The 226,486-nt window shown below is 66.6% G+C and carries 211 protein-coding genes and 4 tRNA genes (1 of these 215 cut by a window edge); 113 read left to right on the top strand and 102 right to left on the bottom strand.

The annotated features are described in order from the left end of the window. From KF783_RS03695 to KF783_RS03660, 8 genes are all read left to right on the top strand, one after another. Window positions 1-667 carry the final stretch of a hypothetical protein gene (locus KF783_RS03695; RefSeq protein WP_294076685.1) on the top strand. It extends 704 nt beyond the left edge of the window, so only the last 667 of its 1,371 coding nucleotides appear in the window; its start codon lies off the left edge, out of view; it ends in the stop codon at window positions 665-667. After that, window positions 664-1,935: an FGGY-family carbohydrate kinase gene (locus KF783_RS03690; protein WP_294076684.1), complete on the top strand. Its 1,272-nt coding sequence runs from the start codon at window positions 664-666 to the stop codon at window positions 1,933-1,935. The genes KF783_RS03695 and KF783_RS03690 overlap by 4 nt, the downstream gene beginning before the upstream one ends. Next, window positions 1,932-2,771, top strand: coding sequence for a TIGR01459 family HAD-type hydrolase (locus KF783_RS03685; protein ID WP_294076682.1), 840 nt, complete (start codon window positions 1,932-1,934; stop codon window positions 2,769-2,771). Before KF783_RS03690 ends, KF783_RS03685 begins: the two co-directional genes overlap by 4 nt. Continuing rightward, a complete protein-coding gene (locus KF783_RS03680; protein ID WP_294076680.1) occupies window positions 2,768-3,523 on the top strand; it encodes an SDR family oxidoreductase in 756 nt (251 codons plus the stop codon). Before KF783_RS03685 ends, KF783_RS03680 begins: the two co-directional genes overlap by 4 nt. A 94-nt stretch (window positions 3,524-3,617) precedes the next feature. Further along, window positions 3,618-6,302, top strand: coding sequence for a TonB-dependent receptor (locus KF783_RS03675; protein WP_294076679.1), 2,685 nt, complete (start codon window positions 3,618-3,620; stop codon window positions 6,300-6,302). A 4-nt stretch (window positions 6,303-6,306) separates the two neighbouring features. Continuing rightward, window positions 6,307-7,869 carry an alkaline phosphatase D family protein gene (locus KF783_RS03670; RefSeq protein WP_294076677.1) on the top strand — a complete coding sequence of 521 codons (1,563 nt, stop codon included), beginning with the start codon at window positions 6,307-6,309 and terminating at the stop codon, window positions 7,867-7,869. An 11-nt stretch (window positions 7,870-7,880) separates the two neighbouring features. Continuing rightward, window positions 7,881-9,329 (top strand): alkaline phosphatase family protein, encoded by a 1,449-nt coding sequence (locus tag KF783_RS03665; RefSeq protein WP_294076675.1) that lies wholly within the window; start codon window positions 7,881-7,883, stop codon window positions 9,327-9,329. 474 nt (window positions 9,330-9,803) lie between these two features. Further along, a complete protein-coding gene (locus KF783_RS03660; protein WP_294076673.1) occupies window positions 9,804-10,232 on the top strand; it encodes a hypothetical protein in 429 nt (142 codons plus the stop codon). Window positions 10,233-10,444: 212 nt separating this feature from the next. On the opposite strand, the gene KF783_RS03655 is transcribed toward KF783_RS03660, so the two are convergent. Next, the gene (locus KF783_RS03655) at window positions 10,445-11,104 is read right to left on the bottom strand and encodes a hypothetical protein (RefSeq protein WP_294076672.1); all 660 of its coding nucleotides are present in this window, start codon (window positions 11,102-11,104) and stop codon (window positions 10,445-10,447) included. Between the two features lie 370 nt (window positions 11,105-11,474). After that, window positions 11,475-11,564: transfer RNA gene (locus tag KF783_RS03650), tRNA-Ser, on the bottom strand. A 158-nt stretch (window positions 11,565-11,722) separates the two neighbouring features. Here KF783_RS03650 and KF783_RS03645 point away from each other — a divergent pair. Genes KF783_RS03645 through KF783_RS03635 form a run of 3 tightly spaced genes read left to right on the top strand, consistent with a single transcriptional unit; the run spans window position 11,723 to window position 13,708 of the window. Then, the gene (locus tag KF783_RS03645) at window positions 11,723-12,502 is read left to right on the top strand and encodes an EipA family protein (RefSeq protein WP_294076670.1); all 780 of its coding nucleotides are present in this window, start codon (window positions 11,723-11,725) and stop codon (window positions 12,500-12,502) included. A gap of 28 nt (window positions 12,503-12,530) precedes the next feature. Next, on the top strand, window positions 12,531-13,313 hold the full coding sequence (gene hisN, locus KF783_RS03640) for a histidinol-phosphatase (RefSeq protein WP_294076668.1): 783 nt from the start codon (window positions 12,531-12,533) through the stop codon (window positions 13,311-13,313). Continuing rightward, the gene (locus tag KF783_RS03635) at window positions 13,310-13,708 is read left to right on the top strand and encodes a DUF2809 domain-containing protein (RefSeq protein ID WP_294076666.1); all 399 of its coding nucleotides are present in this window, start codon (window positions 13,310-13,312) and stop codon (window positions 13,706-13,708) included. The genes hisN and KF783_RS03635 overlap by 4 nt, the downstream gene beginning before the upstream one ends. A 6-nt stretch (window positions 13,709-13,714) precedes the next feature. Here KF783_RS03635 and KF783_RS03630 read toward each other — a convergent pair whose 3' ends face one another. After that, entirely contained in the window at window positions 13,715-15,907 is a 2,193-nt protein-coding gene (locus KF783_RS03630) for an AsmA family protein (protein ID WP_294076664.1), read from the bottom strand. Between the two features lie 158 nt (window positions 15,908-16,065). On the opposite strand from KF783_RS03630, the gene rpmI reads away from it, so the two are divergent. From rpmI to KF783_RS03585, 9 genes are all read left to right on the top strand, one after another. Further along, window positions 16,066-16,269: a 50S ribosomal protein L35 gene (gene rpmI, locus KF783_RS03625; RefSeq protein ID WP_066581118.1), complete on the top strand. Its 204-nt coding sequence runs from the start codon at window positions 16,066-16,068 to the stop codon at window positions 16,267-16,269. Between the two features lie 13 nt (window positions 16,270-16,282). Continuing rightward, a complete protein-coding gene (gene rplT / locus KF783_RS03620; protein ID WP_010543146.1) occupies window positions 16,283-16,648 on the top strand; it encodes a 50S ribosomal protein L20 in 366 nt (121 codons plus the stop codon). 107 nt (window positions 16,649-16,755) lie between these two features. After that, on the top strand, window positions 16,756-17,847 hold the full coding sequence (gene pheS / locus KF783_RS03615) for a phenylalanine--tRNA ligase subunit alpha (protein WP_294076646.1): 1,092 nt from the start codon (window positions 16,756-16,758) through the stop codon (window positions 17,845-17,847). Then, the gene (gene pheT / locus KF783_RS03610) at window positions 17,844-20,258 is read left to right on the top strand and encodes a phenylalanine--tRNA ligase subunit beta (protein WP_294076644.1); all 2,415 of its coding nucleotides are present in this window, start codon (window positions 17,844-17,846) and stop codon (window positions 20,256-20,258) included. The genes pheS and pheT overlap by 4 nt, the downstream gene beginning before the upstream one ends. A gap of 142 nt (window positions 20,259-20,400) precedes the next feature. Beyond that, the gene (locus tag KF783_RS03605; protein WP_294076642.1) at window positions 20,401-21,144 is read left to right on the top strand and encodes an SDR family NAD(P)-dependent oxidoreductase; all 744 of its coding nucleotides are present in this window, start codon (window positions 20,401-20,403) and stop codon (window positions 21,142-21,144) included. A 1-nt stretch (window position 21,145) separates the two neighbouring features. Beyond that, entirely contained in the window at window positions 21,146-21,763 is a 618-nt protein-coding gene (locus KF783_RS03600) for a glutathione S-transferase family protein (RefSeq protein WP_294076640.1), read from the top strand. Next, window positions 21,763-22,626 carry an aldose 1-epimerase family protein gene (locus KF783_RS03595; protein WP_294076639.1) on the top strand — a complete coding sequence of 288 codons (864 nt, stop codon included), beginning with the start codon at window positions 21,763-21,765 and terminating at the stop codon, window positions 22,624-22,626. The genes KF783_RS03600 and KF783_RS03595 overlap by 1 nt, the downstream gene beginning before the upstream one ends. 52 nt (window positions 22,627-22,678) lie before the next feature. Further along, the gene (locus tag KF783_RS03590; RefSeq protein ID WP_294076637.1) at window positions 22,679-23,500 is read left to right on the top strand and encodes an EcsC family protein; all 822 of its coding nucleotides are present in this window, start codon (window positions 22,679-22,681) and stop codon (window positions 23,498-23,500) included. 172 nt (window positions 23,501-23,672) lie between these two features. Beyond that, entirely contained in the window at window positions 23,673-25,244 is a 1,572-nt protein-coding gene (locus KF783_RS03585) for a peptide chain release factor 3 (protein WP_294076635.1), read from the top strand. 103 nt (window positions 25,245-25,347) lie between these two features. On the opposite strand, the gene KF783_RS03580 is transcribed toward KF783_RS03585, so the two are convergent. Both KF783_RS03580 and KF783_RS03575 read right to left on the bottom strand, forming a co-directional pair. Further along, a complete protein-coding gene (locus tag KF783_RS03580; protein WP_294076634.1) occupies window positions 25,348-26,628 on the bottom strand; it encodes an MFS transporter in 1,281 nt (426 codons plus the stop codon). Between the two features lie 103 nt (window positions 26,629-26,731). Beyond that, entirely contained in the window at window positions 26,732-28,960 is a 2,229-nt protein-coding gene (locus tag KF783_RS03575) for a TonB-dependent receptor (RefSeq protein WP_294076632.1), read from the bottom strand. Window positions 28,961-29,126: 166 nt separating this feature from the next. Here KF783_RS03575 and KF783_RS03570 point away from each other — a divergent pair, with 166 nt between their 5' ends. The 5 genes from KF783_RS03570 to KF783_RS03550 all read left to right on the top strand — a co-directional run bounded on the left by KF783_RS03570 (window position 29,127) and on the right by KF783_RS03550 (window position 32,393). Further along, a complete protein-coding gene (locus KF783_RS03570; RefSeq protein WP_294076958.1) occupies window positions 29,127-29,729 on the top strand; it encodes a TetR/AcrR family transcriptional regulator in 603 nt (200 codons plus the stop codon). Window positions 29,730-29,800: 71 nt separating this feature from the next. Next, window positions 29,801-30,352: a pyridoxamine 5'-phosphate oxidase family protein gene (locus tag KF783_RS03565; RefSeq protein ID WP_294076630.1), complete on the top strand. Its 552-nt coding sequence runs from the start codon at window positions 29,801-29,803 to the stop codon at window positions 30,350-30,352. Then, window positions 30,352-30,555 carry a DUF2007 domain-containing protein gene (locus KF783_RS03560; protein WP_294076628.1) on the top strand — a complete coding sequence of 68 codons (204 nt, stop codon included), beginning with the start codon at window positions 30,352-30,354 and terminating at the stop codon, window positions 30,553-30,555. Before KF783_RS03565 ends, KF783_RS03560 begins: the two co-directional genes overlap by 1 nt. A gap of 144 nt (window positions 30,556-30,699) precedes the next feature. Continuing rightward, window positions 30,700-31,038: a P-II family nitrogen regulator gene (locus KF783_RS03555; RefSeq protein WP_294076626.1), complete on the top strand. Its 339-nt coding sequence runs from the start codon at window positions 30,700-30,702 to the stop codon at window positions 31,036-31,038. A gap of 14 nt (window positions 31,039-31,052) precedes the next feature. Then, on the top strand, window positions 31,053-32,393 hold the full coding sequence (locus KF783_RS03550; RefSeq protein ID WP_294076625.1) for an ammonium transporter: 1,341 nt from the start codon (window positions 31,053-31,055) through the stop codon (window positions 32,391-32,393). A 91-nt stretch (window positions 32,394-32,484) separates the two neighbouring features. On the opposite strand, the gene KF783_RS03545 is transcribed toward KF783_RS03550, so the two are convergent. From KF783_RS03545 to KF783_RS03515, 7 genes are all read right to left on the bottom strand, one after another. After that, complete coding sequence (locus tag KF783_RS03545; RefSeq protein ID WP_294076624.1) at window positions 32,485-34,056, bottom strand: FAD-dependent oxidoreductase; 1,572 nt, start codon at window positions 34,054-34,056, stop codon at window positions 32,485-32,487. A 17-nt stretch (window positions 34,057-34,073) separates the two neighbouring features. Further along, the gene (locus KF783_RS03540) at window positions 34,074-35,075 is read right to left on the bottom strand and encodes a sterol desaturase family protein (RefSeq protein WP_294076622.1); all 1,002 of its coding nucleotides are present in this window, start codon (window positions 35,073-35,075) and stop codon (window positions 34,074-34,076) included. Window positions 35,076-35,138: 63 nt separating this feature from the next. Then, the gene (locus tag KF783_RS03535; RefSeq protein ID WP_294076621.1) at window positions 35,139-35,534 is read right to left on the bottom strand and encodes a hypothetical protein; all 396 of its coding nucleotides are present in this window, start codon (window positions 35,532-35,534) and stop codon (window positions 35,139-35,141) included. Further along, window positions 35,531-35,962 carry a TIGR01244 family sulfur transferase gene (locus tag KF783_RS03530; RefSeq protein WP_294076619.1) on the bottom strand — a complete coding sequence of 144 codons (432 nt, stop codon included), beginning with the start codon at window positions 35,960-35,962 and terminating at the stop codon, window positions 35,531-35,533. Before KF783_RS03530 ends, KF783_RS03535 begins: the two co-directional genes overlap by 4 nt. A gap of 13 nt (window positions 35,963-35,975) precedes the next feature. After that, entirely contained in the window at window positions 35,976-36,470 is a 495-nt protein-coding gene (locus KF783_RS03525) for a hypothetical protein (protein WP_294076617.1), read from the bottom strand. Window positions 36,471-36,474: 4 nt separating this feature from the next. Further along, entirely contained in the window at window positions 36,475-38,244 is a 1,770-nt protein-coding gene (gene recQ, locus KF783_RS03520) for a DNA helicase RecQ (RefSeq protein ID WP_294076616.1), read from the bottom strand. Beyond that, window positions 38,241-39,131: a hypothetical protein gene (locus KF783_RS03515; RefSeq protein ID WP_294076614.1), complete on the bottom strand. Its 891-nt coding sequence runs from the start codon at window positions 39,129-39,131 to the stop codon at window positions 38,241-38,243. Before KF783_RS03515 ends, recQ begins: the two co-directional genes overlap by 4 nt. 65 nt (window positions 39,132-39,196) lie before the next feature. On the opposite strand from KF783_RS03515, the gene KF783_RS03510 reads away from it, so the two are divergent. After that, complete coding sequence (locus KF783_RS03510; RefSeq protein WP_294076613.1) at window positions 39,197-39,475, top strand: GNAT family N-acetyltransferase; 279 nt, start codon at window positions 39,197-39,199, stop codon at window positions 39,473-39,475. Window positions 39,476-39,525: 50 nt separating this feature from the next. On the opposite strand, the gene KF783_RS03505 is transcribed toward KF783_RS03510, so the two are convergent. Then, complete coding sequence (locus KF783_RS03505) at window positions 39,526-41,052, bottom strand: ABC transporter permease/substrate-binding protein (RefSeq protein ID WP_294076611.1); 1,527 nt, start codon at window positions 41,050-41,052, stop codon at window positions 39,526-39,528. Then, entirely contained in the window at window positions 41,049-41,816 is a 768-nt protein-coding gene (locus KF783_RS03500; RefSeq protein ID WP_294076609.1) for an ATP-binding cassette domain-containing protein, read from the bottom strand. The genes KF783_RS03505 and KF783_RS03500 overlap by 4 nt, the downstream gene beginning before the upstream one ends. Window positions 41,817-41,863: 47 nt before the next feature. Here KF783_RS03500 and KF783_RS03495 point away from each other — a divergent pair, with 47 nt between their 5' ends. Then, window positions 41,864-42,643 (top strand): SDR family oxidoreductase, encoded by a 780-nt coding sequence (locus tag KF783_RS03495; RefSeq protein WP_294076607.1) that lies wholly within the window; start codon window positions 41,864-41,866, stop codon window positions 42,641-42,643. A gap of 7 nt (window positions 42,644-42,650) precedes the next feature. Here KF783_RS03495 and KF783_RS03490 read toward each other — a convergent pair whose 3' ends face one another. The 3 genes from KF783_RS03490 to KF783_RS03480 form a co-directional block, all read right to left on the bottom strand. After that, window positions 42,651-43,307, bottom strand: a complete 657-nt coding sequence (locus tag KF783_RS03490) for a class I SAM-dependent methyltransferase (protein ID WP_294076605.1) — start codon at window positions 43,305-43,307, stop codon at window positions 42,651-42,653. Then, window positions 43,304-44,539, bottom strand: coding sequence for a DUF3419 family protein (locus KF783_RS03485; protein WP_294076604.1), 1,236 nt, complete (start codon window positions 44,537-44,539; stop codon window positions 43,304-43,306). The genes KF783_RS03490 and KF783_RS03485 overlap by 4 nt, the downstream gene beginning before the upstream one ends. 109 nt (window positions 44,540-44,648) lie before the next feature. Next, complete coding sequence (locus KF783_RS03480) at window positions 44,649-45,104, bottom strand: hypothetical protein (RefSeq protein ID WP_294076603.1); 456 nt, start codon at window positions 45,102-45,104, stop codon at window positions 44,649-44,651. A 106-nt stretch (window positions 45,105-45,210) separates the two neighbouring features. Here KF783_RS03480 and rpiB point away from each other — a divergent pair, with 106 nt between their 5' ends. The 8 genes from rpiB (at window position 45,211) to rpsD (ending at window position 49,928) form a co-directional block, all read left to right on the top strand. After that, the gene (rpiB, locus tag KF783_RS03475; protein WP_294076602.1) at window positions 45,211-45,648 is read left to right on the top strand and encodes a ribose 5-phosphate isomerase B; all 438 of its coding nucleotides are present in this window, start codon (window positions 45,211-45,213) and stop codon (window positions 45,646-45,648) included. Window positions 45,649-45,658: 10 nt separating this feature from the next. Then, window positions 45,659-46,966: a serine hydroxymethyltransferase gene (gene glyA, locus KF783_RS03470; protein WP_294076600.1), complete on the top strand. Its 1,308-nt coding sequence runs from the start codon at window positions 45,659-45,661 to the stop codon at window positions 46,964-46,966. Further along, entirely contained in the window at window positions 46,966-47,427 is a 462-nt protein-coding gene (gene nrdR / locus KF783_RS03465) for a transcriptional regulator NrdR (protein WP_294076599.1), read from the top strand. The genes glyA and nrdR overlap by 1 nt, the downstream gene beginning before the upstream one ends. Continuing rightward, window positions 47,424-48,143: an RNA methyltransferase gene (locus tag KF783_RS03460; protein ID WP_294076598.1), complete on the top strand. Its 720-nt coding sequence runs from the start codon at window positions 47,424-47,426 to the stop codon at window positions 48,141-48,143. The genes nrdR and KF783_RS03460 overlap by 4 nt, the downstream gene beginning before the upstream one ends. A gap of 91 nt (window positions 48,144-48,234) precedes the next feature. Beyond that, window positions 48,235-48,477 (top strand): hypothetical protein, encoded by a 243-nt coding sequence (locus tag KF783_RS03455; protein ID WP_294076596.1) that lies wholly within the window; start codon window positions 48,235-48,237, stop codon window positions 48,475-48,477. Between the two features lie 41 nt (window positions 48,478-48,518). Further along, the gene (locus KF783_RS03450) at window positions 48,519-48,761 is read left to right on the top strand and encodes a hypothetical protein (protein WP_294076594.1); all 243 of its coding nucleotides are present in this window, start codon (window positions 48,519-48,521) and stop codon (window positions 48,759-48,761) included. 114 nt (window positions 48,762-48,875) lie between these two features. Continuing rightward, window positions 48,876-49,109 carry a hypothetical protein gene (locus KF783_RS03445; RefSeq protein ID WP_294076592.1) on the top strand — a complete coding sequence of 78 codons (234 nt, stop codon included), beginning with the start codon at window positions 48,876-48,878 and terminating at the stop codon, window positions 49,107-49,109. Window positions 49,110-49,313: 204 nt separating this feature from the next. Continuing rightward, window positions 49,314-49,928 (top strand): 30S ribosomal protein S4, encoded by a 615-nt coding sequence (gene rpsD, locus KF783_RS03440; protein WP_294076590.1) that lies wholly within the window; start codon window positions 49,314-49,316, stop codon window positions 49,926-49,928. Window positions 49,929-49,992: 64 nt separating this feature from the next. Here the strand turns inward: rpsD and KF783_RS03435 are convergent, their stop codons facing one another. After that, on the bottom strand, window positions 49,993-51,945 hold the full coding sequence (locus KF783_RS03435; RefSeq protein ID WP_294076588.1) for an alpha/beta fold hydrolase: 1,953 nt from the start codon (window positions 51,943-51,945) through the stop codon (window positions 49,993-49,995). A gap of 122 nt (window positions 51,946-52,067) precedes the next feature. Between KF783_RS03435 and KF783_RS03430 the strand changes: the two genes are divergently transcribed. Genes KF783_RS03430 through KF783_RS03420 form a run of 3 tightly spaced genes read left to right on the top strand, consistent with a single transcriptional unit; the run spans window position 52,068 to window position 55,053 of the window. After that, window positions 52,068-53,744 carry a M28 family metallopeptidase gene (locus KF783_RS03430; protein WP_294076586.1) on the top strand — a complete coding sequence of 559 codons (1,677 nt, stop codon included), beginning with the start codon at window positions 52,068-52,070 and terminating at the stop codon, window positions 53,742-53,744. Beyond that, complete coding sequence (locus tag KF783_RS03425; RefSeq protein WP_294076585.1) at window positions 53,741-54,706, top strand: agmatine deiminase family protein; 966 nt, start codon at window positions 53,741-53,743, stop codon at window positions 54,704-54,706. The genes KF783_RS03430 and KF783_RS03425 overlap by 4 nt, the downstream gene beginning before the upstream one ends. Further along, on the top strand, window positions 54,703-55,053 hold the full coding sequence (locus KF783_RS03420; RefSeq protein WP_294076584.1) for a DUF3147 family protein: 351 nt from the start codon (window positions 54,703-54,705) through the stop codon (window positions 55,051-55,053). The genes KF783_RS03425 and KF783_RS03420 overlap by 4 nt, the downstream gene beginning before the upstream one ends. Window positions 55,054-55,077: 24 nt before the next feature. Here the strand turns inward: KF783_RS03420 and KF783_RS03415 are convergent, their stop codons facing one another. Beyond that, window positions 55,078-55,494, bottom strand: coding sequence for a low affinity iron permease family protein (locus KF783_RS03415; protein WP_294076582.1), 417 nt, complete (start codon window positions 55,492-55,494; stop codon window positions 55,078-55,080). 74 nt (window positions 55,495-55,568) lie between these two features. On the opposite strand from KF783_RS03415, the gene aguB reads away from it, so the two are divergent. After that, on the top strand, window positions 55,569-56,423 hold the full coding sequence (gene aguB, locus KF783_RS03410; RefSeq protein WP_294076581.1) for an N-carbamoylputrescine amidase: 855 nt from the start codon (window positions 55,569-55,571) through the stop codon (window positions 56,421-56,423). A 104-nt stretch (window positions 56,424-56,527) separates the two neighbouring features. On the opposite strand, the gene KF783_RS03405 is transcribed toward aguB, so the two are convergent. Next, a tRNA-Tyr gene (locus KF783_RS03405) sits at window positions 56,528-56,613 on the bottom strand. Between the two features lie 118 nt (window positions 56,614-56,731). Between KF783_RS03405 and rlmB the strand changes: the two genes are divergently transcribed. After that, window positions 56,732-57,487, top strand: a complete 756-nt coding sequence (gene rlmB / locus KF783_RS03400) for a 23S rRNA (guanosine(2251)-2'-O)-methyltransferase RlmB (RefSeq protein ID WP_294076579.1) — start codon at window positions 56,732-56,734, stop codon at window positions 57,485-57,487. Window positions 57,488-57,514: 27 nt separating this feature from the next. Next, window positions 57,515-58,273, top strand: a complete 759-nt coding sequence (locus KF783_RS03395; protein ID WP_294076577.1) for a hypothetical protein — start codon at window positions 57,515-57,517, stop codon at window positions 58,271-58,273. Window positions 58,274-58,324: 51 nt separating this feature from the next. Here the strand turns inward: KF783_RS03395 and KF783_RS03390 are convergent, their stop codons facing one another. Continuing rightward, window positions 58,325-58,642 carry a 2Fe-2S iron-sulfur cluster-binding protein gene (locus KF783_RS03390; RefSeq protein WP_294076575.1) on the bottom strand — a complete coding sequence of 106 codons (318 nt, stop codon included), beginning with the start codon at window positions 58,640-58,642 and terminating at the stop codon, window positions 58,325-58,327. A gap of 63 nt (window positions 58,643-58,705) precedes the next feature. On the opposite strand from KF783_RS03390, the gene KF783_RS03385 reads away from it, so the two are divergent. Continuing rightward, window positions 58,706-59,329, top strand: coding sequence for a DNA-3-methyladenine glycosylase 2 family protein (locus KF783_RS03385; protein ID WP_294076574.1), 624 nt, complete (start codon window positions 58,706-58,708; stop codon window positions 59,327-59,329). Window positions 59,330-59,333: 4 nt separating this feature from the next. On the opposite strand, the gene KF783_RS03380 is transcribed toward KF783_RS03385, so the two are convergent. Then, window positions 59,334-60,212: a LysR family transcriptional regulator gene (locus KF783_RS03380; RefSeq protein ID WP_366511690.1), complete on the bottom strand. Its 879-nt coding sequence runs from the start codon at window positions 60,210-60,212 to the stop codon at window positions 59,334-59,336. 103 nt (window positions 60,213-60,315) lie between these two features. Here KF783_RS03380 and KF783_RS03375 point away from each other — a divergent pair, with 103 nt between their 5' ends. The 7 genes from KF783_RS03375 to KF783_RS03345 are packed head-to-tail and all read left to right on the top strand — an operon-like array spanning window position 60,316 to window position 66,955. Next, on the top strand, window positions 60,316-61,428 hold the full coding sequence (locus tag KF783_RS03375) for an S-(hydroxymethyl)glutathione dehydrogenase/class III alcohol dehydrogenase (RefSeq protein WP_294076572.1): 1,113 nt from the start codon (window positions 60,316-60,318) through the stop codon (window positions 61,426-61,428). Window positions 61,429-61,439: 11 nt separating this feature from the next. After that, window positions 61,440-61,826 carry a VOC family protein gene (locus tag KF783_RS03370; protein WP_294076570.1) on the top strand — a complete coding sequence of 129 codons (387 nt, stop codon included), beginning with the start codon at window positions 61,440-61,442 and terminating at the stop codon, window positions 61,824-61,826. 6 nt (window positions 61,827-61,832) lie between these two features. Beyond that, a complete protein-coding gene (locus tag KF783_RS03365; protein WP_294076568.1) occupies window positions 61,833-62,216 on the top strand; it encodes a VOC family protein in 384 nt (127 codons plus the stop codon). Next, window positions 62,213-63,076 carry a formyltetrahydrofolate deformylase gene (gene purU / locus KF783_RS03360; protein ID WP_294076955.1) on the top strand — a complete coding sequence of 288 codons (864 nt, stop codon included), beginning with the start codon at window positions 62,213-62,215 and terminating at the stop codon, window positions 63,074-63,076. The genes KF783_RS03365 and purU overlap by 4 nt, the downstream gene beginning before the upstream one ends. Next, window positions 63,073-63,912 carry an S-formylglutathione hydrolase gene (gene fghA / locus KF783_RS03355; RefSeq protein ID WP_294076567.1) on the top strand — a complete coding sequence of 280 codons (840 nt, stop codon included), beginning with the start codon at window positions 63,073-63,075 and terminating at the stop codon, window positions 63,910-63,912. Before purU ends, fghA begins: the two co-directional genes overlap by 4 nt. Before the next feature lie 50 nt (window positions 63,913-63,962). Then, on the top strand, window positions 63,963-65,351 hold the full coding sequence (locus KF783_RS03350) for a M20/M25/M40 family metallo-hydrolase (RefSeq protein ID WP_294076565.1): 1,389 nt from the start codon (window positions 63,963-63,965) through the stop codon (window positions 65,349-65,351). Further along, window positions 65,348-66,955, top strand: a complete 1,608-nt coding sequence (locus KF783_RS03345; RefSeq protein ID WP_294076564.1) for an NAD(P)/FAD-dependent oxidoreductase — start codon at window positions 65,348-65,350, stop codon at window positions 66,953-66,955. The genes KF783_RS03350 and KF783_RS03345 overlap by 4 nt, the downstream gene beginning before the upstream one ends. Here KF783_RS03345 and KF783_RS03340 read toward each other — a convergent pair. Further along, window positions 66,952-67,257: a hypothetical protein gene (locus KF783_RS03340; protein ID WP_294076562.1), complete on the bottom strand. Its 306-nt coding sequence runs from the start codon at window positions 67,255-67,257 to the stop codon at window positions 66,952-66,954. The two genes, KF783_RS03345 and KF783_RS03340, sit on opposite strands and share 4 nt — an antisense overlap. Window positions 67,258-67,380: 123 nt before the next feature. Between KF783_RS03340 and KF783_RS03335 the strand changes: the two genes are divergently transcribed. The 5 genes from KF783_RS03335 (at window position 67,381) to KF783_RS03315 (ending at window position 73,253) form a co-directional block, all read left to right on the top strand. Beyond that, a complete protein-coding gene (locus KF783_RS03335; RefSeq protein WP_294076560.1) occupies window positions 67,381-68,754 on the top strand; it encodes a glycosyl transferase family protein in 1,374 nt (457 codons plus the stop codon). Then, on the top strand, window positions 68,751-69,770 hold the full coding sequence (locus tag KF783_RS03330; RefSeq protein ID WP_294076558.1) for a hypothetical protein: 1,020 nt from the start codon (window positions 68,751-68,753) through the stop codon (window positions 69,768-69,770). Before KF783_RS03335 ends, KF783_RS03330 begins: the two co-directional genes overlap by 4 nt. 47 nt (window positions 69,771-69,817) lie before the next feature. After that, a complete protein-coding gene (locus tag KF783_RS03325) occupies window positions 69,818-70,732 on the top strand; it encodes a sulfite exporter TauE/SafE family protein (protein ID WP_294076557.1) in 915 nt (304 codons plus the stop codon). Beyond that, on the top strand, window positions 70,729-71,505 hold the full coding sequence (locus tag KF783_RS03320) for a TIGR02186 family protein (RefSeq protein ID WP_294076556.1): 777 nt from the start codon (window positions 70,729-70,731) through the stop codon (window positions 71,503-71,505). Before KF783_RS03325 ends, KF783_RS03320 begins: the two co-directional genes overlap by 4 nt. Window positions 71,506-71,660: 155 nt before the next feature. Next, window positions 71,661-73,253 (top strand): DUF87 domain-containing protein, encoded by a 1,593-nt coding sequence (locus KF783_RS03315; RefSeq protein WP_294076552.1) that lies wholly within the window; start codon window positions 71,661-71,663, stop codon window positions 73,251-73,253. A gap of 172 nt (window positions 73,254-73,425) precedes the next feature. On the opposite strand, the gene KF783_RS03310 is transcribed toward KF783_RS03315, so the two are convergent. Next, window positions 73,426-74,961 (bottom strand): M23 family metallopeptidase, encoded by a 1,536-nt coding sequence (locus KF783_RS03310; protein ID WP_294076551.1) that lies wholly within the window; start codon window positions 74,959-74,961, stop codon window positions 73,426-73,428. Window positions 74,962-75,203: 242 nt separating this feature from the next. Between KF783_RS03310 and KF783_RS03305 the strand changes: the two genes are divergently transcribed. After that, window positions 75,204-76,796: a cisplatin damage response ATP-dependent DNA ligase gene (locus KF783_RS03305; protein WP_294076550.1), complete on the top strand. Its 1,593-nt coding sequence runs from the start codon at window positions 75,204-75,206 to the stop codon at window positions 76,794-76,796. Window positions 76,797-76,805: 9 nt separating this feature from the next. Here the strand turns inward: KF783_RS03305 and KF783_RS03300 are convergent, their stop codons facing one another. Then, the gene (locus tag KF783_RS03300; protein WP_294076548.1) at window positions 76,806-77,624 is read right to left on the bottom strand and encodes a glutaminyl-peptide cyclotransferase; all 819 of its coding nucleotides are present in this window, start codon (window positions 77,622-77,624) and stop codon (window positions 76,806-76,808) included. A 10-nt stretch (window positions 77,625-77,634) separates the two neighbouring features. Next, the gene (locus KF783_RS03295; protein ID WP_294076547.1) at window positions 77,635-78,435 is read right to left on the bottom strand and encodes a cold-shock protein; all 801 of its coding nucleotides are present in this window, start codon (window positions 78,433-78,435) and stop codon (window positions 77,635-77,637) included. A gap of 205 nt (window positions 78,436-78,640) precedes the next feature. On the opposite strand from KF783_RS03295, the gene KF783_RS03290 reads away from it, so the two are divergent. The 7 genes from KF783_RS03290 to dapB all read left to right on the top strand — a co-directional run bounded on the left by KF783_RS03290 (window position 78,641) and on the right by dapB (window position 84,657). Then, the gene (locus KF783_RS03290) at window positions 78,641-79,456 is read left to right on the top strand and encodes a TerC family protein (protein WP_294076546.1); all 816 of its coding nucleotides are present in this window, start codon (window positions 78,641-78,643) and stop codon (window positions 79,454-79,456) included. A gap of 31 nt (window positions 79,457-79,487) precedes the next feature. Then, window positions 79,488-80,108 carry a ribonuclease D gene (locus tag KF783_RS03285; RefSeq protein ID WP_294076544.1) on the top strand — a complete coding sequence of 207 codons (621 nt, stop codon included), beginning with the start codon at window positions 79,488-79,490 and terminating at the stop codon, window positions 80,106-80,108. Further along, the gene (gene lptC, locus KF783_RS03280; RefSeq protein WP_294076543.1) at window positions 80,101-80,742 is read left to right on the top strand and encodes an LPS export ABC transporter periplasmic protein LptC; all 642 of its coding nucleotides are present in this window, start codon (window positions 80,101-80,103) and stop codon (window positions 80,740-80,742) included. Before KF783_RS03285 ends, lptC begins: the two co-directional genes overlap by 8 nt. A 3-nt stretch (window positions 80,743-80,745) precedes the next feature. Further along, on the top strand, window positions 80,746-81,291 hold the full coding sequence (locus KF783_RS03275; RefSeq protein WP_294076542.1) for an LptA/OstA family protein: 546 nt from the start codon (window positions 80,746-80,748) through the stop codon (window positions 81,289-81,291). Between the two features lie 102 nt (window positions 81,292-81,393). Then, complete coding sequence (gene lptB, locus KF783_RS03270) at window positions 81,394-82,170, top strand: LPS export ABC transporter ATP-binding protein (RefSeq protein ID WP_294076541.1); 777 nt, start codon at window positions 81,394-81,396, stop codon at window positions 82,168-82,170. 103 nt (window positions 82,171-82,273) lie between these two features. Beyond that, window positions 82,274-83,776 (top strand): RNA polymerase factor sigma-54, encoded by a 1,503-nt coding sequence (gene rpoN, locus KF783_RS03265; RefSeq protein WP_294076540.1) that lies wholly within the window; start codon window positions 82,274-82,276, stop codon window positions 83,774-83,776. Window positions 83,777-83,928: 152 nt separating this feature from the next. Next, window positions 83,929-84,657 (top strand): 4-hydroxy-tetrahydrodipicolinate reductase, encoded by a 729-nt coding sequence (gene dapB, locus KF783_RS03260; RefSeq protein WP_294076538.1) that lies wholly within the window; start codon window positions 83,929-83,931, stop codon window positions 84,655-84,657. A gap of 36 nt (window positions 84,658-84,693) precedes the next feature. Here dapB and paoC read toward each other — a convergent pair whose 3' ends face one another. From paoC to KF783_RS03240, 4 genes are all read right to left on the bottom strand, one after another. Beyond that, on the bottom strand, window positions 84,694-86,892 hold the full coding sequence (paoC, locus tag KF783_RS03255; RefSeq protein WP_294076536.1) for an aldehyde oxidoreductase molybdenum-binding subunit PaoC: 2,199 nt from the start codon (window positions 86,890-86,892) through the stop codon (window positions 84,694-84,696). Between the two features lie 3 nt (window positions 86,893-86,895). Next, window positions 86,896-87,846, bottom strand: coding sequence for a xanthine dehydrogenase family protein subunit M (locus tag KF783_RS03250; protein ID WP_294076534.1), 951 nt, complete (start codon window positions 87,844-87,846; stop codon window positions 86,896-86,898). Beyond that, complete coding sequence (gene paoA, locus KF783_RS03245; protein WP_294076533.1) at window positions 87,843-88,475, bottom strand: aldehyde dehydrogenase iron-sulfur subunit PaoA; 633 nt, start codon at window positions 88,473-88,475, stop codon at window positions 87,843-87,845. The genes KF783_RS03250 and paoA overlap by 4 nt, the downstream gene beginning before the upstream one ends. A gap of 117 nt (window positions 88,476-88,592) precedes the next feature. Continuing rightward, window positions 88,593-89,153, bottom strand: coding sequence for a cytochrome b (locus tag KF783_RS03240; RefSeq protein WP_294076531.1), 561 nt, complete (start codon window positions 89,151-89,153; stop codon window positions 88,593-88,595). Between the two features lie 105 nt (window positions 89,154-89,258). Here KF783_RS03240 and KF783_RS03235 point away from each other — a divergent pair, with 105 nt between their 5' ends. The 4 genes from KF783_RS03235 to KF783_RS03220 all read left to right on the top strand — a co-directional run bounded on the left by KF783_RS03235 (window position 89,259) and on the right by KF783_RS03220 (window position 91,297). Next, window positions 89,259-89,483, top strand: coding sequence for a DUF1272 domain-containing protein (locus KF783_RS03235; protein ID WP_294076530.1), 225 nt, complete (start codon window positions 89,259-89,261; stop codon window positions 89,481-89,483). 219 nt (window positions 89,484-89,702) lie between these two features. Continuing rightward, window positions 89,703-90,494 (top strand): bifunctional hydroxymethylpyrimidine kinase/phosphomethylpyrimidine kinase, encoded by a 792-nt coding sequence (gene thiD / locus KF783_RS03230; protein ID WP_294076529.1) that lies wholly within the window; start codon window positions 89,703-89,705, stop codon window positions 90,492-90,494. Further along, window positions 90,487-91,110, top strand: coding sequence for a ribonuclease HII (locus tag KF783_RS03225; protein ID WP_294076527.1), 624 nt, complete (start codon window positions 90,487-90,489; stop codon window positions 91,108-91,110). The genes thiD and KF783_RS03225 overlap by 8 nt, the downstream gene beginning before the upstream one ends. Window positions 91,111-91,174: 64 nt before the next feature. Next, a complete protein-coding gene (locus KF783_RS03220; protein WP_294076525.1) occupies window positions 91,175-91,297 on the top strand; it encodes a hypothetical protein in 123 nt (40 codons plus the stop codon). Window positions 91,298-91,448: 151 nt separating this feature from the next. On the opposite strand, the gene KF783_RS03215 is transcribed toward KF783_RS03220, so the two are convergent. After that, the gene (locus tag KF783_RS03215; RefSeq protein WP_294076524.1) at window positions 91,449-93,044 is read right to left on the bottom strand and encodes an isocitrate lyase; all 1,596 of its coding nucleotides are present in this window, start codon (window positions 93,042-93,044) and stop codon (window positions 91,449-91,451) included. Between the two features lie 341 nt (window positions 93,045-93,385). Between KF783_RS03215 and KF783_RS03210 the strand changes: the two genes are divergently transcribed. Further along, on the top strand, window positions 93,386-94,516 hold the full coding sequence (locus KF783_RS03210; protein WP_294076522.1) for a site-specific DNA-methyltransferase: 1,131 nt from the start codon (window positions 93,386-93,388) through the stop codon (window positions 94,514-94,516). On the opposite strand, the gene KF783_RS03205 is transcribed toward KF783_RS03210, so the two are convergent. The 12 genes from KF783_RS03205 to KF783_RS03150 form a co-directional block, all read right to left on the bottom strand. Further along, window positions 94,513-94,734, bottom strand: coding sequence for a hypothetical protein (locus KF783_RS03205; protein WP_294076520.1), 222 nt, complete (start codon window positions 94,732-94,734; stop codon window positions 94,513-94,515). The two genes, KF783_RS03210 and KF783_RS03205, sit on opposite strands and share 4 nt — an antisense overlap. After that, window positions 94,700-95,056: an iron-sulfur cluster assembly accessory protein gene (locus tag KF783_RS03200; protein ID WP_294076518.1), complete on the bottom strand. Its 357-nt coding sequence runs from the start codon at window positions 95,054-95,056 to the stop codon at window positions 94,700-94,702. Before KF783_RS03200 ends, KF783_RS03205 begins: the two co-directional genes overlap by 35 nt. Continuing rightward, on the bottom strand, window positions 95,056-95,529 hold the full coding sequence (locus KF783_RS03195; RefSeq protein WP_294076516.1) for an SUF system Fe-S cluster assembly protein: 474 nt from the start codon (window positions 95,527-95,529) through the stop codon (window positions 95,056-95,058). Before KF783_RS03195 ends, KF783_RS03200 begins: the two co-directional genes overlap by 1 nt. After that, window positions 95,526-96,737: a cysteine desulfurase gene (locus tag KF783_RS03190; protein WP_294076514.1), complete on the bottom strand. Its 1,212-nt coding sequence runs from the start codon at window positions 96,735-96,737 to the stop codon at window positions 95,526-95,528. The genes KF783_RS03195 and KF783_RS03190 overlap by 4 nt, the downstream gene beginning before the upstream one ends. After that, window positions 96,734-97,831 carry a SufD family Fe-S cluster assembly protein gene (locus KF783_RS03185; protein ID WP_294076512.1) on the bottom strand — a complete coding sequence of 366 codons (1,098 nt, stop codon included), beginning with the start codon at window positions 97,829-97,831 and terminating at the stop codon, window positions 96,734-96,736. The genes KF783_RS03190 and KF783_RS03185 overlap by 4 nt, the downstream gene beginning before the upstream one ends. Continuing rightward, window positions 97,828-98,220 (bottom strand): hypothetical protein, encoded by a 393-nt coding sequence (locus KF783_RS03180; protein WP_294076510.1) that lies wholly within the window; start codon window positions 98,218-98,220, stop codon window positions 97,828-97,830. The genes KF783_RS03185 and KF783_RS03180 overlap by 4 nt, the downstream gene beginning before the upstream one ends. Beyond that, window positions 98,217-98,960, bottom strand: coding sequence for a Fe-S cluster assembly ATPase SufC (gene sufC / locus KF783_RS03175; protein ID WP_294076509.1), 744 nt, complete (start codon window positions 98,958-98,960; stop codon window positions 98,217-98,219). The genes KF783_RS03180 and sufC overlap by 4 nt, the downstream gene beginning before the upstream one ends. A 78-nt stretch (window positions 98,961-99,038) precedes the next feature. Then, window positions 99,039-99,581, bottom strand: a complete 543-nt coding sequence (locus tag KF783_RS03170; RefSeq protein WP_294076507.1) for a hypothetical protein — start codon at window positions 99,579-99,581, stop codon at window positions 99,039-99,041. Further along, the gene (locus KF783_RS03165) at window positions 99,575-100,162 is read right to left on the bottom strand and encodes a hypothetical protein (RefSeq protein WP_294076505.1); all 588 of its coding nucleotides are present in this window, start codon (window positions 100,160-100,162) and stop codon (window positions 99,575-99,577) included. Before KF783_RS03165 ends, KF783_RS03170 begins: the two co-directional genes overlap by 7 nt. Window positions 100,163-100,168: 6 nt before the next feature. After that, window positions 100,169-100,552 carry a hypothetical protein gene (locus tag KF783_RS03160; RefSeq protein WP_294076503.1) on the bottom strand — a complete coding sequence of 128 codons (384 nt, stop codon included), beginning with the start codon at window positions 100,550-100,552 and terminating at the stop codon, window positions 100,169-100,171. Further along, window positions 100,549-102,012, bottom strand: coding sequence for a Fe-S cluster assembly protein SufB (sufB, locus tag KF783_RS03155; RefSeq protein ID WP_294076501.1), 1,464 nt, complete (start codon window positions 102,010-102,012; stop codon window positions 100,549-100,551). The genes KF783_RS03160 and sufB overlap by 4 nt, the downstream gene beginning before the upstream one ends. Beyond that, window positions 102,012-102,431 carry an SUF system Fe-S cluster assembly regulator gene (locus KF783_RS03150; protein WP_294076499.1) on the bottom strand — a complete coding sequence of 140 codons (420 nt, stop codon included), beginning with the start codon at window positions 102,429-102,431 and terminating at the stop codon, window positions 102,012-102,014. The genes sufB and KF783_RS03150 overlap by 1 nt, the downstream gene beginning before the upstream one ends. Before the next feature lie 111 nt (window positions 102,432-102,542). On the opposite strand from KF783_RS03150, the gene KF783_RS03145 reads away from it, so the two are divergent. Both KF783_RS03145 and KF783_RS03140 read left to right on the top strand, forming a co-directional pair. Beyond that, on the top strand, window positions 102,543-103,532 hold the full coding sequence (locus KF783_RS03145; protein WP_294076497.1) for a quinone-dependent dihydroorotate dehydrogenase: 990 nt from the start codon (window positions 102,543-102,545) through the stop codon (window positions 103,530-103,532). 110 nt (window positions 103,533-103,642) lie between these two features. Beyond that, window positions 103,643-105,436 carry an AMP-dependent synthetase/ligase gene (locus KF783_RS03140; protein WP_294076494.1) on the top strand — a complete coding sequence of 598 codons (1,794 nt, stop codon included), beginning with the start codon at window positions 103,643-103,645 and terminating at the stop codon, window positions 105,434-105,436. Window positions 105,437-105,497: 61 nt separating this feature from the next. On the opposite strand, the gene KF783_RS03135 is transcribed toward KF783_RS03140, so the two are convergent. Beyond that, complete coding sequence (locus KF783_RS03135) at window positions 105,498-108,386, bottom strand: M16 family metallopeptidase (RefSeq protein ID WP_294076493.1); 2,889 nt, start codon at window positions 108,384-108,386, stop codon at window positions 105,498-105,500. A 176-nt stretch (window positions 108,387-108,562) separates the two neighbouring features. Here KF783_RS03135 and KF783_RS03130 point away from each other — a divergent pair, with 176 nt between their 5' ends. Next, window positions 108,563-109,273, top strand: a complete 711-nt coding sequence (locus tag KF783_RS03130; protein WP_294076491.1) for an aspartyl/asparaginyl beta-hydroxylase domain-containing protein — start codon at window positions 108,563-108,565, stop codon at window positions 109,271-109,273. A gap of 20 nt (window positions 109,274-109,293) precedes the next feature. On the opposite strand, the gene KF783_RS03125 is transcribed toward KF783_RS03130, so the two are convergent. From KF783_RS03125 to KF783_RS03110, 4 genes are all read right to left on the bottom strand, one after another. Beyond that, complete coding sequence (locus KF783_RS03125) at window positions 109,294-110,307, bottom strand: LacI family DNA-binding transcriptional regulator (protein ID WP_294076490.1); 1,014 nt, start codon at window positions 110,305-110,307, stop codon at window positions 109,294-109,296. Window positions 110,308-110,428: 121 nt separating this feature from the next. Then, window positions 110,429-112,531 carry a sodium-translocating pyrophosphatase gene (locus KF783_RS03120; RefSeq protein WP_294076489.1) on the bottom strand — a complete coding sequence of 701 codons (2,103 nt, stop codon included), beginning with the start codon at window positions 112,529-112,531 and terminating at the stop codon, window positions 110,429-110,431. Between the two features lie 221 nt (window positions 112,532-112,752). After that, the gene (gene thiL / locus KF783_RS03115; RefSeq protein WP_294076488.1) at window positions 112,753-113,631 is read right to left on the bottom strand and encodes a thiamine-phosphate kinase; all 879 of its coding nucleotides are present in this window, start codon (window positions 113,629-113,631) and stop codon (window positions 112,753-112,755) included. 113 nt (window positions 113,632-113,744) lie between these two features. Further along, window positions 113,745-115,055: a hemolysin family protein gene (locus KF783_RS03110; RefSeq protein WP_294076486.1), complete on the bottom strand. Its 1,311-nt coding sequence runs from the start codon at window positions 115,053-115,055 to the stop codon at window positions 113,745-113,747. Window positions 115,056-115,215: 160 nt separating this feature from the next. On the opposite strand from KF783_RS03110, the gene KF783_RS03105 reads away from it, so the two are divergent. Beyond that, entirely contained in the window at window positions 115,216-115,893 is a 678-nt protein-coding gene (locus KF783_RS03105) for an OmpA family protein (protein WP_294076484.1), read from the top strand. 95 nt (window positions 115,894-115,988) lie between these two features. On the opposite strand, the gene KF783_RS03100 is transcribed toward KF783_RS03105, so the two are convergent. Together KF783_RS03100 and KF783_RS03095 are read right to left on the bottom strand one after the other, a co-directional pair. Beyond that, window positions 115,989-116,438, bottom strand: coding sequence for a nucleoside deaminase (locus KF783_RS03100; RefSeq protein WP_294076482.1), 450 nt, complete (start codon window positions 116,436-116,438; stop codon window positions 115,989-115,991). Between the two features lie 60 nt (window positions 116,439-116,498). Next, entirely contained in the window at window positions 116,499-116,777 is a 279-nt protein-coding gene (locus tag KF783_RS03095; protein WP_294076481.1) for a hypothetical protein, read from the bottom strand. A 161-nt stretch (window positions 116,778-116,938) separates the two neighbouring features. Between KF783_RS03095 and rpmB the strand changes: the two genes are divergently transcribed. Further along, complete coding sequence (gene rpmB, locus KF783_RS03090; RefSeq protein WP_294076479.1) at window positions 116,939-117,232, top strand: 50S ribosomal protein L28; 294 nt, start codon at window positions 116,939-116,941, stop codon at window positions 117,230-117,232. 99 nt (window positions 117,233-117,331) lie between these two features. Here rpmB and KF783_RS03085 read toward each other — a convergent pair whose 3' ends face one another. Then, on the bottom strand, window positions 117,332-118,306 hold the full coding sequence (locus tag KF783_RS03085; RefSeq protein ID WP_294076477.1) for an esterase-like activity of phytase family protein: 975 nt from the start codon (window positions 118,304-118,306) through the stop codon (window positions 117,332-117,334). Between the two features lie 427 nt (window positions 118,307-118,733). Here KF783_RS03085 and KF783_RS03080 point away from each other — a divergent pair, with 427 nt between their 5' ends. Both KF783_RS03080 and KF783_RS03075 read left to right on the top strand, forming a co-directional pair. Then, entirely contained in the window at window positions 118,734-119,117 is a 384-nt protein-coding gene (locus tag KF783_RS03080; protein ID WP_294076475.1) for a glycine zipper 2TM domain-containing protein, read from the top strand. A gap of 224 nt (window positions 119,118-119,341) precedes the next feature. Then, window positions 119,342-119,878 (top strand): porin family protein, encoded by a 537-nt coding sequence (locus KF783_RS03075; protein WP_294076473.1) that lies wholly within the window; start codon window positions 119,342-119,344, stop codon window positions 119,876-119,878. Window positions 119,879-119,971: 93 nt separating this feature from the next. On the opposite strand, the gene phbB is transcribed toward KF783_RS03075, so the two are convergent. The 3 genes from phbB to KF783_RS03060 are packed head-to-tail and all read right to left on the bottom strand — an operon-like array spanning window position 119,972 to window position 123,957. Continuing rightward, window positions 119,972-120,694 carry an acetoacetyl-CoA reductase gene (gene phbB, locus KF783_RS03070; protein ID WP_294076472.1) on the bottom strand — a complete coding sequence of 241 codons (723 nt, stop codon included), beginning with the start codon at window positions 120,692-120,694 and terminating at the stop codon, window positions 119,972-119,974. A 30-nt stretch (window positions 120,695-120,724) separates the two neighbouring features. Then, window positions 120,725-121,729, bottom strand: coding sequence for a ferrochelatase (hemH, locus tag KF783_RS03065; protein ID WP_294076470.1), 1,005 nt, complete (start codon window positions 121,727-121,729; stop codon window positions 120,725-120,727). Beyond that, window positions 121,726-123,957: a molybdopterin cofactor-binding domain-containing protein gene (locus KF783_RS03060; protein WP_294076468.1), complete on the bottom strand. Its 2,232-nt coding sequence runs from the start codon at window positions 123,955-123,957 to the stop codon at window positions 121,726-121,728. The genes hemH and KF783_RS03060 overlap by 4 nt, the downstream gene beginning before the upstream one ends. A 157-nt stretch (window positions 123,958-124,114) precedes the next feature. Between KF783_RS03060 and lgt the strand changes: the two genes are divergently transcribed. From lgt to KF783_RS03035, 5 genes are all read left to right on the top strand, one after another. After that, on the top strand, window positions 124,115-124,987 hold the full coding sequence (gene lgt / locus KF783_RS03055) for a prolipoprotein diacylglyceryl transferase (RefSeq protein ID WP_294076952.1): 873 nt from the start codon (window positions 124,115-124,117) through the stop codon (window positions 124,985-124,987). Window positions 124,988-125,069: 82 nt separating this feature from the next. Further along, the gene (locus KF783_RS03050) at window positions 125,070-126,041 is read left to right on the top strand and encodes an SAM-dependent methyltransferase (RefSeq protein WP_294076950.1); all 972 of its coding nucleotides are present in this window, start codon (window positions 125,070-125,072) and stop codon (window positions 126,039-126,041) included. After that, complete coding sequence (locus tag KF783_RS03045) at window positions 126,038-126,565, top strand: GNAT family N-acetyltransferase (RefSeq protein ID WP_294076465.1); 528 nt, start codon at window positions 126,038-126,040, stop codon at window positions 126,563-126,565. The genes KF783_RS03050 and KF783_RS03045 overlap by 4 nt, the downstream gene beginning before the upstream one ends. Continuing rightward, window positions 126,562-127,326 carry a peptidoglycan editing factor PgeF gene (gene pgeF / locus KF783_RS03040; RefSeq protein WP_294076464.1) on the top strand — a complete coding sequence of 255 codons (765 nt, stop codon included), beginning with the start codon at window positions 126,562-126,564 and terminating at the stop codon, window positions 127,324-127,326. The genes KF783_RS03045 and pgeF overlap by 4 nt, the downstream gene beginning before the upstream one ends. Window positions 127,327-127,402: 76 nt before the next feature. Beyond that, a complete protein-coding gene (locus KF783_RS03035) occupies window positions 127,403-128,722 on the top strand; it encodes a cystathionine gamma-synthase family protein (RefSeq protein WP_294076463.1) in 1,320 nt (439 codons plus the stop codon). A 78-nt stretch (window positions 128,723-128,800) separates the two neighbouring features. Here KF783_RS03035 and KF783_RS03030 read toward each other — a convergent pair whose 3' ends face one another. Together KF783_RS03030 and purD are read right to left on the bottom strand one after the other, a co-directional pair. Beyond that, window positions 128,801-130,588, bottom strand: coding sequence for a VWA domain-containing protein (locus tag KF783_RS03030; RefSeq protein WP_294076462.1), 1,788 nt, complete (start codon window positions 130,586-130,588; stop codon window positions 128,801-128,803). A 147-nt stretch (window positions 130,589-130,735) separates the two neighbouring features. Then, window positions 130,736-132,004, bottom strand: coding sequence for a phosphoribosylamine--glycine ligase (gene purD, locus KF783_RS03025; protein ID WP_294076461.1), 1,269 nt, complete (start codon window positions 132,002-132,004; stop codon window positions 130,736-130,738). Between purD and xseA the strand changes: the two genes are divergently transcribed. Genes xseA through KF783_RS03010 form a run of 3 tightly spaced genes read left to right on the top strand, consistent with a single transcriptional unit; the run spans window position 132,003 to window position 134,522 of the window. After that, on the top strand, window positions 132,003-133,382 hold the full coding sequence (xseA, locus tag KF783_RS03020) for an exodeoxyribonuclease VII large subunit (protein ID WP_294076460.1): 1,380 nt from the start codon (window positions 132,003-132,005) through the stop codon (window positions 133,380-133,382). The genes purD and xseA overlap by 2 nt on opposite strands. 31 nt (window positions 133,383-133,413) lie before the next feature. Next, a complete protein-coding gene (locus tag KF783_RS03015) occupies window positions 133,414-133,614 on the top strand; it encodes a DUF2093 domain-containing protein (RefSeq protein ID WP_294076949.1) in 201 nt (66 codons plus the stop codon). Continuing rightward, entirely contained in the window at window positions 133,611-134,522 is a 912-nt protein-coding gene (locus tag KF783_RS03010; RefSeq protein ID WP_294076459.1) for a M23 family metallopeptidase, read from the top strand. The genes KF783_RS03015 and KF783_RS03010 overlap by 4 nt, the downstream gene beginning before the upstream one ends. Window positions 134,523-134,565: 43 nt before the next feature. Here the strand turns inward: KF783_RS03010 and KF783_RS03005 are convergent, their stop codons facing one another. Then, on the bottom strand, window positions 134,566-135,093 hold the full coding sequence (locus tag KF783_RS03005; protein WP_294076457.1) for a hypothetical protein: 528 nt from the start codon (window positions 135,091-135,093) through the stop codon (window positions 134,566-134,568). Window positions 135,094-135,324: 231 nt separating this feature from the next. On the opposite strand from KF783_RS03005, the gene KF783_RS03000 reads away from it, so the two are divergent. After that, window positions 135,325-138,252, top strand: coding sequence for a TonB-dependent receptor (locus KF783_RS03000; protein ID WP_294076456.1), 2,928 nt, complete (start codon window positions 135,325-135,327; stop codon window positions 138,250-138,252). A 943-nt stretch (window positions 138,253-139,195) separates the two neighbouring features. Here the strand turns inward: KF783_RS03000 and KF783_RS02995 are convergent. Continuing rightward, window positions 139,196-141,013, bottom strand: a complete 1,818-nt coding sequence (locus KF783_RS02995; RefSeq protein ID WP_294076455.1) for a putative 2OG-Fe(II) oxygenase — start codon at window positions 141,011-141,013, stop codon at window positions 139,196-139,198. Window positions 141,014-141,044: 31 nt separating this feature from the next. Further along, on the bottom strand, window positions 141,045-143,624 hold the full coding sequence (clpB, locus tag KF783_RS02990) for an ATP-dependent chaperone ClpB (RefSeq protein WP_294076453.1): 2,580 nt from the start codon (window positions 143,622-143,624) through the stop codon (window positions 141,045-141,047). A 212-nt stretch (window positions 143,625-143,836) separates the two neighbouring features. Between clpB and KF783_RS02985 the strand changes: the two genes are divergently transcribed. From KF783_RS02985 to KF783_RS02965, 5 genes are all read left to right on the top strand, one after another. Next, window positions 143,837-146,659 (top strand): pitrilysin family protein, encoded by a 2,823-nt coding sequence (locus KF783_RS02985; RefSeq protein WP_294076451.1) that lies wholly within the window; start codon window positions 143,837-143,839, stop codon window positions 146,657-146,659. A 27-nt stretch (window positions 146,660-146,686) separates the two neighbouring features. Continuing rightward, window positions 146,687-146,986 carry a hypothetical protein gene (locus KF783_RS02980; protein ID WP_294076449.1) on the top strand — a complete coding sequence of 100 codons (300 nt, stop codon included), beginning with the start codon at window positions 146,687-146,689 and terminating at the stop codon, window positions 146,984-146,986. A 420-nt stretch (window positions 146,987-147,406) separates the two neighbouring features. After that, on the top strand, window positions 147,407-147,724 hold the full coding sequence (locus KF783_RS02975; RefSeq protein ID WP_294076447.1) for an EthD family reductase: 318 nt from the start codon (window positions 147,407-147,409) through the stop codon (window positions 147,722-147,724). Between the two features lie 46 nt (window positions 147,725-147,770). Continuing rightward, window positions 147,771-148,880 carry a CaiB/BaiF CoA-transferase family protein gene (locus tag KF783_RS02970; RefSeq protein ID WP_294076445.1) on the top strand — a complete coding sequence of 370 codons (1,110 nt, stop codon included), beginning with the start codon at window positions 147,771-147,773 and terminating at the stop codon, window positions 148,878-148,880. 45 nt (window positions 148,881-148,925) lie between these two features. Continuing rightward, window positions 148,926-150,179, top strand: a complete 1,254-nt coding sequence (locus tag KF783_RS02965; RefSeq protein WP_294076443.1) for an acetyl-CoA C-acetyltransferase — start codon at window positions 148,926-148,928, stop codon at window positions 150,177-150,179. Between the two features lie 563 nt (window positions 150,180-150,742). Here KF783_RS02965 and KF783_RS02960 read toward each other — a convergent pair. The 7 genes from KF783_RS02960 to KF783_RS02930 all read right to left on the bottom strand — a co-directional run bounded on the left by KF783_RS02960 (window position 150,743) and on the right by KF783_RS02930 (window position 158,770). Beyond that, entirely contained in the window at window positions 150,743-151,309 is a 567-nt protein-coding gene (locus KF783_RS02960) for a TetR family transcriptional regulator (RefSeq protein WP_294076442.1), read from the bottom strand. A gap of 221 nt (window positions 151,310-151,530) precedes the next feature. Beyond that, entirely contained in the window at window positions 151,531-152,169 is a 639-nt protein-coding gene (locus tag KF783_RS02955; RefSeq protein ID WP_294076440.1) for a TetR/AcrR family transcriptional regulator, read from the bottom strand. A 131-nt stretch (window positions 152,170-152,300) separates the two neighbouring features. Continuing rightward, window positions 152,301-154,097 (bottom strand): NAD(P)/FAD-dependent oxidoreductase, encoded by a 1,797-nt coding sequence (locus KF783_RS02950; RefSeq protein WP_294076439.1) that lies wholly within the window; start codon window positions 154,095-154,097, stop codon window positions 152,301-152,303. Window positions 154,098-154,190: 93 nt separating this feature from the next. Next, window positions 154,191-155,510, bottom strand: coding sequence for a cytochrome P450 (locus tag KF783_RS02945; protein ID WP_294076437.1), 1,320 nt, complete (start codon window positions 155,508-155,510; stop codon window positions 154,191-154,193). Continuing rightward, the gene (locus KF783_RS02940; protein WP_294076436.1) at window positions 155,437-156,315 is read right to left on the bottom strand and encodes an SDR family NAD(P)-dependent oxidoreductase; all 879 of its coding nucleotides are present in this window, start codon (window positions 156,313-156,315) and stop codon (window positions 155,437-155,439) included. The genes KF783_RS02945 and KF783_RS02940 overlap by 74 nt, the downstream gene beginning before the upstream one ends. 178 nt (window positions 156,316-156,493) lie before the next feature. Beyond that, a complete protein-coding gene (locus KF783_RS02935) occupies window positions 156,494-157,756 on the bottom strand; it encodes an acyl-CoA dehydrogenase family protein (RefSeq protein WP_294076434.1) in 1,263 nt (420 codons plus the stop codon). 18 nt (window positions 157,757-157,774) lie between these two features. After that, entirely contained in the window at window positions 157,775-158,770 is a 996-nt protein-coding gene (locus tag KF783_RS02930) for a phosphotransferase family protein (protein WP_294076433.1), read from the bottom strand. Between the two features lie 275 nt (window positions 158,771-159,045). Here KF783_RS02930 and KF783_RS02925 point away from each other — a divergent pair, with 275 nt between their 5' ends. Further along, window positions 159,046-161,478 (top strand): TonB-dependent receptor, encoded by a 2,433-nt coding sequence (locus KF783_RS02925; RefSeq protein WP_294076432.1) that lies wholly within the window; start codon window positions 159,046-159,048, stop codon window positions 161,476-161,478. Window positions 161,479-161,817: 339 nt separating this feature from the next. On the opposite strand, the gene KF783_RS02920 is transcribed toward KF783_RS02925, so the two are convergent. From KF783_RS02920 to KF783_RS02900, 5 genes are read right to left on the bottom strand one after another with little or no spacing between them, the layout of a single operon-like run. Next, window positions 161,818-162,963 (bottom strand): oxygenase MpaB family protein, encoded by a 1,146-nt coding sequence (locus KF783_RS02920; RefSeq protein WP_294076430.1) that lies wholly within the window; start codon window positions 162,961-162,963, stop codon window positions 161,818-161,820. Next, complete coding sequence (locus KF783_RS02915) at window positions 162,963-163,943, bottom strand: alpha/beta hydrolase fold domain-containing protein (protein ID WP_294076428.1); 981 nt, start codon at window positions 163,941-163,943, stop codon at window positions 162,963-162,965. Before KF783_RS02915 ends, KF783_RS02920 begins: the two co-directional genes overlap by 1 nt. Next, window positions 163,940-165,523, bottom strand: coding sequence for an acyl-CoA synthetase (locus KF783_RS02910; protein ID WP_294076426.1), 1,584 nt, complete (start codon window positions 165,521-165,523; stop codon window positions 163,940-163,942). Before KF783_RS02910 ends, KF783_RS02915 begins: the two co-directional genes overlap by 4 nt. A gap of 30 nt (window positions 165,524-165,553) precedes the next feature. Continuing rightward, on the bottom strand, window positions 165,554-167,131 hold the full coding sequence (locus KF783_RS02905; protein ID WP_294076425.1) for a long-chain-fatty-acid--CoA ligase: 1,578 nt from the start codon (window positions 167,129-167,131) through the stop codon (window positions 165,554-165,556). 37 nt (window positions 167,132-167,168) lie between these two features. After that, window positions 167,169-167,957 (bottom strand): enoyl-CoA hydratase-related protein, encoded by a 789-nt coding sequence (locus KF783_RS02900; RefSeq protein WP_294076424.1) that lies wholly within the window; start codon window positions 167,955-167,957, stop codon window positions 167,169-167,171. Between the two features lie 252 nt (window positions 167,958-168,209). Between KF783_RS02900 and KF783_RS02895 the strand changes: the two genes are divergently transcribed. Genes KF783_RS02895 through KF783_RS02880 form a run of 4 tightly spaced genes read left to right on the top strand, consistent with a single transcriptional unit; the run spans window position 168,210 to window position 173,497 of the window. Beyond that, a complete protein-coding gene (locus KF783_RS02895; protein WP_294076422.1) occupies window positions 168,210-170,336 on the top strand; it encodes a 3-hydroxyacyl-CoA dehydrogenase NAD-binding domain-containing protein in 2,127 nt (708 codons plus the stop codon). Continuing rightward, window positions 170,329-171,504, top strand: coding sequence for an acetyl-CoA C-acetyltransferase (locus KF783_RS02890; protein ID WP_294076420.1), 1,176 nt, complete (start codon window positions 170,329-170,331; stop codon window positions 171,502-171,504). Before KF783_RS02895 ends, KF783_RS02890 begins: the two co-directional genes overlap by 8 nt. 35 nt (window positions 171,505-171,539) lie before the next feature. After that, window positions 171,540-172,325, top strand: coding sequence for an SDR family NAD(P)-dependent oxidoreductase (locus KF783_RS02885; protein WP_294076418.1), 786 nt, complete (start codon window positions 171,540-171,542; stop codon window positions 172,323-172,325). Window positions 172,326-172,336: 11 nt separating this feature from the next. Further along, window positions 172,337-173,497 carry an acyl-CoA dehydrogenase family protein gene (locus tag KF783_RS02880; RefSeq protein ID WP_294076416.1) on the top strand — a complete coding sequence of 387 codons (1,161 nt, stop codon included), beginning with the start codon at window positions 172,337-172,339 and terminating at the stop codon, window positions 173,495-173,497. A 253-nt stretch (window positions 173,498-173,750) separates the two neighbouring features. On the opposite strand, the gene KF783_RS02875 is transcribed toward KF783_RS02880, so the two are convergent. From KF783_RS02875 to KF783_RS02860, 4 genes are all read right to left on the bottom strand, one after another. Continuing rightward, a complete protein-coding gene (locus KF783_RS02875) occupies window positions 173,751-174,371 on the bottom strand; it encodes a hypothetical protein (RefSeq protein WP_294076415.1) in 621 nt (206 codons plus the stop codon). A gap of 228 nt (window positions 174,372-174,599) precedes the next feature. Continuing rightward, window positions 174,600-174,676 (bottom strand) — tRNA-Arg (locus tag KF783_RS02870). 52 nt (window positions 174,677-174,728) lie between these two features. Further along, entirely contained in the window at window positions 174,729-175,394 is a 666-nt protein-coding gene (gene nth / locus KF783_RS02865) for an endonuclease III (protein ID WP_294076413.1), read from the bottom strand. Window positions 175,395-175,506: 112 nt separating this feature from the next. Beyond that, window positions 175,507-176,274, bottom strand: coding sequence for a hypothetical protein (locus KF783_RS02860; RefSeq protein WP_294076411.1), 768 nt, complete (start codon window positions 176,272-176,274; stop codon window positions 175,507-175,509). 248 nt (window positions 176,275-176,522) lie between these two features. On the opposite strand from KF783_RS02860, the gene KF783_RS02855 reads away from it, so the two are divergent. Together KF783_RS02855 and KF783_RS02850 are read left to right on the top strand one after the other, a co-directional pair. After that, window positions 176,523-176,987 carry a hypothetical protein gene (locus tag KF783_RS02855; protein ID WP_294076409.1) on the top strand — a complete coding sequence of 155 codons (465 nt, stop codon included), beginning with the start codon at window positions 176,523-176,525 and terminating at the stop codon, window positions 176,985-176,987. Between the two features lie 16 nt (window positions 176,988-177,003). After that, on the top strand, window positions 177,004-177,774 hold the full coding sequence (locus tag KF783_RS02850) for a GIY-YIG nuclease family protein (protein ID WP_294076406.1): 771 nt from the start codon (window positions 177,004-177,006) through the stop codon (window positions 177,772-177,774). A gap of 63 nt (window positions 177,775-177,837) precedes the next feature. On the opposite strand, the gene KF783_RS02845 is transcribed toward KF783_RS02850, so the two are convergent. Further along, a tRNA-Ser gene (locus KF783_RS02845) sits at window positions 177,838-177,928 on the bottom strand. 86 nt (window positions 177,929-178,014) lie between these two features. On the opposite strand from KF783_RS02845, the gene KF783_RS02840 reads away from it, so the two are divergent. After that, window positions 178,015-178,905, top strand: coding sequence for a peptidylprolyl isomerase (locus KF783_RS02840; protein WP_294076404.1), 891 nt, complete (start codon window positions 178,015-178,017; stop codon window positions 178,903-178,905). A gap of 49 nt (window positions 178,906-178,954) precedes the next feature. Here KF783_RS02840 and KF783_RS02835 read toward each other — a convergent pair whose 3' ends face one another. The 4 genes from KF783_RS02835 to KF783_RS02820 are packed head-to-tail and all read right to left on the bottom strand — an operon-like array spanning window position 178,955 to window position 182,459. Beyond that, window positions 178,955-179,545: an ABC-type transport auxiliary lipoprotein family protein gene (locus KF783_RS02835; protein WP_294076403.1), complete on the bottom strand. Its 591-nt coding sequence runs from the start codon at window positions 179,543-179,545 to the stop codon at window positions 178,955-178,957. An 8-nt stretch (window positions 179,546-179,553) separates the two neighbouring features. Then, on the bottom strand, window positions 179,554-180,528 hold the full coding sequence (locus KF783_RS02830; RefSeq protein ID WP_294076401.1) for an MlaD family protein: 975 nt from the start codon (window positions 180,526-180,528) through the stop codon (window positions 179,554-179,556). 3 nt (window positions 180,529-180,531) lie between these two features. Next, window positions 180,532-181,353: an ABC transporter ATP-binding protein gene (locus KF783_RS02825; RefSeq protein WP_294076399.1), complete on the bottom strand. Its 822-nt coding sequence runs from the start codon at window positions 181,351-181,353 to the stop codon at window positions 180,532-180,534. Further along, window positions 181,353-182,459, bottom strand: a complete 1,107-nt coding sequence (locus KF783_RS02820) for an ABC transporter permease (RefSeq protein ID WP_294076397.1) — start codon at window positions 182,457-182,459, stop codon at window positions 181,353-181,355. Before KF783_RS02820 ends, KF783_RS02825 begins: the two co-directional genes overlap by 1 nt. 98 nt (window positions 182,460-182,557) lie before the next feature. Here KF783_RS02820 and KF783_RS02815 point away from each other — a divergent pair, with 98 nt between their 5' ends. Then, window positions 182,558-183,232 carry an HAD-IB family hydrolase gene (locus tag KF783_RS02815; RefSeq protein WP_294076395.1) on the top strand — a complete coding sequence of 225 codons (675 nt, stop codon included), beginning with the start codon at window positions 182,558-182,560 and terminating at the stop codon, window positions 183,230-183,232. A 60-nt stretch (window positions 183,233-183,292) separates the two neighbouring features. Here KF783_RS02815 and KF783_RS02810 read toward each other — a convergent pair whose 3' ends face one another. Genes KF783_RS02810 through KF783_RS02800 form a run of 3 tightly spaced genes read right to left on the bottom strand, consistent with a single transcriptional unit; the run spans window position 183,293 to window position 188,946 of the window. Then, window positions 183,293-184,555, bottom strand: coding sequence for a DUF445 domain-containing protein (locus KF783_RS02810; RefSeq protein WP_294076393.1), 1,263 nt, complete (start codon window positions 184,553-184,555; stop codon window positions 183,293-183,295). 39 nt (window positions 184,556-184,594) lie between these two features. Further along, a complete protein-coding gene (locus tag KF783_RS02805) occupies window positions 184,595-187,732 on the bottom strand; it encodes an efflux RND transporter permease subunit (protein ID WP_294076391.1) in 3,138 nt (1,045 codons plus the stop codon). 11 nt (window positions 187,733-187,743) lie between these two features. Then, entirely contained in the window at window positions 187,744-188,946 is a 1,203-nt protein-coding gene (locus tag KF783_RS02800) for an efflux RND transporter periplasmic adaptor subunit (RefSeq protein ID WP_294076390.1), read from the bottom strand. A 249-nt stretch (window positions 188,947-189,195) separates the two neighbouring features. Between KF783_RS02800 and KF783_RS02795 the strand changes: the two genes are divergently transcribed. Both KF783_RS02795 and KF783_RS02790 read left to right on the top strand, forming a co-directional pair. Continuing rightward, the gene (locus tag KF783_RS02795) at window positions 189,196-189,453 is read left to right on the top strand and encodes a GlsB/YeaQ/YmgE family stress response membrane protein (RefSeq protein WP_294076389.1); all 258 of its coding nucleotides are present in this window, start codon (window positions 189,196-189,198) and stop codon (window positions 189,451-189,453) included. 84 nt (window positions 189,454-189,537) lie between these two features. Then, on the top strand, window positions 189,538-190,245 hold the full coding sequence (locus KF783_RS02790; protein ID WP_294076388.1) for an SIMPL domain-containing protein: 708 nt from the start codon (window positions 189,538-189,540) through the stop codon (window positions 190,243-190,245). Window positions 190,246-190,308: 63 nt separating this feature from the next. Here the strand turns inward: KF783_RS02790 and KF783_RS02785 are convergent, their stop codons facing one another. The 3 genes from KF783_RS02785 to KF783_RS02775 form a co-directional block, all read right to left on the bottom strand. Then, window positions 190,309-190,566, bottom strand: a complete 258-nt coding sequence (locus KF783_RS02785) for a GlsB/YeaQ/YmgE family stress response membrane protein (RefSeq protein WP_294076387.1) — start codon at window positions 190,564-190,566, stop codon at window positions 190,309-190,311. A gap of 137 nt (window positions 190,567-190,703) precedes the next feature. Beyond that, on the bottom strand, window positions 190,704-191,003 hold the full coding sequence (locus KF783_RS02780; RefSeq protein WP_294076386.1) for a DUF1153 domain-containing protein: 300 nt from the start codon (window positions 191,001-191,003) through the stop codon (window positions 190,704-190,706). Between the two features lie 100 nt (window positions 191,004-191,103). Continuing rightward, the gene (locus KF783_RS02775; RefSeq protein ID WP_294076385.1) at window positions 191,104-191,358 is read right to left on the bottom strand and encodes a hypothetical protein; all 255 of its coding nucleotides are present in this window, start codon (window positions 191,356-191,358) and stop codon (window positions 191,104-191,106) included. Between the two features lie 115 nt (window positions 191,359-191,473). Here KF783_RS02775 and mnmA point away from each other — a divergent pair, with 115 nt between their 5' ends. After that, complete coding sequence (gene mnmA / locus KF783_RS02770) at window positions 191,474-192,583, top strand: tRNA 2-thiouridine(34) synthase MnmA (RefSeq protein WP_294076384.1); 1,110 nt, start codon at window positions 191,474-191,476, stop codon at window positions 192,581-192,583. A gap of 44 nt (window positions 192,584-192,627) precedes the next feature. Further along, window positions 192,628-193,308: a tRNA (guanine(46)-N(7))-methyltransferase TrmB gene (locus KF783_RS02765; protein WP_294076383.1), complete on the top strand. Its 681-nt coding sequence runs from the start codon at window positions 192,628-192,630 to the stop codon at window positions 193,306-193,308. A gap of 6 nt (window positions 193,309-193,314) precedes the next feature. Here KF783_RS02765 and KF783_RS02760 read toward each other — a convergent pair whose 3' ends face one another. After that, complete coding sequence (locus tag KF783_RS02760) at window positions 193,315-194,412, bottom strand: GNAT family N-acetyltransferase (RefSeq protein WP_294076382.1); 1,098 nt, start codon at window positions 194,410-194,412, stop codon at window positions 193,315-193,317. 80 nt (window positions 194,413-194,492) lie between these two features. Here KF783_RS02760 and KF783_RS02755 point away from each other — a divergent pair, with 80 nt between their 5' ends. Beyond that, complete coding sequence (locus KF783_RS02755; protein WP_294076381.1) at window positions 194,493-194,966, top strand: DUF2721 domain-containing protein; 474 nt, start codon at window positions 194,493-194,495, stop codon at window positions 194,964-194,966. Here the strand turns inward: KF783_RS02755 and KF783_RS02750 are convergent. Further along, the gene (locus KF783_RS02750; protein WP_294076380.1) at window positions 194,963-196,111 is read right to left on the bottom strand and encodes a low temperature requirement protein A; all 1,149 of its coding nucleotides are present in this window, start codon (window positions 196,109-196,111) and stop codon (window positions 194,963-194,965) included. The two genes, KF783_RS02755 and KF783_RS02750, sit on opposite strands and share 4 nt — an antisense overlap. Window positions 196,112-196,221: 110 nt before the next feature. On the opposite strand from KF783_RS02750, the gene KF783_RS02745 reads away from it, so the two are divergent. Beyond that, a complete protein-coding gene (locus KF783_RS02745; protein ID WP_366511688.1) occupies window positions 196,222-197,739 on the top strand; it encodes a lipopolysaccharide biosynthesis protein in 1,518 nt (505 codons plus the stop codon). Here the strand turns inward: KF783_RS02745 and KF783_RS02740 are convergent. The 7 genes from KF783_RS02740 to KF783_RS02710 all read right to left on the bottom strand — a co-directional run bounded on the left by KF783_RS02740 (window position 197,715) and on the right by KF783_RS02710 (window position 208,122). After that, a complete protein-coding gene (locus tag KF783_RS02740) occupies window positions 197,715-198,365 on the bottom strand; it encodes a 4'-phosphopantetheinyl transferase superfamily protein (RefSeq protein ID WP_294076379.1) in 651 nt (216 codons plus the stop codon). The genes KF783_RS02745 and KF783_RS02740 overlap by 25 nt on opposite strands. Continuing rightward, window positions 198,362-202,357, bottom strand: coding sequence for an amino acid adenylation domain-containing protein (locus tag KF783_RS02735; RefSeq protein WP_294076378.1), 3,996 nt, complete (start codon window positions 202,355-202,357; stop codon window positions 198,362-198,364). The genes KF783_RS02740 and KF783_RS02735 overlap by 4 nt, the downstream gene beginning before the upstream one ends. Continuing rightward, a complete protein-coding gene (locus tag KF783_RS02730) occupies window positions 202,354-203,616 on the bottom strand; it encodes a cytochrome P450 (protein WP_294076377.1) in 1,263 nt (420 codons plus the stop codon). Before KF783_RS02730 ends, KF783_RS02735 begins: the two co-directional genes overlap by 4 nt. Before the next feature lie 22 nt (window positions 203,617-203,638). Continuing rightward, window positions 203,639-205,486, bottom strand: a complete 1,848-nt coding sequence (locus KF783_RS02725) for a non-ribosomal peptide synthetase (RefSeq protein ID WP_294076376.1) — start codon at window positions 205,484-205,486, stop codon at window positions 203,639-203,641. A gap of 66 nt (window positions 205,487-205,552) precedes the next feature. Next, window positions 205,553-205,909, bottom strand: coding sequence for a response regulator (locus KF783_RS02720; protein ID WP_294076375.1), 357 nt, complete (start codon window positions 205,907-205,909; stop codon window positions 205,553-205,555). 79 nt (window positions 205,910-205,988) lie between these two features. Continuing rightward, on the bottom strand, window positions 205,989-206,651 hold the full coding sequence (locus KF783_RS02715) for a response regulator (protein ID WP_294076374.1): 663 nt from the start codon (window positions 206,649-206,651) through the stop codon (window positions 205,989-205,991). Further along, window positions 206,644-208,122, bottom strand: a complete 1,479-nt coding sequence (locus tag KF783_RS02710) for a PAS domain S-box protein (RefSeq protein ID WP_294076373.1) — start codon at window positions 208,120-208,122, stop codon at window positions 206,644-206,646. Before KF783_RS02710 ends, KF783_RS02715 begins: the two co-directional genes overlap by 8 nt. A 125-nt stretch (window positions 208,123-208,247) precedes the next feature. On the opposite strand from KF783_RS02710, the gene KF783_RS02705 reads away from it, so the two are divergent. Beyond that, a complete protein-coding gene (locus KF783_RS02705; protein WP_294076372.1) occupies window positions 208,248-208,901 on the top strand; it encodes an OmpW family outer membrane protein in 654 nt (217 codons plus the stop codon). Between the two features lie 91 nt (window positions 208,902-208,992). Here the strand turns inward: KF783_RS02705 and hemN are convergent, their stop codons facing one another. Genes hemN through KF783_RS02685 form a run of 4 tightly spaced genes read right to left on the bottom strand, consistent with a single transcriptional unit; the run spans window position 208,993 to window position 213,225 of the window. After that, a complete protein-coding gene (gene hemN, locus KF783_RS02700) occupies window positions 208,993-210,315 on the bottom strand; it encodes an oxygen-independent coproporphyrinogen III oxidase (RefSeq protein ID WP_294076371.1) in 1,323 nt (440 codons plus the stop codon). Window positions 210,316-210,337: 22 nt separating this feature from the next. After that, the gene (gene cydX / locus KF783_RS02695; RefSeq protein ID WP_294076370.1) at window positions 210,338-210,454 is read right to left on the bottom strand and encodes a cytochrome bd-I oxidase subunit CydX; all 117 of its coding nucleotides are present in this window, start codon (window positions 210,452-210,454) and stop codon (window positions 210,338-210,340) included. Between the two features lie 23 nt (window positions 210,455-210,477). Next, a complete protein-coding gene (cydB, locus tag KF783_RS02690) occupies window positions 210,478-211,617 on the bottom strand; it encodes a cytochrome d ubiquinol oxidase subunit II (RefSeq protein ID WP_294076369.1) in 1,140 nt (379 codons plus the stop codon). 24 nt (window positions 211,618-211,641) lie between these two features. Continuing rightward, on the bottom strand, window positions 211,642-213,225 hold the full coding sequence (locus KF783_RS02685; RefSeq protein WP_294076368.1) for a cytochrome ubiquinol oxidase subunit I: 1,584 nt from the start codon (window positions 213,223-213,225) through the stop codon (window positions 211,642-211,644). 128 nt (window positions 213,226-213,353) lie between these two features. On the opposite strand from KF783_RS02685, the gene KF783_RS02680 reads away from it, so the two are divergent. Beyond that, a complete protein-coding gene (locus tag KF783_RS02680; RefSeq protein ID WP_294076367.1) occupies window positions 213,354-214,889 on the top strand; it encodes an ATP-binding cassette domain-containing protein in 1,536 nt (511 codons plus the stop codon). Further along, a complete protein-coding gene (locus tag KF783_RS02675; protein WP_294076366.1) occupies window positions 214,886-216,484 on the top strand; it encodes an ATP-binding cassette domain-containing protein in 1,599 nt (532 codons plus the stop codon). The genes KF783_RS02680 and KF783_RS02675 overlap by 4 nt, the downstream gene beginning before the upstream one ends. Window positions 216,485-216,583: 99 nt before the next feature. On the opposite strand, the gene KF783_RS02670 is transcribed toward KF783_RS02675, so the two are convergent. Both KF783_RS02670 and KF783_RS02665 read right to left on the bottom strand, forming a co-directional pair. Next, the gene (locus tag KF783_RS02670; protein WP_294076365.1) at window positions 216,584-216,787 is read right to left on the bottom strand and encodes a DUF2892 domain-containing protein; all 204 of its coding nucleotides are present in this window, start codon (window positions 216,785-216,787) and stop codon (window positions 216,584-216,586) included. Between the two features lie 11 nt (window positions 216,788-216,798). Then, window positions 216,799-218,079: an FAD/NAD(P)-binding oxidoreductase gene (locus tag KF783_RS02665; protein ID WP_294076364.1), complete on the bottom strand. Its 1,281-nt coding sequence runs from the start codon at window positions 218,077-218,079 to the stop codon at window positions 216,799-216,801. Window positions 218,080-218,163: 84 nt separating this feature from the next. Between KF783_RS02665 and KF783_RS02660 the strand changes: the two genes are divergently transcribed. From KF783_RS02660 to KF783_RS02630, 7 genes are all read left to right on the top strand, one after another. Beyond that, entirely contained in the window at window positions 218,164-218,499 is a 336-nt protein-coding gene (locus tag KF783_RS02660) for a rhodanese-like domain-containing protein (protein WP_294076363.1), read from the top strand. A gap of 5 nt (window positions 218,500-218,504) precedes the next feature. Further along, window positions 218,505-219,533 (top strand): efflux RND transporter periplasmic adaptor subunit, encoded by a 1,029-nt coding sequence (locus KF783_RS02655; RefSeq protein WP_294076362.1) that lies wholly within the window; start codon window positions 218,505-218,507, stop codon window positions 219,531-219,533. Beyond that, the gene (locus KF783_RS02650; protein WP_294076361.1) at window positions 219,530-222,751 is read left to right on the top strand and encodes an efflux RND transporter permease subunit; all 3,222 of its coding nucleotides are present in this window, start codon (window positions 219,530-219,532) and stop codon (window positions 222,749-222,751) included. Before KF783_RS02655 ends, KF783_RS02650 begins: the two co-directional genes overlap by 4 nt. Then, on the top strand, window positions 222,748-223,062 hold the full coding sequence (locus tag KF783_RS02645; RefSeq protein WP_294076360.1) for a metalloregulator ArsR/SmtB family transcription factor: 315 nt from the start codon (window positions 222,748-222,750) through the stop codon (window positions 223,060-223,062). The genes KF783_RS02650 and KF783_RS02645 overlap by 4 nt, the downstream gene beginning before the upstream one ends. Beyond that, window positions 223,059-223,502, top strand: coding sequence for a thioredoxin TrxC (gene trxC, locus KF783_RS02640; protein WP_294076359.1), 444 nt, complete (start codon window positions 223,059-223,061; stop codon window positions 223,500-223,502). The genes KF783_RS02645 and trxC overlap by 4 nt, the downstream gene beginning before the upstream one ends. Before the next feature lie 168 nt (window positions 223,503-223,670). Continuing rightward, the gene (locus KF783_RS02635) at window positions 223,671-224,531 is read left to right on the top strand and encodes an MBL fold metallo-hydrolase (RefSeq protein WP_294076947.1); all 861 of its coding nucleotides are present in this window, start codon (window positions 223,671-223,673) and stop codon (window positions 224,529-224,531) included. Between the two features lie 5 nt (window positions 224,532-224,536). After that, complete coding sequence (locus tag KF783_RS02630) at window positions 224,537-225,331, top strand: sulfite exporter TauE/SafE family protein (RefSeq protein ID WP_294076358.1); 795 nt, start codon at window positions 224,537-224,539, stop codon at window positions 225,329-225,331. A gap of 4 nt (window positions 225,332-225,335) precedes the next feature. Here KF783_RS02630 and KF783_RS02625 read toward each other — a convergent pair whose 3' ends face one another. Beyond that, a complete protein-coding gene (locus KF783_RS02625) occupies window positions 225,336-226,190 on the bottom strand; it encodes an amidohydrolase family protein (RefSeq protein ID WP_294076357.1) in 855 nt (284 codons plus the stop codon). Between the last annotated feature and the right edge of the window lie 296 nt (window positions 226,191-226,486).

Raw genomic sequence — 226,486 nt, 5'->3', positions numbered from 1 at the left:
GCTGGGACAGCGGGCGTTCACGCTGATTTCGACCGGTACCTGGGTGATCGTGTTCAACCCGGACTGCCCGCTCGACGCGCTCGACGAAGCCTTTGACATGTATTGCAACGTCGATGTCGATGGTCGCGCAGTTCCGACGATCGGCTTCATGGGCGGTCGCGAGTTCGACGCGATCGCGGCCGACTTCGAGGGCGTGGTTGCGCGCCAGGCAATCCAGCGAGTGATCGAAGCCGGGTGCTTTGCGTTACCCGCCTTCGCGGCGGCGGGGCCGTTCGGTGGCCAACCGGGACGCATCGTGCCGGAGCTGAGGGACCCGGCCGAACGCGCTGCACTGGCGTTGCTTTACGTCGCGCTGACAACCGATTTCTGCCTCGACACGATCCGGTCGAACAACCCGATCATCATCGACGGTGGACTGACCGCGGGCGGCGTCCTCGCCGAATTGCTCGCACAGCTGCGCCCTGCACAATCCGTCGCCGAGGGGGCAATCAGCGAAGGAACGGCGGCCGGTGCCGCGGCGCTCGCGTTCGCCGCTCATGGCCAGGCGATGACCCTGCCGTCGCCGGTCGCCGTGCAGGCGAGCACCTATGTTGGTCTCGATGCGTACCGGCGCGCTTGGACTGCGCAGCTGCCCGCGCTCGGTCAGAGCGAAAGGTCGGCGGCATGAGCCGGCCCATCGTCGTTGGGCTGGATGTCGGAACGTCGGGCGTGCGGTGCGTGACGCTCGATCCCTCCGGCGAAACCGTCGCCACGGCCGAACGCCGTTTCGCAAACGGCGAAGCCCGCGATCCGTCGGCCTGGGCCGCGCTGGCGGACGAGACTTTGGCGGAAGTGCTTGCTGCGGCGGAGCGCGATGCGATCCGGGCGATCGCGGTCGACGGCACGTCGGGTACCCTGCTGGCAACGTGCGGCCGCGGGAACCCGCTCGCGCCGGCGATGATGTACGACGACGCGGTCGCCGACACGCAGGCGCTGGATCGGGTCGCGCATGCCGCACCGACCGACACCGCCGCGCACGGCGCGACCTCCGGATTGGCGAAGGCGCTGGTGTTGCAGGACGTACCCGGCGTCGTGCACCTGCTGCACCAGGCCGACTGGATCGCGGCGCGGCTGACGGGGTGCTGGGATGTCAGCGACGAGAATAATGCGCTTAAGACCGGCTACGACCCGGTCGCCCGCCGCTGGGGGGACTGGATCGGATCGACCGGCGTCCGCTGCGCGCTGCTGCCGCGGGTCGTGCCGGCGGGGACCCCTGTCGCCCCGCTCCGTCGCGAAGTCGCGGAGCAGTTCGGGTTGCGCCCGACAGTCCAGATCGTCGCCGGAACGACCGACGGCTGCGCATCCTTTCTGGCGACAGGCGCAAGCCGGATCGGCGACGGGGTCACCGCGCTCGGCTCGTCGCTGACGCTCAAGATCCTGTCCGACCGGCCCATCTTTTCCGCCGAGCACGGCATCTACAGCCACCGGATCGCCGGCGGCTGGCTGGTGGGCGGCGCGTCCAATACCGGCGGCAAGGTCCTAGCGGCGTATTTCGATGCGGATCGACTGGCCGCGCTGTCGGAGGACATCGATCCGGCGCGCGAGCCGCTGCTGGACTATTACCCGCTGCTCGCGAACGGCGAACGCTTCCCGCATGCCGACCCGGCGATGGCACCCCGCCTGTCGCCGCGTCCCGCCGACGAAGCCGAATTCCTGCACGAACTCCTCGCCGGGATCGCGGCGATCGAGGCCGAGGGATACGCCAGGCTGGCGAAGCTGGGAGCCCCGGCACTCCGTTCGCTGCGCAGCGTCGGCGGTGGTGCCGGCAACGCGCAATGGACCGCGATGCGTCAGCGTGCGCTGGGTGCGCCCTTCCTTACCGCGCGGTCGAGCGAAGCGGCGGCGGGCGTCGCGCACCTGGCGCTGCAGAGCCTGCAGGGCAGGACGGCGGCATGATGACCGAAACTCAACCCAGCCTGCTCGCGGGACTCGGTGAAGTCGCCGACCGCTACGATGCGTTCTTCATCGACCAGTTTGGTGTGCTGCACGACGGCACGACGCCGTATCCGCACGCGGCAGCGGCGCTCCGCGCCTTGCGGGACGCAGACAAGCAGGTGGTGCTGCTGTCCAATTCGGGCAAGCGCTCGGCCCCAAACGTCGCCCGGCTGGGCCGGCTCGGCTTTACGCCGGACAGCTACACACTGCTGTTGTCGTCGGGCGAAGTCGGCTGGACGATGCTCGAGGCCACGGGCGTCGCGCAGCGCTGCCTGCTGATCGCGCGCGACGGTGACCGCTCGGCAGTCGAGGGCCTACCGATCACGGTGACGACAAACGGTCGGGACTGCGATTTCGTGCTGATCGCCGGCAGCGAGGGGGACACCCGCTCGCTCGACGATTACCGTGCGCTGCTCGGTCCCGCCGCGGCGCGCGATGTGCCTGCCTATTGCACCAACCCCGACACCCACATGCTGACCCCTGGCGGGCTGCGGTTCGGGGCGGGCCAGATCGCGACGCTGTACGAAGTCCTCGGCGGCGAAGTGACGTGGATCGGGAAACCCTTCCCGGTGATCTATGCAGCTGCGCGCGCGGCGGTCGGCGATATCTCGGCAAGTCGCATCCTCTGCATCGGCGACAGCATCGAGCACGACATTGCCGGTGCGCGCGGCGCAGGGCTCGACAGCTGCCTGATCACCGGCGGCATCCTGGCGGACGCCAGCCCACAGGAATTGCCCGCCTTGTTTGACCGGGCGGGCGCCCCCCCCGAATTTCAGATGACGGAGCTGCGCTGGTGACCGCGGCGCAGGAGAGAGAGATGCAGGACAACCCGATCGACGGAAAGATCGCTGCGATCACGGGAGGTGCCTCGGGCATCGGGCTCGAGACCGCGCGGGCGCTCGTCGCCGCTGGCGTGTACGTGTACCTGCTGGATCGTGACCAGCAAGCGCTCGACGCGGCGATCGCGTCGCTGGGTGAAAGCGCGACCGCGGTGGCGGTTGATCTGTTCGATTATGCCGCGGTCGAGCGCGCCGTCGCCGACATCGTCGCGGCCCACGGCCGGATCGATATCCTGCACGCCAATGCCGGTGGCTATGTCGGCGGCAAGGTGTGGGAAGGCGACGCCGATCGCTGGGACTTCATGCTCAACCTGAACGTAAACGCGACCTTCCGCTCGGTGCGCGCGGTGCTGCCCGCGATGATGGCGCAGGGCAGCGGCGACGTCATCGTCACCAGCTCGATCGCGGGCGCGATCCCGATCGTCGCGGAGCCAGTCTACACCGCGTCCAAGCATGCGGTGCAGGCGTTTGTCCATACCGTGCGGCGTCAGGTCGCTTCGTCCGGGGTGCGGGTCGCAGCCGTGCTGCCGGGTCCGGTGCATACCCCGCTGCTCAAGGACTGGGACCCACAGCGGCTGGCCGACGAGATCGCCGCCGGCGCTCTGATGGAGCCGCGCGATGTCGCCGAGGCGATCGTCTTCATGCTGACCCGCCGCAAGGGCGTGATCATCCGCGATCTCGTCATCCTGCCGCACAATTTCGATGTCTGACCGGCCAGGTTTTTCCAAGCCGTTCAAAGCAATAAATACGTTATAAAACAGTAACATAGCGCGTATACAGCGCCGCTGAACAAGGGAGGGACAGATGAAAGCCCGCTATCAATTTGGAACCGCGATCGCACTCGTCGGCGCGGTGCTCGCAACCTCAGCAAAGGCGCAGACCGCGACCGCCGAGACATCGTCGGCCGCCGCCGCTTCGCAAACCGCCGATCCGGCATCCCTGGCGCAGGAGTCCGACGCTGCCGTTGGCGAGGAAATCGTCGTGATCGGCAGCGCGCTGCGCAGCCAGGAAGCGGTGCAGAATCGCAAGAAGGCACTCGGGGTGGTCGATACGCTGACCCAAGACGACACCGGCGACCTGGCCGACAAGACGCTGGCCCAGGCGCTGATCCGCGTGCCGGGGGTCAGCTCGATGCAGACGCTTTATGGCGAGCAGGAAGCGGCCTATGTATCGGTGCGCGGCATCTCCCCCGACCTCAACTACACCTCGTTCGACGGCATGGCGATGTTCTCCAGCGCCAACGACGGCGATGGGCTCCGCCGCGTCGACCTGAACCTGATCCCGACGCAGATTTCCCGCACGACCGAAGTGTACAAGACCTTCACGTCGGACCTCGACGCCGGCGCGATCGGCGGCGTGACCAATATCGTGCCGCGCAGCGCGCTGAACGACCGGCCCCTGTTCTACATCGACGGTGGCGTCATCCTGCAGACCGGCAAGGGCAAGTACGTACCCGGCACCAACAGTCTCGGTCATTACAAGGATCGGCCGCTGGGCGTCGACGTGAAGAGCGTCTGGGGCCACCGCTTCGGCTCGGACAACCAGTTCGGCGTCGTGCTCAGCGGCGTTTTTCGCCAGCGCGACTATGACTACACCAAGCGCAACGCCAACGGTCGTGTGTTCTACAACGCCGCCGGCGGGGTCGCGAAGGCCGACCTGTCCGACTGGGACAACAAGCAGCCGCTGCCCAGCCTGATCCGGCCAATGGACTATACCCACTTCACCCGGACCTATGGCGGCTCGGCGCAGTTCGAATATGCGCCGACACCCGATCTGCAGTTCTCGCTACTCGGCTATTATTACAAGCAGGTCGAGGACCAGACCTTCAACCAGTTCCTGGTCGAGAATTACACCAATCTCGTCCGGCTCAGCGACGAGGTCGCGCGGCTCAAGATTGGTCGCGTGCGTGCGTCCGACGACTATGACCGGTTCGAAAACGAAACCCGCGCCTTGCTGTTCAAGATGGTCAAGGACTTCGGCGGGGATTCCTCGCTCCAGTTTCGGGCCGGTTACCTGCGCAACAAATTCTACGATCTCGATCTGAACGCGACCTACGCGTACAGCCCGCCGAACTCGTTCATCACCTACGACATGACCGAATTGTCGGATCGGATCACGATCGACAACAACGCCGACCTGATCGTTCCCGGCAATTTCCGCATGAGCGCGGTGTCGGACCTGATCGTGAACGCGAAGATGACCTCGAAGGAGGCGCGGCTCGATTACAAGCGCAATTACGGTGCCAATAGCGAGGGCTTCGGCTTCGCCATCGGCGGCGACTGGCGCGAGGTGAAGGCGATCCGCGATTCCGCCAAGATCACCTACAATACAAACAACGCGGTGCTCGGCTCGCTCGGCTTCATACCCGACATTAGTTCGTACATGTACAACTACCCGGTTCTGTGGATCGACATGGCGAACTTCCAGGCGAACGTGAAACCGTCGCTGACCATCAACACGGCGGCAACCAACAACACCAATTTCTCGGACGATTATGGGTATCAGGAGCGCAACCTCGCTGCCTACGTTTCGCTCATGTACGCGCATGAGGGGCTGAAGGTGATCGGCGGGTTCCGCTACGACGACCTGGATTTCAAGGCGGACTCGCCGGTATCGATTGCGGGTACCTACAACGGCACCTTTTCGCGCAAGGACGGCGGCTACCGCCACTGGCTGCCGTCGTTGCTGGTTACCAACCAGTTCACCGACGCCTTCCGGTTGAAGGGCGGCTACAGCCGCACGCTCGGCCGGCCCGCGTTCGGCGACATCGCCCGCGCGGAGGCGCGCAACGACCAGACGCTGACCCTCGCGCGCGGCAATCCCAATCTGAAACCGCGCGTGTCCGACAACTTCGACGTGGCCGCCGAATATTATTTCGGTGCGGGCGGGCTGATCTCGCTCGGCGGATTCTACAAGAACATCAAGGACGACATCTACGTCACCTCAACGCTGGAGACGATCAACGGGGTCCAGTACACGGTGTCGTCACCGCAGAACGTGTCCGCGTCGAAGCTGAAGGGCTTCGAGTTCCAGATCGTGAGTGACCGGATCCCGGGCCTGCCCGGCTTCCTGCACGACAAATTGGGCGCGGCGGTCAACGTCACCCGGCTGTGGGCCAAGACGCAGTACATTTCGGGTACCACCGTGGTGCCGCTCAAGGCACTGCAGTATCAGCCGAACTGGCTTGTCAATGCGACGATGTTCTACCGCCTCCCGGGCAACGGCGAAATCCGGGTCGCGTACAACTACAAGAGCAAGAGTCCGATCTCGCTCGGCAGCAGCGCGCTGACGACCTATTGGCTGGAAGGGCGCGGACAGCTCGACGCGGCGATCCGCTTCTCGCTCACCGATCGCCTGATCGTGAAACTGGAGGCGAACGACATCCTGCAGGAGCCGGTGCGGCAGGGGTATCTCAATCCCTTCGCGCAGCGCCGCTACGAGTTGACCCGCCCGCGCAGCTTCTCGTTCAACCTCGTGTACAAGTTGTAGACCGATGCACTTCGATCGCCGCACGCTGATCCACACCGCCGGTGGGCTGGTCCTGCTGGCTGGCCTGTCGCGACAGGCGCTGTTCGCGGCGACGATCGAGGGCGATCCGTTCACGCTGGGGATTGCGTCGGGTGATCCCTGGCCCGACGGCTTCGTGCTTTGGACCCGCCTCGCGCCCAAGCCACTCCAGCGCGGCGGCGGCATGCCGATGCAGGCGGTGGCAGTGGCTTGGGAGGTTGCCGAGGACGAACGCTTTGCCCGGGTCGCGCAAAAGGGCGAGGCGTTCGCGCGGCCAGAGCTCGGACACAGTGTGCATGTCGAGGTCGCCGGGCTGAAACCGGGACGCGCATATTGGTATCGTTTCCGTGTCGGCGGCGCGACGAGCCCGGTCGGGACGGTGCGCACCGCACCCGCAGCAGGATCGCCGGTCGATCGGCTGCGGATCGGGCTGGCGGGCTGTCAGCATTGGGAGGGCGGCTATTATACCGCCTATCGCTACCTCGCGCAGGAACCCGACCTCGACGCGGTCTTCCATTACGGCGATTACATCTACGAGCACTGGGCGCAGCGCGTCTGTCCCAAGATCGACGGCAAACCCAATTGCGTGCGCGAGCATATCGGCGACGAACTCTATTCGCTCGACGACTATCGGCGCCGCTACGCGCAATACAAATCCGACCCCGATTTACAGGCTGCGCACCGCGCCTGCGCATTCCTGTCGACCTTCGACGACCATGAGGTCGACAACAATTGGGTCGGGTTGACAGACGAACAGAACACCCCGCCGGAAGTGTTCGCACTGCGCCGCTTCGCCGCAATGCAAGCGTGGTACGAGCACATGCCCGTGCGCGCCGCGCAGTTCCCGCGTTTCCAGGACATGCTCGCATACCGCCGGCTCGATTACGGTGGGCTACTTCGTGTCCACCTGCTCGATACGCGCACCTATCGCAGCGACCAGGTCTGCGACGACGGCAAGCGCAAGCCCTGCACGCCCGCCGAGCATAACGGGCCGCAAGTCCTCGGCACGACGCAGGAGAAATGGCTGAGCGACGGCCTGGGCAACAGCGCGCGCTGGAACCTGATCGCGCAGCAGATCCTGATCATGCCGTTCGACCGGCGCAAGGCAGACGAAACCGCGCCCAACCTCGCAACCGACACATGGGATGGTTACCGCCCCGCGCGCGCCCGGCTGATCGACACGATCCGCGACCACCGGCTGTCCAACGTGATCATCGCCTCGGGCGATTATCACAAGCATTTCGCGGGTACCGTGCCAGTCCACGAGGACGCGCTCGACGGGGAGATGGCGGCGGTCGAGTTCCTCGGCACCTCGATCTCGACCAATGGCGATGGCGGCCCGATCGCCGAGCTCGACACGATCAAGCGCAACAACCCGCATGTCGCGCTCTATGCGGACCAGCGTGGCTACCAGCTGTTCGACATTACCGCAAAGCGTTGGCGGACCGATGTAAAGGGGCTCGACACGATCGCCCGCCGCGATGGCAAGCTTTCGACGTTGGCCAGCTTTGCGGTGACGCCCGATCGCGCCGCGCTCCACCGCGCCTGAAGGATCCGATCATGACTGATGCCCCGCTGTTCACCCGCCGCCGCCTGCTCAGCGGGGCGGCAGGCGCGGCCGCGTTTTCCGCGGCGACCGGGCTGATGCCACCGAATGTGCAGAAGCTGATGGCGCAGGGTCCGCGGCGGACCGGGTCACTGAAGGACATCAAGCATGTCGTCATGCTGATGCTCGAGAACCGCTCGTTCGACCATTATTTCGGCATGCTGTCGGGGGTGCGCGGGTTTGGCGACAAACACGCGATGAAGCTCGCTAGCGGACGCGACGTGTTCCACCAGCCCGATCCGGCCAATCCGCTAGGCTTTACGCTCCCGTTCCACCTCGACACCTTCTCGACCAGCGCACAGGCGCTGCCGTCGACCGACCATAGCTGGGCGGTGCAGCACGCCGCCTGGAATGGCGGGCGGATGGACAATTGGCTGCCCGCGCACCGTGCCGCCGACGGCGTCGAGGGGCCGTTCACGATGGGCTATTTCAAGCGCGAGGACATCCCGTTCCACTATGCGCTCGCCGACGCTTTCACGATCTGCGACGGTTATCATTCCTCGGTGATGGGTTCGACCCGGCCCAACCGCTTCTACTGGCTGACCGGCACGATCGACGCCGACGGAAAGTACGGCCCCCCGCAGACGTCTCAGGGAACCCCGAAGGAAGGGCTGACCTGGACCACCTATGCCGAGCGGCTGGAGGCGGCGGGCGTCAGTTGGAAGGTGTATCAAAACGCCGACAAGGGTACCGGTTTCAATGTGCTGCGCTTGTTCCGCAACTTCATGGACGCGCCGCCCGGATCGCCGTTCCGGGTCAAGGGCATGCCGGCCGCCACCGATGGCGAATTCGAATATGACGCGCTCCACGATCGGCTGGCGACCGTCACCTGGCTACATCCCAGCGACGAAGGGTCGGAGCATCCGGCCAATTCGATGCCGGCCGCCGGCGCGGAGTTCATCGCGAGCAAGCTCGACGCGCTCGCCGCCAATCCCGATGTCTGGGCCAAGACCGCTTTCATCCTGAACTACGATGAGAACGACGGACTGTTCGATCACGTCCTGCCGCCTTCACCGTCCGCGGGTACGCCGGGTGAATTCGTGAATGGCGTACCGGTCGGCGCGGGCTTTCGTGTACCGTGCATCATCATCTCGCCATGGACCGCGGGCGGCTACGTGTGCAGCCAGCCGTTCGATCACACATCGGTGCTGCGATTTCTCGAGCAGGTGACGGGCGTGCGCGAGCCGAACATCAGCGACTGGCGGCGGCAGACCTTCGGCGACCTCACGGCGGCTTTTCGGTTTGGCGCGAAGATGGCGCTGCCTCCAGTGTTGCCAAGCACTAGTGGTTTACTACATCTAGCGCGCAAGTCAGCGAAAACGCTTCCACTTCCAAACCCGCCCGGCAAAGATCAGTCCATGCCCGTTCCCGAGAGGGGTACCCGCAAGCGAACTAATTCATGATATTACTTATCGCACTTTCGGATTCGGCTTTGTGACCGTCATTTTTTGGCAAAATATATTGCCACCTACACGGAGGTGGGCGCGCATGACCAACACAAAGGATACTCACGGGCGGAACTTGATTCAGTCGCGGAACGGACGAAAGACCCGAAACGGGAGGCAACTCAAGGAATATAGGCTCAACCCGGCTGTGCGGGTTATCGGGCCGAAGGCATGACCGGGGGCTTCCGGCGTGCATCCATCGCGCATCCCTCTCTCCATGCCCCAAGCTGACAGCAGCGAGCGGGAGGAAATTGTCGCGGTCGCCAGCATCGTGACCCTCCCCGAATTGCAACCTCGGAGCAAGGGCATCAATTCCCCAACCCGCCGCCGTTACATTCAGGCGATGGAGGCGGGGGAGGCCTTCCCCCTATCCTACTTTCCCGGATCAACGGCGCGCTGATTCTTGTCGATGGCTGGCACCGGCTGGATGCGATGAAGGCGCTGGGGGTGGAGGAGACCGGCGCGCTGGTGCGCAGCACAGGAAGCATGGATGAGGCGGCGCTATGGGGCTACGAGGCCAACCGAAAACACGGCCTCCCCCTCTCTAGTGCCGAGCAGCGGGAGATGTTTCGCGCGTATATCAAAGCCCGGAAGCACTGGGGGCGCAGACGCGGCCAGCACAAGTCTTATCGAGAGATGGGGGAGGAACTGGGCATTCCTAAAAGCACGCTGGCCCGTTGGACCCAGCAGGATTTTCCTTCCGTGGCAAGGGCGTTAGCCGAGCGCCATCCGACCGGGGGCAGCCGCAGGGGCGGCGCGCGTGAAGCTAGCCCGGAGCGGAGGCTGGAACGGGAGGCCCACCGCGCGCTGGATGAAGCGGGGGCAGCTATTCCGGGGATCACTGACGCGGAGGTGCGCTGAGAGCTGTTGGAGAAGGTGCGTGGAATGATCGCGGTGTTGGAGGGCGGACACCCTTAAAAGCCGATGTTCTGACTGTAATTCAATATCTTGCTATGCATCCTGTCCCAATAGGAAACCCTGTATGCAAAGAATCGCGCGAAAGCCAGTTAGCCAGCGGCGTTGCGTGTAGTCACCCCGACCGGGCCGAGGCTAAGCTCTGGCCACCAGAGGAGTTACCGTGATGAAGCGTTGACGATGGCTTCGGCATTGGCGAAAAGGATCATTTCGACCTGCCCTATATTTTGAAGATTCCGATAGACCTTCAAGGCGTTCAAGACGGAAAGATAGTCGAGATAACCAACCAGTGATCTGTGATTTTGTTCGGCCCTAATCGCAGCGTGCTTCGGTTTGATCGTTTTGTTTCGCGAAAGCGGCATCTCAAAACAAGGATCACGACCAGCCGACATTAGTGCCACATTCAGCGCGACAGCCGTTCGACTATCATAGATCGCCCACCTTTCAGTGTTCTGAAACGCCAGTAACTTGCTCCATGATGATATGCGGTTGCACCCGTGTTCAGAGATAAAATCGTTAACGGCTTCGATAGAGTAATCCCGGAACCCAATCACCATTTGTTCAATGCTCGTATCGCTGGTCCGACGTATACCTCCCCAGTCTCGAATTATCCATTGGGCGGCCCTATTTGCGTCATCGGAAACGAGCATAGGACTCAGGGCCGCTGATAGCTCATCGCGGGATGACCCAGCGTTTACCACACTTGTGAGCATAGCCAATTTGGCGGCGGAAGATTGTCCAATTGGCCATCGGTAGTCTGTCCGCTGATAAATAGCTTGCCAGACAGCAGCTAAATCGCTGTTCGACAGCTCGATCATCCGCGATTCCCCTACGTTGTTAAAAGATTTGCTTCAGATGCGCCGATCTTACCACTGGTGTCCAGCATACGAGGAAGCCATCCGCCACATCTGTTTGAAAGGTGTGGTAGGAAGGGCGGAGCTGTCGCATGTGAACATTTCGCGCCGCATTTGTGAGAGGGAGCAAGACATATGTGTTGCATGGATTACCCCCATACCCCACCCTCGCTGCCCCGGCCTGTATCTCTGCCATGCCTTAAGGCAGCTTCTAAAGAGCTAGATCGAAATGCTCGATGGCAGTCCTAACTCTGGCTAGCAAATCCACTTTCGGGGAGCCTTTATGGGAATTGCGGGCGCTGCGGCTAAAATATCCAATATAATCAATGGATAATGGCGGAGACGGAGGGATTCGAACCCTCGGTACGGTTCCCCGTACGACGCTTTAGCAAAGCGTTGGTTTCAGCCACTCACCCACGTCTCCGGACGCCAGCGGCAAGGCGCGGGCTATAGCGAGGGTTTGGGGGGCGATCAATGGCATGTTTGCGCGCGGTTGGGCGCGAAATCGACTCGGGTCATCGCCGGTTCATTGCCGGCCCGGCATGACGCACGATAGGCCGCACGATGCGGGAGGGAGTTTCTATGCGACGCGCGTTGACGTGGCTGGTGATGGCGCTGGCGGTGCCGCCGATGGCGGCAGGGCCGGCGGCCGCCCAGTCGATCCGGACGGTCGATCCCGATACCGCGATCGACGCCGATCTGAAGCAGCCGCAAAATCCGATTCCGGCTGGCCAGTCCTATCCGCCGCCTGCGGGCCAGCCGGTCGATGCGGGCGCGCCCTATGAAGCGCCGTCCGCACCACAGACCCCGCCCGCACCCATGCCTGGCCCCGCAACGGCTCCGGTAACCGCCGGTGGTCTGGAAAAACCGGAAGTTCCGACGACGTTCGACAAGGTTCGCCTGGTGAGCGCCGCCGAAGGCGTGTTCGGCAAGGGCGCGAGCGGCCTCGCCTCGCTGATCGAGGATATCCTGAAGGATCAGGGCGAACCCAATGCCTATATCGCCGGCAGCGAAGGGTCGGGCGCCATCGTCGTGGGCCTGCGCTATGGATCGGGCATCATGGTCCATGCGGTGGAGGGCGAGCGAAAGGTCTATTGGACCGGCCCCTCGGTCGGCTTCGATGTCGGCGGTGACGCGAACAAGGTCTTCGTGCTCGTCTACAACCTTTATGACAGCCAGGAACTCTTCAAACGCTTCCCGGCCGGCGAGGGGCGCGTCTATTTCGTCGGGGGCCTTTCGGCGACCTATCTGCGTCGTGGCGACGTGGTGCTGATTCCGGTCCGGCTGGGCGTCGGCTGGCGCGCCGGCGTGAATGTCGGATATATGAAGTTCAGCGAAAAGAGCCGCTGGTTCCCCTTCTAATCGCGCGCGGGCGCGGCTAGTCGGGGATATGCCCGTCACCCAGGCCGATATCGACCTTGCCCTGCGCCTTGCCGATGCGGCGGGCGTGGCGATCCGCCCCTATTTCCGCGCCGAGCACGGGCTGGAGGTGAAGGCCGATGCCTCGCCGGTGACCCTGGCCGACACGGAGGCGGAGGCGGCGATGCGCCGCCTGATCGTCGCCGAACGGCCGATGGATTCGATCATCGGCGAGGAAGGTGCCGCGCGCGAGGGGAGCAGCGGGCGGACCTGGGTGCTCGATCCGATCGACGGCACGCGCAGCTTCATCGCGGGACGTCCGATCTTTGGCACGCTGATCGCGCTGCTGGAGGGCGGGTGGCCGGTGCTGGGCATCATCGATCAGCCGATCATCGGCGAGCGCTGGCTGGGCGTGACCGGGCGGGCGACGCTGTTCAACGACCGGCCCGCGCGCGCCCGCAGCTGCCGCGACCTGTCGACCGCATTGCTCGCCACCACGTCGCCCGCCTTGTTCGGCGACGACCAGCTGCACGCGTTCGAACATGTCGATGCAAAGGTGATGAGCACCGTGCTGGGCGGGGACTGCTACAATTACGGGCTGGTCGCGTCGGGCCATCTCGATCTGGTGATCGAGGCAGGGCTGAAGCTGCACGACTTTGCGGCGCTGGTGCCGGTGGTCGAGGGCGCCGGGGGCGTCATGTGCGACTGGAACGGCGATCCGCTCCACGCCGGCAGTTCGGGTGAGGTCGTCGCGGCGGGCGATCCGGCGCGGGTCGAGGAGATCATCGACCTTCTCGCCTGTCGCGGCCATTGATCGCGCGGCGTCTGCATCGCGGCTATCTTGCCGCGACGGTGATTCTGTTCGCGGTCGAGGTGGTGATCGCCCTGTTCGTCCGCGATCGCTTCGTCCGCCCCTATCTTGGCGACACGCTCGCGGTGATGCTCGTCTATTGCGGGGTGCGGGCGATCAGCCGGACCGGGCCATATGCGGCGGCGGTCGCCGCCTTTGCGATCGCGGCGCTTGTCGAATTCGGGCAACTCGTCGGGATCCTCGACCTGCTCGGGCTGCGGGGCAACGCCGTGGCGCGGGTGGTGCTGGGAACCGGGTTCGAGCCGCTGGATTTCGTGGCCTATGCCGCCGGCGCGCTCGCGGCGATCCTTCTCGATATCCGGCTCGATCGCTGGTGCCGGCGGGCGCCGCGCCACTGACCGCGATCAAAAGATGCCGAGGAACTTCTTGCGCTGTTCCTTGCGCTCTTCCCTCGATCGCTTCCCATCCTCGGACTTGGCGGTCGTCCCCCTGCCGACATCGTCGCGGGGGCGGCCCTTCGTGTCGCGCTGGGCGCGGGCATGGGCGCCGGCCAGCACCGGCCCGCAATCGGTGCTTTTCGCGTCGCCGACATCGACGAAGGCCAGCACGGCGGCCAGTGGATTGACGGCCGCGGCCAGGCCCACTCCGGCGCCCGCGCGGCCAAGCAGTTCGGGGCTGATGACATCGATCGCGGGCCTGGCGAAATAACCGCCGATCCCGACCGGCGACTGGCCGGAGAAGAGCGAGAATTTCTTGCCGTCGGCGCGAAAGGCCAGGTCCAGCGATTCGTTGCGGAAGCTGAACCCGCCACGGCCCAGCATCACATTCTTTGTCGTATCGATCAGGATGGGGTCCGCCGCCGCGATCCCGTCCCGCACGGTGAAGGCGATCAGTCCGCAATTGATCTCCACCGGCTTTTCCAGCTTCTTCTCGAACATCTTCTGGATGAACAGGCCGATATCGAGTTCGGAGAGCTGGACGTTGCGGGTCCACATCGTCCCGCGCGGGATGACGATCGCGATCCGCCCGCTCGCGCTGGCGAGCGACTTGCGCACCGAATTGCCGGTGCCGCGCATGTTGACCCGCGCCTTGACGGTGCCGCTCGTTCCCGATTGCTCGACCCCGAAACCGGCGAGCAGCGTCCCCATCGGCGTCGGTGACAGGCGGATGTCGTAATCGGTCACCACCGCCGGATCGCGCGCATTGATCGTCACGTTCGACGTCACCGTTCCGCGCGCCATGGCGAAGCTGAGCGGCGCGAGCTTGAGCAGCCGGTCGTCCAGCGAAAGGCCGAGGGTGACATCGCTGAGCGGCAGTTTCTCGGCGCGAACGCGCGCCACCTTCCACTTCAGCTGCGCGTCGAAATTGGCGAGTGCATCGGTTCGCAATGGTGCGTCCGGCAGGATGCGGGGGCGTCCCTTTGCGGTCACCACGACATCGCCGGATGCCGATTGCGCCGGGCTGTATCCGATAAACGGGCCGACATCGACGATGTCGAGCGAGCGGGTCTGAAGATCGGCGTCGAGGAACAGGCGCGGCTTCCCCATTCGCACGGTCAGCCGCCCGGCCAGGTCGCTGTCGCCGAAGGTGCCGTGCAACGCGGTGAAGCGCCATTCATTCCCCGCCTTGGTCAGCGCCGAGCGAAGGTGATAGCGGCGCGTGTCCGGGACGGCGATTCCGGCGATCGAGAACATGTCGGCCAGATTCTCGCCGCGCACGTCCGCATGCAGATCCGCGCCCTCGATCTGCGTTGCCCCGGGAAGCGTGCCGGTAATATCGGCCCGGGTGCGTGCGGCATTGAGGCGCAGCGCGAGCTGGTTACGGCCGCCGGCGACCGTATCGTTGGGCGAGAGCAGCGCGCCCCACAGCGTGAAGGGTGTCCTGCGCGCGACTCCCTCGCCGCGAAAGCGGATGGCGTTGTCGAACTTCTCGTCGGTCGCCTTCACCGTGTCGATCGCGACAGTGGCCGCGACCGCCATCTTCGGGTCGCGATAGCGCACCCGCGTCCCCGCGACGATCGCCTTGCGGATCAGCGGGATGTCGAGCGGCTCGCCATCCTTTTCGCCGAAGGTCCAGCTGTTGCGCTTGCCCGCTTCGTCCCAGGCGAGATCGATCGCGCCCTGTTGCAGGTCGAGCGTGTTGATCCGCCGCCCGCCCCAGATGAAGCTGAGCGTCGAGACGTTCATCTCGATCCGTTTCGCGGCAAAGAAATCGCCGGTTCCCGCCCATGCGGGATTGGAAACGGTCAGGCCTTCGGAGACATATTTGAGATTGATCGGATTGAAATAGAACTGGAAGTCGCCCGCCACCTTGACGTCGCGGCCCGAATTGCTGCTCGCGATCCGCTCGAACGTACCTTTGAGGAAGCGCCCCTTTGTTATGTACAGGATCGCCCAGGCGAGGAAGAGCGCGAGCAGGATGCCGCCGACGATGCGAAGGGCGAGGCGCAGCGGGCGGGGAAGCGGCCGTGGTTCGGCGACGGTTTCGGCGGACTCGCGACCATCCTCCGCGTCACCCCGGGGCGGCGCGGGTTTCGGTTCGGGCGGATCGACGGGGTCGGCATCCGCGGGAACGATCGGGGATTCGCGATCGACCATGATAGGGTCAAAAGACTCGGGGGCGTAACGGGTTCCCGCCGGTTGCATTTGGCGACGTTCCCCGCTATGCGCCCGCCTTTCCGCGATTCAGGTGGACTGCCCGGCTAACAAGGGCTGCCGGGGCCGTCCGAGATCGTCGCGCGTAAAAGGAGACGAAAATGCCCAAGATGAAGACCAAGAGCGGTGTGAAGAAGCGCTTCAAATTCACCGCGACGGGCAAGGTGAAGCACGGCGTCGCCGGCAAGCGTCACCGCCTGAGCAGCCACAATGCGAAATATATCCGTACCAACCGCGGCACCAGCGTGCTGTCGGAAGCGGATGCCGGTCACGTGCGCCTCTGGGCGCCCTATGGCCTCAAGTAAGGGAGGCTAGGACATGGCACGAGTAAAGCGTGGCACGACCACCAAGGCGAAGCACAAGCGTATTCTGGATCAGGCGAAGGGCTATTATGGCCGTCGCAAGAACACGATCCGCATCGCGCGCCAGGCCGTCGAAAAGGCCGGCCAGTACGCCTATCGCGACCGCAAGGTTAAGAAGCGCAGCTTCCGCGCGCTGTGGATTCAGCGCATCAACGCCGGCGTCCGCGCCGAAGGCCTGACCTATTCGCAGTTCATGCACGGGCTGAAGCTCGCCGGCATCGAACTGGACCGGAAGGTGCTGGCCGACATCGCGATGCACGAGGGTGAGGCGTTTACCGCCATCATCGCGCAGGCGAAGGCGGCGCTGCCCCAGGCCGCCTGAGGCGACCTGTAGCGAGACGTTCCGAAAGGGGCGCCGGTGGAAACACCGGCGCCCTTTTCTTTTCCCCCAAGCGCCGGCTAGAGGCTCCTGCGGACAAGAGGAATTGCATGACCACCGATCTCGATCAGTTACAGGCCGATCTGCTCGTCTCGATCGAGGCGGCGTCGGGTATCGAGGCGCTCGACGCCGTGCGCGTACAGGCGCTGGGAAAGCAGGGCGCGGTCACCGGCCTGCTCAAGACGCTGGGCGCGATGACGCCGGAGGAGCGGCAGGAACAGGGGCCGCGCATCCACGCCCTGCGCGAGGCGGTGACCGAGGCGATCGCGACGCGCAAGGTCGCGCTCGATGCGGCGATGCTCGAGGCGAAGCTGGCGCGCGAAACGCTCGACATGACGTTACCTGCCGACGCGCCCGCGCCGGGCAGCGTCCATCCCATCGGACAGGTGATGGACGAACTGGCCGAAATCTTCGCCGATCTGGGCTTTTCGGTCGCGACCGGGCCGGAGATCGAGGACGACTGGCACAATTTCACCGCGCTCAACATTCCCGAAACGCACCCGGCGCGGGCGATGCACGACACCTTTTACCTCGCGGGCGCGCATGAGCGGCCGATGGTGCTGCGCACCCATACCAGCCCGGTGCAGATTCGCACGATGATGGCGCAGACCCCGCCGATCCGCATCATCGCGCCCGGCCGCGTCTATCGCAGCGACAGTGACGCCACCCATACCCCGATGTTCCACCAGATCGAGGGGCTGGTGATCGACAAGGGCATCACGCTCGGCCACCTCAAATGGACGCTGGAGACGTTTCTGAAGGCGTTTTTCGAGCGCGACGACATCGTCCTGCGCCTGCGCCCCAGCTATTTCCCCTTCACCGAACCCAGCGCGGAGGTCGATGTCGGTTTCACCTGGACGAACGGCAAGCGCGTGATCGGCGGATCGGGCGATGCGGAAGACGGCGGCTGGATGGAGGTGCTGGGCAGCGGCATGGTCCACCGCCGGGTGATCGCCGCGTGCGGGCTGGATCCGGACGAATGGCAGGGCTTTGCCTTCGGCACCGGCGTCGATCGGCTCGCCATGCTCAAATACGGGATGGACGATTTGCGCGCGTTTTTCGACGGCGACCTGCGCTGGCTCAATCATTATGGCTTCTCGGCGCTCGACGTACCCACGCTGTCGGGGGGAGTGGGCGCATGAAGTTCACCCTGTCCTGGCTGCGCGCGCATCTCGATACCGATGCCGACCTGCCCGCCATTCTCGAAACCCTCAACCGCATCGGCCATGAGGTCGAGGGCGTGGAAAATCCCGGTGCGGCGCTTGCCGCGTTCACGGTGGCGCGCGTCCTGACCGCCGAACGCCATCCGCAGGCGGACAAGCTTCAGGTCCTGTCGGTCGATACCGGGGCGGGCGAGCCGTTGCAGGTGGTGTGCGGCGCCCCCAACGCGCGGGCGGGACTTGTCGGCGTGCTGGGCCTGCCCGGCGCGACCGTTCCGTCGAACGGCATGGTGCTGAAGGTGTCGGCGATCCGCGGCGTCGAATCGAACGGCATGATGTGCTCCAGCCGCGAGCTGGAGCTGGGCGACGATCATGACGGCATTATCGAGCTGCCCGGCGATGCGCCGGTCGGCATGTCCTATCCCGATTATGCGGGGCTGGACGATCCGGTGATCGACGTGTCGATCACGCCCAACCGGCAGGATTGCATGGGGGTGCGCGGCATCGCCCGCGATCTGGCCGCCGCCGGCCTTGGCACGCTCCGGCCGCTCGATATCGATCCGGTCGCCGGGGATGGCGCGGGACCCGATGTGCGGATTGAGGACGAAGCCGGCTGCCCTGCCTTTTACGCACAGTCGGTGTCGGGGGTCACGAACGGCGAGTCGCCGGACTGGATGCAGCGCCGACTGAAGGCGATCGGGCAAAAGCCGATCAGCGCGCTGGTCGATATCACCAATTATCTGATGATCGATCTCGGCCGGCCGCTTCATGTCTATGACCGCGCACGGCTCGACGGCGGGCTGGTCGCGCGCCGGGCCAGGGCGGGCGAACAGGTGCTGGCGCTCAATGGCAAGAGCTATGCGCTCGACCCGACGATGACGGTGATCGCCGATGACGGCGCGGTACATGATATCGGCGGCATCATGGGCGGCGAACATTCGGGGTGCAGCGACACCACCACCGAGGTGTTGATCGAATGCGCCTATTTCGATCCCGATCATATCGCGCGCACCGGCCAGAAGCTGATGCTGACCAGCGATGCGCGGTCGCGGTTCGAACGCGGCGTCGATCCCGAATTCCTGGACGACGGCCTCGCCATCGCGACGCGCATGGTGCTCGACCTGTGTGGTGGCAGCGCGAGCGGCGTTACCCGCGCGGGGCGCATTCCGCAGGTGGGCATCACCACCGGGTACGACCCCATGCTCGCCGAAACGCTGGGCGGCATGGCGATTCCGGCGGCGCGGCAGAAGGACATCCTCGAATCGCTCGGTTTCACCGTCGAGCCGCTCGACGGCAATGGCGACCCCTGCGATCTGGATGCCGCGTACGACGGGTTCCGCGTCACCGCGCCCAGCTGGCGGCGCGATATCGACGGCGCGGCCGACCTGGTGGAGGAAGTGATCCGGATCGAGGGGATCGACAAGGTTCCCTCGACCCCGCTGCCCCGCTCGCCCGGCGTGGCGACGCCCACCGCGACGCCGGCACAGAAGCTGGAGCGTCGCCTGCGCCGCACCGCCGCCGCGCGCGGCCTGCACGAAGCGGTGACGTGGAGCTTCATCGCCCAGGATGAGGCCGATGCGGTCGGCGGCGGCGCGTGGACGCTCGCCAATCCGATCAGCGAGGAGCTGAAGGTCATGCGACCCTCGCTGCTCCCCGGCCTGTTGATGGCGGCCGAACGCAACCTGAAGCGCGGCGCGACCAGCATCCGCCTGTTCGAACTGGGCCGCCGTTATCTTGCCGAGGGTGAACGCCCGACGCTCACCGTCCTCCTTACGGGGGACGCCAGGCCGCGCGGCTGGGCCACCGGCAAGGCCCAGGCGTTCACCGCCTATGACGCCAAGGCGGAGGCGCTGGCGCTGCTCGAAGCCGCCGGCGCGCCGGTCGCCAACCTTCAGGTCATGGGCGAGGCGGGGGCGGCGTGGCATCCCGGGCAGTCGGCGACGCTGCGATTGGGGCCAAAGAATGTGCTGGCGGTGTTCGGGATGCTCCATCCCGCGCTGCTGCGGACGTTCGACGTCGCCGGTCCGGTCGCGGCGATCGAGATCTTTCTGGACGCGATTCCCGCGAAGCGGGAGACTGCCGGTTTCATGCGACCGGCCTTTGCACCCCCGGCCTTGCAGGCGGTGACGCGCGATTTCGCCTTCATCGTTCCGGCAGAGCTGGCCGCCGGCGATCTCGTCCGCGCGGTCAAGGGTGCGGACAAGGCGGCGATTGCCGATGCGCGCCTGTTCGACCTGTTCACCGGTGCAGGGGTCGAGGAGGGCAGGAAGAGCCTTGCCATCGAAGTGACGCTTCAGCCCGGCGAAAAGAGTTTCACCGATGCGGACATCAAGGTCATCGCCGACAAGGTGGTCGCGGCGGCGGGTAAGCTGGGGGCGACGCTGCGGGGGTGAACGAGGTCACGCCCGACCGGCGTGTCGCCCCGGCCCGGTGCCGGGCGCTCCGGGGCGGTGTGTGACATGGATCGGGTTCGGCCGCGTGTTCGCGGCACTGTGAAGGCCGGCATCGGGCCGGGGTGACGTAGGAGAAAATGGCATGCCCACCGCCCTTATCACCGGCGCGACCGCGGGATTCGGCAAGGCGGCCGCGCGCCTGTTCGTTGAGGCCGGGTGGCGGGTGATCGGCACCGGGCGGCGCGCCGACCGGCTCGACGCGCTCCGTAGCGAGCTGGGCGACGCGTTTCACGGCGCGGTCTTCGACATTCGGGACGAGGGCGCGCGCGATGCCGCGCTCGACGCGCTGCCCGACGCGTTTCGCGACATCGACCTGCTGGTGAACAATGCCGGCCTCGCGCTCGGGATCGAACCCGCGCAGGACGCCACGCTCGCCAATTGGAAGGTGATGATCGAAACCAACGTCACCGCGCTCGTGTCGATCACCCACCGGCTGTTGCCCGGGCTGATCGCCCGGCGTGGGGCGATCATCAACCTGTCGTCGGTCGCGGCGACCTATCCCTATGCCGGCGCCAACGTCTATGGCGGAACGAAGGCGTTCGTGAAGCAGTTCAGCCTCAGCCTGCGCAGCGACCTTGCCGGAACCGGCGTCCGCGTGACCTCGATCGAACCGGGCATGGCGGAAACCGAATTCACGCTGGTGCGTACCGGCAGCCAGGCGGCGTCCGACGCGCTCTATGGTGGAGCCAGGCCGATGACGCCGGAGGATATCGCCGCCATGATCCTGTGGGTCGCGCAGCTGCCGCCGCACCTCAACATCAACGTGATGGAGATGATGCCGGTCAATCAGAGCTTCGCGGGCTTCGCCGTGCATCGGGAGGGGTGAGGTGATCCTTTATGGCCACCCGTTCTCTTCCTATTGCCAGAAGGCGCTGATCGCGCTGTACGAGACGGATACGGCGTTCGATTTCCGGATATTGGGTCCGGACGAGGCGGTGAATGCGCAGTTTGCGGCGCTGTGGCCGCTCGGGCGGTTCCCGATCCTCGACGATGATGGCGAACTCGTGGTCGAGGCCAGCATCATCGTCGAACATGTCGCCCCGCATTTCGTGAATGGCGGTCGCGAAGCGCGGATGCTCGACCGCATCTTCGACAATTATGTCATGACCCCGATGCAAAAGATCGTCGGCGATGCGCTGCGCCCCGACGGCAGCCGGGATCCTCATGGCGTTGCCGAGGCGCGGGCGACGCTGGACAAGGCATATGGCTGGATCGATGCCCATATGGCCGGGCGCCAATGGGCTGCGGGCGAGTTCGGCCTGGCCGATTGCGCGGCGGCGCCCGCGCTGTTCTACGCCGACTGGGCGCACCCGATCCCCGCGCGCTGCGCTGCGCTGCGCGATTATCGCCGGCGGCTCAATGCACGGCCCAGCTTCGCGCGGGCGATCGACGCGGCGCGACCCTTTCGCGCGCTCTTCCCGCTGGGCGCGCCGGAGCGCGATTGATGGTGGAGATCGCGAACGAGGCGCTGACCGCGCGGATCGATCCGCTGGGCGCGGAACTGGTCAGCCTGTGCGATGCGCAGGGCCGGCAGCTGATGACCGATGCGGATCCGGCCTTTTGGACCGGCCATGCGCCGCTGCTGTTCCCGATCGTCGGGCGGCTCGCGGGCGATGTGCTGCGGGTCGATGGCCGCACCTATCCGATGCGGCAGCACGGCTTTGCCCGACGGCGCCGGTTCGAGGTGGAGGCGCACACGGCGGACGCGGCGATTTTCGTGCTGCGTGACGATCCGGAGACGCTGGCGTCCTGGCCTTTCGTTTTCGAACTGCGGGTCCGTTACGCGCTGTCCGCCGCGACCCTGTCGGTCGAGGCCGAGGTCGTCAATCGCGGGAAGGAGGCGATGCCGGCCAGCTTCGGCTTTCACCCGGCCTTCGCCTGGCCGCTTCCCTATGGCGGCGCGCGCGACGCGCACCGGATCCGGTTCGCGCACCCCGAACCCGCGCCGATCGCGATGCTGGACGACGGGTTGATCGCGCCGACGTTGCGGCCCAGCCCGGTGGACGGCGATACGCTCCACCTGTGCGATGCGCTGTTCGATCGCGATGCGCTGATCTGGCTCGCGCCGGAAAGCCGCACGGTCAGCTATGGCACGGCCGATGGGCCGCAGATCGAGCTGCGCTTCGCCGACATGCCGATGCTGGCGGTGTGGACGAAGCCGGGCGCGCGCTTCATGTGCATCGAACCCTGGCACGGGCATTCGGACCCGGTCGGCTTTGCCGGCGACGTGTGGGACAAGCCCGGAATCGTGACGATCGGCACCGGGGAGGCACACCGTTTCGCGATGCAGGTAACATTGCATCGCTGACCGCCCCCTTGCCTTCGCCGCGTTAACCAATAGCCTGCGCGCCGGGGGGAAGATGGAGTCGGTCGATCCCGGAAACGCGTGCGCAGCCTTTGGCGAGGATGACCTCGTCGAATTGCTGGCGATCGCCCGCTTTCATGAAGATGCCGACAGCGTGCTGATGAAGCTCGCGTCCCAGGCGGGCAAGCAGGCCGATTCGGTCGTCGAATGGCTGCCCGACAATTGGGAGGCGAAGCTTCAGGGCATGATCGATCTGGCGCTGCGGCAAAGCTACGCCATCGCCTTTCGCACCAATTTCGCGCGCGCCCGCCGCACGCCTTCCCGCGCGGCGAATCGGGAGGGGTTTCACCGCGTCGCCGCCGGCGTGGTCGGCGCGGCGGGGGGCATGGGCGGGATCACTACGACGCTGGCCGATCTTGCCGTCACCACCACGCTGATCCTGCGCTCGGTCCAGCAGATCGCGCTCAGCTATGGCGAGGATATCGACGATCCGGACGTGCGCGCGCAGTGCATCGCGGTCTTCGGGCTGGGCGGACCGCTGACCGATGACGACAGCGCCGACACCGCGCTGTGGGCCGGGCGCATCGCGCTCAGTCACCAGACGGTTTCGGGGGTGATCGGCACCGTCGTGCCGCGCATGGCGCGAACCATGGGCGAATCGATCGCGGCGCGGGCGGCGCCGCTGGTCGGCGCGGTCGCGGGCGCGGCGATCAATTCCAGCTTCACCCGCTATTACCAGAAGATGGCGCACGTCCATTTCCGGCTGCGCCGTCTCGAACGGCGCTATCCCCATGATGAGGTGATGGCCTGTTTCGAACGGATCGTGATGCTGGAGCGCGAACGGCGCAAGGCGCACCGGCGGCGCGGGCTGCGCTGACCCCTCTCGCTTCGCACGCGAACTCTCGCTAGAGGGCGGTTTCATTTTTCTCGGGCGGTCCCGGCCCGCTGCCCCGACCGGCCACCCGATGCCAGCATCATCATGGGCGACCGCGCGGGGAGCGGGCCGGGACCGCCATCCAGCACCGCTGGACCCGGAAGCCAGAGCACAGATGCCCGATACACTGCCCGATCGCCGCACCTTCGCGATCATCTCCCACCCCGATGCCGGCAAGACGACGCTGACCGAAAAGCTGCTGCTGTTCGGGGGCGCGATCCATCTCGCCGGCGAGGTGAAGGCGCGGGGCGCCGCGCGCCGCGCGCGATCCGACTGGATGAAGATCGAGCAGCAGCGCGGCATCTCGGTCACCTCCAGCGTGATGACGTTCGAGCGGAACGGCGTGACCTTCAACCTGCTCGACACGCCGGGCCATGAGGATTTCAGCGAGGACACCTATCGCACGCTGACCGCCGTCGATAGCGCGGTGATGGTGATCGACGTCGCCAAGGGCATCGAGAGCCAGACCCGCAAGCTGTTCGAGGTGTGCCGACTGCGCAACGTGCCGATCATCACCTTCGTCAACAAGGTCGACCGCGAGGGGCGCGAGGTGTTCGAGACGCTGGACGAGATCGCCGATCTGCTCGCGCTCGACGTCGCGCCGATGACCTGGCCGGTCGGCATGGGCGGCACGTTCGAGGGGGTGTACGACCTCGCCTCGAACCGCCTGCTGCTGCCCGAAGGGGACAGCCGCGAATTTCAGGGCAAGGTGGTGCAGACCAGCGGCCTCGACGATCCGCAGCTTGACGGCATCGTCTCCGCCCAGAACCTGGCGAAGCTGCGTGAGGATGCGGAGCTGGCGATGGCGGGCTATGCGCCGTTCGATGGGGAGGCCTATCGCAACGGCGATCTGACGCCGGTCTATTTCGGTTCCGCGCTCAAGGAATTCGGCGTCGATTCGCTGATCGACGCGATTGCGCGCCATGCGCCGCCGCCGCACGCACTGCCCGCCGAGCCTGCGCCGGTGTCGCCGGACAGCAGCGAGGTGACCGGCTTCGTCTTCAAGGTGCAGGCGAACATGGACCCCAACCACCGCGACCGGATCGCGTTCATGCGGCTGGTGTCGGGGACGTTCAAGCGCGGCATGAAGCTGACCCCGACCGGCCATGGCAAGCCGATCGCGATCCATTCGCCGATCATGTTCTTTGCCCAGCAGCGCGAGCTGGCGGACGAGGCGTTTCCGGGCGACATCATCGGCATCCCCAATCACGGCACGCTGCGCGTCGGCGATACGCTGAGTGAAAGGGCCGATGTCCGGTTCACCGGCCTGCCCAATTTCGCGCCGGAAATCCTGCGCCGCGTGGTGCTCAAGGACCCGACCAAGACCAAGCAGCTGCGCAAGGCGCTCGACGATCTGTCCGAAGAGGGGGTGATCCAGGTCTTTTACCCCGAAATCGGATCGAACTGGATCATCGGGGTCGTCGGTCAGCTTCAGCTCGACGTGCTGCTCAGCCGGCTCGACGCGGAGTATAAGGTGGGCGCGAACCTCGAACCCGCCCCCTATGACACCGCCCGCTGGATCGGGGGCGAGGCGGGTGAGGTGAAGAACTTCGCCGACCTCAATCGCGGCGCGATGGCAAAGGATCGCGACGGCAATCCGGTCTTCCTCGCCAAGTCGGCCTGGGAGGTCGGCTATGTCGCCGACCGCTATCCCAATGTGAAGTTCGCCGCGACGCGCGAGCGATAGCATCGCCGGACCGGGCGGCGCCGGTCCCCCTGATCTCCGCCATCCGGCGCCAGGATGGCGGGGATGGCAGGATGGGGGCCGGCGGCGCGCCTGCCGGTTCGTGTCAGTCGCTCGCCTCGACCCAGCTGCGCTTGAGCGGTCGGATCGCAAGCAGTGCCAGCACCGCCGCCACGAGATACAGGCACACCCCGGCCATCGCCGCGATGCCCAGCGACTGGTCGCCATAGCTGTCCTTCAGCGCGACCGACAGAGCGCCCATCGCCCAGGGGCCGACGCCCAGGCCGAGCAGGTTGTTGACCATCAGGAACGTCCCCGACGTCCCCGCGCGCATCGACGAGGGCGCGAGGTGCTGGGACGCAGTGACGATCGGCCCCAGCCACAGTGTGTTGAGCGCGTTGGGGATCAGCAGGATCACCCAGGCCAGAACCGGATTGGGCATCGAGAAGCCAAGGATGAACATGGGCGCCGCGATCAGCCAAGCGATCGCCGGGATGCGCAGATACCAGGCACGGTCCAGCTTTCCGAGCCGGTCGGCGATCACGCCGCCCAGAAAGATGCCGACCGATCCGCCGACCAGCAACAGCGCCCCCATGAACTGGCCGACCTTCACCAGTTCGCTGCCGGCGGTCCATCCGAACTGGATCGCGATGATCTTGGGCGCCCACAGCGCCAGGCCATAGCCCGCCATCGAACTGCATCCCGCGCCGATCGACAGCAGCCAGAAGGCCGGCTTGCGCGTCAGGATCGGCAGCACCGCGAGCGGCGAGGGGCCACCCTTTACCACGGCGGCGGGAGGATAGCGGTCCTTGACGATCATCAGGAAGATCGGCGCGACGATGATCCCGGCGATCCCCATCACGATGAACGCCGCCTGCCAGTTCACCGCCTGGGCGATATAGGCACCGAGCAGGACGCCGGAGCCCAGGCCGATCGGAATGCCCATCGAATAGATGGCGATCGCCCGCGCGCGGCGTTCGACCGGGAAATAGTCGGCGATCATCGCATAGGATGGCGCCACGCCGCCCGCTTCGCCGACCCCCACGCCGAGCCGGTAGAGGAACAGTTGCCAGAAGTTCGCCGCGGTGCCGCACAGCGCGGTGAAGCCGCTCCACACCACCAGCGAGCCGGCGATCACCCTCGCGCGGCCGATCCGGTCGGCGAGCAGCGCCAGCGGAACGCCCAGCACCGAATAGAGCAGCGCAAAGGCGGTGCCGCCGATCGCGCCGAACTGCGCGTCGCTGAGGTTCAGGCTGTCCTGGATCGGCTTGGCGAGGATGCCCAGAATCTGCCGGTCGAGAAAGTTGAAGGTGTAAACCACCAGCAGCATCGCGAGCACCGTCCGGCGATATCCGTCGGTGACCTGTTCGGGATTGCGTACGCCCATCATCATCCCCTCATATGTGACGGGCCGGCGCGCGGGTGTCCGCGACCGGCCCGTTTGACATGCAGCCTATGCGCTCCCCGCGGGAAGCGGAAGCCGCTTCGGATCAGAAGCGGACTTCGACCGTCGCGGTGAAGGTGCGCGGCGGGCCATAATAGCCGATGATCGAATTGCCGAAGAGCGCGCCGGGGAAATAATAGCCGCCGACCCGATAGCGTTCGTCGGTCAGGTTACGCCCGGCCACGCCGATCCGGTAGCGGCCGTCGCCGGACGTCCAGTTGGCGCTGGCATCGACCAGGAAATAGCCGTCCTGATCCAGCGGCGACGTGTATTCGAACATCGAGATGTCGCTGCGCATCGAGATGGCGGGGGTGAAGGACAAGGTGCCGCCCGCGAAATCCTCCGACCAGGTGGCGGAGGCGTTGGCCGTCCATTTCGGCGTGTTCTGGAACACGCGCTGATCGGACACGTCGATCGGGGTGGTTCCGCCGGCGATATAGGTGAAGAACTCCTTGTAATCGGCATTGGTGTAGCCAAGCACGAAGCTGGTCGAGAAATGCCGCGACGGCACGACCCGCGCCTCGGCCTCGAAGCCATAGATCACCGCCTTGCCGGCGTTATCGACGAAGCTGGCGATGGTGCCGCCCGCGGCCGGCGCCTGGATCGTGACCTGCTGGTCCTTGTAATCCGAATAATAGCCGGCGAGGTTGAGGAAGAAGGTGCGGTTCAGGAACGCGCCCTTCATGCCGACTTCATAGGAGTCGATCTTTTCCGGCTTATATCCGTTCACCGTGGTCGGCGTCAGCACCGCGTCTCCGCGCATGTCGAAGCCGCCCGATTTGAAGCCCTTGCCCCAGCTGGCGTAGAAATTGAGATCCTGGCGCGGTTCGTAGCTGAGCGAGATGCGCGGGGTGAACTGTTCGAAGCTGCGGTCGTTGGTGTAGTTGGTGCGCAGCAGGCCGGGGACCGCAGTCGCATTGCCGAACCGCGGGCTGCGGATGCCGGTGAAGTTCTGGCGATAGACCGATCCGGTCTTGTCGTCCTTCGTATAGCGACCGCCGACCGAGAGCTTGAGCTGATCGGTCAGATCGTAGCTGAAGTCGCCGAACGCGGCATAGCTCTTGGTATCGACCGTGCCGGAGGTCAGGATCGTCAGATTGGCGAGGCCCAGCACCGTGTCGAACGCACCGCTGGCGCGGGCGTTGAGGTAATAGAGACCGAACACGCCCTGGAGCCGATCGCCTTCATAGAGAAGCTGGAGTTCCTGGGTGAACTGGCGGTCCTGATAATAGGCGGGAATGTCCAGCGTCGGCGCCGGGGTATTGTCGAAATCGATGATCGTGTCGGTGTTGCCGTTGCGCCATGCGGTGATCGACTTGAAGGTCAGGCCGCTGCCCAGGCCGATCTCGGCGGTTGCCGACACGCCCTGGCTCATCACCCGGTTATAGTCGCCCGCCCCCGCGGCGGTGTCATAGACGCTGCCGACCGGATTATAGGATGCGATTCCGCCATTGCCCTCCAGCCGGTGGCCATGGCGCGGGTTCGACTTGTCGACCGTGCGGTCGCCCGCGACGCGGATGAAGATATTGTCGGTCGGCGCATATTCGAGCGACAGGCGCCCGGCCAGCACGTCCTTGTCATACTGGTCCACGCCGGTGTTGTAGTTCTTGCCATAGCCGTCCCGCTTGTACCGGGCGATCGCGCCGCCGATCGACAGCCCGTCCATCAGCGGGACCGAGACCGAGCCGACCAAGTCGAGCTGGTTATAGCTGCCATAGGAGACGCGGCCGGTCGCCGAGAAATCGTCGCCCATCCGCTTGGTGACATATTTGATCGCGCCGCCGATCGTGTTGCGGCCATAGAGCGTTCCCTGCGGCCCGCGCAGCACTTCGACCCGCTGGACATCGAAAATGTCGAGGATCGCGTTCTGCGGACGCGCGACATAGACATCGTCGATATAGAGCGCGACGCCCGGTTCGAAGCCCCACAGCGGATCCTGCTGGCCGACGCCGCGGCTGAACGCGATCATCGTCGAGTTCGACCCGCGCGCGATCTGCAACGTCAGGTTCGGCGTCTTGTCCTGAAGCGCGGTGATGTCCGGCGCGGCGGTCTTGATCAGATCGTCGCCCGACACGACCGACATCGAAATCGGCACGTCGATCAGCGTTTCCTCGCGGCGGCGCGCGGTGACGACGATGGCGCCGTCATCGGCGCCTTCCGCCGTGGCGACGGTGTCGCTCCCGCCATCCTGCGCAAGCGCAGGCGTCGCGGCGAGTGCGCCGAGCGCGGCGCCGGCATACAGAACGGTACGAGCAGACGAAATCAGGCGTAGCATCGGTGCTTCCTCCCCAGAACGCAGCCGGGCTAGGTTCCCGGCTTGTAAGACGTTGCGCGAGCCTATACTGAAACATGAACCGGGTTTCAACTTCCGGATGAGGGGGAGATGTCGAGTGTCCGATGAGCGTGGCAGCGGTGCCACAGTCACGCCGGCAGGCGCCGAGCTGGCCGCGAGCGAGGGCAAGGCGCCCCGCACCGCGCGCGGGCGGCGGACGCTGCGCGCGATTCTCGACGCGGCGGCGGCCGAATTCGGGGAAAAGGGGTTTCACGACGGATCGATCAGCGGGATCACCCGTCGCGCCGGCGTCGCGCTGGGCAGCTTTTACACCTATTTCGATTCGAAGGATGCGGTGTTCCGCGCGCTGGTCCGCGACATGAGCGAACAGGTGCGCGAATATGTCGCGCCGGCAATCCGCGCCGCGCCGGAACAGATCGCGGCCGAACGCGCGGGCCTGGAGCAGTTCATCGGCTTCGTGCGCCGGCACAAGGAAATCTACCGGATCATCGACGAGGCCGAATTCGTCGATCCCGCGAGCTTCCGACTCCATTATGCGACGACCGCCGATCGGATCGAGACGCGGTTGAAGGCGGCGGCGGCGCGGGGCGAGATCCGCTCCGACGTGTCGGAGGTGCATGCCTGGGCGATCATGGGGATGAACGTATTCCTGGGCCTGCGCTACGGCGTCTGGAGCGAGGATGCGCCGACCGACGAGATCGCCGACACCATTGCCCAGATGCTGGCCCGGGGCCTCGCTGCCGACAGCTGACGCACGGCATGCTCCGCCGCGGCCAGTAGCGGTCGGTGGACATCGCCGCATGGCGAGCGCAGGATCGTACGATGGCGGAATTTTACGACAGGCTGGGCGACGCGCACCGCGACTTCATCGCCCGGCAGCCGGTCTTCTTCGTCGCCACGGCGGCGGCGGATGCGCGGATCAATCTCAGTCCCAAGGGGATGGACTGTTTCCGGGTCCTCGATTCGGACCGGGCCGCCTATCTGGACGTCGCGGGATCGGGGAACGAGACCAACGCCCACCTGCTGGCGGACGGGCGGATCACCGTGATGTTCTGTGCCTTCGACAATCCGGCGCTGATCCTGCGCATCTATGGGCGGGGCCGCCCGGTGTTGCCCCAGGACGCCGACTGGGCGGATATTGCGGCGCACTTCACACTGCTCCCCGGAACGCGACAGATTTTCGTGATCGCCATCGACAGCGTGCAGACGTCATGCGGGTGGGGCGTTCCCCATATGCGGTTCGACCGCCCGCGCGAGACGCTGGCGAAATATCATTCCAGCCATGGCGACGCCGAACGCTTCGCCAAATATGCGGTGCGGACCGCCAGCATCGACGGCCTGCCGGTGCGCAATCCGACGATCCCGGCCGGCTGATGGCGCTGGTCGAACTGGGGCGTTTCCCACCGCCGGAGGCGCATATGGTGATCGGTCGGCTGGCGGCGGAGGGGATTCCCGCCGTCGCGTTCGATGCCGGGGCGAGCATCGTCGAGGGGAGTCTGGCGGCGTTGATCCCTGTGCGGGTGATGATCGACGCGGACGACCTGCCTGCCGCGCAGGCAGTGCTTCGCGAAGCCTAAAAAATAGGCAGACGTTCGCGACTGCACAATTTTTAACTTTTGTTAACGGTTCGGCCGGCGTCACGCGCCCGGAAATCCGCCAATCGCGACTCTGGCACGGCCTTTGCTGAAAGGAACCCCGGGTCAAAAGCGAAAGGGGGCGGAATGAAACTCGTCATCGCCATCATCAAGCCGTTCAAGCTGGATGACGTCCGCGAGGCGCTCACGGAGTTGGGCGTCGCGGGCATGACCGTGACCGAGGTGAAGGGGTTCGGGCGGCAAAAGGGCCAGACCGAAATCTACCGCGGCGCGGAATACAGCACCAACATGGTGCCAAAGATCAAGATCGAGGTGGTCTGCGCCTCCGATCTCGCGGGGCGCGTGGTCGAGGCGATTCAGGCCTCGGCCAACACCGGCGCGATCGGCGACGGCAAGATCTTCGTGCTCGATGTCGGTCAGGCGGTGCGCATCCGCACCGGCGAAACCGATCAGACGGCGCTGTGATGAAGGGGGTATCGATGAAGATTGCTCTGAAACTTGCCGCAGCAGGCGCGGGTGCCGCGCTGTTCGCGGCGCTGCCCGCCTGGGCGCAGGACGCCGCGGCGCCCGCTGCAACCGTGGACAAGGGCGACACCGCCTGGATGATGGTCGCGACCATCCTCGTCCTCATGATGATCGTGCCGGGCCTGGCGCTGTTCTACGGCGGCCTGGTCCGCACGAAGAACATGTTGTCGGTGATGACGCAGATCGGCGCGGTGATGTGCTTCGCCATGCTGATCTGGGTGATGTATGGCTACACCATGGCGTTCGGCCCCGACGCGTCGGACGCGCTGAAGCCCTATATTTCCGGTTTCGGCAAGGCGTTCCTGGCCGGCGTTACCCCGTCGAGCCAGGCCGCGACCTTCACCGATGGTGTCGAGATTCCGGAATATGTGTTCATCTGTTTCCAGATGACCTTCGCGGCAATCACCATCGCGCTGGTGCTGGGATCGGTGGTCGAGCGGATCAAGTTTTCCGCGGTGATGGTCTTCGCGCTGATCTGGCTCACCATCGTTTACTTCCCGGTGGCGCACATGGTCTGGGCTGCGGGCGGCAAGTTCTTTGAGATGGGCGCGCTCGATTTCGCGGGCGGCACGGTGGTGCATATCAACGCCGGCGTTTCGGCGCTGGTCGCCGCGCTGCTCCTCGGCAAGCGGATCGGCTATCCGGAAACCGCGATGCCGCCGCACTCGCTGACGCTGACCTTTGTCGGCACCGGCCTGTTGTGGGTGGGCTGGTTCGGCTTCAACGCCGGATCCGCGCTGGAAGCGAACGGATCGGCGGCGCTGGCGATGATCAACACCTTCGTTGCCACCGCCTCTGCCGCACTGTTCTGGATGCTCGCGGAGCGGGCCGCCGGACACAAGCCGTCGGCGCTGGGCTTCTGCTCGGGCGTGATCGCCGGCCTGGTCGCGGTCACCCCGGCGGCGGGCAATTCGGGTCCGTTCGGCGCGATCGTGCTGGGCGCCGTCGCCTCGGTCATCTGCTTCTTCTTCGTGACCGTGGTGAAGCCCAAGCTCGGCTATGACGACTCGCTCGACGCGTTCGGCATCCATGGCATCGGCGGCATCGTCGGTGCGATCGGCACCGGCATCGTCTATGCGCCGTCGCTCGGCGGTCCGGGCGCTGCCGACTTCTCGATCGGCACGCAGTTGGTGACGCAGGTGTCCGCCGTGGCCGCGACGATCCTGATCTCGGCGGTCGGCACGGCCATCGCGATCATCGTCGCCAAGGCGCTCACCGGCGGCCGCGTCGCTCCCGAAGTCGAGCAGGAAGGTCTCGATCTCGGCGAGCATGGCGAGCGCGCCTACAATTATTGACGAAATCGGGCCGCACCCCATCCGGTGCGGCCCTCCCGGGGTTCCTCCTGCGGACGACTGGGCCGGTGGCATCCCCACCGGCCCGTTTTTTTTAGCGCAGGTCCGCCCGGACGAAATCGGCGCAACGCTCACCGATCATGATGCTCGGCGCGTTGGTGTTGCCGCCGATCAGCCGCGGCATCACCGACGCGTCGGCGACATACAGCCCCTCCACGCCGCGCACGCGCAGGTGCGGATCGCACACCGCGTCGGCATCCGATCCCATGCGCGCGGTGCCGACCGGGTGATAGATGGTATCGGCGCGTGCGCGGATCAGCCGCTCCAGCGTTTCGTCGTCGTCGAACGGATAGCGATCCTTGCCGCCATAATCGGCGAGCGGCGCCTGTTCGAGGATGCGGTACATCATCCGCGTGCCGTGCATCAGCGCGGCCAGGTCGCGCGGATCGCTCAGGAATCGCGGATCGATCAGCGGCGCGGCGCGCGGATCGAGCGACTTCAGCCGCACCGTCCCCCGGCTCTCCGGTCGCAGGACGCACGCATGGCAGCTATAGCCATGGGCCGTCACCTTTGCGCGGCCATGATCCTCGACGATCGCGATCAGGAAATGCAGCTGGATGTCGGGCGCGGGGAGCGACGGGTCGCTGCGCAGGAACGCGCCGCCCTCGGCAAAGGGCGACGTCATCACCCCACTGCGCGAGCGGAACCAGCGCCACATCGCCCCCAGCCCGCTCAACGATCCCATCAGCGACCGCCCGAGAAAGGCGCGCCCGCGCGTCTCGAACGCGGCGACATAGTCAAGATGGTCCTGAAGGTTTCCGCCCACCTCGTCGCGGGCCACGCGCACCGGCAGGCCCAGTTCGGCAAGGTGCGCGCCCGGCCCGATTCCCGACAGCATCAGCGTCTGTGCGGTGCCGAACACGCCGCCCGCCAGCACCACGGCGCGGCGCGCCCGGATCATCCGCGTCGTGCCGTCGCGCGTATAGGCGACGCCCCATATGCGTCCTTCCTCGAACAGGATGCGCTCGACCGTCGCCTCGCAGATCACCTCCAGATTCGGGCGTTCGGCCAGATAGCCGCGCGCCGCGGTCCAGCGTTCGCCGCCGCGTTGTGTGACCTGATACAGACCCACGCCCTCCTGCCGCGGGCCGTTGAAATCGTCGTTGCGGGGGATCTGCAACGAAGCCGCAGCGTCGATAAAGGCGCGGGTGCCGGGATTGACGAAGCTCTGGTCGCTGACGTGCAACGGGCCGTCCGCGCCATGAAACGCATCGGCGCCGCGCGCATTCGCCTCACTGCGGCGGAACACCGGCAAGACGTCTTCCCAGGCCCAGCCGGTACAGCCCAGCGCCGCCCAATGATCATAGTCCCAGGGGTGGCCGCGAATGTAGAGCATCGCGTTGATCGCGCTCGATCCCCCCAGGCCGCGCCCGCGCGGCTGATAACCGCGCCGCCCGTTCAGCCCCGGTTGGGGGACCGTTTCGAACCCCCAGTTGGTTGCCGGCGTCTGCATCGCGATCGCGCCGGGCATCAGCGTGCGAAAGCCGGTGTTGCGCCCGCCCGCCTCGATCACCGCGACGCTGTATTTTCCGTCCTCGCTCAGCCGGCCCGCGGCCGCGCTGCCGCCCGATCCGGCCCCGATGACGACGATATCGGCTTCTTCCATCGTGTTCGAGCCTTTGGCTAGGCGGTTCCGGCCCGCTCCCCCGTCCGGTCCCCCACAGAGGGGGCGGTGGAGACGGCCGGTCGGGCAAGCGGGGCGGAGCCGTGATCCGCGCTGGCGGACCGTTGCCGACACCCCTCTTCCCGCGCCAGCCAGCGCGCCTTGATCGTCTCCGATGTATCGCGACTGCCGTCATGGCTCCACCCCGGTGGTGCGAACATATAGCGCCAGCGGGCGTGCCAGTTCGGGGCGCTCCATACGTCCTTCGCGATTCCCCACCATTCGTGGAACGCCGCGCGGATCAGGTTGAAATCCGGCAGGTTGTGGACGATGCCATAGCGCGGCCGCTCGTCGTCGCGTTCGGGTTCGAACGTCCCGAACATCCGGTCCCAGATGATGAAGACCCCGGCATAATTCTTGTCGAGATAGCGCGGGTTCGTCGCGTGATGGACGCGGTGGTGCGAGGGGGTGTTCATCACCGCCTCGAACCAGCGCGGCATCCGCCCGATCACCTCGGTATGGATCCAGAATTGATAGACGAGGTTCACCCCCGCCACGAAAAACACCATCGCCGGCGGAAAGCCGATCAGGAACAGCGGCAGCCGGAACAGAAAGGTCAGGCTGAAAAACCCGGTCCAGGTCTGCCGTAATGCGGTGGACAGATTATAATGCTGCGAACTGTGATGGATGACGTGGCTTGCCCAGAACCAGCGTACCCGATGCGCGGAACGGTGAAACGCATAATAGGCCAGGTCGTCGAGCACGAACGCGACCACGAACCAGTACCACGCCCAGGAGATGTCGAAGAGGCGGTACCGGTACACCCCCACCGCCATCGCGAACACCAGTCCGCCGGCCAGTACCCCGGCGATCGTGCTGCCGAACCCCAGCAGCAGCGAGGTGAGCGTGTCGCGCGGGCAATAGCGGCTGCGATCCTTCCACCGCGCGACCGCCATCTCCGCCAGCACCAGCAGGATGAAGGCCGGCACCGCCAGGTCGACCGGGTTGGGCAGCTTGGGCATCGCTCTCCTTACACGGATGTAAATAAGCGAGAGAGGCAATGCGGTGCAAGACGGCAACGCATGTCAGTCACCCAATATCTCCGCAAAACGGCGCGCGGCCGCCGTGTCGGCGACGGTGATGCGGACCAGCGTTTCCGGCGCGGTGGCGATCGTCACCACGGTGCCGTCGCCATCGCTCAGCATCGCGATGCGGGCGCCGGCGATCCGCTGTGCGCGGTAGCGCGCGCCCATCGGCTCGATCAGCACGCAATCGCCCGGCCCGCTGGTCGCGGCGGCGTGCGCGCCGCTGGCGGACACGATGCCGGCGCGTCCCGTGAACCCGGTCACCATCGCGTCGGCGATCGCGACCGCGTCTTCGCCCGACGCGATCGGACGGGGACCGCCCAGCCGCAGCAGCCGCGCGACGCCGGCGAGCGCCAGCACCGCCGCGAGCGAGCCGGCGGTCAGCGCCCAGTTCACGCCTTGCCCGACAAGGCGTCGAGCATCGGGCGCAGGCCGGTGATGTCGTAGCCGGCACCGGCAGCCTTGCCGATCATCTCGTCCGCCGGCCGGCCCCGGCTCGCCTCGCTCAGCGCCCACAGGTTGGTGGAGCGGGTTCCCGACCGGCAAAAGGCGAGCACGGGTCCGCCGGCCGCATCGATCGCGTCGCGCATCGCCGCGACCTGCGGCGCGGAAAAGCCGGCGGAGGTGACGGGGATCGCATGATAGGCCAGGCCCATCGTCTCGGCGACGGTGCGGATCGCGGCGCCCGACGGCTGCCCCGGTTCCTCGTCGTCGGGGCGGTTGCAGATGATCGCCCTGAACCCCGCGCGCGCGATTTCGGTCACGTCGGCGGGGTCGATCTGCGGCGACACGGTGATCGTCTCGTCGATCCTGCGCAATTCCATGCTCGACTCCTTCCTATTGCCCGCCCGGCCGGGTTTCGGCGACCGGTTCCTTGTCCGCCCAACCCTTCATCAGGTCCTGGGCGCGCTTCATTCCGTCATAGACGGGCGTGGTCGCTGCCGACTGGCACCCCAGGTCGTATTTGACCTGCATCGCCGGCTCTGCGCCCCAGCTGATCACGCCATAGGGCATGTCGGTGATCCGCCGCTCGCACGGCAGCTTTTCGCCCGCATAGCGCCGACCCGGCGACAGCAGCTTCGCGACCTGGGCATAGCCGGCGCGTCCGGCGCTGATCCGCTTGGTCTTCAGCACATAGTCGCGAAAGTCCTTGGTCGCGCCTTCATCGGCATAGGTGAACACGCCTTCGCCTTGCGGGGTCAGCGTCCATGCAAAGAGCGGCTTGCCCCAGCTCTTGATCGTCAGGCCGACGGTCTCGCCCGGCCCGGTACCGGCGGCGGGGCCGGGCGCGGGCGCACAGCCGAGCAGCGCGGCCCCCAGCATCAGGATCATTGGCTTATGCATCGACGGCCTCGTGAACGACCTCAAGAAAGATGTCGCCATAGGATGCCAGCTTGGCCGCGCCAATGCCGGGGATGCGCGACAGATCGGCCAGCGTCGCCGGCCGGGCGCTCGCCATCTCGCGCAGCACCGAATCGTGAAAGATGACATAGGGCGGAACGCCGCGCTCCTGCGCCAGGATCCGCCGCCGCTCGCGCAGCGCGTCGAACAGCGGATCGCCGACCGGGTTGGCGCCGCCCGCCACCGCGCCCCCGCGCCGCCGCTCGCGCTTGGGCGGCACGATCAGCGACAGCTCCGCTTCGCCCTTCAGGATCGCGCGCGCCGCCGGCCCGAATTCGAGTCCCCCGTGCGGATTGGTGCGCAGCGCGTCGCGCAGCAACAGCGCGCGGCCGACCGGTTTCAGCAATGCCGCCTCCTCCCCCTCGACAATGCCCCAGACCGACAGGGCCTCATGCCCGTTCATCAGGCTGCGCTCGCTCGACTGGCCGGTGAGCACGCTTTCGACATAGCCGGTGCCGAACATCTGTCCGGTGCGGAACACGGCGGAAAGATATTTCTGGGCGAGCACACTGGCGTCCAGCGCGGCCGGCGGCGACAGGCAATTGTCGCAATTGCCGCAGCGCGCGGGCGGATCCTCGCCGAAATGGCGCAGCAGGATCGCGCGACGACATCCCGCCGTTTCCACCAGCGCGCCCATCGCGTTGAGCCGGGCGCGCTCGCCCGCCTGTCGCCCCGCCTCGACCTCGCCGATCCGCTGGCGTGCGCGCGCGAAATCGTCCGCGCCCCAGTAGAGCTGGGCGACCGCCGGATCGCCGTCGCGCCCGGCGCGCCCGGTTTCCTGATAATAGGCCTCGACCGATTTGGGCAGGCCGGCATGAACGACGAAGCGGACGTCCGGCTTGTCGATCCCCATACCGAAAGCCACCGTTGCGACGATCACCATGTCCTCGCTCGCGACGAACGCCGCCTGGTTGCGCTTGCGCACGGCGGGATCCAGCCCGGCATGGTAGGGCGCGACCGGGCGCCCGGTCGATGCGAGCTTTTCGGCCAGCCTCTCCACCGCGTTGCGGGTCGGCGCATAGACGATGCCGGGGCCGCTCTGGCCGGCGATGAACTCGGCGATCTGGCGGGTGCCATTGTCGCGCGGCGCGATCGCGTAGCGGATGTTGGGCCGGTCGAACCCGGCGACGATCAGCCCGTCGGCGGCGATGCCCAGCTGGTCGAGAATGTCGGCGCGGGTATGTGCGTCGGCGGTGGCGGTCAGCGCCAGGCGCGGCACATCCGGAAACGCGTCCATCAACGGGCGCAACAGGCGATAGTCGGGGCGGAAGTCATGGCCCCATTCGCTCACGCAATGCGCCTCGTCGATCGCGAACAGCGCGATCCGCGCGGCGCGAAGCAGGTTCCGGAACCCCTCGCCCGACGCGCGTTCGGGCGCGACGTACAACAGATCGAGATCGCCGGCCCGGAACCGCTCGATCGTCTCCGCGCGATTTTCGTCCACGCTGGTCAGCGTCGCGGCGCGAATGCCCAGCGCGTCGGCCGCGCGCAGCTGGTCGTGCATCAGCGCGATCAGCGGGGAGACGACCACGCACGTCCCCTCCATCATCACCGCCGGCAGCTGATAGGTAAGCGACTTTCCCGCCCCGGTCGGCATGACCGCTAGCGTCCGCTCTCCGCCCAGCACGCGATCGATCACCTGCGCCTGGACGCCACGAAAATCAGAAAAGCCGAAGGTCGTCTTGAGGATGTCGCGGGGGGTCATGCCGCGGGGATATAACCATTCTCCACGAGAAAAGCGCGCAGTGCGGCAGGATAATCGGGATAGGCGATTTCCTTTCCCTCGGGGCAGTTGGCGTCGGCGTCGCGCGCGACCTTGCACCCTTCGGGCCACACCCCGGTCAGCTTGTTGTAATGCGACAGGACGATCGGCCAGGCGGCGTCGAACTGTCCGGTGCGTGCGGCCATGGCGGCATAGGCCGCGCACGCGCCGTTGGGAAACTTGCCACTGGCGCAGACCTTTCGCGTTTCCGCCATCGGTTTGGCGAACACGGCGCGAAAACGCGGTTCGCCGGTCACGTCCACCGCCTTGTCGCCGACGACATTCAGCACCCGGGGCGGCGCATAGCTGGCGGCATAGCTTTCGAAGGCGTAGAGGAAATTGTCGTCGGTCACGACGAAATCGAGCGTGCCGTCGCCATCGACGTCGCGCGGCCAGCCGATGTCCATCCCGTCATAACTGCCCAGATCGACCACCTTCAGGCCATCGGGGCCGGGCGTCACCACGCGCATCTGCTCGCAACAATGCATGCCGCCGGTATAGCTCTGAAAGAACGCCGCCGCCGGCCCGCCACGCGTCAGCGGCCCCAGCATCAGGATGTTCTGCATCGGCGAGCCTTCCAGCTCGACCTTCGCCCCGTCGGTGCGGACGATGGTGAGCATGGGGTTGACGTCCCCTTCCTCACAATCGTCGCCCAGCGGCGCGCATTGCACGCGGTCGAAAATCGCGGTCAGATCGCCATAGCGATAGAGTTTGCGCCCCTCGCCCATCGTCCAGCTGATCTTCTGGCCGGCGCGGACCACTTTGCCCGGCGGCCCCGCGCTGGCCAGGAACATAAGCCCGCACACCAACATCATCAGGCGAAGTTTCACGGCGTTGCCCTCCAGTCGCGATGCGCTACCATCGGCCGGTTTCCGCGACAATCGGGAGGATGCAGATGGAATCTGACACGGTTCGCGACAATCGCGACAGGCACCGGTTCGAAATCGAGGTGGAGGGGCATACCGCCCATGCCGATTATACGATCGACGATGGAGTGATCACCTTTACCCACACGCTGGTGCCGCCCGCGCTGGAAGGACGCGGCATCGCCAGCCGGCTGATCCGCCACGCGCTGGGCGATGCGCGTGCGCGCGGCCTGAAGGTGGTGCCGCAATGCCCCTTCGTCGCCGCCTATATCGAAAAACATCCCGAATGGGCGGATCTGCTGGCCTAGGCGGTGTTCGCATGCGGCGGCGAAACGGCAATCCTCAACGTAAGTGCCGCCTAGAGGCCGAGCGTTTTTTCCAGCCAGCGTGCGGCCTGTTCGGGCGACCGCTTGTCGGTGTCGCGATCGACCATGTAATTGGCCTGGCGCATCGCCGCGACGGGAATGGCCCCGACCAGCGGGCGCAGCGCGGCGAGGAAGCGGGCGTTGTCCGCCTGTCCGGGCGCGACCAGCAGGATCGCGTCATAGCCCGGGATTGCGCCCTTCGGATCGGTCAGCACGCGCAACCGCTCCGCCGCGATCCGGCCGTCGGATGAAAAGGCGGGGATGACGTCCGCCGCCCCGCTCACCAGCGCGCGATACATGAAGGTCGGCTGATAGGGCCGCGCCGATTTGAACCGCAGGCCATAGGCGTCGCGCACCGCCCGCCATTCGGGACGTTCGAGAAATTCGATATCGGTGGCCAGGTTCAACTGCGGCGCCTGCCGGGCAAGGTCGGCGATCGACGCGATGCCCCGCCGTTTCGCATCATCGTCGCGCATCGCGAAGGCGTAGGCGTTTTCGAACCCCAGCGCGCCCACCATGCCGACGCCATGGGCCTCGCGCGCCCAGCGCCCGACGCCGGCGACGATCCGCGCGCGGGACGGCACATCGCCGCGTCGCATCTGGTTGGTCCAGATCGTCCCCGAATAGTCGACATAGGCGTCGATATCGTCACCGGCCAGCGCGCCGAACGCGACCGCCGAACCCAGGCCCTCGCGATATTCGACCCGATATCCGGCACCTTCGAGCCGGTGGCCGATCAGCCGCGCAAGGATATATTGTTCGGAAAACCCCTTTGCTCCGATCACCACCGTCCGGCCGCCCGCAACAGGGGCGAGCGCCACCGCCGCGGCGCAGATCGCCGCGAGCAGCGTCCCCGCGCTCATCCGCACCAGCATCGGCTGGCGATCGCGGATGCCGCGTTCGGCGACCGACAGGATCAGGTCCACGCCCATGGCGAGCGCCGCCGCGCCGATGCATCCGGCCAGGACGAGCGCCCAGTTCTGCGTCTGGAGCCCCGCAAAGATCAGGTCGCCCAGGCTGGGCTGGCCGACGGTGGTGGACAATGTCGCCGCGCCGATCGTCCAGACCGCGGCGGTGCGGATCCCCGCCATGACCACGGGCGCGACGAGCGGCGCCTGCACCAGCCACAGCTTCTGGCGAGGGGTCATGCCCACGCCGTCCGCCGCCTCGACGATCGCCGGGTCGAGCGTGGCGAGTCCGGTCACCCCGTTTCGCAGCACCGGCAGGATCGCATAGAGGGTGAGTGCGAGCAGGGCCGGCAGAAAGCCGAGCGCGGGCAGCCAGTCCCCGACCAGTCCGCGCATGCCGAGCAGCAGCGGATAGAAGAGCGCGAGCAGGGCGAGCGAGGGGATCGTCTGCACCAGGCTCGCGCCGCCCAGCGCCAGCTGCCCGAGCTGGGGGTGCCGTGCCGCCGCGACCGCGAGCGGCAGGCTGATCGCGACGCCCAGCGCAAGCGCTGCCATCGCCAGCAGCAAATGGCTGGCCATCAATTCGGGAACCCGGGCGAACGCGCCGCTCATGGCTGTAACCCGGCGAGTCGGCGGGCCTGCGCCATCGGCACCGCGATCAGCGCCTCGGCCTCGGGACCGCCCATGCCACCGATCAGCTGGGCGGGCGTCGCATCGGCGACGATCCGGCCATGCGCCATCACCAGCACCCGATCGGCGAGCAGCAGCGCCTCGGCCATGTCGTGCGTCACCAACAGGGTGGTGAGGCCCAGCCGGTCGTGCAGCGCGCGGACCGAGCGGCCGAGCGCGTCGCGCGTGACGGGATCGAGCGCGCCGAACGGCTCGTCCATCAGCATCAGGCCCGGCGCGGTGGCGAGCGCGCGGGCGACGCCCACCCGCTGGCGCTGTCCGCCCGAAAGCTGATCGGGCATGCGCGCGCCGGCATCGGCGGGCAGATCGACCAGCGCCAACAGCTCCGCGACGCGTGCGCCATTGTCGCGCGATCCGCCGACGCGCAGCGCGATCGCGATATTCTCCGCCACGCTCAGATGGGGAAACAGGCCGATATTCTGAAACACATAGCCGATTCGCCGCCGCAGCAGATGGGGTGGCTGCGCACGGACATCGGCATCGCCGACCCGCACGCACCCGCTGTCGGGATCCACCAGCCGGTTGATCGTCTTGAGCAGGGTCGATTTGCCCGATCCGGATGTGCCGACCAGCGCGACGAAGCTGTTCGCCGCGATCGTCACCTCGACGCCGTCGAGCGCGCAGGTCGCGCCATAGCGCTTCGTCACATGTTCGAGCGTGACCGCAGGACCGGTTTGCGCTGGCATCGCGCGCCGTTGTGGGGGATGAAGACGCCAAGGTCAAAAATAGAGGGGTGGGTATGGAGTCGATCTTCATCACCGGGGGCGGATCCGGAATCGGGCGGGCGGTGGCGCAGCTGTTCGCCGCGCGCGGCTGGCGGATCGGCCTCGCCGACGTCAACGAGGCGGGGATGCGCGAAACGGCGGCGCTGCTCGGCGACGCGCCGGTCACCATGCATCTGCTCGACGTGCGCGACCGCGATGCCTGGGGCCGGGTGCTCGCGGACTTTACCGCAGCCAGCGGCGGACGGCTCGACGTGTTGTTCAACAATGCCGGGGTGGGGGTCGGCGGGGTGTTCGCCGAGACCAGCGTCGAGGAACTGCAACGCTGCGTCGACATCAACCTGATGGGCGTGGTCTGGGGCGCACATGCCGGCTACCCCTATCTCAAGGCGAGTCGCGGCTGCCTGCTCAACACCGCGTCGGCGGCGGGCATCTATGGCACGGGCGGCGTCGCCATCTATTCGGCGACCAAATTCGCGGTCCGCGGGCTGACCGAATCGCTCGACGGCGAATGGACGGCGCAGGGAATCCGGGTCCGCGCGCTGCTGCCCAGCTTCATCGATACCGCGATCCTTGACGGCACCCCGGTCGGCAGCAACGAAAGCATGCGCCAGCGGGTGCGCGCGGCGAGGCTGGAATTCACCCCCGTCGAAACCGCGGCGCAGGCGGCGTGGGACGCGGTGCATGGCGACCGGCTGCTGACCCTGGTCGGCAAGACCGCGCGGCGGATGTGGTTCGCCTCCCGCTTCATGCGCGGTTCGATGCGGCGGACTGCGCGCGGAAACGCCTGAATCGCGATCAGGCGGGGCGGTGCAGACTTCCCGCCCAGGCATAGCCGCGCAATAGCGGTTCGAACCCCGGAAGCTGGTCGCGATTGCGCCCGACATGGCGCAGCGCGACCGGCAGTTCGCGGCGCGGGCTGACGTGAAAGCGCGCCAGCCATGCGAACAGCAGGCGGCGCCACCACGCCGGCAGGCGTTCCTGCTGCCCGAAATCGACGATGTGAAGCACGCCGGCGGGGGCGAGCGCCGCCGCGCCCATGTCGATCGCGCCCAGCCAGTCGGGGATCATCGACAAGGTGTAGCTGAGGAAAATCCGGTCGAACGCCGCGATACCGAACAAGGTCTGCGGATCGAATCCGGCGGCGTCGCCGCGCGCCAGCCGGATCCGGTCCGACAGGCCGGCGCGGGCAACTTTTTCCCGCGCGGTCGCCAGCATCGCTTCGGAAATGTCGAGCCCGTAAAAGCGCGCGTCGGGCCAGCGCCGCGCCGCCGCGATCAGGTTGCGCGCGGTGCCGCAGCCGATTTCCAGCACGGTTCCGCCGCCCGGCGGCTCCAGCCGGTCGATCAGCCGATCGCGCCCCAGCAGATAATATTTGCGGGTGAGATCATAGATATGCCGCTGCGCCGCATAGGCGGTGTCCATCCGCGCGGCATGCTGCGCGGTTCCGCTCATGGATTGAGGTGATACAGATGCACGCCGCCATAAATGGCCGATCGGTCGCGGCGCGTGAAGTCCAGCGATTGCGCCTCGGGATAGGTCCAGCGGGCCAGGATCGCGTCCGGGACGCGACCGGGCAGCAGGCTGGGCGCGGCGGCGGTGCGGAACAGCACGCGCGCGCCGGGCCGGGCGGTGCGCGTGATCTCGCCCCACAGCCTGGCGAGCTGCGCGTCGGTCATCCAGTCCTGCGCGTCGAGCAGGACATAGCGGTCGAGCGCGGCGTCGGGCATCGATTCGAGATAATCGACCATATTCTGATGGCGCAGGTCGATCCGTTCGGCGCGATCGCGCACCGCGTCGTAATTCGCGGCGCGCAGATAGGGGGGCAGGGGGGCGTCGGGCGCCCGGCCATAGCCGCGCCCGAATGCCTGCCAGGCGAAATAATTGTCCGACAGCGCGAAATCGCACGCCAGCTTTTCCAGCCGCGCGCGCAGCACCGCGCCGATGCCGCGCGGATCGTCGCCGGCCAGCGCCTCATATTGGGCGGGCGGAATGCCCAGGCCGAACAGCGATGCCGGCTGGTCGATCAGCCATCGCACGAACCGCTTGTCGAACATCGGCGCCATCCGCGTTTCGAAGATCGCGCGCTGTTCCTCGATGCTTTGCGCGGCGAGCAGGTCGCGCGGATCGATCCGGTAGAGTTTCGCCAGCAGGTGCGCCGCGCCGATAAAGCCGCCGAGCAGCCCACGCTTGTAGAATCCGCCGGCGAATCCGCCGATCCGCCGCCGCCCGGCCAGGTCGCGCCCCTCCCAATAGCGGCGGGTCGTCTCGTCAAGATGCGGGCGCAGCCACTGGCGATAGGCGGCGATGTTCTCCCGTCGGTCGGCCTCGCCGAAGAACCGGTGAAAGGTCGAATGATCGGGCAGGTGGTGCAGCGCCGCGAGCTTGAGCCGGCCCAGCGCGACATGCGCGGTATTGAGGTCCACCGCCGTGATCCGCGCGGGATCGGCGGTGAGGTAGGACAGCATGTTGCACCCGCCGCTGGCGATCGTCACGACATGGCAGGCCGGGGTGATCCCCAGCGCCTCCATGTCCACCTCCGGGTCTTCCCAGATCTGCGCATAGACCAGACCGCGAAAGGCGAAGGTGAAGGCGCGCTCGAGCAGACCCTCCCGGCTCAGCTGTCCGTGGCGATGCACCGCGCCGCGTACCGCGCGGTTGCCGGGAAGAGGGGCGGATCCGGCCATGTGCGACTCCCGATTGCCGTGTCGAGGGAATGACGATTCCCCCGCGCCTAGCCGGGGCGCATGTCAGTCGCGTGTAATCCGCGTGTCAGTCCGGTGACGGGGCGCCGGTTCAATCGCGGCAATAGCCCTCGCCCGGGGCGATGGTCAGGCAATCCTTCTTGCCGGCGAGATATTTGAGGCCGGTTGCGTCGCCATCGGTCGGCACGGCTTCCTTGGTTCCGTCCGGGCGGATGAAGGCGATCCCCTTCTTTGTCGCATAGGCTTCGAACGTCCCCTCCATATCGTCGTCCAGGCCCCAGCGGTTGGTCACCTTGTACCGGCCGGCGCGGGGGCCATCCTTGCGGATGTCGAGGATCATCCCCTCGACCCCGGCCCATTTGCCGATCCATCCGTCACGGCTGGGTGCCTGTTGCGAATCGTCGCGGGCCTCGCCGATGGCGGTGGCGTTCTCTGCCGCCGCCTCGGCATTGGCGACCGCATTTTCGACCAGCGCGGCTTCTTCCTCATTGGTCATGCCGCCGCAACCGGCCAGCGCGACGGCCGCCCCGATCATCATCCAGCGCATCGCCGCTCCTTTCGCTGCCCGAACTTCATGTCCGGTGTAGCCATAACCGAGCCGAGCGCCTAGAGAGCGCGCATTCTTTCCAGTCACGGGGTCGAACGCTCTTCCCATGCGCATCGCCATCGCTTCGGATCATGCCGCGATCGAGCTCAAGTCGGCGCTTGCCGGCTGGCTGCGGGAAGAGGGGCATGCGGTCGCGGATCTGGGGCCGGACAGCGCCGACAGCGTCGATTATCCCGATTACGGATACCGGCTCGCCGCCGCCATCGCCGCGGGCGAGGCGGAACGCGGCATCGCGCTGTGCGGGTCGGGCATCGGCATCTCGATCGCGGTCAACCGCAACCCGGCGACGCGATGCGCCCTGGTGTCGGAGCCGCTCTCCGCCGCGCTGGCGCGCGAACATAACGACGCGAACGTCATCGCGATGGGCGCCCGGCTGATCGGCGTCGAGATGGCGAAGGCCTGCGTCACCGCGTTTCTCGCCACCGGCTTCGGCGGCGCCCGGCACCAGCGCCGCGTGGACAAGCTGTCCGCACCGGCCCTCTGAGGATCAATAGATGAGCACCAATCCCGTCACCACCGTCCAGCCCGATGGCTTTTTCACCCGCAACCTGGCCGATGCCGATCCGGCGGTCTTTGCCGGCGTGCGCCACGAGCTGGAGCGCGAACAGTATCAGATCGAGCTGATCGCATCGGAAAACATCGTGTCGAAGGCGGTTCTGGAGGCGCAGGGCAGCGTCTTCACCAACAAATATGCCGAGGGTTATCCGGGCAAGCGCTATTATCAGGGTTGTCACCCGTCGGACGAGGTCGAGCAGCTCGCCATCGACCGGGCCAAGCAGCTGTTCGGCTGCGACTATGCGAACGTGCAGCCGCATTCGGGCGCGCAGGCGAACGGCGCGGTAATGCTGGCGCTGGCCAAACCGGGCGACACGATCATGGGCCTCAGCCTCGATGCGGGCGGCCACCTTACCCATGGCGCGAAGGCGGCGATGAGCGGCAAATGGTTCAACGCCGTGCAATATGGCGTGACGCCCGACACGCACCTGATCGATTATGACGCGGTCGAGGCGCTGGCGAAGGAACATCGGCCGCGCGTCATCATCACCGGCGGATCGGCCTATCCCCGGCATATTGATTTCGCGCGATTCCGTGCGATCGCCGATGCCGTGGACGCGATCTTCATGGTCGATATGGCGCATTTCGCGGGGCTGGTCGCGGGGGGTGTCCATCCGACGCCGTTCGGCCATGCGCATGTCGTGACCACCACCACCCACAAGACGCTGCGCGGACCGCGTGGCGGCGCGATCTTCACCAACGACGAGGCGATCGCGAAAAAGGTCAATTCGGCGGTCTTCCCCGGGCTTCAGGGTGGCCCGCTGATGCATGTGATCGCCGCCAAGGCGGTGGCGTTCGGCGAAGCGCTGCGCCCCGATTTCAAAAGCTATGCCGCCGCCATCGTCGAAAATGCCAAGGTGCTGGCCGCGACGCTCAAGGAACGTGGCTGCAACGTCGTGTCGGGCGGCACCGACACCCATCTGGCGCTGGTCGATCTCACGCCGCTGGGCGTGACCGGCAAGGACGCGGACGAGGCGCTGGAGCGGGCGGCGATCACCTGTAACAAGAACGGCATCCCGAACGACCCCCTGCCGCCGATGAAGACGAGCGGGATCCGCGTGGGATCGCCGGCCGGCACCACCCGCGGCTTCGGCCCCGCCGAGTTTCGGGAGATCGGCAACCTGGTCGCCGACGTGCTCGACGGACTGGCAAAGAATGGCGAAGCCGGCGACGCGCAGGTCGAGGCGAAGGTGCGCGAACGCGTGCGCGCGCTGTGTGAACGCTTCCCGATCTACCCCGAGGCCTGATGCGCTGCCCCTTTTGCGGACATGAAACCAGCCAGGTAAAGGATAGCCGCCCCACCGACGACGGGGCGGCGATCCGGCGGCGGCGCCAGTGCGAAGCCTGCGCCGCGCGCTTCACTACCTTTGAGCGGATTCAGCTGCGTGAACTCACCGTGCTCAAGAGCGAAGAGAAGCGCGAGCCGTTCGATCGCGACAAGCTGATCCGCTCGGTCTCGCTCGCCTGCCGCAAACGGCCGATCGACGCGGCGCAGATCGAAAAGCTGGTTTCCGGCATCCAGCGCCAGCTGGAGACTCAGGGGGACAGCGAAATCCCCTCGCAGCGGATCGGCGAGATGGTGATGGCGGCGCTCAAGGCACTCGATTCGGTCGCCTATATCCGTTTCGCCAGTGTCTATCGCGACTTCCGCGAGGCGCGCGATTTCGAGGAATTCGCGAGCAGCGTGAACGAGATGGGCAAGGGATGATCACCCCCGTCATCGTACTCGTCCGCCCCCAGCTGGGCGAGAATATCGGCAAGGCGGCGCGCGCCATGCTCAATTTCGGGCTATCCGAAATGCGCCTGGTCACCCCGCGCGACGGCTGGCCCAACCCGTCCGCCGGGCCGGCGGCGAGCGGGGCGGATGTCGTGTTGGAGCAGGCGCGCGTGTTCGACAGCGTCGCCGACGCGGTTGCCGATTGCGAACATGTCTATGCGACGACGGTACGAAAGCGGGGCGTGACCAAGCCGGTGGTGACGCCGCAGGACGCCGCGACGGAGATCCACGCCGCGCCCGGACGCAGCGCGATCCTGTTCGGGCCGGAACGCTCCGGCCTCGAAACCGAGGATGTCGCGCTCGCCCGCGCGATCCTGACCGTGCCGATCAATCCCGAATTCGGCTCGCTCAACCTGGCGCAGGCGGTGATCCTCGTCGCCTATGAATGGTCGAAGGGCTGCGCCCTCGCACAGCCGCCACGCGTCGATCTCGATCCGCCGGCGCCGCAGGTGGAGCTGGAGGGGCTGATCGGCCATTTCGAATCGCTGCTCGGCGACAGCGGCTATTTCTATCCGCCCGATCGCGTGCCGACGACGAAGCTGACGCTGCGCAACCTGCTGACGAAGCCGGGATGGACGGCACAGGAACTGCGTACCTTGCGCGGCGTGCTGTCGGCGCTCGAAGGAAAGAAAAGGGCGCGGGGCTGACGTTTCGCCGCAGATGCGAAAAAACGGGTTGTGCAGCGCAGCAAAATATGGCTGCATGCGCCTCATCGTCATGCATCAAAAGGGGAATGTCATGTTCGTTGCCGTCATCGCGCTCGCGCTGAGCGGAACCGTCGCCACCGAGAAGAGCCCGGACGATATCGTCTGCCGGACCAAATACGACATGCGCACCAAGATGCGCTCGGGCAAGATCTGCAAGACCCGCGCGGAATGGGAAGGCAAATATGCCGAAGAGGACGCAGCCGCCGATGCGGATGCGGTAAAGTCTCCGGCCGTCGCGGAACAGGTCGCCACTCCGCCCAAACCGCGCTATTGAGCGCGAGTCGGCGCGTTCCAACGCGCCATGGGAGACATGTGATGTTCGTTACGCTTGCACTTGCCGGCCTGTTTGCCGCCGGCACCCCCGCAGTCGCCGAAGATATGGCGGCCAAGGACGATCAGAAGATCTGCCGCCGCGTCGGCCAGACGACCGGAACCCGTCTCGCCCGCAGCACCCGCGTGTGCAAGACGAAGGCGGAGTGGGAGGCCTTTTATCGCCAGTCGCGCGAAGACGCCCGCGAGATGCAGGACACGACGAACGTCCGCATGCCCAGCAACTGATCCGATCGACGCGAGACGGGGCGGCGCGACTGCGCGCCCCGTCCGCGATTTGACAAATTCGTCCAGGTAATTGCAGCCTCGGCTTTCTCTTCATGGAAAAGGAAGGCCGTGCCGATGCTTGCACTCATCCTGGCGCTTGGCGCCACTGCCGGTCTTCAGGCCGGCACCACCCCAGCCACTCCCGAAAAACTTGTCTGCCGCTGGTATCCCGAACCTTCCAGTCGGGTGAAGAAGACGAAGGTCTGCAAAACCCGGGCGGATTGGGAATATTATGACAAGGAAGCGCGGGAGGGTGCGCGCGAGTTGCTGGATACCACCAGAGTCCGGGGTCGTCCTGGCGGCATGTGACCGCATTTTTCCCACCCTCGATTGACAGCGACGCGCTGCCCCGCTAGGCGCGCGCCTTCGCAATCGGCCCCGCACCTCCGGTGAAGCGGCGGCCCCATGTCCCCGGACCTGATGTCCCCGGACCTGGGCGATACCGGAATCGCGATCAGGCGATGCACCATGCCTCGCCGGGTCAACGTCGTTGGCAATTGTAAGGAATTCAACATGTCGAAGCGCTCCAGCGCCAAGTACAAGCTCGACCGCCGGATGGGCGAGAACATCTGGGGTCGTCCCAAGTCGCCCGTCAACAAGCGTGAATATGGCCCCGGCCAGCACGGCCAGCGCCGCAAGGGCAAGATGTCCGACTTCGGCATCCAGCTGCGCGCGAAGCAGAAGCTGAAGGGCTATTATGGCGACATCACCGAGAAGCAGTTCAAGAAGAACTACGAAGACGCGTCGCGGATGAAGGGCGATACCGGCCAGAACCTGATCGGCCTGCTCGAACAGCGGCTCGACATGATCGTCTATCGCGCGAAGTTCGCGCCGACGATCTTTGCTGCGCGCCAGCTGGTCAACCACGGCCATGTCAAGGTGAACGGCGAGAAGTGCAACATCGGGTCGCGTCGCATCAAGCCCGGCGAAACCGTCGAACTGGGCGGCAAGGCGCAGGAAATGGCGCTGGTGATCGAGGCGCAGAGCCTGGCCGAGCGCGACATCCCCGATTATGTCGCGCCCGACGGCGCGTCGAAGATCACCTTCACCCGCGTGCCGACCCTCGATGAGGTGCCGTATCCGGTGAAGATGGAGCCGAACCTGGTCGTCGAGTTCTACTCGCGCTAAGTCCGATCGTCTCTCCGGAGGCAGAAGGGGGCGGTCCATGCGGGCCGCCCCTTTTCGTTTCGGCCTATTTGACCGTCAGGAACGCGGCGCTGCGACGCAGCATCTGCGCGCGTGCCTCACTATCCTCGAGATAGTGGTCGAGCCCGGGGTAGATCACCAGCTCGCTGGCCTTGCCCGCCGCCTTCAGCCGCGAGTCCATGAATTTGGATTGATCGACCGACACGTTGCGGTCGAGATCGCCATGGAACATCAGCACCGGCACCTGGATGCGCGCGGCCTGTTGGGCCGGCGACCCCTCGATCACATGCGGGCCGCTGCCCACGCGCTTGACGACCAGCGGATAGTCGCTCCAGCCGGTCCGCTCCTTCTTCCACCGCTCCATGTCGGTCAGCGGCGCGACCGCCACCACCCGCTTGAACAGCGTCGGATCGACCACCGCCGACTGGAGCGCGGCATAGCCGCCATAGGACCAGCCGAAGATGCTCAGCTTCGACGGATCGGCGATCCCTTCCCGCACCAGATAGCGGCCGGCGTCGGTGACGTCGCCGATCGCGATTTTCCAGTCCTGGAACCCGTTACGCTTGAACCATGCATCGCCATAGCCGGTCGATCCCCGGAAATTGGGCTGGAGCACCGCAAAGCCCTGATTGGCGAAGAACTGGACCAGCCAGTCGAATCCCCAATGGTCGCGTGCTTCCGGCCCGCCATGGGGCAGCACGATCGCCGGAATGTTCTTCCCCGCCGATCCGGGCGGCAGCGTCAGGTAACCGGGGACCATCGTTCCGTCGCCGGCGCGATAGCTGATCGATTTCATCGGCGCGAGCGGCACCTTTTCGAGCTGCGGCCGGGTCAGCATCAGTTCGTTCAGTGTCCCGGCGGTGCGGTCGAACAGGAAATAGCGGCCGGGATCGGTGTCGCTTCCGGCCCAGATCAGCATCCGCTTCAGGTCTTCGCTGCTGTCGACGATGCTGATGATCCCGCCTTTCAGCGCCTGGCCGAGCGATGTCATCAGCTTCTTGAGCGCAGGGTCGAAATATTGCCGTCCGCCCTCCGACATCACTCCGATGATACGATTGCTGCGCCCGACATAAATGAACCCGCCGACGTCGAAATTCGGATCGGCATAGAGCAGCGTCTCGGCGCCCGATCCGTCGAGCGCATAGCTATAGGCCGCCATCCGCCCGTCGAGCTTCTTGAAGCCATAGGCGACGTCCCTTTCGGGATCGACGCCATAGGGGTTGAACTGTGCCGCCTGGTCATCGACGGAGCTCATCGGCAGCCAGTTGCGATCGTCCTTCTTGCGATAGAAATAGCGGACCACGCCGGTCATGAAACCGTCGCCATCATATGCCGTCCGCCCCTGGATACGGACATTGCCGCGGCCGTCGGTGATATATTCGGAAACGTCGCGTCGGGGTTGCTCGACGATCTTCGCGCGCATCGTCATCGTATCGACATCGTCGAGCGTGGTGCCGCCCTTCTGCGCGAGCATCGATCCGGCCTGCGCCTCCTGCACCTGACTGCGGATCATCAGCACATGGCCCGGCTCGCCGGCATTGTAATCGACCACACTGCCGTCCCCCAGCACGGTTTCGACCGCGCGTCCGGCGCCGCGCCGCTGCTGAAGGATCTTGAGGTTGGACCCGTCCGCATCCACCGCGATCGTCCGGCTGGAATAAACGATGTCGGTGTCGAAGCGGCTGACGCCGTACACCGTGCAGAGCAGGCGCGTGTCGCTCGTCCAGCGGCACCCGTCGATCCGGTCGGGCTGGCCATTGCTGCGCAGGATCGGCTTGGCCGCGGCATTGTCACCCAGCTTGACGACGAAAATCGCCGAGCCCTGGCCGCCGCTGGGGCCGACATAGGCGAGCTTGCTCCCGTCGGGGGACAGGCTGGCCTGTTCGACCGACTCGCGCGCGCCGAACGCGGCCGCCGCGTCGAACCGCGCCGTGCTCTGCTGCCCGCTCGCGGCCGGTATCGCCAGAACTGCGGCGGCAAATATCAGGATTCGCTGCATGAATGTTCCCCCTCTCGATGGAGGCTATGGCGGTGCGTGGTGATCGGCAAGTGGGTTCCGCTTGCCCCGTGCGAGCGTCGCTGTCAGAAGTTGCAGCAGTGAATTCAGGGAGAGTTTTGCCCATGCGTTTCGCCCTTTTCGCGCCGCTTGCCCTGCTCGGCCTGGCCGCGTGCAACACCGCGCCCGCGCCGAAACAGGATGCCGCCCTTCCCGATGTCGAGGTTCCGGCGATGCCGATGGATCTGATGAAATCGGCGGTGCAGACATTGTCGTCCGACGCGTTCGAGGGGCGCGCGCCCGGCACCCCGGGTGAGGAAAAGACGCTCACCTATCTGGTCGATCAGTTCCAGAAGGCGGGGCTTCAACCCGGCAACAAGGGCAGCTGGTTCCAGGACGTTCCGCTCGTCGCGATCACCGCGAAGAATGTGTCGAACCTCAGCTTTACCGGCGGCACGACTCCGATCAGCCTGAAATACGGCCCCGAATTCGTCGCCGGCACCTATCGCGTGACGCCGAAGATCGCGGTGAAGGACAGTCCGGTCGTGTTCGTCGGCTATGGCATCAACGCCCCGGAAAAGGGCTGGAACGATTATGCCGGCGTCGATGTGAAGGGAAAGACCGTCGTCATCCTGGTCAACGATCCCGATTGGCAGAGCAAGGACCTGAAGGGCGAGTTCAACGGCCGGGCGATGACCTATTATGGCCGCTGGACGTATAAATATGAGGAGGCGGCGCGGCAGGGCGCGGCCGCCGCGATCATCGTCCACCAGACCGAGCCGGCCGCCTATGGCTGGAACGTCGTCCAGTCGAGCTGGACCGGCGAGCAGCAGGTGGCGGACGCGGCGAACGGCCATATGGACCAGTCGGCGGCGATCGGATGGATGCAGCTCGACAAGGCAAAGGCGCTGTTCGCGAGCGCGGGTCAGGATTTCGACGCGCTGGCGCAGGCGGCGAAGAGCAAGGGGTTCAAGGCGGTTCCGCTGGGGCAGGTGAAGGCGTCGGTCAGCTTTGACAACGCGATCCGCAAGCATGCGTCGAAAAACGTCATCGGCATCCTGCCCGGGGCCAAGCGGCCGGACGAATATGTCCTCTACACCGCGCATTGGGACCATCTTGGCCGGTGCGAGGCGGCGGCCGACGGCGACGATATCTGCAACGGCGCGGTCGATAACGCCACCGGCACCGCCGCACTGATCGCGCTGGCCCAGGCGAACAAGGCGGCCGGCGCCCCCGATCGCAGCCTCGTTTTCATCGCCGTCACCGGTGAGGAATCGGGGCTGCTGGGGTCGGCCTATTACGGCAACAACCCGGTTTATCCGCTCGCGCAGACGGTCGGCGGCGTGAATATCGACGCGATGAGCATGGCCGGTCCGGCAAAGAATGTCGTGGTGGTCGGCAAGGGCAAGTCGGCGATCGACGCCTATCTGGACAAGGCGCTGGCGAAACAGGGCCGGGTCGCGTCGAACGAGCCGACGCCGGAAAAGGGCTTCTATTACCGCTCCGACCATTTCAGCCTGGCGAAGCATGGCGTGCCGATGCTGTATTTCGATGCCGGCGACGACCTGGTTCAGGGCGGCACCGCCGCGGGCAAGGCGGCGGCCGAGGAATATGAGAAGAACCATTATCACGGCCCGAAGGACGAATATGATCCGGCATGGAACTGGGCCGGGGTCGAAAAGGACCTGGCGATCTATTATGCCGTGGGCCGCATGCTCGCGATGACCGCCGACTGGCCCAACTGGGTCGAGGGCGACGAGTTTCGCGGCATCCGCGACAAGTCGAGGGCCGGGGCGAAGTGAAGTCGACCCCGCGGCCCGAATGGGCCAGGCACAAGGCGGTCTGGATCGGCTTTCCCAGCCACCCCGAATTGTGGGATTCGCTGGGCGCCGCGCGAGCGGAGGTCGCCGCCTTCGCGCGCGCCGTCCATGCCGACGGCGCGGGGGAGCAGGTGCTGCTGGTCGCCGCGGACGAGGAGGCGGCGGGCGCCGCCGCGTTGTTGACCGGAGAGGCGGCGCGGATCGTCGTCGCCCCGTTCGGCGACATCTGGCTGCGCGACACCGGCGTGATCGTCGATCGCGACGGCGTCGGCCATGCCTTTGAATTCAATGGCTGGGGCGGCAAGTACGAATATGCCGGGGACGAGGATATCGGTCGTCTCCTTGCCGCGAAGCGCCGGATGGAGGTGGTCGAGCATGACTGGATCCTGGAGGGCGGGTCGATCGACTGGGACGGCACCGGCCTGGTCGTCACGACCGAACAATGCCTGCTCAATCGCAACCGTAATCCGGGCATGTCCCAGCGCGAGGCGGAAGGCCGCCTCTATCGCGATCTCGGGTTCGACCGGGTGCTCTGGCTCGGCAACGGGCTGACTCACGATCACACCGACGGCCATGTCGACAACCTTGCCCGGTTCGTCGGCGAGAACCGGCTGGCGATCCCCACGCCGGAAGAGAATGATCCCAACTGGCTGGTCTATGCCGACGCGGCCCGCCGGGCCGATGCGTTCGGCGTGGAGGTGGTGCGCATCCCCTCCCCGGGCCGGGTGATCCACGCCGACGAGGTGGTGCCGGCAAGTTATATGAACTTCTATATCGGCAATGCCACGGTGGTTGTGCCGGTCTATGGCATGCCGAACGATCACCAGGCGGTCGAAGCGATCGGCGCGCTGTTTCCCGACCGGCGGGCGGTGGGCCTGCGCGCCGACCATATCCTGACTGGCGGCGGCAGCTTCCACTGCATTTCCCAGCAAATTCCCCGGTGACCCAATTCTGGATTCGCGCGCTGCTGTCCGGCGTCATCGTCGCGGCGGTCGCGATGCTGGCACGGCGCAGTCCCGCGCTGGGCGCGCTGGTCGCCTCGCTGCCGCTCATTTCGCTGCTCGGCGCGATATGGCTCTGGCACGATACGCGTGATCCGCTGCGGATGGCGCGCCATCTTGAAGCGACCTTCTGGTATGTGCTGCCTTCGCTCCCGATGTTCCTGCTCGTGCCATGGCTGCTGCGCCAGGGCGTGGCCTTTGGATGGGCGATGGTCGCGGGCTGCGTGACGACCGTGCTTCTGTATCTTCTGACGATCGGCGTCGCCGCGCGATATGGCGTCAGACTGTAGGCGGCGCGCCGACGGCCGTAGCGTTCATCCCGATCGCCGCCCGAGCAGGCGGATCAGCACCGCGGCATGGCCCGCATCGTCGTCCCCCGCGCTCTTGCATTCGGCCTCGATCGTCTCGCGGATTTCCTCCAGCTCGTCCTGGGTCATATGTTCGATGCCGATGAAATCGTCGCGCGCGCCGCGCACCGCGCGGATCAATTCGTCGAGCTTCGCCTGAATCGCGCTCGCGTCGCGATTCTGGGCGTTCTGGATCAGAAAGACCATCAGAAAGGTGATGATCGTGGTGCCGGTGTTGATCACCAGCTGCCACGTGTCCGACCAGCCAAAGAGCGGGCCGCTCACGCCCCAGACGACGATCGTGGTCAGCGCGATCGTGAATGCCACCGGTCGCCCCGCCCATGCGGCGACGGCCTGTGCGAGCGTTTCAAAGGCCTTTCTCATGCCCGGCTTTCCATTTTTCCGCGAATCGCCGCGGGATGATGCAACTCTGGACCGTTTCCGGCTAAGGACAAGCCATGAGCAACATCACCGTCGCCGCGCTTCAGCTCGCCTTCTCGACCGACACCGCGCAGAATATCGCCAATGTTACCGAACTCGTCCGCGAGGCGGCGGGGCGGGGGGCGCAGGTGGTCCTGCCGCCCGAGCTGTTCGAGGGCGAATATTTCTGTCGCGTCGAGGACGAGGCGCTGTTCGCGACCGCCCGGCCGCGTGCGAGCCATCCGGCGGTCACCGCGATGCAGGCGCTCGCCGCCGAGCTGCGCATTCATATCCCGACCAGTTTTTTCGAGGCGGACGGGCCGCATTTCTACAACAGCCTCGCGATGATCGGCCCCGACGGCAAGGTCGCGGGCGTCTATCGCAAGAGCCACATCCCCGATGGCCCGGGCTATGAGGAGAAATATTATTTCCGGCCGGGAAATACGGGATTCAAGGTGTGGGAGGGGCCGGCGCGGGACGCGACGATCGGCGTCGGCATCTGCTGGGACCAATGGTATCCCGAAACCGCGCGGACGATGATGCTGATGGGGGCGGAGCTGCTCTTCTATCCCACCGCGATCGGATCGGAACCCTATGACGCCGATCTCGACACCAGCCGCATGTGGCGGCGGGCGATGATCGGCCATGCGGTGTCGAACGTCGTTCCGGTGGTCGCCTCGAACCGCATCGGCACCGAGGGGGGCCAGCGCTTCTACGGCCACAGCTTCATCTGTGACGAATGGGGCGATATCGTCGCCGAATTCGGGGCGGAGGAAACCGGCGTGCTCACCGCCACGCTCGATCTCGACCGCGCCCGCCGGCATCGCGCCGGCATGGGCTTCTTCCGCGACCGCCGACCGGAACTGTACCGGCGGATGATCGAGGATGTGTGATTGAAGGCTGCGGCCTCGGCCCGCTCCCCCACCGGGCCACCCATGTCATCCTGCCGTTGGGTGGCCGGGTGGGGGGCGGGCCGGCGCCGCAGCCGTGCAAAAGGTGGTGGAAGGGACTGGATTCGAACCAGTGTACGCTCACGCGGGCAGATTTACAGTCTGCTGCCTTTAACCACTCGGCCACCCTTCCATGCGGCACGCCGAAGCGAGCGCGAGCCAATGCCGAAGGCGCTCGCGCCTGTCAACGGCTGGCTGCATCCTTTGCGCGCCGTCTTGCGTCGCGGTCGCGTGCCGCCTAGCGACGGGGCATGAGCCAGAGGCCAAGACGAGGGCATCGCCCGCAATCCGGACCGGGCGGCAACCGGCCGCGTTTCTGGGGTCGCCATGCCGTGATCGCCGCGCTCGCCAATCCCGAGCGGACGGTGCGCAGGATATGGGGAACGCGCGAGGCGCTTCAGGCGCTCGACCTGCCGCCGGTGCTCCCGATCACCTATGCCGACGCCGCCGATCTCGGCCGGCTGGTTCCGCCCGATGCGCCGCATCAGGGGCTGGTGATCGAGGTCGATCCGCTCGACGAGATCTGGCTGGGCGACCTGCTGGAAGCGGGGGAGGGCGATCGCCGGCCGCTGCTGGTTCTCGATCACGTCACCGATCCGCACAATGTCGGGGCGATCCTTCGCTCCGCCGCGGCGTTCGACGCGCTCGGCATCGTCACCCAGGATCGGCACGCGCCGCCCGAATCGGGATCGCTGGCACGCGCGGCTTCGGGCGCGCTGGAGGTGGTTCCCTGGGTCCGGGTCGTCAATCTGGCGCGCGCGCTGGATGAGATCGGTGAGGCCGGGTTCTGGCGCATCGGCCTTGCCGGCGAAGCGAGCGGTTCGCTGGCACAGGTGATGGGCGACACCCGGCCGGCGCTGGTGCTGGGCGCGGAGGGTGAGGGGATGCGCCACAACACCGCCGCACATTGCGACGACCTTGCGCGCCTGCCGATCTCGCCTAAGGTCGAGAGCCTGAACGTGTCGAACGCCGCCGCGATCGCGCTCTACGCCGCCGCGGCACGCTGATCGCGCGGACGAAGAGGGGGACTTGCGATGATCGAACGGTTCAAGGGGATGGCGCTGGCACTGCTGGCGCCGCTGCTGCTGGTCGGCTGCGCCTTCGCGCCGGGCAAGTTCACCTCAACCCTGACCATCCTCGCCGATCGCAGTTTCACCTTCACCTATCAGGGCGAAGTGGTCGCGATCGATATCGCCGGTGCGATGGCGAAGGGCATGGGCGACGCGTTCAAGGGAGGGGATGAGGATAAGGAGAGCAAGACCAGCATGACGCGCATGCTGCGCGGCGCGGCGTGGAAACAGGATGTACCCAAGATCGAGGGGAAGCCGCCCGCCGAAGATGACGCGGACGCCCGTGAGAAGGAGGCGAAGTTCAAGGCGATCGCCGCGGCGCTGGAAAAGGAACCCGGCTATCGTTCGGTGACCTATCAGGGCGATGGCGTCTTTCTGATCGACTATGCGTTGACCGGAAAGCTGACGCACAATTTCCTGTGGCCCTACAACCTCGACGCCGAAGTGGTGTTTCCCTTTGTCGTCGTTGAAATGCGGGGGAGCGATCAGGTGCGGGTGAAGGCGCCCGCCTTTGCGAACACCGATTCGCCGACCAAGGGCAAGGGCGGCGGCAACGCGAAGCTGGACGGGACGTTCACCCTCGTCACCGACGGCGATATCGTCAGCCAGAATAATGAGGCCGGCGCCACCCGCGCGGGCGGGCGCGGCACCGTCACCTGGAAGGCGACCCCGTTGACCAAGGATGCGCCGATGGCGGTCATCAAGGTCGCGCCGCTGAACTGAAACGGGCGCCGGCGCCGGGCGGCGCGCAATTGGGCGCCGCCGCCGCTGCGATCAGTCCTCTGCCGCGATCGTCACCTTCAGCCCGTCCAGCGCCGGCCCGAACTGGATCTGGCAGGACAGGCGCGACGTCGCGTTGCGGTCCGCCGAACTGTCGAGCAGGTCGTTCTCGTCCTCGCTCATCGGCGGCAGTTTGTCCGCAAATTCCGGATCGACATGGACGTGGCAGGTGGCGCAGGAGCAACAGCCGCCGCACAGCGCGAGCAATTCGTCGAACCCGTTGTCCCGGATCACTTCCATGACGCTCAGGCCCGTTTCGCCCTCGACTTCGCGTTCTTCTCCTTCGCGCGTGACGACGATAAGCTTGGGCATGATCTTCTCCTCCGTGTGTCGCGCCCATGCCGGGCTTCGGCGCAGCTTTCAAGGTTTGCGCGCATGGGCCTGACCGCCGAACAGCTTCGAACCGCGCTCGACGCGATCGCCGGCGCCGAACCGCTGATGGCGGCCGCGGTCGCGCGGGTGGGGTATCCGGAGCCGCGAATCAGGGCGCCGGGCTACGAAACGCTGCTGCGCACGATCGTTGGCCAACAGGTCAGCGTCGCCGCCGCCGCATCGATCTGGAACAAGCTGGCCGCAGGACTGGGCGACCTGACCCGGCCGGAGATCGTCGCGGCGGCTTCCGACGAGGCGCTGCGCGCCGCCGGCCTGTCGCGGCAAAAGGCCGGCTATGCCCGCAGCCTCGCCGACGAGGTGACGAGCGGGCGGCTCGATCTCGCCAGCCTTCCCGCCGATGACGAGGCGGCGATCGCCCAGCTGGTGCGGGTCAAGGGGATCGGTCGCTGGTCGGCGGAAATCTATCTGTTGTTCGCCGAGGGGCGGCCCGACATCTGGCCCGCCGGCGATCTGGCGGTGCAGATCGAGATCGGGCGGATCATGGGCCATGCCGAGCGGCCGTCCGAAAAAGTGACGCGTGAGCTTGCCGAACCATGGCGCCCCCATCGCGGCGCGGCGGCGATCCTTGCCTGGCATCACTACAAGGCGGAGATGGACGTGATCTGACGCGTCAGATCGCATTGCCCAGCCCGGCCGACAGGTGATCGACCAGGCGGCGCACCTTGGGCAGCAGATGGCGGCGTTGCGGATAGACCGCCCAGACCGGCTCGTCGGGCGGGCGGGAGTCCGTCAGAAGCGGCACCAGCCGCCCGTCGGCCATCGCGTCGCGGATATAGAAGGAAGGGAGGTGGCAGATGCCCATGCCGGAGATCGCCGCATCGGCGACCGCCGATCCGCTGTTGCATTGCCAGCGCGGCACCGGCCGCCACGCCCGCACCGCGCCCCCGCTGGCGAAGTGCCAGCTGCGCGCGGAGCCGACGATGCAGTCATGCCGGGCCAGATCGTCGATCGTGCGGGGAACGCCTCGCCGTTCCAGATAGGCGGGCGCGGCGCACAGATCGACCTGCCGGCGGGTAATCTGGCGCCGCAACAGCCGGGTATCGCTCAGCGCGCCGGTCCGGATGGCGAGGTCATAGCCCTCCGACACCAGATCGACGACGCGATTGGTCAGGTCCAGTTCGATCGCCAGGCGCGGATAGTCCTGGGCGTAGCCACGTACCAGCGGCGCGACGAACCGCTCGCCCAACGAGATTGAACAGGTGATGCGCAGCGCGCCCTGCGGCTCGCCATTCGCCTCGACCATGGCGAACGCCTCCTCGCGCTCCGCGATCAGCCGCTGAAACTGTTCGACCAGCAACCGTCCGGTATCGGTGACGCGTACCGAGCGGGTGGTGCGCGCGAAAATCTGGGTCTGCAACCGCTCCTCGCACCGCGCCACCGCGCGGCTGACATGCGAAACCGACACGTCGAGCCGGCGGGCGGCGGCGACAAAGCTGCCCGATTCGGCTACGGCGGCGACTTCGTCCACGCCCTCCCACTGGTTCACCATCGCGCGATATTGTCCCTGTTGTGCAATGGAGTTTTGCGAACCCTAGCGATTTTCTCTCGTCGGCAAAGAAATTAGGGAGGGCGCGAAGCAGGAGAAGCATGCCATGAAAACCCGCGCCGCCGTTGCGTTCGAAGCGAAGAAGCCGCTGGAGATCGTCGAACTGGATCTGGAAGGGCCGAAGCCCGGCGAGGTGCTGGTCGAGATCATGGCCACCGGCATCTGCCATACCGATGCCTATACGCTCGACGGGTTCGACAGCGAGGGGATCTTTCCCAGTGTCCTGGGACATGAGGGCGCGGGCATCGTGCGCGAGGTGGGCGCGGGCGTCACCAGTGTGAAGCCCGGCGATCACGTGATCCCGCTCTACACCCCGGAATGCCGCCAGTGTAAGTCGTGCCTCAGCGGCAAGACGAACCTGTGTACCGCGATCCGCGCGACCCAGGGCAAGGGGCTGATGCCCGACGGCACCACCCGCTTTTCGTACAAGGGCCAGCCGATCTTTCACTATATGGGCTGCTCCACCTTCTCGAACTTCACCGTGCTGCCCGAGATCGCGGTGGCGAAAATCCGGGAGGACGCCCCGTTCCAGACCAGCTGCTATGTCGGCTGTGGCGTCACCACCGGCGTCGGTGCCGTGGTCAACACCGCGAAGGTCCAGGCGGGCGAGAATGTCGTCGTGTTCGGTCTGGGCGGCATCGGCCTCAATGTGATCCAGGGCGCGAAACTGGTCGGCGCGGACCGCATCATCGGCGTCGATATCAATCCCGACCGTGAGGAATGGGGCCGCAGGTTCGGCATGACCCACTTCCTGAACAGCAAGGGGTTGAGCCGCGACGAGACGGTGGCGAGGATCGTGGAACTGACCGATGGCGGCGCCGACTACAGCTTCGACGCGACCGGCAATACCGAGGTGATGCGCACCGCGCTCGAATGCTGTCATCGCGGCTGGGGCGAAAGCGTCATCATCGGCGTCGCCGAGGCCGGCAAGGAAATCGCCACCCGTCCGTTCCAGCTGGTGACCGGCCGGGTGTGGAAGGGGACGGCGTTCGGCGGGGCGAAGGGGCGCACCGACGTGCCGAAGATCGTCGACTGGTACATGAACGGAAAGATCGCGATCGATCCGATGATCACCCATGTCCTGACCCTTGACGAGATCAACAAGGGTTTCGATCTGATGCACGCTGGCGAGAGCATCCGCTCGGTCGTCGTCTATTGAGGAGGGAAGCGATGTTCACGCACATCATGGTCGGCGCAAGCGATGTCGAGCGAAGCCGGGCGTTCTACGACGCGACCATGGGCGCGCTTGGCTATGATCCCGCCCAGGCGCCGGCCGGTGCGGGCCGCCTCTTTTACGGCGGCTTCGGCACGGGCGCGCTCGGCGTCGGACATCCCGCCAATGGCGCGCCGGCCAGCTTTGCCAATGGCGGCACGATCGGCCTCGCCGCGCCGGACAAGGATGCGGTCGATGCCTGGCATGTGGCGGGCATCGCCAATGGCGGCACCGACGAAGGCGCTCCGGGCGTCCGGCCGAATGCGCCGGGCCGGGCCTATGGCGCGTATCTGCGCGATCCCGACGGCAACAAGCTGTGCGCCTTCTGCCAGTTGCCGGCGTAAGACGGGATGTTCAGCCATGTCATGCTGGGTGCCGACGATATCGCGGCGTCCAAGGCGTTCTACGACGCGACGCTCGGCACATTCGGCGCGCGGGCCGGCAGCGTCGATCCCAAAGGCCGTGTCTTTTACGCGCATGACGGCAGCATCTTCATGCTGAGCAGGCCGATCGATGGCCGGCCGGCCTGCCACGCCAATGGCGGCACGATCGGCTTTGCCGCGGACAGCACCGAACAGGTCGATGCCTGGCATGCCGCCGGCCTTGCCCATGGCGGCATCGCGATCGAGGATCCGCCCGGCATCCGCGAAAATGCGTTCGGCGCGCTCTATCTCGCCTATCTCCGCGATCCGGCGGGGAACAAGGTGTGCGCGATGTATCGCATGCCCGGATGAGCACCGGCGGCTGGATCCTCACCCTTGCCTGTTTCGACCGGGTGGGGATCGTCGCCGCCGTCAGCGGCTTTCTCGCCCGGCATGACGGCTTCATCCTCGACAGCCAGCAATATGCCGATCTGGAGACGGGCCGCTTCTTCATGCGCGTCGTCTTCACCTCGGGCGGGGTGGGATTTCCGGCCGACCGTGAGGCGCTGGTCGCCGCCTTTGCGCCGGTGGCGCACGAATTCGGATTCGACTGGGGCCTGTCCGCGCGCGATGAAAGGCCGCGCATCGTCATCGCCGTGTCGCGCGGGTCCCACTGCCTGCACGACCTGCTCCACCGTCAGCAGTCGGGAACGCTGGCGGCGCAGATCGTCGCCGTCGTCTCCAACCATGATCGCCTGCGCGCGGTCACCCAATGGCACGACATTCCCTATCACCATCTGCCGGTCGGCCCGGACGGCAACGAAGCGCAGGAACGCGCGATCGAGGCGGTGATGGCGGATGCGGGCGCACCCTATCTGGTGCTCGCCCGCTACATGCAGATCCTGACGCCGGATTTCGCGCGCCGGCTTGCCGGCCGATGCGTCAACATCCATCACAGCTTCCTGCCCGGGTTCAAGGGCGCACGCCCCTATCACCGCGCCCACGAACGCGGGGTGAAGCTGATCGGCGCGACCGCGCATTTCGTGACCGACGATCTGGATGAAGGGCCGATCATCGAACAGGCGGTCGAACGCGTCGATCATCGCGATTGCATCGATGACCTCATCCGCATCGGTCGCGATATCGAGGCGCAGGTGCTGGCGCGCGCGGTGGATGCGCTGGGCGAGCGGCGGGTATTCCTCAACGGCAACCGGACGGTGGTGTTCAGATGACGAGCGAAACGCTTTCGACCAACCGCGCGCATGGCGGCACGCAGGGCGTCTATCGCCATGAATCGAGCGCAACCGGGACGCCGATGACATTTTCGGTGTTCGTCCCCGAGCATGAGGACGGCGCGCGGCTGCCGGTGCTCTGGTATCTGTCAGGCCTCACCTGCACCCACGCCAACGTTACCGAAAAGGGCGAATATCGCCGGGCCTGCGCCGAACATGGCGTGATCTTCGTCGCCCCCGATACCTCGCCGCGCGGGGACGCGGTGCCGGACGACGAGGCCTATGATTTCGGCAAGGGCGCGGGCTTCTACGTCGATGCGACGCGCGATCCCTGGGCCGCGACCTATCGCATGCGATCCTATGTCGAGGACGAGCTGCCGGCGCTGATCCTGCGCGAGTTTCCGATGGCGGACATGGCGCGCCAGGGCATCACCGGCCATTCGATGGGCGGGCATGGCGCGCTGACCGTCGCGCTGCGCAATCCGGACCGGTTCCGTTCGGTCAGCGCCTTTGCACCGATCGTCTCGCCGCTCGCCTGTCCCTGGGGGGAAAAGGCGCTGTCCGGCTATCTGGGTGATGATCGCGCCGACTGGCGGCCCTATGATGCCTGCGCGTTGATCGAAGACGGCGCGCGCATCGCCGAAATCCTGGTCGATCAGGGCGATGCCGACGCGTTTCTGGTCGAACAGCTCAAGCCCGAACTGCTTGCCTCCGCCTGCGAAAAGGCGGGGATCGACCTGCATCTGCGGATGCAGCCCGGGTACGACCACAGCTACTATTTCATCTCGACCTTTCTGGCCGAACATGTCGCCTGGCATGCGCGGCGGCTTGCCTGACCGGTTCGCCGCGGCGTAGCGTGCGCACCTCACCGAAACAGGGGGTGCGCATGCGAGGTTCGATCACGGCTTTGGCGTTGGCGGCGACATTCGCGGCCCCCGCTGCGGCGAAGGACGCCAGTTCCCAGGCGCAGGCCCAGGCGCTCGACCTGCTGAAACGGGGACTCGCCTTCCGGACGGTCGCGGGTCCGGGCAACCAGACGCCCGAATATGCCACGATGCTGCGCGACGCGCTGATCGCTGGCGGCTTCGCGCCCTCGGACGTGACGATCACGCGGCTCGACGATACCGCCTATCTCGTCGCCCGCTATCCGGGGACCGAGGGGACGAAGCTCAAGCCGATCGGGATCGTCGGGCATATGGACGTGGTCGAGGCCAGGCGCGCGGACTGGGAGCGCGATCCGTTCACCCCGGTGATCGAAAACGGCTATATCTACGGGCGCGGCGCGACCGACATGAAGTACGACCTCTCCACGATGGTCGCGAGCCTGATCGAACTGAAGCGCGAGGGATTCCGGCCGAAACGCGACATCCTGCTCTTCGCCTCGGGGGACGAGGAAACCTCGATGAAGACGACCGCGGCGCTCGCGGCGAAATATCACGACCTCGACCTGCTGCTCAACATCGATGCCGGGGGCGGGCATTATAGCGAGGCGGGAAAGCCGGACACGTTCGGACTGCAAGCCGCCGAAAAGACCTATGCCGATATCGACGTCACCGTGACCGATCCGGGCGGACATTCCAGCGCGCCGCGCCCGGTCAATGCGATCGTCACCCTGTCGCGCGCACTCGAACGGATCGGCGCCTATCGCTTCCCGGCGGAAATCAACGAAATCACCCGCATCTCGCTCGCGGCCGCCGCACAGGGCGAGGAGCCGGAAGTCGCCGACGCGATCCGCGCCTTCCTTGTCGATCAGACGGACGCGAAGGCACTCGCGGTGCTGCGCGCCCGTCCGGCGCTGGTGGGGCAGATCGGCACCACGTGCGTGCCGACGATGGTAACGGCGGGACACGCCCCGAACGCGCTTCCCCAGCGGGCGAGCGCCAACGTCAATTGCCGTATCTTCCCGGGTACCACCATCGAAAGCGTGGTCGCCACGCTGACGAAAGTGGCCGCCGAGCCGAGCGTGACCGTCACCTACAAGCCGAGCGGCACGATCGTCAGCCCCGCCTCTCCCCTGCGTCCGGATGTGATGAAGGCGGTGAGTGCGGCCGTTCTCGCCCGCTTCCCGGCGGTGAAGGTGGTGCCGGGCATGTCGGCGGGCGCGACCGATTCGATGCATTTCCGGGCGCGCGGGGTGCCGAGTTACGGGATCAGTCCGATCTTCATGAAGGATTCCGATTCCTTTTCGCACGGCCTGAACGAACGGACCCCGCTCAGCGAGCTTGGCCCCTCGGTCACCTATTACAAGCGGGTGCTGGCCGATCTCGCCCGGTGAGCGATGCGGTCGATGCGCTGATCGTCGGCGGGGGGCATAACGGTCTGGTCTGTGCCTTTTACCTCGCGCGTGCGGGGATGAAGGTCCGCATCCTCGAACGGCGGGGCGTGGTCGGGGGCGCCGCGGTGACGGAGGAATTCCATCCCGGTTTCCGCAATTCGACCGCCAGCTACACGGTCAGCCTGCTCCAGCCAAAGGTGGTCGCCGATATGCGGTTGCCCGCGCGCGGCTATCGCGTCGTGGAACGGCCGATCAGCAATTTCCTGCCGCATGAGGACGGGTATCTGGAGCTGGGGGGCGGGGCCGATCGCACCCGTGCGGAATTCGCCCGCTTTTCGGCACATGATGCCGCCGCGCTGCCGGCTTATGAAGCGGCGCTGGAGCGTGTCGCCGATCTGTTGCGCGATCTGGCGCTGCGCACCCCGCCCAATGCCGGGGGCGGCATGCCCGCGCTGCTCGCCGCGCTGACCCAGGGGCGCCGTGCCGCCGCGCTGCCGATCGACGCGCAGCGCGACGCGCTTGCCCTCTTCGTGCGTTCCGCGCGCGAATTTCTCGATGGCTGGTTCGAGAATGAATATGTGAAGGCGGCCTTTGCCTTTGACAGCGTCGTCGGCCATTTCGCCGGCCCCTCGATGCCCGGTTCGGCCTATGTCCTGCTCCACCACGTCTTTGGTGAAGTGAACGGGCGCAAGGGCGCGTGGGGCCATCCGATCGGCGGCATGGGGGCGATCACCGCGATGATGGCCGATGCGGCGCGCGATGCCGGCGCGCGAATCGACCTCGACGCGCCGGTCGCGCGGGTGCTGGTCGATGGGGCGAGGGTCGCCGGCGTGCGGCTGGAAAGCGGGGAAGAGATCGCGGCGCCGATCGTGGCGGCCAATGTCGGGCCGGCGCTGCTCTATCGTCGGCTGATGGACCCGTCGGACCTCGATGCCGATTTCCGGCGCCGCATCGCCGGATTCCGGACGGGATCGGGCAGTTTCCGCATGAACGTGGCGCTTGCCGAACTGCCCGATTTCAGCGTGCGGCCCGGAACGGACAACCCCCATCACCGCAGCGGCATCGTGATCGCTCCGACGATGGACTATATGGATGCCGCCCATGCCGATGCGGTGCGTGACGGATGGTCGCGCGCGCCGGTGGTGGAACTGGCGATCCCCTCGCTCGTCGATGACAGCCTCGCGCCGCCGGGCCGCCATGTCGCGAGCCTGTTCTGCCAGCATTTCGCGCCGCAACTGCCCGATGGCCGCAGCTGGGACGCGGTGCGTGAAGCAGCGGCCGATGCGATCATCGATACCGTCACCCGCCACGCCCCCAATTTCCGCGCCGCGATCATCGCGCGACAGATTCATTCGCCGCTCGACCTGGAGCGCAAGTTCGGCCTCATCGATGGCGACATCTTTCACGGGCGGATGTCGCTCGACCAGCTTTGGGCCGCGCGGCCGGTGCTCGGCCATGGCCATTATCGCGGGCCTGTCCGTGGCCTCTATATGTGCGGCGCGGGCGCGCATCCGGGAGGCGGGGTGACCGGGGCGCCGGGCCACAATGCGGCGCGAGAGATCCTGCGCGATCGCGGCGTCATCGGGCGGATGTTGCGCGCCTAACCCCAGTCGCCCTTGCGCGGGACAGTAGCGCTGGAGCGTTCAGGATCGACGATGTGGACGCCGTCGGCGCGCCGGTTTTCGTCACGTTCGAAAAAGACCGCCGGCTCTCTCGCTTCGTCCGGCATCAGCTGCCCGACCGCGCCGGCGAACGGGCCGCTCGGCAGGCGGATCGTATCGGCTTCGCGGGCGAAGGTGCCGCTGGTCGATGCGGTGCGATAGATGCCGTCGGGGGCCAGCGTCCGCGGATGGACGACACACATCGTCCGGCCTGTCCCCGGCCACCACGCCGCCGGTCGGCTCATGCCATTGGAGGCCCGGCGCATCCCGTGCGTCAGTCAACGGGTGATCGATCAGCGGGAAACAGGGATTGATCGCGGTCGATCGAGAACGGACAATGATCCGTCCGAATCGGGTCGGGGGGCAGGTTGCAGCCGGACGTCATCATCGCATCGATCGACGTCGTCGCGCGGGAGGCGACGATTTTCGCGGCGATCGGGTTCCTCGCCGGCGGCCTGGATGACCTGATCGTCGATCTCGTCTATTTCTGGACGCGGTTGCGGGCGCGTTTCGCGCGTGGGTCGTTGCCGGCGCCGACCCCTGTCACCGGGCGGCTGGCGGTGTTCATTCCCGCATGGGACGAGGCGACGGTGATCGGATCGATGCTCCGCGCGACGCTCGCCCGCTATGCCGATCGCGACTATCGCCTGTATGTCGGAGCCTATCCCAACGATCCGGCGACGATTGGCGCGATCACGCAGGTCGCCGTGGAGGATGGGCGCGTCCGGCTGGTGATCGCCGCGATGCCCGGTCCGACCACCAAGGCGGATTGCCTGAACGCGCTCTGGCGCGCGCTGTTGCGTGACGAGGCGCGGGAGGGGAGGGCGCGCGCCGTCGTGCTCCACGATGCGGAGGATCTGGTCCATCCCGACGAGCTGACGGCGATTCGGCGCGCGCTGGCGACGCATGACGGGGTGCAGCTGCCCGTGCTGCCGCTGATCGATCCCGGCTCGCCGCTGATCGCCGGCCATTATGCGGATGAATTTGCGGAGGCCCATGGCAAGTCGCTGGTCGTGCGACAGGCGGTGGGCGCGGCGCTGCCCTTTGCCGGAGTCGGCTGCGCGGTCGATCGAGAAATGCTCGGACGGATCGCGGCCGCGCGCGGCGGCATGCCCTTTGACGAGACGAGCCTGACCGAGGATTACGAGCTGGGGCTGACCGTCGCGGCGATGGGCGGGCGTTCGACCTTCCTGCGCGCGCGCGATGCGGCGGGCGGGCCGATCGCGGTGCGCGCCTATTTTCCCGCGACGCTGGGGGCCGCGGTACGACAAAAGGCGCGGTGGCTGACCGGCATCGCGCTCGCCGGCTGGGACCGGACCGGCTGGGCGAAGGGAGGATCGATCGGCGAGCACTGGATGCGCATGCGCGATCGCCGGGCGACGCTTGCGATTCCCGTGCTGGCGATCGCCTATTTTGCGCTGCTCGGTTGGGCGCTGTCGCTTGGTGGACATCTGGCCGCCGGTCTTCCGGTGCCGGCGCCCGACCCGGCAATGCGCTGGGTGCTGCTTGGCAATCTGTGCCTGCTCGCGTGGCGGCTGGTCGCCCGCGCGTGGTTTACCGGTCGGCATTATGGCGGGTTGCAGGCGTGCCTGTCGCTGCCGCGCGTCCTTGCCGCCAATCTGATCGCGCTGCTGGCGGCGCGGCGCGCTCTGGCGATCTATTGGCCGACGCTGCGCGGACGGGCGCCGATCTGGGACAAGACCGCGCATCGCTTCCCGGCGATCGGCAAGGATCGCGCATGACGGGCGGGCGGGGACGACCGATCCGCTTCTTCGCGCTCGTCATGCTGGGTTGGGCTGGCGTGCGCACGGTGATGCTGTGGCCCGCAGGGGCAACGCTGCCGGAAGCGATCGAGGAAGCCTTTCCGATCCGGGCCGCCACTGCGGCCGCGATCGATAGTGAACGCCCGGCGCCGATCCGGCGTCCGGGCGTGGCGCGCGGCTCGCCGCTGCCGGCGGTATCCATGGCCCCGGCAGCGGCGGCGACCTCCCCCGCGCCGCCACGCCCTGTCGCGGATGCGCGGATCGGGCTGGCGACGCTGGGGTTCGTTACCTTTGGCAGGGAGGAGCTGCTGCCGGTCCTGCCGCACGCTGCGCCATATCAGCCGGCCGCGCCGACGGCCCTGCCGGATCGTGCGCAGCCTTCGCGCTGGTCGGCGAGCGGGTGGTTCGTGACCCGCCGGGGCGCGATGGCCGGCGGGCCGATGCTCGGCGGCGACCAGGTCGGCGGTCGGATCGCCTTCAGCCCTGCCGATGGCCGCTTCGCCCTGTTCGCGCGGGTGACCGCGCCGCTGGTCGGCCGGGGCCGTGAGGCGGCGGTTGGGGTCGAGTGGCACCCGGTACGCGCGCCGGCGCGCATCGTCGTCGAATATCGCGCCGGCCTCGACGGCACGCCTGGCGGTCCGGCGGCCGGCATCGTCGCGGGGGTCGATGCGATCGACCTGCCGTTCGAATTCGAGCTGTCCGCCTATGGCCAGGCGGGCGCGGTCTGGCGCCGCCGCGTCGAACCCTATGCCGATGGCGCGATACGGGTCACCCGTGACGTTGCGCGCGCCGGTTCGGCCCGGATCGCGCTCGGCGTGGGCGCCTGGGGGGCGGCCCAGCGCGAGTCGGCACGGCTCGACGCGGGGCCGACGGCGGTCGTGACCGTTCCGCTGGGCGGCCATGCGATGCGCGTGACGATCGACTGGCGCGAACGGATCGCCGGCGAGGCGCGCCCCGGGTCCGGCCCGGCCCTGTCGCTGGGCGCGGATTTCTGACCATCCGGCTTTCGCGCGCCGCTGTCCGGGTCTAGGCAGGGCGCCGCATGGACATCTACCTCCCCATCGCGAACCTGTCGGTCAACGCGCTCGTCATCGTGATGCTGGGCCTGGGTGTCGGGCTGTTGTCGGGCATGTTCGGCGTCGGTGGCGGGTTTCTGACGACGCCGTTGCTGATCGTCTATGGCATCCCCCCCACCGTCGCGGCCGCATCCGCCGCCAGCCAGGTGACCGGTGCCAGCGTGTCGGGGGTGTTCGCGCAGTTTCGGCGCAACGGGGTCGATACGCATATGGGGGCGGTGCTGATCGCGGGCGGCATATTGGGATCGGGCGTGGGCGCGATCCTGTTCCGTCTGCTTCAGGCAAGCGGCCAGATCGATACGGTCATCGCGGTTCTCTATGTTCTGCTGCTCGGCTCGATCGGGTGGCTCATGCTGTCCGAATCGCTGGGGGCGATCCGCGCCGCGCGCGGGGGAGAGGCCGCGCGCCCGCGCCGGCGCCGGCATCATCCGATGGTGGCCGCGCTGCCGTTCCGCTGGCGCTTCTATCGGTCGGGCCTCTACATCTCGCCCCTCGCGCCGCTGATGCTCGGCTTCGTCAGCGGCGTGATGACGATGCTGCTCGGCATCGGCGGCGGCTTCGTGCTGATCCCGGCGATGATCTATCTGCTCGGCATGCCGACCAGCGTCGTGGTCGGCACCTCGCTGTTCCAGATCCTGTTCGTCAGCGCCGCCGCGACGATGACCCATGCCCTGACCACCAAGGCGGTCGATATCGTGCTGGCGGTGCTGTTGTTGCTCGGGTCGGTCGTGGGCGCGCAGGTCGGCACGCGCTTCGCATCGCGGGCGCGGCCCGAATATCTGCGGCTGGCGCTCGCCATCATGGTGCTGCTGGTCGCGCTGCGCATGCTGCTCGGCCTCGCCTGGCGCCCCGATGAAATCTACACGGTCCAGCTCGGATGAAGCGCGGGCGCAGGTTCCAGCTCGGCCTGGCGCTCGCCGCGCCGCTGTTGCTCGGCCAGGCGAAGCCGACGCTCGTGCCGGACGTCTCCCAGCGCGAGATCGAGATCGCCTATTCCTTCACCGGCGCCGACCTGTTGCTGTTCGGCGCGATCCTGCACGGACCCGAAGCCGCGACCCGGCCGGGCGGCCGGCCACCGGAAATCGTCGTGGTGGTCAAGGGACCGACCGAATCGGTCCTCGTCCGCGAAAAGCAGAAGGTCGCGGGCATCTGGGTCAACGCAGACCGGACCCGCTATCGCTCGGCGCCGTCCTTCTATGCGATCGCCTCGTCCCGCCCCATCGGCGAGATCGTGGATGCGCGCACCCGCGCGATCTACGAACTCGGACTCGACAGCCTTCAACTGTCCCCGGCATCGGGGGCCGTGCCGGCGGTACAGGCGCGCTTCGATGCCGGACTGGTCGATCTCAAGCGGCGCAGCGGTCTGTATTACGAGGCCCCCCATGCGGTCGAGATCACCGACAATGTGCTCTACCGCGCGCGCGTGAACATTCCGGCGCGCGTTCCGGTCGGCCAGTTCACGGCGGAAACCTTCCTGATTCGCGATGGACGCGTGCTTGCCGCAGCGGTGCGCGACATCGACATCCGAAAATCCGGCTTTGAACGCTGGATCGCACGGGCGGCCGAGCGCCAGTCGCTGCTCTACGGAATCGTCGCGGTGCTGTTGTCCTTTCTGTTCGGATGGGCGGCCGGTGCGATCTGGAGACGCTTTTGAGGCCGGGCGAACGTAATCTTTACTTTGTTCGCTCCATAACGGTGCGGATTGGCAGTGGGGTTGCGTGATTGATGACCGAGGATCAGGGCGGCCAGCGATTCGACCGAATTCGGCCTGCGTCTGAGGCGGCGCCCGCCCCGTCGCATTCCCGCCAGATGCAGGGCATCGGCGCGGTCGCCGGCATCAACGGCGCCTCGTGTGAAATCGCGCTGGACCCGGCGGCAATCGATGCGCTGGCCGATAGCGCCGATCCCGCGATCGCCAGCGCCGGCACGGTCGGCAGCCAGGTGAAGGTCCGGTCCGGTGCGGCATGGCTGATCGCCAATATCCGGTCGATGCAGCTCGACGCGCGCAGCGGCCATGTCGTCGCACAGGTCGATTTTCTGGGTGAGGGCGACGAGGAAAAACTGACCGGTAAGCTGTACAGCTTTCGCCGGGGCGTCACCCGCTACCCGCCTGCCGGCACGGCGGTCTTTCCGGTATCGACCGCCGATCTCAAGCAGATGTACGCCGCCGACGACCGCGCGCATGTAGAGGTCGGCACCGTCTATCCGACCCGCGACATCCGCGCCGCGCTGTATGTGGACGCGATGCTCGGCAAGCATTTCGCCCTGCTCGGATCGACCGGCACCGGCAAATCGACCAGTGCGGCGCTGATCCTGCACCGCATCTGCGAGCTCGCGCCGCAGGGGCATGTCGTGATGATCGACCCGCACGGCGAATATGCGGCGGCGTTCAAGACCAACGGCGCGCTGTTCGACGTGTCGAACCTTGCCATGCCCTATTGGCTGATGAACTTCGAGGAGCATTGCGAGGTCTTCGTCACCACCTCGGGTGCGGACCGCCAGGTCGATGCCGACATCCTTGCCAAATGTGTGCTTCAGGCGAAGCAGAAGAACCGCCTGGCGGCCGAATTCGGCAAGCTGACGGTCGATGCGCCGATCCCCTATCTCCTCTCCGACCTGTCCCAGATCCTCCAGAACGAGATGGGCAAGATGGACAAGGCGACCGATACCGCCCCCTATCTGCGCCTCAAGAGCAAGATCGAGGAGATCAAGGGCGATCCGCGCTACGCTTTCATGTTTTCGGGCATGCTGGTCTCGGACACGATGGCGAGCTTCATCTCGCGCATCTTCCGCATGCCGGGCAACGGCAAGCCGATCTCGATCATCGACGTTTCCGGCGTGCCGAGCGAAATCACCTCGGTCGTGGTCGCGGTGCTGAGCCGCATGGTGTTCGATTATGCCATCTGGTCGCGCGGCGAGGCGCAGCGGCCGGTGCTGCTGGTGTGCGAAGAGGCGCATCGCTACGTCCCCAACGAACGCCATGCCGACGGATCGTCAGTCGCGAAGATTCTGAGCCGAATCGCCAAGGAAGGCCGCAAATATGGCGTTTCGCTGGGTCTGGTGACGCAGCGACCCTCCGACCTGGCCGAAGGCGTGCTGTCGCAATGCGGCACGATCATCGCCATGCGGCTCAACAACGATCGCGACCAGGCGTTCGTCCGCGCCGCGATGCCGGAGGGCGCGCGCGGCTTTCTCGATTCGATCCCCGCACTGCGCAATCGCGAGTGCGTCATCGTCGGTGAAGGCGTGGCGACGCCGGTGCGCGTGTCGCTCGATACGCTGGAGGAAAGCAAGCGGCCGGCGTCCGACGATCCCGTATTCTCAAAGCTGTGGTGTCGCAGCGGGGGCGAGGAGACGATCCTGGAGAACACGATCCGACGCTGGCGCGCGCAGGGCCGCTGATCGCAAGCGCCCGGGCTACGCGCTCAGGCGGCGCCATTTCCATTTGACGACGGGCCATTCCATCTGACGACGGAACGTGCCGCGACATATGGCGGCATCGATTCGGCGCGATTGTTCGCCCGTCCCGGACCTCCGCCGGCCCGATGCGTGCTCCGGCACGGATCCGCGCGGGCTATTTCTCGGGCTTGGTGTCCTCGGCGGGCTTGGCGCGGGTGCCGCCCACCGGGACGGACAGCAGCCGTGCCAGCTTCGCCTTGAATTCGCGCAGATCGCTGCCGCCCAGTTGCTGGACGACCGAGAAGGAGATCGAGCGCGGATTGATCGCGACGCCGTTGCGATAGAGTTCGTAATGGAGGTGCGGCCCGGTCGACAGGCCGGTCGAGCCGACATAGCCGATCACCTGTCCCCGGCTGACGCGCTGGCCCGCGCGCACCGCGATACGGCTCATATGGCCATAGCCGGTCCCCATGCCGCCATTGTGGTTGAGGCGGACGAAATTGCCATAACCGCCGCTGCGACCGGCAAAGGCGACGGTGCCGTCATTGGCCGCACGGATCGGCGACCCATAGGCGGCGGCGATGTCCATGCCCTTGTGCATGCGTGCAAAGCCGAGCACCGGGTGTCGCCGCAGCCCGAAGCCGGAGCTGATCCGGCCGGACGCGGGCATCGCCATCTGCCCCTTGCGCTCGCCGGTGCCGGACCCGTCATACCAGCTGACCTTGCCGCCCTCTTCCCAGCGGACGAGTTGCAGCTTGCTGTTGCCGTTGTTCAGGCCCGCATAAAGGAGGTTGCCCAGCTGCACCTCGCCGGTCGCGGCCTTGGCCTGTTCGACGATGATGTCGAACTGGCCGTCCGCGGCGACCCGGCCGATCGGCATGCGCGTGGCGATCGATCGGATATAGGCTTCGACGGCCCTGGCAGGGGCGCCTGCGGCGCGCGCCGACCGGTACAGGCTGTCCCCCACGCGGCCACGAATCCGCAGCGGGGTGTGATCGACCGCGATCGGAATTTCGTTGAGCGCCAGCCCGGCGGCGGTGCGCACCAGTTCGAGGCTGAGGTCGAACCGGGCGCGGAAGGCCAGCTTTTCGAGCGGTCGCGGCTGGGACTTGTCCGTCCGGCGGCCCAGCGTCAGGTCGAGCTGCGTACCCGATTTGAGGTCGCCCAGGTTCACCGCGCCGGCGACCAGTGCCGCGACGCGCGCGGCTTCGGTCTGGCCGACGCCGGACCGTGCCAGCGCACTGGCCAGCGCGCTGCCCGATCCCAGCGTCACGCTGTGCTGAATGATCGGCCGCTCCGGCGTATCGGTCAGCGGGACCACCAGCCCCGTCGCGGCGAGGTGGCTGCCGCTCGCCGCCCCCTTTGCCAGCGGGGCGATCGCCTGGGCGCGGGCGAGATCGGCATCGCTGCCGGTCATCGGGTTCGGCACGCTGCCATAGATGGGGCGTTCGAAACCGGGCGACAGCAGCATGACGAGCGCACACATGCCCGCACAGGTCGCCGCGCCGCGAAACCATTCGCGGCTGCCGATCCGGGAGCCAAGGTCAGGGGCCAGTTCGAAATCGGGATAGCGGGTACGGAATCGCTCGATCGGGCCGGCCTTGCGGATGGCGACGGTCGTGCCGAACGATCGCGCGTTCGTGCCGCCTGCCTGTTCAAAGCCATGGTCGTTGCGCAGGAACAAGGTGCGCCGCCCCCAAATCAAAGCCACAATCGAATGTTGCCGAACCCCCCGGCACCGGGTGCGATGGTTGTGGACGCGAGTTCCTAAAGTCAAATTAAGCAGGGGATTTAGCGCATGTGCTTGCGATGAGTCGTGCGCACCCGGGGACGAGGCGTGGGGTTAACCATCCCCCTGCGGGACGGCGGTGATCGGGGCCGCCACGGCACGGCATCGACCGGGAGCGAGTCGAACTGGCGGAACCGATGCGGTGGCGCCATGTTCCTCATGCCATGCGCGCCTTTGCCGACCTGCTCGACCGGTTGATCTACACGCGATCGCGCAACGCGAAGCTGCGGCTGATCGGCGACTATCTGCGCGCGACACCGGATCCCGATCGCGGCTGGGCGCTGGCGGCATTGACCGGCGCGGTGGATCTGCCGGCGGTCAAGCCGGCGACGATCCGCGCACTGGTGGATGCGCGCGTCGATCCGGTGCTGTTCCGCCTCAGCCGTGATTTTGTCGGCGATACTGCGGAAACGGTGGCGCTCATCTGGCCGGAGCCGGCAATGGCGCCGATGGCGACCGATCCGCTCAACCTTGCGGCGGTCATCGATCGGCTGTCGCAGCTGTCGCGCGCCGACGCCCCGGGCGTGCTCGGCGCGATGCTCGACCGGCTGGAGGCCGATGAGCGCTACGCGCTGCTCAAGCTGGCGACCGGGGCGTTGCGTGTCGGCGTGTCGGCGCGCCTTGCCAAGACCGCCTTTGCCGATGCGTTCGATCTCGACGTCGATGCGGTGGAGGAGGTGTGGCACGGCCTGGCACCCCCCTATGCGCCGCTGTTCGACTGGGCGGTCGGGCGGGCGCCGCAGCCGGCGGTCACCGACATCCCGGTCTTCCGCCCCTTCATGCTGGCCCACCCGCTGGAGGAGACGCAGGTCGATCTCGCCGATTATGCCGTCGAATGGAAGTGGGACGGCATTCGCGTCCAGATCGTCCATGTCGCCGGCGAGACGCGGCTCTACAGCCGTGCAGGCGACGACATCACCGCCAGTTTCCCCGAGGTGGCGGCCGGGTTCGCGATGCCCGGCGTGCTCGACGGCGAGCTGCTGGTAAAGGGTGAAGGGCAGGGTGATCGCATCGCCACCGGCGGCGCGGCCAGCTTCAACGCGTTGCAACAGCGGCTGGGACGAAAGCAGGTGCCGGCGCGCATGCTCGCCGACTATCCGGCCTTTGTGCGCCTGTACGACATTCTGTTCGATGGCGAGACGGACCTGCGCGCGCGGGACTGGACCCACCGGCGCGCCCGGCTGGAGCGGTTCGCCGCCGTGCTCGATCCGGCGCGGTTCGATGTGTCGGCGCTGATCGATGCGCCCGATTTCGCGGCGCTGGAGGATCTGCGCGCCGCCGCCCGCGATGCCGCGATCGAGGGGGTGATGCTAAAACGGCGTGATTCCCCCTATGTCGCGGGCCGACGGGTCGGGCTGTGGTACAAATGGAAACGCGACCCGCTGATCGCCGATTGCGTGCTGATGTATGCGCAGCGCGGATCGGGAAAGCGATCGTCCTTCTATTCCGATTATACGTTCGGCGCATGGACGGCGGACGGCGAATTGCTGCCGGTGGGCAAGGCCTATTTCGGCTTCACCGATGATGAGTTGAAATGGCTCGACCGGTTCGTTCGCAACCACAGCATCGCGCGGTTCGGCCCGGTACGGGAGATCGAAAAGTCGCTGGTGCTGGAGGTCGCGTTCGATTCGATCCACGCGTCGAAGCGGCACAAATCCGGACTCGCCATGCGCTTTCCACGGATCAGCCGCATCCGCACCGACAAGCCGGCGGGTGAAGCCGACACGATCGCCGCGCTCGAGCGACTGGCTACCTGATCGGTGGGATCAATCCTCGGGCAGGGCGATCTCGAACAGCTGGGGCCACAGCTTGCCGGTGACGTAGAGCTTGCCCCGTTTCGCGTCATAGGCGATGCCGTTCAGCACCGCTTCGGGGTCGGTCACATCGACGCCGGCCGCCACGCCGCGCAGATCCAGAAATCCCTTGATAACGCCGGTCGCCGGATCGATCCGGGCGATCAGATTGGTGTGCCAGATATTGGCCAGCACCTCGCCGCGGACATATTCCAGTTCGTTCAGCTGGCGGACCGGGCGCCCCTGCCATGTCACCTCGACGCGGCGGCGTTCGGCAAAGGTGGCGGGGTCTAGAAAGCGCAGCGCCGCGCTGCCGTCGCTCTGGATCAGGTTGGCGCCATCCTGCGTCAGGCCCCAGCCTTCGCCCCGATAGGTGAATTGGCCCGTTTGCCGCAGCGTCCTGATATCCCACCGGAACGCCTTGCCGTGCTTCCATGTCAGGCTGACGATCGAACGGCCCCAATCGGTGCTGCCCTCGCCGAAATATTTCGCCGCGAGCCGCACCGCGCGCTTCACCTTTCCGGTCGCCAGGTCGAGTTCGCGGATCGCCGATTCGCCCTCTTGACCGGTGCTTTCGAACAGGCGGCCGTCATGGAAGAACAGCCCCTGGGTAAATGCCGACCGGTCGTGCGGATAGGTTGCGAGCACGCGCGCCACCTGCAACGGCGAACGCGTCGCGGCGGCCGGGGCGTCCTGAATGACGCTGGCGGAGACGACAGGGGCTGCCGAGGCCGTCATGGCCAGGGCAGCCCCCGCGATCATTCCCCGCCCGGCAGCGATCAGCCGGGGCATGGGAGTGTCCTTACTGGGACGGCTGGAGGTTGACCGCGGCATATTTGCCGCGACGGTCGACCTCGAGCTCGAACTCGAGCCGATCGCCCTCGTTGAGCGTCGGCATGCCGGCACGCTCGACGGCGCTGATATGCACGAACGCATCGGGCTGGCCGTCATCGCGCTGGATAAAGCCGAAGCCCTTCATCGCGTTGAAGAACTTGACCGTTCCGGTCGCCTTCTCCCCGGTCAGCTGGCGCTGCGGGCCGCCCATGCCGCCACCGCGCGGTGCGGCTTCGCGGTCGCGCGGCGGACCGCGATCGGTGACCGGAAGCGGTTCGCCCTCGATCTTGAGCTCGGTGGCCGAGATGCGGCCGCCGCGATCGACAAGGGTGAAGCCGAGCGGCTGCCCTTCGGCAAGGCCGGTCAGGCCGGCCTGTTCGACCGCGCTGATATGAACGAACACGTCCTCGCCGCCATCGTCACGAACGATGAAGCCAAAGCCCTTTTGCCCGTTGAAGAATTTGACGACGCCCGTGCCTTCGCCGACCACTTGGGGGGGCATGCCGCGACCACCGCCGCCGCCGCCGCCAAAGCCGCCGCCACCACCGCCGCGATAGCCACCGCCACCGCCGCCGCCGAAGCCGCCGCCACCACCGCCGCCGAAGCGATCGCCACCGCCAAAGCCGCCGCGTCCGCCACCGCCGCCGAAGCCGCCGCCACGATCCTCAAATCCGCCACCGCCGCCGTAGAAGCTCTCGTCGCCGAAGCTTTCGCGCTTGTCCCTGCCACGTCCGCCGCGATCCCCGCGGCGCCCTCGATCAAAACTCATTGCCCTGTTCGTCTTCCCGGTTCGCCCAATCTCGATTCCGAACGCCGTGCGCCGGACGAAGGACGCAGGAATTCCGGCGCTCGCGATACGCCTATGGAATCGGTCATAGCCCAGATCGGCATGATGCGCGAACGATTTCGTCGTGAATCGGCCAGCATTCGACACGCCCTTGCGCGTGAACGGTTCGCGCGGCACTGAATCGCGCATGGATATTGCCGCATTGCTCGCCGATCCCGCCGCCTGGGCGGCGCTCGTGACCCTCGTCGTGATGGAGGTCGTGCTCGGGATCGACAATCTCATCTTCATCTCGATCCTGACCAACAAGCTGCCGGAGCATCAGCAACAGCGGGCGCGGCGGATCGGCATCGGGCTGGCACTGGTGATGCGAATCCTGTTGCTGTCGATGATCTGGGTCATCGTGTCGCTGACGACGCCGGTATTCGATCTCGGCATCCAGGGCGCGACCGGCGCGCACGGCGAGCCGACGTTCGAAACCGCATTCTCGTGGCGCGACCTGATCCTGATCGCCGGCGGCCTGTTCCTGTTGTGGAAGGCGACGAAGGAAATCCACCACACCATCGATCCGGTCCCGACCGTCGATGCGGTGCTGGACAAGAAACAGGTGGCGACGCTCAATTTCGGGTCAGCGATCGTCCAGATCATCCTGCTCGACATGGTGTTTTCGGTCGATTCGATCCTGACGGCGGTCGGCATGACCGACGAGATCGCGATCATGGTCACCGCCGTCGTCATCACCGTCGGCGTGATGCTGATCGCGGCGGATCCGCTCGCCAATTTCATCAAGCGCAATCCGACGGTGGTGATGCTCGCGCTCGGCTTCCTGCTGATGATCGGCGCGGTGCTGATCGCCGACGGGTTCGGCGTGCATGTGCCAAAGGGGTATATCTATGCCGCCATGGCCTTTTCCGCGCTGGTCGAAAGCCTCAACATGGTCGCGCGCCGATCCGAATCGCGGCGCGCGAGCGCGGATGCGCCGCCCGATTCGCCGCCCGGCCATTGAGCGATCGGCGATAAGCGGCTAGGCGCACGCGATGACCGTCCATCTGCATGAAGAAGACCTGCCCGCCGGCCTGTTCGCGCCCGGTGCCGACATCGCCGTCGATACCGAGACGATGGGCCTGATCACCCCGCGCGACCGGCTGTGCGTGGTGCAGGTGTCGGACGGGGGCGCGGACGAACATCTCGTGCGCTTTTCACCTGGCAGCGATTATGCGGCGCCCAATCTGCGCGCGCTGCTGGCCGATCCGGCGCGGGTGAAGCTCTATCACTTCGCGCGGTTCGACCTGGCCGCGATCCGCCACTATCTCGGCACCGTCGCCGCGCCGGTCTATTGCACCAAGACGGCGTCGCGGCTGGTGCGCACCTACACCGACCGGCATGGGCTGAAGGATCTGGTGCGCGAACTGCTCGGCCAGGAAATCTCGAAACAGCAGCAATCGTCGGACTGGGGCGGGCCGGTGTTGAGCGATGCGCAAAAGGATTATGCCGCATCCGACGTGCGCTTTCTCCATGCGATGCGCGACGAACTCGACCGGCGCCTCGCGCGTGAGGGGCGCACGGCGCTCGCGCAGGCGTGTTTCGATTTCCTGCCGCATCGCGCCGAACTCGATCTGGCCGGCTGGCCGGAAACGGACATATTCGCGCATGTCTGAAATCGCCCGCCAGGAACGCTCGCGCCGCAAGCGCTGGGCGCGTCCCGGCAGCAGCCACGATTCGATCGTCCGGACCCTGTTGATGGTCCTGCCGGCCGGGATCGGCGTGCTGGGCGCGTTTCTGGTCATGGCGCCGCTGTTCATGGGCGGCGACGTGTCGTTCGTGCTCGACAAGAACAAGGTCGAGGTCGCGAAGGAGCGGCTGCGCATCCAGTCCGCCCGCTATCGCGGCGCGGATGCCAAGGGGCAGCCCTTCGTTCTTGAGGCCGGGTCGGCGGTGCAGAAGAGTTCGGCCGAACCGATCGTCCGACTGAACGACCTGGTCGCCGGCATCCAGCTGGCCGACGGACCGGCACAGGTCCGCGCCGAGCGCGGCCGTTACGACATGGACAGCGAACAGGTGACGGTCGATGGGCCGATCGCGGTGCGCACCTCCGACGGTTACCGCCTCGACACCAGCGATTCGACGATCGACCTCAAGTCTCGCAAGCTCACCGGCACCGGCGATGTCCAGGGCCGGACGCCGCTCGGCACGTTCAGCGGCGACCGGATGACGGCCGATCTCGACAACCGCACGGTGCGCATTCAGGGCAATGCCCGCTTGCGGATCGATCCCAAGCGCGCAAATAGGTGATCCATGTCCCGCCCGATCCTCATCGCGGCCCTTGCGGCAATCGCCACGACCACCGCCCTCGGCACGGCGGCGCTGGGCCAGTCACGCCATGATTCGAACGCGCCGATCGATTTCGCCGCGCAGAATATGGAACTTCAGGACAAGGCGAATCGCGCGATCCTGTCGGGCGGGGTGCGCATCACCCAGGCGACCATGACGCTGACCGCCGCGCGCGTGACGGTGAACTATACCGGGCAGGTGATCGACGGATCACCCGCGATTTCGCGCGTGGACGCCGCCGGCGGCGTCACGGTGACGCGCCCGGATCAGACGGCGTCGGCCCAATATGGCGTCTATGACATCAATCGCCGCGTCATCACGATGCTGGGCAACGTATCGCTGGTCCAGGGCGGAAACCGGATCAGCGGCGGTCGGTTGACCATCGACCTCGATACCGGGCGCGCCGCGATCGACGGCGCGGGCGTCGGCACCAGTCGCGCGCCCGATGGCAGTGTCGTCCGGTCCGGTGGCCGCGTGACGGGCCGCTTTACCGTCCCCAAGCGCGACTGACCCCGCCGCGCGGACGGTTCGTCCGTTTCCCATGCATGAAACTTGCCAAGTGACGGCGAGGCAAGGATTCGTTAACCAGGGTCTGCGAGCAGGAAGGGCATCATGGCGGACGTCGAAATCATCGAAGCGGTCGAGGAAGTCGCCGGCACCCCGCCGACCAGCGGCCTTGCCGTCGTGTCGATCGCCAAATCCTATGACAAGCGGGTCGTCCTGTCGGACGTGTCGCTGTCGGTCGGTCGCGGCGAAGTGGTCGGCCTGCTCGGCCCCAATGGCGCGGGCAAGACGACCTGCTTCTATTCGGTCATGGGGCTGGTGAAACCCGATTCGGGCCGCATCATGCTCGACGACGTCGATATCACGCCGCTGCCCATGTATCGCCGCGCGATCCTGGGTCTGGGCTATCTGCCGCAGGAAACCTCGATCTTTCGCGGGTTGACCGTTGCGAAGAACATTTCCGCAGTGCTCGAACTCTCCGAACCGGACAAGGCGGCGCGCGAACGGCGGCTGGAGCAGCTGCTTGAGGAATTCGGCCTCACCCGCCTGCGCGATGCGCCGTCTATGGCGCTGTCGGGCGGCGAGCGGCGCCGCGCCGAAATCGCGCGCGCGCTGGCCGCCGACCCGTCGATCATGCTGCTCGACGAGCCGTTCGCGGGGATCGATCCGATCTCGATCGCCGACATTCGCGATCTGGTGAAGGAACTGAAGACCCGGAATATTGGCGTCCTCATCACCGATCACAATGTGCGCGAGACGCTCGACATCGTCGATCGCGCCTCGATCATCTATGACGGGCGGGTGCTGTTCGCCGGCTCCCCGGCCGATCTCGTCGCCGACGCCAATGTTCGCCGCCTCTATCTGGGCGAGGGATTCTCGCTGTAATGATTGGTCACGGCACCGGCCCGCTCCTCCACCTTGCCACCCGACGACATGATGATCCGGGTGGCCGGGCGGAGGAGCGGGCCGACGCCGCTCTCGCCCAAGGATGAGCCTCGCCCCCCGCCTCGATCTGCGCCAGTCGCAATCGCTGGTGATGACGCCCCAGCTCCAGCAGGCGATCAAGCTGCTGGCGTTGTCCAATCTCGAAATCGAAAGCTTCATCGCCGAGGAGATCGAGAAGAATCCGCTGCTCGAAACCGGCGGCGGCGATGACGAGCGCGCCGATCCCGTTGACGCGCCCGAGCCGGCGGCGGACCGCGAAGGCCCTGCGGAGGCGGGCGAGTTGCTCGATTCCGGCGCGGCGACCGGAGAGGCGTCGCTCGACGTCGATCTGACGGCGGAAACCTTTCACCACGACAGCGCCGCCGATTCGGTGGGCGGTCTCGACGGTGGCCTCGGCATGGCCGGAACCGGGTCGGGGAGCGGGGTGGAGGATGGCCCCGATTTCGACAGCTTCGCGGCCGCCGATGCCAACCTTGCCGATCATCTGCTGGCGCAGGCGGGATCGGTGCTTGATGGCGGCGACCTGTTCATCGCGCGCCACCTGATCGACCAGATTGACGAGGCCGGCTATCTGACCGCGTCGCTTCTCGACATCGCGAGCCGGCTCGGCGTACCGCTCGCCCAGGTCGAGGCGGTGCTGGCGGTCATCCAGACCTTCGATCCGACCGGCGTGGGCGCGCGCGATCTGGCCGAATGCCTGGCGTTGCAGGCGCGGGAGGCGGACCGCTACGATCCCTGTATGGCCGCGCTCATCGCCAATCTGGACCTGCTCGCGCGCGGCGAACTCGGCCGGCTCAAACGCATCTGCGGCGTCGATGACGAGGATATGGCGGACATGGTCCGCGAACTGCGCGGCTATGACCCCAAGCCGGGATGCCGCTATGGCGGCGAGCCGGTGGCGGCGGTGACTCCCGATATCTTCGTGGCGCCGCGCGGGGCGGGATGGGCGATCGAGCTCAACAGCGCGACGCTGCCCCGCGTCCTCGTCAACCGCGCTTATTATGCCGAGGTGTCGGCCGGCCCCCAGGATAAGTCGAGCAAGGCGTGGCTCAGCGACATGCTTGCCAGCGCCAACTGGCTGGTCAAGGCGCTCGACCAGCGGCAGCGCACGATCGTCAAGGTGGCGAGCGAGATCGTGAAGCAGCAGGAGGCGTTTTTTCGCCAGGGCGTCGCGCATCTGCGCCCGCTGACGCTGCGGCAGATCGCCGACGCGATCGAAATGCACGAATCGACGGTCAGCCGGGTGACTTCGAACAAATATCTGTCCTGCCCGCGCGGCCTGTTCGAACTCAAATATTTCTTCACCTCGGCGATCGCGTCCGCCGATGGCGGCGACGCCGTCTCCGCCGAGGCGGTGAAGAGCGCATTGCGCGCCCTGATCCAGGCGGAGGATCCCAAGAAGATCCTGTCCGACGACACGCTGGTCGAGCTGCTGAATGCGAAGGGCTTCGACATCGCCCGCCGAACGGTCGCCAAATATCGCGAATCGATGGGCATCGGCAGTTCGGTCCAGCGCCGCCGGCAAAAGGCGCTGGAGGGGGCCTAGTTCGGGACCGCAGACGCACGCCGGGTCGCTTTTTTGCGGGCCGGGGTGGACATGCCGTGCGCGGCGCGCTCCGCCCGTTCCCGTTCCGATAAAATCCACCAGCCCCCCATTCGCCGGTTGCGGAGCGCGGCGCGAGCGGCCAAGCACCGGGCATGACCAGTATCGGGATCTATGGCAGCCTCGGCCGGATGGGCGTGGCGATACGCGACATTCTGGCGGTGCAGGGCGTGCGCCTGGCGGGTGGAGCGGATGCGGGGGACGATCCGGCTCCCCTTGCGCGGGACGCCGATGCGCTGGTCGATTTCTCGACCCCCGGGGCGCTGGAGGCGCATCTTGCCGCGGCGCGGACGACGGGGACGCCGATCGTGATCGGAACCACTGGTCTGTTGCCCCAGCACCACGCACTCATCGACGATGCCGCGCGCGACATCGCGGTGCTACAGACCGGCAATACCTCGCTCGGCATCACCCTGCTCGCGGGGCTGGTCCGCGCGGCGGCCGCGCGGCTCGGGCCGGACTGGGATATCGAGGTGCTGGAGATGCACCACCGGCAAAAGCTCGACGCTCCCTCCGGCACCGCGCTGATGCTGGGCGAAGCGGCGGCGGCGGGGCGACAGGTCGTGCTGGGCGATGTCCGGGTCGCCGATCGCGCCGGGCTGGTCGGCGCACGCGCGGAGGGGACGATCGGCTTTGCCTCGCTGCGCGGCGGCACCGTCGTCGGGGATCACAGCGTCGTCTTCGCGGGGGAGAACGAGCGGATCGAGCTGACCCATCGCGCCGATGATCGCGCGATCTTTGCCCGGGGGGCGGTGCGCGCGGCGCTGTGGCTCGCGGACCAGCCGGCGGGGCGCTACACGATGGACGCCGTGCTGGGGCTCTAGCGCCGATCGCGTCTGGCGCCGGCCCCGCATGACGCGTCAGCCGGGCGTCGGCAGCCGATCGAGATATTTGTCGAGCGTGATCGGATAGTCGCGCACGCGCACGCCCGTCGCATTGTACAGGGCGTTCGCGACCGCCGCGCCCGGACCGCATATCCCCAGTTCGCCGACGCCCTTTGCCTTCAGCGGCGCGATCACGGGGTCCAGCGTGTCGAGGAACACGCATTCCTGGTGCGGAATGTCAGCATGGACGGGGACCTCATAACCAGCCAGGTCATGGTTGACGAACAGGCCGAAGCGCGTGTCCACCGCCAGTTCCTCCATCAGCGCCGCGCCGGCGGACATCACCATGGCGCCGATCACCTGGCTGCGCGCCGAAAGCGGGTTGAGGATGCGGCCGGCGTCGCACACCGCCAGCATCCGCCGGATTTGTGTTTCGCCGGTATAGGCATCCACGGCGACCTCGGCGAAATGGCCGGCATAGGTCCCCACGTCATACGCCTTTTTGAAGGCGCCGAATTCCATCGCGCCATCCGCCGACATCGCGCCCGCATCGGTCAGCGCGATCGTGTCCTGGCCGGTTTCGATCCTGCCGTCGCGGAACCGGGCAGTGTCGCCGTCGAATCCCAGCTTTTCGCCGATCGCGCGACGCAGTGCGAGGCACGCCGCATAGACACCGGCGGTCGCGCTCGCGGCGCCCCACTGACCACCCGATCCGGCGGCGACGGGGAAATCCGAATCGCCCAGTTCGACCGACACGCGATCCAGCGAGACCCCCATCGTCTCGGCCGCCGTCTGGGCGATGATCGTGTAGCTGCCGGTGCCGATATCGGTCATGTCGGTCTGCACGGTGATGCGCCCGTCCGCGTCCAGCTTGATCCGCGCGGCGGATTTCATCGTCGGCGCGCCGCGATATCCGGCGGCAACGCCCATGCCGACCAGCCATCGACCCTCGCGCACCGCGCCGGGCTTTGCCCTGCGCCGGTCCCAGCCGAACCGCTGCGCCCCCTCGCGCAGGCAGCGCGTGAGGTGCCGGTCGGAAAAGCGCTTGTCCGGATCCGCAGGCACCGTCTCGGGCTCGTTGCGGATGCGCAGTTCGATCGGATCCATGCCCAGCCGCTCGGCGAGTTCGTCCATCGCCACTTCCAGCGCGAGATGCCCTGACGCTTCGCCCGGCGCGCGCATCGCATTGCCCTCGGGAAGGTCGAGCGTGGCGATGTGATTGGCGGTGAGCCGGTTCGCCCCGGCATAGAGTTTGGGCGTCTGGGCGGTGCCGTCCTCGCCATCCTCTCCATTCAGGTTGCCGGACCAGTTTTCATGGGCGATCGCGGTGATCCGCCCGTCCTGTCCGGCGCCGATCCGGATGCGCTGGATCGTCGCGTGGCGGTGCGTCGCATTATTCGCCATCAGCGGGCGCTGCATCGCGATCCTGACCGGCCGACCGGCGGCCTTTGCGCCCAGCGCCGCGAGCACCGCATCGGCGCGCACGAACAGCTTCCCGCCAAAGCCGCCGCCGATATAGGGCGAATCCACGCGAATCCTGTCGGCGGGGATGCCCAGCACCGTCGCCATGCTGCGCCGCGCCCAATCGATCATCTGGTTCGACGTCCAGATGGTCAGCCGATCCCCTTCCCAGGCCGCGATCGTCGCAAAGGGTTCCATCATCGCATGGGTTTCGTCCGGCGTCGTGTAGCGCGCATCGATCCGCACCGGCGCGGCGGCGAAGGCGGCATCGAAATCGCCACGCGTGTCGCGATCGGGCTTGCCGCCCCCAGCCTTGGCCAGTGGGGCGTCCGGCGCCGCCTTCGCCAGATCGAACGCGCCCTCTGCCCGGTCATAACGCGTCTGGATCAGCGCCGCCGCCGCCCGCGCCTGTTCGAACGTTTCCGCGACGACACAGGCGATCGCCTGGTGATAGTGGGAAATCGCGTTGCCGCCGAACAGCGGCGCGTTGTTGAATTGCGGTTTGCCGACGGGTCCGGTTTCCGGCGCGGCGACGACCGCGAGAACGCCGGGGGCCGCCCTGGCGGCGGCGGTATCCATCGACACGATCCGCCCCTTGGCGATCGCCGAGCCCAGGATGAATCCATAGGCCTGATCGGCGGCGACGTCGTGCCGTTCGGCGGCATAGGGCGCGGTTCCCGTGGTCTTCAGCGGGCCATCGATCCGCGGCGTCGGCTTGCCGACGATCCGGGCGTTGTCGAACAGGTTGGTTCCGGCAGGGGCGTCGAATTGCATCGGTCAGCTCCTCGCTTCGGCGATCAGGCCCGCCAGCGCCCGCTCGGCCAGCGCGATCTTGAACCGGTTGTCGTCGGTCGGGCGCGCCGACGCAAAGGCGCGGGCGACCACTGCCCTGGCGCCGCCGGGCAGCAGGGCCTCTGCGTCCTCTACCCGCCACGGCTTTGGCGCGACGCCGCCAAAGGCGACGCGGCCGGTGCCGTCCGCGTGCAGCACCGCCGCCACCGAGACCAGGGCGAAGGCATAGGATCGCCGGTCGCGCACCTTGTGATAGAAATGACGTCCCCCCGGCGGGCGCGGCAGGACCACCGCCGTGATCAGCTCACCGGGTTGAAGCACCGTCTCGACATGTGGCGTATCGCCCCACAACCGGTGAAAATCGGCGATCGGAATGGCGCGCACCCCGCCGTCCGGCTTCACGGTTTCGATCACCGCGTCCAGCACGCGCAGCGCGACCGCCATGTCGCCCGGATAGGTCGCGATGCACGCGTCAGACGTGCCGACGACGCCCAATTGGCGCGACACGCCACCGATCGCGCCGCAGCCGCTGCCCGGCTTGCGCTTGTTGCAGGGCAGGTTGGGGTCGTAGAAATAGGGACAGCGCGTGCGTTGGAGCAGGTTGCCCCCGGTCGTCGCCTTATTGCGAAGCTGGCCCGACGCCCCTGCCACGACCGCACGCGTCAGCACCGCATAGTCGCGTCGCACGCGCATGTCTGCCGCGAGCGCGGTGTTGCGGACCATGGCACCGATGCGCAGGCCGCCCGCCTGCGTCTCCTCGATCCGGTCCAGGCCCAGGCGGTTGATGTCGATCAGATGGGCCGGGGTCTCGATGCCGAGTTTCATGAGGTCGAGCAGGTTGGTGCCGCCGGCGATGAACCGCGCGCCCTGAACGCGCGCGGCCATCGCGGCCGCTTCGGCCGGGGTCGTGGCGCGCGCATAGGTGAATCCCTTCATGCCTTCGCTCCGGCGACTTCCGCCATCGCGTCGGCGATATTCGAATAGGCGCCGCAGCGGCACAGATTGCCGCTCATCCGTTCGCGCATCTCGATATTCGTCGGGCTGGGCCTGGCGGCGACATCCTCCTGGACGTGGCTGGGGATGCCGCGTCCGATCTCGTCCAGCACGGCGACGGCGGAACAGATTTGCCCGGGCGTGCAATAGCCGCACTGATATCCGTCATGCTTCACGAACGCCGCCTGCATCGGGTGGAGCCGGTCCGGCGTTCCCAGGCCCTCGATCGTCGTGACCTTGTCGCCATCATGCATCACGGCGAGCGTCAGGCAGCTGTTGATCCGCTCACCATTCACGATGACGGTGCAGGCGCCGCACTGGCCGTGATCGCACCCTTTCTTGGTTCCGGTCAGCTTAAGATGCTCGCGCAACGCGTCGAGCAGGGTGGTGCGCACGTCGATGTCCAGCCGGCGCGGCTTGCCGTTCACGGACAGCGAAACGGGCATCGTGTCGTGCCGCGTCGCCGCGGCGGCGGCGGCGGAGGAGGTGCGGACCTGGCTGGCCGCCACGCCGACCGCGCCCGCGGCAAGAACGCCCCGGCGGGACAGGCTGAATGGATCGACGTCGTTCATGCTTCGCGGCCTCCCGTTTCGCACCCCTGCCCGATCCTAACGTGCCGGGACGCCAATTGTTACGGCGTTCCCCGCCACGGGGCGCTTTTGCCGCGATGATGCCCCTGCGATCCGGTGCTAGCGTTTCCGCCACACGGGAATCAGCGGCAGCATTCGGTGCAGCACCTCGTCCCGGTCGATGAAATGATGCTTGAGCGCTCCGAGCACGTGCAGCCCGAGCACCACGTAGATGGCCTTCACCAGCGCCTTGTGCAGTCCGCCCAGCGTTTCGGCCATCGCCGCGCCCCCGCCGACCGGCAGATTGGGCGCCGGGATCGTGCCATAGAGCGGTGTTTCGGGCGCACCGCCCGCTGAAGCGGCCGCCCAGCCGAGCAGCGGCGCGCCGATCATCAGCACATAGAACAGGACATGGATCGACCGCGCGATCCACCGCTGCCAGCGCGGGGTCGCATCGGGAAAGGGAGGAAAGGGATGCGCGAACCGCCAGCCCAGCCGCGCCAGGCTCAGCGCCAGCACGGTGATTCCGACCGATTTGTGAAGCGCGAAATAGGGCAGCCTGTCCGCCCGGGCCGCGTCCTCCATCCACCCGCCAAAGGTCGCGTTGGCGAAGATCAGGACGAAGATCGTCCAGTGCAGCACGATCGACACGGTCGAATAGCGGGATCTGGCTTCGCGCATCCACGGCCTCCGGCGGACAAGAGGGAACGTGTCGTATCTTCGCGCGCGACATCGGTCCGCGTCAACAGCTTGCCGTCGCCGACCGGGTACGCCTATCCTGGCGCCATGCTCGAAATGCGCCCCGACTGCGAACGCTGCGGCATCGACCTTCCCGCCGATCAGGGTGGCGCCTTCATCTGTTCGTTCGAATGCACCTTCTGCGCCGATTGCGTCGATGCGCTGGACGAGATCTGCCCCAATTGCGGTGGCGAGCTTCTCGACCGGCCGGCGCGCACCGGCGACGCGCTCCGGCGCAATCCGGCAAGCGACGTCCGCCGCTTTCGGGTCTAGCCGGCTATCGTCGCCCGCGCCGTTCGCCGGGCGCGACCGATGGGGCCATGTGCCGAACTTTCCCACCCGCCCCGAAATATGCGATGGCCGTCGCATGGTTCGCCGCGTCGATGATCCAGACATGCAGATGCTCCGTCGTCCCCGTCCGGCGCCCGCAGCATGGGGGGCAATCCGTGCCGATCGCGTCGGGCGGGTCACCCGCGCGCTTCGGACCCGTTCATGAGCATTCCGCGCATCCTTATCATCGCCGGGTCCGATTCGGGCGGCGGCGCGGGTATTCAGGCCGATATCCGCACCGTCACCATGCTGGGCGGCCACGCGATGACCGCGATCACCGCGATCACGGCACAGAACACGCTGGGCGTCACCGCCATCCATCCGGTGCCGGTCGAAACCGTGCTGGCACAGATTGACGCGGTGACGTCGGACATCGGCGTGGACGCGGTGAAGATCGGCATGATCGGATCGGCGCGGATCGCCGATGCGGTCGCCGAACGGCTGGAGGCGCTCGATTGTCCGATCGTGTTCGATCCGGTCATGATCGCGACCAGCGGCGCCCCGCTCGCCGATGACGCGACCGTCGCCGCCTTTGAACGCCTGATGGCACTCGCCTCGGTCGTGACCCCCAATCGACCCGAACTCCAGGCGCTGGGTGGCCGCGCCGCGGTGCTGCGCTTTGGCTGCCACCTCGCCGACAAGGGCGGACATGGCGAAGGGGACGAGATTGTCGATCGCCTCTATGCGCCCAAGGACCGGCTGGTGATGGAGGTGTCGGCGGAGCGAATTCACACCACCGACACCCATGGCACCGGTTGCACCTTCGCCACCGCGCTCGCCACGGGGCTGGGTGCCGGACTGGGGATCGGTGATGCCTTTGTCCAGGCGGTGCGCTTCGTCCGGCTGGCGATCGTCAATGCGCCCGGGTTGGGGGAGGGGCATGGGCCGATCGGCCATGCGCTCGGCATGGTCCCGTTCGACGTGATCGATGACGAGGATGACGACGATGCCTGATCTCGCCTTCGAAACCCGCCATGCCGCGCGCGGCCCGGTCGCCGGGGTGGACGAGGCGGGGCGCGGGCCGCTCGCCGGGCCGGTGGTTGCGGCCGCCGTGATCCTGGATCCGGCATGCATCCCGCCCGGCATCGATGATTCAAAGGCGCTGTCCGCCGCGAAGCGCGCCGCGCTGTCCGCCGCGATCCTCGGCTGCGCGCGGGTCGGGATCGGCATCTGCTCGGTGGAAGAGATCGACCGGCTCAATATCTTCTGGGCGACGATGCTGGCGATGACGCGCGCGGTGGCCGCGCTCGACCTGCCGCCCGCCTATGTGCTGGTCGATGGCAATCGCTGTCCGGACTGGCCGCATGCGTCGGAGGCGGTGGTCGGCGGCGACGCGCGCTGCCTGTCGATCGCCGCCGCCTCGATCGTCGCCAAGCATCGCCGTGACTGCATGATGGCGGAGCTGGACGCGGCATTCCCCGGCTATGGCTGGGCATCGAACAAGGGCTATGCCGCCAGGGCGCACCAGGAAGCATTGCGAACGCTCGGCCCCACGCCGCATCATCGCCGCAGCTTCGCTCCGGTGGCGCAGGCGGAACTCGCCTTCGGTTCGGCGGTTGGGCGCGAGTAGCCGGAACCCAGCTTCGACGAATGGGAGACGGGGCGGGACCGCCAGCCACAACAGGGCTCCTCCGATGGAAAGCCGGCAGCTGCACCGGGGGCGGCTGATCGATCCTGCCGGCAACAATATCGAGGCGGTGTATCCCGGGCCTGCGAAACGGAATGCCCGTTCGGTGCTGGTCGAATTCGAGGGTTGAAGGAAAGGCCCGCCGCAGCATCGGCTGCGACGGACCCCTTTCCTCCCCAGGAAATCCTTCATTCAGTCGTCGGTGCCGTCGGCCCCGCTCCACCCCGACCGGTCACGCAGCGGTCGCGACCGGTCGGGGTGGAGCGGCGCCGGATCGGGCGTCACGCCGCGAACTGGTTCATCGTGTTGTGGACCCCGCCAGCCTTCAGCGCGGCCTCGCCGGCGAAATATTCCTTGTGATCGTCGCCGATGTCGCTGCCCGACATGTTCTGGTGCTTCACACAGGCGATCCCCTGGCGGATCTCCTGGCGCTGGACGTTGCGGACATAGCCCAGCATCCCGGCCTCACCGAAATATTCCTTCGCCAGATTGTCGGTCGACAGGGCGGCGGTATGATAGGTCGGCAGGGTGATGAGGTGGTGGAAGATGCCCGCCCGCGCCGCCGCATCCTTTTGAAAGGTACGGATCCTTTCGTCCGCTTCCTCGGCGAGCGGAGTCCCGTCATAGTCGGCGCTCATCAGCCGGGCGCGGTCATAAGCGGAAACGTCCAGCCCCTGCTCGACCCAGCGGTCATAGGCCTGCTGCCGGAAATTGAGCGTCCAGTTGAAGCTCGGCGAGTTATTGTAGACCAGCTTGGCATCCGGCACGACCGCACGGATCCGATCGACCATCGACGCGATCTGTTCGATATGCGGCTTCTCGGTCTCGATCCACAACAGGTCGGCGCCATGCTGAAGGCTGGTGATGCAATCGAGCACGCAGCGATCGGCGCCGGTCCCCTCGCGGAACTGGAACAGGTTGCTGGGCAGCCGCTTGGGCCGCATCAGCTTGCCGTCGCGTTCGATGACCACGTCCCCGCGCAACTGGCTCGGATCGGTGATCTCCTCGCAGTCGAGAAACGCATTATACTGATCGGCCAGATCGCCCGGCTCCCTGCTGAACGCGATCTGCTTGGTCAGTCCCGCGCCCAGCGAATCGGTGCGGGTGACGATGATGCCGTCATCGACGCCCAGTTCCATGAACGCGTAGCGGCAGGCGCGGACCTTCGCCAGAAAGTCCTCGTGCGGCACCGTCACCTTGCCGTCCTGATGGCCGCACTGCTTCTCGTCGCTGACCTGATTTTCGATTTGCAGCGCACAGGCGCCCGCCTCGATCATCTTCTTGGCCAGCAGGTACGTTGCCTCGGCATTGCCGAACCCGGCATCGATATCGGCGATGATCGGCACGACATGCGTCTCATACTGGTCGATGGCGTGCTGGATGCGCGCGACCTCGACCTCGTTGCCCGTGTCGCGGGCATGGTCGAGATCGCGGAACATCATGCCCAGTTCGCGCGCATCGGCCTGTTTGAGGAAGGTGTACAGTTCCTCGATCAGCGCCGGCACGCTGGTCTTTTCATGCATCGACTGGTCGGGCAGCGGGCCGAATTCGCTGCGCAGCGCGGCGACCATCCAGCCCGACAGGTACAGGTAACGCCCCTTGGTCGAGCCGAAATGCTTTTTGATCGAGATCATCTTCTGTTGCGCGATGAAGCCGTGCCAGCAACCCAGCGACTGGGTGTAGGCTGCGGGGTCCGCGTCATAGGCGGCCATGTCGCGGCGCATGATCCCGGCGGTGTATTTCGCGATGTCGAGACCGGTGCGAAAGCGGTTCTGCAACCGCATCCGCGCCACGGATTCGGCGTCGATGCCGTTCCAGCGGCCCTGTTGCGCGTCGATGGGCGTCCGCGCCCGGGCGATTTCGTCCTGATAGGTCATGCTGCACCTCGCTGTGTTGCGAGCGTCTTATTCAGATTTACACGAGAATCGGCCAAATTTGCGTCGTTGGCGGGGTCAACGGGTCGGTGATGCGCGGCCCGCTATACGTAATTCTGTAAATTTCTTACATAAGTCGGGCGGGTCGCTGCCCAGGGCGCGGGTCTTTTTCGCCACACCCCAGAGATAGTGCCTGTGGATAAGTTCCGGACTCAATATGTGGACAAGTCCCGAAATGTTCCGCCAAGTTAACGGAATCCCAAGGGTTTTCGTTAACCATTGTTCGCTTGACGGAGTCCGCCCTTTCGTGGCGTTTCGCCGGTTCAACGGGGTGGGAGCGGTTAATGGGGGTCATCGAAAAGCTGGCAAGGCCGGATGTGCGCACGCGCAGCTGGGTCGATGTGTTGCCCCTCGATTCGATCATCCAGCAGGATTGTATCGAGGCGATGCGCGCGCTTCCCGCCGCGTCGGTCGACATGATCTTCGCCGATCCACCCTATAATCTTCAGCTCGGTGGCGACCTCAGCAGGCCCGACGGCAGTCATGTCGATGCGGTGACCGACGATTGGGACAAGTTCGATTCGCTCAACGCCTATGACGCCTTTACCCGCGCCTGGCTGGAAGAGGCGCGCCGGATCCTGAAACCCAACGGCACGATCTGGGTCATCGGCAGCTATCACAACATCTTCAAGGTGGGGTCCGCGATCCAGGATCTGGGCTTCTGGATCCTCAACGACATCATCTGGCGCAAGGCGAACCCGATGCCCAATTTCAAGGGTACGCGGTTCACCAATGCGCACGAAACGCTGATCTGGGCATCGATGGGGGAGAAGGCGAAATACACCTTCAACTATCGTTCGATGAAGACGCTCAACGACGAGCTCCAGATGCGCAGCGACTGGGAATTTCCGATCTGCTCGGGCCAGGAGCGCCTGAAGAAGAATGGCGCCAAGGTTCATCCGACGCAAAAGCCGGAAGCCCTGCTCTACCGGGTGATGCTCGCCTGCACCAAACCGGGCGACGTGGTGCTCGATCCGTTCTTCGGCACCGGCACCACCGGCGCGGTCGCCAAGCGGCTGCGGCGCCACTGGATCGGCATCGAGCGTGAGGGCGGCTATGTCGAGGCTGCGCAGGAGCGGATCGCGGCGGCGCTGCCGCTGGACGAGAGCGCGGTCACGACGATGATGGCGCCGCGACAGGCGCCGCGTGTCGCGTTCGGGACGCTGGTCGAAACCGGGTATCTGACCCCCGGCGCGGTGCTGAGCGATACCCGGCGCCGGTGGCGCGCGGTGGTGAAGGCCGACGGCTCGCTGCTCACCGATTGCGGGGCGGCCGGCTCGATCCACAAGGTCGGCGCGACGCTCCAGGGCGCGCCCTCGTGCAACGGCTGGACCTTCTGGCATTATGAGGCCGAGGACGGCCTCAAGCCGATCGACGCATTGCGCCAGACCTACCTGCTCGCCACCCAGCCTTAAGCCGGTTCGGCCTCGTCGTCATCCGCCTCCGCCCCCGCATCGGCGGGTGCGGGTGGCGGGTTCTCGCGCCGCTTTTTCAGCGCGCGGGCGACCAGCAGCCCTCCCAGGATGAACCCGCCCGGTGCGAGCAGGACCGCCGCCGCGATCGCGGCGTTGCGCGTCGCCCGCGATTTTGGCGTCGCCTCAGACAGTGAAGCTCTCGCCGCAGCCGCACGCACCCTTCGCGTTCGGATTGTTGAAGACGAAGCCGGCGGTGAAGTCGTCCTCCACCCAGTCCATGGTCGATCCGATGAGATAGAGTAGCGAAGCGCCATCGACGAAAAATGTCCCGCCAGGCGTGTCGATCCGTTCGTCGACCGGGTTCGCCTGCGTCACATAATCGACCGAATAGGCAAGGCCTGAACAGCCGCGGCGCGGCGTGGACAGCCTTACCCCCACCGCATCGGCCGGCGCGCGCGCCATCAGGTCGGCGACGCGCTGCTCGGCGGCGGGCGTCAGGATGATCGCGGCGGGGCGCGGGCGAGTCGTGGTTTCGGCCATCACAGCATTCCCAGTTCGAGCCGCGCCTCGTCGCTCATCTTCTGCGGGTCCCAGGGCGGGTCCCAGACGAGATTGACTTCGGCATGCCCCACGCCCGGCACCGCGCCGACGCGCAATTCGACCTCGCCCGGCATCGATTCGGCGACCGGGCAATGCGGCGTGGTCAGCGTCATCGTCACGACGGCATGGCCGGCATCGGTGACCTCGACATTGTAGATGAGGCCGAGGTCATAGATGTTCACCGGGATTTCCGGATCATAGATTTCCTTCAGCGCCTCGATGATCGCGTCATGGGTCGCGCCGCCGGGCTCGCCCGCGCCGATATCGGCGGGCTTCTGTGCCAGAAACCCTTCCAGATAGTCGCGCTTGCGTTCGAATGTCGCGCGCGGATCGGCACCGCTCTCGACACGCGCTCTGGGTGCCGGCGGCACCGCCGACACTTCTTCCACTTCGATCTTGCGCTCTTCGTTCATCCGAAGATCCTCGTCACTCGTTCGATTCCCTTGATCAGTGCGTCGATATCCGCCGCGCCGTTATTGACGCCGAAGCTGGCCCGCGCCGTCGCGGCGACGCCCAGCGCGTCCATCAACGGCTGGGCGCAATGATGGCCGGCACGGATCGCGACATCGCCTTCGTCCAATATGGTGGCAACATCGTGCGGATGCACGCCTTCGACCTCAAAGCTCACGATCCCCGCGCTGTCCTCGGGGCCGAACAGGCGGACGCTGTTGAGGCCGGCCAGCGTCGTGCGCGTCCGGTGGACCAATGCGGTCTCATGCGCATGGATGGAATCGAGTCCGATCCCATCGACATAGTCGATCGCGGCGTGCAGGCCGATGACGCCGACGATATGGGGCGTTCCCGCTTCGAACCGGCCCGGCGGCGGGGCATAGGTGGTGCCGCCGAACGTCACCCGGTCGATCATCGACCCACCCCCCTGATAGGGCGGCATCGCCTCAAGCAGGTCGCGGCGACCCCACAGGACGCCGATTCCGGTCGGCCCATACAGCTTGTGTCCGGAAAAGACGTAGAAATCGCAGTCCAGGTCCGCGACATCGACCGCCAGGCGCGGCACCGCCTGGCACCCGTCGAGCAGGAGCTTCGCCCCCACTCCATGGGCAAGCGCCGCGGCCCGCTTCGCATCCAGCACCGAGCCGAGCACATTGGATACATGCGCCAGCGCCACCAGCCGGTGCCGCTCGGTCAGCATCGCGGCCATCGCGTCGAGATCGATCCGGTGATCGTCGGTCAGCGGCACCACGTCGATCTGCGCGCCGGTGCGTTCAGCCACCATCTGCCACGGCACGATGTTCGAATGATGCTCCAGCGTGGAGAGCAGGATGCGGTCGCCGGCCTTCAGCTGCGTTCCGGCCCAGCATTGCGCGACCAGGTTGATGCCCTCGGTCGCGCCGCGCACGAACACCACTTCGTCGTCCTGCCCGCCGATGAACCGCGCCACGCGCCGTCGCGCCGCCTCGAACGCGAGCGTCATGTCGGCGGACCGCTGATAGACGCCGCGATGGACGGTCGCATAATCCCGCGCATAGCCGCGCGTGATCGCATCGATCACCGGTTGCGGCTTTTGCGACGTCGCTGCCGTGTCGAGATAGGCCCAGCCGGCCGGGATCGCCGGAAAGTCGGCGAGCAGGTCGAGCGGGGCGGTCTGGGCCAACGCCGTCACAGCGCCGTCTCCAGCCACGCGTCCGCATCCGCGGCGAACGCCGCGCGCACCGCCGCGTCGCCGATCCGGTCGAGGGCGTCGGCGACGAAGGCGTGGGTGAGAAGCGCCTTTGCCCGCGCCTCCGAAATCCCCCGCGAGCGCAGGTAGAACAGCGCGCGTGCGTCCAGCTCCCCCACCGTCGCGCCATGCGCGCATTTCACATCGTCGGCAAAGATTTCCAGCTCCGGCTTGAGGTTCACGGTCGCGGTGCGCTTGAGCAGCAGGCCGCGCAGGGACTGTTCGCCATCGGCCTTCTGTGCGTGCCGGCGTACCGCCGCGCGGGCGGCCATGCTCGCCATGGACGTGTCGGTCGCGACCGCGCGCCACAGCTGGCGGCTGGTCCCCTCCGGCATCGCATGGTCGATCACCGTCGCCGCGTCGGCGCGCTCGCTCGCGCGGGTCAGCAGCGCTCCACCCGCCTCGCCATAGGCGCCCGCCCCGGTCAGCACGATCTGTGCCTCGATCCGCGCGGTGCGGCACCCGGTGACCAGCGCGGTGCTGGTGAAGCTGGCCGCGCCGGCGACCGACGCCGTGCAATAATCGATGTGTGCGCCGCCGTCCTTGCGCGCCCGCACGGCGCGCATCAGCCGTGCGCCGTCGTGCAGATCGACCCGCAGATCGGCGTTGCTCCATCCCGGACCGACATGGGTTTCGACCAGCGAAGCGACCGCATCGCGCATCATCACCAACTGGTTGGACAGATACGCGACGCCGCCGCTGGTCGCGTGGATCACCTGGATCGGTCCCTCCAGCGCCGCGTTCGGCTCCAGCGTCAGGACATAGCCCGCCTGCGCCGGCGCGGTATCGCTTCGCGAATAGGGCGTCGGGCGCGGCGCCGTGGGCGCGGCGGCGATCCGCAGCGGACCCGGGCGGCTCGCCCCGTCGATGAACACGCCGTCGTGAAACAGCAGGCGCGGCCCGGGCAGGTCCAGCCAGAGCGATGCGATGTCGGGAAGGGACTGGCGGGGCGCGGCCGCCAGTTCGTCGAGCGGCGCGGCGTCGAACCAGCGCCAGTCCTCCTTCGCCGGCGCAGCGAGAGTCGCGGTCCGGGTCATTTGCGGCCCCGTTCCTTCGCCAATCCGGCGATCCCCGCGGTTCGCGCCTTGTCGAGACAGGGGACCAGCGTCTGCAATTTGGCGTCGAGCTGCTGCTTGAACACCACCTTGTCCTTCGCCTGCGCGGCGAGCGATTCGATCGCCGGCACTTCCGGCCCGATGCATACGAGCATCGCCTGGCAGCCGATCGCATCGATTGCGGTGTCACCGGTCGATTTGAGCGTCTTGCACGCCACCTTGTCGCCGACCAGGCGCCAGGTGCCGCGCCATTCCTTCAGCCGCTGGCCGATGACCACGATCTCGTCCTGCGCGCTCGCGGCGGCAGTGGCGTCGGGGGCAGGGGCGGGTGCCGCCTGAGCGGCGAGCGCGAGAGCTGTGGCGAAGATCATGCCGCCACCTGCGCATAGCCGTCACGCTCAAGCTCGAGCGCGAGTTCAGGCCCCCCCGACCGGACGATCCGCCCGCCGGCAAGGATATGGACCGCATCGGGCCTCACCACGTCGAGCAGGCGCTGATAATGGGTAATAAGCAGCACCGCCTTGTCGGGTGCGCGCATGATGCGGTTGATCCCGTCGCCGACGATGCGCAGCGCATCGATGTCGAGGCCCGAATCGGTTTCGTCGAGGATCGCCAGCTTCGGGTCGAGGATGCCCATCTGCACCATCTCGTTCCGTTTCTTCTCGCCGCCCGAAAAGCCGACATTGACCGGACGCTTGAGCATCTCGACGTCCATTTCCAGTCCCGCCGCCTGCGCGCGCGCGCGCTTCAGGAAATCGGCGCCCGACAACGGCGCCTCGCCGCGCGCGCGGCGCTGGCTGTTCAGGCTCTCGCGCAGGAACTGGAGGTTGGAGACGCCGGGGATTTCGACCGGATATTGAAAGCCCAGGAACAGCCCGGCTGCCGCACGTGCATCCGGTTCCATGTCGAGCAGGTCCTGTCCGTCAAAGGTCGCCGACCCTTGCGTCACCATATAACCGGGCCGTCCGCCGAGCACATAGCCGAGCGTCGATTTGCCCGCGCCGTTGGGTCCCATGATCGCGTGGATCTCCCCCGCATTCACCGTGAGGCTCAGGCCGTTCAGGATCTGCTTGCCGTCGATTTCGGCGTGGAGGTTATCGATGTAAAGCATGAAGGGTTCCGTTGAAAATGGTCGTGACGAACCGCGCGGGCATGTCGCCGGCACGGTGTGAAAGGCGGGGGCGGTCTGTCATTTCGGCCCGTCGGTCTGGCCGCTGCCAAAGGTGATTGCCGGGCCGCTGCCGCTTTCGTCCCGTGGCGGCGGCGGCAATTTGCGCATGCGGTTGGCATCCTCCGCATCCTGCTTGCCGATCGAGGGGCCGACCGCCGGCGTCCGGGGCGGGTCCGGCTTGAGCAGCTTGCCAAGCCCGAGTTCGGGCGCGGGTTGCGCGGGCAGGGTCTTTGGTTCCACCGCGACGAGCCCCTGCGTGCCGTCGCCGCCGCAATATTTCCTGCCCGCCGTCGATGTGATGCACTCGGGCAGCGAATTGCAGGCGCTGTCGTCCAGCTTCTTGACCCCGCTCGAAACGAAGACGCGGCAGTTGATCAGACGCCCGTCGGCGGCGCGATCAAAGATCAGCGCGACGCGTCCCACCTTCGCCTCGACGACGATTTCGTCATAGACGACATCGGCGCTCTCCGCAGGTGCCTGCGGAGCGGCGCTCTCCGCAGGCACCTGCGGAGTGGCGGTCTGCGCGCCGAGCGCGAGGAGGAGCACGAGCGGCGTCACCATACCCCTCCAGGGGCGAAGGCACCCTGTTTGAAATTGGTCGAAGGCCCATAATCGCCCGCTGTCCAGCCACGCGTCTCGACGCGATCGAGCGCGGCGATCGATCGTCGGTCCGCATCCGTCCCGTCCTGCGCGAGAAGGCGCGCGCGGGTTTCCGGGCAACTCTCCCGGACCCGCGCGACCGGAAAGCCATTGCCGCGACGAAATTCCCGATCGCCGCGCATCGCGTTCGCCAGGCATCGCAGGTGATCGGAATAAAGGACGGTCAATTCCTCGCCGCCATTCGCGCGCGTGCGAGCGGCTCTTTCCTGTTCCGCGAACAGTCCGTCCATCCGCTTGAACACCTCGCGCGCATTGCCCGGCGCGTAAATGCGGACGTATGGATCCATCTCTTTTTTCAGTGCTGCGTGCTGTTCCGCACAGGCCCGGGCGCGCGTCTCGAAATTCGCCTCGTTCGGATCGGACAAACAGGCGCTGTTGAGATAGGCAACGACACCGAACGGGGCGATCATCACCTGCGCCTGCGCAGCGGGGGCAAGGAGGATGGCGACCGCAGACGCGATGATTGAAAGGGCGCGGATCATGTCGTGCTATTGCGCTTTCGCATCGGCCTGGGCGGTCGGCGGAAAGGCGTCGATCGCGGCGAGGGCATCGGCGATGATCTTGCCGCGCGCGCTGGCCGACTGTCCGCTGTTCTGCTTGAGAACGCCGTTGGCGTCCTTCGCCGCTCTCTTGCGCGCCGCGCTGCAATCGGCGCCCTTTGCCACCACCGGCTTCACCACGACGCCGTTCTGGCGCAATTCCTCGCCCCGGCTCGCAATCCGGCACGAAACATAGGGAAAGAGCGCGGGTGCGATCTCGTCTGGAATGTCGAGTTTGGTGGCGGTCGTAACGGTAACGGGGGTTTCGACCGTCACCGTTTCGTCGGCCACCGGCGTCGATTGCACGGCCAGGGCGATCATCACCGCGATCATCCCACACTCCCCTCAAGCGAAATGCCGAGCAGCTTCTGTGCCTCCACCGCGAATTCCATCGGGAGCTGCTGGAGCACCTCCCTGGCAAAGCCGTTGACGATCAGCGCGACCGCCGCTTCCTGATCGAGGCCACGCTGCATGGCGTAGAACATCTGGTCCTCGCTGATCTTGCTCGTGGTCGCCTCGTGCTCGATCTGAGCTGAAGGATTCCTGACTTCGATATACGGCACCGTGTGCGCGCCGCAGGCGTCGCCGAGCAGCAGCGAATCGCACTGGGTGAAATTGCGGACCCCCTCTGCGCCCGGCGCCACGCGGACCAGCCCGCGATAGGTGTTGTCGCTGCGCCCCGCGCTGATCCCCTTCGACACGATGGTCGAGCGCGATCCGCGACCATTGTGGATCATCTTGGTGCCGGTGTCGGCCTGTTGCCGGTTGTTGGTCACCGCGACCGAATAGAATTCACCGACGCTGTTCTCGCCGTTCAGCACGCAGGACGGGTATTTCCACGTGATCGCGCTGCCGGTTTCGACCTGCGTCCAGCTGACCTTCGAATTGCGGCCCTGGCACAGCGCGCGCTTGGTCACGAAATTATAGATGCCGCCCTTGCCGTTCTCATCGCCCGGATACCAGTTCTGGACGGTCGAATATTTGATCTCGGCATCGTCGAGCGCGACCAGTTCGACGACCGCGGCATGCAGCTGGTTCTCGTCGCGCATCGGCGCGGTACAGCCTTCGAGATAGCTGACATAGGCGCCCTTGTCCGCGACGATCAGCGTGCGTTCGAACTGGCCGGTATTTTCCGCATTGATGCGGAAATAGGTGCTGAGCTCCATCGGGCAGCGCACGCCCTCAGGCACATAGACGAAGGTGCCGTCGGAAAAGACCGCGCAGTTCAATGCCGCGAAATAATTGTCGCGGATCGGCACGACCTTGCCCAGCCACGCCTTTACCAGATCGGGATATTCGCGAATCGCCTCGCTGATCGAACGGAAGATGACGCCGGCTTCCTCCAGCTCCTTGCGGAAGGTGGTGGCGACCGAAACGCTGTCGAACACCGCATCGACCGCCACCTTGCGCGCGCCCTCGACCCCGGCGAGCACCTTCTGCTCCTCGATCGGGATGCCGAGCTTTTCATAGGTGCGTCGGATTTCCGGATCGAGTTCGTCGAGCGAACTGATCGTCGGCTTCTTCTTCGGCTCGGCGTAGTAATAGGCGTCCTGATAATCGATCGGCGGCACGTTCAGCTTCGCCCAGTCGGGCGCGGTCATCGTCAGCCAGTGGCGATACGCCTTGAGCCGCCACTCCAGCATCCATTCGGGCTCGCCCTTCTTGGCGCTGATGAAGCGGACGGTGTCCTCGCTCAGCCCCTTGGGTGCGAACTCCTGCTCGACGTCGGACGCGAAGCCCCATTCGTATTTCTTGTTGGCGGCGGCGAGCGCCTCTGCGTTCTTGGTGGCCATCAGGCAGGTTCCGGCTGGGTCGAGAGGGTGGCGAGGGTGACGCCGGCAAGCGCGCCGCGAACCGAGGCGTTGACCGCGTTCCAGTGCGGCTTCACGCGGCAGTTTTCCTCGATGCAGCAATCGTGGCGGCCGGTATCGACACAGGCGGTCATCGCGATCGGCCCCTCGATCGCCTCGACGATATCGGCAAGGCTGATCGCTGCGGGCGGGCGGGCCAGGCGAAACCCGCCGCCAGTGCCGCGCGCACTTTCGATCAGGCCCGCGGCGGACAGGCGGCTGACCAGCTTCTGCACCGTCGGCAGCGGCAGGCCGGTCTCGTCGGCGAGCAGCGTCGCGTTCAACCGGCCGGTGACGCCGCAATGGCGCGCGGCGGCCGACAGCATCACGACGGCATAGTCAGTCTGGGCCGAAAGGCGCATGAGTCTCCGGGGCGCAAATTGCGAGCCATTCTCAAATCGGAATGATTCGTTCCGATTGGGCAGATGGGCGCGGCGCTAGGCATAGTCAAGCCGGGGGCTTATGGGCCGGTCATGCTCTATGACCTGCTCCGGCCGCTGATCTTCACGCTCGACGCCGAACGCGCGCACCGGCTCGCCATCCGGGCCGCCGCGCTGTCGGCGGGAGGCACCGCGCCCCTGTTGCGTGACATTCCGCGCGTCCGGCCGGTGACGATCGCCGGCCTGGTATTTGCGAACCCGGTCGGCCTGGCCGCCGGCCTGGACAAGGATGGGGAGGCGATCGACGGCCTGTTCAACCTGGGTTTCGGCAGCGTTGAAATCGGGTCGCTCACCCCTCGGCCCCAGGCCGGCAATCCGAAACCGCGCCTGTTCCGGCTGGTCGAGGATCGCGGCGTCGTCAATCGCATGGGATTCAACAATGGCGGGATTGACGCCGCGCTTGAACGGGTCGCCCGGGCGCGGCGCGCCGGCATGCTCGGCATCAATGTCGGCGCGAACAAGGACAGCGTCGATCGCGTCGCCGATTATGCGCTGGCGGTCGGCAAGGCGGCGCGGCATGCCGATTACGTCACGATCAACGTCAGTTCGCCCAACACGCCCGGCCTGCGCGATCTTCAGTCGCGGCCGGCGCTCGACGACCTGCTCGCCGCATCCGCCGCCGCGCGGCTGGTGGAAGGGCGTCGCGTTCCGCTGTTCCTCAAGGTGGCGCCCGACCTTGACCGTGCGGGCCTGGAGGGCGCGGCGGGCGCCGCGATCGATCATGGCATCGACGCGCTGATCGTCGGAAACACCACCATCTCGCGCCCGGCGGGCCTGCGTTCGCGCGCCGCCGGGGAGGTCGGCGGCCTGTCCGGCGCGCCGCTCCGCGAACTCGCGCGCGCAAAGCTGGCCGACGCCATTTCGATCTGCGGCGGGCGATTGCCGGTCATCGCCGTCGGCGGAATCGATTCGGCGGATGAGGTCCGCGCCCGGCTCGATGCCGGCGCGGCGATGGTGCAGTTGTATTCCGCGCTCGTCTATGAAGGGCCGGGCCTGGTGCGCCGCATCCTCAAGGCGCTCTGAACGCAGCAGCGACGCCACGATGACGTAGCGGCATTGCGCTCGCGCCGCGCCGCGTTAGGGTTCGCGCAAGCGGCCGGCACGAACCGGCGCCGCAGGAGTTAGGACGCAGGATGCGAAAGCTCGAACATTTCGACAGTCTGGTGCAGATGTTCTTCAGGCGCGCGCGCGAAAAGGGGGACGCGCCGTTCCTGTGGGCGAAATCGGGCGGGAAATGGCATTCGACCAGCTGGGCGGAAGCGGCGCGGCAGGTCGCCTCGCTCGCCGCCGGACTGCGCGACCTGGGGCTGAGACCCGGCGACCGCGTGATGCTGGTCAGCGAAAACCGCCCCGAATGGTGCATCAGCGATCTGGCGATCATGGCTGCGGGTGGCGTCACGGTGCCGACCTACACGACCAACACCGAACGCGATCATCAGCACATCATCGACAATTCGGGTGCGTGCATGACGATCGTGTCGAATGCGAAGCTGGCGAAAACCCTGCTTCCCGCCGTGCTGCGCGCCAGCGGCGCCCACACCGTGATCGGCATCGAGGAGATGCGGATGGGGCAGCCCGGGGCGATCGAGTTTCACGACTGGAAGCGCCTGATCGTCGATCATCCGGCGGATGTGGAGGCGGCCGCGCGCGCCGCCGACGGCTTTGCCCGCGAAGACCTGGCGTGCATCATCTACACCAGCGGCACCGGCGGGTCTCCGCGCGGCGTCATGCAGCATCACGGCGCGATCCTGTGCAATGTCGAAGGGTGCGTCACCGTGATCAGCGAGGATTTCGGATGGGAGGATGAGGTATTCCTCTCCTTCCTGCCGCTCTCCCACGCCTATGAGCATACCGGGGGGCAGCACTTCCCGATCGGCCTGGGCGCCGAAATCTATTATTCGGAGGGCCTCGACAAACTCGCCTCGAATATCGAGGAGGTGCGCCCGACGATCATGGTCGTCGTCCCGCGCCTGTTCGAAGTGCTGCGAACCCGGATCAGCAAACAGGTCGAGAAGCAGGGCAGGTTCGCCAATTATCTGCTCGACCGGGCGGTTGCGATCGGGGGGAAGAAGGCGGCGGGCGGGGTTCCGCTGTGGGACCAGCCGATGAACCTGTTCCTGTCGCGGACGCTGCGCCCCAAGCTGGCGGCGAAGTTCGGCGGGCGGATCAAGGCGATGGTGTCGGGCGGCGCGCCGCTGAACCCCGAGGTGGGCGTGTTCTTCGAAAGCCTCGGCCTCACCTTCCTGCAAGGCTATGGCCAGACCGAGGCGGCGCCCGTCATCAGTTGCAACCGGCCGAGTGCCGGTCTCAAGCACGATACGGTCGGCCCGCCGCTTCAGAATGTCGAGGTGCGCATCGCGGAGGATGGCGAAATCCTGGTGCGCGGCGAACTGGTGATGCACGGCTATTGGCGGAACGAGGCCGAAACCGACCGCGTGCTGAAGGACGGCTGGCTGCATACCGGCGACATTGGCGAGATCGACACGCGCGGCCGCATCCGGATCACCGATCGCAAGAAGGACATCATCGTCAACGACAAGGGCGACAATGTCGCGCCGCAAAAGGTGGAGGGGATGCTGACCCTGCAACCCGAAGTGATGCAGGCGATGATCGCGGGTGACCGCAAACCCTATATGACGGCGGTCATCGTCCCGGATCCCGAATGGACGCAGGAATGGTGCGCCCGCAATCGCGTGGCGTGCGATCTTGCCGCGCTTCGCGAGGACCCGGCCTATCGCGCGGCACTGGGCGCGGCGGTGGAGCGGGTGAACAGGGACCTGTCGGTGATCGAGCGGGTGCGCCGCTTCATCCTGGCCGATGAGGCGTTCACGATCGAAAACGAACAGCTGACCCCGAGCCTGAAGATCCGCCGCCACATCCTCAAACAGGTTTATGGCGGGCGGCTGGACGCGCTCTACAAATCGTAACGGGCGCGGCCGCCCCGCGACCCGGGGGTGGGGGGGCCGGATACCCCGCGCCGAGGGGCTCCTATTTCTTCGCTTCGGGCAGCACCACCAGCGTCCAGTCCTTGTTCGGCGACAGATATTTGGCCGCCAGCGCCTGTAGTTCCTGGGGCGAGGTCTGGCCGTAATCCACCGCGATCGTCGCGATCGCGGCGAGCCGCTTGGGATCGAGGGTCCCGCCCTGGGTTTCCTGCATCCAGAACGGATTGCCGCTCGAACGGCGCACGACCATCTGGATCGTCGGGACCATCGCCCGGCGCAGTTCGTCGAGTTCGACCGGCTTGGCGACCAGATCGGCGGCGATTTCGCGCGCGACGCGGAAGAACAGGTCGGTCTTGTCCGGCGGCAGCAGCGTCAGCCCCATGATCCGGCCGCCCCCCGGCTGGCCGACCGGCCACTGGCTGATGACCGTCGGCGAATAGCTGACGCCCTCGCCCGAACGGATGCGGTCGAGGATGCGGTCGCGCATGATCGCGGCCAGAATCTCGAGCTTGCGGCTTTCGGCGATGTTCGACGATCCGCCGTCGGTCTGCCATGCGATCACCGCTGCGGCCTGATCGGCCTGCCCGCTATGGTGCAGCACCACCGGCGTGGCATTATGGGCCGGGAAACGCACCGTGGGGGACACCACCGGCGCCGGCTTGCGGGGCTTGAGGGCGCCGAAACTCACCCGGGCAGCCTCGATCGCCTTTTCGACATCGACATCGCCGAAAATCTGGACCTCGATCGGGCCGCTCGCCAGCAGCGGCTCCCAGAAGGCGCGGAAGTCCTTGGCGTTGAGCGCCTCGATCTGCTTGAGATCGGGGGCGCCCCAGCGTGCATCGCCGCCGCGCAGTTCGCGCTCCAGATCGCGTCCGATCACCGCGTCGGGGGATGAGGTGGTCGCGGCATAGCCGGAAATCGACACCGCGCGCGCGCGCGCCACGGGATTGGGGTCCCAGCCCGGTGACGCCAGCTTGGCGGCGAGCAGCTTGAGCTGGTCGGCAAGGTCGTCCGGCGAGGTCTGGCCGGCCAGCACGAAGGCGTCGTCGTCGATGCCGAACGTCATGCCGATCTGGCGGTCGCCGGTCAGCCGGTCGATCTCCTCCTGGCCCAGCAGACCGCCCGGCGACGCGATGCCGCTGGCGATCAACGCCATGTCGCCCGCCCATGCCGGGGTTTTCGCCCCCGCCCGAATCGCCTGCATGCCCCGGCCAAAGCGCGCGCTGACATAGACGCGCCCGACTTCACCCGGGTTCTGGAACAGCAGCAGCGTCACGCCATTGGCAAACCGCACCTTCTCGATCTTCGGTTCGGTGACGGCGACGCCGCGTTCGACCACCTTGCCCGGCGCGCCCAGCCTGGGCAGCGATTGGAAGGTCACCGCGCGGCCCGCCTTGCGCGTCCCCGCCAGGCCGGAAACATCGGCCTTCAGCACCGTCGCCAGCTTCGCCTGGATGTTGGCGTCGGGCGTGCGGGTCGTGATGATCGCGCGCGTCGTCGTCCCCTGGAGGATCCGGCGCGTCGATTCCAGCACCCGCGCGGGCGTGAACATCTTCTTCTCCACCGCGCCCTTCAGGATGTTGTAGCTTTCCTGCTCGCTGGTGGTGGTTTCGTTGATGTCGATCGCATCGACCAGATTGTCGGCGCGCTTCGATCCTGCCTGCACCGGCGCGGTGGCAATGGCGTTGCGCATCTGGGCGTCGATTTCGGCGACCTCGCGATCGATCTCCGCCTGGGTCGGCGGACTGGCGAGCGCATCGGCGATCACCGCGCGCACTTCCTTGACCGCGCTTTCCCAATCCTCGCCCAGCGGTAGCACCTGGATCGAGGTCACGTTGGCCGAACGCACGACGTCCGACAGGTCCGCACCCGCTCCTGCAAACGCGGCGCCCGCCCGGGCGCGCGTCTCCAGCCGGCGGTTGATGATGCGCAGCGCGACGAAATCGACCATCCGCTCCTGGTTGAAGATGATGGTATCCTCAAACACCGTCCAGGGGCGCAGGACCGCCATCGATACGACCGGCGGCAATGTCGGTTCGACGATCGCCGCGCTGGTCGGCTTGGTCGGATCGGGCTTGCCGAAATCGGGTGCCTTCGGGTTCGGGCCGTCGCCCTTCCACGCCGCGAAATGCTTGACGATCAGCCGTTCGAACAGCGCCGGATCAAGGTCGCCGACGATGATCAGGGTCGCGCGTTCGGGCCGATACCAGCGGTCGTGAAACGCCTTCACCGACGCCGCCGTCGCGCCGTTGAGCGTTTTGGTCGTGCCGATCACCGGCCGTTCGCCCATCAACTGTCCGGCAAAGAACAGTTCGCGCTGCGCGTCGCTCAGCCGCGCCTGGGGCCGCAATCCCTCGCGCTGCTCCGCCAGCACCACCGGCCGCTCGGCGTCCAGCGCCGTCTGGCTCAGGCTCGGTGCGGCCATCATGTCGGCCAGGATCATCAGCGACTGGTCGAGACTGGCTTCGTTGGCGTCGGGCAGGTCCAGCTTGTAGGTCGTCGAAACCGGCGTCGTCTGGGCATTGCTGTCCGAACCGAAGGTCACCCCCAGCCGCTGCCAGACGCGCTTCGATTCGCCGTCCGGGATCTTTTCCGAACCGCGAAAGGAGAGGTGCTCGATGAGGTGCGCGAACCCCATCTCGTTCTCCCGCTCCATCAGCGAGCCGACATCCATCCGCATCCGCACCGCGACCTGTCCGGGCGGAACGCCATTCTTGCGCACCGCATAGCGCAAGCCATTGGGCAGCGTGCCGAACCGCCATTCCGGATCGTGCGGAATGTCGCTGCCCTTGTAGAGCCACGCGGTGCGATCCACCGCCACCGCCGCCTGGGGCGCGGCGGCGGGCGTCGCCACCTGCGCCAGAGCGGGCAGGGCGGCGGCGGCGAAGAGGAGGGGAAGGGCGAACTGCTTGACGCGCGAGAACAAGGCCATCGACCGACAGTCTAGCGCGCTTCCGCCCGGACCGCCAGACAATCAAATTGGGCGAGCTTTCAGAGAGATGGCGCGACTTACGCCATGTTTTGGACCCATCCGGCGCCTAACGCCGAATCGGCGCGGGCCGCAGTCATGGGGGCGGGTTTGTTTCGCGCCGGTTGCCGGGGTGGATTGTGAAGCATCATCTCTCGTTCGAGGCGCATGGCGCGGCGGCCGCAATCGTGGCGCCGCCGGCGACTGCCCGGCGCCGCCCGCTAAGGGCGCGGGCGGGCGCATGGGTCCGTGATGCCTCCGATCGGGCGATCGGCGCCTTTTCGCTGGTATCGAACGATCCCGTCCTGGACGTCCGCGATTTCGAATGGACGCGGCTGCTGCGCGACAATTGGCAGGCGATCCGGGACGAGGCGCTCGCGACGGCGCCAGCGGATCCGTCCCGTCCGGCCTTGCTGTGGGAATGCGGGGCCGGGGTCGCGGAAAATCTGCGCCACTGCCCCCGGACGCATCGCGTCGTCGCGCGAATCCCCGATCTCGACAGCGCGTTCGTCTCGGTTCTGGCGCCCGGCACGCATGTTCCGCCGCATCGCGGGGCCAGCAAGGGGCTGCTCACCTGTCACCTGGGCCTGGTCGTCCCGCGCGACGGGGATGTCCGGATGCGGGTGCGGGACCGGGTGGTCCGCTGGGCGGTGGGAGAGACGCTGCTGTTCGACGACACCTGCGATCATGAGGTGTGGAACGACACGTCGGGTGCGCGCCTCGTCCTACAGGTCCACGTCCGGCGGCCGTTGCGCCAGCCAGGAAAATGGGTCGCCGATGCGGTGCTCGATCGCCTGCGCCGCCGTGCCTTCGCGCAGGAGGCGCGCGGGGACATGCGGGTGCCGGGCTAACCGCCCCGCATCCGCCAGCGCTAAGTCTCGCCCGGCGCCGGCCCGGTGCTGGCGCGAACCACCAGCTCCACCGCCAAGGTGAGTCGCGTTTCCTTTACGTCGCTGCCCAGCAACAGCTCGGCCGCGGCGGCGGCAAGCTCGCGGACCGGCTGGCGAACGGTGGTGAGCGGCGGCCAGACGGCGGCGGCCAGGTCCGAATCGTCGAACCCGGCGATCGAAAGCGCGTCCGGCACGTCGATCCCCATCGCATGGGCGGTCGCGAGCGCGCCGGCGGCCATGTCGTCATTCGCGGCAAAGATCGCGCTGGGCCTCGAATCGCGGGCCAGCAGGCTTCGCGCCGCCACCCGCCCGGACGACAGACTATAGTCGCCCCGCACGACCAGCGCCGGGTCGAACGCGATTCCCGCCTGCTCAAGCGCGACGCGGTAGCCGGCCAGGCGCTCGCGCGACGACACATGGCTTTCGGGGCCGCCGATGAACCCGATCGCCCGGTGGCCCTGGCCGATCAGGTGCTTGGTCAGTTCGCGTGCCGCTGCGTCGTCGTCGATCGTCACCCACCGCCCGCGCTCCGGCTGGATGCCCGGCTCGACCCGCACATAGGGCAGGCCGCGCTGATCGAGCGCGTCGAGCAACGCGACCGATTCGGTGACCGGCGGCGAGATGATGACCCCGTCGAGATGCGTTTCGTCGATCAGTGCGGTGGCGTCGCTGACCAGCGTGCCGCTCGTGCAATCGACGGGCTGGCTCAACAAGCGGTGACCATGCACCGCGCATCGCGCCTGGGCGCCGGCCAGCAGGTGATAGACATAATAGGCGCTGGGATTGTCGTAGAGCAGGCCGATCTGGAACGACTTGCGCCCCGCCAGCGCGCGCGCCGCCAGGCTGGGCCGGAAATTGAGCTGGGCCACCGCCTGTTCGACGCGGCGGCGGGTTTCGTCGCTGACATTGCGTTCGTTGTTCAGCACGCGTGAGACGGTCTTGAACGACACGCCCGCCAGTTTCGATACTTCCTTGATCGTCGGTCGTCGCGCCATTGGCTGTCCACCCCGCGCGCTTCAATAGGTGACAGCGTTGGCGGGGCGCAAGCGTCGCGAACGAAACGGGGCGCCGGCGAAGATCGACGGCGCCCCGAAACAGGTGGTGAAGGCGGTCCGGTCAGCCGGTGACGCCACCCGCCAGCGCGGCCAGCAACAGCAGCGCGACGATGTTGGTGATCTTGATCATCGGGTTCACCGCCGGCCCGGCGGTGTCCTTGTAGGGATCGCCGACCGTGTCGCCGGTCACCGCGGCCTTATGGGCGTCGCTGCCCTTGCCGCCGTGATTGCCGTCCTCGATATATTTCTTGGCATTGTCCCACGCGCCGCCACCCGAGGTCATCGAGATCGCGACGAACAGCCCCGAAACGATCACGCCGAGCAGCATCGCGCCGACCGAGGCAAAGGCATTGGCCTGGCCGTCCACCGCCTTGATGACGAAATACAACACGACCGGGGAAAGCACCGGCAGCAGCGAGGGGATGATCATCTCCTTGATCGCGGCACGGGTGACGATGTCCACCGTCCGGCCATAAGCGGGTCGGCTGGTGCCGGCCATGATGCCGGGATTGTCGCGGAACTGCTGACGCACATCCTCCACCACCGATCCGGCGGCGCGGCCTACCGCGGTCATGCCGAACGCGCCGAACAGATAGGGCAGCAGCGCGCCCAGCAGCAGGCCGACGATCACGAACGGATTGCTGAGCGAGAAGTCCACCGTCACGGTCGGGAAGTAACGGCCCAGATCCTCGGTATAGGCGCCGAACAGCACGAGCGCCGCCAGCGCCGCTGAACCGATCGCATAGCCCTTGGTCACCGCCTTCGTCGTGTTGCCCACCGCGTCGAGCGCGTCGGTGCGCGTGCGCACGTCATCGGGCAGGCCCGCCATTTCGGCGATGCCGCCGGCATTGTCCGTCACCGGGCCATAGGCGTCGAGTGCGACGACCATGCCCGCCAGCGCCAGCAGCGCGGTCGCGGCGAACGCCACGCCGATGATGCCCGCCAGCTGGAACGCGCCGATCACCGCGATCACGATCACGATCGTCGGCAGCGCCGTCGCCTCAAGGCTGATGGCGAGGCCCTGGATGACGTTGGTGCCATGGCCGGTGACCGACGCCTTGGCGATCGATTTCACCGGGCGATAGTTGGTGCCGGTATAATATTCGGTGATCCACACCAGCAGGCCGGTGACGGCCAGACCGATCATCATGCACCAGAACAGGTCCATGCCGGTATAGGCCTGGTCCCCGATCTTCGCGTTGAGATCGCCCAGCGCGTAGCTGCTGGCGAACCAGATCGCCGGCACGGCCAGGATCGCGGTGGTCCAGAAGCCCTTGTACAGCGCGCCCATGATCGATCCGGACGAGCCGAGCCGGACCATATAGGTGCCGATGATCGAGGTGATGATGCACACGCCGCCGACGATCAGCGGCAGCGCCATGAGCGCCAGCATCGCATCCGCGCCCAGCCCCTGCACCAGCAGCGCGATCGACACCATGGTGAGGCCGATCGTCACGACATAGGTTTCGAACAGGTCGGCGGCCATGCCGGCGCAGTCGCCGACATTGTCGCCCACATTGTCGGCGATCACCGCCGGGTTGCGGGGATCGTCCTCGGGAATCCCCGCCTCGACCTTGCCGACCAGATCGGCGCCGACATCCGCCGCCTTGGTGAAGATGCCACCGCCCAGGCGCGCGAAGATCGAGATCAGCGAGGCGCCGAACGCCAGCGCGGTGAGCGCATGGATGATCTCCTCACCCCCCGGCTGGCTGCCCGCCGGGCCGACCAGATACCAGAAGAGGCCGGCGATCGAGAGCAGGCCCAGGCCGGCGACCAGCATGCCGGTGACCGCACCCGCGCGGAACGCCAGCGTCAGGCCGCCCTGCAACGATCCGCGCGCCGCCTCTGCCGTGCGGACATTCGCGCGGACCGAGATGTTCATGCCGACATAGCCGGCCACGCCCGACAGCACCGCGCCGATCAGGAACGCGACGGTCGACAGGCGGCCAAGCGTGAAGAACAGCACCGCGGCGACGATGACGCCGACGATCGCGATGGTGGTGTACTGGCGGCCGAGATAGGCCTTGGCGCCCTCCTGAATGGCGGCGGCGATATCCTGCATCTTCTGATCGCCCGCGGGTGCGCGTAGCACCTGCTGCGACGTTACCAGGCCATAGAGCACGGCGAGCACGCCGCACGCGATGGCGATGTAAACGATCGTCATCTGGTATCCTTCCCCTGAGTTCCCCGCTCCCCGCCCGGTCTGCGCCGATTGCGGTTTGCGTCGCGGGCGGAGCCTAGAGAGGGGCCGGGGGCTGTCAAGCGCCGCGATCGCCTGACATGAAGGGCGTGCGCCGCGCCGCCGGCGGAACGCATCCGCGCATGTTGCGGGCGTGCGCTGACGCCCGCGCGACGCGTGCGCCGAAAAGAGGACGTATTTGCCGGTCAGGCGCGGTGGGCGTAGCCGAGCCGGGCGGGCAGCGGAACCGGACCGCCCTGTGTGGTCAGCGCGATTCCCGCACCCGTGCGCACGGTGCCGATGCGGGTGGCGGCGACCGGCGGTACGATGCCGGTCGGAAGCGTGAACAGCAGTTCGTAATCGTCCCCCGCGGTGCAGGCGGCGAGCGGATCGATCCCCGCCGGCGTGACCGGCACGGCATCGAGATCGATTTCGATCGCGACGCCGCTCGCCGTCGCCATGCGCTCCGCATCGATCAACAGCCCGTCCGACACGTCCATCATCGCGGTGGCGAGCCGGGCGATCGCCTGGCCCTCCGCAACGCGGGGCATCGGGCGAAGATAGCGGGAGGGATCGACCGGATCGCCGTCGTCGCCGAACGCGGCGGCGCCGATCGTTCCGGTGACCCAGACGCCGTCGCCCGCCCGCGCCCCGCTGCGCAATGGCGTATCGGGTCCGGCGACGCCGATCGCGGTAAGCGAAAGGGCGCGCGCCGATCCGCGCGGCATCGCGACCGTGTCGCCACCCAGCAGCGGCAGGGCATAGGTGGACAGCGCGTCGTCCAGCCCGGCGAGGAAGCGGGCATCCCATGCCGGATCGCCCGACAGCGTGTAGTTGAGCAGGCATGCCAGCGGCCGCGCGCCCTTCGCCGCCAGATCCGACAGATTGACCGCCGCGAGCCGCCAGCCGACCGATTCCGCCGGGTCTTCGGGGCGATAATGGACGCCCGCGACCATCGTGTCGGTGGTGAGGACGAGCCGCCCGCCCGCCACGTCGAGATGCGCGGCATCGTCGCGCAGCCCGTTCGCGCCGGGATGCGTGGCGATGCCGCGCAACGCGGTCAGGAACGCGAACTCGTCGGCCATGACGCGATGGTAGGGAAGCGCGCGCCGCTCCACAATCGCCACGGGCGGCGCATCAGGCGTGGGGAGCGCGCCGGTCTGCATGGTCGCCGGCCGGGGGCGGCCATTGGCGGACGTCAGGGCGCCGCCACCTCGCCCACCACCAGCTTGTCGATCTTGTGATCGTCCATATCGACGACTTCGAAACGCCAGCCCTGTTCGACGAAGCTCTCGCCTTCCTGTGGCAGGTGCTTGAGCACCGACAAGGCGAGGCCGGCGACGGTCGCATAATCGCGATCTTCGGGCAGGTCGATGCCGATCCGTTCGGCAAGCGTGTCGGCGGCGAGCTGCCCCGAGACGAGCAGCGATCCATCGTCGCGCACGGTGATCGCCGGATGATCGCCCGGATCGGTGTCCGACAGGAACTCACCGGCGATCGCGGCGAGCAAGTTGGCCGGGGTCACGATCCCTTCGAAATGGCCATATTCGTCATGGACGAAACCCATCGGCACCGCCGCCCGGCGCAGCGCGCCGAGCGCGTCCATCGCATCGACCTGATCGGGCAGGACCGCCGCGCTGTGCATCAGCGCGCGCAGGTCGAGCGGTTCGCCCCGGATCAGCGCGGCGACGACATCGCGCGCCTGCACCACGCCGATCACCGCATCCACCGATCCTTCCGCCACCGGCAGGCGGGTATGGGGGGTGGCGGCCAGCGCGACCCGAATCTCCGCCTCGTCCAGATTGACGTCGATCCAGTCGACATCGGTGCGCGGCGTCATCACCTCTCGCACCGGGCGATCGGCAAGGCGCACGACGCCGGAGATGATCGACCGCTCATGCTCCTCGATCACGCCCGACCGGGTCGCTTCGGCGACCAGCAGGTGCAGTTCCTCGGCGGTGACGCGATTTTCCGATTCGCGCTTCATGCCCAGCAGGCGGAACACCAGTGCGCTGCTTTGATCGAGCAGCCACACCAGCGGCGCGGTGATCCGCGCCAGCCACAGCATCGGCTTCGCGACCAGCACCGCGATCGGCTCTGGGGAGCGTAGCGCGAATTGCTTCGGCACCAGTTCGCCGACGATCAGCGAGGCATAGGTGGTGAGCGCAATGACCAGCGCGAAACCGATCGTTTCGGCGGTCTGCGGATCGACCCCCAGACGGGCGATGCGCGCGCCGGTGGGCGTGCCGAGACTGGCCCCCGAATAGGCGCCGGCGACGATGCCGATCAGGGTGATCCCGATCTGGACCGTCGACAGGAAACGACCCGGGTCGGCGGCCAGCGAAAGCGCGGTCGTCGCGCCGCGCCGGCCGGTGCGCGCCAGCGCCTCGAGCCGGGCGGTGCGCGCGGACACGATCGCCAGCTCCGACATCGCGAAGATGCCGTTGAGCGCGACCAGCGCGAGGATGATCGCGACATCGATCCAGGGAAATGGGGGGAGCGGGTCCATCGGCCTGCATCCCCCATAAGCGGATTTCGCGCGATTCCACAACGACGGATTGCGGGGTCGGACCGCGTTTGATGCGCCATCGCGTGCCGCCACGTCGATGCGCAGGTGGAACAAGCCGGCGTCGAGAGCCGTTCTCGTCGCACAATTAGTGGAGGAATACATGCACGTTCGCGTAAAATGGCCCCTGATTCCGGCGCTCGCGGCGCTGACCCTGACCGGCGCCTGCATGACCGATCCGGAAACCGGACGGACGACGATTTCGAAGACCGCGATCGGCGCGGTCGGCGGCGCGGTGGGCGGCTATCTGCTCGGCGACCTGGTCGGCGGGCGGCGCGATCGCACCGAAAAGATCGTGGGCGCCGGCATCGGCGCGCTCGCGGGCGGCGCGGTCGGCTATTATATGGACAAGCAGGAGCGGGAGATGCGCGAGCGCACCGCCGGCACCGACGTCCGCGTGATCCGGCGCGGCGACGACCTGATCCTGCAAATGCCGTCGGGGATCACCTTCCCCACCGACAGCTCGACGATCCAGCCGCAATATATGCCGACGCTGGACAAGGTGGCGGACGTGCTCGGCCGCTACAACCAGACCTATGTCGATGTGTACGGCCACACCGATTCGGTGGGCAGCGACGCCTATAACCAGGCGCTGTCCGAGCGGCGCGCGGCGTCGGTCGCCAATTATCTGGCGATGAAGGGCGTTGCCCAGGCGCGGCTTGCGACGCGCGGCTATGGCGAGACCCAGCCGATCGCGAGCAACGATACCGAGGAAGGGCGCGCGCAGAACCGCCGCGTCGAGATCAAGATCGTGCCGGTGCGCGACAGCGACATGCGGTGAGAGATGACGGAGCGGGGCGGTGCGATCAGCGCCGCTCCGTCCGGGATCTGATCAGAATTCAGAGCTGGCTGCCCGCCACCGGCGCGGTTGCGGTTTCACCGCCGGCTGGCGAAAAAGGCGCGGAGCAAGGCGCCTGATTCGCCCTCGCCAATGCCGGGATAGACGTCCGGGCGATGGTGACAGGTCGGCTGGGTGAAGATGCGGGCGCCATGTTCGACCGCGCCGCCCTTGGGATCGCTCGCCCCGTAATAGAGGCGGGCGATTCGCGCATGGGCGATCGCGCCGGCGCACATCGCGCACGGCTCAAGCGTCACCCACAGGTCGCAATCCGCGAGTCGCTCGGTCCCGATCTTCGTCGCTGCGGCGCGAATCGCCAGGATTTCGGCATGCGCAGTCGGGTCGTGAAGGCGCCGCGGTGCGTTCGTCGCGACGGCCAGGACCGATCCGCCACGCGTCACGACGGCACCCACCGGCACCTCGCCATCCCCGGCGGCATCGCGCGCGGCATCGAGCGCGAGGCGCATGGGTTCGGGAAGCGGGAACATCCGCCCGCTATGCACCCACCCGCGCCGCGCCGCCAGCGGTGGCGGCGCGGGCGGCCGGGATTACTGGGTCGCGGCCGGAGTCGGGTCGGCCTTCTCCACCTCGACGGTGGGGATCTGGATCGTCTTGTTCTCCATGGTCACGGTCGGCACCTGCACCGTCTTGTTGGTGTAGCCCATGCCGACCTTGCCGACATCGGCCTGCACCGCCGGAGCCTTGCCGCCTTCGAATTTGATCGTCGGGAGTGACCCCGACTGCATGTTGATGCTGAGCATGCCCAGCGACATCAATACTACGATCACGACGGCCGCCAGGCCCAGAATCGCCAATAGTCCACGCATCGCGTTCGATCTCCCTATTCGAATCGTTTGCGTAATAACGCGCCGTTCACCATAGGAGTTGCATCGGCCATGGGGAACAAGGTTGACGAAAACAGCCTGTCCCGTTATCGGCCCCCACTTTCCGGGACGACCGGAACAGGCATAACCTAGGAACTTTAGCGATGTCGCGCATTTGCGAGCTGACCGGCAAGGGCCGGCAGGTGGGCCACAATGTTTCCCACGCCAACAACAAGACCAAGCGGACCTTTCTGCCCAATTTGCAGAATGTGACGCTGATGTCGGAGGCGCTGGAGCGCTCGATCCGCCTGCGCGTATCGACCCACGGCCTGCGTTCGGTCGAACATAATGGCGGCCTCGACAACTGGCTGCTCAAGACCAGCGACGACAAGCTGTCGCTGCGCGCCCGTCGCCTGAAGCGTGAGATCGCCAAGAAGAAGGTCGCCGAAGCGGCCTGATTCGCGCCGGCGTCGCGCCTGTCGATCGGCCCGCTCCCATCGGGGACGCGGGCCGTTCGGCGTTGTGGCCAATGCGATGGCGCGGCCTGCATGGCGCGCTCAGACGTCGAGTCGAAACTTGAGCAGCAACGAACGTTCCCAGAATTGCTGATTGTCGTCCGATGCGATCCACAGGATCGTGTCCTTTCCCTCGCGCGTCACGGCGATCGCCTCGAAATTGTCGTGCAGGATCGGCGCGGTGAACCGTGCGATCTCGCGCCCGCGCACGATCGCGCCAGGCCGGATCGCCGCGCGGGGAACGATGGTCAGCGCCGCAGTGAACAGCGTGCGCAACGCGAAGCGGCGGTTCAGAATCGCGAGCCGCCCGTCCGGCAGCTCGGCGATATCAACCGGGCGATACCCCCGTGGCGGACGATAGCTGAAGACGAATCCACGTCGCGGCGCCCGCACCGGATCGGTCGTGAAGTCCAGCCCCTCCTTGGTTCCCTTGCGCGCGCCCTCTTCACCCTCCGCGATCACGAGGAAGCGCCCGTCGCGCAGCCGGACCATCGTTTCCGGGCCGCTGCCAGATGGCCAGTCGGCCATCGCCGGCGGCGCGACGTGTCCCGTGGCGCGCGTAAAATCGGGCGAATAGCGCCAGATCGCGTTCGCCCGTTCAAACCCCACCCACCAGCTTCCGGTCGCCGGGTCACGCGTCAGCGATTCGCTGTCGCGATCGAGCTTCGACCAGCCGGTGCCGGGACCGTCGGGCAGGGCGGAAAAGCGGATTCCCTGCGGCGCCATGCTGGCGTCCATGCGAAACGTCATGAGCGTTCCGCTGTCGCTTAAAAGGGTGAAGCGGTCGCCGAGCACCGCCATCGCGGAAAAGCCGCCGAATCCGGGCGCGGAACTCCTGAATTCGAGCCCGCCCAGATAGGTCAGGCCGCCCAGCTCGACCTGGTTCGGATCGGTCGGATTGAGTGCGACGCGGCGAGCCGTCACCGGCGCGTCGGCGTGAAGCACGGGGAGTCGTTCCTCTCCACTCCAGCTGGGTAGAAGGAACAGCAGGAGCAGGACGGAAAGAAGGATGCGCATCGGTGCCATCTTCATAGGCGTTCGCAAGGCGGATGCCACGCGGGACTTCGTTGCGTTTTGCCGTATTACCGCCCCATTGCTGAACCCTGGATAACCGCAGCGTTCAGCCACGGCTCAATCCCGTTCAGCTAAGGGTCAGTCAACGGGTCGCGTCGCACGCAGCGCCGGCCCGCCCGACCTGCCGGCGCAGGTCCGCACCACGCCCGGCCCGACTTCCCCGCGTTGCGTATCGGGGGCCGGGTTCCCCCCTGTCGGGCCAGTGCGGACCGCGCCGGATTTCCTGTTCTCCCCCATCGCCACCGCCAGGCTGAACGGCGGATAACCGCGACATTCAGCGTCCGCTCAACACGGCTGTGCGAAACCATGTTCAACGATGACGGCATGGGCCGGCATCGCACGACAACGGCAAGAACAAGGAGCATATGGCATGTTCAAGCAGCTTTCCCTGATCGGCGCCGCCATGGCGATGACCGGCACCGCGATCATTCCCGCAGGCCAGGCGGTGGCGCAGAGTCGCTACGAATATCGTGATAACGGCTATTATGGCCGCGACGGCTATCGTGGCTATGACGGATATCGCCAGTACGACCGTGGCGACCGCCGCTATGATTATCGCAGCCGCGCGCGTGACAAGTGCAATGACGGCGACGGCGGCACCATCGTCGGCGCGATCGCCGGCGGGCTGGCCGGAAACGCGATCGCCGGGCGCGGCGACAAGACGCTGGGCGCAGTGCTCGGCGGGGTGCTCGGCGCCGTTGCCGGTCGCGCGATCGACCGGTCGGACCGCCCGGACTATTGCCGTCGCCGCTGATCGCGGACGAGGATGAGACCAGAGAGGCCGGTCCCCGCAACGGGGGCCGGCCTTTTTTCTGGCGGGAGCGGGAGCCATCCGCGCGACTGGTTCGCCGGTCCTGATCGGCCATCCTGTCCGGAAGCGTCAGTGGTTACGCACCCGTTTCATCCGCACATTCCCCCCTGTCGCCGCACCGACATGGCGTGGCGACGGGTATGGATTTCGTGTGAGGAACAAGGAAGATGAAGAAGTTTGCACTGGCGCTCGCCGCCGCGATGACGTTCGCCACCCCCGCGCTGGCGCAGGACCAGTCCGCACCGTTCAGCGGCGCGACCGCGACGGTGATCACCGGTTATGACGTGGTCGATCTCAACACGCCGGGCGTGCGCAATCCTGACGGCGTGATCTATGGCCTGGGGCTTGGCTATGACATCCAGAAGGGCAGCGCGGTGTTCGGCGTCGAGGGCGAGATCGCCGATTCGAGCGCGCGGCTGAAGGCGGGCGCGGCGACGGTCGCCAGCACCGCGCGTGACCTGTATATCGGCGGGCGCGTCGGCTATGCGGCGGGAACGACGCTGATTTATGGCAAGGTCGGCTATACCAATGCGCGGATCCGGACGATCGCGGGCAATGGCAATGCCGACGGCATCCGCGTCGGCGTGGGTGTGGAAAAGAAGCTGACCGACAGCATCTTCGCCAAGGCCGAATATCGCTATTCCAACTATGAGGCCGGGGTGGAGCGCCAGCAGGGCGTGGTCGGCCTGGGCGTTCGTTTCTGAAGGATCGCCCGGCCGGATGCCGGAACGCAAAAGGGCCGGCGCCCGACAAGGCGCCGGCCCCTTCACGATCAGGCCACAGCGCGGTCGCGCCGGTCAGTACATGTGCTGGCCGCCGTTGATCGACAGCGTCGATCCGGTGACGAAACCGCCTTCCTCCGAACACAGGAAGGCGACGCCGCGTGCGATCTCGTTCGCCTGTCCCAGCCGGCCGACCGGGATTTTCGCGACGATCTTTTCCAGCACGTCGGCGGGAACCGCGGCGACCATGTCGGTATCGATATAGCCCGGCGCGATCGCGTTCACCGTGACGCCCGCGCGCGCGCCCTCCTGCGCCAGCGCCTTGGTAAAGCCGTGAATGCCGCTCTTTGCCGCGGCATAGTTCACCTGGCCATATTGACCCGCCTGGCCGTTGATCGATCCGATATTGACGATGCGGCCCCATTTGCGCTCGCGCATGCCGGGGAAGACGCCCTTGGCCATGTTGAAACACCCGCCCAGATTGGTGTCCATGACCTCTTTCCACATCTGGTAGGTCATTTTGAGGATCGTGCCGTCGCGGGTGATGCCGGCATTGTTGACCAGCACATCGACCGGGCCAAGGGCGGATTCGACCTCGGCGATGCCGGCCTGGCACGCGTCATAATCGGCGACGTCCCATTTGAACGCCCGAATCCCGGTGCGCTCGGTGAATTCGGCGGCACGCTGATCATTGCCGGCATAGTTGGCGGCGACGGTCATCCCCAGATCCCTGAGCGCGACGCTGATCGCCTCGCCGATGCCGCGGGTTCCGCCCGTCACGATCGCTACTCGTCCCATGCGCCTCTCCTTTGTTTCTGTTTCCCGACGCTAGGTTAGGTCGGCCCAGCCCGCAAGTTCCCTGCCGATGATGTCGCGCAACATACGCATGCCCGGATCGTCGTCGTTGAGGCAGGAAAGATAGGCGAAATGCGTGCCGCCCGCCGCCATGAACGTTTCGCGTCCGCGGATCGCCAGCTCCTCCAGCGTCTCAAGGCAGTCCGCGGAAAATCCCGGCGCGACGAGCGCGACCCGCGTCACGCCGCGTTCCGGCAGATCGGCCAGCGTGATGTCGGTCGCAGGCTCCAGCCATTTCGCGCGGCCGAATCGCGACTGGAAGACGACGGGCAGTTCACGGCCCAGCGCTTCGCCGAGCAGGCGCGCGGTCTTGCGGCACTGGCAGTGATAGGGGTCACCCAGGTCCAGCGTCCGCCGGGGCATGCCGTGAAAGCTGGCGAGGATCGCCTGTGGCGCGAAATCGAGCGCGGCGAGCTGATCCTCCACCGACTTCCTGAGCGCGGCGATATAGGCGGGATCGTCGTGATAGGGGGGCAGGATGCGCACCGCCGGTTGCCAGCGCATCCCCGCCAGCGCGGCGAAGGCGGCGTCGTTCGCGGTCGCGGTCGTCGCCGCGCAATATTGCGGGTACAGCGGCGCGATCAGGATGCGGTCGCAGCCGGCATCCTTCATCGCCGCGATCCGCTCGCCGATCGCCGGCCTGCCATAGCGCATCGCCCAATCGACCCGGACGTCCGGCCATGCCGCCTGCAACGCCGCCGCCTGCCGCCGCGTGATGGCCGCCAGCGGCGAACCCTCCGCGCTCCACACCTGTGCATAGGCGTGGGCGGACTTGCGGGGGCGGGTGTTCAGGATGATCCCCCGCAGGATCGGCTGCCACAGCAGCGACGGGATCTCGACGACGCGGCGGTCGGACAGAAACTCGGCCAGATAGCGTCTGACGGCGGGCGCGTCGGGCGCGTCGGGCGTGCCGAGATTGACGAGCAGCACGCCGACGCGCGCCGGCGCGATTGCGGGATGATCGGCCGGAGGGGTCACTCGCCCCCCGGAATCAGCGGCAGCTGGCGCAGGCGGACGCCGGTCGCGGCGAACAGCGCGTTGGCGATCGCCGGCGCCACCGGGGGGACCGCCAGTTCGCTGACCCCGCCGGGATCCGCCTCGCTGGCGACGAGTTCGACCATGATGTCGGGCGTGTCGGCCAGGCGCGGCAGGCCGAGGTCGGAAAAGCGCCGGGCCTCCGCCATGTTATCGGTGAAACCGGTGGTGGCGCCGGTCGCGGCGGCCAGACCAAAGATCAGCCCGCCCTCGATCTGCTGCTGCACCACATCCGGGTTCACGACGCGCCCGCAATCGACGGCGGCGACCAGGCGATCGACCTGTACCCGTTGATCGTCGCCGACCGACGCCTCCGCCATCACCGCGATATAGGATCCGCGAAAGGCGTGGCAGGCAAGACCCTGGCCGCTGCCCGCCGTGCCGCCCTGCCACCCGCCGAGCGAGGTGACGGTGGACAGGCACCGCGCCAGGCGCGGTTCGCCGCCGAGCATCGCGATGCGGAACGAAAACGCCTCGATCTCCGCGACATGCGCGAGTTCGTCGATGAAGCTTTCGGTGAAGAAGGCGGTGACGCCGTGTGCGCCGCCGCGCCAATAGCCGGTCGGCAGGCCGATGTCGGCCGGATGATGGTCGATCGCGAGATTGGGGATGCGATAGGGTGGGCGGGCGCCCTCGACCGCCGCCGGGTCGCCGGTGCCGGCGATCGCCAGGCCGGCGCCGATCGCGCTGTCGCCGGCCATCAGCCGCCGGGCAAGCTCATGTCCCGACGACGGCGCGGCGATCTTTGCGAGCCAGCCTGCGACCGCGCCGTTGCCGCCCAGCCGCGCGGACATGCGCGCGGCGGCCGGCGCGCGCACGCGATCGTGGATCATCGTCTCTCCCCGCGACCAGCTCAGCTGGACCGGCTTGCCCAGTTCGCGGGCGATCAGCGCCGCCTGTTCGGCCGCCTGATGCTCCAGATTCTGGCCAAAGGATCCGCCGGCGAAGACCGGGTGGATGGTCACGCTGCCCTCGCCAATGCCCAGCAGGCGGGCTACCGCGCCGCGCGCCAGTCCCGGCGCCTGGGTCGGCAGCCACAGGCGCAGGCGCCCATCCTCCCACAGCGCGGTCGCGGTCATCGGTTCCACGGCGGCGTGCAGGGCGACGCCGGCGCGATATTCGGCGGTGACGACCCGCGCGCCGCGAAACACCGGCGCCAGATCGCCCTCATGGACGATCCGGCTTCCCGGCCCGTCGAGCGCGGCGTCGAGCGCGGCCTGGATCGTCGCGCTGTCGAGCCGGGCCGTCACCTCGAACCGCGGCTTGAGCGCGTCGAGCGCGCGGCTGGCCGCCCACCAGTTGTTGGCGACCGCCGCGATCCAGCGTTCGTTCTTCACGACATGGAGCATGCCCGGCACGCGGCTGGCCGCTGCCTCGTCCGCGCCGACCAGCCGGCGCGTGCCGACCGGCCCCTGCCGGATCGCGGCGAAGACCATGCCGGGCAGGCGGATGTCGGCGGCGAAATTGGCGCTGCCGTCCACCTTGGCCGGGGCGTCGAGCCGGGGCAGCGGTTCGCCCGCCAGCCGCGCCGTCTCCCCCTCGCGCAGCGGCAGGTCGCGCGGCACCGATTCGCCGGCGGCGTCGGCGGCGAGCTCGCCAAAGCGCAGCCGTTGCTGGCCGTGGATCACGAAGCCGCCGGCGGTGGCACAGGCGCGCCAGTCGATGCCCCATCGCCGCGCCGCCGCCTGGCACAACATCGCCCGCGCCGCCGCGCCCGCACGCCGCAACGGTGCTTCGAAGCTGCGCATCGAGGTCGATCCGCCGGTCAGCATCAGCGCGGTGCGCACCGCATGGGTGCGGCGCAGCTGATCCGGCACCACGCCGGGAAACAGTTCGGCCGCCGCCAGCGAATTGGCGTAGATGGGATTGAGCGGTGCCTGTTCGACGCCCACCGTCCGCCAGTCCGCGCCAAGCTCGTCGGCGATCAGCTGGGGCAGGGTGGTGAACACGCCCTGGCCATATTCGCATTGGGGGATCGCCACCGTGACCTGCCCGTCGGTCGCGATCTTCAGCCACGCGCCGAACGCAGTCTCGCCCTCGCGCACGCTCAGATTGGGGCGATAGCTGCGCGGCCACACCGCCCATGCCACGATCAGCCCGAGTCCCGCGCCGCCGCCGATGAGCAGCGTGCGCCGATCGATGCCCTTGCCGCCCTGCCGCTCCGTCGCCATCGCCTTGCTCTACCCGCGCTTCGCGGGCCGCGCCAAGCCCCGATCGCCAACGAACCGTGAATCGGTCGGTCGACCGCGCGCCCGCGACTCTAAGCGCTTGGGTTCGGCGCAAAGTGGGGATAGGACGGCGCCGAACTGCCGGGGAGGCCCCAACGTGATCCTGACGACCGCCGCCGCGACCGCCGGCTCCTATCTGCACTTCACCGATCTGGGGCTGGATCCGGTGATCTTCACGATCGGGCCGTTCAGCCTGAAATGGTATTCGATCGCCTATATCGCGGGCATCCTGATCGGCTGGTGGTATCTGCTCAAGCTGCTGGCCCAGCCCGGTGCGCCGATGGCGCGCCGCCACGCCGACGATATGGTGTTCTATGCCACGATCGGCATCATCCTGGGCGGGCGTCTGGGCTATGCGATCTTTTATCAGCCGCGCCTGTTCCTCGAACCGCTCAGCCTGTTGCGGCTGTGGGAGGGGGGGATGTCGTTCCATGGCGGGGTGATCGGCGTGACGCTGGCGATCATCTGGCTGGCGCGGAAGGAAGGGCTCAACTGGCTGCGCATCCACGACTATGTCGCCTGCTGCGCACCGTTCGGCCTGTTCTTTGGCCGGCTGGCCAATTTCGTGAACGGCGAATTGTGGGGCCGGCCCACCGACGTCCCCTGGGCGATCGTGTTCGACCGCACCGGCCAGAACGTGCCGCGCCATCCCAGCCAGCTCTATGAGGCCGGGCTGGAGGGCATCGTGCTGTTCGCGGTGCTGTGGTTCATGTTCTGGAAGACCGATGCGCGGTATCAGCCGGGCAAGCTCGTCGGGACGTTCATCCTGGGCTATGGCCTGTCGCGCTATTTCGTCGAATTCTTCCGCGAATATGACGTGCAGTTCGCCGACACGATCTTTGCGACCCCGGGACTGCACATGGGCCAGCTGCTCACCGTTCCGATGATCGTCGGCGGCCTTTATCTGATCGCGACGGCGAAGCGGCGGCGCGAGCGGATCGAGCCGGTCGCCGGCGGACCCAGCATCGCCTGATCCGGTGAGCGAGGAAGGCACGCTTCCCGACCGGCTTGCCCGCGCGATCACGCTGGCGGGGCCGATCGCGCTGTCGCAATTCATGGGTGCGGCCAACACCCATTATTATGCGACCCGCGACCCGCTGGGCGCGCGCGGCGATTTCACGACGGCGCCGGAAATCAGCCAGATGTTCGGCGAGCTGATCGGTCTGGCGCTCGCCGATCTGTGGGACCGGGCGGGGCGGCCGGCGGCGCATTATGTGGAGCTGGGTCCCGGACGCGGAACGCTCGCCGCCGACGCGTTGCGCGCGATGGGCCATGCCGGGCTGACGCCGCCGGTCCATCTGGTCGAGAACAGCCCGGTATTGCGCGAGGCGCAGCGCGCGCGCGTGCCGCATGCCGAATGGGCGCTGGACATTGTCGGCCTGCCCGACGACGCGCCGCTGCTGGTGGTGGCGAACGAGTTTTTCGACGCGCTGCCGATCCGTCAGCTGATCCGGACGGCCGAAGGGTGGCGCGAACGGCTGGTCGCGTGTCAGGACACGCTGTTCCTGCCGGTCGTCGGCAACACCGTGTTCGATCCGATCATTCCGGAGCATCTGCGCGACGCGCCCGACGGATCGATCCTGGAAACCTCGCCCGCCAGCGTCGCCGTGCTGCGCGCACTCGCCGCCAAGCTGATGGCACAGGGCGGCGCCGCGATCGTCATCGACTATGGCTATTCGGGGCCGGCGATCGGCGACACGTTGCAGGCGGTGCGCGGCCATGCCTATGCCAATCCGTTCGAGGAACCGGGCGAGGCCGATCTGACCGCCCATGTCGATTTCGGCACGCTGGTCGAGGCCGCCCGGGTGGAGGGGCTGGTCGCGCATGGCCCGGTGACCCAGGGCGCATATCTGGAATCGCTCGGCATCGGTCCGCGCGCCCAGGCGCTGATCCAGGCCGCGCCCGATCGCGCCGACGAGATCGCCACCGCGCGCGACCGGCTGACCGGCGACGCGGCGATGGGCGAGCTGTTCAAGGTGGTCGCACTGACCGCGCCGGGCTGGCCGGCGCCGGCGGGCTTCGCATGAGTCTGTCCGATATCGCGATCCGGCTGGACGCGCCGACACCCGCCGACGCCGCCGCGCTGGACGCGATGGCGCTGGCGAGCTGGCACGACACCTTCGCGCAATTCTATCACCCCGACGATCTCGCCGCGTTTCTGGATCAGGCGTTCGGCGAGCAGGGCGCGCTGCGCCGGGGCCTGCACGACCCTGCGATCACGTGGCAGGTGGCGCGCGCCGGCGATGAGATCGTCGGCTATGCGAAGCTGACGCCGCCCTGGCTCGATCAGGCGGGGCCGGACGATGCGCAGCTGTCGCAACTCTATGTCGCGACCGACTGGCACGGGCGCGGGGTCGCGCCGGCGCTGATGGAATGGGCGCTGGCCACCGCGCGGGCGCGGCGTGCGCCGGCGTTGCTGCTCACCGTGTTCGAAAAGAACGCGCGCGCGATCCGCTTCTACGATCGCTACGGCTTCGATCATGTCGGCGACTATGCGTTTCCGGTCGGGCGGCAGATCGACCGCGACCTGATCATGCGGCTGGCGCTGTGAGCGGGGTCGAGGTCGTTCGCGCCCACGCGCTCGACGGGGTTGCCCATGGCTTTCTCGGTCGGCGCGGCGGCGTATCGACGGGTGAAACCGCCGGGCTGGACATGGGGCGGCGCGGCCTGCCGCCGACGCCCGCGCTGATCGAGAACCAGCGTCGCGCGATCGCCGCCGTCGCGCCGGACACGCGGCTGGTCACCCTGTATCAGGTCCATTCGGCCGACGCGGTGTGCGTGGTCGCGCCGTGGGACGACGCGCTTCGCCCTCATGCCGACGCGCTGGTGACAGACCGCCCCGGCCTGCTGCTGGGCATTCTGACCGCCGATTGCGCGCCGGTGCTGTTTGCCGACCGGGATGCCGGGGTGGTGGCCGCCGCCCATGCCGGGTGGAAGGGGGCGATCGGCGGAATTACCGATGCGACGATCGCGGCGATGGAAACGCTGGGCGCGCGGCGGGAACGGATTGCGGCCGCGGTCGGCCCGTGCATCTCACGGGCAAGCTATGAGGTCGATGACGGGTTCCTCACCCGCTTCGCCGCCGCCGATCCGGCGAACGAACGGTTTTTCGCTCCCGGCGCGCCGGGGCATCACCAGTTCGATCTGGAGGCCTATGTCGTTCATCGCCTGGCCGATGCCGGATTGCGCACCGTCACGGCGCTGGGTGAGGATACCTATGCCCAGCCCGATCGTTTCTACAGCTACCGGCGCGCGACGCATCGGGGCGAGGCCGATTACGGACGCCAGATTTCGCTGATCGCGCTGGCGTGACCCGGATTGACGCCCCGCCATGTAGGTGCGACTGGACCGGCAATTCGTAACATTCGATACCAAGGAGCGGACGCCGATGACCGACAAGCCCGAACAGCCCGATGAGGCCGCGCTGACCGGCGGCACCCCGCGCCGCCATCCCAAGCCCGAAATCGACAAGATCGGTGGCCGCAAGCTGAAGGCGAGCACGCTGATGATGGGCCATGGCTATGATCCGATGCTGTCCGAGGGGTCGCTCAAGCCGCCGATCTTTGCCACCTCGACCTTCGTCTTTCCCAATGCGGCGGCGGGCAAGCGCCATTTCGAGGGCGTGACCGGCAAACGCCCCGGCGGCGCCGAGGGCCTGGTCTATTCGCGCTTCAACGGGCCGAACCAGGAAATCCTGGAGGATCGTCTGGGCGTATGGGAAGAGGCCGAGGACGCGCTCGCCTTTTCAAGCGGCATGTCCGCGATCGCGACTTTGTTCCTGGCGATGGTGAAGCCGGGCGACACGATCGTCCATTCCGGCCCGCTCTATGCCGCGACCGAGACGCTGATCGCCCGCATCCTGGGGAAGTTCGGCGTCCACTGGGTCGATTTCCCCGCCGGCGCGACGCGGGAGGAGATCGAGGCGACGCTGCAAAAGGCGTCGTCGGGCAATGTCGCGCTGATCTATCTGGAAAGCCCGGCCAACCCGACCAACGTGCTGGTCGATGTCGAGGCGGTGGCCGCCGCGCGCGACGCGGTGTTCGGCGATGCCAAACCGCCGATCGCGATCGACAATACCTTTCTCGGCCCGCTCTGGGCGAAGCCGCTCAAGCAGGGCGCGGATCTCGTCGTCTACTCGCTCACCAAATATGCCGGCGGACACAGCGATCTGGTCGCCGGCGGCGTGCTGGGCAGCAAGGCGCACATCAACACCATCCGCCTGATGCGCAACACGATCGGCACGATCTGTGACCCCAATACCGCCTGGATGCTGTTGCGCAGCCTCGAGACGCTGGAACTGCGGATGAGCCGCGCGGGCGAGAATGCGGCGAAGGTCTGCGAATTCCTGCGCGATCATCCCAAGGTCGAAAGCATCGGCTATCTCGGCTTCCTGCCCGAGGGCAGCCGGCAGAAGGACATTTACGACCGCCACTGCACCGGCGCGGGATCGACCTTTTCGCTCTATCTGAAGGGCGGGGAAAGGGAGGCGTTCGCGTTCCTCGACAGCCTGAAGATCGCGAAGCTGGCGGTCAGCCTGGGCGGGACGGAGACGCTGGCGTCGGCGCCCGCCGCGATGACGCATCTGTCGGTGCCGGACGCGCGCAAACAGGCGCTGGGCATCACCGACAATCTCGTCCGCATCTCGATCGGGGTCGAGGACGCGGACGACCTGATCGCCGATTTCGACGCGGCGCTGAAGGCGGTGTGACCGGCCGGGCGGCCACCCCGGATCGAACCGGGGTGGCCGCCGCGCCGCACCTGGCCGGCGATCCGTAGGCGTCCGCCCTCAATCGTCCGCCTTTCGCACCTCCTGCGTCGCGGCGAGCTGGACGAGTTTCAGGAACTCGTTGCGCCAATAGCCCTGCGGGTTGCCGCCCAGGCCGCGAATGTCGGCATAGCTGTAGCGGCCGAGATATTTGTCGCCGCGCAGCTTCTGCCCGAACGCAGCGACCGCGGTGGCGAAGGCCATGTCGCCGCGCGGGGCCGGGGCGCCGCGCATCAGCACCGCCGGAACGGGCTTTTCGATCAGCTTCGACATATCCTGGCCGGGCAATTTGTAGCGCAGCTTGACGAAGGCGAGTTCACCGCCTTTGCCCGCGGCGGCGGGCGGCTGGTTGCCGGCATAGCGGCGGTCGGGCAGCCAGCCTTTGGCACCGGCCGGCACCACCTCGTAGATCGCGGTCACCTGATGCCCGGCGCCGATATCGCCGGCATCGACCGCGTCATTGTCGAAATCCTCTTCGGCGAGCGCGCGATTCTCATACCCGATCAGGCGATATTCCTTCACCTGTGCGGGATTGAACTCGACCTGTACCTTCACATCCTTGGCGATGGTGAAGAGCGAGGCGCTGAGTTCGTCGTCCAGCACCTTCTGCGCCTCCATCGCGCTGTCGATATAGGCGTAATTGCCGTTGCCCAGATCGGCGATGCGCTCCATCAGCGCCTCGTTGTAATTGCCCGCGCCAAAGCCGAGCGTGGTGAGCGTGACGCCGCTGTCGCGATATTTCCTGACCATCGCCTCCAGCGCCTTGTTGTCGCTGACGCCGACGTTGAAATCGCCATCGGTGGCGATGAAGATGCGGTTGATCCCGCCCTTGATGAAATTGGCCGACGCGATGTCATAGGCCATCTGGATACCCCGGGCGCCGGCGGTCGATCCGCCCGCCTCCAGGCAGTCGAGCGCGGCGCGGACATATTCCTTCTTCGCGGTCGGCTCCAGCACCACGCCCGCCGCCCCGGCATAGACGACGATCGACACCCGGTCCCGGGGCGTCAGCTTGTCGGCGAGCATCGTCAGCGCCTGTTTGACGAGGGGCAGCTTGTCCGGGCTGCTCATCGATCCGGACACATCGACCAGAAAGACCAGATTGGCCGCCGGCCGCCCCTGCGCGGTCACGTCATAGCCGCGCAGGCCGATGCGCAGCAGCCGCGTGTCCGGGTTCCACGGCGTCTGCGCGACATCGGTGGTTACGCTGAACGGCTGTTGGCGGCTGGCGGGCAGCGGATAATCGTAGCGGAAATAGTTGATCATCTCCTCGGTCCGCACCGCCGATGCGGGTGGGGTCTGGCCCTTTTGCAGGAAACGGCGAACGTTCGAATAGCTGCCGGTATCGACGTCGATCGAGAAGGTGGAGACCGGTGTCTGCGCGACCGCCTGGACCGATGCGACCTCCTTGCCCTCATAGCGCTCGCGATTGCCCGGCGCGCCATATTGCGGCGCGGCGATGGCCCGGGACGGCGCGATCCGTCGCGCGGCGAAATCCGATTGAGAGCCGGGAACCGGCACGGGCCTTACGCCGGTGCGCGGGGGCGGTGGAGGTGGCGCGGGCGGGGGTGGGGGTGCAGGCATCGCCTGTGGCGCCGGCGCGGGTTGCGTTCCATAGGCCTGGCCGCCGGCGATCCCCGGCGACCGGCGGGGCATGTAGCGGCCAGGCGCATATTGGCAGCGCACGGGCGAACCATTGTCGGCGCGCGGAGCAGGCGCGGGCGGCCGTTCGCGCAACTGGGGCGGCGGGGGCGGCGCGGCGGCGCCGAGCAGGAGCGAGAGGCTGACGAGAGCGGTGGTACGCTTCATGGATGGTCCCCTTCCTTATGCGACAGGTTCGTGGCGCCAGGGTGCGCCCGGCCAATGAGCCACAGATGAACAGGATATAATATCACCCGCAATGTCAGATTTCGTCTGATCTGCGGGCGGGGCCAGCGCCACCGGGTGCTGCCGCCCTCAATCCCGCTCGCGCGCCACTTCGCGCCAGCCGATGTCGCGCCGGCAGAATCCGGTCGGAAAGTCGATGCGATCGACCGCGCGATAGGCGCCGGCCTGTGCCTCGGTCACGCTCGCGCCGGTCGCGGTGACCGCCAGGACGCGCCCCCCCGCCGCGACGATTCCCCCGTCGCTCCGCCGCGTTCCCGCCTGAAACACCTTGGCGCCGGTCGCTTCCGCCGCGCCGATCCCCCCGATCGCGCCGCCGGTTTCGGGGGTGCCGGGATAGCCGTTCGCCGCCATCACCACGGTCAGCGCGGTGCGCGCGCCGAAGCGCGGCGCGGCGCGGCCGGCGAGTTCGCCCGCCTCGGTCGCGCGCATCAGATCGAGCAGGTCGTCCTCCAGCCGCATCATCAGCACCTGGCATTCGGGATCGCCGAACCGCGCATTATATTCGATCAGCTTCGGCCCGGTGCGGGTGAGCATGAGGCCCGCATAGAGTACGCCCGAATAGGGCGTCCCGGCCTTCGCCATGCCATCGATCGTCGGCCTGATGATCGTCTCGATCGCTTCCGCTTCCAGCTCCGGGGTGAGGACCGGGGCTGGGCTGTAGGCGCCCATGCCGCCGGTATTCGGTCCGGTATCGCCATCGCCGACGCGCTTGTGATCCTGGGCCGAGCCAAAGGCGACGAAGTTCGCCCCGTCGGTAATGACGAAGAAGCTCGCCTCCTCGCCGTCAAGAAACTCCTCGATCACCGCTTCGCCGCCCGGTTTTTCGAAGATCGCGGCGATCGCCGCTTCCGCCTCCGCGTCCGACATGGCGATGGTCACCCCCTTGCCTGCGGCCAGCCCGTCCGCCTTGATCACCACCGGCCGCGCGAAATCGCGGGCGAGTGCCGTGCGCGCGGTGGCGAGATCGGTAACGCGGACATAGCCGGCGGTCGGAATCCCCTCCCGCGCGCACAGGTCCTTGGTAAAACCCTTAGATCCTTCCAGTTGCGCCGCCGCGCGGCTCGGCCCGAACACCGCCAGCCCCGCCGCGCGCAGGCTGTCGCTCAGCCCATCGACGAGAGGCGCCTCCGGCCCGACCACAACGAAGCCGATAGCGTGTGCGCGGCACAGGGCGATCACCGCGTCGTGATCGGTCAGCGCGACCTCGTGGCAGTGCGCATGTTCGGCGATTCCGGGGTTGCCGGGAATCGCATGAAGGCTATCGAGCAGCGGCGATTGCGCGAGTTTCCAGGCGAGCGCATGTTCGCGGCCCCCCGATCCCAACAGCAGGACGTTCATGGCTGATCCCTTTGACGACATCGATACGCCGCGGCTCGTAGCCGAGGGGCGGGAAGGGGACAACGCCGCGCCGCTGTCGGTCGGCGAACTCTCGACCAAGCTCAAGCGGATGGTGGAGGGCGCGTTCGGCCATGTCCGGCTGCGCGGCGAGATTTCGGGGTGGAAACGCGCCGCCTCGGGCCATGCCTATCTCGCGCTCAAGGATGCCGATGCGGTGATCGATGCGGTGATGTGGAAGGGCCAGGCCGCGCGGCTCGCCTTTGCGCCGCAGGACGGGATCGAGGTGGTCGCGACCGGCAAGCTCACCACCTATCCCGGCCGCTCCAAATATCAGATCGTGATCGAGAGCCTGGAACTGGCCGGCGAGGGCGCGCTGATGGCGCTGTTCGAAAAGCTGAAGGCGCAGTTGGCCGGTGAGGGCCTGTTCGATCCCGCGCGCAAGCGGCCGTTGCCGTTCGCGCCGCGTGTCATCGGCGTCGTGACGTCGCCCACCGGGGCGGTGATCCGCGACATCCTCCACCGTCTTGCCGACCGGTTCCCGACCCATGTCCTCGTCTGGCCGGTCAAGGTGCAGGGTGAGGGCGCGGCGCAGGAGGTGGCCAATGCGGTGCGCGGGTTCGACGCGATGCCGGCGGACGGGCCGGTCCCGCGCCCCGATCTGGTCATCGTCGCGCGGGGGGGCGGATCGATCGAGGATTTGTGGGCGTTCAACGAGGAAGTGGCGGTACGCGCCGTCGCCGCCTGTTCGATTCCGGTGATCTCGGCGGTCGGACACGAAACCGATACCAGCCTGTGCGACTATGCCGCCGACATGCGCGCGCCCACGCCGACCGCTGCGGCGGAACTCGCGGTGCCGGTGCGCGCCGACCTTGCCCATATGATCCAGTCGCTCGCGCTGCGCACCGAACGCTGCGCGCGCCGCTATCACGAGCGCGGCGCGGAGCGGCTGGCGGCGCTCGTCCGTGTCCTGCCCCGGCGCGACGCGCTGCTGGGACCCCAGCGCCAGCGTGCCGACGATCTGGGCGCCCGGCTCGACCGCGCGCTCGAACGCCGGGTCGCGCGCGCGGAATCGAGCTATCAGCGGCTTTCCACGACCTTGCGGCCCGCGCTGCTCCAGGCGCGGCTCGATGCGCTGCGCCACCGGTTCGAGGGAGCGGCGCGGCTGCTCGATTCGGTCAATCCGGACAATCTGCTCCAGCGCGGCTATGTCCGGGTGAGCGCGAAGCTGGGCGATCGGGTGGTGACGTCGGCCGCCGATGCGCGGGGCGCCGGCGCGGTGGTGCTGCACTTCCGCGATGGCAATGTCGATGCGCGGGTTGAGCGGCCGGGCGGCAAATCCTATGCTGGGGACAAGCCCGAGCAGCCGAGCCTGCTCTGACCCGTCCGAAGCCAAAGCGAGCGTAACCATGCTGATGTCGTCCAACACCGCCCGCCCGGCGCGGCTCCATTATATGGCGAACGGGTTTCGCGTACTGGCCCCGGGCGATCACGTCGCCTGCGCGGTGACCGGCGAGGCGATTCCGCTCGACGCGCTGCGATATTGGAGCGTGGCCCGGCAGGAGGCCTATGCCAGCGCCGACATCGCGACCCGGGCGATGCTGGCGGCATGAGGACGCTGGGGGGCATCCTCACCGCCGCCACGACGCTGGTGCTGATGGGTACCTGTTCGATGGCGCCCGAGCCGGCGGCGATCGCAGCCCCGCTGCCGCCATCGCTGCCGCTGGAGCCGGTGCAGCAGGCGGCGTCGCGCAACGACTTCCTGTTCGACGGCCCGTTGATCCAGGGCGGCGTGGTGCTGGCGAGTGCGCCGGCGCTGACCACCCGCATCAGCTTCAACGGCAGTGACGTTCCGCTCGCCCCCGATGGCAAGTTCCTGATCGCGTTCGACCGCGACGCCGGGCCGAGCGCGACGCTGGTCGCGACGCGTGTCGACGGGAGCGAGGTCCGGCGCACGCTGTCGGTTCAGCCGCGTGCCTGGCGGATCGAGCGACTCGACCGCTTGCCGCGTTTCGCGCAGCCGAGCGCCGAATTCCAGCGCCGCCGTCCCGACGAACTGCGCCAGATCAACGCTGCCCGTGCGATCAGGTCGGAATCGGCCGGCTGGCGCCAGCAGTTCATGTGGCCGGTGACCGGCCGGCTGTCCGGCCTGTTCGGATCGCAGCGGGTCTACAAGGGCGAGCCCGGGGCCTATCATTCGGGCGTCGATGTCGCGCGACCGAGCGGAACGACGGTGCTGGCCCCTGCCGACGGGGTGGTGATCCTGGCCGCGCAACAGCCCTTCACGCTGGAGGGCCGACTGCTGATGATCGACCATGGCATGGGCCTCAACAGCGCGTTTCTCCACCTGTCACGAATCGACGTGAAGCTGGGCGACGTCGTGCGGCGCGGACAGCCGGTCGGCGCGGTGGGGATGACCGGACGGGCGACCGGCCCCCATCTTCACTGGGGCATGAAGTGGCGCGATTCGCGAATCGATCCGCTGCTGCTGGCGGGATCGATGCCGGTCACGGCGGACTGACCGCGCCACATGCGGCGCGGCCCGTCCCGCATTGGGACGCGAGTCAGTCCGTCCGCCGGATCCGTGCCGAACGCAGGCCGTTCACCGATCCCATGAAGCTGCCCAGCGCGGCCCGTTTGATATGCATCGAATCGCCCGCTTTGGGTTCGGCGCTCGCGAACGGTTCGATCGTCTGCCACGTCGATCCGTCATCCAGCTTGATGACCCAGCGGCCATTGGCGATCGGACGGGCAGAGACGATCTTGGCGTCGATCTCGCGGATCTCCTCCTTCTCGTCATCGTCGTCGCTGCCGCCGAACAGCTTGATCTTGGGGAGCGCGATTCCGAACAGCCGACGGCGCGTCTGCTTCACCGCTTCACGGTCCAAAACGACGATTTCCCGCCGGTCGCGGGCCGTCTGAAGCGCGGCGGCGGCGCCGTCGAAACAGGCGAGCCGCTGGGCGGCATCGGCGATGCTGCGGCACTGGGCGATCTGATCGATCACCTTGGCCGATTCGGCTTCTTGCGGTGCAACAGACGCCGACGCGCCGGCAAGCAACATGGTTATCGCGGTGACATACATCGGCAACATCCCCTTCCGCTCGCGATCCTAGGATTAAGGCGGCTCAATGCAAGGCGGGGCGACGTTGCAGCGCGATTTCAAAAATGTGTCGAATTTGTCACACCGGGCCTCAAATCCCCGCTTTCTGCCAAATGTGCGTTGCGGCGAAGCTGAACGTAACATTAGACACGGGGGCAGTGCTGGTATTGCGCCGGCATTCAATGAACTCCGCCACTGTTCTCACCTAGGGGGTTTGAACCTATGAAATCTGTTTTCCGCACCCGCCTGCTGGCGTCGACGCTGCTGATCGGCTCGTCGCTCGCGGCAGCGCCTGCCTTTGCGCAGACGACCGACGGCGATGCCGCCACCACCCAAGAAAGCGGCCCGATCGTCGTCACCGGCACGCGCATCGCGCGCCCCGACCTCGACGCGCCGAGCCCCGTCACGACCGTTTCGGCCGAGCAGATCGCGCTGACCGGTACGCAGACGCTCGAAAACCTCGTCAACGAACTGCCGCAGGTCATTCCGGGCAACACCCGCGTGTCGAACAACTCGGGCGGCGAGAATTTCGCGACCCTCGACCTGCGTGGCCTTGGCCCGGGTCGTACGCTCATCCTGCTGAATGGTGAGCGCCTGCCTCCGTCGACCACGACCGGCGTCGTCGATATCTCGCAGATCCCGGTCGGCCTGATCCAGCGCGTCGATGTGGTGACCGGCGGTGCGTCGGCCGTTTACGGTTCGGACGCGATCGCGGGCGTCGTCAACTTCATCCTGCGTGAAGACTATGAAGGCATGGAGCTGACCGGCCAGACCAACATCTCGGAGAACGGCGTTGGCTTCAACATGTCCGTTTCGGGCATGTTCGGCGGCAACTTCGCCGACGGCAAGGGCAACATCACCCTGTACGCCTCGTATTTCGATCGTGACGCGGTGGGCCAGGACAAGTTCGCCTATTCGCGCACCTCGGCTGCGATCCTGTCGGATCTGACCAACTTCACCGGTCCGTTCATCATTGCGAACAGCCCGGCGGACTATATCAACCGCCCGACCGGCTACGGCACGCTCGTTTCGGGTGGTTCGGCCACCCCGGCCTGGGGTACGATCACCACGAACACCGCGTCGAACCCGTTCAACGCGGCCGTGCTGAACACCTTCCCGGGCTTCGCCGCGGCGAACACCCCGGCGGGCTGCGGTCGTTCGACCTCGACGCTGACGTTCAACAGCGCTGGCCAGCTCTCCCCGACCTTCTCGAGCGGTGCTTGCGCTGTTCCGGACGGTCCGGAGCGCGCTTATGGTTCGAGCCGCTACAACTATGCGCCGGCGAACTATCTGATCACGCCGTATGATCGCCTGACCTTCACCGCGCTGGGCAGCTATGAGCTGGACGACGCGACGATGTTCAAGTTCTACGGCTCGTTCACTCAGGCCAACCAGCAGGTGAATCTGGCGCCGACGCCGGCGACCGGCATCGTCGTTCCGTACAACTCGCCGCTGATCCCGGCGGATCTGGCCGCGGCTCTGGCGACCCGCCCGAACCCGACCGCTCCGTTCACGATCAACCGTCGTTTCACCGAAACCGGTCCGCGTGACGGCCGCTTCAAGACCGACTCGTTCAACATCCGTGGTGTTGTGGAGCACGATCTGGGCGGTGGCTGGAACGTCAACGCCGTCGCGAGCTTCGGCCGCGTCGATAACGCGCTGCGTGGCATCGGCAACATCAACCGCACTGCGGTGACCCAGGGTCTGAACGGCTGTCCGACCGGCTCGCTGCCGGGCTGTTTGCCGATCAACATCTTCGGTCAGAATACCCTGACCCCGGCGATGGTGAACTTCGTCGTGATCGACACCCAGCAGCAGGAAACGTTCGAGCAGGTCCGCTTCGCGTCGAACCTGACCGGTGAGCTGTTCGACCTGCCGGGTGGCCCGGTCGGCGTCGCGGTCGGTGTCGAATATCGCAAGGACACCGCAGAGACCGTGGTGGATGATGGTCAGCGCACCGGCAACATCTACGGCTTCAACGCCGTGCAGCCGATCACCGGTTCGATCAACGTGAAGGAAGTGTACGGCGAAGTCCGTCTGCCGCTGCTCGGCGGAAACGGCTTCCCGGATCTCCTCGCGGTCGGCGCCGGCGCGCGTTACTCCGACTATTCGACGGTCGGCGGGCTGTTCAACTGGAAGGCCGAGGCGGAGTTCGCTCCGATCCGTCAGGTCCGCTTCCGCGGCACCTACAACCGTGCGGCGCGCGCGCCGAACGTGTTCGAGCTGTTCCAGAACGGTGACCAGGGCTTCCCGTCCTATACCGACCCCTGTAACGCGAGTAACCCGAACCGTAACGTCGCGGCCTGCTCGGCTGTGATCCCGGCGGCGGCCTTCCCGACCTTCGCCCAGATCAACTCGCAGGTTCAGGCGTTCTCGTTCGGTCAGCCCGACCTTCAGGAAGAAAAGGCCGAAACCTACACGCTCGGTGCGGTGGTTTCGCCCGGTCGTGTGCTTGGCGGTAACCTGAACATCACCGCCGACTACTACAACATCAAGGTTACCAACCGCGTCGCGGGTCTGGGTGCGTCGTACTATCTGATCGACTGCTACTCGAACAACGTCGCGGCGTCGTGCGCCCGCATCACCCGCGATCCGGCCACTGGCCAGATCACGGCGATCAACACCGGCCGTACCAACAGCGCCACGCCGCTGGTCACGTCGGGTGTCGATGTCGGCTTCGACTGGTCGATCCCGGCGTTCGGTGGTCGCGTGTACATCAGCAACCTCACCACCTATGTGGATGAGTATAAGATCGGCACGACCAACTACTCCGACACCGTGTTCTCGGGCATTGGCGGCGTGACCTTCAAATGGGGTAACACGCTGACCGCCGGCTGGCGCGGCGACAAGTTCACCGGCCAGGTCCGCTATGTGTGGCGCCAGGGTGGCCGTCAGAACTTCGTTGGTGCGGAGCTGGAGGACTACACCTCGGGCAGCGCTCGGATCCCCGACCTGAACCTGGTGAACCTGTCGCTCAGCTGGCGTCCGACCGACAATTTCGAATTCACCATGATCGCGAACAACCTGCTCGGCAAACTGCCGCCGCAGACCGCGACCGGTATCTTCGAACAGGCGAACACCAACATCAACTTCTACGACGGGTATGCGCTCGGCCGGAACTTCACCTTCCAGGCGCGTATCAAGCTCTGATCCTTACCGATCGGACGAACTTCAGGACGGCGGGGAGAAATCCCCGCCGTCTTTTTTCGTGCGTGCGGCGCGGGCGGGCAGGGGGCAGGCGAGAATGGAATATGCGCCGTTCGCACGGCGCCCTGCGGGGGCTGAGCCGATCTCGTATCTTGTGCAGGAGCGGCGGGGCGGACCGTCCCGCGGTGTGTCATGGTCCGCCGATTGTCGGCGGTTCCGGCAACGGACGACACAGCAGACACCTCGCCGCCGATCCGGCGAGAAGGAGGTGATAGTGACTTATCAAAAGCCGGGTCGTGGTCGATGGCGCGAGGCGGCCGACGACGATCGGCCGACATAGGCAAACACGGCCCTCCGCCCCGCGATCCCGGCCGGATCGCGGCCCCGGTGGTGCGCGGGCCGTGGCGATTGTCGGGCGTTTCGCCTGACCGGTGCGAATGGCGATGGATCGGCGCCTCACCCGCCGGTGGGATGCCGGGAAGGTGCGATGGAGCGTGCTGCTGGCGCTTCACCGCCCGGTCAATTTTCATGGGGAATGCAATGCGCGCACCCACTCCCCCACCGACGCCCCGGCGATCAAGGATCGTCAACGGTGGCGCAGTGACGCTCGGGCGCCGCGCCATGCCGGCGCCACGCCCGTAGCCGCGACGGTCCCGCCCCGAGCCGAAGGGTCGGCCAGCGCACGCGTCGTCGCCCCGGCCGGGAGATGAGGGACCTCACGATTCGGGCCGACCGCAATCGAGTGCCTCTCAGCCGCTCCCGCCAGACCCGACGGGCCACGGCGTAGCCATGCCCCGATCGGCCCGTTCAGCCACCGGGTTGGCGCTTCGAAATAGCGATCGCGAAAGCCGCCGGGTGGGGCGGCGGAAGTTGACCCTCCTTCATCGCCCGCGCGCGCCCCGCTGGTGGAGACTCGATCGAAGGCCAACCGCGCGCGGCGTTGCGCTCAGCCGACCGGTACGGCGTCGAACGCCATCGTCAGCCGCTCGGCATCGCCGGCAAAGGGCAGGGTGCCGTGCCACATCGAGGAGGGGAACAGGATCAGCGTCCCCTCGCGCGGGGTGATGATGCGTCGCGGCGGCAGGCCAAGGCCCAGCTCGTCCGGCGGCGCCCCGAGTTGCAAGGCGCCGGCGTGCGGCGGATCGTCGGGGTGCGCGGGGGGGAGCGCGAAATAAAAGGCCGAGCTGATCCAGCCGCGCTCATGCACATGGTTGATGTGAAAGCCCGACTGGCGCAGCCGCACCGACCAGGATCCGGTAAAGCGAAATCCCGCGCGCTTGCGGCGCAGCATCGGATGATCGCCATCGTCGGGAAGCCCGGCGATGAACCGCGCCACCGCATCCTCGACAGCCGCCCGCAGCGCCGCGATCTCCGGTTCCGGGCGATCGAACAGTGCGCCCGTCGTCTGCGTGCCATTGCGCAGTGTCTGATCGGCCGGGTGGGTGCGCGTGACATGAAGCCGGCGCAACGCGGCGGCGGTTGTGGAGACGAACGCGGCCGTGTCCGTGTCCGTGTCGCCGGGTGGGTGTGCCTCGATCTGGGCGGTGTGCGCCATATAGTCGTGCAGCCAGAATTCGCGTGGATCGCCCAGCATCCGCCATGCGGTGCCGAGATAGGCCCAGCCCAGCTGATTGTCGGGATCGTCCGCCAGCACCGCCTGCGTGCGCACCGCGGCCTCCGCCGGGTCGCCCCGCCGCAACAGATGGCGGGATGATGTGATGCGCCACAACGGCGTGCCGGACAGCGAACCTGCCGCCGCGAACGCACGATCGGCCTCGTCGATCAGGCCGCATTCGCTCGCCGCCATCGCCCGGGCGAGCTGGATCGCGGGGTCATCGCCCAGCGCGGCGCACGCCTCGCCGGTGACGGCGATCGCTGCCTCATATTGCCGAAAGCCCAGCAGCGCCGCGGCCCATGCCTCCCACACCATGCGCTCGCCCGGAAATTGGCGGGTCAACTCGGCGTAGCTTTCGAACGGATCGCGCGCGATGCCATATTCCCAGATCAGCCGCGCACGATCGCGATGGCCGGGCAGATAGGCCGGATGCTGGCGCACGAGCGCGTCGAGCGTGTCGAGCGCCGCGTCGAGTTCGCCCAGTTCGATCAGCGCAGCCGCGCGGTTGGCCAGCAGTTCGGGCGTCGCCAGCCCGCGCCGCGCAGCATCGTCATAGGCGGCAAGCGCCGCGCGCGAATCGCCCGCCGCGTTGAGCGCGATGCCAAGGTGAAGCGGCGTTGTCGCGCGGCGGGGGTCGATCGCCGCCGCCTTGCGCAGCATCGCCACCGCCTCGACATGTGTCCCGCGCGCGCGCAGGGCGTTGCCCAGGCTGACATGCGCCAGTGCCGACCCCGGCGCGATCCGACATGCGTGCCGCAAATGGGCGACCGCCGCCTCGTGATCGCCGGTCCGCGACGCCAACTGCCCCCGGTTGATCCAGGGATCGGCATGATCCGGACGCATCGCCGCGGCATCGGCAAAGGCGCGATCGGCCGCCGCATGCTCCGCCAGATCGCCCAGGATATTGCCGAGCATGTTAAGCAGGTCCGCGCTGGTCGCGCCGGCGGCGATGCCGCGTTCGATCACCGCGCGCGCGCCGGACAGGTCGCCGGCACCGCGCCGGATCATCGCCGCGAGTTGCACGACCGCCGGCTCGCGGGGGTTGCCGGCCAGCACCGGCAGCATCGCCATCGACGCGCCGGCCAGGTCCCCCGCCTGCATCCGCGCATGGATCGACTGAAGCTGCTGGGCGAGGGCGGGCGCGATCATCGCCCGACCCTCGCCGCCGCGTCCGCCGCCGTCAACCTGTGGTCAATACCAGTGCGCCGTCGCCTTCATCGACCCGGACATGCGCGCCGTCCTTCACCTCGCCGCGCAGGATCGCGTCGGCAAGCGGGTCCTGAAGGTAGCGCTGCACCGCCCGCTTGAGCGGTCGTGCGCCATAGACCGGATCATAGCCGACCCGCCCGAGCCAGTCGCGCGCCGCCTCCGTCAGGTCGATCGTGATCTTGCGATCCTTCAGCAACTTGCCCAGCCGCGCGACCTGGATATCGACGATCGGCGCCATCTCGCTCTGGCCAAGGCGGTGGAACAGCACGATCTCGTCCAGCCGGTTCAGGAATTCGGGGCGGAAATGCGCCCGGACGATCTCCATCACCTGCGGCTCGACGCTGGCGACATCCTGCCCGTCGTCGAGCTGGGTCAGGAACTGGCTGCCCAGGTTTGACGTCAGCACGATGATCGTGTTGGTGAAATCGACCGTACGGCCCTGACCGTCGGTCAGGCGCCCGTCGTCCAGCACCTGGAGCAGGATGTTGAAGACGTCGCCATGCGCCTTCTCCACCTCGTCGAACAAGACGACCTGATAGGGGCGCCGGCGCACCGCCTCGGTGAGCACGCCGCCTTCTTCATAGCCGACATAGCCGGGCGGTGCGCCGATCAGCCGCGCGACCGAGTGCTTTTCCATGAATTCGCTCATGTCGATCCGCACCATCGCGCCCGCGTCGTCGAACAGGAATTCGGCCAGCGCCTTGGTCAGTTCGGTCTTGCCGACCCCGGTCGGGCCGAGGAACAGGAAGCTGCCGAGCGGGCGGTTGGGGTCTTGCAGACCGGCGCGCGCGCGGCGCACCGCCGTTGAGACGGCCTTCACCGCCGCCTGCTGGCCGATCACCCGCTTGCCCAGCTGTTCCTCCATGGCGAGCAGCTTCTCGCGCTCGCCCTCCAGCATGCGATCGACCGGAATGCCGGTCCAGCGGCTGACGACGGCGGCGATGTCGTCGGCGGTCACCTCCTCGCGCAGCATCGCGCTGCCGGTCGATGCCTGGGCCTCTTCCAGCTGCTTGGTCAGCGCGGGAATCGTGCCATAGTTCAGCTCCGCCATCTTCGCGAGGTCGCCGGCGCGCTGCGCCTGTTCGAGTTCCAGCCGGGCCTGATCCAGCTGTTCCTTGATCTTCGCCTCACCCGCGATCTTGTCCTTTTCCGCCTGCCAGCGCTGGGTCAGCTCGGCCGATTGCTCGCCCAGATTGGCGAGTTCGGTTTCCAGATTGTCGAGCCGGTCCTTTGACGCCTGGTCGCTTTCCTTGCGCAGCGCCTCGCGCTCGATCTGCAACTGCATGATGCGGCGGTCGAGCGTCTCGATCTCCTCGGGCTTGCTTTCCACCTCCATGCGGATGCGGCTCGCCGCCTCGTCCATCAGGTCGATCGCCTTGTCGGGCAGGAAGCGGTCGGTAATGTAGCGGTTGCTGAGCGTCGCCGCCGACACGATCGCGCCGTCGGTGATCCGCACGCCATGGTGCAGCTCGTATTTTTCCTTCAGGCCACGCAGGATCGAGATCGTGTCCTCGACCGTCGGCTCGCCGACGAAAACAGGCTGAAAGCGCCGTTGGAGCGCGGGGTCCTTCTCGACATATTTGCGATATTCGTCGAGCGTGGTCGCGCCGATGCAGTGGAGCTCGCCGCGAGCGAGCGCGGGCTTGAGCAGGTTGCCAGCGTCCATCGCGCCTTCCGATTTGCCCGCGCCGATCAGCGTGTGCATCTCGTCGATGAACAGGATGATGTCGCCCTCGGCGGCCTTCACCTCGTCGAGTACGCCCTTCAGCCGCTCTTCGAACTCGCCGCGATATTTGGCGCCGGCGATCAGGCTGCCCATGTCGAGCGCCATCAGCTTGCGATCCTTCAGCGTATCGGGAACGTCGCCATTGGCGATGCGCAGCGCCAGGCCCTCGGCGATCGCGGTCTTGCCGACGCCGGGATCGCCGATCAGCACCGGATTGTTCTTGGTCCGGCGGGCGAGGATCTGGATGGTGCGCCGGATCTCCTCGTCACGGCCGATGACGGGATCAAGCTTGCCGTCCCTTGCCGCCTGGGTCAGATCGCGGGCGAACTTCTTGAGCGCGTCATACCGGTCCTCCGCGCCGGCGGTGTCGGCGGTGCGGCCGCCGCGCAGATCGTTGATCGCGCCGTTGAGTGCTTCGGCGCGCACCCCGGCGGCGGCGAGCGCGCGTCCCGCCGCTGTCGTGCCGGCGAGCACCAGCGCGAGCAGCAGCCGTTCGACGGTAACGAAACTGTCCCCCGCCTTCTGCGCGATCTGTTCGGCCGAATCGAGCACGCGCACGGCGTCATTGTCCAGTCCCGGCGCCTGTTGCGCCCCGCTGCCGGACACCGCCGGGATCTTGGCCAGCGCGGCATCGGTCTCCGCAAGCGCGCGCTTGGCGTCGCCCCCGGCGGCCTGGATCAGGCCCGAGGCCATGCCCTGTTCGTCCTCCAGCAGCGCCTTCAGCAGATGCTCGGGCGTGATCCGCTGGTGGTTCATGCGGATCGCGACGGTCTGCGCCGACTGGAGGAAACCCTTGGCGCGGTCGGTGAATTTCTCGAGGTTCATGTGCGTCCTGTTGCCTTTCATGGCGCGAGGTAGTGTTGCATTTCTGCAACACAAGGGGTCGGCGGCGGATCGGTGGCAAAAAGATGTGCGCCGATGCTGCCGCGCCCTGGGTCGAGAGGCAAGTGCGGCCTGGAGCAGCTGTCGGTTGCGCGGCGCCACGGGGGCGGTATGCTGCCGGCTTCGTACCCAGTCCAAGTCCGGAACCCCCGCACATGAAACCAGTTCTTGCCAGCCTGACCGCGCTCGCGGTCGTGCTCACCGCGCCCGTTCACGCCCAGCAGGCGCCGAAGCCGGTGCCGGTGGCGCAGCTCGTGAAGCAGGTCGATATCCCGTATGAGGAATTCCGGCTGGAAAACGGGCTGCGCGTCATCGTCCATACCGATCGCAAGGCGCCGATCGTCGGCGTTTCGGTGTGGTACAATGTCGGATCGAAGCATGAGCCAAAGGGCAAGACGGGCTTTGCCCATCTGTTCGAACATCTGATGTTCAACGGTTCGGAAAACTCCCCCGGCGAGTTTTTCGAGCCGCTCAAGGAAGTCGGCGCGACCGATTACAACGGCACCACCAATGCCGACCGCACCAATTATTTCCAGACCGTCCCGCGCGCCGCGCTCGATCGTGCGCTGTTCCTGGAGAGCGACCGGATGGGCTATCTGCTCGGCGCGGTGACGCAGGCAAAGGTCGATGAGCAGCGCGGCGTCGTCCAGAACGAAAAGCGACAGGGCGACAACCAGCCCTATGGCCTGTTGCGCTACAAGATCAGCGAGGGCCTGTATCCCGAGGGCCATCCCTATCACCACTCGACGATCGGTTCGATGGCGGACCTGGACGCCGCCAGCCTGGAGGACGTGAAGACCTGGTTCCGCACCTATTACGGGCCGAACAACGCGGTGCTGGTGCTGGCCGGCGATATCGACGCGAAGACCGCGCGGCCGCTGGTCGAGAAATATTTCGGGGCGATCCCGCGCGGGCCGCAGACGGTCGACCCAAAGATCGACGTGCCGACACTGGCCGCGCCCAAGGCAGAGGTGATGAAGGACCGCGTCGCGGTCACCCGCATCTATCGCATGTGGGCGGTGCCGGGCGTGCGCAGCCAGGATTCGACCGTGCTGGACGCATCGCTGGGCGTACTCGGCGGCCTTGCGAGTTCGCGGCTCGACAATATCCTGGTCAAGAAGGAACGGCTGGCGGTCAATGTCGGTGCGTTCAACCAGTCGCTGGCGCAGGCCGGCAACGTGATCATCTCGATGGACGTGCGTCCCGGCGTCGATCCGGCGGTGGCGGCAAAGCGGCTGGACGAGATCATTGCCGACTATATCAAGACCGGCCCCACCGCCGACGAACTGGAACGCTACAAGACGCGCACCGCCTCGTCGCGCATCCGCGGCCTGGAATCGGTCGGCGGGTTCGGGGGCAAGGCGGTGACGCTGGCGTCCGGCGCGCTCTACATGAACGACCCCGGTTTCTATAAGAAGGAGCTGGCGTGGCTGGCGGCGGTGACGCCCGATCAGGCGCGTGAGGTGACCGCGAAATGGCTGTCCCGCCCGGTCTATGCGCTGACCGTCGAGCCGGGCCCCCGCGCCGCCTATGCCGAAGCGGCGCGGCCGGAAAAGGCAAAGGCCGCGGACGATGTGGTCAAGGGAACGCGCGGCCCGCTGCCGGGCGTCGGCCCGATCAGCGACATCGATTTCCCGAAGGTCACGCGCACCCGGTTGTCGAACGGGATCGAGCTGGTCTACGCCCATCGCGCCGCGGTGCCGGTGACCCAGGCGATCCTGAGCTTCGATGCCGGCGTCGCGTCGGACGTGCCGAGCGCGCTGGGTACGCAAGGCATGGCGCTGGGCCTTCTTGATGAAGGGACGACCACGCGCGATTCGGTACAGATCGCCGAGGCGCAGGAGCGGCTGGGCGCCGGGATCGGTGCCGGCAGCTCGCCCGATCGCGCCTATGTGTCGATGTTCACCCCCAGCCCCAATCTGGCCGGCTCGCTCGAGCTGATGGCGGACATCACCCGCCATCCCAGCTTCCCCGCCGAAGAGGTCGAGCGGGTGCGCACCCAGATGCTGGCCGGAATCAAGCAGATTCGCGCCAATCCCAACGGGCTGGCGCAGATGGCGATGCCGTCGCTGCTGTTCGGCGATGCCTCTCCCTATGCCAAGACCGCCGCGCTGGGCGGCGACGAGGCGGCGGTGGCGAAGCTGACCCGCGACGACCTGATCGCCTATTACAAGGCGTGGATCCGGCCGGACAAGGCGAAGATCTTCGTCGTGTCGGATCGCCCGCTCGACGAGATCAAGGCCGCGTTCGAGGCACGGTTCGGCGACTGGAAGGGCGAGGGCGCGCCGGGCGTGAAGAGCTTCGCGGCAAGGCCGCAACAGGCCACGCCCAGGATCCTGCTGATCGACCGGCCGGATTCGCCGCAATCGCTGATCTATGCCGGACAGATGACGCCGGTCGATCCGTTCGCCGATCCGGTCGCGCTGGGGACCGCCAGCGAGGTGCTGGGCGGCGACTTCCTGTCGCGCATCAACATGAACCTGCGGGAGGACAAGAGCTGGTCCTATGGCGCGCGCGGCGGCATCTCGCGGTACGAGCATGCCGTGCCGTTCACGATCAGCGCGCCGGTCCAGGCCGACAAGACCGGCCCTGCGATCGCCGAAATCCAGCGTGAGGTGCGCGACTATCTGACCGGGAAGGGCGTGACGAAGGTCGAGTTCGATCGTTCGGTGACCGGCAGCATCCGCAAGATGGCCGGGCAATATGAAACGGCCGGCGCGGTGCTGGGCGCGATGCAGGGGAACGACTTCATGCGGCGCCCCGACGACTGGCAGTCGCAGCTGCCGAAAAAATATCGCGCGCTCACCATGGCGCAGGTTGACGCTGCGGCACGCGGGGCGATCGACCCGAAACGCTTCGTCTGGGTGGTTGTGGGCGACGCCGCCAAGGTCCGGCCACAGCTTGACAGCCTCGGCCTGCCTGTCGAGGTGGTGAAACCCGAGTCCGTCGGGATCGCGTCGAAGCCGGCGGCGAACTAGGTTCAATCGATCACAGGAGAGACAATCATGGCGAATGTCGATGGCAGCTGGGACACGGTGACCCACAGCCCGATGGGCGATCAGAAGGCGACGCTGACGGTCGAAAGCGCCGGCGATGGCTTCACCGGCACTTATTCGGGCGCGATGGGGACGACCGAGATCAAGAACGGCAAGGTCGATGGCGACAAGCTGTCCTGGTCGCTCGACATCAGCGTGCCGATGCCGATGACGCTGACCTGCGAAGCGACCGTCGATGGCGATGCGATCAAGGGAACCGTGACCGCGGGCGCGTTCGGCAGCTTTCCGATGGAAGGCACGCGCGCCTGAATCATCCACGCCTGGCGTGAAACGGAGCGCGCGCCCTTCATCGGAAAGGGCGCGCGCTTCGCGTTTTTTGGGGCTGGTTTTCGATTGAGAAACCGGGCGCCGATTGCCGAGTGCGATCGGCCACTTCACCATCGCCCGGGGCGAGTTCGTTGACGATCGCAGCCCAACAAGGTGCGGCGGCACATGAATCTGGGACGGCATGGCGCCGTCGCGGCTGAGCAGGCGCGCGCGAGGATCACCGATCCCGGTGGGGTCATCCACAAGGCGAAAGGGGGCGGGCTGGTCGCTTGAGTGGATTCTTGCGTGGTCGGTTTTCCTCGATCCTGAGATCGGTTGTCGTGCCATATTTATATGTGTAATTAGGGGTGACCGGGCGCACCTTCGCTGAGTCCGCACGCTCAGGAGGCGCACGATCCGCTAATGGCCATCTTGTCACTTCACTACCGCATGCCGGAGGACGGCACGTTCGATTTCGATTATTATACTTCCGAACATCTCCGGTTGGTGCAACGGATCTGGGGACCGCTTCTCACACAGGTACAGGTGCTGAAGGGCGTCGCCGCCCCGGGATCGCAGGCCAACCCGGACTTTGCTCTGATTACTCTTCTGCACTTCGCTTCGGACGCGGACCTCACCTCCGCGCTGGCGCATCCCGAGGCCGGTTCGCTACAGCAAGACATCGCCAATTTCTCGCCTGTCCTGCCGGCGATGCAGTTCAATAGCGAGCTCGCCGGCTGATGGCTGGAGAAGCGAGGAAGGTCATCTATGGCAGGGGAAGACGGGTATGACCGGACCGCTCGCCGGTGTCAGGATTATTGAGTTCGCGGGAATCGGTCCAGGCCCGTTCGCTGCGATGATGTTGGCCGATCATGGCGCAGAGGTCATCCGTGTCGAGCGGCCTCAGGATTTGACTGAAGACGCGATCGCCATTCGTCGCAAGGATGTGACGCTACGTTCGCGCCGCTTTGTCGCCATCGATCTCAAAGACGAAAAAGGCGCGGCGCAGGTTCGCGATCTGATCGCTGAAGCGGATGGCCTGATCGAAGGCTTTCGACCCGGAGTTATGGAGCGGTTGGGTCTCGGCCCGGATGTGGCGCTCTCCCTCAATCCGCGCCTCGTTTACGGAAGGATGACGGGCTGGGGGCAGACGGGACCCTATGCCGCCGCCGCCGGTCACGACATCAATTATATCGCTCTTTCCGGCGCGCTCCACAGTTTCGGCAGGGCCGGCGGCAAGCCGACGCCTCCGCTCAACATGGTAGGTGATTTCGGAGGCGGTGGCATGATGCTCGCCTTCGGTATGGTAAGCGCGTTGCTCCGCGCGCGGGAGGCCGGACAAGGCCAGGTTATCGACTGTGCCATGACCGATGGCTCGGCAGCGTTGATGAGTGCCATCTGGAGCATGCTCGCGGCCGGCCTGTGGCGCGACGAGCGCGGTGCCAACCTCCTCGATACCGGCGCGCATTTCTACGACAGCTATGAAACGCGTGACGGAAAATTCATCGCATTGGGATCGATTGAACCCAAATTCTACGCGCAGTTGCGCGAGAAAGCGGGCCTGGCCGGTGCCGAATGGGATGATCATATGGACGCCGCCCGCTGGCCCCGGCTCAAGGCGGAGCTCGCGGCCGTCATAGCCACGCGAACGCGCGACGAATGGTGCGAGTTGCTCGAGTATGGCGATGCGTGTTTCGCGCCGGTTCTGTCGATGACCGAAGCGCCGAAGCATCCTCACAATGCCGGCCGCCGGACCTTCCTCGAGATCGACGGCGTCGTCCAGCCCGCACCGGCCCCGCGCTTTTCCCTGAGCGAGGCGGCCGCACCGACGATGTGGGACGGCGCCGTCGCGACCGATGCCATCTTCTCGCCCAGGCCCGGAACGACGCACGGCTGAACACCGAAAACCTACCCCGACACCATTACCAGACAGGAAACCGACATGACGGAAGCATGGATTATCGACGCGGTGCGGACGCCGCGCGGTATCGGCAAGGTTGGCAAGGGCGCATTGGCCAATCTCCACCCGCAGGTCCTCGCGGCGACAGTGCTTGAGGCGATCGTCACGCGCAATGATCTCGACAGCGCGACCATCGATGACGTGATTTGGGGAACCAGCGCTCAACGCGGGCCACAGGGTAATGACTTGGCCCGGATGAGCTTGCTCGATGCCGGCTACGACACGCGCGTCAGCGGCGTGACCCTAGACCGCTTCTGCGGTTCGGGCATCACCGCGGTCAATTTCGCTACCGGCATGGTGATGGCGGGACTCGAAGAGGCGATCGTCGCGGGGGGGACCGAAATGATGTCACTGACCGCAACCATGGCGGCTGAGGACGCAGCACGGGGAGCGCCGCCCGTGATGATGGACGCCGGCAACCTGCGGCTTCGCGCGCGGCACCCGCAATCGCACCAGGGGGTCTGCGCCGATGCGATCGCGACGATCGAGGGTATCGCGCGCGAGGAACTCGACGCGCTTGCATTGGAAAGCCAGAAGCGGACCGCGACGGCGATTGCGGAAGATCGGTTCGCGCGCAGTCTGATACCCGTTCTTCACGCCGACGGAAGTGTGGCGCTGGACCGCGATGAATTTCCCCGTCCCGGTACCACTGCCGAGGGCTTGGCCGCGCTTCGCCCCTCCTTCGCGGCGATCGCCGACATCCCGCTCGCGGAGGACGGAGCGACCTATCGTTCGATGATCGCTGCGCGTTATCCCGATCTCACTATCGAGCACAGCCACCATGCCGGCAACAGCTCGGGCGTGGTCGATGGCGCCGCGGCGTTGCTGGTTACCTCGCCTGCTTATGCCCGGCGGCATGGTCTCAAGCCTCGCGCGCGCGTCGTCGCCATGGCCAATGTCGGCGACTGCCCCACATTGATGCTCAACGCTCCCGTTCCGGCTGCGCGCAAGGCGCTCGCCAAAGCCGGTCTCTCCGTGGAAGACATCGATCTTTGGGAAATCAACGAAGCCTTTGCCGTCGTCACCGAGAAGTTCATTCGCGATCTCGATCTCGATCGGTCACGGGTCAACGTCAACGGCGGCGCGATCGCGCTCGGCCATCCGATCGGCGCCACCGGCGCGATCCTTATCGGCACGCTGCTGGACGAGCTCGAGCGTCGCGATCTGAAGCGCGGGCTGGTGACGATGTGCGCCGCCGGCGGTATGGCGCCAGCAATCATCGTCGAGCGCATATAGAGGGGATGCCGGCTCAGGCGTGTCAGAAGGTGATGCTTTCCGCTTGGAACTCACGCGTCAGCTATCGAAAGCGTGTTTGTCCGCAAGCGGGCGCGGACGGCAGGCACGCCCGGGACCGGGCTTGAAGGGTCTGCACAGCCGAAGGCAACGCCGACACGAGCTTGCCGAACAGGAGCTTGAGGGAGGCCGAAATGCCGAGCGCCTCATCCCGGCCCGGCATTGATGGCTGATCGATCCATGCGCGCAGGACGTGAGCCCGTGCGCCGCGATCGTCAGCACGAGCGACTGGGCGTACATGCCGACATCGGCGGCTCTGCGCTACCCCGCCCAGTCCGGCACGAAGATCGGCGCTGCATGGCGCGTGTTGCGCCGGACGCGACATGCACCCCCGGGCTGGAAGCAGCGCTCGGGCGGCCGTGAAGATCGGTTCCGGAAGCGCCGCGGGGACCGGGCCGGGCAGGAACGCGCGAACCGGATGACGTACCCGCGGGAGACGATGGAACGCCCCGCTATCCATGAATGCCCCTCTCAAGCCTCGCAGGATCGAAAGCCCCGGGCTGTGGTCAGGCGGATTCTCCGTCGGCCAGCACTCCTTTCAGGAGAATGGTCACCACCTGGTCGATATATTGGCGCTTCAGCGCCTCATCGACATTGTCGATCCCGTAGCAATAATGAAGCGACACGCGCGACGAGAAGAGATGATCGCACATGCCGATCACGTTGAAATAGAGGAGCTTGGGATCTATGTCGCGAAACTCGCCCAGTTCGCGCCCTTCGCGCACCACCACTTCGTAGAAGTTCGCGATCGGCTTCAGGAATCGGTCGGCGATCTTCTGCCGCTCCGTTTCGCTGCCTTCCTGTAGCAGCTTGATCATCAGGCGGCTCAGATAGGGATAGGTATGATACGTGTTGATCAGACCGGCAAGATGATAGCGCAGCTTTTTCGACGGCCTGATGTTCATCGCCAGCAGATGATCGAGCTCGGCGAGGCTCGGTTCGGTATCGCGCTCGAGGAGCGCGCGTAGAAGCCCGTCCTTACCCTTGAAATAATAGCGCACCAAAGCTGCGTTGAGGCCGGTGTGCGCGGCGATATCGGCCAGCGGCACATGGAGATCGTCGGCATCGCGCATGAGGACGCTGGTCGCTTCCAGGAGCCTCGCGCGGCCGGCACCGCGCTCCTCGTCCGCTTGCTCGCCTCCGTTATGCTGTTGCAGATTTGGTTTCCGGCCCGCCATCATGGTCCCTTAATCATATGATGAGGGAGCATATCCGTTCCCACCACCGATGGCAAAGCGGCAATATCCGTCGGGAAGACCATCCGCTCGGGCCTGTCCAGTCGCCGTTGCGCTGCTCAGGCGAGGCTCGCTTTCAACGCAGCGACGAAGCGGTCCTTGAGGATGGCGAGCGCGCCTGCGGTCATCGCCTTTTCCTCGATCAGGTCACGGCCGATCGCGAGTCCCTGCGTTGCGCTGATCAGCAGGTAGATTTCATGGAGGAGCCGGGGAAGATTCGAAATCTCGAACTGTTCGGCGACCGACACCACCTTGCTCGTGGTCAGCGCGTTGACGGTCGCCATGGCACCCTTGAGGCCATCCTCGAGCACTGGATCCCAGCGACTGGCCAACTGGATCTCGGTGAACGCGCGGGCTGGCAGGTCGGTCTGCACACGCCAGAGGATGTTGGGGAAATCCAGCAGGCCCTTGAGCAGATCGCCATGTCGGGTGATTCCCGCTTCGACGGCGACCAGCATGCGGTTCATGGCCTCATGCGCCGTGGCCACCATGAGCAGGTCGCGTGTAGGAAATTGATGCAGCAAAGACCCGCGCGAGACGCCGGCATCGTCGAGGATGGCTTGCGTGGTGGTCGCGCCATAGCCGTGGAGCGCGGTCAATTTGATCGCGCTGGACAGAAGGATATCACGCATGGCCTGGCCGCGCCTGGTCTTGGCGCCCGTCGCAGGTGCGACTATCGCGGCCCCTTTATCCGTCACGCAAGGCTCCCGATCACGCTGGTCGAGCGATACCAGTGCCGAAATTTCGGGTGCTCGTCCATCATTTCGCTCGGGGCGACCGGGCAACGGTTTTCGGCCGTCCCCCGGCACGCTTGGGTCGTTCGCGGGGATCAGCTTTTCGAAAATTCGACGCCCTCGAAATCGCCCTTTGCGACCCATTGCTGCATGAGCGCAAAATAGGCGTGCGCGCCGGCACCGTAGCCAAAGCCCTGAGCGGCCTCCTGCGTCAGCTTGCCTTCCAGGTTATAATAGCCTGGGGTGCATTGCTCGAAGAAGGGAACGAGATTGGCGGCGACCTCGCCGCAATGCGCCACCCATCCATCCTCGGCATCCTGCGTCGCTTCGATCACCGGAAGGTCGGCCTTGCGCGCATGATCGACGATGGCGGCGATGGTTTTGGCGCCTTCGGCGAGCCCATGGCAGAAATTCGCGGGAAGTGCCGCCTGCGCATTCTGGTGGATGAAGAGGTTCGGGAAACCGTGAACCTGAAGGCCATGGAAGGTCGAAAAGCCCTTCGCCCATTTGGCCTGGAGCGATTGCCCGTCCCGCCCGATGAAATCATAGCCCGCGCGCTTCACGAAGTCGGTACCGACCTCGAAGCCCGAGGCGAAGATGATGCAATCGACCGGATAGTCGATGCCGGCAACGCGGACGCCGGTCTCGGTGATCGCCTCGACACCGTGGCCGTCGGTATCGACCAGCGTCACATTGTCGCGGTTGAAGGTTTCGAGATAGCCATCGTGGAAGACCGGCCGCTTGCAAAAGCGCCGATACCAGGGCTTCAATGCCTCTGCTGTTGCCGGATCCTGGACGATGGCATCGATGCGCGCGCGAATCTCGTTCATCTTCTCGGCGTCGGCTATGTCGGCGGCTCGCACCAGCGTTGCCATCATGTCCTCGCCGCCTGGGGCAGCGGCCGCCGCCGCGGCGATCTTGGTGAAGAGGAAGGTCCAGCCGTCGTTGATGAGGTCCTTCGCCGCCATGCCGCCGGAGGTCAGCGTCGTGAAATTTTCGACGATTTCCTGATGCCAACCGGGTTCGAGCGACGCGACCCAATCGGGATCGGTCGCCGCCTCCTGACGCACATCGACGCCTGACGGCGTGCGCTGGAAGACGGTCAGGTGCGCCGCATATTCACCCAGCGGCGGGATGCACTGAATGCCGGTGGCGCCGGTGCCGATGATCGCGACACGCTTGTCGGAGAGCTTCGTCATCGGCTCACCTTCGGGCGTGCCGCCCGTATAGTCATAGTCCCACCGGCTGGCGAGAAAGCTATGCCCCTTGAAGCTCGCAATGCCGGGAATACCGGGCAGCTTCGGCTTGGAGATGGGGCCGTTGGCCGCAATCAGATAGCGGGCGAATATGGTGTCGCCCTGATCGGTCGAGACCCGCCACATCCCGCGATCCTCGAGCCACTCGACGCGGGTGACGCCAGTGTGGAACAGACCCTTGTCACGCAGGGACCAATGATCGACGATGCGCTGCGCATGCTGCCAGATCTCGGTACCCGACGCGTAGTTGCGCGGCGGCATATAACCCGTCTCTTCCAGGAGCGGCAGATAGACATAGGACTTCATATCGCAGGCAAGGCCCGGATAGCGGTTCCAGTACCAAGTACCCCCGAAATCGCCCGCCCGATCGATCAGGACGACATCCTCGATGCCGATCTCCTTCAAGCGAACCGCCGTCAGGATGCCGCCGAAGCCCGCGCCGATGATCGCGGCCTCGACCTCGCGTTCGATCGGCGCCCGCTCGACCCGCTTGCTGTAGGGATCGTCGAGGAAGGAGGCAAACTGGCCTTCGGTCTCGATATATTGGCCGATACCATCCTTGCGCAGGCGCTTGTCGCGCTCTTCGAGATATTTACGGTTCAGTGCGTCGAGATCGATGGTTTGCGGGGACGCCATAGCTTGGGTTCCTCTCCCGTCGGGGGGATGGTCGGCTACCCGCTTATCCGCGGGCGCCGGGATTGAAATGGTCGGTGGAAGGCGTTGCCTGGCTCAGCTGCGCTTGAGCCAGAGCTGATCGATGCCCCTGAAGCCGGGACTGGGGCTGAAGATGGCGGGCCGAACGGCGTCGAGGTGCAAGCCGGGCATAACCTCGCTCATGACCTTGAGCAGCTCCTGCGCTTCCATGCGCGCGAGCGGTGCGCCGAGACAGGTATGCCGTCCCCCGCCGAAGGAAAAATGCTTGATCGGCCTCCGCTCGATGTCGAACCTGTCGGGATCGGGATTGAGCGCCGGATCGTGGTTCAGCGCCGGCAGCATGATCGAGATCTGCGTACCCTTGGGGATGGCGACGCCATTGAGCTCCATATCCTCACCCGCGATCCGGTCGGTCGAGAAGATCGGCGGGTCGAACCGTATGCCCTCGTCCACCGCGCCCGCAATCAGCGTGGGATTGGCGCTCAGCCGCGCCCAGCTGTCGCCGCTCCCGAGGATATTGTTGAGCATGGTGCCTAGCACATCGGTGGTCGTCTGATTGCCAGCGATCAGCAGCACCTGTGCATTCTGAATGATCTCCATGTCGGTCAGCGTTTGGCCATCATGCTCGGCCGCCAGCATGGCGGTCAGGAGATCGTCCCCGACGAGGCCCGCTGCGCGCCGCGCCTCCATCTCACTCGCAAAGAGCTGGTAGAGGCTGACGGCAGCGGCGGCCCCGGCCTGCTTGACGTCGGGCGGTGCCAACGGGTTGAGGCTGCTCGCCACCATCTGATCGGACCAGATCTTGAAATCGTCATGATGGCTGGAATCGATGCCAAGGATTTCGGCGATCGTGATGGTCGGCAGTGGCCGTGCGATCACATCGATGAAATCGAACGCGTCGCCCTCGATCGACTCGATGAGCTCGCGACAGATCGCGCCGACCCGCGGACGGAAGCGCTCGATCCGCTCGATGTTGAACGCTTTGCTGATCAGCGAGCGGACGCGCTTGTGCTGCGGATCGTCCATGAACATGATCGGCGGATCCTGGGTCAGGTCTTCCCCCCGCATGCGGCGCGTGGAGGTCGGCAGGGTATTGCGCGGGTCGGTCGGCAGTGTGCGATCGGACAACACCTTGCGACCGATGTCCGCCGACAGCACGACATAATCGCGCAGCATCCCGTCCCGGTAGACGGGGCAGCGCTCGCGCGCCGCCCCCAACACCGCATGGGGGGCGTTGCGGAAGGTTTCGGAAAGGCAGGTCAGATCGACGCCGCGCGGCAGGTCCTTGGGCTCGGAAGCCATGGGCATTATCCCTTCTAAGTCAGGTGAGTGGTTGGAGATTGAGCATCTGCTTGGCGAGGGTGAGCAGACCGACGTCGCTTGCCGGATCCCCATGGATCGCGCCCTCGATCTGGCGATGGCGGGTCTCGATCTCCTCGCGATATTCGGGATGGGTGATGACGTAGAAGCGGCCTTCGGCCAGCGCCTCGAACGCTTGCTCAGCTACGGTAGCAGCCGAAATCCCGTTGCCGACGAAGGAGCGGGTGAATTCACGTTCATGGGGCTCCGCGCCGGTGATGCCCTTGACGAGGCCCTCGGGCGCATTGCGATCGGCGTCGGTGATGTTGGTGGCGACGCTGCCGGGGCAGAGCACCGCGACGCCGATCCCCAGCGGGCGAAGCTCATGCGCCAGCGTCTCAGAGATGGCGACGACGGCATGCTTGGAGGCCGAATAGACGGCCGAAGTGCCGGGCGAGACGATGAGGCCGGTGATCGAGGCGGTGTTGAGCACATAGCCCTTGGCGCCGCTCGCGATCATTGCGGGTACGAACAGGCTGATCCCATAGCCGGTCCCCAGTACATTCACCGAAATCGTCCAGCGCCAATCCTCCGGCGTGGCCACGCTTGCGGGCGCCTTCCAGGCGATGCCGGCATTGTTGACGAGCAAAAAGGGCGCGCCATGATCGGCCAGCACCGCGTCCGCCACCGCCTTATATTGGTCGAGATCGGACACATCGAGCCGGTAGGTCTCGACCGCGCCGCCATGCGCGCGAAGCGCCTCGGCCGCCTTGGCGAGCGCGCCTTCCTCTATGTCCGCGAGCAGCAGCGTCATACCCTCCGCCGCACAACGCTCGGCCAGCGCATAGCCTATGCCGCTGGCACCGCCGGTGATGAAGGCCGTTTTGCCTCGAAGTTCCATAAATGCCTTGCTCCCTCTCTTAAGGCGCGAAGCCGACTCGCTCACGTCTCTTATTACTAGTCGATATAGACTATTCTATTCGTATCGCTCAACCTTGACCGGGATCAAACCCAAGAGAAATTGGTCTTAACATGTCCGTGGGACGGCGCGCGCACGACCCTTCCATCAGCACATCGGGTCAATAATGACCAGTTTCAGGGGGCGTGTAGTAAAGGGCTCGGCTTCCCAGGTCCTTCTTGATCCGGCCAATCTCATTGCGCGCGATTATGCGCAGATGGACCTCGTCGGGACCGTCCACGAACCTCAACGCCCGCGCCCAGCTCAGGAAGCCGGCGAGTGGCGTATCGTTGGTGAGTCCCATCGCACCGAACACCTGGACCGCGCGATCGAGCACCCGCGTCTGGAGCCCGGCCGCGACCACCTTGATTGCGGAGACATCGATCTTGGCGGCTTTGTTGCCTTGGGTGTCGAGCTTGGAGGCCGCGCGGAGCACGAGGAGGCGCGCCTGGTCGATCTCGATCCGCGAGAGTGCGATCCAGTCCTGGATGTTCGCATAGTCGGACAAGTGCCGGCCAAAGACCCGCCGTTCGAGCGCGCGCTCGCACATGAGGTCGAGGGCCAGTTCGCACTGGCCGATGGTGCGCATGCAGTGGTGGATGCGGCCCGGCCCGAGCCGCGCCTGGGCGAGGGCGAAGCCCGCCCCCTCCTGGCCGAGCAGGTTCGCCACCGGGACCCGGACATCCTTGTAGAGGACCTCGCAATGGCCCTCGACGGCGAGGTGGTTGAGAACCGGCACATTGCGCACGACAGTGAGGCCCGGGGTGTCCATCGGCACGAGCACCATCGAATGGCGCTCATGGGGCGGGGCGGCCTCGTCGTCATTGGTGATCCCCATGACGATCGAAACCTTGCACAGCGGGTGGATCGCGCCGGTCGTGAACCATTTGCGGCCGTTGATGACATAATGATCGCCATCGCGTCGGATCCGGGTCTGGAGATTGGTTGCATCGGCCGAGGCGACATCGGGTTCGGTCATGGCGAAACAGGACCGGATCGCGCCCGCCAGCAGTGGGTCGAGCCAAAGTTCGCGCTGCTCCGGCGTCGCGAAGAGGTGCAGCAATTCCATATTGCCGGTGTCAGGCGCCGAACAGTTGAACACTTCGGCCGACCAGGGCATGCGGCCGATCTGCTCGGCGAGCGGCGCGAACTCCAGATTGGTGAGCCGCGTACCCGGCTCGTCCTCGCGAAGGGTGGGCAGGAACAGATTCCATAGACCTTCCGAGCGCGCGAGATCCTTTAGCGGCGCCATGATCTGCGAAGGGAAGCGTCCCTTCTCGGTCTCATGCGTCCATGCGCGATTGTGCGGCAGCACATAGGTCTCGAGGAACGCGCCCATTCGCGCCCTCAATTCCGCGACGCGCGGCGAATAGTCGAAATCCATGACGGCAATCCTTGTCGATCAAAGGGAGGAGGAGGCATGTTCTACCGCGAGCCTGGCGAAGCGCCCGGCAAGACGGCCGACATCGGACGCGTTGTCGGCGCTGGCCGTCCCGACCCGGGCGCGCGCGGCAATGCCTTCGAAGATCACCGCCAGCCGGAAGAGCGAGAAGGCGAAGTGGAAGGGCTCGACCAAAAAGTCATGCGTCGCCGCGCCGCGATAGCGGGCGAGATAGTCCTGTTCGGACGGAATGCCGGACGCGGCCAGATCGAGATCGGCAATGCCCATATAGTCGGCCTGACCCAGGTGCCAGCCGAGCGCGCTATAGGCGACATCGGCGGCAGGGTGGCCTAGCGTCGAGAGTTCCCAGTCGAGCACTCCGACCACTTTCGGTTCGGTGGGATGGAACATGAGGTTGCCGATGCGGAAATCGCCATGAGCGATGGTCGTCACATCGCTTGCCGGGATATGGCGCGGCAGCCAGTCGATCAGAGTGTCAATATCGGCGGACGGCTCGCCGCCGGATGCCGACCATTGCTTGGTCCAGCGGCCGACCTGACGCTCGAAGAAATTGCCGGGCCGCCCGAAATCGGCAAGACCGGCGGCTTCCCAATCGACGCCGTGCAGCGCCGCGAGCGTATCGGCCATCGCGAAATACATGTCGCGCCGATCATCGGGTGCGACATCCGGAAGTGACGGATCATTGAACACCCGGCCCTCGATACGCTTCATCAAATAGAAGGGCGTGCCGAGCACCGAGGCGTCGTCGCAAAAGCTGAGCACCTCAGGTACGGGTACCCCGCTGCCGGCAAGAGCCTTCATGATGCGGTATTCGCGATCGACGGCATGGGCCGACGGCAGCGCATTGGGCGGCTGCTTGCGCAGCACCATGCGTTGTTCGCCCTGGGTTACGAAGAATGTCGGGTTCGACTGGCCGCCGGGAATCGACTCGATATCGAGGTCACCGCGCAAGCCCGGCAGAGCCTTGTGCAGATAGGCCTGCAGGCGGTCTTTCACAGCTTTTCTCTCATGGGGAACTCTCTCAGAAATATGGTCTATGTTGACCGGTATTTGGCGAAAATTCGGCCTTCATCCCGAGGACTTGGCGGTTTTGCTGGCATGTAGCGGCACGGCGTTGCGAGACAGGGATGCACAAACCACTTTCCCTTAACTCCCTATACGTGTAGTTAAGAGTAAGAGAGGGGTAAAGGGCGATGATGGATGACGGGGCAAAACCCGCCATCGCGAGCCTCTCCCGAGAAGTTAGAGCGCACCACAGTCAGGAGAGGAAAGTGATCAACAGTCTGACAGGAACCGTTTCGCGCGCCGCGCTGTGTTTGTGCGCGGCGGGTATCGCCTCTGCCGCGCAGGCGCAGAGCGTGCCAACGGCCAGTGCGACATCGACCACGGACAGCGCGACGCCAACGGCTCCGGACTCGGCCGGCGAGATCATCGTGACCGCGCAGAAGCGGAGCGAGCGCCTGCGCGACGTCGGCATGTCGATCCAGGCAATCACGCCGCAGATATTATCGGATGCGGGCGTCACCAACCCCAAGGATCTCGTCAAGCTCGTGCCGGGCTTCTCCGCCAGCACCACGCCATTCGGCACCAACACTTTCACGCTGCGCGGCATCGGTTTCCAGGAGACCTCGCTCGGCGCCGGTCCGACGGTAACGGTCTATAGTGACGAAGTACCCATCCCCTTCGGCCCCGAGGCGGCCGGCGTCGCGCTCGACCTCGAGCGCGTCGAGGTGCTCAAGGGTCCGCAGGGTACGCTGTATGGACAGAATTCGACCGGCGGGCTCGTCAACTTCATCGCCGCACGACCGACCGACCGGCTATCCTATGGCGGCCAGCTCAGCATCGACAATTTCGGCGGCTTCGATGGCGAGGGCCATGTCTCGGGTCCGATCACCGATACGCTGAAGACGCGCATCGCCTTCCGGTTCAACGAGGGTGGCGCCTGGCAGAAGAGCTATACGCGCAACGCCAGGCTCGGCGACAACGACATGCTCAACGGCCGCATCATTCTGCAATGGGATCCGGCGAGCATGTTCCACGCGACCTTCACGCTGAATGCCTGGCGCGACCATGGCGAGACGCCGGCACCGCAATTTTTCGGCGCGGCGCTGAGCAGCCCGGCGGCCGCCCCGTTCGTCGCGCTGTCCGGCAGCTATCAGGGCTATAATTTCCTGACCTATCCGACGGCGCCGCACGGCAACCGCTATGCCGATTGGGATTCCAATACCGACTTCCATCGGCGCAACAGCTTCGTCAATCCGACCCTCAGGCTCAGTTTCGACCTGACGTCGGACATCAGCCTGACCTCGATCACCTCCTACCAGCACTTCAAGCGCGACCAGCCGGTCGAGGGCGACGGCACGGCCCTGACCGACCTCACCACGATCCAGCGCGGCGACGTCAAGAGCTGGTATCAGGAACTGCGCCTGGCCGGCACCTTCGGTGGCAAGGGCAGCTGGCTGCTTGGCGGCAACTACGAACATGACCGCGTGTTCGACCAGTTCCAGATCGTCGATCCGATCGGCTCGCAAGGCTTCATCGGCGCGCCGTTCATCTGCAATCTGGGGGTCGGCGTCCCGTGCTCCGGCCTCTACCATCTCACCGGCAATTATGTGCAGACGAACCAGCGGATCGCGACCTCGGCGGTCTTCGCCAATGTCGAATATCCGCTGACCGACACGCTGACCGCGCAGGGCGCCATCCGCTACACCCGCGCGATCCGCAACTTCACCGGCGGCGCCTTTGATGGCGGCGACGGGCAGACGGCGGCTTTGTTCACCGACATCCAGAACACCCTGCGTTATTTCTATGGCCTGCCGCCCAGCGGCCAGGTGATAGGGCTCACAGATTGCTTCTCATTCGGGGCTGCGCCAACCTACACAATGGGTTGCCGCACCGATCGCCTGAGTGAAAGCAATGTCAGCTGGCGGGCCGGCCTCAACTACAAGGCCACACCCAACACGCTGCTTTATGCCAATGCCAGCCGCGGCTATAAGGCGGGCAGCTTCCCCACCGTTGTCCATTCGCTCCAGTCGGAGATGGATCCGGTCACTCAGGAGAAGCTCACCGCCTATGAGGCGGGCATCAAGACCAGCCTCGCCGACCGCACGCTCGACCTGAGCATCGCGGGCTTCTATTACGACTATCGCAACAAGCAGACGCTGACCCGCTTCGTCGATCCGCTGTTCGGCACGCTGCTCAAGCTCGCCAACATTCCGAAATCGCGCGTTGTCGGCTTCGAGGCGGCGGCGTCCTGGCGTCCGATCCCGGGCCTGTCCATCAGCCCGAGCATTTCCTACACCGACAGCAAGGTGCTGAGCGCTTTCTCAAGCTATGACTATCTCGGCAATCCGGTCAATCTGAAGGGCGAGCCTTTCCCGCTCGCACCCAGGGTGCAGGGCGCGCTTGACACCCAATATCGCTGGCAGCTCACGCCCTCGGTGAAGGCGTTCCTCGGCGGCAACCTGACAGTCCAGGGCGTCACCTATACCGGTCTCATGCCCAACAGTGTCGAGCGGGTTGCGCCTTATGCCCTGCTCGATCTGCGCGCGGGGATCGAGACCGGCGGGTGGCGGTTCAGCGTCTGGGCTCGCAACGTCACCGACAAATGGTACTGGAATTCATCGACGCGCATTAACGATGCGCTCGTACGCCAGGCCGGCATGCCTCGAACGGTCGGCGCAACACTGGCTTTCGATTATTGAACCGAACCGGGTCGGGCCGCTCGCAACTGCTGAACCTAAGAAGTCAGGATGCCTTTCAGTGGTCAGGGCGTACCGGGATATATATCGGCCAAGACGCGTAGAAGGGGGGCGCCGGAGACGTTCGGCGCACCCCGACTGGTCTGCGTTCACGATATTATCGGATATGCGAGAAACTGGTCAGGCTGTTTGGTGAAGCTAGCCTAGTCGCTTCGGTGCCGCCCGCGGCTCGCCGAACTTGCCGTAGCGGGCGGTTGTCCGGAGCGCGGTGGACAGCGCGCCCATTCGGCAGCAGCACCAGGCAGCGGAGCAGACATCTGGGCAGGAAGCAATATATCGGATTCAGCGTTCATATTCTGCGTTGTCGAAAGCCGCGAGTTCGCCTTTGAGGGCATCGATATTGCTGTCGGTTTCGGCCTCCCATCGGACCGGGTCACGACGCGCGGCCGAGCGGCGGGCGCGGCAGATCTCGATCGCGCCGCTGATTACGGGATCGCTGACCGGGGACGCCGGGATTCCCAGTTCGTCGGCGACACGGTCGCCATGAAATCGCCGCACGAGACTCCAGAGCGCACGGAGTCCGAGCTTCGCGGGGACGTTCAGTGCGGCGTTGAGTTCTTTCTTGATGCTGTCGAGCGTGGCGGCGGCAAGCTGCGGAGATTGAGCGATGGGTGGTCCCGTGACTGCCTGGAAGAGGTCATCAACGCGCTTCGCCTGGTCATGGGCCGAGATTCCCTCGATCAGGCGGGCATCGACGCCCATCAGGTGGCCGACATACCACCAGAGACGATAGAGCCGATCGAGCTCGCTGCTGGTCAGGCCGAAGCCCATCTCTTCCTCCGCGCTCCAGGCGGTAAGCGTGAAGTCCATCCATGTGCGTCCGAGATCGACCTGGTTGAGCGGTACACCGAACTTCGTCTCGTCGAATCCCTTCCGGCGCGCACCCATGCGAACGAGGGCATGGAGCAAGCGTACCCGTATCGTCGCGACATAGCCCGCCTGACCCGGCGCCAACGCGCCGGGCAGCATCGCCGTCCCGAGCCATTTCCCGGTCTCGCGGATGCGGCGCTCAGCGCCGTCGATGAGGCGGCCGGTGCCGGCAAGGACAACAGTGATCGAGGGCGATTGATAGACACGGATGAGAGCGCCGACGCTCAGTGAAACGATATGGACGGCGGGCGGCATGCTGTGAAAGGGGCGCGAGCCGCGCTCGAGCAGCGCATCATCGACGTAGTCGGGCCGTCGCTCGGTGTCCGTGAGGAGTGCGCGCACCGCGTCGTGTGGTTGCGGTACGGCGGCGAGGCCATGAACCAGGCCGAGATCGATCTGTTGACGGATGGCTGGGTCTGCCTGCATCGCGCCTGCCACGGCGTCGGCGAGCGGGTCGCCGGTCGTCAACGCCCGGTGCAGGAGGTCTGCCCGCTCACCTCCGAACTGCGCGACAATCGAAGAGCGTCGGCTTCGCGCCGCCGGCCATTCCCGATCCATCAAACCCTTCCCGTCGCCATGGGCCGCGCGAACCCCATGTTCCGAAAGAATGCGGCGATATGACGACGGGCCTGGGCGGCCTCGCGGAAATCATAAGCCTGGAAGACGTGCGGCATCTCCTTCCAGACCTCTATCGCGACGGGCAAGTTTCCGGAATGCCTGGAATCGGCGAGGCGGAGGCTGTCGTCGAGCAATCGCTCGGTGCTGCCGACCTGCACATAAAGGGCCGGAAGCCCGGACAGATCGGCGAACAGGGGCGAGCATTCCGGGCTGCGGGGATCGGTATTCCCAAGATAATAAGTCGGCGGTGGCATGGGCTGTCCCCCGAACATCGGATCGTGCGCCGCGTTGGCGACAATCGCATCGCCCGAATATCCAAGGTCGAGCATCGGGGACAGCAGCGCGACCGCGCGCGGCATCGCAAGGCCCTCGTCACGCACCTTGACCAACATACCGAGCGCGAGCGCGGCACCAGCCGAATCTGCGGCGATTGCGAGGCGATCGGGGTCGATGCCGCTGGCGAGCAGCGCTCCATAGGCGTGGCGGCATTCGTCGCGCGCCACCGGGAAAAGACTTTCGGGCGCAAGCGAATAAAGTGGCAGGATGACGCGGCGGATACCGGCCTGTTCGGCAATACGCGCGGCCAGCAACATATGGCTGTGGAGCGAGCGGAAGAAGAAGCCGCCGCCATGGATGAAGAGCAGAATCCCGTCGGTTGCGGGCGCAAGCGGCGCCCTGACGGTCAGTTCCATGACCGGTATGCCAGCGAGAACGGATTCGCGGGCGGTAAAGGGCAGTGACGATTTGCGGCGCAGCTTGGCCATGAGCGTGTCGAGCTTGTCGAGCTTCTGGCGCGCATCGATGAGTGCCTGGTGGTTATCGACGTCCAGCGGGGTTTTTGCACGCGTGGCGCGCAGCAAGGCGTTGGTGAAGCGGGCGCCGATACCCGGGCGGCTCTCAAGCCAGGCGATATCGGTCATCGCGATGCCTCCTCGTTCGACACCGGGCGTTTGACCGAGCCGACAGGGACCTCGCCGGCCTTCGCCCAATAGGCATCCCGAATCAGTCGCTTGTAGAGCTTGCCTGTCGGCTGGCGCGGCAGTTCCGCCATGAAGTCGATCTGACGTGGCATTTTGATGCCGGATATCTGCGGGCGCAGCCATTGCCGGATATCCTCGGCGAAGGCGTCGCCAGCATCGGCCCATTCGACCGGCTGGATCACCGCCACGACCTTTTCGCCGAAATCCGGATCGGGCGCGCCGACCACGGCCGCATCGGCAATCCGTGGGTGGGTGACGAGGATATTCTCGATTTCCTGCGGATAGATGTTCACCCCGCCCGAGATGATCATGAAGCTCTTGCGGTCGGTGAGGTACAGGAACCCCTCCTCATCGACCCAGCCGATGTCGCCGAGCGTGGTCCAGCCATGCTTGTTGGCGGCCTCCGCGGTCTTGGCGGGATCGTTGTGATAGGAGAAGGATGGCCCGCCCTCGAAATAGACCATGCCCTCGGCGCGCACGGGCAGATCGTTGCCCGCCTCGTCGCAGATGTGCAGTGTGCCGACCACAGCCTTGCCGACCGATCCGGGGTGGGAGAGCCAGTCCTCACAGTTGATCATCACCCAGCCATTACCCTCGGTGCCGGAATAATATTCGAACAGGATCGGCCCCCACCAGTCAATCATCGACCGCTTGACCGGCACCGGACAAGGCGCCGCGGCATGGATCGCCACTTGAAGCGAGGAGAGATCGTGGGCCGCGCGCACGGCCTGGGGAAGCTTCAGCATCCGCACGAAATGAGTCGGCACCCATTGGCTGGCGGTGACCCGATAGCGCTCGATGGTCGCCAACGCGCCTTGCGCGTCGAACGCCTTCATCATGACGACCGTCCCGCCCAGGCGATGCACGGTCATCGACCAGTGGAGCGGCGCGGCATGATAGAGCGGTGCCGGCGACAGGTAGACGGTATCGGCATCGAAGCCGAAGCGCTGCGAAGCAAGCAGGGTGAGCACCGGAGGTGTCGCGATGTCCGGATCCTCGGGCAGAGGCCACCGCACCCCTTTGGGCTTGCCGGTCGTACCCGAGGAATAGAGCATGAAGGCGCCGCTCGCCTCGTCCGCGATCGGCGTCCCGGGCATAACGGCGCTTTCCGTTTCCCATGAACGAAAGCCCATCGCCGACGCATCGAGCATGAAGCGCGGAAGGTGCGGGAGAAGCGCGGGCAGTTCACAGGCCGCTGCCGCCAGCGCCGGGGAGGTGATCAACAATCTGGCGCCCGAATCGGCAAGAATATGTTCCGCCTCGCCGGCTGTGGCCTTGGAGGAGATGCAGACCAGATAGAGCCCCGCGCGCTGCGCGCCCCAGGCAAGCTCGAAGAAGCGTGGATGGTTTTCAAGGAACAGCGCGACGACGTCGCCACGCGCGAGGCCCGCTGTCCTGAAGAGGTGCGCGGCCTGGTTGGAGCGGCGGTCAAGCTCACCATAGCTGATCGCCTCACCGCTCTCGGCGAGGATGGCCGCAGGCTTGTCGGGGGTGGTGCGGGCATGGATGGCAGGATGCATGGCCAGATCTTTCGAGGGTGATGGAAGCGATCAGGCGATGCTGCGTTCGCGCCCGACCCAATAAGGCGCGCGCAGCTCGCGCTTGAGGATCTTGCCGGCAGAGTTGCGCGGCAGCTGGCCCACGAAATCGACCGAGCGCGGCACCTTGTAGCCGGCAATCGCGTTGCGCGCATAGGCGATCAGCGCCTCGGCCGTGACCGATGCGCCGTCCTTTGGCACGACCACCGCCTTGACCGTCTCACCCCAGCGATCGTCCGGCACGCCGATCACGGCGACCTCTGCCACCGCCGGATGGCTGGCGAGCACATTCTCGACCTCGATCGGGTAGATATTCTCGCCACCCGAAATGATCATGTCCTTGATGCGGTCGCACAGGAACAGATAGCCGTCGGCGTCGAGATAGCCCGCATCGCCGGTGCGAACCCAGCCCTCCGGCGTGATCGTCTCGACGGTCGCCTGCGGCAGGTTCCAATAGCCCAGCATGGTACCGGGGGTCTTGATCCAGACCTCGCCGACCGTGCCGGATTCAACCTCCGACCCGGCGCCGTCGGCGATGCGGATCGCATTGCCCGCCATGATCCGGCCGGTCGAGGCGAGCCGGTTCCCGACGACGCGCAGATGATCTTCCGGCGCCAGCGCGACGACGCTGCCCGTCGTCTCGGTCATTCCGTAATATTGGACGAAGTCGCAGCCGAGCAGCGCCAGGCTGCGCCGCAGCAGCGCGGGCGGCATGGGGCTTGCCCCGTAGACGATCTGGCGCAGCGAACTCCAGTTGCCCGCGCCGGCCTCCCATTTGTCGATCAGCATCTGAAGTGCAGCGGGGACCATCATCACATGGGTGGCGCCAAGCGCTTCGATGGCATGTTCGACGCCGGGGATCGAGAATTCGGGCAGGATGACCGAACGGCCCCCGCCATAGAGGCAACCCAGGCCCCAGCCTGTGCCGGAGATGTGGAAGACGGGCATGGCGACCAGCCCGACCATGTCGGGTGTCCAGATGCGCCAGGGTTCCCTGACGGGATCTGCCGCCTCCAGCACGCCCAGCACCGAACCGTGGGTGAGCATCACCCCCTTGGGCCTACCGGTCGTTCCGGACGTGTAGAGCTGGAGAAAGACATCTGCGCGCGAGACGATGATACCGGTATCGCCCAAGGGGTGCTGGCCATCACGCCAGGCCGTGAAGTGGCGACCGGCATCCAAACCATGCTCGATTTCAATCACCCGCCGAAGCCCCGCGTGCCGGACCTCCATCTTCAGGGCGAGATCGTGATATTCGGCGGTCGCGAAGAGCAGTTCGGCTTCGGCATCGCCGAGGACCGCTTCCAGCTCTGCTTGCGACAGCCGCCAGTTGAGCGGCACGACCACCACGCCGACCATCGCCGCGCCCAGCAGCAGTTCGAAGAACAGGTCGCTGTTCTTGCCGAGATAGGCGACGCGCGACCCATGCCGACATCCGGCGGCAATGAGACCCGCAGCGACCCTGCCGCAATGGGCCTGAAAGTGCGCGAAGCTCGTGTCCCGCCCGCCAAAACTCAGCGCAACGGCCTCGCCGCGCGCCTGGCCGTGATGCCGGACCATGTCCCCCAACGTCTCGAACCGCGCCTTCATCTCGTCCTCGCCAACCTGTCTCTCATCCGCTCTCTGATTATTCGCCCGAAAAGGTGGGGACACGCCGCTCGACGAATGCGTGTACGCCTTCGGCGAAATCGCGCGTGAAGCCGGCGGTGCGCTGGTTGACCCGTTCCAGCGCGAGAGTCGCGCTCAGCGGTTCCTCCAACCCCGAGCGGACCGCGCGGCGCAGCATGTCATAGGAGCGGGTCGGACCGCATGCGAGCCGGGCGGCAAGATCGCGCGCCGCCGAAAGCAGCGCGTCATCATCGACCACTTCATAGATCATGCCCCAGTCGCGCGCCGTTTCCGCGGACAGCTTCTCGCCCAGCATCATCAGCGCCATGGCGCGCGCGCGACCGACATGGCGGGGCAGCAGCCACGTGGAACCGAGATCGGGGACCAGGCCCACCTTGACGAAAGCCTGGACGAAATAGGCCGATCTGGCCGCCAGCACGATGTCACCGGCCAGCGCGATGCCGAACCCGGCGCCCACGGCGGGGCCGTTGACCGCGACGATGAAGGGCTTGGGCATGGCGAAGAGCGTCTCGAGCATCGGATTGAAATAGAGTTCGAGGCTTTCGCCGACGTCGCCCGCTTCGCCGCCCGCATCCCCGCCCAGATCGGCGCCACTGCAAAAGCCGCGGCCCGCGCCGGTGAGCAGCAACACCCGGACAGTGGGATCTGTGGCGACGTGCGTTACCGCTTCGTACATCTCCGCCGCCATTTCGAGTGTGAGGGCGTTGAGCGCTGCCGGTCGGTCGAGCGTTAACGTCGCCACGCCCTTTTCTATCTCAACACGAATAGTCCGATATGCCTTGCCCATCGCCTTACAAGCTCCTCGCCGATTCGTCCCTATATATACGGTGAGGACGGGTCCCGCCGATCACGTGATAGAGGGTGAAGGGAAGCCGGCCGCACGTTCGAAACCTCTTTTCGTCGCAAAGTCGCACGCGCGCAAGCTCATACTCACTACACGTATAATTATCACTTCCATCGCGCACGCAAATCATGCATCAGCAAAGCGAACCCCCGGCAGGGATTGGCTCACCGAAGCCGCGTCGGGCAGCAAAACCGCATGAGGGAGGGCGAGATCGTGCCGCCGGGCAAATTGGATATCGAAGATGGGATCGCGCTGATCAGGATCGACTCGCCGCCGGTGAATGCTCTGGGCCTCGCCGTGCGTGCGGCGGTCATCGACGGGATCGACCAGGCCAACGCCACGCCGGGCGTCGAGGCGATCATCCTGATTTGCGAGGGGCGCACCTTCTTCGCCGGCGCCGATATCACCGAATTCGGCAAGCCCACGATCCAGCCCGATCTCAATGTCGTCATCGAACGGATCGAAAATTCACGCGCCCCGGTGATTGCGGCGATCCATGGCACGGCGTTGGGCGGCGGACTGGAGACGGCGCTCGCCTGCGACTGGCGCATCGCCGTTCCCTCCGCGAGGCTCGGTCTGCCCGAAGTCGCCCTGGGCCTGTTGCCTGGCGCGGGCGGCACGCAGCGCCTGCCGCGCCTGATCGGCGTGGAGGCCGCGCTCGACATGATCGTCGGCGGCAAGCCCGTCGGGGCCGCCAAAGCCGCAGCACTCGGCATCGTCGATCGTCTGGCGCAAGAGGGGGATCTGGAGGGAGGTGCGCGCGGCTTTGCGCGCCAAATCATCACCTCGAATGCGCCCCGGCGACGGATTCGCGACCTCGACGACAAGATCGTCGCCGATCGAGATCGCCCCGAGCTGTTCGATACCTTTCGCGCGCGACATGCCGGCTTGCTCAAGGGTTTCAAGGCGCCCGCCAGCATCATCAAGGCGATCGAGGCGTCGGTGGCGCTGCCCTTCGAAGCAGGCCTCAAGCGCGAGGAGGACCTGTTCCTCGAACTGCTCCACAGCCGCGAGTCCGAAGCGCAGCGCTATGCCTTCTTCGCCGAGCGCGAGACGGCCAAGGTACCCGATCTTCCCCGCGATACGCCGGCAGTCGATATCGCCTCGGTCGGCGTCATCGGCGCCGGCACGATGGGCGGCGGCATCGCGATGAACTTCCTCAACGCCGGCATACCCGTCACCATCGTCGAGACTGCCCGGGAAGCCCTCGATCGCGGCGTCGGCGTCATTCGCCGCAACTATGAGGCGACCGCCGCCAAGGGCCGGATGACGGCGGATGAGGTCGAACGGCGCATGGCGCTACTGACCCCCTCGCTCGATCTTGCCGACCTCAGCTCGAAAGACCTGATCATCGAGGCAGTGTACGAGAGCATGGCACTCAAGAAGGAGGTCTTTGCCACGCTCGACCGCCTGGCCAAGCCCGGTGCCATCCTCGCGTCCAACACCTCTTTCCTCGATCTCGATGAAATCGCAGGGTCGACCAACCGCCCGCAGCATGTCGTGGGGCTGCATTTCTTCTCGCCTGCCAATGTGATGCGGCTCCTTGAAGTCGTGCGCGGCGTTCGGACCTCGCCAATCGTCATTGCGACAGCCATGAAGCTCGCCAAGCGCATCGGCAAGCTGCCGGTGCTCTCCGGCGTCTGCGACGGGTTCATCGCCAACCGCGCGATGGGCGTGCGCATGGCCCAGGCCGACGCGCTGGCACTCGAAGGCGCGAGTCCGCAGCAGATCGACAAGGTTCTGACCGACTATGGCTTCCCGATGGGCGCTTTCCAGATGCTCGACCTCATCGGTCTAGACGTGATCGGTCGGGATTCGAGCGAACGGACACTGATGGGCGATCTCGTCGCCAGGGACCGGCTGGGCCAGAAGAAGAATGGCGGCTTCTACGATTATGACGAGAAGCGCCGCCCCACCCCCTCACCGGTCGCGGACGAGGTGATCACCGCGCTCGCCGCCGAAAGGGGCATCGCGCGGCGCGACTTCACGGATCAGGAGTTGATCGAGAGGCTGCTCTATGTCGTCGTCAACGAAGGCGCGAAAATCCTCGACGAAGGTATCGCGTTGCGGGCATCCGACATCGATATGGCACTGATTGCCGGCTATGGCTGGCCGGTCTATACCGGCGGCCCGATGTTCTGGGCCGACACGGTGGGGCTGGCGAATATCGTCGGCGCGCTCGATGCGCTGGCCGCCCAATATGGGCCGGCCTTCGCGCCTTCGCCGCTTCTGCGGCGCCTCGTCACGGCGGGTGAGACGCTCCATGAGGCGGTCGCCCCTGCTTCCTCTCCTTCCGTCCAGAAAGAAATCGCCCATGTCTGACGCGTATATCGTCGATGCCGCCCGCCTCGCCGGCGGGCGCCGCAATGGTGCGCTCGCCGGCGTCCACCCGACCGATCTTGCCGCCCATATCCTCAACACCCTCATCGACCGGACCGGCATCGATCCGGCTGCGATCGAGGACGTCATCATGGGCTGCGTCGGCCAGGGCGGCGAGCAGAGTACACAAGTTGGCCGCAATGCGGTCCTCGCCTCCAGGCTTCCCGACAGCGTTCCGGCCGTCACGATCGACCGGCAATGCGGTTCCTCGCAGCAGGCGGTGCAGTTCGCCGCGCAAGCGGTGATGTCCGGCACGCAGGATATCGTGATCGCCGCCGGCGTCGAGAGCATGAGCCGCGTGCCGATGGGCTCGACGGTCGCGCTCTATGCGCAGGCTGGCATCGGCACCGGCCCCTGGAGCGATACTGCCAAGGACCGCTACGGCGTGAAGGGTTTCGACCAGTTCACCGGCGCGCAGATGATCGCCGCCAAATATGGTTTTAGCCGCGAAATCGCTGACACCTTCGCGCTCGAAAGCCATCGCAAGGGTGCAGCTGCGGTTGCCGCCGGTGCGTTCGATCGTGAAATCGTGCCGATAGAGGTGACGGGCGCCGACGGCGCGCCCATGACCCACAAAGTCGATCAGGGCCTGCGTCTCGATGCCTCGATGGAAGGGCTGGCCGGTCTGAAGCCCGTCATGGATGGCAGCATCATCACCGCGGGCAATGCCAGCCAGATGTGCGACGGCGCGTCGGGCGTGCTCATCGTCAACGAGCGCGCACTGAAGACGCACGGACTGACCCCGATCGCGCGGATCGACAACCTGACGGTGACCGCAGGCGATCCCGTCATCATGCTCGAGGAGCCGATCAACGCCACCCGCAGGGCGCTCGCACGCGCTGGCCGTTCGCTCGCCGATATCGACCTTTATGAGGTGAACGAGGCGTTCGCGCCGATCCCGCTCGCCTGGTTGAGGGAACTCGAAGCCGATCCGGCGAAGCTCAACGTCCACGGCGGCGCGATCGCGCTCGGCCATCCGCTCGGCGCATCGGGCGCCAAGCTGATGTCCACGCTCGTCCATGCACTCCACCGCCACGGCAAGCGCTTCGGTCTCCAGACCATGTGCGAGGGCGGCGGTATCGCCAACGTCACCATCGTCGAACGCCTCTGATCGTTTTCATCGACCAAATTCCGAGGACCAAGGGAATGAAACTGGATAATTCGATTGCCGCCGTGATCACCGGCGGCGCCTCCGGCCTTGGCGCCGCCACCGCCCGCGCACTCGCCGAGAAGGGCGTCAAGGTCGCGATCTTCGACCTCAATGCAGAGGCGGGCGAGGCTCTCGCCGCCGAGATCGGCGGTACCTTCTGCGCCGTCAATGTGACCGAAGATGCCTCGGTCGATGCAGGCTTCGCCAAGGCGCGCGCGGCCCATGGCCAGGAGCGGATCCTCGTCAATTGCGCGGGGATCGGCAACGCGATCAAGACGGTGAGCCGCGACAAGACGAGCGGAAGCCTGAAGCACTTCCCTCTCGCCGATTTCGAGAAGATCATCCAGATAAACCTGATCGGCACCTTCCGCTGCACCGCCAAGTCGGCGGTCGGCATGGCGAGCCTCGAGCCGCTGGACGAGGACGGCGAGAAGGGCGCGATCGTCAATACCGCCTCGGTCGCAGCTGAGGACGGCCAGATGGGCCAGGCCGCTTATGCCGCTTCCAAGGGCGGTGTGGTCAGCCTCACCCTGCCGCTTGCCCGTGACCTGATGGCCGAGGGGATCCGGGTCAACACGATCCTGCCCGGCATCTTCTCGACACCGCTGCTACTTGCCGCGCCCGACAATGTGAAGGCCGCGCTGGCGGCGTCGGTCCCCTTCCCCAAGCGTCTCGGTAATCCGCCCGAATATGCGGCGCTCGCGCTTCTCATGATCGAGAACGGCTATTTCAACGGCGAGGGTGTGCGGCTCGACGGCGCCATCCGCATGGCACCGCGCTGAGGAGACGGGCGATGCGCCAGTTCACCGAGGAACAGATCATGTTCCGCGACGCCTATCGCCGCTTTCTCGAAGCCGAGGTCGCCCCGCATATGGAGCAATGGCGCGAGGACGGTATTGTGCCGCGCGAAATCTTCCGCAGGGCGGGAAGCCAGGGCTTCCTGATGATCTGGCCCGCCGAGAAATATGGCGGGATGGGCGATGACGATTTCCGCTACGAGCAGATCATCATCGAAGAGACCGTCCGCGCCGGCTGCGCCTGCTGGTACAATACGCTGCACAGCCGTCTGGTCGGTCCCTATCTTCAGCGGTTCGGCACGGAGGAGCAGCGTCTTCGTTTCCTGCCGTCGTGCGTCAGCGGCGAGACGATCCTCGCCATCGCCATGACCGAGGCGGGTGCGGGATCGGACCTCGCCGGCATGCGTACCACGGTCGTGGACCAGGGCGATCACTATCTGCTCAACGGCTCGAAGACGTTCATCTCCAACGGCATCAACGCCGATCTGGTCGTGGTCGCGGCCAAGCCCGTCGGTGCCGAGAAGAAGCATGATATGGTGCTCCTCCTCGTCGAGCGCGGCATGGAAGGCTTCGAGCGCGGTCGTAACCTCAAGAAGATGGGTCTCTCGGCGCAGGACACCGCCGAACTCTTCTTCGACAATGTGAAGGTACCCAAGGCCAATGTGCTGGGAGAACCCGGCAAGGGCTTCTACCATCTGATGGAGGGTCTCGCCGAGGAACGTCTGATCGCGGCCGTCGGCGCCGCCGCCAATGCGCGGCGGGGTTTCGACGTGACGCGCGACTATGTCATGCAGCGCATCCTGTTCGGCAAACCGCTCTCCGAGCAGCAAAACACCCAGTTTCGCATGGCCGAGATGGATGCCGAGATCGACATGGTCCAGACCTATGTCGATCATTGCGTCGCCGAGCATAATGCCGGGCGGCTCACATCCAACATGGGCGCCAAGGCCAAGATGCTGACCACCGAGGTCGAGTGGAAGATGATGGACCTGGGCGTCCAACTGCACGGCGGCCATGGCTATATGGATGAATATCCCATCAGCCACATGTTCACCGATGCGCGCATCAACCGCATCCTTGCCGGCAGTTCGGAGGTGATGCGCCTGATCATCGGGCGCGATGTCTTCAGCCAGAAATATCAGAGCATGCTCGCCTAACCGGCATATCCGGGAAACGGAGAAACGGTCGGGCATGCGGAGCGTGGTCGATGTCGAAACCGGTCTCATCGTCCATCACGACGTCTTCAACGACGCTAATGACAGCCAGCCGACGATGAGCTGTGGCGCGCTGGTTGGACGCAAGGGCCGGTTGAGCGACCGCGCTAAGGAAGTTGGAAATTGGCTTCGGGCTGCTCGCCAGCCGAGACTTTGGCAAAAAGCCGACATTCCGCTAACGACGCCATGGCGGACTTTAGAATGGATCGCACTCCAACGCGGGCAGCTTCAATGCGGCACGCTGTTGCGCGACAAGTTCGTTGACCCTTGACCGAAATTCGAGCGGGTTGCTGACCAACGCCAAAAATGGAGCCGCATGGGGAACAACCCTTGGGTCAGTGATGCCACGCAGAAAGTCTTCGGCTTTTTTCGGCTTCCCCAGAATGCCGCAAGCTAGCCCCGCTCTGTAGCCGAACCAACTTGGGCGCATATTCTCGCTATCCAGCGCCTGTTGGATCACAAAACCTGCGATTGCGTCGAACGAGAAGAATTGGCTTTCAAGTTGTTTGGCGCGGGATGCCGCTTCGTCAGCAATCTGCGCAACCGCTGCGCGGAACTGATCCTCGTCCTCAAAAGACGCGTGTGATCCGCGAACGAAGTAGTCTAGGCTCATGAAGCCGTGTCCGGCCCACAGCCAATGGGCAGCGTTATCAAGATCGACACTCACCGACCACTGGCTTGGCCTGAACCCTACGGTGTTCAGCCAAAGCCCATGATCTAATATCCAAAGGCGCGTTTGGCCCTGCCTCTTGAAGCCCATCGGCCCAAGGGTTGCTTTGGCGGCGGCGGCAATAATCTTGGCGTGCTCTCCGGCCATCCTGACGATGCTACTCAGGCGATTGTCCGCTTCCCACCCTCAAATCGGACATTTGAGCGAGCCGCCAGAAGCCGCCATTCCAACCGCCAGCTTGACGCTTCAGGCGACAGCGGGAAGCCTCTGCAAGGCTTAGGACCATCCAAGCCCGATTCGTGCGGCGCGTCCTACCCTGGTCCTTACCCCCGCAAGGCGAACGGCGCACATGGCACGATAAGTCATTGAAAAATTTGGCGCACCCGACAGGATTCGAACCTGTGGCCTCTGCCTTCGGAGGGCAGCGCTCTATCCAGCTGAGCTACGGGTGCGTGGGCAACGCGCCTAGCAAAGCGCGATGCGGTGCGCCAGCCGTTTTGCGCGTTACGCTCTCGCGGATTTCCCCGGGGTCTTTGGCGCGAGGGTTTTGGGCTTGTACGCGCACAGATCGGCGACGGGACAGCGCCAGCATTCGGGCGTGCGTGCCTTGCACACATAACGGCCGTGCAGGATCAGCCAGTGATGGGCGTGCAGGCGAAAGGGTTGCGGCACCGCCTTGTCCAGCTTCTTTTCCACCGCCAGCGGCGTCTTGCCGCGCGCCAGGCCGGTGCGGTTGCCGACGCGGAAAATATGGGTGTCGACCGCAAAGGTTTCCGCGCCGAACGCGACGTTCAGCACGACATTGGCGGTCTTTCGCCCGACTCCGGGAAGCGCCTCGAGCGCGTCGCGATCGGCGGGGACCCGGCTGTCGTGGTACGCGACCAGCGCCTGGCTGAGCGCGATGACATTCTTTGCCTTGCTGTTGAACAGGCCGATCGTCTTGATGTGCTGCTTCAGCCCGTCCTCGCCCAGGGCGATCATCCCTTCCGGCGTATCGACCTGCGCGAACAGCCGCTTCGTCGCCTTGTTGACGCCGGCATCGGTCGCTTGTGCGGAAAGGACGACGGCGACGAGCAGGGTGAAGTCGTTGACGGATTCAAGTTCCGTCTCCGGATGCGGATTGGCTTCGGCGAGACGCTCGAAGAATTCGAAGATATCGGCCTTCTTCACCCGCCGGTCGCTATCACGCAAACGCGGCGCGGGCGACCCTCTTGAATCTCGCCCGTTCGATGCGCGACCTGAACCGATGAAGTGGCGGAGCGGGAGTCCGCTCTAGGGGTGTCTATCGGCGTTTACTGGCGCCCATATTTATTGAGCAAAAATAGATGGTTAATGACCATAAATGTCTCTCGCGCCAACCGACGATTTCCACGAACATGCTTTGCCCTTGTTCGTGCCGCTCGACCAATCGGCGGGCGTATCGCTGCCCGAAGTCGCCGACCTGTCGGGACCGCCGCCGTCGCAACAGCGGGCGTTCTTCCGGCTGGACCATTTGATGTTCCGGCTTGAGGACGCGAAGCTTGAACTGCCGTGGCGTAGGAATGCGCCTGGCGACAAGCTGCTGCTGTGCGCGGTCGTGGGGCTGGACGACCCGGTAACGCCGCTGTGGGACGCTGTGGAGGCCGCAGGGGTCCGCGATCGACTTGGACGCCTTCCCGGTGCTGGCCGTGCTTTCGGTAAGATTGTCGCAGCATTTTTCGCCGACGATCATGGTTCCCCAATTCGGGTGCGTCACCATGTGGGTATAGCGCAGTTCCTTCCCACAATATTCGCACTCGCCATCAAGCCCGCCAAGGTCATCTTCGCCGACGAACTCCCAATCCTTCGACGGCATGATTTCGCCATGTTCCTTGGCATGGCAACCGCGACATAGGACAGTGCATTCGTCGTAGGGGTATTCCCACGGCAAGCGGCCTTTCACGTAGCTTTCGTGATGGACTTGCAGAACGACTTCATCGCCGCTGCGAAGGCAATGGGCGCACACGCCGCCGTGCAGCTTGATCTGCTCCCGGCGATAAGCCGCCCATTCTCGCTGGCGATAAAGCTTCATCGTAGATGCCATCGCAGTTTGTCGAACAGCGAATGTAACCCGAACGCCATTGAGCGCAAACGTAGCTAAAGACGGGAATCTGTGAACAAGTTGGCCGGTATGTTGGCCGAAATCAGCAGGAGGTCGAAAATGTCAATGAAATCAATGAAGTTCGACGGACGGCATATCCGCCTTCGTCGCTTTGAAGGAACACACGTTGGAAGTTCGGTCGCATCGTGCGATCAAGCGGCAAGCATACGGGGGAACGCATGTTCGGCTTCGGAAAAGATAAGCATAGGGATTTGAAGGCTGATTTCGCTGGTCGAATCGCGAACGGCGGAAAGCTTATCGACCAAGCTGTGACGGCACAGTTGCAATTTGCGGTCGATAACTTCGACGCCGACTTGGCCGAAGTCTGGGAAGACGCCTATACGCGATACTATGTGTTCGGTGCTTATGACGCCCTAACTTGCGACTTTCCGTTGGAAGTTCGGCAGAAGGTTGGTCCAAGCATCATCGAAATGGGCTTCGTGCAGTTCGCAACGACGGCGTTCGGATTGTCGGAAGCGAAAGTTCGCATCGACCTGAAGAACACGTTCGCATTGCAAGCGAAACATCCAACGTTTCCCGCGATCATCGAAGGCGGGCATGACGGGATGGAGGCGCGGCAAGGGCGTCCGGCACTTCGCCTACTCGCGCACCTGTTCGAAGCCTACAAGAACCCTGATTTCTAAGCTGGACTATCCTCGCATGTCATCGCTTTACGTCATGCAGAACCATGTCGGCTTCATCAAAATCGGACGCAGCGTGGACGTTGATAAGCGTCGCCGCCAGATTGAAATGACCGACGAATGCACCGTTGCGCTGGTCGCCGTGATCCCCGACGCGGGACATGATGAAGAAACGATGCTTCTGAATCTTGCCGACCATCAGGTGATCGGTGAATGGTTCCTTGGCGACGAACTATGCCGCGACTGCGTAGCCATTGAGATTGAGGCGCTTTGCGAAGTCTTGGGGCGCGATCCGCCCGCATTAGAATGGCCGTTCCCGGTGGCCAGCGAAGCCGCCACCGAAGCTTGGCTAGATCGCTGTGAACAGCGACGCACCGTAGCCAGCATCAATCGCGAATATGGACGCCGCATACGAGCGATGGCCGAATCGTCGTCATCGGCGTCTGATCCGTCGCGCTATAACGACGTTAGCCTGTGGAGCCTGTTATGGCGCTTCGAACGGCAGGTCGGAACTATCGTCACGCCGAAGACCGGCAAGAAAGGCGAAACCGTGCTTGTCGGGCATCGCGAAGGTGATGCTGTCGGCGAAATCGTGCCGCACTACTCGACGGACGTAACCGCCGCGCTGCTGCTTTGGCCGGATGCCGACCGGCCCGAAGCGTGGTCCGGCTCGGCGTGGGACTGCTGCATCGCTGCGTTGAAAGCACGAAAGGCGAGATTGGCGAGCGACGGATTGGCCGCTCTTTGGCCGAATGATGCCGAAATACCTGTGGGCAAACCGTATCTTTAAGATGGCCGGGATGTTGGCTAGTTCGGCTTTGCGCCTTCTAAGTTGTTGATTTTATTAGGTAAATGGCGGAGCGGGAGGGATTCGAACCCTCGATACGGTTTTGCCGTATACTCACTTTCCAGGCGAGCGCCTTCGACCACTCGGCCACCGCTCCGCATACGCTGGAACGCGCTGCCCTAGTGGCTTGACGCGCGCTCCGCAAGCGTTGCGCTGTGCCTGCCGGCGTGTCAGCGTGTCGCAATGGTTCCGCTGCTTCTCGCCCTTGCGTTCGCGCCGCAGGCTCAGCCTGTCGCGCCTGCCCCGGCGCCCTCTTCGACCGCCGCACCGCCCAAGCCGTCGGATCCGCTGCCGACCGATTGGAAGCCGATTCCCGCCGACGAGTTGCTGGTGATGACGCTGACCGACCGGCGCCGGATCGTGATCCGCCTGGCGCCGCGCTACGCACCGGCGCATGTGGCCAATATTCGCGCGCTGGCGCGTGCGCATTGGTGGGATGGCGAGACCATCTATCGCGTGCATGACAATTATGTCGTGCAATGGGGCGATGCGAGCGAGAAGAAGCCGCTGCCGCCGGGCGTCGTTGCGCAGCCGCCGGCGGAATATGACTGGGCGCGGTACGATGCGGTCACGCGGCTGGCGCGGCGCGATCCCTATTCGATCAGAGCGGGACACAGCGCGGACGGGTGGCCGCTGGCCACCAACGGCAAGGTGGCGTGGATGCCGCATTGCTATGGCATGGTCGGCGTCGCGCGCGATCTCGCCCCCAGCACCGGCAGCGGCGGCGATCTCTATGCGGTGATCGGCCATGGGCCGCGCCATCTCGATCGCAACATCGCGATCGTCGGTCGGGTGATCGACGGGATCGAACACCTCTCATCGCTGCCGCGCGGCACCGGCGGCGGCCTGGGATTGTACGAGGATCCCGCGCGCTATGTTCCGATCGTCAGCGTGCGGCTGGCGAGCGAGCTGCCGACTAAGGCGCGGCCGCGCTTCGAATATCGCGCGGCAGACAATGCCCGATTCGCCGCATGGGTGCGGGCGCGCGAAAACCGCGAGCCGCCCTTTTTCACCCTGCCGGCCGGCGGTGCCGATATCTGCAACGTCATGCCGCCGGTGCGCCGCGCCCTTTGATGATGGGAGGCAGGAGCCGGGATCGGGGCCAGAAGCTGGCGGCCGGCCCCTATCGACCGACCCAGTCGGCGACTTCGTCCGCGACCTGGTTCGCGGCGGTGTTGATCGCGGTGCCGGCAGCGGCCGGCTCGATGGCGGCAAGCGGCACGCGCGCTTCGAAACGACGTTTCTCGAAACCGGCCTCGGCGCCCTTCGCGCGTTCGCGGATCAGCGTCGCGTCATAGGTCACCACCGCCTCCCGCCGCGCGGCATCGACGCCGAAGAAGCGCAGTTCGCCGCCCAGCCGCGCCCCGGGGTCGGAAATCGACTGGCGCAGCGTCAGCACGATCCGGCCGGTCCGGGTGGAGACGGTGTCGGAGAGCAGGCGCGCGAACAGCCGCGCGGGCGGCTCCACCCATTGTGCGTCCTTGAGATAGGCGATGCTGGTATCGCCCGAACGGACCGGTACGCGGGTCACGGCGAGTTCCTGCGACACGACCGGCGCGGTCACCGTGATCGAGCGCGCCGAGTCCGAACGCCTGGTCTCTCCGACCGCGACCTGCGCGGTGGAACTGATGGTGAGCAGCGAGGGTGGCGGCTCCGAACCGAAGCTGATGCAGCCGCCCAGCGGCAGGAGCGCGAGGATGAGGAGCTTTTTCATGGATGCTCTCACTTCTTCTTTTTCGGATCATAGTCGGGCAGCTTGGGCGACCCGAGGATCGACCCCGCGCCTTCGCGGTCGATCTTCTCGGCCACGGAGGAGAGGGCGGCGGACATCTGGCGCAGGTCGAGGATCAGCTGGTTGACCTCGGGAATGGTCTTGTTCGACACCGCGTCGATCCCGCGATCGGCCTTGCCCAGCGTCACTTCCAGCGCCTTCATGCTCTTGTCGGCAGAGGCGATCGCCTTGCGCAGGTCACCCATCGCCGGGCGGATGTCCTGCGACAGCATCTGGTCGGTCGTCTTTGATACATTGCCGATCTGTTCGGCGGCATAGCCGGCCTGTTTCACCGTATTGCGCAATTCGGCGATCGCCGCGCGCAGGTCCGGTGCGCCCTTGGCCAGCTCGCCGGTCAGGCGGTTGGTATTCTGAAGAATGCCGCTGATCGACGCCTGATTCTTGTCCGAAAGCAGTTCGGTGAGCCGTTCGGTCAGGGTCGAAAGCCGTTCGAGCAGGCGCGGCGCGGTGTTGAGCAGCGCGCCCAGGCCGCCCTGTTTGGTGGGGATCACCGGCACGCCCAGCGGGCAGACGCTGCGCGGATTGGTTTCCGGACACTCGATCGGCGGCGCGCCCTTGACCGCGCCGTCGAGCTGGATCTGGCTGACCCCGGTGAAACCGACGCCCTGGATCGTCGCGGTCGTACCCTGAAGCACCGGCACGTCGCGATTCACCGCGATGCGCACCCGCACCAGGCTGGGGTCGGGGGGGAAAAGCGCGATTTCCTTCACCTGGCCGACGGGAACGCCGGAAAAGGCCACCGCCGACCCCTTGTTCACGCCATCGACCGCCTGTTTGAAGAAAATGTCATATTCATTTTCCTTCGACGTGTTCACGCGGGCCAGCCACACCGCGAACAGCGCCAGCACGGCGAGCAGGATCAGCACCACCGCGCCGACCAGAACATGGTTTGACCGGGTTTCCATCCCTTATGCCCCCTTGGCCGCCGCCCGTTCCGCGCTGGATACCGCAGCGCGGCCGCGCGGGCCGTTGAAATATTCCTGGATCCACGGATGATCCAACGCGAGAAGTTCGTCGATGGTGCCGACCGCGATCACCCGCTTGTCCGCCAGAACCGCCACACGGTCACAGATGGCGTAAAGCGAATCGAGATCGTGGGTGATGAGGAACACGGTGAGACCCAGCGTCCGCTGAAGCGAGCGGGTCAGTTCGTCGAACGCGGCGGCGCCGATCGGGTCGAGTCCCGCCGTCGGTTCGTCGAGAAACAGGAGTTCGGGGTCCAGCGCAAGGCTGCGGGCGAGCCCGGCGCGCTTCTTCATGCCGCCCGACAGTTCGGCGGGATATTTGGGTCCGGCATTGGGCGGCAGGCCGGTCATCACCACCTTATAGGCGGCAATCTCCTCCAGCAGCTGCTGGTCGAACTGGGGGTAGAATTCCTTGAGCGGAACCTGGACATTCTCCGACACGGTAAGCGTCGAAAACAGCGCGCCGCCCTGAAACAGGACGCCCCAGCGTTTGCGGATGTCGATTTCGGTGTCGTCGCTGGCGTTCAGCACATCGTCGCCGAACACATGGACTGATCCCTCATCCGGCTGTTGCAGCCCGATGATCGACCGCATCAGCACCGACTTGCCGGTCCCCGATCCGCCGACGACGCCCAGAATCTCGCCACGGCGCACGTCCAGGTCGAGATTGTCGTGGATGACCTGTTCGCCGAAACAGTTGCGCAGCCCGCGCACGCGGATGATCGCTTCGCCGTCAAAGGTGGGTGCGGTATCGGCGGCGGGCATCAATTCCACCCGATTTCGGTGAAGAACACCGCGAAAAAGGCGTCGAGCACGATCACGAGAAAGATCGCCTGAACCACCGCCGTGGTGGTACGCATGCCGACCTGCTCCGCATCGCTTTCGACCTGCATCCCCTGATAGCAGCCGGCGATCGCGATGATCGCGCCAAAGACGGGCGCCTTGACGAGGCCGACCCACAGATCGGTCATCGGCACGACTTCGCGGATGCGCTGGACGAAGGTGATCGGCGGAATGTCGAGCGCGATCCAGCACAGCAGGCCGCCGCCGATCATCGCGATGAGCGAGGCATAGAAGCCGAGCAGGGGAAGCATCATCACCGCCGCGAATACCCGCGGCAGCACCAGCGCCTCCATCGGGTTGACGCCGATCGTGCGCATCGCGTCGATTTCCTCGGTCAGCTTCATCGTGCCGAGCTGTGCCGCGAAGGCCGACCCCGATCGGCCCGCAACCATGATCGCGGTCATCAGGATGCCCAGTTCGCGCAGCGTGATGCGCCCGACCAGGTTGATCGTGAACACCTCCGCGCCGAACTGGCGCAGCTGTACCGCGCCCTGTTGCGCGATGACGATGCCGATCAGGAAGCTCATCAGCCCGATGATGCCCAGCGCGGACACGCCGACCACCTCGAACCGGTGGACCGTCGCGTTGAAGCGGAAGCGGCGCGGGTTCGACGCGACCCGCGCAAAGGCGAGGGCGGTGGCCCCCATGAAGCCGAGCAGGCCGTACAGGGTGCGGAACGCCTGGATCACCGCTTCGCCGATCTCGGCCAGCAATTCGGCAACAGCGCCCAGCGGTCGTGCCGGTGCCTCGATCGGCTGGTCGGCGGCGGCGACCTGGTCGAACAGGTGCCGCGAATCCCCGGTCAGGCCCGATACGGTCGCCCCCCGATCGCGGGCGAAGCGGTGGACCAGCCACGCGCCGACCGTATCGACGCGTTCGACCTCCGCCAGATCGATCGCCGTCACCGCTCCGTCGAGCGCTGCCAGCCGCTCCGGCAGGTCGCCAATGCATCGCAGCGACAGGTTACCCCGAAAGCGGAGCGTGCCGCCATTGGCCGCGTCGTGCAGGAAATCGGCTGGCGCGCTCATCGCGCACATCCATCGTTCATTCGGACTGGATCGGCAAGCGTCCGTCTCTACAGATGTTTCGCGAAGCGACAGAATTTGGACATTTTTGCGGAGCGACGATGCGCCACCTCGCCATTTACGACATGGACCGGACGATCACGCGCAAGGCGACATGGACGCCCTTTCTGATCCATGCGGCACGGGTGCGGGCGCCATGGCGGCTCGCGCTGCTGCCGTTCGCGGGGCTGGCGTCGCTCGCCTATCTGGCAAAGGCGATCGATCGCGCGAAGCTGAAGGAGGTAACCCACCGGCTGATGCTCGGCCGCACGATTCCCGTCGCCGACCTCGACAAGGTTGCCGAAGCATTCGCGGACAGCGTGGCGCGGGACAATGTCTTCGCGGACGCGCGGGCGCGGATCGCGGCGGATCGCGCGGCGGGTTGGCGGCCGGTTCTGGCGACCGCCAGCCATGGCTATTATGCGCGGGCGATCGCGAACCGGTTCGGCATCGATGACGTCGTCGCGACCGCCGCCCTGCACGATGCCGATGGCGCCGTCCTGTCCGGCATCGATGGCGAAAATTGCTACGGGCCGGCCAAGCTGCGCCTGATCGAGGCGTGGATGGCGACCGAGGGTATCGCGCGGCACGATGCGCGCATCCGCTTCTACAGCGACCATGTCTCCGACGCGCCGGTGCTCGAATGGGCGGACGAACCGTTCGCGGTCAATGCGCACGGCCCGCTTCGGGCGATGGCGGCATCGCGCGGATGGACGATCCTTGACTGGGAACGATGAGCGCGGCCTGATGACCGCGTCCGGTGGTGTGATCGCCCGTCCGCGCCGCGAGGCGGTCGGTCAGACCAGGACGTGCAGCGTGTGGATGCCCAGGCCGACAAGGCCCCCGACCAGCGTCCCGTTGATGCGGATATATTGCAGATCCTGGCCGACCGCATTCTCCAGACGGCCGGTCAGCGTATGCGCATCCCAGCCGCGCACGGTATCGGAAACGAGGCGTACGATACCGTCGCCATAATCCGCCGCAGTGCCGACGGCGGCGCGGCGGACGAAGCGGTTGATCATATGGGCGAGGCGCGGATCGCTCTGCAAGGTGGCGCCCAGTTCGCGCAGCGCCTCGCCCAGCTTGCCGGTCAGTGCCGCGTCGGGATTGCGGGCGACGCGCAGCATCGCCGCCCGTGCCTGTTCCCACATGCCGTCGATCCATCGCGCCAGCGCCGGATTGTCGAGCAGATCGGCCTTGAACGCCTCGACCTTCATCCGCGTGGGGATGTCGAACTGAAGGTCGAAGGCGAGCTTCTCCAGCCCCTCCTCCACCTTGGCGCGCAGCGGGTGGCCCGGATCCTCCGCGACGTCGGCGACCAGCTTGTAGAGGCCGTCGATGATCGCGTTGGCCAGCGTTTCGTCCAGCCCGGTCCAGCGCATGATCGCGCCGGCGCGTTCATGCACCATCTTGCGGATCAGCGCCTCGTTCTGGTCGATGATCTTGGCGAGCCAGCGCAGCATCCCGTCGAGCAGCGGCGCATGGCGATCCTGGGCGATCGCGGCGCCCAGTGCCTGCCCCATCAGCGGCGCGACATCGGTCTGGCGGATGCGTGAGGCCACCGCGCCCCGGATCATGCCGCCCAGTTGCTCCCGGTCGAGCGATTCGAGCAGGCTGGCCGCCATGCGCGAGGCACCGCGCCGCAGCCGCCCGGAGCTTTCGGGCGGCTGGGCGAGCCATTTGCCGGCGGCACCGGCAATGTCGAGGCCACGCATCCGCCGCGCCACCACGCGCGGAATGAGGAAATTGTCGCGCAGGAAATTGGCGAGCGCGGTGGCGATGCGATCCTTGTTGCGCGGGATGATCGCGGTGTGCGGAATCGGCAGGCCGAGCGGATGGCGGAACAGCGCCGTCACCGCGAACCAGTCCGCCAGACCGCCCACCATCGCCGCTTCGGCAAAGGCGCGGACGAAGCCGGCGGCGGGGTAAAGTGGAACGTAGCGGCCGGCGACGACATAGATGCCGGCCATTGCCACCAGCAATCCGGTGGCGATCACCCGCATCCGGCGCAGGCCGGGCGGGCTGTCCCCAAAACGAAGCGCGCGGATCGACGGATTCATGTCCGTAACAATCCGCGCGCCACGCTTTGGTTCAACCCCTTATTCCGCAGGCTGCGGACCTTCCCCGCCGCGATGGCCGATCCGGCCGCCCGGCTGATGCTCGATCACCTCGCCCTGCGGCCCATGTTCGTCGCCCGGCGTATAGGTGAGCAGGCGCCGCCGCAGGCGCGGACCCATCCATTTTTCGACCCCGATCGCCAGGCTGAAGCTGGCCGGAACGATCACCAGGGTCAGCGCGGTCGACAGGATCAGCCCGCCGATGACGGTGATCCCCATCGGTGACCGCCAGGCCGAATCGCCGGACAGGGCGAAGGCGGTGGGGACCATGCCGGCGACCATCGCCACCGTCGTCATCACGATCGGTTGCGCCCGCTTATGCCCCGCATCGGCGATCGCGGTGATCTTGTCGACGCCCTTCTCCATCTCCTCGAGCGCGAAGTCGATCAGCAGGATCGAGTTCTTCGCGACGATGCCGAGCAGCATCAGGATACCGATGAAGACCGGCATCGAGATCGGGTTGCCCGTCACCATCAGCGCGAGCAGCCCGCCGAGTGGCGCCAGCAGCAGCGACCCCATGTTGACCAGCGGCGACACGAAGCGGCGATAGAGCAGCACCAGCACCGCGAAGACGAGGAAGATGCCCGAAATCACCGCGACGATGAAATTCTGGACCATCTCCGCCTGCCATTTGGCCTGGCCGACCTCGAGCTCGCCGACGCCCATCGGCAGGTTCTTCATCGCGGGCAGCTGCTTGATCTGCTTCATGGCATCGCTGCTGACCACGCCGGGGGCGAGGTCGGCGCCGATCATCACGCGGCGCTGCTTGTTGATGCGGTCGATCCGCGTGGGACCCGCGCCGAACCCGATATCGGCCACCAGGCTGAGCGGCACCGAACCGCCCGACTGGGTCTGCACCGGCAGGTTCTGGATCGTGGAGAGGCGCGCGCGCGCATCCTGATCCAGCGCGACGCGGATCGGGATCTGCCGGTCCGACAGCGAGAAGCGGGCGCTGTTCTGATCGATGTCGCCCAGCGTCGCGATGCGGATCGCGCTCGACAGCGCGGCAGTGGTCACCCCCAGATTGGCGGCAAGGTCCATGCGCGGACGGATGACGATTTCCGGCCGCTTGAGGTCGCCCGAGATGCGCGGCGCGACGACGGTCTTGAGCCCCTCCATCTCCTCGACGATCTTCTGCGCCGTGCGTTGCAGCAGTACCGGATCCTCACCGCCCAGCGTGATGGTGAGCGCGCGGCCCGAACCGCCCCAGCCCTGCTGGTTGCGGAACGACACGCGGGCGTCGGGGATCTTCGACAGGACCGGGGTCAGCTTGCGCTGGAACGCGTCGCTCTTGATCGTGCGATCCGGCTTCAGGATCGCGGTGACCCGCCCGTTGCCGACGAATGCGCGGGTATAGACATTGGCGACCGCGTCTTCCTTCGCCAGGATATTGCGCACGCGATCGACCACCGCCTGGGTCTGCTGGAGCGTCGTACCCGGCACCATTTCGATGTTCGCGGTGACATTGTCCTCGTCCAGATTGGGCTGGAAGGTCATCGGCAGCGACATGAAGCACATGACGGTGAGCGCGAGCGCGGCGATCCCGCCGACGACCGCTGACCAGCGATGGCGCAGCGTCCAGTTGAGGACCTTCATATACTGGTCCATCATCCAGCCTTCGCCATGGGTGGCATGGCCCTTCGCCTTCAGGAAATAGGCGGCGATCATCGGGGTCAGCAGGCGCGCGACGGCCAGGCTCATCAGCACCGCGGCGACCACGGTCAGGCCGAAATTCTTGAAGAACTGGCCCGAAATGCCCGGCATCAGGCCGACCGGCAGGAACACCGCGACGATCGACATGGTGGTGGCGACCACCGCCACGCCGATTTCGTCGGCGGCGTCGATCGACGCCTGATAGGCGGTCTTGCCCATGCGCATGTGCCGGACGATATTCTCGATCTCCACGATCGCATCATCGACCAGCACGCCGGCGACCAGACTGAGCGCGAGCAGCGTCATCTGGTTCAGGTCGAATCCCAGCAGCTCCATGAAGAAGAAGGTGGGAACCGCCGAAAGGGGAATGGCGAGCGCGGAGATGAACGTCGCCCGCCAGTCGCGCAGGAACAGGAACACGACGATGACCGCGAGCGCCGCGCCTTCGAGCAGGGCGTGGAGCGCCGATTCATATTGCGATTCGGCATATTCGGTCTGGTTGAACAGCACCTCGAACCGCACCTTGGGATTGCGCTTCTGCAACTCCTTCAGCTTCTGTTCGGCGGCGTGGAACACCGCCACGTCCGACGCGCCCTTGCCGCGCTTGATGTCGAAGGCGAGCACCTGCTGGCCGTTCCATTGCGCGGAACTGCGCTGTTCGGCGTAGAGATCGCGGACCTGGGCGATGTCGGCGAGCCGGACGGTGCGCCCGCCGCCGATCGCGATCTGGGTCTGCCCCAGCTGATAGGCGTTGGCCGCGTTGCCCAGCACACGGACCGACTGCTCGGTGCCGGAAATCTCCGCACGACCGCCGGCCGCGTTCAGGTTCACCTGCCGCAACTGCTGGTTCACCTGGGTCGCGGTGAGGCCATAGGACTGGACCTTGGCGGGATCGAGGATCACGCGGATCTCACGATCGACACCGCCGACGCGATCGACCGCGGTCAGGCCGGGAACCGACAGCAATTCCTTTGCGACGCTGTTATCGACATACCAGGACAGGTCCTCGATCGTCATGTCGGTGCCGATCGCGGTGAAGCTGGCGATGTCGTTGTCGGTGGTGTTGGCGCGAAACACCTGCGGCTCGAGGATGCCGTCGGGCAGCTGGCTGCGAATCTGGTTCACCGCCTCGCGCACGTCCTGCACCGCGCGGTCGATCGGGGTGCCGATGTCGAGCTGGATGACGGTCTGCGAGCTGCCTTCCTGCACGGTCGAGCTGATCTGATCGATCCCCTGGAGCGCGCGTACCGCGGATTCGACCCGCTGCGTCACCTGGGTCTCGAGTTCGGTCGGGGCCGCGCCCGGCTGGCTGATGACGACGATCGCGACGGGGAAATCGATGTCCGGATCGTTGTTCACGTCCATCCGCATGAAGCTGACGATGCCGGCGATCGTCAGTGCGATGAACAGCACGATCGGCGGAACCGGGTTCCGGATCGACCAGGCGGAGATGTTGCGGAAGCCCATGACCCTAATCCTTACCGCTTCAGCGTCGTGAGGTTGGGAATGACCTGCTGACCCGGGTTGAGGAACGCGCCCGCGGTCAGCACCACGCGTTCGGTTCCGTCGAGACCGCTGACGATCGCGACGCCGGCATCCGACACTTCGCCGGTGGTGATCGCGCGGCGCACGGTTTCGTTCTTCGCGTTCAGCACATAGACGAAATTGCCCTTCGAATCGCTCTGGATCGCCGATTGCGGAAGCAGCGGGGCGACCGAGCCGCCCGCGTAGATCTGCGCGGACGCGAAGCCGCCGGGCCGCAGCGCCTTGTCATAGCTCAGCGAGATGCGGGCGATCCCCTGCCGTGTCTGCGGATCGATGACGGGAGAGACCTGCCACACCTCGCCCTTGAACACCTGTTCGGTGCCGACCGGCGTCACCTCGGCGCGCGCGCCGACGGGGATGGTCTGCAAATCGGCTTCGCTCAGCTGCGTGCGCAATTCCATCTGGCCGCCCATCGCGATCCGGAACAGCGTGCCGGTGCCGGCGCTGATGATCTGGCCCGGTTCGATCTGGCGCGTCAGCACCAGCCCGGCGGCGGGCGCGCGGATGTCGAGTCGGCGGTTGCGAGCCTGGGTTTCCGACAGCTGCGCCCGCGCGACACGCACGCGCGCCGCCGCCGCATCGCGAGTCGCGGTCTTGCGATCGATATCCGCCTTGGAGATGAATCCGCGGCCGACCAGCTGCTGCGCACGATCGAGTTCGGCCTGGGCAAGGTCGAGATCGGCCTGCGCGACGCGGATGCTTGCCGCCTGCGACTGGGCGGTCTGCGACTGTACCGACCGGTCGATGGTGGCCAGCACCTGCCCGGCGCCGACCCACTGGCCCGGTTCGACCAGCACGCGCGTCACCATGCCGCCCTCGCCTGCGACGCCCACGGGCATTTCCCGGCGCGCGGCGAGCGAGCCGGTGCCGCTGACGACCTTCTGGATCGTCTGCCGGCCAGGCACCGCAACGGTAACGGTCGGCAGCTGGCGCCCGGCGCCCTTGGCGGCGGCATCGGCGGGGCCGGCCGCAGCCTTCTTGTCGCCGCCGCCGGCAAAGGCGAACCACGCCCCGACGATCACGACCAGCGCGACAAGCGCGCCGATGATCCACCACCGCCGTCGCGACCGCACTTCCACGTCGCCGGTCAGTGCCGGCCGATCGTCTCTTCCCAACATTCCCGCCTCATAATTCATGCGCGACCCCATCCCGTTGCGGTCGTTGCGACCGTCCAGAGCCTTCCCTGTCGCGCTGTATTATCGAAATAAGTCACCGGCCTCAAGAGCCGATCGCAACCGGCGCGCGGGATGCCCGTTTTCGTCTTGTTCCGCAAGGGGAGCCGCGCGGGTCGCGACGCGCGGAAACAGGGTTTGCAGCGCGTCGCGGCTTGTTGCAAGCTGCGGGCAGGTTCCCGGTGGGGCGGGGCCGCAATACAGGAGGAAGACATGCCCGAAGGTATTCTTGGTTGGATCCTTATCGGCCTGGTCGCCGGCGTGCTCGGCAAGCTCATCATGCCGGGCAAGGATCCCGGCGGCATCATCGTGACGATCCTGATCGGCATCGCGGGCGCTCTGCTCGCCGGATTCGTCGCGCAATCGTCGGGCGTGGTGCTGGAGGGGACGTTCCAGAATTATGGCGCGGCGACGCTGGGCGCGGTCGTGCTGCTGGCGCTGTATCGCCTGGTCATGACGCGCCGGGCCTGATCGTTCCGACCGGGCGTTCGTTCAGCTTGGATTGTCCCGCTCGCCGATACAGGGGGCGGGACACAAGTTGAAAGGACGCCCGACGTGAACCGTTTCACATCCCTCGCCGCGCTGGCGCTTGCCGCGCCTCTGGTCGCTCATGCGCAGGCAGCGCCGCCATCGCTCGCGCCCGACGGCACGCTGGTCGATGTCGTCGCCGAAGGGGTGGCGACTCGCATCCCTGATATCGCCACGATCCGCGCCGGGGTGGTGACGCAGGGCGAAACCGCGGCCACCGCGCTCGCCGCGAATGCGCAGCAGATGACCCGGGTGCTCGCCGCGCTGAAGGCTGCGGGAATCGCGGACCGCGACATCCAGACCGCCTCGATCACGCTCAACCCGCAATATCGCTATGCCGAGAACGCGCCGCCCGTGATCACCGGCTATCAGGCGAGCAACACGGTATCGGTAACGTTTCGCGATATCGCCACGAGCGGCGCGATCCTCGACGCGCTGGTCGCGCAGGGGGCGAACCAGATCAACGGGCCGGACCTGTCGATCGATGCGATCGAGACGGCGCAGGACGCGGCGCGCGTCGATGCGGTCAAGCGTGCGCGGGCGCGCGCCGATCTGTACGCGCGGGCGCTGGGCATGCGGGTCGAGCGGATCGTGTCGCTGAGCGAATCGGGCGGATCGGGCGGATCCGCGCCGGTGCGGATGATGGCACGGATGGAAGCGAAGGCGCCGACCCCGGTCGCGGCCGGCGAACAGGAGGTGCGGGTGAGCGTGCGCGTCCGCTTTCTGCTGCGATAGGCCGACATGAAAATGGGGCCGCCCCAACGGGACGGCCCCATGATCGATGGGTGCGGGCTTGGATCAGCGCACCGCGCCGCGACGCACCAGATTGACGATCGCGAGCAGGATGATCGCGCCGACCAGCGAGGTGACGAAGGTCATCACCGTGATCGCGCCACCGTTGATCGAGCCGCCGAACAGCAGGCCGCCGATGAACGCGCCGACGATACCGACGACGATGTTGAGCAGGATGCCCTGCTGCGCATCGGTGCGCATCACGATGCTCGCGAGCCAGCCGATCACGCCGCCAATCACCAGCCAAAGAATAAATCCAACCATTGTCTTCCTCCACCTTGGCCACCCGCCGATCGCGACGGGGGATTGCAGCGAAAGACTCGCGAACCCCCGAAATGGTTCCGCCCGCGTTTCGAGGCGCGGGCGGATAGGGGGACGTCGCCCGGGGAAGGGGCCGGCGATCAGTATTTCTGCTGTCGTTCGTAGAGCGAGCGATAATGCTGGATCCGCGTCACGCGCAGGCCGGGCATGCCCGACCGATCGATCGCCCGTTGCCAGCCGGCAAATTCCTCGACGGTCAGCCGGTAGCGTTCGCAGACCTCATCGACGCTCAGCAGGCCTCCATTGACCGCCGCGACGACCTCCGCCTTGCGGCGGACGACCCAGCGCGTCGTATCGGGCGGCGGCAGGCTGTCGAGCGTCAGCGGCTCGCCAAGCGGTCCGATCACTTTGGCCGGGCGGATCTTCTGGTTTTCAATCATCAGCTACCTCGATCAGGGCGGGGGGTCCCCGTCTTCATTCCAAAACGACCGTACCGGCCCCGGCTTGAGCATCGGCTAAGCGGCACGGTAAACGGCGCCTTCATCGGTCTTTCCAGCCGGTTAGCGCGCGTTCGACCGCACGGTTGAACGCGCCGTGCGCCGGCGCGAACAGCGTCGTGACGGGCAGCGCGCCGGCGATTCCGGCTTGCAGGCGCGCGGTCGGGCTGGCCGCCTGTCGCGCGGCGACGCCCACCATCAGGACGGCGAGTTCGGTCGGAATCGCGGTGACCGCCCACCCCTGTCCGGGGCCGCGCAACGCGGTCAGATCACGCTCGAATCGAAAGCTCAGGTCCACCTACGCCACTCACCTTGAGTCAAATTCATCCGCTTTGGGTAGCGGCGAAGGCTGAAAGGCCGGTAAATGGATGGAAATTTTGCATCGGCCCCCATGCGCGCCTATGTCGCCGCCGATGCAGTCCGCCGATTTCCAGATCGCGCCGCCGCTAAAGGCGCGCCGGATCGTCGTCGCCATGTCGGGCGGCGTCGACAGTTCGGTCGTGGCCGCGCTTGCCGCACGGACCGGGGCGGAGACGATCGGCGTGACGCTTCAGCTCTACGATCATGGCGAGGCGGTCGGGCGTGCGGGCAGCTGCTGCGCCGGTCGCGATATCCGCGACGCGCGCGCGGTGTGCGACCGGCTGGGCATCGCCCATTATGTGTTCGACCATGCGAGCAGCTTTCGCGAAACGGTGATCGACGATTTCGCCGACGAATATCTTGCCGGGCGGACCCCGATTCCCTGTGTGAAGTGCAATATGGGGCCGAAATTCACCGATCTGTTCGCGCTGGCCCGCGATCTGGGTGCGGATTGCCTGGCCACCGGACATTATGTGCAGCGGGTCGTCGGGCCGGAGGGACCCGAATTGCACAAGGGCGCCGATCCCGCGCGCGACCAGAGCTATTTCCTGTTCGCGACGACGACGGCGCAGCTGGATTATCTGCGCTTTCCGCTGGGCGGCATGCCAAAGGCACAGGTGCGCGAGATCGCCGCCGAACTGGGGCTGGGCGTCGCGGCCAAGCCCGACAGCCAGGATATCTGCTTCGTCCCCGACCGCGATTATGCCGGGCTGGTGCGCAGGCTGCGCCCGGATGCGGACACGGCGGGAGCGATCGTCGATCAGGCCGGCAACCGGCTGGGCGCGCACAAGGGGCTGATCCATTTCACGGTCGGCCAGCGTCGCGGGCTGGAGATCGGCGGCAGCCCGGAGCCGCTATATGTCGTCCGGCTCGATCCCGAACGGCGCGAGGTGGTGGTCGGCCCGAAATCGGCGCTCGCGGTGCGGGCCGCGCGGATCGGCGGGCTGAACTGGATCGGCGGCGGCCATGACGGGCCGATGACCGCGAAGGTGCGGTCGATGGCCAGGCCTGCCCCGGCACGGCTGGAGGGCGACCGGGTGGTGTTCGACATGCCCGAATATGGCGTGGCGCCGGGCCAGGCGGCGGTGCTCTATGCGGGCGAGCGGGTGCTGGGCGGCGGCTGGATCCGTGAAACCGAACCGGCCGAGCCGATCCCGGCCTGACCGGCCGCTTGCCGTCCACCGGCGCGCCGCCTAGAGCGCGCCCGATGACCGATCCCAGCAAGATCCGCCGCCTCTATGGCCGTGCCAAGGGCCACAAGTTGCGTGCCGGACAGGCGGCGCTGCTCGACGAGATGCTGCCCCGCGTCGCGGTGCCGGAAACCGGTCCGCTCGACGCGCGAACGCTGTTCGGCGACGATCGCCCGCTGGAACTGGAAATCGGGTTCGGCGCGGGCGAACATCTCGCCGGTCAGGCCGCGATGCGGCCGGACAGCGGTTTCATCGGGTGCGAGCCGTTCCTGAACGGCGTGGTCGGGGCGCTCGGCCATGTGCGCGACGGCGCGCTCGACAATGTCCGCCTCCATATGGGAGACGCGCTCGACGTCGTCGAACGGCTTCCCGACGGCAGCCTGTCGCGCGTCTATCTGTTGCATCCCGATCCCTGGCCCAAGGCGCGTCATGCCAAGCGGCGGATGGTCAACCACGGCCCGCTCGACCTGATCGCGGCGAAGCTGAAGCCGGGATGCGAGTTTCGCCTGGGAACCGACGATCCTACCTATTGCCGCTGGTCGATGATGGTGATGAACCAGCGCCGCGATTTCGAATGGCAGGCGTCGAGCGCGGCCGATTTCCTGGCGCGTCCGGCCGACTGGCCCGAAACCCGCTACGAGCGCAAGGCGCGGCGGCAGGGGCATGAGGTCTGGTATTTCCGCTATCTGCGGGTGTGACGCCCGTCAGGCCGGCGGGTTTCCGCTGCGCCGCCACCAGCCTTGCAGGGCGCGTGCCGCCAGGGACGGGGCGCCGGGCCGAACGAACAGCCAGTCGCGCATCATCGGGCCTTCCTGCGCGCCGATCACGCGTTTGTATCCGCTGTCGCCGATGCCCCAATCGACATGGGTCATTCCGTCGGCCAGCGCGCGAACCAGATTGCGGTAATAGAGCAGCTTGCCCGGCGAATGCTTTGCATATGCCGGGTCATAGCTGTTCGCGACCGCATATTTGAGCGGCCCGGCGTTGACGTCGAACGAAAAGGCCACGGGCGCTCCGTCGATCCGCAGGATGGCGGCCCACAGCATTCGCGCGATCGCCGGGTCGCTCGCGGCGGCGCGCCAGAACGCGCCATGGCCGGTGCGGGTGAACTTCGCGTCGCGGCCGTCGGTGCGCGCGGCGATCCAGCTCCGCTCCTCGATCGCGGCGAGCGCGTCGAACGCGGCGTCGTTCCATTCGCCCCCGCCGATGAATCCCCAGTCGAGCGTCCCGTGCGCGGCGAGGTGCTTTTCGTGAAACCGGTTCTTGCGCAGCGTCGAATTGCGTGGCCATCCGCCATCCGCCCGAAGCGCGGCCATGTCGAGCAGCAGCACCTCGCCGATGAAACGGTCGATCGCCGTCCATCCGCGCGCCGATGCGGCGGCGCGCAATCCCTCCAGCGCCGGATCGCCGTCCGGAACCGGGCCGATTCGCAGCGCGCGAACATCGTTGCCCAGCTGGTCGAGCAGCAAGTCGAACGCGTCGCCTCCCGCGTCGATCGCGACCGGAAAGCTGCGAAACGGCCAATAGGATCCCGGAACGCTCACCACGCCCAGCCATGACGGCCCTGTGGCTACCAGCGGCAGCGCCAGCACCGGAATGCCTTCGCGGGCGACGACGAGCGTCCGTGCCGCGCCGCCATAGGCGCCGAGCGCGGCGGCGAACCAGCCATAGCGCAGGAATCGGCGGGTAGGATCGCCACGATCGGCGACCTGATCGAGCGCGGCCGACAGCCCTTCCGCGCCGGTCGCCACCAGTGCGGGCGGTAGGCGGGTGAAGTCGGCGAGGGGCATCGGCCTGGTCATCGCACCGGCGATAACGCGGATCGGTTACCAAGCGGTGGAGGCGCTTGGCGACCGCGGCGCGCCGGAATAGAAGCAGCGGCATGCAGCTTCCGATACTCTCCACCGTCGCGGCGACGATTCAGGTCGCGATCGCGCCCGTATTCCTGCTCGCGGGGATCGCGGGGATGCTCAACGTGCTGGTCGGGCGCATGGCGCGCGTGGTGGATCGCGCGCGCACGATCGAAAAACTGCACCCGGTATCGACCGGGGCCGAGCATGACCGGCACGTATGGGAATTGCGGCTGATCGACCAGCGGCTGTCGGTGATCAACACCGCGATCTGGCTGTGCGTGGCCAGCGCGATCGCGATCTGCCTGGTCGTCGCATTGCTGTTCGGCGCCGAGCTGGTGCATCTCGATATCGGCGCGGTGGTGGCGGTGGCGTTCATCGCGTCGATGCTGATGCTGACGTCCGGGCTGATCGCCTTTCTCTATGAGGTTCGCCTGTCGCTGCGCGCGGTGCATGTGCGCGAGGAATTGCTCGAAAAGAATTGCGGGCCGGGCGACCGGCCCTAGGCGGCGGCGCCCGCCCGACGGCGAAGGAATGCCGTGACGACCGCGATGACGGCAAGTTCGGGCAACGCCTCCGCAGTCACCAGCGGCACCAGCAGGAGCGCGACCGCCGCGATCGGCAGGATCCAGCGGGGCCACCCGTTCAGGCAGAACCGGTCGCGCACCAGCCACAGCCCCGCCATATAGATGGCGATCGGGATCGCGATGGCCAGGCTGGCCGTGCGGTAGCCGGCCTCCGCATGGCCGGTCGCGACCTCATGAAACACGGCGAAGCCGGCGCCGGTTGCCGCGCCCGCCGCGAAGATCGCGAAATGGCCATAGCCCCACAGCAGCGCGCGGGGCAGCCGATCATCCTCCAGATGCGCGTCCCGGGTGAAATAGACGCCCCACATCGAAAAGGCGATCGCCGCCGCCGTGACCGCCGACAGGATGCCGTGGCCGCTCGCCAGCGTTCCGCGATCGTCGCGCGCCAGCATCGCGACGACCGCCAGGAACGATTCGCCCAGCACGATGATGTTGAGCAGGCCATATCGTTCGATGATGTGGTGGCGATGCCAGCTGGTCGCGCCGTGGCGGAATTCCGCGATCGCCGGAACCGACAGCTCGCCAGCGATTCCCGCGACGAACAGCGGGGTATAGAGGGGCGATTGTGGGCCGATTGCCAACACCAGCGCGATCCAATAGGCCTGCATCGCGATGATGCCGATGCCATAGGTCGTCGCGGTCCGCCGATGGGCCGGGTCGCCCGCCGCCGCGCCGAACCACAGCAGCGCCATCGCCACCCGCATGATGACGAATCCCAGCAGCGAGAGATAGATCGGCTGTCCGGCGAACACCGCCGGTATCCCGGCGGCAATCGCCAGCGCGCCGAACATCGCCATCAGCGACAGGATATGGAATCCGGCCGAGCCGTCATCATAGGCGGAGGCGAACCAGGTGTAGTTCATCCAGCTCCACCAGATCATGAAGAACGCGCCGAGAAAGGCGGGGAAGGCGTCGAGTGCGTGATTGGCGGCGACCGCATGGTGCAGCCCGGCAGCGGCGGCGGCGATGGCGATCACGCTCGCCAGGTCGAACATCAGTTCGAGCGTGGTGGCCACCCGGTGGGATTCGTGCGGGCTTCGCGGCGTGAATGTGAACGGCGTCATTGCGTCCCTTCCTCGATTCGCGCACGCCATGCCGTGCGCCGCGCCCATCGTCCAGCGGCCGGTTGCGCGACGTTGTTCGGTTTACGCGCCCTTAATCGCCGTCGCGCGATATGCGGTCCATGTCGCGTGAGGGTTCGATGCCGTCGGAAAAGCCGTCCACCGCCTTCGCGCTCGCGCGGCAGGCGGTGATCTGGCGTTCGGGCGCGCAGATCGCCGGACAGGTCATCACCTGGGGCGCGACGTTCCTCGTCATCCGCATCCTCGATCCGCACGATTACGGCCTGTTCGCGATGACGCAGGTGGTGCTGACCGTGCTCAACATGCTGAACGGCGCGGGACTGGCGAGCGGGCTGATCCAGAAGCCGGAGGCTGACGAACGGTCGATCCGGCAACTCTATGGCATGTTGATCGCGCTCAATTTCGGGTTGGGCCTGCTCCAGTTCCTGATGGCGCCGCTGGTCGCCGCCTATTTCCGCCAGCCGATCGTCGCGGATCTGCTGCGCGTGCAGGCGTTCCTCTATTTCACGACGCCCTTCGTGGCTTTCCCCTATGCCCTGCTGGCGCGCGCGATCGATTTCAAGCCGCAGGCAAAGGTCTATTTCCTGTCGTCGATCACCGGAGCGCTCGCGGCGCTTGCCGGCGCGTTCGCCGGGCTGGGGGTCTGGACGCTGATCCTTGCCCCCGCCGTGCTGTTCACGACGCGGGCGATCGGGATGACGCGCATTTCGGGCCACCATTATCGCCCGCTGTTCGATTTTCGCGGCGCTGGCGCGCTGGCGAAATTCGGCGGGCTGATGGCGGCGGGACAGTTTTTCTGGGTGGTGCAGAGCCAGGCCGACGTGTTTCTGGCCGGGCGTGTGCTCAGCCCCACGACGCTGGGCCTATATACCACCGCGCTGTTCCTGACCCAGATCCTGGTTTCGAAATTCGTGCCGGCGATCAACGATGTCGCCTTTTCGGTCTATGCGCGGATGCAGGATGACCGGGATGCGGTCGCGATGGGGTTTGCCCGGTCCGCGCGGATGGTGATGCTGGTCGCCATGCCCTTTTATGTCGGGCTGGCGGTCGCGGCGGAGCCGGTCGTGGCGACGGTATTGGGACCCAAATGGATCGCGGCGGGGCCGATCGTCCGCCTGGTCGCGATCGCGATGCCGGCGATGACGTTGCAGGTGCTGTTCGCGCCCGCATGCGGCGCGATGGGGCGTCCGGGCATCGCGGCAAAGACGGGCATGATCGGCGCGATGCTGTTGCCCGCCTGTTTCGCGGTCGGCCTCGTCTGGGGCGTGGCAGGCCTCGCCGCCTCGTGGATCGCCGCCTATGCCGCGCTGCTGGCGATCACCGCCTGGCGCGCGCTGCCGGTGATCGGCCTGCGCGCCTCGCTGCTCGCCCGCACGCTGGAGCCGGTGGTACTGGCGGCGCTGGCGATGGGCGGCATCGTGATGCTGGCCGACCGGTTCGTCGCGCTGCCCTCCGCGCCGCTGCACCTGGCGTGGCTGGTCAGCGTCGGCGGGATCGCCTATTTCGGATGGCTCGCGGCCTTTGCCGGCGACGTGTTGAGCGAAGCGGTCGCGGTCGTGCGGGGCCGCCAGCCGGCGCCGCGGGTTCAACCGATCGCGACCGCCGCCTGAAAGTCCGGCGCCGGCTGAAACGACAGCAACCGCCACCCCTCGCCACCGCGCGTGATCGCGGCCGGCGCGCCGGGCGTCACGGTCACGTCGAACCGGTCGAGCGGATAGGACAGGCCAAGGCCGAGCGCCTTCACATACGCCTCCTTCCGGGTCCAGACATTGTAGAATCCGGTCGCCCACTGGTCGGGTCGCAGCGCGCGCAGTTCATCCACCTCACGCGCGGAGAACAGGCGTTCGGCGACCTTTGGACAGGCCAGCGCGCCGTCGCGAAATTCAATGTCGCAGCCGACCGGCACGTCGGCGAGCGCGACGAGCGCCAGATGGTGCGAACTGGACAGGTTGAAGTGCAGCCACGGCGCATCGGGCAGGACGAGCTTTCCGTTCGGATCGGGTTCGATCCGCACCTCCTCCGGCGCCTGGCCGAGCCGCACGGCGAGCGTTTCGCGCAGGCGCGCGCGGCGGGCGATAAAGCGATCGCGCGCGCGCGGGTCGCGGATCCGGGCGGCATGGGCGCGTTCGTCGCGGCCGATCATCGCGTGCCAACGGCTCACCAGATGCGGTTCGGCCCGCAGGTCGAGCAGCACGGTTTCGACGGCCGCGCGGTTGATCCGTGCGGGGGCGTTCACGCGGCGGCGGCCACGACGCGTGCGGGATCGATCGCGCGATCGATCGCCTCGCGCATCCGCGCGGCAAAGACATCGACATGCGGTGGATCGACCAGATCGTCATGCGTGCCGGGGATATCGTGGACCTCGAACGCGCCATGGGCGAGCGGACGCCAGCCCGGTGCGGTGTCGAGGACGCTCAGCCGGTCGGCGGGCTGAAACAGCGCGAGCGCACCGTCATAGGGGCCGGGGACATAGCCATAGGCGGCACGCTCGAGGCCGCGCGTGACGCGCTCGAAATTGGGATTGTCGTGCGTCGCTTCGGGCGCGCCGACATCCTCCATCACCCCGCGCGCCCGGTCCATCGCATAGGTGAGGCGCTGCGCCAGGGGCAGGCGGTTCCACATGGCGAGATGATAGCGCGCCTTAGCGATGCGCATCCGCGCGGGCGTGATCGCCAGAAAGGAGACCGGATTGATCGAATGGCCGAGTGCCAGCAGCGGCACGTCTTCGCCGGCGGCACGCAACTGCCGCGCGACCTCATAGGCGAGGATGCCGTTGGTACACCATCCGCCGAGCAGATAGGGGCCGCGCGGCCGATTGCGCCGGATGATCGCGACGACGGCGGCGGCGATCTCCTCGAACCGGGTGTCGGGCGTCAGTATCGCCTCGAGGATCGGGCCGAGCTGAAGTCCGTAAAAGGGGCGGTCGCCGCCCAGCCGCTGGGCCAGCGCCTGAAAGCGCGGACCGCCGTCGAGCCAGATCATCGGGATGCCGTCTCCGTCCGGCTGGATCGGGACGAAGGCATGCAGGTCGCTCGCCCCGCCACCGGCGATCTGCGCGGCGAGCGCGCGCAGCGTCGGCGCGCGAAAGATCTCCGCCATGCCGATCCGCCGGCCCCATTCGCGGTCGATCGCGACCAGCAGTTTGGCGACGAGCAGCGAATGTCCGCCAAGTTCGAAGAAATTGTCGTCCCGCCCGATCCGCTCGATACGCAGCAGGTCGCACCAGATCGTGGCGAGACGCGCTTCGTCCTCGCCCCGTGGCGGAGTCAGATCGGCAGCGGCGGTGCCACCCGGCCGCGGCAGCGCCTTGCGATCGACCTTGCGGTTGGGCGTCATCGGCAGCTGTGCCAGCGACTCGAAATGCGCGGGGATCATGTAGTCGGGGAGGCTGGCGGCAAGGTGCATGCGCAGCGCGGCGCGGCCCGGCATCTCGCCATGCGGAACAAGATAGGCGGCCAGCGATCGCTCGCCCGATGCATCGGGCCAGCTGCGCACCGCAGCGGCGGCGATGTCGGGATGGCGGGCGAGCGCGCCCTCGATCTCCTCCACCGCGACGCGATAGCCGCGAATCTTCTCGTCATTGTCGGTCCGGCCGAGGCACATCAGCGCGCCGGCGGGCGTCCATTTCGCAAGGTCGCCGGTGCGGTAGAGACGTGCGCCGCCGATGGTGACGAACCGCTCTTCGGTCAGGTCCGGGCGCCCGCGATACCCGCGCGCGAGACCCGCACCGCCGATCCACAATTCGCCGATCTGGCCGATCGGCATCCGATTGTGATGCGCGTCGAGGACATGAACCGACGTATTGGCGATCGGCCGGCCGATCGGGACCGGTCCTTCACCCGCTTCGACGCGGGCGCTCGTCGACCAGATCGTGGTTTCGGTGGGGCCATAGACGTTCCACAGCTCCGCGCAGCGCGGCATGAGCTGGTCGGCAAGGCTGCGCGGCAGCGCTTCGCCCCCGCACAGGATGCGCAGGCCGGGAAGCCCGGTCCAGCCGGTTTCGATCAGTCCGCGCCAGGTCGCAGGCGTCGCCTGCATCACGGTCGGCCGCGCCTCGGCGATCAGCGCGCTCAGGGCATAGGGGTCCTTCGCGACGGCACGCGTGGCGAGGATCAGCTCACCGCCCGCGACGAGCGGCAGGAAGAGTTCGAGCGCGGCGATGTCGAACGAGAGCGTCGTGACCGCCAGCAGCGAATCGCCGGCGCCGAACCCCGGTTCGCGGGCAAAGGAGCCGAGCAGATTGGCGAGCGCGCCCTGATCGATCTCCACCCCCTTGGGATTGCCGGTCGAGCCGGAGGTGTAGAGGACATAGGCAAGGTCGTCGGGCGCGGTCGGCGTCGATGCGACGGTCGTGCCGACGGGGCCGACCTGATCGACGAAGATGCGCGGCAGGGTGCAGCCGGGCAGGACGTCGCCCAATGCGTGCTCGGTCAGCAGCGCCGCCGCGCCGGCATCGGCGACGATATAGTCGAGCCGCGCGGCGGGAAAATCGGGATCGAGCGGCAGATAGGCCGCGCCGATCCGGTGCGTCGCGAACAGCGCCGCGACCATATCGGGCGTGCGGTCGAGGCAGACGCCGACCAGGTCCCCCTTGTCCAGGCCGGCGGCGCGCAGCGCGGCGGCGATCGCATCGGCGCGGGCGTCGAGCGCGGCATAGCTGGTGGTCGCGCCGTCGTACCGGATCGCCGGCGCGTCCGGATGCGCCACGACCTGTGCGCGGAAGGCGTCGGGGAGCAGGGCCGGCGCCGGCGCGTCCGTGTGGTTCCACATGGTCGCCAGCGTCGCCTCCTCGACCGGGTCGAGCAGTGGCAGGTCGCGCAGAGGCGTGGACGGGTCCTGGACGATGCGGGCGATGATCGTCAGCCAATGGCCGATCATCCGACGGATCGTGGCGGCGTCGAACAGCTCCGTCGAATAGAGGAAGCGGCCGAGCATGCCGTCGGGCCGCTCGTCGAGTTCGAGATAGAGGTCAAACTTCGCGCCGCCGACCACCACGTCCATCTGGGTCAGGTCCCAGCCTGCGGGAAAGGGATCGACTGGGGGTTCGATTGAAAACAGGCAGTTGAACAGCGGATGGGCGCCCGGCTCGCGCCGGATGTCGAGCGCGCGCACCACTTCGTCGAACGGCGCTTCGCTGGCGGCGAGCGCGCCCAGCACGCTGTCGCGCACTTCAGACAGAAAGGCGCGGAACGGCTTGTCGCCGGTCGGCCTGGCCCGCAGCGCGATGGTGTTGAGGAAATAGCCGACCACATTCTCGAGCTCGGGGCGACGCCGCAGATCGGTGACACCGCCGACGATGATGTCCTCTTCCCCCGAATAGCGGTGCAGCATCGCATGATAGGCGGCGAGCAGCGTCATATAGGGGGTGACGCTCTCGCGCCGGCTCATCTCCTGCACCTTCTCGATCAGGTCGAGCGGGATGAGGAAGGTTTCCATCGATCCGGCATGGGTCGGGCGCGCGGGCTTTGCGCGATCGCCGGTCAGTTCGAGCTTGGGCGGAGCATCGGCGAGCGTGTCCCGCCAGTAATCGACCTGACGGCGGATCGCCGGGGTTTGAAGATAATCGGCCTGCCACAGCGTATAGTCGCCATATTGCAGCGTCGGATCCGGCAGCGGCGAGGCACGCCCGGCGGCAAAGGCTTCATAGAGTGCCGCCAGTTCGGGGACGATCACGCGATAGATCGATACGCCGTCGAAGATGATGTGGTGCAGCGTGAAATAGAGGCGGTGATTGTCGTCGGCGAGCTTCACGATCCGCGCGCGGAACAGCGGCGCGTCCGACAGGTCGATGGCACGCCGCGCATCGTCGCTGCCGATCTTCAGCGCGGCGGCGTCGCGCTCGGCTTCGGGCAGGTGGCTGACATCGTCGAAGGGGAGGTCGAGGTCGCGGTGCGGGCGCACCATCTGGATCAGGACGCCGTCCTGTTCGACGAAGCCGGTGCGCCATGCCTCGTGCCGGCGCAGGATTTCGTTGACCGCGCGCGCCATCGCCGCGCGGTCGAAACTGCCGAACCGGTGGATGGTGATCGATTCGTTATAGAGCGGCATGTCCGGCGCCATGATGGCGTGCAGCCACACCTGACGCTGGTCGGCGGAAAGCGGGATCGTCGCCGCCGGATCGCGCTTCTGGATCGCGAGCGGCTTCGCGGCCGCCGCCGCGCCGCCGCCGCGCATCATCTTTTCGAGCAGCGCGCGCTTGGAGTCGCTCAGCGCCACATGCGCGTTCACGCCGCGATCTCCCGAAACGCGACCGGCAGTTCCGCCAGGCCGCGCAACCCGGAATTGGCACGCCATTCGAGCTTGTCCGCCGTGACGCGCAGGTCGCCCAGCCGGCCGAGCAGCGCGGTGTAGGCGGTGCGCCCCTCCATCCGCGCGAGCGCCGCGCCGAAGCAGAAATGCGCGGCCCAGCCGAATGCGAGGTGACGATTGTCGGTGCGGGTCAGGTCGAGCGTGTCGGGATCGGGGAAACGGTCCGGGTCGCGATTGCCCGCCGCCATGATCGCCATCACCGCATCGCCCTTGCGGATCGTCTGCCCCCCCAGTTCGACATCGTGGCGGGCGATGCGCGCGGTGTGCTGGCTGGGCGTTTCGAACCGCAGAAGTTCCTCCAGCGCGGTTTCGATAATGTCGGGATTGTCGCGCAGCTGTGCCAGCTTGTCGGGCTGGCGGGTGAGGGTCAGGATGCCGCTGCCGATCAGGTTGGTGGTCGTTTCCTGACCGCCGACCATGGTGACGATGGTGTTGGCGATCACCTCTTCCTCGGACAGGCGCTGGCCATCGACTTCGGCGTCCATCAGCGAGCGGATCAGGCCGTCATGCGGATTGCGCTCCTGTTCGCGCACCGCGTCGCGGAAATATCCGGTCATGTCGGCGACGCATTTCAGGACGCCGTGGATGCGATCGGGGTTGTGCTGGAAGTTGCCGAGCATTTCCGCGAAGGTTGCCGACCAGGCCTTGAGCTGGCGGTGATCCTCCAGCGGCACGCCGAGCAGACCGGCGGTGACGATCGCGGGAAAGGGTTCGGCGAAATCGGCGATCAGGTCCATCTCGCCGCGCGCGATCTGGGCGTCGATCAGGCTGTGGGCGATCTCATGGATCTTGCCCTCCATCGCCTCGACCCGGCGCGGGGTGAACGCGCTCATGCACAATTTGCGCAGGCGGGTATGGGCAGGCGCGTCGAGGAACAGCATCTGCCGTGCCATCAGGTCCGCCACCGGTCCAAGCGAAGGCAGGCCGAGCGCCTCCATCTTCTTGGGATCGGGCGTGCGGTCGGCCGAAAATTCCTTCAGCACCAGCATCACGTCGTCGTACCGCGTGACGACCCAGGTGTGCATGAACGGGTCCCACATCACCGGCGCTTGCTCGCGCAGGCGCCGGTAGAAGGGATAGGGGTCGGCATGGACGGCGGGATCGAGCAGCTGGAACAGGCTGAGGCTCGGGTCGAACGGCGCGGGTGTGGCGCCGGTCATGCTGGACTGGATGGTCATGATTGCCCCCAATTTGGTCGTGCTATTGGCCGGCGCGCGAACGAACCTCGTCGTCGCTCATCGCCTCGATCATCGCGATCAGCCGCTCCTCGATCAGCGCGCCGAGTTGCCGGATGGTCGGTGCGACGAAGATATCGCGGAGCGCGAGGTCGAGTCCGAACGCTTCCCCCGCGCGCAGGACGACCTGCGTGCCGAGCAGCGAGTGGCCGCCGAGCAGGAAGAAATTGTCGTCGATCCCGACATTGCCGCGCCCGAGCACCTGTTCGAGGATTTCGGCGAGCCGCTGTTCGGCGGGCGTCTCCGGCGCCGCGAACCCCGCCGAGGCGAGCGAATTGGCCGCGCTGGGCGCCGGCAGCGCGCGCTTGTCGAGCTTGCCGTTGGCGGTGAGCGGGAGCGCGTCGAGGCGGACATAGGCCCCGGGAATCATGTAGTCGGGCAGCGTTTGCGCCAGGAAGTCGCGCAGCGTTTCGGCCTCGATCTCGCCGGCCGGCACCACATAGGCGACCAGCATGTCGCCGCCATCGGCACCCGGCGCGGCGACGACCGCCGCGGCGCGGACCAGCGGATGGGTACGCACCACGCTCGCGGTTTCCTCAGGCTCGACGCGATGACCGCGGACCTTCACCTGGTCGTCGATGCGGCCCTGAAACGCGATCTGTCCGTCCGGCAGCCAGGCGCCGAGATCGCCGGTGCGGTAAAAGCGTGCGCCATCGATCGTCACGAAGCGCGCGGCGGTCAGCTCGGGCTGACCGCGATAGCCGCGCGCAACCTGCGGGCCGCCGATGAAGAGTTCGCCCGATGCGCCGTCCGCGACCGGCTGGCCGCCGGCGTCGAGGATGCGGATGACGGTTTCGCCCACCGGTCGCCCGATCGCGGGCAGGCCGCGCTCGACCCCGCCGTCGGGAACGACGGCGGATGTCGCGACGACGGTGCATTCGGTCGGGCCGTAATTGTTGACCAGCGCGAAGGAGAGGCCGGCGCGCGGACGCTCGACCAGCCGGTCCGCGCCGGTGAGGAGAAGGCGGAAGGAACTGCCCCGCGCCCAATCGTCGCGGATCAGGTCCTGGGCAAGCTGGGTCGGCACGAACGCGACGGTGATCCCCTGTACCAGCAGCCACGCGCGCAACAGCGTATCCGAGGTGCGGATATCGTCGGGCGCGAGCGCGACCGATGCGCCAGCGGCGAGATAGGGCCAGACCTCCCACGCAGAGGCGTCGAAGCCGAGCCCGGCAAGATGGCTGCCACGATCCTCGGCAGTGATGCCGAACGCGTCATTGTGCCACGCGATCAGGTGCGACAGATTGGCATGGGTCACCTCGACGCCCTTTGGCGTTCCGGTGGTGCCGGATGTGTAGATGACATAGGCGAGCGCGTCGCTGTCGGGCGCGACCGGCGCACCGGCGGAGGTCGGGACCGCATCCCAGTCGAGGACGTGAAGATCGGGAAGACCGGGCAGGCGATCGGCGGTGTCGGCGCGGCCCAGCAACAGCGCGCAGCCCGCATCGGCGGCGATGGTGCGCAAGCGCCCGTCGGGCCATGCCGGATCAAGCGGCAGATAGGCGGCGCCCGCTTTCCACGCGGCAAGCGCGGCGGTGATCTGATCGAACGAACGTTCGAGGCACAGGCCGACCAGCGTTCCCGGCGTCACGCCCTTGTCCCGCATCCACGCGGCCAAGCGGGTGGCGCGCGCGTCAAGTTCGCCATAGCTGAGCGTACCGCATGCCGCGTTCAGCGCGACGCGCTGCGGATCCGTGGCGGCATGCGCGGCGATCGCGGCATGGACCGCGAATGGCGGTGCGCCATGTCCATGGCGCGAGGTTGCGGAGTCGCCATGGGGCGATGCGGGCAGCGCGGTGGAGGCTTGGGTCATGCCGCCCACTTACGCCGCAGCGGTATTCATCGGATTAACGACGACGGATTTTTGCGCGATCCGCGCTCAGGCGAGCGCGGCGAGAAGCTGCCCCTGTTTGAGCGGCTTTTCGAGAACCGCGTCGAACCCGCTGGCCAGCGCCGCCGCGCACAGCGTGTCGCTGTAATGACCCGTCACCAGCACCGCGCGTCCGTGCCAGCCGCGCCGACGAAGGCCGCGCAGCACGCCGATGCCATCGCCATCGGCCAGCCGGTAATCGGTGATCAGATAGCCGGCCCGTTCGGCGTCGCCGTCGCCGACCACCATCGCCGCGCCGGAATAGGATTTGACATCATATCCGCGGCCATGAAGCAGCAGGTGGATCGATCGGCGGACGGCATCGTCATCCTCGACCAGCAGGACGCGGTCGGATGGCGCGGACATGGGGTCGGCGTGAAGGACGGGCATGGGGCATCTCTCCGGACAACGCATCCCACCCTGCCGCGCCGACGGCGGATCGTCGCTACGGAATGTCCCTAGGGTGCGCATCCGGCATGCCGGCGTCCGCCGGCGGTCCGCCCAGCCCGGCGGCAAAAGCGATGCGCAGCGCTTCGGACAGGCTGCGCACGCCCAGTTTCGTCATCACATTGGCGCGATGCACCTCGACGGTACGGGCGCTGATGCCCAGATCGAAGGCGATCGTCTTGTTCGGCTGTCCCGCGACCAGCCCCGCCAGCACCTCGCGTTCGCGCGGGGTCAGCGCGGCGAGGCGGGTTTCCGCCTCGTGCGCGGCAAGGTCGGCGGCGTGGCTCTGTTCGAGCTTGCCAAAACCGGTGTCGAGCGCCTGGATCAGCCGCGCCTTTTCGAACGGCTTTTCGAGGAAATCGACCGCCCCCTCCTTCATCGCCGCCACCGCGCTCGACACGTCGCCATGGCCGGTGAGCAGGATGACGGGCAGCGCGACGCCGGCTGCGTTCAACCGGCGCTGCACCTCCAGCCCGTCCATCTCCGGCATCCGCAGATCGAGCAGTACGCAGCCTGGCTCGGCATGTTTCGCCTGGCGCAGAAACGCGGTTCCCGAATCCCACGCATGGGTGGTGAAGCCCGACGTCTTGAGCAGGAAGCCGACCGATCGGCGAACCGACTCCTCGTCATCAACGATGTGAACGACGCGCGCGTCAGTCATGATCGACAGTCCCGCTTTCCAGAGTGAAGTGAAAGGCCGTGCCGCCACCGGCGACGTCCTCGGCCCAGATGCGCCCGCCATGCGCCTCGACGATCGTCCGGCAAATCGACAGGCCCAACCCCATGCCACGTTCCTTGCTGGAATTGAACGCCTCGAACAGGCGCTCGCGAACCTCCGCGGCGATTCCATCGCCGGTATCGGCCACGGTCACCTGGACCCGGTCGGGATCGACGCGGCGGGAGATGAGGGTGATGTCGCGGACGCGCTGGCCATCGACCGCCTCCACCGCGTTGCGGACCAGGTTCACGATCACCTGCTGGATCTGGACCCGATCGACCAGCACCAGTTCGGCATCGGGATCGAGATCGAACAGCGCCCGCACGCCGCGTTCGCGCGCGCCGATCAGCGCCAGGCGGCTGGCGTCGGCGATCAGTGCGGGCAGGCTCTCCACCTCACGCGCGACCTCGCCGCGGGCGACGAAATCGCGCAGCCGGCGCACGATCCCTCCGGCGCGCAACGCCTCGCTCGCCGACTGGCCGACGGCTTCGCGCAACAGTTCGGGATCCGCGTCGCCGCGCGCGAGCAGGTCGCCGCTCGCCTCCATGTAATTGGCGATCGCCGCCAGGGGCTGGTTCAATTCGTGCGCGATGGTCGATGCCATCGTCCCCATCGCACTGACCCGCGAGATGTGGATGAGTTCGGATTGAAGCTGTTTGAGCCGCAATTCGGCCTGTTGCTGTTCGGTGAGATCGCGGATGAAGCCGGTGAACAGCCGGTGTCCCTCCATCCGGGTTTCGCCGACCGCCAGTTCCAGCGGAAATTCGGTGCCGTCGCGGCGCCGGCCGACCACGATGCGGCCGGTGCCGATGATGCGCTTTTCCCCGGTGCGGCGGTAATGGGCGATATAGTCGTCATGCCGGGCGCGGTCGCCATCGGGCATCAGCTGGCTGATATTCTTCCCGATCAGTTCGACCTGGCGATAGCCGAACAGCCGTTCGGCGGCGGCGCTGAACGACTGGATCAATCCGCGCTCGTCGATCACCACCATCGCATCGGGGATGGTGGCGAGGATCGATCCGAGATGCGCCTCGCTGCGTGCCAGCGACAGCGCGACCGCGCGGCGATCGGTGATATCGTCCACGCCGATCGCGAACCGATCGCCCGCGCACGCGATCAGGACATCGGCGAGAAATTCCGACTGGTCGGCGCGGACCAGCCACCATTCCTGCCGCACCGGCGCGCCGGCAGCGGCGACGTCGCGCAACCGGGCGGGAAAATCGGCCTCGCCCGGAAAGAAGCGCGCGGCGTCGGCGCCCATTGCCTGGTCCCGCGACAGGTTGAAGATCGCCGCCGCACCGGCATTCCAGTGCAGGATCGCGCCACCCTCATCCACGACCAGCACGCCGCGCCGCGTATCGGCGTCGAGCAGCGCGACGGCAGCCGCACGCGGATCGTGATCCCCCGGGTCCATGCGCCGGAGTCTAGTCCGGCTAGGCGAAACTACCATCCGGAAAACTCCCAATTCCGCCTTTGCGCCACCGGAGCCAGACCGCAGCCGCGGCCTTGATCCGCATCGCTAGAGACAGGGACAGTGTCATGAAGAGACTAATCGCCGCCGCCGCGCTTGGCGGGCTGATCGCCACCGCCGCCCCGGCCTTCGCCAAGGAAGGCGACGTCATCGTCCGCCTGCGCGGGATCGTGGTCGCGCCGACCGGCGGATCGGATTCGGTTCAGCCGGGATTCCCCACCGGATCGGCGGATGTCGGCGCGGCGTTCATGCCGGAAATCGACGGCACCTATATGGTGAGCGACAATATCGGGCTGGAACTGATCGCATCGACCACCCGGCACGAGGCAAAGGGGCGCGGCGCGCTGAACGGCGTCGAGAAGCTTGCGAGCACCTGGGCGCTGCCGCCGACGCTGACGCTGCAATATCACCTGGCGCCCGAAGCGAAGGTGCGACCCTATGTCGGCGTCGGCGTCAACTATACGATCTTCTACGACAGCAAGGCGGGCAAGGACCTGGTCGCAGCGGTCGGCCCGACCAAGGTGAAGCTGGGCGACAGCTTCGGCTATGCCGTTCAGGCCGGTGTCGATATCGATCTGAACGAGAAGATGTTCCTCAACCTCGACGTCAAATATATCGACATGGATACGAAGGCGCGGCTGACCACCGGTGGGGCGGTCAACACCACCCGCTTCCACCTCGATCCGATCGTCGCTGGCGTGGGGATCGGCATGCGGTTCTGACGCGACCGTTCGCCCGAAGCAGAAGGAGGGCGCGGCGCCTGATGGTGCCGCCCCCTTTTTGAGTGGACGATATCGTGAAAGGAAAGGGGGGTCAGACCGCCTTGCTGAACCGTGCCGGGCCGGCCGCGCGATGGCGATCGAACAGCACTGCGGCAAGGCGCGCATAGGGGCGACCGGTTCGGGTGATCGCGACCCGCGATCCCGAACGGGTGACGATCCCCGCATCGACCAGTTCGATCCAGCGGCGTTCGTCCGGGCGGATGCGGAACGGCAGCGTATCGAGATCGATCGCGCCGTCGCACAACAGCCGTTCGATCGCCGCGCCGCGCAGCAGGTCGTCGCCGTCGCGGCGCACCCCGCGTACCGCCGGCGACACGCCGTTGGCGGCGAGCATGCGGTAACGGCCGACATGTTTTTCGTTCTGGACGATCGCGGTGCCGAACTGGCTGATCGCGGACGCGCCCAGTCCGATCAGGACGGTGGCGGGATCGTCGGTGAAGCCCTGAAAATTCCGGCGCAGGCGACCGGCTTCGGCGGCGACGGCCAGGCTGTCGCCCGGTGCCGCGAAATGATCGAATCCGATCGCGACCATGCCCTGTTCGACCAGCAGATCGTGGGCAAGCGCGCTTTGCCAGAAGCGCGATTGCGCGTCGGGAAGCGCGTCGTCGTCGATCATCCGCTGGCGCGGCAACAGGCGCGGCAGATGCGCATAGCCGAACATCGCGACGCGGTCCGGGGACAGCGTGCGTGCGCGGGCGACCGTTTCGGCGATGTCGTCGAGGCCCTGGCCCGGCAGGCCGTACATCAGGTCGAGATTGATGCGGGCGATCCCCGCGTCGCGTGCGAAGCCGATCGCGCGCCGCACCACCCCGAATGGCTGGACGCGCCCGATCGCGCGCTGGACATGGGGAGCGAAGGTCTGGGCGCCGACGCTGATCCTGCGCACGCCGATCGCGGCGAAGGCGTGTGCATGCGCCGGCGTGAAACTGCGTGGGTCGATCTCGGCGGCCCATTCGGCGTCGGGGGCAAAGTCGAACCGCGCGCGCAGCGCCTGTCCGATCGAGGCGAGCTGAAGCGGGGTCAGCGCATTGGGGCTGCCGCCGCCGAAATGCACCGAAACGATCCGGCCGGCGCAGCGCGGCCCGGCCCGTTCGATCTCGGCGAGCAGCGCATCGACATAGTGCTGCAACCGGTCCGCCCGGCCGATCGCGCCGGTATTGCACCCGCAATACCAGCAGATCGCGTGGCAATAGGGGATGTGCAGATAGAGCGAGACCGCATCGCCCCGCCGGATCGCCGCGATCCCCGCATCGGCGTCGCTCGCCCCGACTGCATCGGTGAACTCCGCTGCGGTCGGGTAGCTGGTGTATCGCGGCACGGCGCGCCCGGCCAGGTCGGGAAGATAGCGGTGCATGGTCGGGCGTCCGGCGTGCGGGTCAGTCGAGGACCGTCTGGTCCTGGGTCGTATCGGTCTGGAACTCGTGCCAGATGCCGTTGAGGACCGAGACGCTCACGGCGAGGCCGAGGCCCAGGATCCATGCGAAATACCACATCGGAAATCTCCCTTGTCGAGCGATCAGTAGAAATCGGGGTTGAGGCGGACCTCTTCATCGGTCACGCGGCCGAACATCACCCGATATGCCCAGGCGGTATAGGCGAGCACGATCGGCAGGAAGACGATCGTGACCCCCAGCATGATGAAGAGGGTGAGGTGGCTGGACGACGCGGTCCAGACCGTGAGGCTGGATCCCGGATCGATCGAGCTGGGCAGGATGAACGGGAACATCGCGAGGCCGACGGTCGAGATGATGCCGATATTGGCGATGCTCGATCCGGCGAAGACGACGAGGTCGCGCCGCCCGCGAATGCCGAGCCACGCGAGCACCGGCCCCAGGAAGCCGAGCACCGGGGCGATCAGCATCCAGGGGTGGCGGCCGTAATTGTCGAGCCAGGCACCCGGCGCCGCGACCGCATTGGCATAATGCGGATTGGACGGGCCGTTCGGATCGATCGCCCCTTCGATGCGCAGCCCCATGCCGGCATAGGCGACGAAGATCCCGCCGATCGCAAAGAGCGCGATCGCCAGCACCGCCGCGACCTGCCCCCAGCGCTGCGCCCGTTCGCGCACGACCCCATCGGCCTTCAGGCTCAGCCAGCCGGCGCCATGCAGCACCAGCATCGCCACCGACAAGAGGCCGGTCAGCAGCGTGAAGGGGGTGAACAGCCCGAGCAGCGATCCGTCGTAAAAGGAGCGCAGGTCGCTATCGAGGCGGAAGGGAATGCCGAGCAGCACGTTGCCGACCGCGACCCCGAACACCAGCGCCGGGACGAAGCCGCCGACGAACAGCGCCCAGTCCCACCGGCTGCGCCATGCCGCATCGGCATGTTTGGAGCGATATTTGAACGCGACCGGACGCAGGATCAGCGCCGACAGCACCAGGAACATCGCCAGGTAGAAGCCGGAAAAGCTGACCGCATAGACGAAGGGCCATGCGGCGAAGATCGCGCCGCCGCCAAGGATGAACCAGACCTGGTTCCCTTCCCAGGTGGCGCCTACCGTATTGATGACCATCCGGCGTTCGGCATCGGTCTTGCCGATGAACGGCAACAGCGCGGCGGTGCCGAGATCGAACCCGTCGGTAAGGGCGAAACCGATCAGCAGCACGCCGAGCAGCACCCACCAGATCAGACGGAGCGTTTCGTAATCGAGAGGCATGAGTCTTCTCCGCTTTGCGTTCGCTTATTCGGCGGGAACGGCGAGATGAGGATTGGGGGCGTCGCCGGCGGCGTCGGCCCCCGGCCGCCACGGCACATAGCGTTCGGGTCCCTTGCGGATCGTCGCGAGCATCAGCCGCACCTCAATGATGGCGAGGCCGCCATAGAGGAGCGTGAAGCCGATGATCGTCGTCCAGATCTGCGGCACCGTGAGGCTCGACGCGCCCAGGAAGGTGGGCAGCACGCCATCGACCGCCCAGGGCTGGCGCCCGATCTCGGCGACCGCCCAGCCCAGTTCGGCGGCGAGCCAGGGCAGCGGCATCATCCACAGGGCAAGCCGCAGGAACCAGCGCCGGTCGAACTTGCGCGAATTGGCGAAATAGAGCGCCGCGCCGAAGAAGGCGATGAGCGCGAAGCCAATACCCGCCATGCCGCGGAACAGCCAGAACAGCGCCGGGACGTTCGGCACGGTGGACCATGCCGCGCGATCGATCGTCGCGGCGTCGGCGCTGCGCGGATCGGCGACCCAGCGTTTCAGCAGCAGCGCATAGCCCAGATCGTCCTTGTTCCGCTCCCACGCTTCCCGTGCGGACGGGTCGGTGCGGTTCGCCTTGAGCCGTTCGACGGCGTCATAGGCGATCAGGCCGTTCTGGATGCGCAGCTTTGCCTTGGCGACCAGCGGGAAGATCCCTTCGACCTGTCCGCTCAGGCTGCGCGTCGAGATGAGGCCCAGCACATAGGGGACCTTGACCTCATACAGCGTTTCGCGGCCGGTGTTCGATGGCAGGCCGAACACGCCGATGCCGGCCGGCGCGGGTTCGGTATGCCATTCGGCCTCAATCGCGGCGAGCTTCATCTTCTGGTTGTCGGTCAGCGCATAGCCGCTCTCGTCGCCCAGCACGACGACCGACAGGGCAGAGGCCATGCCGAAGGCGGCGGCGACCGCGAAGCTGCGCTTGGCGATGTCGAGATGCCGGCCCTTCAGCAGATACCAGGCGGACACGCCCAGCACGAAGGTGCTGGCGATGACATAGCCTGCGCTCACGGTGTGAACGAACTTCGCCTGGGCGACCGGGTTGAAGATCACCGCCATGAAATCGACGACCTCCATCCGCATCGTTTCGGGATTGAAGACCGCACCGGCGGGATGCTGCATCCAGCCATTGGCGACCAGGATCCACACCGCCGACAAGTTGGTGCCGAGCGCCACCATGAAGGTGGTGAGCAGGTGCATGCGCTTGCTCATCCGGTCCCAGCCGAAGAACATCAGCCCGACGAACGTCGCCTCGAGGAAGAAGGCCATGAGCCCCTCGATCGCGAGCGGCGCGCCGAAAATGTCGCCGACATAATGCGAATAATAGGACCAGTTGGTGCCGAACTGGAATTCCATGGTCAGCCCGGTCGCGACGCCCAGCACGAAGTTGATGCCGAACAATTTTCCCCAGAAGCGGGTGATGTCGCGCCATATCGGCCGGTCGGTCATCACATACACCGTCTCCATGATGACGAGCATGAACGACAGGCCGAGCGTGAGCGGCACGAACAGAAAATGGTACAAGGCTGTCAGTGCGAATTGCAGTCTCGACAGCTCGACGACGGCCATATCCATAGCTAATTCCCCCGCTTTCGCGAATTGATGGGTCCGATAGGCGACCTAGGCAGGGGTGCCGCGAGCGCCTATTCGGGATTTCCCTTACTGCTCATTGCGCGAACACCCTGCATAGCCGATCGGGACGCATGAAGGAACGACGATCCATCGCCGGCCTGTTCTGGCTCATCGACCTGGCCGGCGCGGCGCTGTTCGCGTTCGGGCTGGCCGATGCAATCGCGGCCCTTGCCGGCGGACAGGGCTGGCCGGCGCGCGCGATCGCGGCGATGATCGCCGGCGGCATGGTTCGGGCGGCGGCGATCGTCGCGGTCCATGCCGCCGCGATCCCCTTTGCCCAGCGCGTTGCCGGTGCCGCGCGGCGGGCGGCGACCCGGCGGCTGATCGCCGAACCGCTCGCCCAGCCGCTCGCGATCGGCGCGGCCGCGACGCTGGCGCTCGATCACAGCCAGGCGATCGAGGCCTATCGTGCGCGGTTCGCGCCGATCCGGACGGCGGCGGCCATCGCGCCGCTGCTGGTCGCCGCGATCGTCGCCTGCGCCAGTCTGGTGGCGGCGGGCATCCTGCTGCTGACGCTGGTGCCGTTCGTGATCGGTATGATCCTGGCCGGCACGCTCGCCCGGCGCGCGTCGGAACGGCAGCTGGCGGCGATGGCGCAGCTGTCCGCCCTGTTCGTAGATCGCATCCGGGCGCTCCCGATCATTCGCCATTTCGGGGCGGAAGAGCGGATCGGGCGGCAAGTGTCGGCGGCGGCGCACGATCTGGCCGACCGGACCATGGTGGTGTTGCGCGCGGCGTTTCTGTCCAGCGCGGTGCTCGAATTCTTCGCCGCGCTGTCGGTGGCGCTGGTCGCGGTCTATTGCGGGTTCAGCCTGCTTGGCCTGCTCCCCTTTCCCGACCCGGAGCGACTGACCCTGGGCGAGGCGTTCTTTGCGCTGGCGATGGCGCCCGAATTCTATCTGCCGATGCGGCGCCTCGCCGCCGCTTATCACGAAAAACAGTTGGGTGAGGCGGCGCAGACGGCGCTGGCCGGGTTGCCGGCCCCGCTGCCACCGGTGGCGACGGCCGGGGCGTTTGACGGGGTGGCCGTGCGGGCGGCGCGGATCGACTGGCCAGGCGTGTCGATCGGCCCGGTCGATCTGACGCTGGGCCGTACCGGGCTGATCGCGCTGACCGGGCCGACGGGAAGCGGCAAGACGAGCCTGTTGGCGGCGATCGCGGGCCAGCTGCACCTGACAGGGGGCGAGGTCGGTGTGATCGCCCCGGACGAAATCGCCTGGGCCGCGCAGCGACCGCTGATCCTGCCGGGATCGTTGCGCGACAATCTGACGCTGGGCGCCCCGGTCGCGGATGCGGCGATCCTGGCGGCGATCGCGCAGACCGGCCTTACCGCCATGCTGGCCACGCGGGGGGTGGGCCTCGACCTGCCGCTCGATCATCGCGGATCGGGCCTGTCCGGCGGCGAGCGGCGGCGGCTGGGGCTCGCACGGGCGATCCTGTCTGCGCGGCCGCTGATCCTGGCCGACGAGCCGACCGCCGATCTGGATTCCGCGAGTGCCGCCGCGATCGTCGCGCTGTTGGTCGCCCTGTCGAAAGAGCGGGCGGTGCTCGCGGCGACGCACGACCCCGCGCTGGTTGCGGTGGCCGACCGGGAGGTTCGGCTGTGACGCCCCTCGCCACGCTGCTTGCCATCGCCACTGGCCCGGATACGCGCCGATTGCTGCGCTGGACGCTGGTGTGTGCAACGCTGGCGGGGATCGCGTCGATCCTGCTGCTGGCGCTGTCGGGCTGGTTCCTCACCGGCGCGGCCATTGCGGGGGCCGGCGGCGCGGCGGCGGTGATGGCGTTCAACTATCTGATCCCGAGCGCGGCGATCCGCGGGCTGGCGATCGTGCGTACCGCGACCCGCTATGGCGAGCGGCTGATCGGGCATCAGGCGGCGCTGACCGCGATCGCCGACTGGCGCGGGCGCCTGTTCGCCCGGCTTGCGGCGCAGGATAGCCGCAGTGCGCCGAACCTGTCGGGGGGTGACGCGAGCGCGCGGCTGATCGGTGATATCGAGGCGCTGGAAGACCTGATCATCCGCCGCCCCGCACGCCCCGCGAGCCTGATCGCCGCCGCCTTTGCGGTCGCGCTGGCGGCAGTCGCGGGACCGCTGCCTGCGCTCGTGCTGGCGCTGATGCTGGTGGCTTTGCCGCCGGTCCTGCACGCGGCGGCGGCACGCTGGACGCGCCGACCGGCGGCGCAGGCGGCGGCGGCGTTGGGCGATCTGCGCATCGCTTTCGTGGAGTTCGCGGCGGCGCGGCCGGAAGTGATCGCCTATGGCATCGGCGATCGTGCCATCGCCGCGATCGAACTGCATGCCGGTGAGGCGGACCGCGCGCGCGCGGCGCTGTTCATCGGCGAGGCAAAGGTCAGCGCGCTGCTGGCATGTTACGGCGCATGCGCGACTGCGGCGGTGTTGGCGACGAGCGACGCGCCCGCCGCGTTCGTGGCGCTGGCGCTGCTCGCGGCAACCGCATCGATCGAGGCGATGGCCGCGTTCGCCCGGACTGCGGTACGTCAGGCGAGCGTCGAACAGGGTCTCATCCGCCTGATGGATCTTGCGGCGCTGGACGACGCGCGCGCGCGGCCCGCACCTGCACGGGTGGAACCGCTGTCGATCGCGATCGGCGGGATCACGCTTGAGCCGGGCGCGCGGGTGGCGCTGACCGGCGCGTCGGGCAGCGGCAAGACCCGGCTGGTCGAGGCGCTGGCGGGGATGCGCACGCCCGTTCACCCGCTGCGGCTGGGGGGCGAGGCGGTGGCGGATATCGGCGCCGTGCGGCTGACCGCACAATTCGCACTCGCGCCGCAGGAGCCGATGCTGATCGCGGGAACCATCGCCGACAATCTGCGCCTGGCCCGCCCCGGAGTTGACGGCGCGGCGATGGCGGCGGCGCTGCACGTCGCCTGCCTCGACACCCGGGTCGCGGCACTGGAGGCGGGGATCGACACCCCGCTGGCCGAAGCGGGCGGCATGTTGTCGGGCGGGGAGCGCAAGCGGCTCGCGATCGCGCGCGCACTGCTGGCGGGGCGACCGTGGCTGCTGCTCGACGAGCCGAGCGAGGGACTCGACCCGGCGACCGAGGCGCAGCTGGTGGCCCGGTTGCGCGCATGGCTGGATGCGACCGGCACCGGTCTGCTGCTCGTCTCGCATCGTCGCGCCCCGCTCGTCCTTGCCGGCCGCAGCATCGCGATCGGCGGTGTCGGGTCGGCGTGAAGCCGGCGGGGCCTCCGGCGCACCGCGACCGTTACGCCGACGGTCCAGGTCCGTCATGGCGCCGCGGGTGAACGCGCGCCGGAGGCCGTGGGCCGCCCGTCAGCGAAACGCGGTTCCCGGGCGCACGCCAAGCGCCTTGAATATCTTTGCCGCCGGGCAGAAGCCGGTAATGCTCGCCTGAAGCATGTTCAGGCCGGCGAACAGCGTAAGCGCGATCCACCACTGATTGACGGTGACCGCCAGGGTTGCGCTGAGCAGGACGATCAGCCCTGCAAAGGACAGAACGGCGCGATCGAGATTCATGACGGGTCCTTTCAGTCGAAACGCAGTTTCTTGATGCCGAGCACATGCAGCGCGAGCTTTTCGTAAAAGGGTTCGCTCTCACCCCTGCGAACCTTGCGAAGGAAGTATTTCTCGAACCCGATCTTGGCGAGATGAACCCATTTGCCGTGTGAGGACCAGTTGGTGTTTCGGGGCGGAATCTGCGGCTGTGCGACGAACGCGACCCCGCCGTCGCCGAAATCGGCGAGGCAGATCGCATTCCATGTCGCCTGATGGCTTGTCTCCCGGCCCTCGTGCAGGTCCTTCAGGTTGCCCGCAATCGCGGTGACCATCGATTCGATCATGAACCCGGTCTTGGGAACGCCGACCGGGACGGGGGTCGGACCCGTGGGCGGGATCGCGATGCACACGCCAAGCGCAAAGACGTTGCGGTAGGTGGGATTGCGCTGATGCGCATCGACAAGCACGAAGCCGCGCGGATTGACGAGTCCCTCCACGCCCATCAACGCCTCGACGCCGCGAAATGGAGGCATCAACATGCCCCATCCGAAGTCGAGCATGTGGGTCCGTTTCAACGATCCGTCGTCGTTCACTTCCTCGACATGCATCGACCCTTCATCGACCGACGTCACCCGCGCGTTGGTGATCCATTTGATGTGACGGTCGCGCATCTCGCTTTCGAGCAGGCTCTTCGTATCGCCGACGCCATCAAGGCCCAGATGCCCGATATAGGGTTCCGGGGTGACAAAGGTCATCGGAACCCGGTCGCGCAGCTTGCGTCGCTTCAGCTCGGTGTCGAGCACCATCGCCATTTCATAGGCCGGGCCATAGCAGGACGCGCCCTGCGCGGCGCCGACCACGATCGGGCGAGGATTGGCACATAGTTCCTCGAACCTGGCATGTGCCTGCTTGGCGTGCGCGGTCTCGCAGATTGAAAGCGTATGTGCGTCCGGCCCGAATCCCTCGATCTCGTCGAAGGCGAGCTGCGGGCCGGTGGCGATGACAAGATAGTCGTAGGTGAGGATCGTGCCGTCGTTCAGCTCGATCCGGTTTTCGCCCGGATGCACTTTTTTCGCGCCGACGCCGGTGAAGGCGATGCCGTTCTTTTCCATGACCGGCGGCAGGTTCACCCGGATCGCTTCCGGCTGCCGCCAGCCGACCGCCACCCACGGATTCGAGGGGACAAACCAATAGTCGTCGCCCTTGTTGACGACGGTGACGCGCGCCTTGTTCCCCAGGGCGCCGCGAATCTCATAGGCGGCGATCGTTCCGCCCAGACCCGCTCCAAGCACCACGACATGCGTTTGGGACATGGAAATCTCTCCCGTAATTTATAATTGACGAATATACATCATTGCGTATATTAGCAATAACGAAATTAAGAGGCGAGATAATCGATGTTCGGATTTGGTTCGAAGCCCGCCCATGCGGAGATCGGTCCGCACGAACTGGACGCGATGTTGCGTGATGGCGCGGCGACCGTGATCGATGTGCGTGAGGTCGATGAATTTGCTGCGGGACACATTCCCGGCGCAATCAATGTGCCGCTGTCGCGGTTCGATCCTGCGGCGCTGCCCGACGCAGGGGGGCGCCGGCGGATCCTCAATTGTGCCGGCGGAAAGCGATCGGCGATGGCGCTCGACCGATGCGCGACGGCGCAGGCCGCGATCGATACGCATCTGGCCGGCGGGTTCGGCGCGTGGAAGGCCGCCGGCCTTCCGGTCGAGCGCTGACGAAGATGCGGGTGCGGGGGGACATGCGGTTCGCCGCGCTGGCGCTGGCGCTGGCGCTGGTCCTCGCCGGGTGCGGGGAAAAGGCCGTTCAGGAGCCGGCCCGCGCGGCCCCGCCGTCCGGTCCACGCATGACGCTGCGTACGGTTGACGCGCAGCAATGGCAGGATGTCAGCGCGGAAATCGCCACGGTCGATCAGGCGCAGGCGCTGGCGCGCATCCCGGGTATCCTCACCACCCTGACGGTGCGCGAGGGTGATCTGGTTCGCAAGGGGCAGGCGATCGGGCAGATCATCGACAGCCAGCTCGGCCCGCAATCGAGCGCCACGGCGGCGCAGGCTGCCGCCGCGATGGCGCAGGCGGCACAGGCCGATGCCGAGCTGAAGCGGGTCCGGTATCTGTTCGACAAGGGCGTCTATGCCCGCGCGCGCCTCGATCAGGCGCAGGCCGCGGCCCAGACCGCGCGGGCGCAGGTCCGCGCCGCGCAGGCGCAGCAGGCGGCGGTGGGAGCGACCGCCGGACAGGGCGTGGTGCTGGCACCGACCAGCGGGCGGATCCTGCGTTCCGACATTCCGGCCGGGTCGCCGGTCGCGCCCGGCATGTCGATCGTGACCGTCACCGCCGGCGCGACGATCCTGCGGCTCGAACTTCCCGAATCGCTGGCGGGCAAGGTTCATGTCGGCAGCGCGGTACGCGCAACCATCGGCGATACCCGCCAGACCGGGCGGGTGATCCGGCTCTATCCCTCAATCACGGCGGGACAGATCGTCGCCGATGTCGCGATGCCGGGGCTCGACAACACGCTGATCGGCCGGCGCGTTCCGGCACAGGTCGAAAGCGGCACCCGCCCGGCGCTGATCGTGCCGGCAGCTTTTGTCGAGCGCCGCTTTGGGATCGAGACCGTCGCCGTCCTGGCGCGTGACGGGGCCGTGTCGCGCGTGCCGGTGCAGACCGCACCCGCATCCGACGATCGCCGCGTCGAGATCCTGTCCGGCGTCGGCGCGGGCGACACGTTGATCGGGAATGCCGCCAGATGAAACTCGGCATTTCCGGGCGGCTGACACGGGCGTCGATCCAGTCGCCGCTCACCCCGCTCTTCCTGCTTGCGGCGATCCTGGTCGGGTTGATCGCGACGGTGACCATCCCGCGCGAGGAAGAGCCGCAGATCAAGGTGCCGATGGTCGATATCCGCGTCGCGACACCGGGGCTGGGCGCGGCGGATGCGGTCGAACTGGTCGGCAAGCCGCTGGAGACGATCGTCAAGTCGGTCGATGGCGTCGAGCATGTCTACACCCAGGCCGAAGACCATGGCGTGATGGTGACCGCACGGTTCCTGGTCGGGTCCGACCCAGAGGATGCCGCGACCCGGATCGACGAGAGGATCAACGCCAATATCGACCGCATCCCCGTGGGCATCGCGCCGCCGCAGGTGACGGTGCGCGGGATCAGCGACGTGCCGATCGTCGTCGTCACGTTGACCCCGCGTCCCGGCGCGCCCGGAAGCTGGACCGATCAGCCGCTGCTGGAACTGGCCGGCAAGCTGCGCACCGAAATCGCAAAGATCGACGATGTCGGACTGACCTTCATCGCCGGCGGGCGGCAACAGGCGATCCGCATCCGTCCCGATCCCGCGCGCATGGCGCTGTACAAGGTGCCGCTGGGCAATGTGATCGAGGCGGCGGGCCAGGCCAATCGCAGCTTCCCGGCAGGGATCGTGCGCGAGGGCGGCGCGACCGCGCGCGTGGTTGCGGGGCAGACGCTGCGCACCGCACAGGAGGTCGGGAACCTGACGGTGCGATCCGTCAGCGGCGCACCGGTCTATCTGCGCGACGTCGCGACCGTGGACGAATCGCCGACCGAGGATCAGGCACGCGCATGGCGCTGGGCAAAGGATGCGCGGGGCCAATGGGCGATGGCGCCGGCGGTGAGTCTGGCCATCGCCAAGCGCGCGGGCGCCAACGCGGTGACCGTGTCCGACGAGGTGGTGGCGCGGGTACGGGCGCTGCAAGGCGGCCTGATCCCCTCCAGCGTCGATGCCGCGATCACCCGCAACTATGGCGAGACCGCGAACGAGAAGGCCAATGAGCTGCTGTTCCACCTCGGCCTGGCGACGGTGTCGATCGTCCTGCTGATCGGCTTCGCCATCGGCTGGCGCGAGGCGGGAGTGACCGCGATCGTCATCCCGACCACGATCCTGCTGACCATGTTCGCGTCGAAGCTGATGGGATTCACGATCAACCGGGTCAGCCTGTTCGCGCTGATCTTTTCGATCGGCATCCTGGTGGACGACGCGATCGTGATGATCGAGAATATCGCCCGCCACTGGGCGATGGACGACGATCGCACACGGATCGACGCCGCGGTGGACGCGGTGGCAGAGGTCGGCAATCCGACGATCGTCGCGACGCTGACGGTTGTCGCGGCGCTGCTGCCGATGCTGTTCGTGTCCGGACTGATGGGGCCGTACATGGCCCCGATCCCGATCAATGCCAGCGCGGCGATGGTGTTTTCGTTCTTCGTCGCGGTGATCCTCGCGCCGTGGTTGATGATCCGCTTCGCGCGCGCCAGCCTGGCGCATGGCGAAACCGGGGGTGCGCACGGCGGAGCGCTGGGACGCATCTATGCGCGGGTCGCATCGCGGGTGATCGCGACGCGTCGCAGCGCAGCCTGGTTCCTAGGCGGCGTCGGCATCGCGACGATCGTCGCCTGTTCGATGTTCTATTTCGAGGCGGTGACGGTGAAGCTGCTGCCGTTCGACAACAAGTCGGAGGTCCAGCTGGTCGTCGATCTTCCCGAGGGGACCAGCCTGGAGGCGACCGCGCGAACGCTGGAATCGGCCGCCGCGATCGCGCGGCAGGTTCCGGAAGTCGCGTCGATGGAGGCCTATGCCGGAACGTCGGCGCCGTTCAACTTCAACGGCCTGGTTCGCCATTATTTCCTGCGCGACAAGCCGGAGATGGGCGACCTGATGGTGACGTTGGCGCCGAAGGGCGATCGCGGCCGCACGAGCCATGCGATCGCGGTCGATCTGCGCGACCGGTTGAAGGCGGTGACGCTGCCTGCCGGCGGATCGATCAAGGTGGTCGAAACGCCGCCGGGTCCCCCGGTGCTGGCGACCCTGCTCGCCGAAATCTATGGCCCGGACGAGGCGACGCGGCGCGCCACCGCGCTACAGGTCGAAACGCTGTTCCGTACGGTGCCGTTCATCGTCGATGTCGATAACAGCTTTGGCCAGCCCCGGCCCGAACTGCGCCTGATTCCGGACCGGCAGAAGCTGGACCATTATGGCCTTTCCGAACGGCAATTGTTCGATTCGATCGCGACCCTGATGGGTGATCAGGTGATCGGCTATGCCCCGCGCGGCGGCGAGCGCGATCCGCTGCCGATCCGGGTGGGGCTTGGCCAGTCGCAGCGGCAATGGTCCGCCGCGCTCGCCGCGACGCCGGTGGCGGTGACACAGGGGCCGGGCGGCCCCCAGCTGATCCGGCTGGGCGATCTGGTGACCGCGCGCTTCGAACCGGCCGGCCAGACGCTGTTCCGCCGCGACGGACGCGCGGCCGCCATGGTCACCGCCGAACTCGCCGGCCGCTATGAGGCGCCGATCTACGGGATGCTCGCCGTCGATCGTGCGATCGACCGGTTCGACTGGGCGAAAGCGGGGCTGCGAAAGCCGCAGCTACGCCTCAACGGCCAGCCGCGCGACGAGAGTCATCCCTCGCTGCTGTGGGACGGCGAATGGGAAATCACCTGGGTGACGTTCCGCGACATGGGCGCGGCGTTCCTGGTCGCCTTGCTCGGCATCTATGTGCTGGTCGTCGGTCAGTTCCGCAATTTCAAGGTGCCGCTGGTCATCCTGACCCCGATCCCGCTGACGCTGGTCGGCATCGTGATCGGTCATATGCTGTTCGGCGCGCCGTTTACCGCGACATCGATGATCGGGTTCATCGCGCTTGCCGGCATCATCGTGCGCAATTCGATCCTGCTGGTCGATTTCATCCGTCACGCGCGGGCGCCGGGCAAGAGCCTGCGCGACACGTTGCTGGAGGCGGGCATGATTCGCGTGAAGCCGATCGCGCTCACCGCGGCGGCGGCGATGATCGGCGCGGCGGTGATCCTGACCGACCCGATCTTTCAGGGGCTGGCGATATCGCTGCTGTTCGGCCTGGCCAGTTCGACGCTGCTGACTCTGCTCGTCATTCCGGCGATCTATGTGGTCTTGCGCGACGATGAAAGGAGCGCCACCTCAACGTCATGACCGCACATGCCCCTCTTGAAATCCTGCAAAAACAGGCCGGCGACGTGGCCCAGCGGCTGCGTATCCTGGCGCATCCGGACCGGCTGATCATGTTGTGCCGGATGAGCGAGGGGGAGGTGTCGGTCGGCGAACTGGTCGATCTGACCCGACTGCCGCAAAGTTCGGTGTCCCAGCATCTGGCGATGCTGCGCGATGCCGGCGCGGTGGAGGCGCGGGCCGAGGCGCAGAGCCGGCTCTATCGCATCACCGACGCCCAGGTGACCGCGATCATCGGCGCCTTGTGCGCCGCATGCGGGCCGGGCGCGGCATGAACGATCCGATCCTGGTCTGCGCGTCGTGCGGCGCGCTGAACCGGGTGCCGGCGGCGCGGATCGACGCGGCGCCCAATTGCGGCAAATGCCACGCGCCGCTGGTGACCGGGCGCCCGCTTTCGCCCGACCTTGCGATGTTCGACCGGTTGATCGGCAAGGGCAGCGCACCGGTGCTGGCCGATTTCTGGGCGGGGTGGTGCCAGCCCTGCCGGATGATGGCGCCCGCCTTTGACGCGGCGGCGCGCGAACTCGATCCGCGCGTCAGGCTGGTGAAGGTCGATACCGAGGCGCAGCCGGCGCTGGCCGCGCGCTATGCCATTCGCTCGATCCCGACGCTGATCCTGTTTTCCGGCGGGCGTGAGATCGCGCGCCAGGCCGGCGCCCTGACAAGTCCGGGCGCGATCCGGGCATTTGTGGACCAGGCGCTGAGCGGTCGCTGACATCGGCATGCCGGGATGGCGGATCGCTTGACGCGGCCATTGCGCCTCCTATATATGATGAAACCAATATATACGGATATAGCAATGGAAAACGCCGGACAGGATTTCGACAGCGCGATGGCGCGGGCAGCGGCGCTGATCGAACGCACGCATGCCGGCGACGCCCCGATGCCGGTCGTCGCCACTTTTTTCGATCCGGTGACCTTTACCGCCAGCCATGTCGTCCACGATCCTGCGACCGGCGCGGCGGCGATCATCGATCCGGTGCTGGACTATGATCCGGCTGCCGGGCGGATCTCGCACGGCTCGGCCGATGCGATCATCGCGCATGTCGAAATGGAGGGGCTTCGCGTCGAATGGCTGCTCGAAACCCATGCGCATGCCGATCACCTGTCGGCGGCGCCCTATCTTCAGCGGAAGCTGGGCGGAAAGATCGCGATCGGTCGCGAGATTCGCCGCGTTCAGGACGTGTTCGGCGCGCTGTTCAACGCGGGACCGCAATTCCCGCATGACGGGTCGCAGTTCGACCGGCTGTTCGACGATGGCGATGGCTTTACGCTGGGCGGGATCGATGTCGTCGTGCTGCACGTTCCCGGTCACACGCCCGCCGATCTTGCCTATGTGATCGGCGACGCGGTGTTCGCGGGCGACACGATTTTCATGCCGGATTACGGCACCGCGCGCGCGGACTTTCCGGGCGGCGATGCGCATCAGCTCTACCGCTCGATCCGCCGCCTGCTGGCGCTCCCCCGCGATGCGCGGCTGTTCCTGTGCCACGACTACAAGGCGCCGGATCGGAACGAATTCCGGTGGGAGACGACGATCGGCGCCCAGCGCGACGCCAACATCCATGTGCATGACGGCGTCGCGGAGGAGGTGTTCGTCGCGATGCGCAGGGCGCGCGACGCGACGCTGGGGATGCCGACGCTGATTCTGCCGTCGGTTCAGGTGAACATGCGCGCCGGCCAGCTTCCCGATCCCGAAGCCAATGGCGTACGATACCTCAAAATCCCGCTCGACGCGGTCTGAACGCGATGATCGACGCGCTGCATCTCTCGCTGGGCGTGCTGTCGGGCGCGCTGGTCGGCTTTTCGCTCGGGCTGATCGGCGGCGGCGGATCCGTCCTGGCGGTTCCGCTGCTGGTCTATGTCGTCGGCATCCGCGATGCTCATGTCGCGATCGGCACCAGCGCGCTGGCGGTGGCGGTGAACGCGCTCTTCGGGCTGGTCACCCACTGGCGGTGGGGCGCGGTGAAGGCCGGCTGCGCCATCGCCTTTGCCCTGTTCGGGATTCTCGGCGCGGCGGCCGGTTCGACCGTCGGCAAGCTCGTCGACGGCGACAAGCTCCTCGCCCTGTTCGGCGTCGCGATGATCGCGATCGGCCTTTCGATCGCGCGGAAACCTGCCGAGGTCGGCAATCCCGGAGTACATCTCGACTGGCAGTCGGCCCCGCGACTCCTCTCCAGAATCGCGCCAACCGCCCTCGCCGTCGGATTCATGGCGGGGTTTTTCGGCATCGGCGGCGGCTTCCTGATCGTCCCTGGGCTCGTCTATTCGACCGGAATGCCGCTCCTTAACGCGGTCGGCTCCTCCCTCCTCTCGGTCACCGCCTTCGGGCTTACCACCGCCGGCAACTACGCGCTTTCCGGCCTGGTCGACTGGCAGGTGGCGGCCTTCCTGCTGCTCGGCGGCCTCGCCGGCGGGCTCGCAGGCGCGCGCGTCTCCCGGCACCTCGCATCGAAACGGCCGGCGCTCTCCTATGCCTTCGCCGCCATCGTCGTCGCCGTGGGCGCCTATGTCGTCTGGCGCGGCCTGGGCGCGTTCTTCTGACCGCTCACAGTCGATAGAAGCGGATGGCGTTGTCGCGGTAGAGCTTGCGCTTGTCTTCTTCGTTCGCCCCCGAAACCACCCGGTCGACGACAGCAACCCAATCAGCATAGCGGGTGGCGAGTTCGGACACCGGCCAGTCGCCCCCAAAAGCGACGCGATCGAAGCCGAATGTCTCGATCGAATGGGCGACGTACGGGGCCACCTGATCGTAGGTCCAGGCCTTGTGGTCCGCCTCGGTGACCACGCCGGAGATCTTGCAGATCACGTTCGGCAGTTCGGCCAGTTCCCGCATCTCGCTCCGCCACGGCTGGGTCAGGCCATCCTTGATGCCGGGCTTGCCGATGTGGTCGAGGATGAAGCTCACGTCGGGACACTGGCGCACGAGCTTGACGGTGTCGGCCACCTGCGAGTGGAAGATGCAGATGTCGAAGCTCAGGCCGTACTTCGGCAGGAGTTTCACCGCCGCGACGAAATCCGGTCGGAGACACCAGCCAGGCTCGCCCGCGTGCTTCTGGATCAGCCGGCGGACGCCGCGGGCGCGCGGCAGCTTCGCATACTCGGCAATGTCGCTTTCGATCGCGACGCCCTGCTCGAGCGGCATACCCGCCACAATGCCGCGGACGCGCGAATCCGCGTCCGCCGTCTTCTCCACCCACTGTGCTTCATCGAGGTGGCGGGGATCGTCGACGTCGACCTCGACGAAGACGATACCGTCGACCTTGACCGGCGCCGTCAGCCGATCGAAGTCGGCCGGCAGGTGAGGCTTGTTGATCGCCGGCACGGCCGAGAGCCACGCATAGGGCAGATTGGACGGATCGTAGAGATGGACATGGGCGTCGATGATCGGAAAATCAGGCAAGGCTTCCTCCCGAATGCTTGGCGCGGCGGCAGCATATGCGATGCCGCGGCTGCCTTGCCAGCGGTCAACCTCCGTCGAAAGGCGACGGAATAGGCAGTTCGTTATCTGGACAAGACGGAACGATCATTCTATCGTGACCGTAAGATCGCAGCCAATGACGATCCAAGATCATAAGATCGCTACCTGAGGGAAACGCGTCCAAGTGCCGGTACTGTCCCTGCGCAAGATCTCCAAGAGTTTTGGAGCGATCAAGGCGCTGACCGATGTCGACCTTGAGCTTGAGCCCGGCGAGGTGC

The sequence above is a fragment of the Sphingomonas sp. genome (assembly GCF_019635455.1).
In the GTDB taxonomy this organism is placed as follows: domain Bacteria; phylum Pseudomonadota; class Alphaproteobacteria; order Sphingomonadales; family Sphingomonadaceae; genus Sphingomonas.
Note: the sequence above shows the minus strand (reverse complement) of the source record. Positions and strands in the feature narration are given on the sequence as shown.

What these genes read in the sequence shown, in the direction of transcription:
- KF783_RS03645 (WP_294076670.1), top strand. Translation starts at nt 11,723, where the DNA reads ATGCGACGCGCGTTGACGTGGCTGGTGATGGCGCTGGCGGTGCCGCCG.
- KF783_RS03370 (WP_294076570.1), top strand. Translation starts at nt 61,440, where the DNA reads ATGTTCACGCACATCATGGTCGGCGCAAGCGATGTCGAGCGAAGCCGG.
- KF783_RS02815 (WP_294076395.1), top strand. Translation starts at nt 182,558, where the DNA reads ATGCGCCACCTCGCCATTTACGACATGGACCGGACGATCACGCGCAAG.
- lptB (WP_294076541.1), top strand. Translation starts at nt 81,394, where the DNA reads ATGGCGGACGTCGAAATCATCGAAGCGGTCGAGGAAGTCGCCGGCACC.
- rpmB (WP_294076479.1), top strand. Translation starts at nt 116,939, where the DNA reads ATGTCGCGCATTTGCGAGCTGACCGGCAAGGGCCGGCAGGTGGGCCAC.
- KF783_RS02800 (WP_294076390.1), bottom strand. Translation starts at nt 188,946, where the DNA reads ATGAATTATGAGGCGGGAATGTTGGGAAGAGACGATCGGCCGGCACTG.
- KF783_RS02980 (WP_294076449.1), top strand. Translation starts at nt 146,687, where the DNA reads ATGGCGAATGTCGATGGCAGCTGGGACACGGTGACCCACAGCCCGATG.
- KF783_RS02850 (WP_294076406.1), top strand. Translation starts at nt 177,004, where the DNA reads ATGTCATCGCTTTACGTCATGCAGAACCATGTCGGCTTCATCAAAATC.
- KF783_RS02725 (WP_294076376.1), bottom strand. Translation starts at nt 205,486, where the DNA reads ATGACCCAAGCCTCCACCGCGCTGCCCGCATCGCCCCATGGCGACTCC.
- glyA (WP_294076600.1), top strand. Translation starts at nt 45,659, where the DNA reads ATGAGCACCAATCCCGTCACCACCGTCCAGCCCGATGGCTTTTTCACC.
- KF783_RS02890 (WP_294076420.1), top strand. Translation starts at nt 170,329, where the DNA reads ATGTCTGACGCGTATATCGTCGATGCCGCCCGCCTCGCCGGCGGGCGC.
- KF783_RS03395 (WP_294076577.1), top strand. Translation starts at nt 57,515, where the DNA reads ATGATCGAACGGTTCAAGGGGATGGCGCTGGCACTGCTGGCGCCGCTG.
- KF783_RS02810 (WP_294076393.1), bottom strand. Translation starts at nt 184,555, where the DNA reads ATGAATCCGTCGATCCGCGCGCTTCGTTTTGGGGACAGCCCGCCCGGC.
- cydB (WP_294076369.1), bottom strand. Translation starts at nt 211,617, where the DNA reads ATGCCTCTCGATTACGAAACGCTCCGTCTGATCTGGTGGGTGCTGCTC.
- KF783_RS03375 (WP_294076572.1), top strand. Translation starts at nt 60,316, where the DNA reads ATGAAAACCCGCGCCGCCGTTGCGTTCGAAGCGAAGAAGCCGCTGGAG.
- KF783_RS02900 (WP_294076424.1), bottom strand. Translation starts at nt 167,957, where the DNA reads ATGGGCAAGGCATATCGGACTATTCGTGTTGAGATAGAAAAGGGCGTG.
- KF783_RS03250 (WP_294076534.1), bottom strand. Translation starts at nt 87,846, where the DNA reads ATGAAGGGATTCACCTATGCGCGCGCCACGACCCCGGCCGAAGCGGCC.
- lptC (WP_294076543.1), top strand. Translation starts at nt 80,101, where the DNA reads ATGTCTGAAATCGCCCGCCAGGAACGCTCGCGCCGCAAGCGCTGGGCG.
- KF783_RS03295 (WP_294076547.1), bottom strand. Translation starts at nt 78,435, where the DNA reads ATGAGTTTTGATCGAGGGCGCCGCGGGGATCGCGGCGGACGTGGCAGG.
- pheT (WP_294076644.1), top strand. Translation starts at nt 17,844, where the DNA reads ATGAAGTTCACCCTGTCCTGGCTGCGCGCGCATCTCGATACCGATGCC.
- KF783_RS02760 (WP_294076382.1), bottom strand. Translation starts at nt 194,412, where the DNA reads ATGACCAGGCCGATGCCCCTCGCCGACTTCACCCGCCTACCGCCCGCA.
- thiL (WP_294076488.1), bottom strand. Translation starts at nt 113,631, where the DNA reads ATGGCCGACGAGTTCGCGTTCCTGACCGCGTTGCGCGGCATCGCCACG.
- KF783_RS02660 (WP_294076363.1), top strand. Translation starts at nt 218,164, where the DNA reads ATGTTCGGATTTGGTTCGAAGCCCGCCCATGCGGAGATCGGTCCGCAC.
- sufC (WP_294076509.1), bottom strand. Translation starts at nt 98,960, where the DNA reads ATGCTTTACATCGATAACCTCCACGCCGAAATCGACGGCAAGCAGATC.
- KF783_RS02835 (WP_294076403.1), bottom strand. Translation starts at nt 179,545, where the DNA reads ATGAAAAAGCTCCTCATCCTCGCGCTCCTGCCGCTGGGCGGCTGCATC.
- KF783_RS03365 (WP_294076568.1), top strand. Translation starts at nt 61,833, where the DNA reads ATGTTCAGCCATGTCATGCTGGGTGCCGACGATATCGCGGCGTCCAAG.
- KF783_RS03225 (WP_294076527.1), top strand. Translation starts at nt 90,487, where the DNA reads ATGCCTGATCTCGCCTTCGAAACCCGCCATGCCGCGCGCGGCCCGGTC.
- KF783_RS03525 (WP_294076617.1), bottom strand. Translation starts at nt 36,470, where the DNA reads ATGATCCTGATGCTGGGGGCCGCGCTGCTCGGCTGTGCGCCCGCGCCC.
- KF783_RS02745 (WP_366511688.1), top strand. Translation starts at nt 196,222, where the DNA reads ATGCGGTCCATGTCGCGTGAGGGTTCGATGCCGTCGGAAAAGCCGTCC.
- KF783_RS03580 (WP_294076634.1), bottom strand. Translation starts at nt 26,628, where the DNA reads ATGGGCGTACGCAATCCCGAACAGGTCACCGACGGATATCGCCGGACG.
- KF783_RS02780 (WP_294076386.1), bottom strand. Translation starts at nt 191,003, where the DNA reads ATGATTGAAAACCAGAAGATCCGCCCGGCCAAAGTGATCGGACCGCTT.
- KF783_RS03290 (WP_294076546.1), top strand. Translation starts at nt 78,641, where the DNA reads ATGGATATTGCCGCATTGCTCGCCGATCCCGCCGCCTGGGCGGCGCTC.
- KF783_RS03045 (WP_294076465.1), top strand. Translation starts at nt 126,038, where the DNA reads ATGAGTCTGTCCGATATCGCGATCCGGCTGGACGCGCCGACACCCGCC.
- KF783_RS02710 (WP_294076373.1), bottom strand. Translation starts at nt 208,122, where the DNA reads ATGGACCCGGGGGATCACGATCCGCGTGCGGCTGCCGTCGCGCTGCTC.
- KF783_RS02670 (WP_294076365.1), bottom strand. Translation starts at nt 216,787, where the DNA reads ATGAATCTCGATCGCGCCGTTCTGTCCTTTGCAGGGCTGATCGTCCTG.
- KF783_RS03060 (WP_294076468.1), bottom strand. Translation starts at nt 123,957, where the DNA reads ATGGCGACGGAGCGGCAGGGCGGCAAGGGCATCGATCGGCGCACGCTG.
- KF783_RS02665 (WP_294076364.1), bottom strand. Translation starts at nt 218,079, where the DNA reads ATGTCCCAAACGCATGTCGTGGTGCTTGGAGCGGGTCTGGGCGGAACG.
- xseA (WP_294076460.1), top strand. Translation starts at nt 132,003, where the DNA reads ATGGCTGATCCCTTTGACGACATCGATACGCCGCGGCTCGTAGCCGAG.
- KF783_RS03275 (WP_294076542.1), top strand. Translation starts at nt 80,746, where the DNA reads ATGTCCCGCCCGATCCTCATCGCGGCCCTTGCGGCAATCGCCACGACC.
- KF783_RS02680 (WP_294076367.1), top strand. Translation starts at nt 213,354, where the DNA reads ATGAAGGAACGACGATCCATCGCCGGCCTGTTCTGGCTCATCGACCTG.
- KF783_RS02855 (WP_294076409.1), top strand. Translation starts at nt 176,523, where the DNA reads ATGTTCGGCTTCGGAAAAGATAAGCATAGGGATTTGAAGGCTGATTTC.
- KF783_RS03125 (WP_294076490.1), bottom strand. Translation starts at nt 110,307, where the DNA reads ATGGCGCGACGACCGACGATCAAGGAAGTATCGAAACTGGCGGGCGTG.
- KF783_RS03050 (WP_294076950.1), top strand. Translation starts at nt 125,070, where the DNA reads ATGGGTGCGGCCAACACCCATTATTATGCGACCCGCGACCCGCTGGGC.
- KF783_RS02860 (WP_294076411.1), bottom strand. Translation starts at nt 176,274, where the DNA reads ATGAAGCTTTATCGCCAGCGAGAATGGGCGGCTTATCGCCGGGAGCAG.
- aguB (WP_294076581.1), top strand. Translation starts at nt 55,569, where the DNA reads ATGAGCAACATCACCGTCGCCGCGCTTCAGCTCGCCTTCTCGACCGAC.
- KF783_RS03655 (WP_294076672.1), bottom strand. Translation starts at nt 11,104, where the DNA reads ATGATCGAGCTGTCGAACAGCGATTTAGCTGCTGTCTGGCAAGCTATT.
- cydX (WP_294076370.1), bottom strand. Translation starts at nt 210,454, where the DNA reads ATGTGGTATTTCGCATGGATCCTGGGCCTCGGCCTCGCCGTGAGCGTC.
- KF783_RS03545 (WP_294076624.1), bottom strand. Translation starts at nt 34,056, where the DNA reads ATGGAAGAAGCCGATATCGTCGTCATCGGGGCCGGATCGGGCGGCAGC.
- KF783_RS03185 (WP_294076512.1), bottom strand. Translation starts at nt 97,831, where the DNA reads ATGACCCGGACCGCGACTCTCGCTGCGCCGGCGAAGGAGGACTGGCGC.
- KF783_RS03560 (WP_294076628.1), top strand. Translation starts at nt 30,352, where the DNA reads ATGGCGCTGGTCGAACTGGGGCGTTTCCCACCGCCGGAGGCGCATATG.
- clpB (WP_294076453.1), bottom strand. Translation starts at nt 143,624, where the DNA reads ATGAACCTCGAGAAATTCACCGACCGCGCCAAGGGTTTCCTCCAGTCG.
- KF783_RS03195 (WP_294076516.1), bottom strand. Translation starts at nt 95,529, where the DNA reads ATGAACGAAGAGCGCAAGATCGAAGTGGAAGAAGTGTCGGCGGTGCCG.
- KF783_RS02880 (WP_294076416.1), top strand. Translation starts at nt 172,337, where the DNA reads ATGCGCCAGTTCACCGAGGAACAGATCATGTTCCGCGACGCCTATCGC.
- rpmI (WP_066581118.1), top strand. Translation starts at nt 16,066, where the DNA reads ATGCCCAAGATGAAGACCAAGAGCGGTGTGAAGAAGCGCTTCAAATTC.
- KF783_RS03235 (WP_294076530.1), top strand. Translation starts at nt 89,259, where the DNA reads ATGCTCGAAATGCGCCCCGACTGCGAACGCTGCGGCATCGACCTTCCC.
- KF783_RS03000 (WP_294076456.1), top strand. Translation starts at nt 135,325, where the DNA reads ATGAAATCTGTTTTCCGCACCCGCCTGCTGGCGTCGACGCTGCTGATC.
- KF783_RS03075 (WP_294076473.1), top strand. Translation starts at nt 119,342, where the DNA reads ATGAAGAAGTTTGCACTGGCGCTCGCCGCCGCGATGACGTTCGCCACC.
- rplT (WP_010543146.1), top strand. Translation starts at nt 16,283, where the DNA reads ATGGCACGAGTAAAGCGTGGCACGACCACCAAGGCGAAGCACAAGCGT.
- KF783_RS03585 (WP_294076635.1), top strand. Translation starts at nt 23,673, where the DNA reads ATGCCCGATACACTGCCCGATCGCCGCACCTTCGCGATCATCTCCCAC.
- trxC (WP_294076359.1), top strand. Translation starts at nt 223,059, where the DNA reads ATGAACGATCCGATCCTGGTCTGCGCGTCGTGCGGCGCGCTGAACCGG.
- KF783_RS02705 (WP_294076372.1), top strand. Translation starts at nt 208,248, where the DNA reads ATGAAGAGACTAATCGCCGCCGCCGCGCTTGGCGGGCTGATCGCCACC.
- KF783_RS02905 (WP_294076425.1), bottom strand. Translation starts at nt 167,131, where the DNA reads ATGAAGGCGCGGTTCGAGACGTTGGGGGACATGGTCCGGCATCACGGC.
- KF783_RS02795 (WP_294076389.1), top strand. Translation starts at nt 189,196, where the DNA reads ATGCCCGAAGGTATTCTTGGTTGGATCCTTATCGGCCTGGTCGCCGGC.
- KF783_RS03085 (WP_294076477.1), bottom strand. Translation starts at nt 118,306, where the DNA reads ATGCGCATCCTTCTTTCCGTCCTGCTCCTGCTGTTCCTTCTACCCAGC.
- KF783_RS02885 (WP_294076418.1), top strand. Translation starts at nt 171,540, where the DNA reads ATGAAACTGGATAATTCGATTGCCGCCGTGATCACCGGCGGCGCCTCC.
- KF783_RS03095 (WP_294076481.1), bottom strand. Translation starts at nt 116,777, where the DNA reads ATGCGTGGACTATTGGCGATTCTGGGCCTGGCGGCCGTCGTGATCGTA.
- hisN (WP_294076668.1), top strand. Translation starts at nt 12,531, where the DNA reads ATGCCCGTCACCCAGGCCGATATCGACCTTGCCCTGCGCCTTGCCGAT.
- KF783_RS03510 (WP_294076613.1), top strand. Translation starts at nt 39,197, where the DNA reads ATGGAATCTGACACGGTTCGCGACAATCGCGACAGGCACCGGTTCGAA.
- KF783_RS02720 (WP_294076375.1), bottom strand. Translation starts at nt 205,909, where the DNA reads ATGTCCGCGCCATCCGACCGCGTCCTGCTGGTCGAGGATGACGATGCC.
- KF783_RS03165 (WP_294076505.1), bottom strand. Translation starts at nt 100,162, where the DNA reads ATGATCCGCGCCCTTTCAATCATCGCGTCTGCGGTCGCCATCCTCCTT.
- KF783_RS03380 (WP_366511690.1), bottom strand. Translation starts at nt 60,212, where the DNA reads ATGGTGAACCAGTGGGAGGGCGTGGACGAAGTCGCCGCCGTAGCCGAA.
- KF783_RS02915 (WP_294076428.1), bottom strand. Translation starts at nt 163,943, where the DNA reads ATGACCGATATCGCCTGGCTTGAGAGCCGCCCGGGTATCGGCGCCCGC.
- KF783_RS02650 (WP_294076361.1), top strand. Translation starts at nt 219,530, where the DNA reads ATGAAACTCGGCATTTCCGGGCGGCTGACACGGGCGTCGATCCAGTCG.
- KF783_RS03540 (WP_294076622.1), bottom strand. Translation starts at nt 35,075, where the DNA reads ATGCCCAAGCTGCCCAACCCGGTCGACCTGGCGGTGCCGGCCTTCATC.
- KF783_RS03135 (WP_294076493.1), bottom strand. Translation starts at nt 108,386, where the DNA reads ATGGCCTTGTTCTCGCGCGTCAAGCAGTTCGCCCTTCCCCTCCTCTTC.
- KF783_RS03320 (WP_294076556.1), top strand. Translation starts at nt 70,729, where the DNA reads ATGAAGCGCGGGCGCAGGTTCCAGCTCGGCCTGGCGCTCGCCGCGCCG.
- KF783_RS02985 (WP_294076451.1), top strand. Translation starts at nt 143,837, where the DNA reads ATGAAACCAGTTCTTGCCAGCCTGACCGCGCTCGCGGTCGTGCTCACC.
- KF783_RS03340 (WP_294076562.1), bottom strand. Translation starts at nt 67,257, where the DNA reads ATGAGCCGACCGGCGGCGTGGTGGCCGGGGACAGGCCGGACGATGTGT.
- KF783_RS03080 (WP_294076475.1), top strand. Translation starts at nt 118,734, where the DNA reads ATGTTCAAGCAGCTTTCCCTGATCGGCGCCGCCATGGCGATGACCGGC.
- KF783_RS02635 (WP_294076947.1), top strand. Translation starts at nt 223,671, where the DNA reads ATGCCGGTCGTCGCCACTTTTTTCGATCCGGTGACCTTTACCGCCAGC.
- KF783_RS02805 (WP_294076391.1), bottom strand. Translation starts at nt 187,732, where the DNA reads ATGGGCTTCCGCAACATCTCCGCCTGGTCGATCCGGAACCCGGTTCCG.
- sufB (WP_294076501.1), bottom strand. Translation starts at nt 102,012, where the DNA reads ATGGCCACCAAGAACGCAGAGGCGCTCGCCGCCGCCAACAAGAAATAC.
- KF783_RS03010 (WP_294076459.1), top strand. Translation starts at nt 133,611, where the DNA reads ATGAGGACGCTGGGGGGCATCCTCACCGCCGCCACGACGCTGGTGCTG.
- KF783_RS03555 (WP_294076626.1), top strand. Translation starts at nt 30,700, where the DNA reads ATGAAACTCGTCATCGCCATCATCAAGCCGTTCAAGCTGGATGACGTC.
- KF783_RS02630 (WP_294076358.1), top strand. Translation starts at nt 224,537, where the DNA reads ATGATCGACGCGCTGCATCTCTCGCTGGGCGTGCTGTCGGGCGCGCTG.
- KF783_RS03575 (WP_294076632.1), bottom strand. Translation starts at nt 28,960, where the DNA reads ATGCTACGCCTGATTTCGTCTGCTCGTACCGTTCTGTATGCCGGCGCC.
- KF783_RS02820 (WP_294076397.1), bottom strand. Translation starts at nt 182,459, where the DNA reads ATGAGCGCGCCAGCCGATTTCCTGCACGACGCGGCCAATGGCGGCACG.
- KF783_RS02995 (WP_294076455.1), bottom strand. Translation starts at nt 141,013, where the DNA reads ATGATCGCGCCCGCCCTCGCCCAGCAGCTTCAGTCGATCCATGCGCGG.
- KF783_RS02715 (WP_294076374.1), bottom strand. Translation starts at nt 206,651, where the DNA reads ATGACTGACGCGCGCGTCGTTCACATCGTTGATGACGAGGAGTCGGTT.
- rlmB (WP_294076579.1), top strand. Translation starts at nt 56,732, where the DNA reads ATGAGCCAGAGGCCAAGACGAGGGCATCGCCCGCAATCCGGACCGGGC.
- hemN (WP_294076371.1), bottom strand. Translation starts at nt 210,315, where the DNA reads ATGCACCGCTATCTTCCCGACCTGGCCGGGCGCGCCGTGCCGCGATAC.
- mnmA (WP_294076384.1), top strand. Translation starts at nt 191,474, where the DNA reads ATGCAGTCCGCCGATTTCCAGATCGCGCCGCCGCTAAAGGCGCGCCGG.
- KF783_RS03210 (WP_294076522.1), top strand. Translation starts at nt 93,386, where the DNA reads ATGGGGGTCATCGAAAAGCTGGCAAGGCCGGATGTGCGCACGCGCAGC.
- KF783_RS03665 (WP_294076675.1), top strand. Translation starts at nt 7,881, where the DNA reads ATGACTGATGCCCCGCTGTTCACCCGCCGCCGCCTGCTCAGCGGGGCG.
- KF783_RS03220 (WP_294076525.1), top strand. Translation starts at nt 91,175, where the DNA reads ATGGAAAGCCGGCAGCTGCACCGGGGGCGGCTGATCGATCCTGCCGGC.
- rpoN (WP_294076540.1), top strand. Translation starts at nt 82,274, where the DNA reads ATGAGCCTCGCCCCCCGCCTCGATCTGCGCCAGTCGCAATCGCTGGTG.
- KF783_RS02765 (WP_294076383.1), top strand. Translation starts at nt 192,628, where the DNA reads ATGACCGATCCCAGCAAGATCCGCCGCCTCTATGGCCGTGCCAAGGGC.
- dapB (WP_294076538.1), top strand. Translation starts at nt 83,929, where the DNA reads ATGACCAGTATCGGGATCTATGGCAGCCTCGGCCGGATGGGCGTGGCG.
- KF783_RS03435 (WP_294076588.1), bottom strand. Translation starts at nt 51,945, where the DNA reads ATGCAGCGAATCCTGATATTTGCCGCCGCAGTTCTGGCGATACCGGCC.
- KF783_RS03490 (WP_294076605.1), bottom strand. Translation starts at nt 43,307, where the DNA reads ATGAGCGGAACCGCGCAGCATGCCGCGCGGATGGACACCGCCTATGCG.
- fghA (WP_294076567.1), top strand. Translation starts at nt 63,073, where the DNA reads ATGACGAGCGAAACGCTTTCGACCAACCGCGCGCATGGCGGCACGCAG.
- KF783_RS03105 (WP_294076484.1), top strand. Translation starts at nt 115,216, where the DNA reads ATGCACGTTCGCGTAAAATGGCCCCTGATTCCGGCGCTCGCGGCGCTG.
- KF783_RS03530 (WP_294076619.1), bottom strand. Translation starts at nt 35,962, where the DNA reads ATGGAATTGCGCAGGATCGACGAGACGATCACCGTGTCGCCGCAGATC.
- KF783_RS03035 (WP_294076463.1), top strand. Translation starts at nt 127,403, where the DNA reads ATGACCGACAAGCCCGAACAGCCCGATGAGGCCGCGCTGACCGGCGGC.
- KF783_RS03595 (WP_294076639.1), top strand. Translation starts at nt 21,763, where the DNA reads ATGGTGGAGATCGCGAACGAGGCGCTGACCGCGCGGATCGATCCGCTG.
- KF783_RS02825 (WP_294076399.1), bottom strand. Translation starts at nt 181,353, where the DNA reads ATGCCCGCCGCCGATACCGCACCCACCTTTGACGGCGAAGCGATCATC.
- recQ (WP_294076616.1), bottom strand. Translation starts at nt 38,244, where the DNA reads ATGACCCCCCGCGACATCCTCAAGACGACCTTCGGCTTTTCTGATTTT.
- KF783_RS03160 (WP_294076503.1), bottom strand. Translation starts at nt 100,552, where the DNA reads ATGATCGCGGTGATGATCGCCCTGGCCGTGCAATCGACGCCGGTGGCC.
- KF783_RS02895 (WP_294076422.1), top strand. Translation starts at nt 168,210, where the DNA reads ATGAGGGAGGGCGAGATCGTGCCGCCGGGCAAATTGGATATCGAAGAT.
- phbB (WP_294076472.1), bottom strand. Translation starts at nt 120,694, where the DNA reads ATGGGACGAGTAGCGATCGTGACGGGCGGAACCCGCGGCATCGGCGAG.
- KF783_RS03140 (WP_294076494.1), top strand. Translation starts at nt 103,643, where the DNA reads ATGCGAAAGCTCGAACATTTCGACAGTCTGGTGCAGATGTTCTTCAGG.
- KF783_RS02965 (WP_294076443.1), top strand. Translation starts at nt 148,926, where the DNA reads ATGACGGAAGCATGGATTATCGACGCGGTGCGGACGCCGCGCGGTATC.
- paoA (WP_294076533.1), bottom strand. Translation starts at nt 88,475, where the DNA reads ATGAACGACGTCGATCCATTCAGCCTGTCCCGCCGGGGCGTTCTTGCC.
- KF783_RS02875 (WP_294076415.1), bottom strand. Translation starts at nt 174,371, where the DNA reads ATGGCCGGAGAGCACGCCAAGATTATTGCCGCCGCCGCCAAAGCAACC.
- KF783_RS03145 (WP_294076497.1), top strand. Translation starts at nt 102,543, where the DNA reads ATGCTCTATGACCTGCTCCGGCCGCTGATCTTCACGCTCGACGCCGAA.
- KF783_RS03550 (WP_294076625.1), top strand. Translation starts at nt 31,053, where the DNA reads ATGAAGATTGCTCTGAAACTTGCCGCAGCAGGCGCGGGTGCCGCGCTG.
- KF783_RS03110 (WP_294076486.1), bottom strand. Translation starts at nt 115,055, where the DNA reads ATGGACCCGCTCCCCCCATTTCCCTGGATCGATGTCGCGATCATCCTC.
- KF783_RS03180 (WP_294076510.1), bottom strand. Translation starts at nt 98,220, where the DNA reads ATGATCTTCGCCACAGCTCTCGCGCTCGCCGCTCAGGCGGCACCCGCC.
- KF783_RS03450 (WP_294076594.1), top strand. Translation starts at nt 48,519, where the DNA reads ATGTTCGTTACGCTTGCACTTGCCGGCCTGTTTGCCGCCGGCACCCCC.
- KF783_RS03170 (WP_294076507.1), bottom strand. Translation starts at nt 99,581, where the DNA reads ATGGTGACGCCGCTCGTGCTCCTCCTCGCGCTCGGCGCGCAGACCGCC.
- KF783_RS03500 (WP_294076609.1), bottom strand. Translation starts at nt 41,816, where the DNA reads ATGCCAGCGCAAACCGGTCCTGCGGTCACGCTCGAACATGTGACGAAG.
- KF783_RS03675 (WP_294076679.1), top strand. Translation starts at nt 3,618, where the DNA reads ATGAAAGCCCGCTATCAATTTGGAACCGCGATCGCACTCGTCGGCGCG.
- rpiB (WP_294076602.1), top strand. Translation starts at nt 45,211, where the DNA reads ATGCGCATCGCCATCGCTTCGGATCATGCCGCGATCGAGCTCAAGTCG.
- KF783_RS03685 (WP_294076682.1), top strand. Translation starts at nt 1,932, where the DNA reads ATGATGACCGAAACTCAACCCAGCCTGCTCGCGGGACTCGGTGAAGTC.
- KF783_RS02975 (WP_294076447.1), top strand. Translation starts at nt 147,407, where the DNA reads ATGGCCATCTTGTCACTTCACTACCGCATGCCGGAGGACGGCACGTTC.
- KF783_RS02645 (WP_294076360.1), top strand. Translation starts at nt 222,748, where the DNA reads ATGACCGCACATGCCCCTCTTGAAATCCTGCAAAAACAGGCCGGCGAC.
- purU (WP_294076955.1), top strand. Translation starts at nt 62,213, where the DNA reads ATGAGCACCGGCGGCTGGATCCTCACCCTTGCCTGTTTCGACCGGGTG.
- KF783_RS03150 (WP_294076499.1), bottom strand. Translation starts at nt 102,431, where the DNA reads ATGCGCCTTTCGGCCCAGACTGACTATGCCGTCGTGATGCTGTCGGCC.
- KF783_RS03305 (WP_294076550.1), top strand. Translation starts at nt 75,204, where the DNA reads ATGCGCGCCTTTGCCGACCTGCTCGACCGGTTGATCTACACGCGATCG.
- KF783_RS02940 (WP_294076436.1), bottom strand. Translation starts at nt 156,315, where the DNA reads ATGGAACTTCGAGGCAAAACGGCCTTCATCACCGGCGGTGCCAGCGGC.
- KF783_RS02750 (WP_294076380.1), bottom strand. Translation starts at nt 196,111, where the DNA reads ATGACGCCGTTCACATTCACGCCGCGAAGCCCGCACGAATCCCACCGG.
- KF783_RS03660 (WP_294076673.1), top strand. Translation starts at nt 9,804, where the DNA reads ATGAAGGCGCTGGGGGTGGAGGAGACCGGCGCGCTGGTGCGCAGCACA.
- KF783_RS03485 (WP_294076604.1), bottom strand. Translation starts at nt 44,539, where the DNA reads ATGGCCGGATCCGCCCCTCTTCCCGGCAACCGCGCGGTACGCGGCGCG.
- KF783_RS03005 (WP_294076457.1), bottom strand. Translation starts at nt 135,093, where the DNA reads ATGTTGCCGATGTATGTCACCGCGATAACCATGTTGCTTGCCGGCGCG.
- KF783_RS02920 (WP_294076430.1), bottom strand. Translation starts at nt 162,963, where the DNA reads ATGGATCGGGAATGGCCGGCGGCGCGAAGCCGACGCTCTTCGATTGTC.
- KF783_RS03445 (WP_294076592.1), top strand. Translation starts at nt 48,876, where the DNA reads ATGCTTGCACTCATCCTGGCGCTTGGCGCCACTGCCGGTCTTCAGGCC.
- KF783_RS03300 (WP_294076548.1), bottom strand. Translation starts at nt 77,624, where the DNA reads ATGCCCCGGCTGATCGCTGCCGGGCGGGGAATGATCGCGGGGGCTGCC.
- paoC (WP_294076536.1), bottom strand. Translation starts at nt 86,892, where the DNA reads ATGCAATTCGACGCCCCTGCCGGAACCAACCTGTTCGACAACGCCCGG.
- KF783_RS03565 (WP_294076630.1), top strand. Translation starts at nt 29,801, where the DNA reads ATGGCGGAATTTTACGACAGGCTGGGCGACGCGCACCGCGACTTCATC.
- KF783_RS03590 (WP_294076637.1), top strand. Translation starts at nt 22,679, where the DNA reads ATGGAGTCGGTCGATCCCGGAAACGCGTGCGCAGCCTTTGGCGAGGAT.
- KF783_RS02755 (WP_294076381.1), top strand. Translation starts at nt 194,493, where the DNA reads ATGCAGCTTCCGATACTCTCCACCGTCGCGGCGACGATTCAGGTCGCG.
- KF783_RS03285 (WP_294076544.1), top strand. Translation starts at nt 79,488, where the DNA reads ATGACCGTCCATCTGCATGAAGAAGACCTGCCCGCCGGCCTGTTCGCG.
- KF783_RS03240 (WP_294076531.1), bottom strand. Translation starts at nt 89,153, where the DNA reads ATGCGCGAAGCCAGATCCCGCTATTCGACCGTGTCGATCGTGCTGCAC.
- KF783_RS02960 (WP_294076442.1), bottom strand. Translation starts at nt 151,309, where the DNA reads ATGCGCGATGCCGACGATCTCCATGTGCCGCTGGCCGATATCGCCGCG.
- KF783_RS02655 (WP_294076362.1), top strand. Translation starts at nt 218,505, where the DNA reads ATGCGGGTGCGGGGGGACATGCGGTTCGCCGCGCTGGCGCTGGCGCTG.
- KF783_RS02685 (WP_294076368.1), bottom strand. Translation starts at nt 213,225, where the DNA reads ATGGATATGGCCGTCGTCGAGCTGTCGAGACTGCAATTCGCACTGACA.
- KF783_RS03315 (WP_294076552.1), top strand. Translation starts at nt 71,661, where the DNA reads ATGCAGGGCATCGGCGCGGTCGCCGGCATCAACGGCGCCTCGTGTGAA.
- KF783_RS03385 (WP_294076574.1), top strand. Translation starts at nt 58,706, where the DNA reads ATGGGCCTGACCGCCGAACAGCTTCGAACCGCGCTCGACGCGATCGCC.
- KF783_RS03605 (WP_294076642.1), top strand. Translation starts at nt 20,401, where the DNA reads ATGCCCACCGCCCTTATCACCGGCGCGACCGCGGGATTCGGCAAGGCG.
- KF783_RS02970 (WP_294076445.1), top strand. Translation starts at nt 147,771, where the DNA reads ATGACCGGACCGCTCGCCGGTGTCAGGATTATTGAGTTCGCGGGAATC.
- KF783_RS02950 (WP_294076439.1), bottom strand. Translation starts at nt 154,097, where the DNA reads ATGGCGTCCCCGCAAACCATCGATCTCGACGCACTGAACCGTAAATAT.
- KF783_RS03505 (WP_294076611.1), bottom strand. Translation starts at nt 41,052, where the DNA reads ATGAGCGGCGCGTTCGCCCGGGTTCCCGAATTGATGGCCAGCCATTTG.
- KF783_RS03325 (WP_294076557.1), top strand. Translation starts at nt 69,818, where the DNA reads ATGGACATCTACCTCCCCATCGCGAACCTGTCGGTCAACGCGCTCGTC.
- KF783_RS02935 (WP_294076434.1), bottom strand. Translation starts at nt 157,756, where the DNA reads ATGGATTTCGACTATTCGCCGCGCGTCGCGGAATTGAGGGCGCGAATG.
- KF783_RS03430 (WP_294076586.1), top strand. Translation starts at nt 52,068, where the DNA reads ATGCGTTTCGCCCTTTTCGCGCCGCTTGCCCTGCTCGGCCTGGCCGCG.
- KF783_RS03630 (WP_294076664.1), bottom strand. Translation starts at nt 15,907, where the DNA reads ATGGTCGATCGCGAATCCCCGATCGTTCCCGCGGATGCCGACCCCGTC.
- KF783_RS03330 (WP_294076558.1), top strand. Translation starts at nt 68,751, where the DNA reads ATGACGGGCGGGCGGGGACGACCGATCCGCTTCTTCGCGCTCGTCATG.
- KF783_RS03455 (WP_294076596.1), top strand. Translation starts at nt 48,235, where the DNA reads ATGTTCGTTGCCGTCATCGCGCTCGCGCTGAGCGGAACCGTCGCCACC.
- KF783_RS03030 (WP_294076462.1), bottom strand. Translation starts at nt 130,588, where the DNA reads ATGAAGCGTACCACCGCTCTCGTCAGCCTCTCGCTCCTGCTCGGCGCC.
- nrdR (WP_294076599.1), top strand. Translation starts at nt 46,966, where the DNA reads ATGCGCTGCCCCTTTTGCGGACATGAAACCAGCCAGGTAAAGGATAGC.
- KF783_RS03200 (WP_294076518.1), bottom strand. Translation starts at nt 95,056, where the DNA reads ATGGCCGAAACCACGACTCGCCCGCGCCCCGCCGCGATCATCCTGACG.
- KF783_RS03350 (WP_294076565.1), top strand. Translation starts at nt 63,963, where the DNA reads ATGCGAGGTTCGATCACGGCTTTGGCGTTGGCGGCGACATTCGCGGCC.
- KF783_RS02840 (WP_294076404.1), top strand. Translation starts at nt 178,015, where the DNA reads ATGGTTCCGCTGCTTCTCGCCCTTGCGTTCGCGCCGCAGGCTCAGCCT.
- KF783_RS02785 (WP_294076387.1), bottom strand. Translation starts at nt 190,566, where the DNA reads ATGGTTGGATTTATTCTTTGGCTGGTGATTGGCGGCGTGATCGGCTGG.
- KF783_RS02830 (WP_294076401.1), bottom strand. Translation starts at nt 180,528, where the DNA reads ATGGAAACCCGGTCAAACCATGTTCTGGTCGGCGCGGTGGTGCTGATC.
- KF783_RS03215 (WP_294076524.1), bottom strand. Translation starts at nt 93,044, where the DNA reads ATGACCTATCAGGACGAAATCGCCCGGGCGCGGACGCCCATCGACGCG.
- KF783_RS03390 (WP_294076575.1), bottom strand. Translation starts at nt 58,642, where the DNA reads ATGCCCAAGCTTATCGTCGTCACGCGCGAAGGAGAAGAACGCGAAGTC.
- KF783_RS03100 (WP_294076482.1), bottom strand. Translation starts at nt 116,438, where the DNA reads ATGTTCCCGCTTCCCGAACCCATGCGCCTCGCGCTCGATGCCGCGCGC.
- KF783_RS03690 (WP_294076684.1), top strand. Translation starts at nt 664, where the DNA reads ATGAGCCGGCCCATCGTCGTTGGGCTGGATGTCGGAACGTCGGGCGTG.
- KF783_RS03120 (WP_294076489.1), bottom strand. Translation starts at nt 112,531, where the DNA reads ATGACGATCGTTTACATCGCCATCGCGTGCGGCGTGCTCGCCGTGCTC.
- KF783_RS02730 (WP_294076377.1), bottom strand. Translation starts at nt 203,616, where the DNA reads ATGACCATCCAGTCCAGCATGACCGGCGCCACACCCGCGCCGTTCGAC.
- KF783_RS03670 (WP_294076677.1), top strand. Translation starts at nt 6,307, where the DNA reads ATGCACTTCGATCGCCGCACGCTGATCCACACCGCCGGTGGGCTGGTC.
- KF783_RS03460 (WP_294076598.1), top strand. Translation starts at nt 47,424, where the DNA reads ATGATCACCCCCGTCATCGTACTCGTCCGCCCCCAGCTGGGCGAGAAT.
- pheS (WP_294076646.1), top strand. Translation starts at nt 16,756, where the DNA reads ATGACCACCGATCTCGATCAGTTACAGGCCGATCTGCTCGTCTCGATC.
- KF783_RS02910 (WP_294076426.1), bottom strand. Translation starts at nt 165,523, where the DNA reads ATGCATCCTGCCATCCATGCCCGCACCACCCCCGACAAGCCTGCGGCC.
- KF783_RS02945 (WP_294076437.1), bottom strand. Translation starts at nt 155,510, where the DNA reads ATGGGGATCCGGCAAGCGACGTCGGTCTGCTCACCCTCGCCAAGCAGA.
- rpsD (WP_294076590.1), top strand. Translation starts at nt 49,314, where the DNA reads ATGTCGAAGCGCTCCAGCGCCAAGTACAAGCTCGACCGCCGGATGGGC.
- purD (WP_294076461.1), bottom strand. Translation starts at nt 132,004, where the DNA reads ATGAACGTCCTGCTGTTGGGATCGGGGGGCCGCGAACATGCGCTCGCC.
- KF783_RS03415 (WP_294076582.1), bottom strand. Translation starts at nt 55,494, where the DNA reads ATGAGAAAGGCCTTTGAAACGCTCGCACAGGCCGTCGCCGCATGGGCG.
- KF783_RS03480 (WP_294076603.1), bottom strand. Translation starts at nt 45,104, where the DNA reads ATGCGCTGGATGATGATCGGGGCGGCCGTCGCGCTGGCCGGTTGCGGC.
- thiD (WP_294076529.1), top strand. Translation starts at nt 89,703, where the DNA reads ATGAGCATTCCGCGCATCCTTATCATCGCCGGGTCCGATTCGGGCGGC.